The following is a 230686-nucleotide window of genomic DNA, read 5'->3' as shown; positions in this document are numbered from 1 at the left end:
GGTAAAAAAGAATATCAAACTCTTTTCGGTTCAACAATAATTCTTCTCCCTCAATAAAAGCAATTCTGTTTTCTATATCTATTTTTAGATTCTCAATTTCTATAAAAGTATCACCTTGTAAATTTCTTCTTCTAAAAATAGCTTTGATCCTTGCATTCAATTCGGCCATATGAAAAGGTTTGGGCAGATAGTCGTCGGCACCTAAGTGAAGCCCTTCCAATTTATCATCCAAAGAGTTTTTAGCAGAAACAATAATTACTCCATCTGAAATCCCTCTCTTTTTAAGCTCTTTTAAAATTTCCAATCCGCTTTTACCGGGAAGTGAGATATCCAATAAAATGCAGTCATAATCATAAACACCAATTTTTAAAAAAGCCGAATCATAATCGGTGGCAGTTTCTATTAGATAATCTTCTTTTTCTAAAGTTTGCTTCATATTTTGAAGCATTTCTTCTTCATCTTCTATAATTAAAACTTTCATGGAAATTTAATTTCAGGCAAAGATACTTTCAAAACTGGAAAGAAATGGGAAAAGTAAACCGATAAATCATTCCCAATTTATTTCAGATTTGTGTTTTTCTTTTGAACCGAATTAAAAAATAAAATACTATGAAAATTTTAAAAAGCTTAGTCGTTTTACTATTTATTGGGTTTACTGTGAATGCTCAAGACATGGCTTCTTCTGAAGTACCAACTGCTATTCAATCTCAATTTAAAAAAGCGTATAAAAACGCTACAGATATTGAATGGGAAAAAAAATTGGATAATTATCAAGTAGAATTTGAGATTGACCGAATGGATTATGAAGTTTGGTACGCAGCTAATGGAAAGCAGGTAAAACTAGAAAAAGAAATTAAGCCCAATGAATTGCCTACCGCTATAAAAAGTGCAATTAAAAATAGGTATAGCGATTACAGTATTGATGATTGTGAACTTCGTGAAGAAAAAGGAAAAACTACTTATTTAGTAGAATTAGAAAAATGGAACGATGAAATTGATGTCGTCTATGATGCTAAAGGAAAACTAATAAAAGAAACAAAGTAACGCACGAAGAAAGATAGAAAAGACCTCACCGGTAAGTCAAGACCGGAGAGGTTTTTTTATGATATTAGTTTACCTTATCTGGCCAATGATTGGGAAGTTCACCACTAAACCCCATTTGTGGTAAACTGTCTATGGTTTTTATTTCTTCTGCTGAAAGCTGAAAATCAAAAACATTAAAGTTATCTTCAATACGTTCGGGTGTTGAAGATTTAGGGATAACCACAACTTCGTGTTCTAAAATCCAACGTAAACAAATTTGCGCTACAGATTTTTGGTGTTTTTTAGCAATAGCTTTGATTTCATCATTCTCAAAAACTTTCCCTCTAGCTAACGGAGACCAAGCTTCTACTAAAATATCGTGTTCTTTACAATAGTTAGTTACCTCTGGTTGCCAATAGCCCGGATGAAATTCAATTTGATTAATAACGGGTTTGATTTTAGCGGTTTTTAATAAAGGTTCTAAATGTTCCGGCCAAAAATTACTGACACCAATATTCTTGATTTTTCCTTCTTTTACGAGTTCTTCCATGGCTTGCCAAGTTTCATTATTGGTTTTTTCCCAATCATCATAGTTTTTGGCATTTGCCGGCCAATGGATCAAGTATAAATCGATATAATCAAGATCAAGTTTTTTAAGTGAAGTTTCAAAAGCCTTTTTTGTATTTTCATAACCCAAGTTTTCTCGCCACAATTTAGTGGTAACCATAATTTCTTCACGTGGTACATTACTTTCTTTAATTCCTTTTCCTACGGCTTCTTCATTTTTATATTTGGCAGCAGTATCAATTAATCGATAGCCTGTTTTTAATGCTTTTTTTACAGCTTCAATGCCTTCTTTTTCTTCCGCTTGATAAGTGCCAAAACCAATGCTTGGAATTTTATTTCGGTTGTTAAGGTGGTAATATTTCATAGTAAAATTTATTTTAGTTGAAATTAGTAAGAAAATTTATGATGAAGTTGAAATTCATTCAGACTTAATAAATAATTAAGACTTGAAATCAATAACACTTTCCTTATTTTGCAACTATGAAATTTATAAGAAAATACTGGAGCAATATCTTGATAGTTTTAGTGATTATCTTGCTTACCATTCCGCAGACTAGAAAAGAAATTCAGGTTTTTGTAAACCAACTTCTGGCTTCTACACCAGCAGAAGTAGCTACCAAAAATCAAAAACAGTTAGAAAATTATTATTGGAAGTTAGAAGATCCTTATGGTCGTTGGAAAAATCTGGAAGAATCAAAAAACAAAGTGGTTTTTATAAATTATTGGGCTACTTGGTGTCCGCCCTGTATTGCAGAAATGCCCGATTTAGAAGAACTTTATCAAGCTTATAAAACACAAGTAGATTTTTATTTTGTGACCAATGATGATCCTGAAAAAGTAAGCATTTTTATGAAAAAGCATGAATATACTTTCCCGATATATTTTTCGACAAGTAAAACACCGGATGTTTTATCTTCTAATGCTTTGCCAACTACTTATGTGATTTCTAAAAATGGAAAGATTGTGTTTGACAAAACCGGAACGGCCAACTGGACCAGTGACCGATTTACTACGGTTTTAGATAAATTGATTGCTGAATAACTATAAAGTTTTGAAAAAAGCTTTTACAAAAGCAGAAGAAAATAAACTGCCCATGATTTTTAAATCTTGCTGAAAGTTGGTTTCTTCATCTAAATATTGAAATACTTCTTGAATAGAATTTTTCTGGTAGAAATTTTCAAAAATCCATTCGCCTTTATCATTTTCCTGTTCCAAGACTTTTAAAAATACTTTATCGTAATACTGAAATTTAGGATTTAATAAGCCTTGATATGGAAGCTTATTTTGTTTGAGGTTCTCTATTAGTTTTTCAATTTTCTTCTCGGTATGTTTAAATGAATAACCCGTAGAAGCTTTTACCCAGCCTCCCGCAGTTCCTATTTTGGTGATTCGCTGGCTATGGAAATTCTGAAAAGGAAAATTGGTCATTGGAATGATTCCCATTTCCGTTTCTGTAATTTGATAATTTTTTAACTGAAGGTATTTTTCAATATACTTTTTTAGTTGTTCATCATATACTTTTCCATCGGTAGTAAAAGGCGTAAAAAAAGTATATTCTACAAAAGCTTTGGTTGCTGAAATAGGTAAAATATAGGTGAAACTGGTAGCGTTTTTCCACTTGAGGCGATAATCCATCATCGTGAATTTTTCATCATCAAAAATAGGATGCTCCGTTTCAATCATCCAGCCTTTAAAATGTTGATAGATGTGGATGTATTTTTCTCTTTCACTAAAATACTCTTTCGGGATTCGACTATCAAAAACATAAGAAGTTTGATAAGTTTGGGTTGAAGTAATTACGCTAACAGAATTTTCTTTTTCTTCAGTTTCAATAACTTCTTCGTGAATAAATTCAATTGCAGAATTTTTCAATTCAGCTAAAACAAACTCATAAAAATCAATTGACCTCACCATTTTGTATTGGTAGGGGGCTAATTGAAATTCAATATATTTTGATGAAGTGATTACTGCACCGGCCGACCAAGATTTATGAATGATTGGTTTCCAATTCCCTTCTCCTTGTTCCCAAAAGCACCAGGTTTTATCGTTTTCAGTTTTTGTGGATTTATCGAGAAGTGCAATTTTTTTATGCTGAAAATATTCATCTTTGGAAAATGCCAAGGCTAATTGGAGTCCAGCTAAACCACTTCCTATAATAATATAATCGTACGTTTTATTCATAGCTTGGTAAAGCTAAACAAACTCCTTTTATTTTAAAATTGTAATTAGCGTAAAAGTCAAAATATAAGCAAAAATAGGGGCTATTGCCCACACTGAGAAAAATTGCTTTACAGTTTTATTTTTAAATGTATGCTTAAATCCATTTTTGCTAATACTTAAAGCGATAAATGCTGCTCCATTTAACTGAACTAATGAAGTGGGAATTCCTTTTGCTACAGAAGCAAATAATAATAAACTTGATACGATTAAGGCAATTACAGTTGCGTAAAATGGAGATACTTTTACAATTTGTTTCCCTGTTTTTTTTGTCACTTTATGTCCAAACAACGAGCTGCCAATAGCAAAGCAAGGGGCGACAATTAAAACAGATAAAATTATAATTGGTAGAAAATTTTTAATGGCCTCTTGTCCTATTTCATTAGCTGTTAAAGAAGCGATAGGGGCAGCAGCATTAGCAACGTTATTTGCACCTATAGAAAATGCTACGTAAAGTGATGATAAAATTAAAACAGCCTTTAAACCTTTATGTTTATTTAAATCTGAAAATTTATTTTTTAAAATTTTGGTTTTGATAAAGGGGAAAATCCATTTAGAAAGAATTAAAACGATAAAGAAAGAGATGATGGGTAAGATAATCCAAGTAGGAATAATGTCATAAAGTAATTTATTTAGGTTTAATCCATCTAAGGCTGTTGCCGCACCAGCTATTGAAAGCACAGTTGCCTGGCTTGTTGACTGTGGAACACCAATTAAGTTGGCGATGAGTAAGGATAACCCAATTGATAATAGAATTACAGATGTATTTAGTGGTGTGAAAAAGGAATGATCTAATAAACCTTTTCCCAAGGTTAAAGAAACTTCTTTCCCTGCAATTAATGCACCTGCGAGCACCATAATCCCGAAAAGCCCCGGAATTACAGTTCGTTTTATAACATTTGCTCCATAAGCAGCTGAAAAAGAAGGTGCGGTTCCACTACCACCCATATTGATAGCGAGAAACATAGCCAATAAAAACGGAATAGTTAAGATGTTGAACAGTCCTGACATGATTAGTTATTTTTTAGATTTATGATATGGTGAATAGTTAACCTTACAATTTGACGGTTGTAGTATTCTGTTCCTGACTTTCTTTGTTGAAACCAATTTAGATAGCCTAATTCAAAGCCTAGATTTTTAAAAGGTATATATTGAATACTTGTCCCGTATCTATTTTGATCAAATACGTTGTTGACGATATTTTTGCCAATGTTTATATGTATTTCTTCAAAAGCTTTTAATGTTAGATCTTTTGAAGGGAAATATCTTATTTCGAATTTATAACGCGTTCGGTTATTACCAAATTTAAAAGAGTGATTAGGTTGTTCAAAAAATCGAAATTCACTCCAATAGCGATGATGCAAAATTATTTTCTCAGATAGCTGCTGTTTATATGTTATTTCAAGTTGTGGACGTAACTCGGTTCGGTTGTTAAAATTTTTAATTTCTGGGTCGTGAGGTAGTGATTGTATAAAATAAGTAAAACCAACTCCTGTATTCCAGCCTTTACCAAGTTTTCTTTCTGCAAAAGTTCTTGATACAAATTGATGTTGGCGCCAAGGAAACCAATAGGTTCTTTCTTCTAACTCCTGCCTTATTTGGTAATTGTTGCTAATTTTTAGTTTTAAGCTATATCGGGTCCAGAGAAGGTGCTGTTTGGTAATTTTTTTTTGTGCAATTGCAGTCGTTGAAAAAACATAAATGAAAAAAATATTCGCGGCTATTAGTTTAAATTCTTTCATGAAATTTCTAAAATATTTGACGAAAATATTAAAACCTATTATTCCTACCAAATTAGTAGGGTATAAAAATAAAAAAATTATTTTTTAAGGATTTTCTCTCTTTCAATTATGTCTTCAAGGGTTGCAGCTTTCAATCGCTTTACGGTTTCATTACGTATTTCCATTGCTATTTGACGAATACCACAGGTTTCTTCATCAATACATTCTTCACAGCGTTCATAAAATCTATAAGTTACACAGGGGAGTAAGGCAATTGCACCATCAAATAATCGCAAGACTTGCGCCATATGAATTTCTTCTGTGGTTCCATTTAGAGAATAACCACCGTATTTTCCTTTTTTGCTATTGAGAATTCGAGCGTTTTTGAGTTCAGTAAGGATTGACTCTAGAAATTTGAGAGGAATATTTTGTTCTTCAGAAATTTTACTTACCGATATGGGTTGTTCGTGTTTGTTTTTTGCAATATAGACAAGCGCATTAATAGCATATTTAGTTTTTTTAGATAACACTATTTTCTTTTAATTTTTAAAGTTTAATCAACATCCAAAATGAATTGTAACGCTTACTTTTTGAAATATTTAAAAGGCACGATTAACATTCCGAAGTTTTCACCGTGGTCTTTTCCTAAATGTTTGTGGTGCATTTTATGCGCTCTTCGAATACCACGGGCATACCAGTTATTGGCATTTCTAAATAGTTTAAAACGTTGATGGATAAAAATATCGTGAACGGTAAAATAAGCCATTCCGTAAGCTAGGATTCCTAAACCAATAGGCAAGGTAAACCAAACATCTTCGTAACGCCAAAGTAAAAAACAACCAATACTTACCAAGGCATAAAACACAAAAAAGAGGTCGTTACGTTCCCACCAGCTACTGTGATCTTTGTGGTGGTGGTCTTTATGTAAAGACCATAAAAAACCGTGCATAATGTATTTATGGGTAAACCACGCCATAAATTCCATAAAAAAGAAGGTTCCTAAGAAAATAAGTATCCAATAAACGGTGTGCATAACTTAAGTTATAATTTAGGGTAATTTCGTTTTTGTACTCGAATACGTTCAACTTTTAACTTTGGTATTGAAATCGTGAACTTCAGCATTGTGATCACAAATGCTAAGAATATAATGGAAAATATAATCGTCATCATTTTTTATATTAAATTAAGTCTGTAAGAAACATAACATTTGGCTAAAAGTCCTGCTTTTTCATAATTGGGGACTCTTATGCGTTTTTTTCTGATTTCTAACGAAGGTACGGCTTTTAGTTTTGTCAACAATTTAAAAAAGTAAACATATGCAGTATAAACTCCTAATTTTGCTTCTACCGGAAGTTTAGCAATTCCACGTAAAGCTTTGGCGAAATCATCTTCAATCTCTTGAATGATTTTTTGTTTAGAAGCTTCATCCAATTGTTCTAAATTGGTATTGGGAAAATAACTTCGGCTTAAATCTTCATAGTCCGCTTTTAGGTCTCTTAGGAAATTAACTTTTTGAAAGGCCGAACCAAGCTTCATAGCGTCACTTTTCAATTCATCGTACTTTTCTTGATCTCCTTTCACAAAAACTTTTAAACACATTAACCCCACTACATCCGCACTTCCATAGATATAAGTTTCGTATTCCTCGGTGGTTAGGTAGGTGGATTTATGTAAGTCCATCCGCATACTTTTCATAAATGCCTCGTATAATTCGGCTGGAATGTTATAGGTATGAACGGTTTCTTGAAAAGCATTTAAAATGGGATTCAAGCTAATTTTATTTTCAATAGCTTTATACATTTCTATTTCAAAATCGTTAAAAAGCTTTTCTTTATCGTAATCGTGAAAAGTATCTACTATTTCATCCGCAAAACGGACAAAGCCATAAATATTGTAAATATCCTGCCTAATGGAGGGAGCCAATAATTTGGTCGCTACCGAAAACGAAGTACTGTACGAATTGGTAACGGTTTGGCTGCATTGCCTGGATACAGAATCAAAAATAGATTTCATGGTATTATTCATATTTTTTAATAAGGTCCGAAACTAATTTCCCTGAAATTAATGCAGGAGGAACGCCCGGTCCCGGTACGGTTAGCTGTCCTGTAAAATACAAGCCTTTTACTTTTTTGCTTTTTAATTTTGGTCTTAAAAAAGCGGTCTGTAAAAGCGTATTGGCTAAACCATAAGCATTCCCTTTATAAGAGTTATATTCTTTAATAAAATCGTTCACACAGAAGCTTTTTTTGAATATAATATTTTTTTTGATTTTTTGTTGCGTTATTTTTTCAAAACGAGTAATTATTTTTTCAAAATAACGTTCTCTTAACGCTTGTTCATCTTTTATTCCCGGTGCTAAGGGAATGAGAAATATACCTGCTTCTTTACCTTCTGGGGCAGAATTTTCATCTGTTTTTGAAGGGAAACTTGCATAGAAGAGGGGGTCTTCGGGCCATTCACTTACATCATAAATAGCGTGTGCATGTTTTTCAAAATCGACATCAAAAAACAAGGAGTGATGTTCAACATTTTTCAATTTCTTATCAAAACCTACATAAAAGAGTAGGGAAGAAGGTGCAAAAGTTTTCTTTTCCCAAAAGCTTTCAGAATATTGTCGATAAGGTTGATCTAATAAGGTTTCTGAATGGTGATAATCTGCACCACTTAACACAATATCGGCTTGGTGTTCGGTTCCATTGGCGATAATTCCGGTAGCAGTTTTGTTTTCAACCAAAATCTTTTCAACATTTTGATGGGTATTGAATTTTACTCCTAGTGATTCTGCTAAACGCTGAATTCCTAAAATTACTTGATACATACCGCCTTTGGGATGCCACGTACCTAAACCAAAATCGGCAAAGTTCATGAAATTATAAAATGCGGGCGTATCGCTGGGTTTGGCTCCTAAAAATAGCACTGGAAATTCAAGTACTTGAACCAATTTTTTATTCTTAAATTCTTTGCGTACTTCTCTAGCAATAGTACTGAAAAATTGTCCTAGTTTTTTTGCAGTTTCTAAAGTCACAAGTTCTAACGGAGATTCACCGGGACGATATACCAAATCTTTAATGGCAATATCATAATTATCTTTTGCTTGATCGATAAACTTTTTTAGCTTTTGTGAGCTACCGGGTTCAATGCGATCAAACTCAGTATAGATTTTTTCTAAGGTATCGCCAATGGTAATTTTATCTTCTTCGCCAAAGTACACTTGATAGGCTGGACTCAGTTTTAGAAGCTGGTAATAATCAGAAGGTTTTTTGCCAAAATCAGCAAAAAAGCGTTCAAAAACATCGGGCATCCAGTACCAAGTAGGGCCAATGTCGAAGGTAAAACCGTCTTTTTTATATTGTCTTGCCCTTCCGCCAATGGTGTCATTTTTTTCGAAAATTTCCACTTTATGGCCTTGTTGGGCCAGGTAACAAGATGATGCTATGGAAGAAAATCCTGAACCTATGATGATTATTTTTTTCATTTATAATTTTCTTACTAGTTCCTCTATAGAATCCATCACTTTGATTTTTTCTGAAGGTAATTTAACCGTAGAATTGCAGCGTTTGCCTAAAACCCATAATTCACAGTCTAATTTTTTGATGATTTGATGATGAAAATCTTCTAAGTACTTATCCGGATCTTGAGGCTGTATTGTAAAATAACTAATAAACCGAAGCTTATCGTACACTTTATCCAAAAACGTTAAATCTTCCATAGGTAAGCTTTGTCCCAGATAGATAGTTGGATAACCGTGTGATAAAATTTCATAGTTCGCATAGAGAATGGCTAAGTCGTGCATTTCATCTTCAGGTAAAAAAAGCACAAAATTTTTATCGGTTTTCGCTGGTTTTTCCTGTTGAAGTTTTTCTATGTTCAGCAAGAGTTTTTGTTTAATTAGATTAGAAATAAAATGTTCGTGTACTGGATGTATAGAATTGGTTTGCCATAACATCCCAATACTTTCTAATAAAGGAATAAATACTTGCTGAAAAATTTCCCGGAAGTTTTTTGTCTTTAATAAGCTATTGTAGGTTTTAAAGAATAAGTTTTGGTCAAAATTGTACATCGAAAGTTTAAAAGACTTAATAGCTCGGTCATTACTGTTGTTGGTTGAAGAAATATTCTTGACCAAGTTTGCAATTTCATCATCTTTTAATTTAGAAATACGGGAAATTTTATAACCATTTTCATTTAAGAAAGAAATATTCAATAATTTTTGTAAATCATCTAACCCGTAGGATCTAATGTTGGTTTCGGTGCGCTCTGGTGTTAAAACACTATAGCGTTTTTCCCACATTCTTAATGTATGAGCTTTAATGCCGCTAAGAACTTCAAGGTCTTTAATACTGAATTGTTTCTTAATGTAAGACATTGCGTTAGGTTATGGTTTCAAACCTACTACAAAGAATTTTATTTTGTTTAAAAATAAAGTTAAATAGTTAAACAAAATGATTTTTAGTTTTAGGGTAACCGAGTAAATTTACTGTAGTTGACTGTTTCATTTCAATTTTTTAGGTTTTAAATAGTAAAGAGGTATCTGAATTTAATTTAAGTAAAAAATACACTAATTTATTTAATTGGGTCTATTAGGTTGATTATTATGTGATTAAAATGATATGCGATAGTGTTTGGTATACTGTTTTTTTTGTAATTTAAGTAAAAATTAACCTTTTTATTAAACCAACCATTATTATGAAAAATTTTATCACATTTATTATGCTGATTTATTCAGTATCAATTTGGTCTCAAAAGTCAGCTCCTATAGCCGGAGATGCCGCAAAATTAATCGATCTTTTACATAAGGATTACCAAACAGTTAACCTGGAAACTTTTCAGGAAGATATCGCCAGGGACCGTAGCCAGGTGATTGCAATTTTTAAAACTTATTTAGGAGAGGATTTTGATACTGAAATTACATATGAATATAAGAAAGAAGGAAAGGATACAGAAAAAGGAAAGGATACAATGTTGAAACTTAATGATTTTCGACTAATCTATACTAAAAGTTTGGAAACCTATAATTTAAAAATAAAAAGAGATGATTTAAAAGAAACTGAAGTTAAAAATTTAAAAGAATTAAAAACTCAATTATCAACTGATAAAAATTATTATTATAAAGCACTATACGCAGGTGACAATAAAGTTTTCGATGAGATAAAAAAACACCTAAATAAAAATAAATTTTTAGATACGATTATAGATAAATTTAAAAAGAAGTATGAAACTTTAAATGATAATAAGTTCGATTCGTATGCTATTAATAATAATGCACAGTCCATTCAAAAAAGTTTGCCTTTTGCCGGTGGTGATATTCTGGTAGATGGGATTGACGGATTGAGCCGGTTCTTGGTAAAACGCATTAAAGAAGAGCTCACTTTAAATGCGATTCAAAACATACAGGAATTTCTAAAAAATAAAGAAGAACATCCAGAACTTTATGAGCTAGAGGTATTATTGCCTACCACCTTTGCCTACCTAGCCAACTTTGATGCCAATCAGCTTCTGCAATTCAGTGACGATTTAAAACAGTATATAGAGCAAGATCTAGCCAATTTGGTGCCCAATGCAGCCAATTTAAGATATACGCCAAGAATGAGCTTGTTGATTGCTAACAATCCAGAACTGGATTTTGCTTTTGAAGGATTGGAAATTTTAGATCAAGTCACTAAAATTAAAAGTCCCGTAGATTATTTTGAAATTGTTAGCAATAGTAGAAACTTAAACCGATGGAGAACAGAGACAGGAACTAAAAAGGATATCGCAGAAGGATTGCACCTGGCGAGTATGTTAGCTTATAGTTTAACCATCGTAGAAAATGGAGAAGTGAGGTTTGTTACTACCGATTTTATGGCGAATTATGGTAGCCAAAAAGATTTTTGTTACCTGTATTTTGGGTTTCTCTATCAACAAAATAAAAATTACTACCACATTAAAGATAAACAAGGTGCTAAGGATAATTTGCTAGCCACATTAGTATATGATGTTAAAAGAATCGATACCATCCATAACTTTTTAAATCATCAGGTTATTCCGGTGGTAAAACATGCCGAGCGTTTGCACGACCAGTTTTTAGAGATCAAAAAGAAAAACAAAAATGAAGAAAAATTAGCATACGCTGAGGTACATCAATTAATAGAAGATATAGTAGGCTTTGCTGAGGAAGTAAGTATTGCTGCAGATTGGATTTTAGAAGAAGCAGGTGCTGATACGCTTACCTCCCGAAATTTAGAACCTTATTTTAAAACCGCTTATCTGGCGAATGATATTAGTTTAGATTTATACGAAAAACGTTATACCAATGCGATTACGAAAACTTTAGAAGTTCCTTTAATGATGAGTGGTTCAAATAATTCAGAACTGGCTATATATTCAACCCGTCTTCAATCTATTTTAAAGGTTAATAATGATTTAATTTCTCTGACTAAAGTATTAAGCTTAAATAAAGTTATAAATGATAAAGAAAAAGAAGCTATCTGGAATGAAAATAAAAACCAGCTGGAAATACTTCATTTAAAATTTAAAACTAATGATGAATTAAATACAATTGCCACCAATCTTGATAATCTGATCAAAGGATTTAAAGATGGTAATTGGGATTGGAATTCTTATAACACTAATAGAAAAAATTTAATTGACGCTATTAGTGATGATAAAGGTAAATTGTTGAATTACTTTGGAATAGATAGCAAAGCTTTTAAAGAAAAATATCAAAAACTTAAATCATATAAAAGTTTAGATTCATTAACTAAAGTATATATTGATAATAAATTCGATGCTTATCAGGATGAATTATTTAATCAACTGGTGCTGGGAGAAGAACCTAAGATAGAAGCTGAAAGGGAACTTTGGGAGACATACAATGCCTTTTTACCCGGATTGTTAGAATCAGATAATGTCAAATCAAAACCACAGCTCGTTAAATTGATTCATTTTGTAAATGATGTGGCGGTAGCCGATGGCCCTGAAGCCTATGAAAAAGCAATTGAAGCTTTTGTTTTGCCGGTAGGAAGTTCTCGTTTAAAAGAAAACGTAAAAAGCTATTATTCAATAAATGCTTTCCCGGGGATTTTGGGAGGGAAAGAGATAAGTGATGATTTTGAAGATGCAGAATTTGTGGGATTTACAGCTCCCGTAGGTTTTTACATACAGCCTTGGGGTTCAGGCGAATTTTTGGGTTGCTTCAATACTTTCGGTATATACTTTCCTGTAATTGACATTGCAGCTCCAGTACGGTTTCGATTTGATGATTCTAATGCTACTGAAACCCTTTCTGATTTTGAGTTTAAAGATATATTTTCCCCTGGAGCTTATGTGGTGTTTGGGTTTAAGAATTCTCCATTTGCTTTTAACTTAGGTTTTCAATACGGACCCAAACTAAGGGATATCCCTACAGATGACAATTCATCTGATTTTACTTCTGTCGAATCTTATAGAGTTGGGGTAGGAATAACTATAGATATCCCGCTGGTGACGCTTTCTTCCAACTATAAAAATTAGAAGCTATGGTGCGCTATTTTTCGCTCTTATTCATCGTATGGAGTATAAATGTATCTGCCCAGGATCAGGATAGTATTGCTGTAAAGCAGAAGCAATCAGCTAAAAAATTCAAATTCCAAAAACAAAACTTGGATGCTTTTCAAGATCAAAAAGTCTTTGAGGAAGTAATTATCGAAGAACAAATTTTAAAGGAAGAGCAAGGCAATAAAGGACAATCTCAATTATTAGAAAGCAACCAAGATTTTTATATTCAAGAGATTGATAGTCAGACTCTGTATCAACAAAAGGCTAGTCCTAAAAGTGTAATTGAAGATTGGCGTGATAGAAAAGATTCAATTAGTAAAGATGGTAAAGAAAGGACACCTCGTCTTAAAGGACCTTCTGATTATGACAGTCGAATTGAGCTTATCCAATTTAGTCAGTCTACTCCTTGGCAAAATGATATCCTAACCATAAGCCAGTCCGTGGGGATGATTGTAGAAATTGAAAAATTAGACCAAATATCGAAAGATCTATATAAATTAAATATCTCTCAGAAATTAGGTGAGAAATTTAATCTCTGTGAGGGGATTGCTTTTTATAATCAACCCAGTGTAGGTGAAGGTACGGCGTTTATATTCGATAAAAAAAGTATGCTAACCGCGCTACACGTTTTTCAAAGACCATTAAAATACTACGCAGTGATTTTTGATTATAAGGTGATTTCTATGTATGGTGTAGTGGACTCATTTATAAGTAAAGATGATATTTACTATCCACAAGAAGTAACAAAAAAGAATGAAGAGATGGATGCTGTTGTATTTAGTGTAGATAGAAATTTTAATCGTCCCATATTGGAATGGGAAAAATCCACAGCTATTCATAAAGAGAAAAATGAAATATACAGTATTGGTTATCCTAATGGTTTACCTATTAAAGTAGCTTTAAATGCATCTATTACAGAAAATGAGAATTATTTTTATTACTACACTTCCTTAGATAGTTTTCAAGGAAATTCTGGTTCTCCGGTTTTTAATTTTTATACCAATAAAGTGATTGGTGTGTTAGTATCTGGAGAAATAGATTATAGATTTAATGGTAGTTGTTATGAAATACCTTCTTGTGCTTATCCTTACTGTAAAGGGGAAAAAGTAATGCGTATGGAAGAAATAGTAAGAAATTTCCAGTAAAGTAGCAAATTAGGTGCGAAATAATCATTAAAGAATAAATAGTGACTAATGATCACTAAAAGTGCCCAGGATGGGAGTCGAACCCATACGCCCTAATGGACACATGGCCCTCAACCATGCCTGTCTACCAATTCCAGCACCTGGGCTCAATAAAAAGGATATCTTATAAAATAAGAAGAAGTGATCTGGCTGGGGCTCGAACCCAGGACCCTCTCCTTAAAAGGGAGATGCTCTACCAACTGAGCTACCAGATCCATTATAAAAAAGAACTATGATTTTTTTTCTAAAACCATAAAAAATAAAGTGATCTGGCTGGGGCTCGAACCCAGGACCCTCTCCTTAAAAGGGAGATGCTCTACCAACTGAGCTACCAGATCTCTCCAACATTCGTTTTGCGAATGCGGGTGCAAATATAATGTGTTTTATCAATTTACCAAGGCTATTTTTAGATAAATTTGTAATTTCTTAAAAATTACTGATTTTTGAATAAAATTAAAGTTTATGAAAATAGTTCTGTGTGGTTATATGGGATGTGGCAAAAGTACTGTGGGTCAATTGTTATCGGAAAAATTAAATGTAGATTTTCTAGAAATTGATACAGAAATAGAGAAAAAAGAAAATTCTTCAATTACTGATATTTTTCAAGAAAATGGAGAAATTTATTTCAGAAAAATAGAAAATATAGTGTTAAATGAGGTTTTGAAAACTTCAAAAAATGAAGTAATTTCTCTGGGAGGAGGCACACCGTGTTATGCTAATAATTTACATTTATTAAAAAGTAATGAACATGTAAAGCTTTTCTATTTAAAAATGACCCCGCAAAACTTAACAGCGCGATTAATTAATGAAAAGCAAAAAAGACCTCTAATTAATCATCTTCAAACAGAAGAAAAGTTAGAAGAATATATACGAAAACACCTTTTTGAAAGACAGTTCTATTATTTACAAAGCGATTTTATGATAGATGCAAATGCCAAAAGCGTAGAAGAACTTACTGAAGAAATTATAAATTTACTCCAGTAATTCTGCTTTACTGTTTTTACCAAAGCTTACCTTGACTGTTTCGTTAAGGGAAGTAGATAAAGAAATACCTTTTACATCTGCTTTTACTGGGAATTTTTTATGACTCCTATCGACCAATACAGCGGTCTGGAATTTCTTTAAAGGAACTTCTAAAAAATGTTTTACTCCGTAAATAAGAGTAGAACCCGAGTTAAGTACATCATCTACCAAAATGATAGATTTATTTTTATAATCATCAGGAGTAAGAGAGGTATTGGCTCCCGCTAAAGGATTTTTTTTATCCAGTTTTACTTCGCATAATTCGATTTTTAAATCTGAAATATTCTGTAAAGCAGCGGCTAATTTTTCAGCTAAAACAAAACCATTTTTCGCTATGCCGGCAATAATTATTTCAGTTTCATTTACATTGCTTTCATAAACCTGATAAGCCATTCTTTTAATTTTGTGCTCAATCTGTTGATGATTGAGTATGAGCGTTTTTTTTGCAGTCATAGTTATATTTCTTCTTTATCTTTATGATCTATATCAAACCAATCGTCAATATCCCTTCTATCTTTTTTGGTAGGTCTTCCGGTTCCTTTTTTTCTATAATAATCTTTAGAATATTTAAGCAAATCTAATTTTTCAAGATTTTCCTTAGGGGTAATATCGGTTAAATAAATATTTACCAATTTAGCGCCAACCCTTGAAGGTGGAATATCTAACACTTCAATTTTATAATTAATTTGGTTTTTTCTTATTTCAATTTTATCTGTAGGGTAAACTTCCCGAGAAGGTTTTACCACATCTCCATTTACTTTTACATGACTTTTTTTACAAGCATTAGTAGCAATACTTCGGGTTTTAAAATATCGAACGCACCATAAATATTTATCTACACGCATAAAAGAGGATTTATTTCGTTATACAAAAATATAAGAAAATTGTATCTTGCGGGCTAAATTTAAAGCAATGATGAAATACTGTAAATTTTTTGGGGTCTTAATTATATTTTCTGCCTTTATCATAAGTTGTAATAGTGATGATGATACTTCCATTTCTTTAAGAGATGAAGAAGAAGTCTATATAGAAAATGCAGAAGATATAGAGGAATATCTTTCTACCCACTTTTTTGAACTTGTTCCTGCTTCGGGTGATAATCCCTTAACACAAGAGATCGTTATAGATACCATTGCGGGAGAAAATGCAGATAGAACTTCCATTATGGAGTCTGATGATTTGAAAATGAAGGAGGTTACACAAGGAGAAATAACTTATGAATTGTACTATATACAGGTTAGAAAAGGGGCGGAAGAAAGCTATCAACCCACCAAAGCAGACCGGGTAATTATAACCTATGCTGGAGAGAATTTTAATGGTAATGAGTTTGATGGGAGTAATTTGCCTGTTAGCTTTAATATATTAGGTAGTCAGGGACCTGGTTTAATATCTGGATTTTCAGAAGCATTGATAGAATTTAAAGGAGCTTCCGGTTTTGAGGAAAATGAGGATGGTTCTGTTAGTTATAATGATGATTTTGGCATGGGAGTGGTTTTTGTACCTGCGGGATTGGCTTATTTTAATGGTTATCCAAGTGAATATGAGCCAATTATGTTTAAGTTTAAAATGCTTGCGGCCATACAAATGGATCACGATGGAGATGGGATTCCTTCTTATATGGAAGATATTGATAATGATGGAATCTATTTTGAACAGGATGAGGATATCGATGGAGATGGAGTACCTAATTACTTAGATCCTGATGATGATGGTGATGGTGTATTAACGATAGATGAAATTGAGGTCAATGATGCCAATGGAGATGGAATAATTACAGAGGATGAAATTATTTTCACCGATACTAATAACGATGGGACGCCCGATTATTTAGATCCTGATATCGCAATTCAACAATAGAATACCCGAATATTAGAAAAACAAAAAGCCTGCTAAAATAAATAGCAGGCTTTTTGTTTTTTTTGAATGAAGTTAATTTATTCAAAGCTTTCGCCATGTTGTGAAAGATCTAAACCTTCCAGTTCTTTTTCTTCAATAACGCGGATAGGAGTAATCAAATCAGTGATTTTATAAAGTAATAAGCTACCAAAGAAGGTAAAAATACTCACTCCTACTAAAGCTGCCATATGATGTAAAAAAGTTGTTGTTTCCCCATATACCAATCCAACATCTTTAGCGAAAACAGCTGTTAAAATCATTCCAGAAACTCCACCAATTCCATGGCAAGGAAAAACATCTAAGGTGTCGTCTAAGCCAGATTTGTTTTTTACCTGTACAGCATACCAGCTGATTAAAGCCGAAATAAAACCTATAAAAATACTTTGCCCAATAGTCACAAACCCGGCAGCAGGAGTAATAGCAACCAAACCAACTACAGCTCCAATACAAGCTCCGGTAGCAGACATTTTCTTTTTGTTGAACATATCAAAGAAAATCCAAGCAATCATGGCTGCAGCAGAGGCAAAATTCGTGTTGGCAAATGCACTTACTGCATCAAGATTGGCTCCCAGTGCAGAACCGGCATTAAAACCAAACCACCCAAACCATAATAAAGCAGTACCTAAAATAATATAAGGAACTTGTGATGGATTATGTACATTTCTTTTTCTTTTACCTAAATAAACCGCACCGGCTAAAGCAGCAAATCCAGCCGACATATGTACTACAGTACCACCGGCAAAATCCAATACATCCCAATTTCTTAATAATCCGTCGGGATGCCATGTCATATGAGCTAGAGGGGTATAAATGAACAGTACAAAAATCACCATAAATAAGATATAGCTCCTAAACCTAACCCGTTCAGCAAAACTTCCTGTAATGAGTGCAGGGGTAATAATGGCAAACTTTAATTGAAATAAAGCAAATAACAAAAATGGTATTGTTTCAGAGAAATCTGGGTTGGGGGCAAGGGAAACTCCATTAAAATTAAAATAAGTCATTGGGTTACCAATAACTCCTCCAATACTTTCCCCGAAAGCTAAACTAAACCCCACTGTTACCCAAAGAATACTCACCACACCTAATGCCACAAAGCTTTGTAACATGGTAGAAATTATATTTTTTTTGTTGACCATTCCGCCGTAGAAAAAAGCCAAGCCGGGTGTCATTAAAAGTACCAAGGCAGCAGAAACCAACATCCAGGCCGTATCACCGGTGTCAATTTCAGTCGCACCTTCAGTAGAACCGGGTACGTTAAACATGTTAATAATCACTAAAATAGCAAGAACAATGAAGTAGATTTTTTTCTTCATGAATTAATTTTTTTAGGGTGTAATTTGTTAAAATGTTAAGAAAGCAATATAAGTATTAATTGTAAGTATTTGAAATTTAGTTGTTAACGTTTTGGGAGATTGAATGTTTTCGTAAAATATTTCGGTTTAAAAATGAAAAATATAATTTTTGAGTATTAAAAATATCAAATCTGTATCTGGTAACTTTAATAACCAGCTTCTTTTGAAAAATTAATGATAATAGTTTCTTCTAAAATCAGGAATTATTAACATTGCGGTTCAGAAAATAATAAAGTAAGTATTCCGTTTAAGAAATGTAAATAACTACTTTTGCCCCTATGCCCAAAAATTGGATTTACTTTTTTTTCATATTTGTCACCCCATCTATGTATGCTCAAATAGGGGGTAAAAGTACCTATCAGTTTTTAAATTTAGTAGCCAGTCCAAGGCAAGCAGCTTTAGGCGGAAAAAACATTACTATTTACGATTACGATCCTACTTCAGGAATTTACAATCCATCGACTATCAATTATCAAATGGATAATAATGTATCCTTGAATTATGTAAATTATCTAGGAGATGTAAATTATGGTACCGCTTCCTATGCTTATTTAATCGATAGGCATACACAGGTCGTTCATGCAGGAATAACTTATGTGAATTATGGAACCTTCGATGGGTATAATGAATTTGGAGAATCTACTGGAGATTTTAGTGGAGGGGAAGTAGCTTTGTCAGTAGGCTATGCTTATAATATTCCATGGACAGATTTTCATGTTGGGGCAAATGTGAAGTTAATTTCTTCTAAGTTAGAACAATATAATTCTTTAGGGGGCGCGATAGATTTGGGAATTACTTACTTATATGAAGATTGGGATTTAGTAATTGCTGGAGTAGTAAGAAATATTGGTACCCAGTTTACTCCATATAATGAAATCTACGAAAAACTACCTTTAGAAGTAAATTTGGGAATATCTCAATTAGCAGAAGGGGTACCCATCCGTTGGCATGTTACTTTTGAAAACCTTCAACAATGGAATTTGGCTTTTAGAAATACTGCTCGTGATGAAACCGATTTAGAAGGAAATGTAATTGCTGATGATCCCGGCTTTTTCAACAACCTATTGCGACATACTATTATAGGAGCAGAAATTTTTCCAGAAGGAGGTTTTAATTTAAGATTGGGGTATAGTTTTAGAAGGGGAGAAGAACTTAGGATTCTAGATCAACGCTCCTTTGCCGGAGTAAGTGGTGGGCTCTCCGTGAAATTTAATAAGTTAAGGTTAAGCTACACCTATGCACGCTATCATAGTGCTTCTAGTACTAGTTTTTTTGGATTGAATTTAGATCTTAATTAAAGCTAAAACCTATATTCAACTTGAACGCTATATTGTCGTTAAAACTTTCTAACTCATAACTTCCGTAACGATAAAATGCTCCCGCACCGAAAGTGATATATCCTAAATCAAGGTAATTGAACTTTAAAACCCTTGCTAATTCTAATCCACTTTCTAAATAAATATCTTCTTTAGTTTTAAAGTTATATAGCGTATACTTATCACTTAAACCTCCCCAGCCTGTGTTGTGATGTAAGATGATTTCAGGATTAAATTTTCCGGACTTAAAAAGTAAAGACCCAAAATTATGGCTTAAAAATACATCGATATAACGATCGCTTAAGAACTCGTAAGGTAACATGGTTTGAAAGGTGTTTTCAACGACTATCGGGAAATCATCGTCATAACTTCCTTCACCTGTAAATAATAGACTTCGAGGTATAACTTGATCAATATAACCTGCTTGAAGGCGATAAGTCGTTTTTCCGAAGTTTTTTAGAAAAACATTTTGCTCAATTCTCGCTTCAATTTTTTGGTAGTTAAAATCACCGCCAAGTACATCCTCAAAACCACGTGTATATTGCAATGTTAGAACAGGGAATTTAGTTCCTAAACTTATTTTTTGAAATGGTGTTTGCAACAAACGTTCGCCGTATGCGTAACGTAATTTTATCGAAGCGCTTGTATGATGAAATGGACTAGAACTATAGTCTGGAGAGTTAAAAGCGTAGTTGTTTAGCGGTGTAATTTTAGATTGATTCAATTGCACTTCCGTGAGTAGGTATTTAAAACTCCTAAAACCACCGGAGAAGCTATATTTTTGAATATGGTCTACTTTTTCGATCATAAAATCACGTAGCCCATTAAATATTTCTTCAGAAAGCGATAAACCATAACTACCAATTTCTTGAATATCGTCTTGATAAGCGGCTTTTATAAAAATGTCGTCATTTTTAGAAATCATGTATTTCGCACTAAAACCGTATTTCCATTTGTAATCCTTAAAACCATAACCAAAATAGCCGCCTAATTCTACATCTTTAATCAATTTTTCGTTGGTATAAAGTCCTAATCCTAAACGGTAGCCTTCGTGTTTATTATACCGAATAAGATGAGTGATATCGAGATCAAATTTTCCTACGGGTATTTTTCCTTGAGGAAGTTTATTTAGATAAGAAATTATTTTATCGACTTTAAATTCTTTTCCTAAACTATCGACTACACGATAAGTAATACTTTCTTTTTCGTTTAAAGGGATAACTCTATGGTTTTGCCAGTATAAACTATCTTTTTTGGGAGCTTCATCATCAATTTTTAAAACAGTTGCAGAAAAATCTTTATTACTTAAATTGGGCTGAAGGTTAACGTTACGAATGTAGCTTTTTCCTTCAGCAATTATAAGATCATTACTTCCGCCAACATCGGTAGAAAGTTTTAACGAGTAATTTAATTGTTCGGGAAACCAAACTTCTTCAGGTAAATATTGATATTGTTGCTGAATTTTTAAATCGATTTTCATTTCATCTGCTGGGCTAGCTATTACATTTTGTATTGCGTAATTCTTGGTGTTAATGTAGAGTAAACCTTTTAGGCCTTCAATGTTTTTACCTGCTTGAGGTTCAAAAGAAATAAGATGAATCGTGTCGTTATTTTGAACGAGTGTTTCTTTTAATTTGTAATCGTATTTATTTAATGCACCCTTACTAATCGGATTTAAAAAATGCATATCCAGCAATTCGATCACTTCATCATAAAAAGAAAAAGGCTGCATATTTGTGGCGATGGCCGTAAATATTGGGTTTTTAAAACCAGAAACTTTATTGGCAACAACAGTTTCATTGGTCAATCTGGGATATTTAAATTCTTTTTTAGTGATCGATTCCATCATCAAAATATGTCCGCCTTTAAAAACGGCATTAAAAGCAGAATCTATTTCTTTACCATCACTTTGTAAATCAAAAATTACCTTGTTGTAATAGTCGTGAGTAAATTCAGGTAAATTTTCAGGGTGGTTTTCCTCACGTTTAGCAATTACTTTCTTTATAATTGGGATAGCAGGGTTTCCTGTATTTAACAAGACTTCTTCTAATTTTTCTTCAGAAGGTTTTAAAGAAATGAATATGGAAGAATCGTTGCTTGTTACTTCAATAGTTTTAGTTTCAAAACCAATGTAACTTAATTGAAGTTGTGTAAATTCTTTATCTAAACTTAAAGAAAACTTCCCGTCAATATCACTAATCGTACCTTGTGTAGGATTGTTTTTTAGAATAATGTTTACAAAGGCAAGTGGTTCTTGCGTTTCTTGGTTGGTAATCATACCATAAATTTCTTTTTGAGCAAAAGAAGACAATGTTGTTAAGAACAGTAGGAGGAAGAGTAGTTTTTTCTGCATAAGAATAAGGAAAAGTTTAATGGAATAATTGGTTGGTTTTTTTATATTTTCGCAAGGCTAAGTTATCACTTGAATAACGTTTTTTGGTATAGGTTAGTGTGTTTGAAATTCGTTAAGCAAAAATTCAGCAAAAAAATAATATGAAAAAAATCATCATTGCCATCGACGGTTATTCTTCTACAGGAAAAAGTACAGTAGCCAAACAATTAGCAAGAGCACTTGGATATGTTTATGTAGATACCGGGGCTATGTATCGTGCTGTTACTTTATTTGCGATGCGAAATCAGTTTATTGGTGAAGATTTTTTCCAGAAAGAAAAATTGATCGAGAGTTTAGCTGATGTTCAGCTTAATTTTCATTTTAATGCCGAAAAAGGTTTTGCTGAAATGTACCTGAACGGTGAAAATGTAGAACAGGAAATTAGGACGATGGAGGTTTCTAATTTTGTAAGTCAAGTAGCTACCATACCTGAAGTAAGAAAAAAGCAAGTACAGCAACAACATGAATTAGGAAAAGAAAAAGGAATCGTTATGGATGGGCGAGACATAGGGACAGTGGTTTTCCCAAACGCCGAATTAAAATTATTTATGACCGCTTCTGCCCAAACCCGTGCGCAAAGAAGATTTGAAGAACTTCAGCAGAAGGGAGAGAACGTGACTTTTGATGAGGTGTTACAAAACGTAAAATCTAGGGATCAAATAGATACTTCCAGAAAAGATTCTCCATTAATCAAAGCTAAAGATGCGGTAGTAATTGATAATTCTGAAATGAGTTTGGATGAACAATTTGAAAAAATCCTTTCCCTAGCAAAAAACTCTATAGAAAAAGCTTAATATGGCCGAGAACAAACTCTCTGGTTCTCTGTTATATGTTATGGCGATTGGTGCCGGTTTAGTGGTTGCAAATAACTACTACAATCAGCCTTTGTTAAATTTAATGGCAAAAACTTTTCAAGTTTCAGAAGCCGAGGTGAGCAATATCCCCTTGTTTACTCAACTTGGGTATGCGTTTGGATTGTTGTTTATTATTCCGTTAGGGGATAAATTCAATAGGAAAAAATTAATTCTAATTGATTTTATAGCCATTATTGGTTCACTTTTGGTAGCTGCCATTTCTCCTTCTCTATTACTATTGACCATCGCTAGTTTTTGTATTGGTTTTTCTTCTGTAGTACCACAATTATTTGTGCCTATGGCTGCACAACTGGCCAATCCAAAAAATAAAGGCCGGGCGATAGGGATTGTTATGAGTGGTTTGTTGATAGGTATTTTAGGTAGTCGGTCGGTTAGCGGTTATGTAGGAGAATATTTAGGATGGCGAAATATGTATTTTATCGCTAGTGGAATAATGTTGGTTTATGCAATTGTGTTGGTCTTTCAATTACCTTCATTAAGTTCAGATTTTAAAGGAAGTTACAGTAAGTTAATGCAATCGTTGTGGACTTATTTTAAAAGCGAAAGTTCCGTTCGTTTAGCCGCTGTGCGTGGTGGTTTAGGATTTGCCGGTTTTAGTGCTTTCTGGACGACGCTTGTTTTTTTAATGGAAGATAACTTTAACTACGGAAGTGGCATTACCGGTCTGTTCGGTATTTTAGGTATTGCCGGAGCTTTAGCTGCTACTTGGGCAGGAAAGCTAAGCGATAAAATGAACAAAAATAGATTGATTACGATCGCTACCTTAGTAATGATTTTAGCTTGGGGTGTTTTTGAATTTTCAGGAGAGTCGATTGTAGGTTTAGTGATCGGCGTAGTTTTTATAGATATGGGATTGCAGTCGCTTCATATTACCAACCAGAATATTATTTTTTCTAAAAATCCTGAAGCTAGAAATAGAATCAATACCATTTATATGGTAGGTTATTTTATCGGTGGTGCTTTGGGGACCACTACCGGAGCTTATGCTTGGCAATGGTTTCAATGGGAAGGAGTGGCAAGCTTAGGTTTAATATACACGATTTTAATTCTTTTAGTGCATTTAATTTTTAAACAAAAAAACGGATAATCTCTAACTTTTTGATTTACTAAGAGTTACTTTTTAAATAATTACTTTTTAAAATTAAATTTTATCTACTTCTAATTGTTTGAATATCAAAAAATAAGTTGTATTTTTGCAGCCCTTTTCATGGCTTTATTGGAGAAGAGAAGGGAATATAAGAAAAATAATTTTTAATTCTTCTATGTTTTTGCCAGATAATTTTTCCAAAAAAATATAGAATACAAATATTTAAATCAGCACTATGGCTGAAGAAAACAAAGATTTAGAAGTAAAAGACGTAGCAGGAATGTCTACAGATTCTCAACCAGAGGCAGAGAATCAACAAGAAAATCCTGAGAAATTCCTTAAAGAATTCAACTGGCACAATTATGAAGAAGGGATTGACCCTATTGATGAGGATAAGCTAGAAGAATTCGAAAAATTAGTAGCAGAAAACTTCGTAGATACATTAGATGATGAAGTAGTAGAAGGTACTGTAATCAATATTACAGATCGCGATGCTATTATCGATATCAATGCAAAAAGTGAAGGAGTTATCTCGCTTAACGAATTTCGTTACAATCCAGATTTAAAAGAAGGTGACAAAGTAGAAGTACTTATTGATGTTCGTGAAGATGCAACAGGACAATTAGTTCTTTCTCACCGAAAAGCTCGTGTAATCAAAGCTTGGGATCGTGTGAACGCTGCCCATGATGAAGGTACTATCGTTAACGGTTACGTAAAATGTCGTACTAAAGGTGGTATGATTGTAGACGTATTTGGTATCGAAGCTTTCTTACCAGGTTCACAAATAGATGTGAAGCCAATTAGAGATTACGATGCTTACGTTGGTAAAACAATGGAATTTAAAGTGGTGAAAATTAACCACGAATTCAAGAACGTAGTAGTTTCTCACAAAGCACTTATCGAGGCAGATATCGAAGAGCAGAAGAAAGAAATTATCGGTCAATTAGAAAAAGGTCAAGTATTAGAAGGTACTGTAAAGAATATTACTTCTTACGGTGTGTTTGTTGATCTTGGTGGAGTTGACGGATTAGTTCACATTACAGATCTTTCTTGGTCAAGAATCAACCATCCAAATGAGATTGTTGAATTAGACCAGAAATTAAATGTAGTAATCTTAGACTTTGATGAAGCTAAAACAAGAATCCAATTAGGTCTTAAGCAATTAAGCAAGCATCCTTGGGAAGCTCTTGACAACGAATTAAAAGTTGGAGATAAAGTAAAAGGTAAAGTAGTTGTAATCGCAGATTACGGTGCATTTATCGAAGTTGCAGAAGGAGTAGAAGGGTTAATCCACGTTTCAGAAATGTCTTGGAGTACTCACTTACGTTCAGCTCAAGATTTCGTAAATGTTGGTGATGAAGTTGAAGCTCAAATCTTAACTTTAGATAGAGAAGAGCGCAAAATGTCACTTGGTATTAAGCAATTAACACCAGACCCTTGGACAGACATTACCTCTAAATACCCAGTTGGTTCTCGTCACACAGGAGTAGTAAGAAACTTTACTAACTTTGGTGTATTCGTAGAATTAGAAGAAGGTATCGATGGTTTAATTTATATCTCAGACCTTTCTTGGACTAAGAAAATTAAGCACCCATCAGAATTCTGTAACGTTGGAGATAAGTTAGACGTTGTAGTTCTTGAACTTGATGTTGAAGGACGTAAACTAAGCTTAGGTCACAAACAAACAGAAGAAAACCCTTGGGATAAGTACGAAAGCGAATTTGCAGTAGGTACAAAACATACCGCAACTATCGATGAAATGGTAGACAAAGGTGCAACCATCAAATTTAACGATGATATCACTGCATTTGTTCCAACTCGTCACTTAGAAAAAGAGGATGGTTCTAAACTAGGAAAAGGTGAAGAAGCAGAATTTATAATCATTGAGTTCAATAAAGAATTCAAAAGAGTAGTAGCTTCACATATGTCAATTCACAAAGAAGAAGAGGCAAAAATTGTTAAGCAAGCTGCCAAAAAAGCACAAGAAGATAACAAACCTACATTAGGTGATGCTAACGCAGATCTTCAAGCTTTAAAAGATAGAATGGAAGGAAAATAATTTCTGGAAAATCTATCCAATAAATCAAATCCCTTTCGGTTCACCGGAAGGGATTTTTTTATACTTCCATTGATCACACAGAGCTTATCGAAGTTTTTAATCTTAGTAATCAGCTTTCAACGATCTATTATTAACTATTAACTGATCAACTACTAATTACTGCCCACTGCCAATGGATCATTACCTACTGTTTACTAAAAAATAGTCTACTTTTTTCTATTCAAGTCGAGCTTTTTCACTACCATCCCTAACAGTATTAAATTTGATATTAATGAATTTTAAACTTTTAGAAGAATTATAAAAACTCATTGTTTTTTAAATCAATACTAAATAAAATATCCCACAAAATCAATAAGACCTTGTAGGATATTTATGTATTAGAATTTAACTCTTATAGAATTAAATTTGTTGACTCGAAGTGGTATAAGAAGTTTTTTCGGCTTCTGTTTCTGTAGAATTAGAACTGTTTCCTGGGCTTACCATTTCTTCTGATTCTTCCGGGAAATTTTGATTACTAAAAAACTGCGCTTGCATTTCTTGCATTCGTTTCATCATTTTTTGACTAATCTCATCAGGGTTCATGCTCATCATTGATTCCCCAAAAAAATCATCTCCAAAAGAACTTTCAAAACCAGAAATATTAAAACTATTCATATGCGATTGCATCATCTTTCGGGCATTTGCCATTAAGCTATCCATCTCTTGCGGATTCACTTCTCTACCATTTACAGATGACCAACTGTAAGAATAAGTAGAGTCTTTTCGAACTAAATTTCCGTGTTCATCAAATTCTTTATGAACTTCCCAATTTCCTTGAGGACTTTCACCTTTTATATCCTCATAATTCTTAGAAGTTTCGGCTTTTTCAGTTTGTGAAGAACAAGACCAGAAAAAGCCCAAACTCAATGTTATTAATGCTAACTTTTTCATGATATTTTATTTTTAAAAAATCATCTATCAAAAAAAATACCATTTTGTAAAGCTGTCAGTTTGTAGTATAAAAAAAGCCTCAGATTATTCTGAGGCTTTTACACAGTGTATTGCAATGCTTAGAATAATCCTACAGCATCTTTACTGTAAGAAATAAGCATGTTTTTAACCACACGGTAGTGATCTAATGCCATTTTATGGTTTTCACGACCAAAACCAGATTCTTTTACTCCACCAAATGGTGCGTGAGCAGGGTAGGTATGGTATTGGTTTACCCAAACTCTACCGGCTTGGATAGCTCTTGGTACTTGGTAAAGTTCGTGCGCATCTCTACTCCAAACTCCGGCTCCTAAACCGTAAGCAGTATCGTTAGCAAGTTCAATAGCTTCTTCCACGGTTTTAAAGGTGGTTAATGATACTACAGGACCAAAAATCTCTTCTTGGAAAACACGCATATCATTTTTACCTTTTAATACCGTTGGTTGAATGTAGTAACCGTCTTTAATTTCACCTTCATAGTTACCAGCTTCACCACCTGCAAGAACTTCAGCTCCTTCTTCACGACCAATTTTAATGTAGTTCATGATTTTTTCGAATTGAGCTTTAGAAACTTGAGAACCAATCATCGTTTCAGGATCTAACGGATGACCAGTTTTTACAGCGGCTAAACGCTCTTGCATTTTTTCGATAAACTTGTCTGCGATATCTTCTTGTACTAAAATTCTAGAAGGGGAAGTACAGATCTCACCTTGGTTTAAGGCAAACATTAATGCTCCTTCTATAGCTTTGTCGAAGAAGTTATCGTCTTGATCTGCTACAGAACTAAAGAATACGTTTGGAGATTTACCACCTAACTCTAAAGTTAGCGGAATAATGTTCTCTGCTGCATTGTGCATTACTTTACGACCGGTTTCTGTAGAACCTGTGAACGAAAGTTTGGCCACACGTTTAGAAGTTGCTAAAGCTTCACCAGCTTCTGCACCAAAACCGGTAACAATATTTAATACACCTTTTGGTAAAACGTCTTTAATTAACTCCATAAAACACATCACACTGGTAGGAGTTTGTTCAGCTGGTTTTACAACAGCTGTACAGCCTGCAGCTAATGCCGGAGCAACTTTCCAAGCCAACATTAATAATGGGAAGTTCCAAGGAATAATTTCTCCTACAACACCAACCGGCTCGTGAAGAGCAATGCTTACGGTGTCTTTATCATGTTCTGAGATAGTTCCCTCATCAGCGCGAATTACTCCGGCAAAATACCTGAAGTGATCAATACAGTAAGGTATATCTGCCGCTCTTGCTTCACGAATAGGTTTCCCGTTATCGATAGTTTCTAAAGTGGCTAGGTATTCGAAATTATCTTCCATCACCTGCGCAATTTTTAATAACATATTGCTACGCTCGGTTGCAGAAGTAGTACTCCAAGTTGGGAATGCAGCGTGAGCAGCATCTAACGCAAGGTTGACATCTTCTTCAGAAGATCTTGCCGCTTTGGTAAATATTTTTCCATCTACCGGAGAAACATTATCAAAATATTCTCCTTTAACCGGTGCTACAAATTCACCGTTTATAAAGTTGTCGTACTTTTCTTTAAAAGTAGGTTTTTGTACTTGAGACATAATTTTTCATTTTTAATTACATCTGCAAAACTAAAGGAGAACGACGCTTGGCTATTTATTAAAAGAAGTCAATTAGTTATGAATTTGGTTCAATATGGATATAATTGAACTATTTTAATTGCAAGAAAGCTCTTTTGGACTAATTCCGAACTTGTTCTTAAAGGCTGTACTAAAGTTAGATAAGTTATTGTAGCCAATTTCTAAATACACCTCTGAAGCTTTAACGTCACGTTGTTCCATTAAGATTTTAGCTTTTTCTAAGCGTTGATCTAACAACCATTTTCCTGGTGAAGCCTGAAACTCTTCCTTAAAATGCCTTTTAAAGGTTGAAAGGCTCATATTGCATAAAAAAGCAATTTCCTCTACTTTTAAATTAGAGTAAACATGACGTTCTACCACATCACGAAAAGTTGAGTTTTTTTCTTGAATTAAAGATTGAAGAAAAGAACTGAATTGATTGCCGTATTTACCTGAAAGATAAAGTAGGATTTCTTCAAACTTCACCTTAATTAAAGACTCATTTTGATGAAGCTGATTGTTACCAATTGCAGAAAGGGAATCGATAAAAGCTGAAATAAAATTGTCGTTTTCAATAATAAAAAATGGATTTTCTTGTGCTCTTTCTTTAGAAGAGATTGGATGTTTTTTCAGAAAATCTTTCAGGACTTTTTCAGAAAAAAAGAAAAGTTTACAGTAATAACTATTTTCAGTATCTAAAAGCTCTGTCCATAAACAGTTTCCTTTAGTAGTTAATATCGATTGGTTTTTGTCTACCCTTACCGAAGTTTCTGCAAAATGAACTTCCTTTTTTCCTATCTGCAAAAAGCTGAACATATGCATACGCAAGTTTACTTTACTTTTTACATTATCGGTAGTCATCCTAAAATCGTGAACTAAGATTTCTGGTGAATTCTCTATTTCCGGAATAAATATATCAGGAATATTATCTACGAGCATTTGTTCTATTCTGAAGGTTATTAACGATTAAGTTTAGGTTTATATCATTTAGGGGAATTATAGTTTGTATAAAAAAGCCTTTCGTTAAATAGAAAGGCTTATAAATTTTATAGATCTCCTGTAATTAAAGTGATCTTACTTTTTTTAGTTTGGCTTTCCAAGTTTCCAATTGTACTTTATGTCTTTCTATATTTTTAAGAACCTCTCTTACCATTGGATTGGTTTCATCTACATTAGAGAAAAATTGTAAATTATTTTCTAATTGATTTATTTCTGCCTTGGTATCTGATATTTTCTTACGTAAGAAATTTTCTTCTTTTTCAATTTTTCGATCATCATCAGCTTCATCTAGGGCCTGAACACGATTTTCGTATTTCATCATTTCAGCCTCTTTTCTACCAATATCTACTTGTTCAAAAAGTTTATCGAGTACTTTATTGAATTTTCCTTCAATATAGCGACGGTTGTAAGGTACGCGACCTACTTCTTTCCATTCTGAGATTTTAGCTTTGATAATTTTGATATCTTCTTTTGGATCTCCTGAAAGCTCTAAGTCTCTTACTGCATCTAAAAGTTCTTTCTTTTTATCAAAAGCTTCGTTTTCTTCTTTATTTTCTTCGTTTCTTACCGAATGCAATCTGTCAAAATAGTGATTACATGCAGCCTTAAAACGTTTCCAAATCTTATCGCTGTCTTTTCTGGGAACGTGACCAATTTTCTTCCATTCAGATTGAACTTTTTTCATTACCGGCGTTGTGATTTTAAAGTCCTCGTTGTCTTTATTAGCTTCGGCAATTTCAATTAATTCAAGCTTTTTCTGTAGATTATTATATTGCTCTTTTTTAAGGTTTTTGTAGAAGGCATTTTTCTTACGGTTAAAAGTTCTAACCGTTTGTTTGAAAGATTGCCAAGTTTCTTCATTTACATTTCTAGGTACTTTCCCTGCTTTAAAGAATTTTTCCCGTAATTCTTCAACAAGTTTAATGCGTTGTTGAGCTTGATTGTGAGAAGTAATTTCATCATCTGCAATTACTTTAATTTGCTCAATAATGTCTTTCTTGACTTCTAGGTTTTTTTCTTTTTCTTTATCCAGTTCTGCGAAGTGATCCTGACGATTTTCGTGAATTTTTTTAGTGGCATCGCTAAATTTTTCCCATATATCTTCACGGTATTCTTTAGCAACCGGGCCTACATCTTCTTTCCACATTTTATGGAGCATTTGTAACTCCCTAAACGCACGGTTAATGTCTTTTTCTTCTGCTAACTCTTCGGCACGGGCAATCATTTTTAATTTCTGTTCTAGGTTATGTTTAAAATCCATATCCCTAAACTCACGGTCTAAGTGTAAGAAATCGTAAAAATGTTCTACGTGGTGATGGTAAGTTCTCCAAATATCTTTATAGCTCTCGCGAGGAACCGGTCCTGCTTTTTTCCAACGCTCTTGAAGTTCTTTAAATTGATTGAAATTGGCGTTCATATCTGCGCCTGCACCAATCATACCTTTTAACTCTTCAATAATTGCTAAACGATCTTCTAAGTTTTTTTGAAGGTTTTTCTTTAGCTGTTGGTAATAATTGTTGCGTTTTTCTTTATAGTCGAAGTAAACTGAATTGAATTCTTTTTTAAGGGGAGTGGAGTAGTGGAAGTCTATAATATTACCGCCTTCTTCTAAAAACTCCTCTTTTTTCTGCTCCATTTCCTCTTCAAACTTCGCATCAAATTCAGTTTTTATTTCTTGAACGTGTTCACGTATGTGATGAACTTTTTCATCTTTGATAAGCTTGGAAAGTTCCTTCACCAACTCCTGCATGTTCATAGAATGATAGTCTTTCATTTCTATGCCGTGGCGCTCGTGAGAGTCTTCATCTTCGCTATCTTCAGCAATGGCATCGTCTAATTCATCTTGATGGGAAGAATCTTCGTCTTTATTTTCTTTTACTTCAGAATTTTCTTCAGCCTCCTCCTCTTCATCTATAGATCCTTCTGTATTAAGTTGCTCGTTATTATTATCAACGGGTTTCTTCTCAGATTCATCAATCATGGATTGTTCTGCTTCAGAATTAGGACTTTCTGTAGTTTCTTGATCTTCTTTATTCTCTGAAGGGATTGGGGCTTGATTTTGCTCTTCTTCCTGGTTTTGAGATTTTTCCTTTTCAGACATATCTTTCAATGTTAAGTTCGTCATTATTTAGTTTTGAAAGATAGTAACTCCTAGGCTACTCTGCAAAAAAAAGAAAAAAATCTTGTCATGAAGTAGAATGAAGGTTTAGGCCTCGTTCCAGATCTCCCACGCACGTTCTGCTTGAAATTCTAACATTTTCTGACCATTATAAAGCTTGCAGCCGCGTACTTTTCCGTTGGCTAAAAAGGTAGTTAAGGGTGGGTTGTAAACCAAATCATATAATAGATGGCGATGGTCTAAATGTTCGTAAGGGATGTTAGGTGCTTCATCTAAATTGGGATGAGTGCCCAACGGAGTACAATTGATAATTAAAAAATGCTTTTCTAATACTTCTTTAGTGACGCCTTCGTAAGGGAAATCGTTTTTAGTTGGGTTTCTAGAAACAAAATGGTATTCAATGCCCAATGATCGTAAAGCATGAGCTATTGCTTTTGAGGCGCCGCCTGTTCCTAAAATTAAAGCTTCTGTATGTTGTTTCTCTAACAGGGGAAACAAAGATTTCATAAAACCGAAACAATCGGTATTGTAGCCTACAAGTTTTTTATTTTTTATCTGAATGGTATTTACCGCACCAATTTTGGCCGCTTGTTCATCCAATTGATCTAAAAAAGGTAAAATAGCTTCTTTATAGGGAATGGTTACGCTTAATCCTTTTAAATTTTTTTCAAGAGCTATTATTTCACGAAAACCGGAGAGCGAGGGGAGGTCGAAATTTTGGTATGAAGCGTGAATCCCTTCTGCAGCAAACTTTTTTTCGAAGTAACTCTTAGAAAACGAATAAGAGATATTTTTTCCTACTAATCCGTATTTATCCATTGGTATTGGCGTTTTTATTTCCGTAGCGTTCTAAACCGAACACGATTAAGATTCCTAAAATTATGAAAAAAATGGCTATCCACGTGGAAGCATCGGTTAAATGAGGTAAATATCTATCGTAATTGTCCAAAATCAGATTTCCGTTAGCATCTTTAAGATATTCACCTGCTGAATTTACTTTAAAAATTTTTTCTTTCCAAGGCCAAACTACTCCTAGCGAACCGGTGATAAAACCAATAATAATGGCATAGGTTATGTTTTTATAATGCTTAAGTACAAAGCCTAAAATGTGAGATAAGGTTACCATGCCAACCACAGAACCCAAGGTGAACGAAGCTAAAACTTTTAATAGGCTCATTCTTTCTACATCATTGGTAAATGAAAAATCCCATCTCGCAATATCTGTTAAGGTATTAAAGAGCGCGTTTACAGAATCAACCAATAATAACACATAGTTTCCTATCAGAATTAAAATGAAAGAACCGGAAAGTCCCGGAAGGGTCATTCCAGATACACCTATAATCCCACATACAAATACAAACCAGAGGTTGTTGTTTTCGGTAGCAGGTTCCATTAAACTTATTCCGACACCTGCGATAATACCTAATGCGATGAACATTAAATTTTTGGCTGACTTGAGCCTGAAGTCTTTGGAAATGTAATAAATAGACCCTATAATCATTCCGAAGAAAGAAGCCCAAACATATAATTCAAAATGAACAATAAGAAAATCCAATATTTTAGAAATGCTAAAATAACTTATGACCATTCCCAAAATAAGCAGTCCTAAAAATTTTCCATTCACATAGTGGTAGAGACTTTTAAACCTGCCGTTGATGAGTAATAAAAAGGCTTTATAGTTTACTTTTTGAAGCGAATAAATAAATTCTTCGTAGAAGCCGGCAACAAAAGCTACGACTCCGCCTGAAACTCCGGGAACTTTATTGGCAGCTCCCATGGCGAGCCCTTTTAATACTAAAAATATTTTATCTTTAAACGTCCGGGTTTGCTGCATCTCCGTCTGGCTTCTGGTCTGCTAATTTTTCCAAGATAATAATTAAAAAGAATCCGGCAAGCATTAATAAAGTGGCAAAAAGTAAATTGGACTCTCCATCGTAATTCCATGGTAAAACAGATTTATCTTTTAATACGATTATTTTTTCTTCAATTTTTGTACTTTCCAACACTTCTTTCCAAGGCCAGATTTTATTTAAAGAACCGGTAATAAAACCTGTTAATATAGCTAAAGTTAAATTTCTATAGTGTTTAAATAACCATTTCAAAATTTTAGAAAAGGTAAGCAAACCAACTATAGCGCCTAAAGCAACCAAGGCAATTTTTTTAAAATCAAAATCGTGAACAGCTTGGGTAATATTTCGATATGCTCCTAGCAATACTAAGATGAAAGCTCCTGAAATTCCTGGTAATATCATAGCACAAACGGCTAAAGCTCCACAAAGTAAGAGGTATAAATTACTGTTAGATGATGCTGCCGGAGGAAGAGAAGTAAGGTAATAAGCTATTACTGCTCCCAAAATTGCAGCAATGATGGTTGGAATTTTCCATTTTTCAATTTGCTTGGCAACAAACCAAATACTGGCGATTACTAATCCAAAGAAAAAAGACCAAATAAGGATGGGATGTTCTTGCAATAGGTAATTGGCCAAACGCATAAAAGTAAATACGCTGAATAAAATCCCGACGATGAGGGCTACAATAAAATTACCGTTTAATTTTTCCCAGAAACTTTTAAAACCGTGTTTTTTCCAAGTGGAAAAAAGGGACAAATCTATATTTCCAATGGTGGTAATTAATTCTTCGTAAATCCCTGAAATAAAAGCGATGGTTCCACCAGAGACACCGGGAACGGTATCTGCAGCTCCCATAGCTACACCTTTTAAGGCGATGGTTAAATAGTCTTTAAAACTTCTTTGCATAATGTTTGTTAAAAAGACAAAAGTAGCAATTTATATATGATTTATAAGGACTTGAATAGTTTATTGGGAATACTTTTCGATAAGGTTTTGAACGCTATTTCTTCTGAAAATCATCGGGAAAAGTTCTTCTACAATAATTGAATATTCTACATCTATTTTTAAAGCCCTTCTTAAATGATAGTAGCCTTTTTCGCCTTCATTTAAACTAAAGTAAAGTCCAGCCACGCGGTATTCAATTTCTGCGGTGTCAGGATAAAACTCGATAGCTTGAAAAAGTACGTCGAGTGCAGTTTCGTATTCGCCTAGATTAATCAATAAATCACAACGGGTAATCCAGGTTTCTAGTTCGTAATTGCCTAATTCTAAGGTTTTACGATAACCTTTCTCTGCTTCTTCAACAAAATTTAATCGGTTATTGATCTTAGCGTAACGCTTCCAGTATAATACGTTTTCACTATCAATACTAATCGCTTTGTTGATGTAATATAAAGCGTTTTGGTAGTCTAGTTTTCTTAGGTGAAAATCGGTAATAGCAATCCAGGCTTTATCTAAAAGTGGATCTTCATCAACAGCTTTTTCATAAAAAGCTAACGCCTCTTTTTGCAGTTTAAGCTTTTCGTAGCATTTTCCAATTCTTAGGTAGGCATATGCCATGGGATCGTCTAACTCCAAGGTTACCATGTAATTTTCAATGGCTTCTTGATGTCTTTTTAGCTTCTCCAGCACTTTACCCTTCTCCATGTAGGCACCTACGAAATATTCATCTGAAATAATCGCAAAATCGAAAGCGGTTAAGGCTTTTTCGTAATCTTTTAAATTGAAATATTCTTTTCCTATTTGAAGCCAAGCCACCTCGCAATATGGATGTTTATTTAAAAACATATTGAGGTAATCAATAGCTTCTTGGTGTTGTTCTAAAAAATCGAAACAGTAAATAATATTGTAAAGTGCCGCAAAATCTTCTTCTTCCAATTCTAAGCACTTCATGAAGTTGTATTTTGCGTTGTCGTAATCTTCCATAAACATATATTCCATAGCAATCAAGGAATATATTTCAGCAGCATCAGGCGCAAAATCTAAGGCGGTTTCTAAAGTTTGAATGGCCATTTTGTGGTTATCGCGCTTAGAGAAAATATTGGCTTTTTGTATATAAACTTCTTCGTTAGATGGTTCTAAATCGTGTAAGCTGTTTAAAAGTGAGTCTGCCTCTGTAAGTTTATTTTCAAAAATTAAAATCTCCACTTTAAAAAGTTGAAGCACACTCGCATGCGGATGTTGTTCTAATCCTAGTTTTACAGCTTTTTTGGCTAAAGCAAACTTGCCACTTTCCAAGTAGTGAAAAATAATAGCTTCAAACTCATTGGAATCAAAGAACAAAACATCGTTCGTTTTGAGCATGGATTCGAATTTGGTAAGAGAGAAATTGTCGTCTTCGTTTTGACTTAGATGCATACACGAAATTTTACTTATTTCTACTGTATTAAAGTTACTATGTATAACGAATGTTTTGCTTGATTCGTACTTTTGTTGTTAACAAAGTAATTAACAGTTTGCTTTTTACTGAATCTCATTTAAAATGTCCAAGATGATGGAACAGCCTTTCTTTATTTCTGTTTCTGAAATAGTTAAAGGTGGGGTTATTCTTACGGCTCTTTTTTCAAATAATAGCCAAAAAAGAATCAGCTCTTTTTCTTTAGCTCTTAAAATTAATTCATTGGCTATTTTGTCGGAATAAAGTATAGGAGCTAACATTAATCCTTTTCCTCTAATTTCTTTGATTAGTGGATGTACTAAAAGCTTTCTGAATAATTTTTCTTTTTGAAGAGTTTCTTCTATTAACGTAGTAGAAGTAATTTCTTTTAAAGTAGCTAAGGAGGCTGCCGCAACCACCGGATTTCCGCCAAAGGTCGTGATGTGTCCCATTTTAGGATTATCGCTAAGTGAATCCATGAGTTTTGCGGAAGCTATAAATGCTCCGGCCGGCATACCGCCTGCCATTCCTTTACCAATCACTAAAATATCGGGAACTATTCCGTAGTGTTCATAGGCGAAAAGTTTTCCTGTGCGTCCAAATCCCGGTTGAATTTCATCTAAAATGAGCAAGGCACCTACTTCTTCACATTTCTGTTTTACTTTTTTTAGAAAATCATGTTGAGGTTGAATAAATCCTGCGCCTCCCTGTATGGTTTCTAAAATTACCGCTGCGGTTTGGGGTGTTATTTTTTCAATAGAAGTTTCTTGATTAAAATCTAAGAACGAAATTTCAGGTAATAAAGGTTCAAAAGGTTTTTTACGTTCTTCAAAATCCATCAAACTAAGAGAACCCATGGTATTGCCATGATAGGCGTTGTGCGCTGCAATTATTTCTTTTTTACCGGTATAGCGCCTAGCAAGCTTTAAAGCCCCTTCAATGGCTTCAGTTCCGCTGTTTACCAAATAAGTTTTAGCATTGGGAATGGTTATGTTTTCACTTAATAGCTTCGTGTATTCTACCGCCGGGCTTTGCGCATATTCACCATAAACCATCACGTGCAAGTAATTTTTGGTTTGCTTTTGAATTGCTTCAACCACTTTCGGATGGCAATGCCCCAAACTACATGCCGAAACTCCAGCTACAAAATCTAGGTGTGCCTTACCATCGGTGGTGTAAATATAGCTTCCTTTAGCTTTTTTTACTTCCAATCCTAAGGGGTGCGGTGTAGTTTGTGCTTGATATGTTAGAAAATCTTTATTCAATGTTAATGATCGGTTTTTATTTTTTTAAATGGTAACCGCTTTCTATTCTTATTTCTAGTTGGCGGAATGCTATCTTTTGTAATGGTATCGGTTTCCCGATGTTCTAAGATATCAGGTGTTAACCTTGAATTTTCATTAAGCAATTGCGGGTCTTCTTCTTTTCTTTCATCAAAGAAATTTTCGTCTTTAGGTAAAGGAATTCCTTTTATTTTGGGTAAATCGATGGGGCCATCCTCGGCAAATAAATCTTCTTTACGGGTTAGTTTTTCATCGCCACGCCAATTGAAGTTTTTTAACCTTCTTGCATTTTTAGGAAAATCACTTTCTTGATAAAGCGTACTTTCTACATCTGTATAATAGTAAATATCTGAAATCCCTTTTTCTTCAAATAAAATTTTGATGGAAGAAGAAATAGCCTTGTCAATCCCAATTAATGAACCGTCTTCATTTCTACTGTAGTAAATGGTTTCTGTGTTTTTAATGAAATTTGCTTCCTCGAGCTGGTTATCATCACTGAATAAGCCATACATTTCTTTTCCTTTCACCTGATTATAGCCTTCAATACTATCTTTCTGAATCATAAAAGCATTGTTGAATACTTTTAAAGAATCCATTTTTTCGGTGGTTGGGTCGTTAATTAAATGAATGCTATCACCTGTCATCTGACTATTTGCTGACCAAACTACAGGGTTGCCGATCATTTGCGTTAAACCTGTTTTTTCGTTAATATGAATCGAATCACATTTTCCACTCATATCACTTTTATACATTTTGGAATGATAAAATCCTCGGATAATCCTGTTTTCAGGTTTGCCGGTAATCATTAGGGTATCACTATGGATATGAATGGAGTCCTGTTCTTGCTTCATAGAAGCTAAGGCTCTTTTAGTGATAAAAAGCGAATCCCGGTCTCGAAAAACTTCGGCATAATGTCCCCGAATAACCGATTGGTTGGCGGTATCGGTAACTTTAATATTATTAGTGGCTGAAGCAAAACTCTCATTTCTATTGAAATAAATACTGTCGCCTTGCAATTTTCTGTTTTCGTAATAAACAGTTGAATTTTTTACAAAATAGCCCTTGTCATTTCGAGTGTCGTAATAGCCTCGTTCACAGTAGATTTTACTGGTTTCGCTAGTGATAGTAGAAGGTCCGTAGAGGTAGGCATTTCCGGTTTCTGAATAAAAATCCAATTGCTGGGAGTTAATAACGTAATCTGGATTAGTTACGACTACGTTTGTATTGAAGGAAAACTTTTCTTGCTCCATAAAATACCTTCCTACAACACTGGTAATGGTACTCGCGGTATCTTTAACTTTACCACCGCTTCTGTAAAATGATTCCTGTTTTATTCGGTTAAAAAATAGAGTGTCTGTAGTGAGGGTGTTACTTGGTGTGGTAAGGCGTACATCAGTACTGGCAAATGCGAATTTAGTCTGTCCATTATATTCAGCATAACTACTGGTCATATTTACGGTGTCGCCTTGTTTCATTCTTACATTTCCGTAGGCTTTAAAAAAGTCGTCTTTTTCGTAAAAAATGGCTTGGTCGCACCAAACTTCAATACCTTCGTGATTAAAATATACTTGATTATTGACTTTGCTTAATATAAATGCTCCAGGATATTTTTGTTCATCTTTATAGGAACGGTCACTGGTATAATCTATTTTTTTGGTTTGGGAAAAACCCAAGCCAACAAATAGCAAGCAACTAATTAAAAATGTGTACCGAATTATATTTTTCAAAAAGTTAAGTTTTATTCAAAAATAAAGAAATGTTTTTTCTGAAAGGCTTTTAATCAAAAAACGCTCCAAAAAAATTGAAGCGTAAAAAATGTTTTTTAATTTCAATTGAAGAAATTATCGCATAATAGTTTGCTTTCTATCTGGTCCTACTGAAACAATTTTAATAGGAACCTGCATTTCTTCTTCAATAAATGCGATATACTCTTTAAAAGCTTTAGGGAATTGAGCTTCTTCACTCATTTTGGTGAGGTCTTCTTTCCAGCCTTTTAATTCTTTGTAAATAGGAGTGAGGTTGTCTTCTTCTATGTTATAAGGTAAATGCGAAATTTCTTCTCCCTTATATTTATAACCTACACAAACTTTAAGCGTATCAAAACCACTTAAAACATCTCCTTTCATCATCATTAATTGGGTAACACCGTTTACTTGTACGGCATATTTTAAAGCTACCAAATCTAACCAACCACATCTTCTTGGTCTTCCGGTGGTAGCGCCAAATTCGTTCCCGATTTTTGCCATTCTTTTACCATCTTCATCAAATAATTCGGTAGGGAAAGGTCCGCTACCTACACGAGTGGTGTATGCTTTAAAAATTCCGAAAACCTCGCTAATTTGGTTAGGAGCAATTCCTAAACCGGTACAAGCACCGGCAGCAGTAGTATTACTTGAAGTAACAAAAGGATAAGTTCCAAAATCGATATCCAATAAAGAACCTTGAGCGCCTTCTGCTAAGATTGTTTTTTTATCGTTTTGGGCGCGGTGCAAATATTCTTCAGAATCAATAAAAGTAAGACTTTTTAGAACTTCAACAGCTTCAAAAAATTCTCTTTCCAATTCCTTTAGACTGTATTGAATATCTACGCCATAGTGAGAAATCATCGATTCGTGCTTGTTAGCCAAATTTCGATATTTCTCTTTCCAGTCATTCATTTCTAAATCGCCAATACGTAACCCATTACGGCCGGTTTTGTCCATATAAGTAGGACCTATACCTTTTAGGGTAGAACCTATTTTAGCTTTTCCTTTGGCTGTTTCTGAAGCCGCATCTAATAACCGATGCGTAGGCAGAATAATATGTGCTTTTCTGGAAATGAGTAGCTTAGATTTATAATCTAAATCAAACTTTTTAAGGTTATCTAATTCCTTTTTGAAGATGACCGGGTCTATCACGACACCGTTTCCTACAAGGTTAATCGCATCTTTATGAAAAATCCCTGAAGGAATAGTATGCAATACGTGTTTTATACCATCAAATTCTAAGGTGTGTCCTGCGTTTGGTCCTCCTTGAAAGCGAGCAATAATGTTATAGTTAGCGGTGAGTACGTCAACAATTTTACCTTTTCCTTCGTCTCCCCACTGTAGTCCTAATAGCAAATCTACTGCCATATAAATAATTTATTTGGATGATTTTTTGGTTCCGTAAAAGTATAATGAATGGTTGCTGATTTCGATATCAAAAACCTCTTCAATAGTTTGTTTGATTGATTGAATTCTGGGATCACAAAATTCGATTACTTCACCGGTATCGGTTAAAATAACGTGATCGTGTTGGCGGTCAAAATAAGATTTTTCGTACTGAGCTTGGTTCTTACCAAACTGATGTTTCCTCACCAAACCACATTCCAGTAAAAGTTCAATCGTATTATATAAAGTAGCACGACTTACGCGGTAGTTTTTGTTCTTCATTGTGATATAAAGCGACTCAATATCAAAATGTTCGTCACTATCATATATTTCCTGAAGAATAGCAAAACGCTCTGGTGTTTTACGGTGTTTTTTTTCCTCTAAAAACTTCGTAAATACGTTTTTAACTACGGCCTGGTCATTTTTTTGTTTTTCTGTTTCTTCCATAATTCTGCCTGCAAATTTAAACTTTATTCACGGGTAACCTTATCAATTCCGTTTATTTTTTTCAGTCTATCCATTAATTTTTTCAGAATGGATTTATTTTTAACCACTACTGTAATTTGACCTTTAAAAACGCTGTCGTGGCTTTCAAAAGAAATCTTCCGCATGTCTACATGAAGGTTGTTGGAGATTTCTTTAGTGATTTCACTTACCAATCCAAGGTTGTCTAAACCGTTAAGGTGGATCACCGCACTAAATTCTTGTTGTGAAGAATCTATCCATTTTGCCTGAATAATCCGGTAAGCGTAATTACTTTGAAGCTGAATGGCATTGGGGCAATCTTTTTTATGAACTTTCATCCCGTCGTTTACGGTGATAAAGCCGAAAACAGGGTCACCTGGAATGGGATTGCAACAATTGGCAAATTTGTATTCTAGTTTTTCTTCATCCTTACCAAAAACCAATTGGTCATAATTATGTGTAATCTCTTCCTTGTCAATATCCTGTGGGATACTTGGTTTTCTGATTTTATTTTTGAAGAATGAAACAAAAGCATTGCTTCTGGAAGCGGCAAAATCTTTTAATTTGATGTTGTCAATCGTACCTATACCTACTCTGTAAAATAAATCTAAACTTGTTTTGAGCTTGAAATATTTTACTAATTGAGCAATAGTTTTGTCGTTGAATTGTATTTTTTGCGCTTTTAACTTTCGGGTTAAAATGGCTTTACCTTCTTCGGCAATTTGCCTTTTTTCATCTTTTAGCGATGATTTAATTTTTGAACGAGCTCTTGCTGTATTTGCGTAATCTAGCCAGTTATTGGTAGGTTTCGTTTTCTCGGAAGTGATAATATCTACTTGATCGCCACTTTTTAGCTCGTGACTTAATGGAACCAGTTTTCCATTTACCCGGGCTCCTCTGGTTTTTAAACCGATTTCTGTATGAATACTGAAAGCAAAATCCAGTGGAGTGGCTCCTTTAGGTAGCGATTTTAAATCTCCTTTAGGCGTGAATACAAAAATTTCTTTGGCGTAGAGATTCAGTTTGAATTGTTCAACAAAATCTACGGCATTTACTTCGTTATTCTCTAAAGCTTCCTGTAATTTATTGAGCCACTGATCTAAATTTTGGTCTTCTTGCTCTCCTTCATTTTTATATTTATAGTGTGCAGCATAACCTTTTTCAGCAATTTCGTTCATTCGTTCACTTCTAATCTGGACCTCAACCCAACGTCCCTTAGGGCCCATCACCGTAATATGAAGCGCCTCGTAACCTGTAGATTTAGGTGAAGAAATCCAGTCACGTAATCGGGTTGGATTTGGGCGGAAGTGGTCGGTAACGATAGAATAAATTTTCCACGCTAAAAACTTCTCGTCTTCCGGTGAGCTTTTATAAATAATCCTGATGGCAAATTTGTCATACACTTCATCAAAAGTGATATTTTGCTTGAGGATTTTTTTACGAATAGAGAAAACCGATTTTGGTCTTCCTTTAATTTCGTAATCTAATTTTTCTTTGTCTAAAGAGTCAGAAATAATTTTAGTAAAATCTCGAATATAGATATCTTGATCTTCCTTACTCTCTTTCATTTTGGTTAAAATATCCTTGTACACTTCCGGTTCGGTATATTTTAAACTCAAATCTTCTAACTCGGTTTTAATATTGTAAAGACCGATTCTGTGTGCAAGTGGGGCATAGATATAAAGCGTTTCTGAAGCAATTTTTACTTGCTTATCGGCACGCATCGCGTCCATGGTTTGCATATTGTGAAGACGATCTGCAATTTTGATGATAATCACACGAACATCATCATTTAGCGTCAACAACATTTTACGGAAGTTCTCCGCTTGTAGCGAAACATCACGTTCAGGTTTTAAATGACTTATTTTCGTGAGCCCATCTACAATTCTCGCCACAGTTTCACCAAACATTTGTTCAATGTCGTTTAAGGTGTAATCGGTGTCTTCAACCACATCATGCAATAATGCAGCAGCAATAGAAGTAGCATCTAATCCAATTTCTGAAGCTACAATTTTTGCCACCGCAATGGGGTGAAAAATATATGCTTCCCCAGATTTTCTGCGTTGTTCTTTGTGCGCATCTACAGCGGTTTCAAAAGCTTGCCTGATAAGTGTTTTATCATCATCGGTTAAGCTGCGATAGCTTATGCGAAGCAATTCTTTGTATTGCTTGGCAATTCTTTTGTTTTCTTTTTCTATTTCTTCTTCCGTCAAAACCATACGACTAATATACTAAAGTATGCGATTATTTCAGCTTTAAATTCTGAATTCGTTGTAAAAGTGTTGGATGTGAATAATGAAAGAAAACATAGGTTGGGTGCGGTGTTAGATTGCTTAAACTATTGCTGGATAGTTTTTTAAGGCTGCTAATAAGTGGTGCACTTCCAAAAGTTTTCTTTGCGTAATCATCAGCTTGATATTCAAACTTTCTACTTAATAAATTCATCAATAATCCTGTTATTTCAGAAATAGGGGAATATAAAATTCCGAAAGCGATTAAACCTATATGAAAACTCGTTTCTTCAACCCCCAAAGCTTGAGAAAGTAACGGACTACTTACAAAAAGAGATAGTAACCAAAGCGTAAAACCGGTGGTGATAATTCCGGCAAAAAGATTATAAATAATATGTTTCTTCTTATAATGACCAACCTCATGAGCTAAAACCGCTACAATTTCATCTTCTTCTAAATCATTCACCAAAGTATCAAAAAGCGTGATTCTTTTTTCGCTTCCAAATCCTGAAAAATAGGCATTAGCTTTGGTACTTCGTTTAGAGCCATCGATAATAAAAATTTTATCTAGCGTGAAGCCTACAGTTTTGGCATACGTTTCAATTTTGGTACGCAGACTGCCTTCTTCCAAAGGGGTTTGCTTGTTAAAAAGGGGCACGATAAGTTTACTGTAAAACATATTCATTAGTACAGAAAAGATGGAGACCAATGCCCAAGCATAGATCCAGAAGTTTTTACCTGCAAATTCGTAGAACCAAATGATAAGGGATAAAATTCCACCACCAATAATAGCCATCATCAACCAACCTTTGATTTTATCTAAAAAGAAGGTTTTTTTTGTGGTTTTGTTGAAACCGAATTTTTCTTCAATCACAAAGGTGCTGTAATATGAAAATGGTGTTGTTAATATATCGCTACCAACCATAATTATTCCGAAGAAAATAAGGGCTATTAAAATTTCATTATCTGCAATTGATCGGGCTATTGCATCTACCCAAGCAAAACCATCTAAAAAGAGAAAGGCTAAAGTTAACACCAATGAAAAAGTAGAAGTAAGGATACCGAATTTATAGCGTGTTTTTTTATAAGCTTGAGAACGTTCGTATTCTTCATCTTTATATACATCTTGAAGCTCTGGAGGTAAATTGTCCTCAAAATGTTTGGCATTTAAAGCATCCAATACTTGGTCGAATATAAAATCGATTACTAAAATGGCAATAATGATATAAAAAACGGTTGTTGGAGTCATATTTTTAATAAGTGATTTTTTACTATATAGTTTTTTTATTTCTGTATGAGATGCTGAAGCAAGCTTTTCTGTCCGGCAGTTAGGTTCTGCATGACGAATCAAAAGATTTTTCTTGTTTTCAGAATCCTATTTCATTATTAAAAACCTCTTTGTCTTTTCGCTTCAAAAATGAGAATGCCTGCGGCTACCGAAACGTTCATCGAATCGATTTCACCTTGCATAGGAATGTGAATATTTTGGGTGGAGTTAACTCGCCATTCTTCGCTTAAACCATCGGCTTCCGTTCCTACTACAATCGCCGTGGCTTTTGTGAAATCTTGTTTGGTGTAGAGGTCAGATTCCTGTAAAATCGCTGAATAAATCGCAATCTCTTTTTCTTTTAAAAATTGAATAATTTCTGAAGTGCTTCCCGTAGCAATTTGGTTGGTAAACACGCAACCTACACTCGAACGAATAATATTGGGGTTGTATAAATCTGTTTTTGGGTTGGCAATAATCACAGTATCTACATTGGCAGCATCTGCTGTTCGTAAGATGGCTCCAATATTTCCTGGCTTTTCAGGAGCTTCGGCTACTAAAATTAAAGGGTTTTCGCTGTGAAATTGAATGTCTTCTAAGGCGTGTGTTTTGATTTTAGCAACAGCTAAAATACCTTCGGTACTACTTCGGTAGGCGATTTTTTGGTAAACTTCTTGCGTGATTTCTGTAAGTTGATCTTCTGAAAAAGTGAAATTTTTTAATTTATCTTCCGTAAAAACTTCTGGACAAATATGAACGGCTTCAAATTCGTAATTCGCTTTTTGGGCCAATTGAATTTCTCGAATTCCTTCGATGACAAAAAGTCCTTCTTTTCTTCGGTTTCGTGACTTTTCTTGAAGCTGAAGGATTTGTTTGACCGTTTTATTTTGAGTACTGCTAATTTGCTTTCGCATACATTTTTAATCTAGCGGGCAAAATAAGCAATTTTTAGGTAATCAAGGGAATTTAGAAAACGAGATAATAATTGATTATTCTTAATTTATAACAATTGATATTTTCGTTATTCCAGACCTGCCCGTTCGGCAGCCGGGAATGATCCTGAATTAACATTTCGACTCCGCTCAATGTGACAATTCAAGGTGGCGTTATCATTATGATTTATTATGGAAATTCAATAATTTTACAATTGATGTTCGCCTTCAAAATAATTTACCAACAAAGCCACCACATAGTTATAGCTTTTAATGCCTTGCGGTTGGTTGTTTGCTTTTAGGTAACCTCCGTAAAAGATTTTGAAAAAAGGTTCAAAAGGATTTTCATGCGCTTCCCAAAATTGCTGAACTTCCTGATAATTCTTTCGGATACCTAAATTTAGCATGGCTATAATATTTTCAGCTTCGCAGGGATCGGTTACATAAACTTCGCCTATACAATATTTAAGCGCAAAGGTATATCCGCCATATTTAAAATAAGGATTGGGGTGATTCATGGTCGTTAAGCACGCCATAAAATTAGCTTCGTTTTCTTTAGCGAAACCTATTTGATGTCCCATTTCGTGACTGGTAGTGCTTGGTAATTTAAATTTTGGAATTCGGTTATTAACTTGTGCTTCATTGGTAAGTGGATTCAAATAGCCGTTAAATCCCATATAGGTTAATGGAATACTGAATAATGAAGGTTTTACACTATTTCCTTGGTAACTTAATTCGGGATATTCACTTTCAATGTGATGATAGCCTTCAATCGCCATTTTTCTGATGGCTGAATTTTTAAAGGGAAAATCAACTTTCAACGTATCGTTTCCCACTAAATTTAACTGAAGTTCATTAGCTCTTTTTGCCAATTTTTTCGTGAACGCAACCAATTGTTCTTGCGAATATTTGTTATTGATTTCTAAGGATTGGTGGAGCGGAAGTCGGTAATAATTCATTCCCCAAAATGCATGAAAGCAAAAGTAAACAATAGAAAGTGTGGCTAGGCCTTCTAATATCCAATGTTTAGGTTTTTTGAATTTGGTTTTAATTCGTAAATAAATCCAACGGATTAAACCAATCACCAGAATACTATACAAGATATCCCCAAAAGAAAAAGGTAACCAGCCCAAAGCGTAGCGTTCAAATTTGGAGATGTATGGATAAATGCCATTGCTGTAATAAGTCTCAATAAACTGAGGAAAGCGAGCCGCAATAGAAACTAATGCAATTTGAAGCGGCAATAAAAGGGCAAGTATAAAATGACTGCGTTGTTTCACGAGCTAAAAATACAAACTAAAGCTTTTACTGCAAATTTTATAATTGCTTAGAGAAACAATACCTTTGTGAAAATTGAAAATTTTATGTTTAAAACGTCATGCTGAACTTGTTTCAGCATCTCATCATACATTTCAAAATTGATAGGAGACCCTGAATCAAGTTCAGGGTGACGATAACTTACTTTAATCATAATTTTTGTAAATATTATAAAAACAGAATATGAGTCAAGAAATAAGAAATTTAGAACCCAAAGCGGTTTGGAATAAATTTGCCGATTTAAATGCAGTACCACGCCCTTCTAAAAAAGAAGAAAAGGTCATTGCTTTTATGAAAGCTTTTGGAGAAAACTTAGGTTTGGAAACCATTGTTGATGAAGCAGGAAATGTGATTATAAAAAAACCGGCTACTGCTGGAATGGAAGATCGATCAAAGATTGTTTTGCAATCACATTTAGATATGGTTCATCAAAAAAATAATGATACCGATTTTGATTTTGCTACGCAAGGCATTGATATGTATGTTGATGGTGATTGGGTTCGCGCAAAAGGTACTACACTTGGTGCCGATAATGGTTTAGGCGCTGCAGCAGCAATGGCTATTTTAGAAAGTACCGATATGGAGCATCCTGCAATAGAAGCTTTATTTACTATTGATGAAGAAACCGGAATGACGGGAGCTAAGAATTTAGATAATTCAGTTTTAGAAGGAGAGATTTTACTGAATCTTGATACCGAAGAAGATGATGAAATTGGTATTGGTTGCGCCGGAGGGGTAGATATTACTGCTACCAAATCTTACGAAGAAGAGCAGGTGAGTGGTGAAGTTGAAGCAGTTCAAATTACGGTGAAAGGTTTAAATGGTGGGCATTCAGGAATGGATATTATTAAAGGTCTAGGGAATGCCAATAAACTGATGAACCGCATTCTTTATAATTGTTTTAGGGAAGCTGATAGTAGAATTGCTGAAGTAAATGGTGGTGGATTAAGAAATGCGATTCCACGTGAAAGTACAGCTAGTGTTGTAATTGGTAAAGAAAACAAGTCGGAATTTGAGAAAGCTTTTGAATTTATAAAAACTTCTATTGAAACTGAATTTAAATCTTTAGAAAAAAACTTAAGCATTACTAAAGAAGTAATATCAACTCCTGAAAAAGTAATGACCAAAGAAGCACAGGCTGAAGTATTGAAAGCACTGTATACTGCGCATAATGGAGTTTTTAGAATGAGTCCTGATATAGAAGATTTGGTAGAAACTTCTAATAACGTAGCTAAAGTAAGTATTGCCAACGGAAAAGCTGAGGTTTCTTGTTTAACAAGATCTTCCGTAGAATCTGGAAAATGGGATTTAGCCTATAGCTTGCGTGCTGGTTTTGAGTTGGCCGGTTTCGAAGTTGATTTTAGTGGAGATTACCCAGGTTGGGCTCCAAATCCGGATTCAGCTATTTTAAAAGTTTTAGATGAGTTATACCAAAAACAAACCGGAGAGAAAGCGAATATTGCCGCTTGCCACGCTGGATTGGAATGCGGAATTATAGGCAGCCATTATCCTAAAATGGATATGATTTCTTTTGGACCTACCATTCGTGGAGCACACTCTCCAGATGAGAGAGCTAGTATTTCTTCTACTCAAAAATTCTGGGCATTTTTAAAAGAAGTACTTCAGCATATACCAAAGAAATAAAAAAGGAAAATTTTTAAACAGCTTGATGAAAAAAACCTCCAAGAAAGTTAATTCTCTTGGAGGTTTTTATAGTTAGTGAAATAATCTCACGACTCAAATCTCATCACTCACGTCTACTCAACTATTCATCAAAGATATTCTCGTAAGAATTCCCTTCGGTTGCGAATTGTTTATCACCTTTTACGTAACGATAATGTTTGTCTAGTTTGGCAATTTCTTCAAAATCTTCTTTATCTAATTCGTAACCTACGCTTTGAAGGTTTTGTTCTATTCTTCCTTCATTAGTTGACTTAGGAATAACGGCAGTTCCGCGTAATTCTGCCCATTTAATTAAAATTTGTGCTGGACTTGCGTTATGTTTTTTAGCAATCTTTTGAATAACTTCATTTTCTAGCAAAACAGGTTCGTCATCAGCTTTCATTTCTTCCGTACGATCGCCGCTTCCTAAAGGAGAATATGCCGTAAGGTTTATTCCGTGTTCGCTGCAATATTCTAATAAATCATTTTGTTGTAAGTACGGATGTAATTCAACCTGATTCATTTCCGGCATTTCTGTAGTTTCTTTTCTAAGGTTTTCCAGTTTTGTTGAACTAAAATTAGAAACCCCTACGTGCTTCACCAAGCCTTGCTTTTTAGCTTCAAGCATCGCCTCCCAAGTTTCACTTAATGGAACTTCTTCTAGCGATAAAAATTCTTCATCTTTTTCTGGGAATTTTACATCAGGTCTAAATGCTACTGGCCAGTGCATTAAGTATAAATCTAGGTAATCTAACTGTAAATCTTTTAAGGTTTGTTTTAAAGCAGGAATTACGTCTTCTTTTTTATGAGCGTTATTCCAAAGTTTAGAAGTTACCCAAACTTCCTCACGTTTTACTTCTCCACTATCAAATACTTTTTTAAACGCATTACCTACTTCATTTTCATTTCCGTAAATAGCTGCACAATCTATATGTCTGTAACCGTTTTTTAAAGCATGTTCCACGGCGTTTTCTACCATTTTAGGTTTAGATTTCCAAGTTCCTAAACCAACAGCTGGCATTTGATCTCCGTTTTTAAATTTTAAAGTTCTCATAGTATTAGTTCTTTTTTTTGTTCAATATATAAGAAGAATGAGAGTTATAAAAGAATTGAACTTACTTTAGCAGAACTTTAATAAGTTAGCTTAACACAGCTCAATTTATTACTTTCTAGGATGAAATTTCTCTAACACTTCTTTAAGATGAGAACGGTCTAGGTGCATGTAAATTTCGGTGGTGATAATGCTTTCATGACCTAACATTTGCTGAATGCTTCGTAAATCGGCTCCGTTTTCCAATAAATGCGTCGCAAAAGAATGTCGAAAGGTATGCGGACTTATTTTCTTCTTAATTCCTGCTTTTACTGCGGTTTGTTTTACAATCGTGAAAATCATGGCTCGGGTAAGTTGTTTTCCTCGTCGATTTAAAAAAAGCGTATCTTCAAAACCTTTTTGAATAGGGATATGTACTCGAATTTTATTTTGGTAGAGATTGATGTATTTCATGGTTAATGGACTTATAGGAACCAAACGTTGCTTGTTACCTTTTCCTGAAACCCTGATAAAACCTTCTTCAAAATAAAGATCGGAAAGTTTTAAAGTAATTAATTCTGAAACCCGTAAACCACAACTGTACAAAGTTTCTAAAATACAGCGATTGCGCTCTCCTTGTGCATGACTTAAATCTATACTTTCTATGAGCTGATCTATTTCTTCTGTTGAAAGGGTGTCGGGTAATTTCCTGCCGATTTTTGGAGATTCAATAAGTTCTAGTGGATTGTCTTTACGCAGATCTTCAAAAACCAAATAATCGAAAAAACTTCTTAGTCCCGAAATTATTCTAGATTGTGATCGTTCGCTCATCGTTTTTGAAACCTGATAAATAAATTCCTGAATCTTTTCTTCGGAAATTTTTATAGGAGAAGCTTCGATTTTGTTTTCTTCAAGGTAACTGATGAGTTTAACAATATCGTACTGGTAATTTTCGATAGAATTGGCAGATAAGCCTCTCTCTATGCGAAGGTAATGTTGATAATCGGTAAGTGCCTGTTGCCATTTCACGCGTTAAAAATAAAGATTTCAAGCTTAATATTTAAGTATATTTTAGTTTTTGCTTGAGAATTTTTTGGGAAATGCTAGGCTACATTTGCGTCAAACAAAAAAACAAATATAGTGTTATGAAAAAAGTAATTTTAAGTTATTTATTAGGTTTATTTGCGATTATTGGCGCCAATGCTCAAGCAGATTCAGAATTAGTTCAAATTGGTGTAAAAGGTGGGGTGAATTTTGCTACTGTAACAGGTGATGGTTTTGAAAGCCCCGATTCCCGTACTAGTTTTAATGCTGGTTTTGTAGCAGAAATTCCTTTTAGTGAACGATTTTCAATTCAACCAGAGGTTTTATATTCTGGGCAAGGTTTTGATGTAAAACGATTTGATCAGGACAATTTTTTAGATAATGATGAGAATGTAGAATACCAGTTAGATTACATTCAAATTCCTATTTTGGCTAAAATTTATTTAGTGAAAGGTTTAAATGTTCAAGCAGGACCGCAAATTGGTTTTAAAATTAATGAAGAAATTGATTATCAACCTAACGATGATGCCGGAGATTTTGATCTTGATGAAACAGAAGATATCGATATTAGCTTAGCAGCCGGTGTTGAATATAAATTTGATGGTGGTTTCTTTATTCAGGGAAGATATAATTATGGATTTACTGAATTAATTAAAGATTATGATGTGCATAACTCTGTTTTCCAAGTAGGTGTAGGGTTTATGTTTTAATTAGAAAGAGAAGATAGTAACTGACCAAAAAAACAAGAAGCCGACTTATCTAAAGTCGGTTTTTTTATTTCATTAAATTAAGATTTATAGAAAGTGATTTTATTTTTGATCGCTATCGTTTATACTGGAAGTAGAATATTCAATTTCGCAAGCTTAACCCAAATAATGAATTGTTCTGATAAGAAAAATATTACTATAAATACCATTAATCCTATATAATATAATTATTTCACTTAGGTCATAATAATTATTGCTAAGCCCACCAAATATTAAGAATCAGGTAGGTATTTATAGGTAATATAAAAATACCTTTTATTGTTATTGTTTTATTGAATTAGTCATTTAAAATCTACAAAATAATATGGTAAGTGATTAAAGAAATATTGAATCTTGTTTTTTAATTAATTGATTTTAAGTTGATTAATAAATTAATTATGATTTTTTTATATTTTTTTTGCTTTATGTTTAACGGTTATTGGTAAAATGTATATATATTTGTTTTAAATCTTAAAATAATTAACATTATGAAAAAATTTTTACTAGTTGCAGCATTCGCTGTTTGTGGTATTTTTAGTGCAAATGCACAAGGGTTTAAAGTTGGTGCCAATGTTGGGTATCCTATTGGAGATGCAGGCGATGCATACTCATTACAAGTTGGGTTAGATGTAGCTTATACTTGGGAAGTAGGAGATGGTTTCCAAGTTGGTGCTACTACAGGATATTTAAGATATTTTGGAGAAGATATGGACGAAACTTTAAATGGAGTGACCATTGAAGTAGAAAGTGTAGATGCAGGTTTTATTCCAATTGCAGCTACAGCACAATACACCTTTGGTGAAATGTGGTTCTTAGGAGCTGATATTGGTTATGCTGTATATGTAGGAGAAGGTGATGGAAATGGAGGATTTTTATACCAACCTAAATTTGGATGGTCTAGTGAGTCAATAGATGTATATGCATTCTACAAAGGAATCAGTATTTCTGATGAAGAAACAACACAAAGTTTTGGTGATGTGGAAGTTACTACTTCAACTGGTGGAGGTACCGCTTCTTCAGTAGGTTTAGGTGTTGCTTTTAAGTTCTAATCACTTCTTAGAGATATAATTTTAAACGAGAACTTTGGTTCTCGTTTTTTTTATAAAAAAATGACGGTATAATATAAATAAAATTATATTTGCCAAAAATTTCTAAAACTAATTAAAAATGAAAAAATTATTATTTATTGCTTTAGTAGCAATTTGTGGGGCATTTACTGTAAATGCACAAACAGCAAAATTTGGTTTAAAAGCTGGGTATGTGAATATATCGGCCAAGGAAAAATATCAAGATGTTTCTGCTTCCATTTCAGAATCTGGTTTTTATTTGGGGGCTTTGGCTGATATTACTATGAGTGAAAGTTTTCATATTCAACCTGAGGTTAATTATGCTAATGCAGAAGAAACAAGTTTTCTTTATATCCCTGTGTTGGCTAAATATTATATTAGTGATTCAGGATTTCAAGTTATGGCTGGGCCACAAGCTAATATAGTTTTGGAAGAAGCGATGGAAGGAATTAACAATTTTGGATTGGATTTAACGTTTGGAGTTGCTTATGATATTGATGAACATTTTTTCGTTGAAGCTAGGTATAGCTTTGAACTTACTAATAGAATAAAGGATGGTGGAGAATATGATGTTTCTGGTAGATTCAATACTTTATTTGTAGGGATAGGTTATAAATTCTAGTTTTTTTGGAAAATAATATTCAAGCGGGAACTTCGGTTCTCGTTTTTTTTATAAAAAAATGACGGTATAATATAAATAAAATTATATTTGCCAAAAATTTCTAAAACTAATTAAAAAATGAAAAAATTATTATTTATTACTTTAGTAGCAGTTTGTGGTTCATTTACTGTAAATGCACAAACTGAAAAAGGAAATTGGATGTTTGGGGGAGCTTCAACATTTTCTTTTACTTCAAATAAACAAACACCCGAATATGATGGAGAAGAATCAGAATCTGATTATAAGATGACTACCTTATCTTTTGCTACAGATGCTAATTATTTTGTTATTGAAAATTTGGCTGTAGGTATGCAATTAGTTTATACGGGTACTAAAAATACACAAGATATTTTTGATGGTGAATTAGAAATTAAACAGAATAATTGGGGGATACTACCGCAAATTTCTTATTATTTTAAGAATGGCCAATTAGCACCGTTTATAGGGGCCAAAATAGGTTACTTTAGTAGAAAAACAGACTATATTTCAACATCGACAGATATTGATTATACCGAATCTAAATTTGGAGGTTTAGCCTATGGGGCTGAAGCTGGCTTAGCATATTTTATTAGTAAAAACGTATCAGTGGATTTTTTAGTAGACTATTTGCACACATCTCTAGTAAGTGATGAAGATGATAATTATAAAATAAAAAATAATACTATTGGGGCGGGGATTGGTTTTAATATTTATTTTTAAACTATATACCTATTTTATATAAAAAGCAAGGACAAAAGTTCTTGCTTTTTTTAAATACGTAGAGATTTAATTAATTCAAGACATTTAGATCAATTATAAAAATGAAAAAACTATTACTCCTTATTGTCTTATTTATAACAGCTACTCTACAAGCACAAGAAATTAGTTATGGTGTTAAAGCAGGATTAAATTTATCTTATCTAAGAATTAAAGATAATGTGTTAGTTGATTCTAAAATGAAGTCTGGTTTTCATATAGGAGGTGTTGGAGAAATGAAAGTATCAAAGCTTTTTGCTATTGAAACTCAGCTTTTGTATTCACAACAAAATTCAGTTTTAGAAATAAAATTATCTGCTTTTAGACAATCAGATAGTAGAGGTTCAGAACCAGTATTTGAAGAAGATTTAGAAATAGATTATCAACTCGGTTATTTAAATTTACCTATTCTAGCTAAAATTTATATTATAGATGGATTTAATGTTTTTTTAGGTCCGCAATTTTGCTTTTTAGTTTCCGATAAAGAAAATTATGATTTTAAAAATTTTGATTATGGTTTTATGGGCGGTTTAGGCTATCAGTTAAATAGTGGTTTATTTTTTAGTGCTAATTATTATTATGGCTCAAGTGATATAAGCAACCAAAAAATAGGTATTAAGCAAGAAGTAATTCAGATTTCCGTAGGTTACATGTTATAAATTTAATGAAAATGAGAAAAATTATTTTTTTATTATTAGTAGTATATGCTGGTACATTAAAAGGCCAAGAATTAAAATTCGGTGTAAAAGCCGGACTTAACTTATCAAGTTTGCGTTATGATCCAGAACCACCAATCAATTTTAAGTTGAAACCAGGATTTCATATAGGTGGAATTTTTCAATATAAGCTTAGTGAGAAATTTGCTTTAGAATCGCAGCTATTGTATTCTCAACAAGGAGTTAAAACCCAGTTAGAAAACGTTATGCTTTATGGTTCCAATCCAGGTGATCCATTTATTGGTCCTCCTAATGGCATAACTGTAGAAGCAACAACTATGCTCAACTATATTAATCTTCCTATTTTAGCAAAATACTATTTTAAGGAAGGTCTTTTTGTAAATTTAGGTCCGCAGTTAGGTTACTTAATTAATGCTAAAGCTGAAGAAAAAAATGTAAAGTTTGATATGAAAGAATATTATACGGATATTGATTTAGGTTTAAATGGCGGTTTAGGTTACGAATTTCCCAATGGAATAATAGTAAATGCCAATTATTATTTAGGACTGTATGATATTTATGATGTAAAATCCCCATTTATAGAGCAAGAAGTTAAGCAAAATGTAATTCAGTTTTCGGTGGGGTATTTATTTTAAACATATTTGCTAAGTTTGTAGTAACAAAGAGCAATAGCTATTTATATGAAAAATATTTTAATACTGGCCTTACTACTTTTTACAGCCCATGCTTCTTTCTCTCAAATAGAAACGGGGATTACTGGAGGTTACTTAAATGTAAAAGCCGAGGGAGCTGATGATGGGCAATCTGGTTTTTATGGTGGGTTTTATGCTGAATTTTCTTTGAGCAATTCTTTCAAGTTTCAACCAGAATTGCTGTATGGTAATGCTGGAGATGAAAGTTTATTGTATTTGCCCTTGATGTTAAAATATTATGTGGGTGGTTCAGATGTAAATATTCAGGTAGGACCACAAGCCACTTATATTTTCAATAGTTCCAATAACGATGATGTAGCATTTAAAGATCAATTGGGCTTAGATCTTGGTGTAGGGGTAGGCTATGATATTTTGCATAATATCTATGTAAGAGCTCGTTATGGTTTTAAAATAGCTCAGCAAAGCGAAACTTTTTCTTCCGCAGATTTTAATACCTTTATGGTTGGTCTTGCTATAGGTCTATAAATTATGAAAATACTTATTATAAATGGTCCAAATTTAAACTTATTAGGTTCTCGAGAGCCTGAAATTTATGGGGGCTCTACTTTTGAAGATTACTTTTCTTCCCTTCAGTTTAAATTTAGGGAGGTAGAATTATCGCATTTTCAATCTAACCATGAAGGCGAAATAATAGATCAACTTCATCAAGCACAAGATGATTTTGATGGAGTAATTTTAAATGCAGCTGCTTACACGCATACTTCCATAGCTATAGCAGATGCTGTAAAAGCCATTCAAATTCCAGTGGTGGAGGTACATATTTCCAATACTTCGGCAAGGGAAAAATTTAGGCATACCTCTTTTATAGCTCCCAATGCTAAAGGTGTTATCGCAGGATTCGGACTTAAAAGTTATGAACTTTCCGTGTTAAGTTTTATGGAGATTGATGAGTAAGAAACATAAAGCTTACTTGAATTGGAGTAGTGGGAAAGATGCAATGCTAGCTTTGCATCAACTTCAATCTTCGGCGGAATTATCAGTCGAAAAATTAGTGACTACGGTTAATACAGATTTTAACCGGGTTTCTATGCATGGTTTAGCTATTTCTCTATTAGAAAAACAAGCAGAACGTTTACAATTACCATTATATCAAATTCCATTAAGTGGAAATGTGTCGATGAAAGTTTATAATGAAACCATGCAAAAACACGTTTCTTACTTAAAAAAAGAAGGTTTTAGCCATTCAGTTTTTGGAGATATCTTCTTGGAAGATTTAAAAACTTATCGTGAAGAACAATTAAGTAAGGTTGAACTTCAAGCGATTTTTCCATTATGGAAAAAAGATTCTCGAAGCTTGGTAAAGGAATTTATTGATATGGGTTACAAAGCGGTTGTGGTTTGTACTAATGCTAATTATTTGGGTGAATCTTTTTGTGGAAGAATTATTGACCATCAATTTTTAGCAGATTTACCTTTAACAGTAGATCCGTGTGGCGAGAACGGAGAATTCCACAGCTTTGTTTTCGACGGACCTTTATTTACTTCTCCTATTGATTTTGAATTGGGTGACAAAGTACTACGGGATTATTCACCTTCTAATGAAGATGATTGCCATCAAGAACCTCTGTCTTGGGATCATCAATTTTGGTATGTCGAGTTATTAGGTTAACAATAGTTGGGAAATGTACCAAAAAATTAGTTTTTCTTTATTTCTTTTTAATTCTCTTTTAACGCTTGATTGGTTAGGTTTTTATTTCATTTGCTTAAAATAAAAACTATAATTATGAACAAGAAATTTTTTTTATTACCAATTTTATTTTTAGGACTCTTTCTAGGATCTTGTAGCGATGATGATGTAGAAGAAGTGGTAGATAGAATTCGGACAATAGATGATATTCCGGTTAGCGAAACAGCTAGTGTAGACTATTTACCTATAAATCTATTTGAAATTCCTATTGAAACTGATGTAAACTTGCGTCAAGCTCTTGAAGATGAAACAGGAACTGACGAAACAATTGATCAAGTTGAAGATATAGAATTAGATGATTTAGACATCACCTTAGTAAGTGCTGATGATCAGGAAAATTTTGATTTTGTAAATTCTGTAACTTTAGGGGTACGTACCGATGAGTTAACGTATAAGGAAATAGCACATTTAGATGAAGTACCTACTGGTCAAACAACGATAGAACTCTCTACAACAGATGAGTATTTAGACGATTATGCGAAATCAGAAAGTTTAAAGTTAGTTATTAAGTTTGAAAGTACTGAAGATGCTAATAATCTAGAAGTTCGTTTAGATATGGAATTTGATGCAAAAATAGATCCTTCATTGTAGGGAATACCAAGATTATATAGCTTATAAAAAAAGTCCCAGAATTAACTATGGGACTTTTTTTATGAATAAAATTTTTAAGTTCTAAATATGAATTACTTCATCATAAGCAGCAGCAGTAGCTTCCATTACGGCTTCACTCATTGTGGGGTGAGGGTGAACTGCTTTTAAGATTTCGTGACCAGTGGTTTCCAATTTTCTAGCAACCACAGCTTCAGCAATCATATCGGTTACACCGGCACCAATCATGTGGCAACCTAGCCATTCCCCGTATTTAGCATCATAAATTACTTTTACAAAGCCTTCTTTTTTACCGGCAGCACTTGCTTTACCAGAAGCAGAGAATGGAAATTTACCAATTTTAATATCGTAACCTTGTTCTTTGGCTTGTTTTTCAGTTAGACCAACACTGGCAATTTCAGGAGTTGCGTAAGTACATCCAGGAATGTTACCGTAGTCTAAAGCTTCTACTTTCATTCCTTTGATTTTTTCAACGCAAATAATGCCTTCTGCTGAAGCAACGTGAGCTAAAGCAGGACCGGCAACAACATCACCAATCGCATAAATACCAGGCACATTGGTTTGGTACCATTCATTTACGACAATTTTATCTTTATCGGTTTTGATGCCTAAATCTTCTAAACCGATTTTTTCAATATTTGTTTTAATTCCAACAGCTGAAAGTACTATATCTGCTTCTAAGGTTTCTTCTCCTTTTTTGGTTTTTACTTTTGCTTTCACGCCATCACCAGAAGTATCTACACTTTCTACAGAAGAATTGGTCATTACCTTAATTCCTGATTTTTTGAAAGACTTCTCAAATTGTTTAGAAACCTCTTCGTCTTCTAGCGGAACTAAATTTGGTAGAAATTCAACAATAGTAACTTCTGTACCCATGGTGTTATAAAAATGAGCAAATTCAACACCGATGGCTCCAGAACCAACCACAATCATTTTTTTAGGTTGTTTCTTTAAACTCATAGCCTCGCGGTAGCCAATTACTTTTTCACCATCTTGAGGTAAATTAGGTAATTCTCTAGATCTTGCTCCCGTTGCTACAACAATATGATCTGCTTGGTAATCTTTTGTATTACCATCTTTATCTTTTACTTCTATTTTTTTACCGGATTTTAATTTTCCAAAGCCATTAATAACATCAATTTTATTCTTTTTCATTAAAAATTGAACCCCTTTGCTCATTCCACCGGCTACATCACGACTTCTCTTTACTACAGCATCAAAATCTTTATCAACTTTTTCGGCTTTTAAACCATAATCTTCAGCATGGTTGAGGTAGTTAAAAACTTCAGCACTTTTTAAAAGTGCTTTCGTAGGGATACATCCCCAATTTAAACAAACTCCACCTAGGCTTTCTTTCTCTATTATAGCAGTTTTAAAACCTAATTGTGAAGCGCGGATGGCAGTTACATAACCTCCCGGGCCACTACCTAAAACAATAATATCGTATTTACTCATAGTTCTATTTTTTAAGCTGAAATGAATTGCGAATTTAAACAATAATACCCATAACTAAAAGTATAGACTTAGTTAAGTATTACTTTTAGTTATGGGTAAATAATAACAAAGTAGGGAGCTATGTTATTTCTTCATTTGTATTTCGTAACCTTGATTATTAACTTCATTTAGTAAACTTTGGTAAGTTTCTAAATTATTATTTGGATCGTTAGCAAAGGCCGACGGAACTACTACAATTCTAAAATATTGGTCTTTTGTAAGACTGTTGTATTCTTCGATAGAGAGTTCATTAAGATCAAAATTACTTTGAAGGAATATAAGCACGTCATTAAAAGTATGATCAAAATTATAAACAACCTGTCCCATACCATTAGGGTCATAATAAATAGTTTGAGGCATTAATTTCCAAATATTTATATCTCCATCAGGGTTTTCGATAAAATCTGTAGAATGGTAAACAAGAACAGCGTCATCTTCAAAAACCTCAATGCCATCATCTGCAAATACATATTGAAATTCTCCATTATTATCTAGGTTAACACCATTCAAATCAATGGTAGTCCCTAATAAAGTCATACCATCTTGTCCCGGAGGTCCTTGTGGGCCACGGTCTCCTTCACAACTATTTAAACCCATAATTACTACTAATGCTATTGCTAAAATTTTTATTTTGTTCATCATTTTCTATGTTATTGGTTAAACTCTATACTAGCTGAATTTACACAGTAACGCTGTCCGGTTTCAGTAGGGCCATCGTCAAAAACATGACCAATATGTCCACCACAATTACTACATAAAATTTCAGTTCTAATCATTCCGAAGGTGGTATCTTTTACGTATTCAATACTGCCTTCTACCGACTGGTCAAAACTAGGCCAACCGCAATTACTTTTAAATTTAGCTTCACTTTCAAAAAGTACGTTTCCACAAGCAGCACACTTGTATTTTCCGTCTTCAAAATGAAGATTATATTTCCCGGTATGTGGAGCTTCCGTCCCTTTTTTTCTTAAGATTTTATATTGTTCTTCAGAGAGTTGTTCTTTCCACTCTTGTTCAGACTTTTCTATTTTATATTTTTTCATTTCTAACTGTTTATTTTTCTGCAGGAATAAAATTCATGGCATCACCATTCATACAATACCTTTTTCCTGTGGTTTCTGGAGGTCCATCGTTAAAAACATGTCCTAAATGTCCACCGCACTTGGCACAAAGAACTTCATTTCTGCTATAGCCCAATTTATTATCTGTTGAATAAAAGACTCCACCCTCAATTGGTTGATCAAAACTAGGCCACCCCGTACCGCTATCAAACTTATGTTTAGTTTTAAAGAGCGGGTTTTTACAAGCAGCACAAACAAAAGTCCCTGCTTCTTTGACATTATTTAAATCACTTGAAAAAGGTTTCTCGGTTCCTGCTTGTCTTAAAATGTAATATTCTTCTGCTGAAAGTTCTTTTTTCCATTCGGCATCTGTTTTCTGAATTTCAAATTGTTCACTTTTAGGTTTTTTCTGTGCGTTTCCATTACAACTTACAAAAGCGAAACAGATAGCTATAAGAAAGTAAAAAGAGCTTTTCATATTTATTTTTTTTCTAAATCTACAAAGTTTGTGCCGTTTATTAAATCGGCAAATTGTTAAAGCGATGATAAACTTTATTTTTTAAGATTATCAATTTCGTAGTTTTAACTATTAAAAGTGATTAACCATGAAAATTAGAAATTATAGTATAGTATTAGCGATGTTATTCGTATTTGTATCTTGTAATCAAAATCCTTTTACCGGAAAAAATACTTTGGCCTTAGTGCCCAATTCACAAATCCTACCAATGGCATTTGAACAATACGACCAATTCTTAAAGGAACACCAAGTAGTAACAGGTACTCCTGATGCTAGAATGGTAAAAGAAGTGGGGCAAAAAATAGCTACGGCAGCTGAGCGTTATTTAAATGCAAATGGTTACCAAGGTTATTTAAAGGATTATAAGTGGGAATATAACTTAGTTAAGGATGATGCAGTAAATGCGTGGTGTATGCCCGGAGGTAAAATTGTTGTATATACTGGTTTAATGCCTATTGCGCAAGATGAAGCTGGATTAGCTGTGGTTATGGGACATGAGGTAGCTCATGCGCTGGCAAATCATGGGCAGCAAAGAATGAGTGCAGGACAATTACAACAAGTAGGAGCGGCTGTAGGAGCTGCAGCTATTAGTAATGAAAACCAACAACTATTTCAAACTGCTTATGGACTAGGGACACAAGTTGGGGTAATGCTTCCATTTAGTAGAAGTCACGAAACTGAAGCCGATAAAATAGGATTAACTTTAATGGCCATTGCGGGATACGATCCTGATGAAGCCGCTAAATTATGGAAAAGAATGAAGGCAAAAAGTGGAGGACAATCACAACCTGAATTTTTAAGTACTCACCCATCTAACGATACAAGAATTAATAATTTACAGCAATGGGCCGCGGGAGCAAAAGCAGAAGCAAGAAAGTTTGGAGTGACTAATTTTCAAAGTTAATCACAAAAAAAAGTCCATAAAAAAACCGGAATTAATTCCGGTTTTTTTATGGACTTTTTTTTCTATTTTTCTGTATGTTCAGGAAAAGTAGCTTCCACAATTCTTAAGGCTTCATCATAATGTGATTTTTTTGCCTGTAATTGAACTTGTCCTGGTAAACCTCCACCAAATCCTGCGCGTAAACCAGATTCAAAATTATTTTTAGAAATAGAGTCTATACCTGCTTTATGAAATAATTCTTGTAAATATTGTACATTGACTTCTGAGCCGGTATAAACATTTTGATAGGTTGAATTTTCTGTACTCATGACTTATAATTTTATCCTAAAAATACATCTTTCAATTTAAAAAGTTAATTCATTTATGCTGAAATTAACTAAAGTTCAATTTCCACTTGATTTGCAATTAAATCTTCAAATGTTTCCCGTTTTCTAATCAATTTAGCTTCTCCATTATGCCATAATACCTCAGCAGGTCTAAATCTTGAATTGTAGTTACTGGCCATCGAGAAACAATAAGCCCCAGCATTTTTAAAAGCTAAAATATCCCCTTCACTTATCTCTGCAATACGTTTGTTATTGGCAAAGGTATCGGTTTCACAAATGTAACCTACCACCGAATAGAAACGTTTGTGTTTAGTAGGGTGGCTAATATTTATAACTTCGTGTTTAGAACCGTAAAACATAGGTCTAATAAAGTGGTTAAATCCAGAATCAACTTGTGCAAAAACAGTAGAAGTCGTTTGTTTTACAGAATTCACTTTCACTAAAAAATACCCTGATTCACTCACTAAGAATTTTCCAGGTTCAAAAGAAAGGGTTAATTCTTTGCCGTATTTTTTGCAGAATTCATTAAAGCGTTTACTTAATTTTTTGCCAAATTCTTCAATATTCGTTTCAATATCGTTTTCATGGTAAGGAACTTTAAAACCACTACCAAAATCTATAAATTCTAGATTTTTAAAATTTTCGGCAGCTTCAAATAAAATTTCAGAAGCGTATAAGAAAACTTCTACATCTAGAATATCACTTCCGGTATGCATGTGAATACCGTTAATATTCATTCCTGTGTTTTCTACGATTCTTAATAAATGAGGCATTTGATGAATTGAAATACCAAATTTAGAATCAATATGACCTACGGAAATATTAGTGTTTCCACCCGCCATTACATGGGGGTTTATTCGGATACAAACCGGAACTTTAGGATGAATAGTTCCAAATTTTTCTAAAACAGAAAGGTTATCTATATTTATCTGTACTCCTAATTTTACGGCTTCTTCAATTTCTTGAATAGAAACCCCGTTGGGTGTGAAAATAATTTTTTCAGGAGCGATCCCCGTTCTTAATCCCAATTTCACTTCTTGAATAGAAACGGTGTCTAAACCACTCCCGCATTTAGTAAGTAATTTAAGAATGCTAATGTTTGAAAGCGCTTTTACCGCATAATTTATTTTGACCTTCTTTACCTGTTTAAAAGCATTGGTTAAGCGTTTATATTGAGCAACAATTTTTTCGCTATCATATACATAAACTGGACTACCAAAATCTTTTGAAATCTGTAAAAGGTCTTTGTTTTTCATTCGTAAATAGGATTAATCTATAGAATTTTAAAAATGCGAAAATACTCACTTTTTTAATTTTTTTGAGAGTTTTAAATTGATAAAGTCATTTATTTCAAAGCGAATAAAAAATTGGCAATCTATATTGTTCCTCTTTTTAATAACTATTTTATGTTAAGCGTTATAGTATTTACTGTTCCAAATGGCACTGTTAAAGTTTTTTCCTTTTTTAAAACCGTAGAAAATGGCCATTCCGCCAATCCATTTTACCATAAAAAAGGCTATCATGATAAACTCCGCGGTAGTTTGGTTTTTAGAAAAAAGATCATCAGGTAAAAGAGCAGTAATGCCAATACTTAAAGCTATAATTAAGAGGATTAAATTTTCTAAACTTTTAAATGGCCAAGCATATAATTTTCTTAGTGGATGCAGATCGTTTCCCCATTTATGGATGAGATAGTAATAATCGTTACCAATAGGAGCGAAGAGAAGTGGATCGTCTGCGTTTTCAAGTCGAAAGGATTTTGAGGGAGCAATAATTTTTAGTCCCGATAGGGTAATTTGATGCTTTTTTTGAAGTTGTTTTATTTGTTGAATTGCTTCATAAGGTAATTCTGCTTTAAAGTAATGAGAATTTAAAAAACGTAGCCGGTAAGTAATGCAAATATTTTTAATCTGCTCTATGTGATAAATTTTATCACTTTCTAATAATTCAAAATTAAAATCATTACTGATAGACTGCCCATCATTTTCTTCGATTTTTTTAAGAATTTCGTTTTCTTTTTTTTCATCCTGCTCTAGGATTTTCTTTACTTGATGGAGTAAACCTTCTTCTGTAATTTTTTTATTTCTAGCTTTAATTAGCTGTTTTTCTACATTAATTTTAGCCCAATTCATCTCATTCTTTTTCACTAAAATAAATAATAATTAAAAGCTAATTTGCTATGAATTAAAGTTTAACAAAAGTGTTAGTCAAATATATTTTAGAAAAAAATTAAGAATGTTTCATTAAAATTATTAAATTCGTTAAATTGATAACCCAAAACCCAATTATGAAAACATTAAACTACTTTTTTAAAATTAGCTTGATAGCGATATTATTTATTAGTTACTCTTCTCAAGCACAGTCGGATGCAAAATCATCTGTTTTTGAAGGAAATGATTTAGAAACATTTTCTAAAGCGATGAGTGTAAATACAGGTGATTTCTTTAATGGTGATAAATTGACTGTTTTCACACCTACGAATGCGGCTTTCGAAAATTTGAGTACTGAAAAGTATGTGGAAATGCCTTCAGATTCAAAATTAAGATCAACAGTTTATTATCATGTAGTACAAGGTAATTTGAAATCAAGTGACTTAAAAGCCTTGATAAAAGAAAAAGGAGGAAGAGCCATGTTAAAAACTCTAGAAGGAACAACATTAACTGTCTCTGAGAATTCAAATGGTGATATCTTTGTAGTAGATAATTTAGGAAGGGTAGCAAGCGTTTCTGAGCCAGACTTATCTCAAGGAAATGTTATTTATCATAAAATAGATAAAGTGCTATTACCCGCAAGAAACCGATAAAAAGAAAATTTTACTTTATATTAAAATATTGCCGGCGAAGAAATTTGTCGGCTTTTTTTATTCAATTTTTTTAGTTCTTATAAAACTATAAACCCCTTTTCCTTCGGCAATCAATTGATCTTCCCCTTCTATATAAGTTTTCATTCGGGTTACCATAATCCGTTTTCCGAGCCTCACTAATTCACCTTCTACAATAATGGTTTTACTTTTTGCAGCAGTAAGGTAATCTACGCGTAAATCAATAGTGGCCATTTTATCTTTGGTAGAACTACTATAGGTGCTACCTACAATTCCCCCAACTGAGTCCATCACCGTGGCAAGCATACCGCCGTGCCAGTAGTTGTTTCTAAAATCTCCTACTACTTCAGGCCTGTAGGGTACTTTTACTTTTACATAACCTTTTTGAAGTTCAATTATTTTTAGACCGAGAAATTTATGAACAGGGATAAGCTCTTCAGCAATTTTCTTTATAGCTTCTTTATTCATTTTAAGAAATTTAAATCTAAAGTTAGCGAGATTTATAAAATAAAAAAACCGAATACTATAAAGTATCCGGTTTTAAAAAAAAATATTAAATAAAACTATCGTAAACTAGCTCCTAATTGTTTTTCAAATTGTTGCTGAAGTTTACTCATTATTTTATCTACTTGTTTATCTGTTAAGGTTTTGTTTTCATCTAAAAAAGTAAAGCTCACTGCGTAACTTTTCTTTCCTTCTGGAAGGTTTTTTCCTTGATAAACATCAAATAATTCAACATCTTTTAAAACTTTTCTTTCTGCTTTTGTTGCAATATCATAAATATCACTAAAACTTACTTTTTCATCTAATAGCAAAGCAAAGTCTCTTCTTACTGAAGGATATTTAGGAATATCCCTGAATTCGGTTTTATGTTGTTGAACAAATTCAATAATCAAATCCCAGTTAAAATCGGCATAGATAACTTCTTGCTCAATATCAAATTTCTTTAAAATTGCTTTTTTAACCACTCCAAAATCTACGATTTTCTTTTTTCTGGTAGAAATGCTTAAACCTTCTGAAAATAAGTCACTAGTGGTAGGTGTATATTGAAGCTGATTTAAGCCTAACTTCTGTAAAACTGAAGAGACCGTACCCTTAGCAAAAAAGAAATCACTTTTCTTAGGAATAGAATTCCAACGTTCAGTATTTCTATTTCCACTGATGAGGAGGGATAAATGTTTTTGTTCTTCTCTTCCAGAAGGAAAATGATGATAGGTTTTCCCAAATTCAAAAAACTTGAGATTATTATTTTTTCTGTTAATGTTATAAGCTATAGCTTCTAAACCACTAAATAACAATGATTGGCGCATTACTGCTAAATCTTGACTTAGTGGGTTAAGCATTTGTACATTATGCGTTTCTTGCAATCCATCACTAAGTTCAATATAGTCTTTTGTAGTTAAAGAGTTGGCCATCGTTTCATAGAAACCTTGCCCTACTAATTGATCAGCAATGATATTCTGTAAACGGTAATCTTCGAATCTGCTTGAATTTGAAATGGAAGCATTTAACTTCTCATTGAATTCTATATTATTGTATCCATATACACGAAGAATTTCTTCAATTACATCTACTTCGCGTTGTACATCTACCCGATAAGCAGGAATAGTAAGTCCCATACCGCTTTCAGTTACATTATTTACTCGAATATCTAACGAAGCTAATATTGACTTGATTATTTCCGGTTGGATCTCTTGCCCAATTAGGCTATTAATTCTGTCGAAAGTTAAGAATACTTGAAAGTCTTCAATTTTCTTTGGATAAACATCATCAATGTCACTAGTGACAACTCCACCGGCTGTTTTTTGAATTAATAAAGCCGCTCTACGTAAAGCATATTTAGTGATGTTAGGGTCGATTCCTCTTTCAAACCTAAATGAGGCATCAGTATTTAAACCGTGGCGTTTTGCGGTTTTACGAACACTCACCGGATTAAAATAAGCACTTTCTAAAAATACGGTACTCGTTTTTTGGGTGACTCCGGAATGCAGTCCTCCGAAAACACCAGCGATGCAAAGTGGTTTTTCAGCATCACAAATCATTAAATCTTCTTCGTGAAGCTCTCGTTCAACTTCATCTAAGGTGGTGAATTTTGTCCCTTTAGGAAGTGTTTTCACCTTAATTTTATTATCGGTAATATAATCGGCATCAAAAGCATGTAAAGGTTGCCCTAGTTCATGTAACACATAATTGGTGACATCTACTACATTGTTTTTAGGCGTAATTCCAATTGCTTTTAATCTGTTTTGAAGCCAAGCCGGAGAAGCTGCTACTTTAACTCCAGAAATGGTCACGCCGCAATAGCGTGGTGCCAAATCATAATTTTCCACTTCGATAGCGATTCTTCTGCTTCTATTTTCAACGTGAAAATTACTTACCGATGGTGTATCTAAGGGAGTATTTATTTCCTGCTGAAGTAAACCTGCTTTTAAATCCCTTGCTACTCCATAATGACTCATTGCATCTGCCCGATTAGGGGTTAAGCCAATTTCGAAAACCTGATCAGATTCTACATCGAAAACTTCTTTAACTGGCGTTCCTGGCTTTAAATCTTCCGCCAGAACCATAATACCGTCATGACTTTTACCAAGACCTAATTCGTCTTCGGCGCAAATCATTCCGTTACTTACTTCACCACGAATCTTTCCTTTCTTAATCTTCCAAGGCTCTTGCTTATCATCATAAAGAGTAGTACCAACCGTCGCTACAGGGACTTTTTGTCCTGCAGCCACATTGGGAGCCCCGCAAACAATTTGTACAGGATTTCCATCGCCTATATCAACAGTAGTGATATTTAAACGATCTGCGTTAGGATGTTTATCACAGGTAAGCACGTGACCTACCACAATTCCTTCTAAACCACCTTTAACCGACTCAAAAGTGTCTATTCCCTCAACTTCTAAACCAAGATCTGTTAAAAGTTCTCCGGTTTTTTCTGCTTCCCAATCGGTTTTAATAAACTGCTTTAACCAGTTATAAGAAATCTTCATTAAAATTTATTTTTTCAATAGAAAAACAATGCGCTTTTTCTTTATAAAGCGGCAAAGATACTATTAATTTGGCAAAATCTAAGATTCTTAAAATAGTAACTTATAAAGATTTTATGTAAATTTCAGGTATACTAGAAGCCTATGAAAAAACATTTATTAATAATAAGTTGCTGTTTATTTCTATATAGTTGTGGGGATACTTCAAGGAATTTCGACTGGCTTGTTGGGGACTGGATAAGAACCAACGGAAAAGCCTCAGAGCAAACCTATGAGCAATGGCAAAAAATTTCAGCTGAAAAGTATGAAGGTTTAGGCTTTACTTTGGTTAAAAAAGATACCGTTTTTAAAGAAAACCTAAGCTTGCTTAAGGAAGAAGGAAAATGGAATTTAACCGTTAGAGGTGTTCACGACGATGTAGTTAAATTTTCCCTTAGCAATCAAACATCAAAAAGTTTTACTGTAGAAAACCTTTCCAATGAATTTCCGAAAGTTATTTCTTATGAATTAATAGATGAACAGCTAAAAGCGACTATTGCTGATGATGAAAATTCAATCGATTTTATTTTTGAGAAAGAATAAAAATTATAAAAACTGAATTATCTCAGACCAAATAAAAGTTGAAAAGAAACCTAGAATTATTCCAATACTTAGAATTAAATTCGCCAATTTCGGATTTAGTCCATATTGAGTAGCAATAATGGTAGGAGTAACCATAGGTGACATGGAAGCTTCAAAAACAGCTACTTTTCCCGTGAGTGAATTAATATTCAATAGATATAAAATGCTGAAAATTATTAGTGGGGCTAATACTAATTTATACATTAACGATAAACTCAAAAGTTTTACATCGCTTTTCCATTCTTTTAGCTGAAGTTGTAAACCTACCGAAAATAAAGCCATCGGAACTAACGTAACACTTAATGCTTCTAATAGGGAATCTAGTGGACTTAAGTCTAAAAACTGTGGAAGTACAAATGCCGCAATAAACGCTAGAAAAGGAGGGAAGCTAAATACTTTTTTTATCATAGCTAAAACATGAAATTTACCTTCTGTACTTGCTTTTACAGCTGTAATCACGCCTAAGGTGGAAACGATTAAAAAACAACTTTGGTCGCAGAGAATAGCTATCTCTAATCCATCTTTTCCATAATAAGCTTCGGTAAGTGGGAAACCTAAAAAGGAAGTGTTCCCAAAACCACTTAACAGAATCAGTACCGCTTTTGTTGCGGCATTAAGCTGAATGAAACGCGAAATGATTTCAACAAAAATAAAACTGAATCCAAAAACCACAAGTGGCATCACAAAGGGAATCACCAGCTCTGTATTCCATTCAATTTGTGGAATGTATTTTAAAGCGATTGCCGGTAAGGCAATATATATCACCCAGAAATTGACTGTTACATAGCTATTTTCTGGTAATCTTTTAAATTTTCGGGCAGCAACCCCAGCCAAAATGGCAAGGCCAATAAGTATAAAATTATTCATTAACTAATGTAATTCCAAAGCGTTTTATTTTTGGCAATTTGCTGATAAGTGTAGTTAACAACCCTATTTTCTTCCATTTGTAACTTCGGATCATTTTTTAGCAATTGCATGGCATAAAAACGTGCTGTTTTTAGAATATCATTATCTTTTACAATATCTGCGATTTTTAAATTGAGTACCCCACTTTGCTGTGTTCCCATGAGATCACCCGGTCCGCGGAGCTTTAAATCTACTTCTGCAATTTGAAAACCATCGTTGGTTTGCGTCATCGTTTCTAATCGGGTTTTACTGTCATTAGAAAGTTTGTGGCCAGTCATTAAAATACAAAAACTCTGCTCGGCACCACGACCTACACGTCCACGCAATTGGTGCAATTGCGAAAGTCCAAAACGTTCGGCACTTTCAATAATCATTACACTGGCGTTGGGCACGTTTACACCTACTTCAATTACGGTAGTAGCGACCATAATTTGTGTTTCGCCATTGGCAAACCGATTCATTTCGTAATCTTTATCAGCAGGTTTCATTTGACCGTGAACAATGGAAATTTGAAACTCAGGTTGTGGGAAATCCCTGGCAATACTTTCGTAACCATCCATCAAATCTTTATAATCCATTGTTTCCGATTCTTGAATTAATGGATAAACCACATAAACTTGCCTGCCTTTTTTTATTTCATCCCGAATAAAAGCGAATACTTTTAACCGGTTATTGTCATAGCGGTGTACTGTTTTAACCGGTTTTCTTCCCGGTGGAAGTTCATCAATAACAGAGATGTCTAAATCACCATATAAGCTCATCGCTAAAGTTCTGGGAATAGGCGTTGCCGTCATGACCAAAATATGTGGTGGGATAACATTTTTCTTCCACAATTTAGCACGTTGCGCAACCCCAAAACGATGTTGCTCATCAATAATAGCTAATCCTAAATTTTTAAACTGAACTTTATCTTCCAGCAAGGCGTGCGTCCCAATAAGAATATCCAGTTCGCCATTCTCCAAGCGTTCGTGAATAATTTTTCTTTCTGAAGTTTTACTGGACCCGGTAAGTAAGGCCAGTTGTAAGTCTGTTTTTTCACAGAGCTCACTAAGCCCATTGAAATGTTGTGTAGCTAAGATTTCTGTGGGAGCCATTAAACATGCTTGAAATTCGTTGTCTTTAGCTAATAAAGCTGTCATTAAAGCCACAATCGTTTTTCCTGATCCTACATCACCTTGTAATAAGCGGTTCATTTGAGCACCGGAACCCATATCGTTCCTAATCTCTTTGATAACCCTTTTTTGAGCATTGGTTAAATCGAACGGAAGATGGTTTTTGTAAAAATCGTTGAAATAAGTACCTACCTGATCAAAAACAAAACCTTTGATTTTTTGCTTCCGCAGCATATTTTTAATTAACAGTTGAAGCTGAATGTAAAACAGTTCTTCAAATTTTAATCGAAATTGAGCTTTTGCCAGTTTTTCAGTGGATTGTGGAAAGTGGATATTAAAAAGCGCTTCCGATTTAGAAATAAGCTTTAGTTCTTTCCGAAGGTAATCGGGTAAAGTTTCCAGAAAGCCTTTTTTGTTTTCCAAAAAAAGTTGCTGAATCATTTTGGTAACCAATCTATTGGTAATTCCACGTTTACTCAAAGTTTCTGTAGAACTATACATGGGTTGCATAGTCACACGCATTTGCTTTTCGTGTTCTTTTAGTAATTCCATTTCAGGGTGGGGCATGGAGAAAACGCCGTTGTACCAGTTTACTTTCCCAAAGATTACATAAGGTTCGTTAAGTTTTATACTTTCTTTAATCCATTTATGGCCACGAAACCAAACCAGTTCCATTTTACCGGTTTCATCTACAAAATCGGCCACCAAACGTTTGCCACGTTTTTGAGCAACCGTTTTTAGGTGAACAATTTTACCCACCACTTGAATTTCTGCCGAATTACGTTGTACTTCATTAATCTTATAATAATGGGTCTTATCAATATACCGATAAGGGAAAAAGTTGAGCAGATCTTGGTAAGTATGAATCCCCAATTCTTTCCGAAGTAAATCGGCACGATTAGGCCCAACGCCTTTTAAATAATCGATAGGAGTGTGCAATGGATTGGAATTCATAAAAACGAAGATAGTAAATATTGAAAATTACTCTATTTGTAGTTACTCTTTTTTCGTATTTTCGAAGTGATAATTAAAAGTACTTATGCAAAAAATACTTTGGCTGCTTCTTTTAGCAAGTCCATTTTTTATACAAGCCCAACAAACTGAAAAGTTAGATATTCAACGAATTTCTGGAATTGTTCATTTACTACCGGAAACGGAAAGCGTAAAAGGAAAGCTTCAAATAGAATTTAAAGTTTTACAAGCTACGGATACCATTTACTTAGATGCGGTAAAGATGAAGGTTGAATTATCTAAAAAATCGAAATTTAAACCTGAAGTTTTTTCTGCAGAAAATAAAATTTATTTTGTTGAAAATTTTAAAGCCGGTAAAACTTACCAGGTTGAATTTTCTTATGAAGCAAAACCTAAGCAGGCTTTATACTTTTTAGGTTGGGATAATGGTGGTAGCAACCAAATCTGGACGCAAGGGCAAGGTAAATATACTTCTCATTGGTTGCCGAGTTTAGACGATATGAATGATAAAATTGAGTTTGACCTTTCCTATCAAGTTCCACAAGAATATCAAGTAATTGCCAATGGAAAATTAATTGCTACTGAAAAAAAAGGAAAAGAAAAGCTTTGGGAGTTTAATATGAATCACCCGATGAGCAGTTACCTTGTGGCTGTGGCGGTAGGAATTTATGAGGCTGAAGACATTACTGCGGCAAGCGGAATTCCTATAAAACTTTACTACGAACCACAAGATGAAGATAAAGTAGAGTGGACGTATAAATATTCAAAAAAGATATTCGATTTCTTTGAGCAAGAAATCGGTGTTGCGTTCCCGTGGCAGAACTATAAACAAATTCCGGTGCGTGATTTTCTTTATGCCGGGATGGAAAATACCACGGCAACTATTTTTTCTGATATGTTTATGGTAGATAAAATCGGGTTTGTAGATAGGAATTACGTAAATGTAAATGCGCACGAATTGGCGCATCAATGGTTTGGTGATTTCGTGACCGAAAAATCAGGAACCCACCACTGGTTACAGGAAGGTTTTGCTACTTACTATGCATTGCTGGCAGAACGCGAAATTTTTGGAGAGGATTATTTTTATTTTAAACTCTATCAAAATGCTGAAAAGTTAAAAGAATTAAGCGATTCCGGAAAAGGGGAAGCTTTAAAAAATGCCAAAGCCAGTTCACTTACTTTTTATCAAAAAGGAGCTTGGGCATTACATGTGTTACATGAGAAAGTAGGCGACGAAGCTTTTAAAAAAGGAATAAAAGCTTATTTGAACAAATACGCTTATCAAAATGTAGAAACCGAAGATTTTATAACTGAAATGGAAAAAGCCAGCGGAATGGATCTTACCCAATTTCAAACCGATTGGCTGGAACAATCTGCTTTTAAAGCAAGTCAGGCATTAGAAAGTTTAAAGAAATCTACTTTTATCAATAACTATTTATCCTTAATTGCTTTACGAAGTATTCCTCTCAAAGATAAATATGAGCAATTGAATAAAGCTTTAGATTTTCCCGTAAACGAATATTTGGGACAGGAAGCGGTTGCCCAATTAGCAAAAGAAAACGTAGAAGAAGTACTTCAACTGTATAAAAAAGCTTTCGGCACAAATAATATTTTTGTCCGTCAAGCTATTTCAACTTATTTAAAAGAAATTCCGCAGCGCTTAAAAAAAGATTATGAAAGTTTGCTCAACGACCAGTCTTATTTAACCATCGAGCAGGCCCTGTTTAGTCTATGGCAAAATTTCCCCGAAAGTCAATCTAAATATTTAGAAGCCACCAAAAACTTAGAAGGTTTTAGTAATAAAAACATCAGGTTAATGTGGTTGACTTTAAGTTTGGTTACTCCTACATATCAACCCGAGAATAATAGCAAATTCTATCAAGAACTTTCTGGTTATACGAGTCCAAAATATGCTTATGAAATTCGACAAAATGCGTTTGGATATCTTTATCAAATAGAATCATTTACCGAGCAAAACTATTTAGATTTAATGCAAGGATCGGTGCATCCGGTTTGGCGTTTTAGAAATTTTTGTAGGGAATTATTAGCTGAGTTAGCTTCAAAACCACAACAACGGGCCATTTTGTACAGTATAAAAGATAAAGCTCCAGAAAAGCAACAAAAAGTGCTCAATAAAATTTTAGAAGAATGAAAGCATTGGTTATTTCAGGAGGAGGGAGTAAAGGGGCTTATGCCGGTGGTGTAGCTTCCCATTTGATGAAAGTTCAAAACCGAGATTACGATATTTTTGTAGGTGCTTCCACAGGAAGTTTACTGTTAACACATTTGGCGATTGGAGAAATAGATAAACTTCACCGAGTCTATACCAATGTGAACCAAAAAAGTATTTTCAGTTTAAATCCGTTTAAGATTAAAAAGAAAGACAATCGGGAATATGTAAGCATTAATTACTTAACTACCATTCTTCAGTTTATTAAGAAAAAACGGACTTTCGGTGAAAGTAAAAACCTCCGGAAATTAATTCAACAAAAAATTACCAAAGATGATTTTCTACGGGCCAAGAAAAGTGGAAAAGACATTGTAATTACCGTTTCTAACCTTACCAAAAATAATGTAGAATACAAGTCTATTAAAGAGTTTAGCTACGAAGAATTCTGCGATTGGATCTGGATTTCCTGCAATTATATTCCCTTCATGAGTTTGGTGAAAAAAGATGGCTATGAATATGCCGATGGCGGTTTTGGTAGTATGGTTCCCATTCGGGAAGCTATTCGTCGTGGAGCTACAGAAATAGATGCCATAATTCTGGAATCTGAAAATATGGAATACAATAAAGTGCTCGGTAAAAACCCATTCTCATTAATGATTAATCTTTTTGGTTTTGTATTGGATCAAGTAGAACGCAGCAATATTATTGAAGGAAAACTGGCTGCCACCAATAGAAATGTAGTTCTCAATTTATATTATACCCCTAGTAAACTCACTGAAAATTCTTTGATTTTCGATAAAAAACTTATGACAAGCTGGTGGGAGCAAGGCTTTAAATATGCTAACGATAAAGCTCTTAATTTAAAGGAAAATGAATTGAAAGATAGGTAGGGAGGGGTAGCATGACCACCCTGAACTAACCTGTACGTCCGGCAGACTGGGTTGATTGAGCGGTTCGTTTTACCTATTTTGATTGATGCTACTGGATGAGACTAGATGTCAAGCACTGGAATGACGAAAATTCAAATATTCACTAACTCCAATAGTATCTAAGAGTAATCTTTAAGTCAGAGGGGTTACCAAAGTTGGTGTACTTCATTTTTAAGAAAAGCCAATCCTGTTTCGCTAGGTGCTTTTTTATCGAGTAATTCCGTTAAAATTACTTCTCTCAATTTTTCTGGAGAATCTACCTTTTCGCTCATATTCGCTTGTCTAATCATCGAAATAGTAGCATTTTTGGTAGCTTTAATTGCATTCCAACATTTATTGCTTACATAAATTTGTTGAGCCAAGTTGTGTTCAAATTCCTGTTCGATATTTCTAATAAGTAAATTTTCGTAATCGTGTTTGCTATCGTTGTAAGGTTTCACCCGAATTAATAAACTGCCGGGATTAATTCGCTCTAAAAATAAAGTCATTCGTTCCATAGCCTGTAAGCGGTGCGGAATAGTGTTTTTAGAACTTTCTCTTTTCAGCTCAAAAATTCGACGTTTATTTTCATCGGTCAAGTAGCTGTTAAAATAATAAAACCCAATAAGGCCAATAACCACAGCCGGTAATAGGTTAAAGAAAACTTGTAAAAAATTGATATTCTCCATAATTAGTAGCGTACGTCTTCCTTTTCAAAAGAATCCTTAGATTCTTTATAATTATAATTTCCGCCAAGATACTCACATTTTTGCAAAGAAGAAACTCCTTCAAAAGGAACTTTTACTTTATGGTATTCAAAAGAATCTGCCAAAGACTTGGTGAAATCTTGATCGCTAAGGTTAAGTTCTATATCGTCCATAGTAAATTGGCAAGGATGCTCGTATCCTGACGCATGGGTAACTTCCAATAATTCTTTTCTAAAATTCTTAAAATAATAGTTAACGCGTTCTCCTTTATCTTTTACATTAATTCCGGCTTGTAACCATTTGCTTTGTGTAGCTACTCCTGTGGGGCAAGTGTTGGTATGGCAAGATTTAGCTTGAATACAACCTACGCTCAACATAGCTTCCCGCGCTACATTTATACAATCTACTCCCATGGCAAAAGCCATCGCAGCTTTGGAAGGGAAGCCAAGTTTACCACTTCCAATAAATACAATTTTCTCACTAAGGTCATTATGTTTAAAAATCTTGTAAATATTTCTGAAGGCAAACATCCATGGTAAGGAAACATGATCAGCAAAACTTGGCGGTGCAGCACCTGTTCCACCTTCACCACCATCAATGGTTATAAAATCGGGGCCTTTGTTTTGTTGCTTCATAAGTTGGGCAAAATTCTCCCAGTCTTTTAATTTTCCTACAGCAGCTTTAATTCCTACCGGTAAACCTGTTCGGTCAGCAATTTTTTCAATAAAATCTATCAGGCCTTGATTTCCATCAAAAGCAGTATGATAAGGTGGTGAGACCACGTCTTTGCCTACTTCAACTCTTCTTATTTCAGCAATTTCTTTAGTGATTTTAGAAGCTGGTAAAACACCACCTTTTCCGGGTTTTGCACCTTGGGAAAGTTTTATTTCAATAGCTCTAATGCACGGGTTTTCTTCTACTAATTGGGCTAAATTTTCCAACGAAAAATTTCCTTCATTATCGCGAACTCCAAAATAACCCGTACCTATTTGAAAAATAATATCTCCACCTTGCTTGTGGTATGGGGATAACCCGCCTTCTCCTGTGTTGTGATATGCATAGGCTTTTTTTACACCCAAGTTTAAGGATTGAATTGCACGGGCAGAAAGACTCCCAAAACTCATGGCTGAAACATTAATAACTGAAGCTGGCCTATATGGTTTTCTTCGCTTGTGATAGGCTCCGAAAATTTTTGCACAAGGAAGAAAGTATGGGTCTTCCGCATTTGGATGATTCTTGGGTAATTTAAAAGGAATCATCGCATTATGGATAAAAATATAATTGGTTTGGTAAATATCCTGATCGGTACCAAAACCTTCATAATTATTTTCATTTTTGGCAGAAGCATATACCCAACCCCGCTCAATTCGGTTAAAAGGAAGTTCTTCACGGTTGTTAGCAACAATATATTGCCGTAGTTCTGGACCAATGCTTTCTAACATATACCTAAAATTCCCTACCACGGGAAAATTATGTTTAATGGTGTGATGTTTATTGAAGAAAATATCTTTAATCGCAATAAGAATAATGACGATTAAAACCCATTGCCACCAAGAGACTGCTGACAAAAAACTAAGAAAGGCGTCCATAAAATTAAAAAATGAATTTTTACGATACTAAGTTATTCAATTTTATAGGGAGGGAATAAGAATTTAAGAACTTTTTGTTTATAATTAACCTTTGATTTGGACATCGGTTTTTATCTATTTTTGGTAAATTCACCCCCTAAAATTGTAGAGGATTTGGAAAATTATTTAGCTGAATTGAATGACGCCCAACGGGCCCCGGTTTTACAAAAAGACGGGCCTATGATTGTCATTGCTGGTGCGGGCTCCGGTAAAACTAGGGTACTTACTTATCGTATTGCTTACTTGATGAGTCAAGGGGTAGATCCGTTTAATATCTTATCGCTCACTTTTACCAACAAAGCGGCGAGAGAGATGAAACATCGTATCTCTAGTATTGTAGGAAGTAGTGAAGCTAAAAATTTATGGATGGGTACATTCCATTCCATTTTTGCTAAAATTTTAAGGATGGAAGCCAGTAAATTAGGATATCCTTCCAATTTTACCATTTACGATACGCAAGATTCACAAAGTGTTTTAAGGGCGATTATAAAAGAAATGGGGTTAGATAAAGATGTTTATAAATATAAGCAGGTCTATTCCCGAATATCTTCATTTAAAAACAGCTTGATTACTGTAAAAGCTTATTTTCAAGATGGGGAATTACAAGAGGCCGATGCTATGGCCAAACGACCTCGTTTAGGTGAAATTTATAAAGAATACGTTGACCGTTGTTTTAAAGCCGGAGCGATGGATTTTGATGATTTACTACTGAAAACCAATGAGCTTTTAAATCGTTTTCCAGATGTGCTGCAAAAATATCAAAACCGTTTTCGTTACATTTTGGTTGATGAGTACCAAGATACCAACCATTCGCAGTATTTAATTGTAAGGGCACTGAGTGATAAATTTCAAAATATATGTGTGGTGGGTGATGATGCGCAAAGTATTTATGCGTTTCGTGGAGCAAATATCAATAACATTCTCAACTTTCAACGGGATTATGAAGGGGTTGAAATGTACCGATTGGAGCAGAATTATCGTTCTACCAAAAATATTGTTGAAGCAGCGAATTCAATCATCGATAAAAATAAAACCAAATTGGAAAAGGTTGTTTGGACAGCCAATGATGACGGACCTAAAATTGTTGTCAACCGATTGATTAACGATGGGGAAGAGGGGAGATTTGTAGCGAGTTCTATTTTTGAAAATAAGATGGAACACCAACTAAAAAATGGTGATTTTGCTATTTTATATAGAACCAATGCGCAAAGTCGTGCGATGGAAGATGCTTTACGAAAAAAAGATATTCCATATCGAATTTATGGAGGACTTTCTTTCTATCAACGTAAGGAAATTAAAGATGTTTTGGCGTATTTACGTCTAATTGTTAACCCTAAAGATGAAGAAGCGCTCAAACGTGTTATTAACTTTCCGGCCCGTGGGATTGGATCAACAACGATGGATAAGCTTACTTTGGCTTCCAATCATTACAAACGTTCTATTTTTGAAGTAATTGAAAATATTGAAAGAATAGATTTAAAAATTAATAAAGGCACGCAGACCAAGCTGAAAAACTTTACCAATATGGTTAAAAGTTTTCAGATTATGGCCAGTAATGAAAATGCCTTTACTGTTGCAGAAACCGTTGCCAAAAAAACAGGCTTAGTACAAGAATTGAAGAAAGATGGAACGCCGGAAGGGGTTGCCCGTATTGAGAATGTAGAGGAATTGTTAAACGGTATTCAGGATTTTGTAGATGGACAAAAAGAATTGGCCGATGCTGATGGTTCGTTGGGAGAATTTTTAGAGGATGTCGCTTTAATGACCGATTTAGACCAAGAAACCCCAGATGAAGATCGGGTGGCTTTAATGACCATTCACTTAGCTAAAGGATTGGAATTCCCTTATGTTTATATTGTTGGTTTAGAAGAAGATTTGTTCCCTTCAGGAATGAGTATGAATACCCGTTCTGAATTAGAAGAAGAACGTAGATTATTTTATGTGGCTTTAACCCGAGCTGAAAAACAAGCTTATTTAACCTATGTACAGTCCCGTTTTCGTTGGGGAAAATTAATCGACGCAGAACCTAGTCGATTTATAGAAGAAATAGACGATCAGTATTTAGATTATATGATTCCGCAAGATGATTATAAATACAAACCTTTGGTAGATCGTGATATTTTTGGAGAAGTTGATAAAAGTAAATTACGACAAAACAAGCCTCAGCGTGGAACTCCGCCACCTGCTCATAAACCCACCGAAGAAGAATTACGGAAACTAAGAAGGTTGAGGCCTGCCGATGCTTCCACCCCTACAAAAGCCGATTTGCCAATTCAACTAGAGACTGGACAAATGGTAGAACATATGCGTTTTGGTAAGGGAAAAGTATTGAATATAGAAGGTGCCGGGCAGGATAAAAAAGCCGAAATTGATTTTGAAACCGGAGGGATGAAGAAATTACTGCTTCGTTTTGCGAAGCTGAAAATACTTTCTTAAGGCGTTAAAATACTGTTAGCGAGTTTCTTTAGAATTTACATTCAATTTATCTTTAGCTAAAAAAAGCGATGATAAAAGAAGGAAGCGAAGTGAAATGGAAATGGGGTAACGGAACTGCGACCGGTAAAGTAGAAAAAACTTATACCAAAGAAGTGACCAAAACCATTAATGGTAGTGAAATTACACGAAAAGGAGAAGAAGGTAATAAGGCTCTATTTATCAAACAAGATGATGGAAGTTCTGTCTTAAAATTAGAAGATGAGGTAGAGAAAAAATAAAGATTTTCGTTCTAAATAAATAGCTTTTATGTTAAAATAATTAAAAGCTATTTTTTTTAGCTCTTTATTTAAAATGAAAGTATTACTTTTAACCTTGTGAGTAAATATTTTATAAATGGGCACACTACTTTCAAATTTAACTTTAACCATTCCGGAGAATATTTATATTAAAGATCCGCAGTCTTCTAAATTGGGAAGAAGGATTTTAGAATATTCAATTCAAATCATTCGGAAAGAAGGTTTAGAGAAATTTACATTCAAGAAGTTAGCCGACGAGATTGGCTCTAACGAAAGCTCTGTTTATCGTTATTTTGAGAATAAGCATATGTTGATGCTTTACTTGAATTCTTGGTATTGGGCTTGGTTAGAATATAAGCTTGTTTTTAGAATTAATAATATAGAATGTAAAGAGAAAGTTCTAAAACGTGCGATAACAGCAATTACAGAAACTCCGCGAAAAGATGAAACCTTTGGTTTTATTAATGAGGAAGAATTACATCATATCATCGTTCAAGAATCGTCAAAAGCTTTTCATACTATTGATGTTGATGAAGAAAACAAAAACGGGTATTTTGTGATTTATCGAAGATTAGTAGAGCGTTTAAGCAAGATTATCTCTGCATACAATCCCAATTATTCTTATCCATTAACATTGGCAAATACAATTGTTCAAGGTTCTTTAAAACAGAATTTTTTACATCGTCATTTTAAACAACTATCAGATTTTAAAGAATCTGATGATGAACCTATCACCCAGTTTTTTCAGCATTTAACCTTTAAATCACTCAGTTAAACCTATATGAGTTCAAATAATAATATTTCTCCCTGGACCAAACTTTTTAATTTACTTAAATTAGAAAGAAGAGATATACTTCAAGTCTTGTATTACGCAGTTTTTGCAGGTATAATAAGCTTAACACTTCCGCTAGGTATTCAAGCGATTATAAATTTAATTCAAGGAGCACAAGTTTCTACTTCTTGGATTTTATTAACTGTTTTGGTGACCTTAGCTGTTGCTTTTTTTGGTGTTTTACAATTACTTCAATTAGATATAGTAGAAAATATTCAAGAAAAAATATTTGCGAGAGCTTCTTTCGAATTTATTTATAAGTTCCCTAAAATCAGGGTAAGTGAATTAGAAGGTAAGTATCCGCCAGAACTGTCTAATCGGTTTTTTGATGTAATAGCGCTTCAAAAAGGAATGGAAAAATTACTTCTAGATTTTCCCGCAGCAGTTATACAAATTGTATTTGGGTTAATTTTACTCTCTCTGTACCATCCGTTTTTTATAGGTTTAGGTATCGTATTGGTCATTTTACTATACATATTTTTCAAAATAAGTTTAGAAAAAGCAGTAGATACCAGTATTATGGAGTCAAAAGCAAAATACCAAACTGCTTTTTGGATCCAGCAGGTTGCTGCCAATTTTAAAACCTTTAAAAATACACCAAACGAATACGAACAAGAGCGCAATAACGAATACGTAGAAAAGTATCTAAAGTATCGTCAAAAGCACTTTAAAATCGTAAAAAATCAATTTAAGCAATTGGTAGCTTTTAAGGTGATACTTACTTTAGGTTTACTTCTAATAGGAGGTTTATTGGTGTTAAACCAGCAAATGAATATTGGTCAATTTGTCGCTTCAGAAATTATTATTGTACTTATTATTAATTCAATTGATAAAATTGGCTTCAGTTTAGAAACCATTTATGATGTAGTCACAGCTGTTGAAAAAATCGATGAAGTAAGTTCTAAGAAAATTGATCGTAAAGCTCCGGTAAATACAACAGATATTACAATTTTCCCTATAGAAACAGAAGATCTTGAAATTAATTATAAAAGCATTAATAACATAAGGGTTGAAAAAGGTGAACTTTTAAACATTGTAGGTGATCATTTGCAAATATATGATCTCTTTCATTTTTTAGGTGGAATGAAAAGAATTACCCACGGTAAAATTTACTTAGATCGTAAAGAAATTTCAAGTATCAACCTTGATGTTTACCGTAGCAAAATAGGTTTAGTATTAAACTCTAATTATTTGTTTGAAGGTAGCATTTGGCAAAATTTAACCCTTAACAGTCCTTCGATATCAGAAAAAGAAGTATATGATTTATTAGAAAATTTTGGAGTTTTAAATGAAATAAAACACCTGCCGGAAACGATTAATACCTATGTCTTTCCAGGTACTAAAATGCTAAGTCATGTATTAACACAGAAAATTTGTTTGATACGAGTACTATTAAAATCTCCTGAATTATTACTTATAGAAGAAGAGTTTATTTTCTCTGATGAAGATATTGAAGCCTTAATGAATTTTGCAAAGCGACACCATATGAGCGTGCTTTTAGCAAGTAAAGAGAAAATGAGCAGTAGGTTGAAGGATGTAAAATTAAACTAAAAAATTACAATGTTAAATTTATCAAATAGTGAAACCGACGGAAATGTAAACTTTTCGAAGTTTAAAGCTTATTCTTCTATTGTCAACAGAAGCATACATCGGTTATTATCCAGAATATTATTAGGAACTGCAATCTTTTTGTTTATTTTATTATTTTTTCCGTGGACGCAAACCATACAAAGCAAAGGTTATGTTACTACCTTAAAACCTGGACAACGGCCACAAACTCTTCAATCACCCATTCCCGGTAAAATTGAACAATGGTACGTGAAAGAAGGGGATTATGTAAAAAAAGGGGATACGATTTTAAGAATTTCTGAAGTAAAAGATCAATATTTTGATCCTATGTTGTTAGAAAGAACTGGCGATCAGATTAATTCAAAAGCCAACTCGGTCATAGCTTACGGGCAAAAGACTGAAGCTTTGAGAAACCAATTGACCTCGGCAAAAAAAGAACGAGTTTTAAAGTTAGAACAAACCCGAAATAAACTCAAGCAAGCAAAATTAAAAATTGTAAGTGACAGTATATCTCTCGAAGCAGAAGAGGTTAACCTTAGTATTGCTAAACGCCAATATAATCGTATTGAAGAATTGTATGAAGAAGGCTTAAAGTCGAGACTCGATTTTGAAACTAAACAATCTAAACTTCAGGAAACGCAAGCAAAAGTAATTGATTTAGAAAGTAAATTGCTTACCAGTAAAAATGAATTGCTCAATGCAAAAATGGAGATCAATCGTATTGAAGCTGAATATGCCAATAAAATCAGCAAAATAGAAAGTGATATTTCAACTACTATTTCTACGCGATTAGATACCGAAGTGCAAGTAAGCAAACTGGAGAACTCGTTAAGTAATTACTCTATACGTCGTGGTTTGTATTTTGTTCGAGCTCCGCTAGATGGTTACATTAATAAGGCAATAATTTCAGGTATTGGCGAAACCTTTAAAGAGGGAGAAAAACTTGTAAATATTATGCCGAAAAGCTATGAAATTGCAGTAGAAACCTATATAGATCCTATAGATTTACCATTAATTGGTATTGGTGATCATATTCGGGTACAGTTTGACGGTTGGCCGGCAATTGTTTTTAGCGGTTGGCCTAACGCTTCTTACGGTACCTATGGAGCGGAAGTGGTAGCTATTGAAAATTTTATTAGCGATAATGGTAAATATAGACTTTTATTAGCACCAGATCCCGATAGTGAACACCCGTGGCCCGATGCATTACGGGTGGGTTCAGGAGCTAGGACCTTAGCCTTACTGGAAGATGTACCCATTTGGTATGAAATCTGGCGTAAGCTAAATGGTTTCCCTCCTAATTATTACCCAAAAACGCAACAAAAAAATTCCGGCGAAAAAGCAAAATAATCATGAAAAAGTTAATTCATTTACTTTTATGGATCGCCTTGCCGGTTTTTAGCTTTGCACAAGAAGAACCGGTGATAGCAGAAGAAACCTTAATCCAAGAGGAAAATGTTTTTTCGTTGGAAGAATTTTTGGCGATGGTAAAGAAACACCATCCCGTGGTAGCGCAAGCTGAATTAAAACTTTCTGAAGCCGAAGCAAAACTATTAAAAGCCCGTGGAGCTTTTGACCCGAAGCTCGAAGGGGGAATGAAAGAGAAAAACTATAATGGAACCGAATATTATTCATTGTTTAAGGGGAGTTTTAAAATTCCTACTTGGTATGGAATCGATTTAAAAGCAGATTACGAACAAAACGACGGTTATTACCTAAATGGTCAAAACACCACTCCAGAAGATGGAATCTTTAGTGCTGGTATTAGCGTAAGCTTATTAAGAGGTTTACTCTACAATGAACGGATGAATGCGGTAAAACAGGCGAAAATACTTCAGAATAAAAATGAATTGGAACGTGATATTCTAGTAAATTCAATTCTTGCAGAGGCAACTAAAGCCTATACCGATTGGAAATTATATTACGATAATAAAGAAGTATATGAAGATTTTTTAGAAAATGCACAAATTAGGTTTGACGGTGTTTCTAGAACAAGTGAGTTAGGAGAAACCAGAGCCATCGATACGGTAGAGACTAAAATTTTCTTACGAAACAGAAAGTTAGATCTCGAACAAGCTAACTTAAAACTTCAGAAAGCGAAATTGAATTTATCCAATTATTTATGGGTTGATGAAGTACCCGTGGAATTGGAAGATCAATTAATACCGCAGATTTCAAAAGAAAGTATTTTGGAAAGTTTAGGTATTGAAAATTTTTTGGGAAATGCCGAAGACTTATCAAATCACCCGGAATTGCGTTCACTGGAATTCGATTTGCAATCTTATGATTTAGATATTAGACTTCGCAAAAACAACCTTTTGCCTACGGTTGATGTGGAATATAACTTCTTAACTGAACAGCTAGACGAACCAAGCTATTTAAACACTAGCGACTATAAAGCGGGGATAAAAGTAAAATTCCCTTTATTCCTTCGGAAAGAACGTGGAGATTTACGTTTGGCAAAAGTGAAACGGGAAAATACAGAGTATAAATTCGATCAGAAAGAATGGAATTTAAAGAATAAAATTCAAGCCACCGAAAGAGAGATTATCAGCTTGCAAGATCAGTTGGAAATTATAGCAAACATTGTGGAAGAGAGTCAAGTGATGGTCACTTCAGAAAAGCGATTGTTTGAGCTAGGGGAGAGTTCTATTTTTTTGATCAATTCTAGGGAAAATAAATTGATTGATTCTCAATTGAAGCAGAACAAAATTCAAAACGATTACTTTAAAGCAGCTACCACATTATTTGAAAACCTTAGGTTGAATTTATAAACAGAAGTATAACATAGCTTCGTTATTTTTTGTATTTTTTCATTTAAAAACTAATTGTCATGGCAGAACTCATTAAGATTTACGAAGAAAACCCTAACCCAAAAGAAATAGCAAAAGTTGTAGAAGTGCTTAAAAACGGTGGATTAGTAATTTACCCTACAGATACGGTGTATGGTTTAGGATGCGATATCACCAATAATGCAGCATTAGAAAAAATTGCAAAGATTAAAGGCGTGAAGTTAGATAAAGCTAATTTCTCGTTTATTTGTAAAGATTTAAGCAATCTATCAGAGTACGCAAAACAAATTGATAATAGCACCTTTAAAATTTTAAAGCGAAACTTGCCCGGTCCCTATACATTTATTCTTCCGGGAGGTAATAATTTACCTACAGTTTTTAAAAAGAAAAAAACCGTAGGAATTCGTGTTCCAGATAATGCCATTTGTCAAGCCATTGTCAGTAAGCTAGGAAACCCCATTGTTTCTACTTCCATTAAAGATGATGATGAGGTGATTGAATACACTACAGATCCTGAACTAATTGCTGAAAAATGGGACAAATTAGTCGATATTGTGGTAGATGGGGGGTATGGTGATAATGTTGCTTCTACCGTGATCGATCTTACCGAAGGCGAACCCGAAGTGATAAGAGAAGGAAAAGGAGATTTAGCTATATAAGCTAATCTCTTTTTTCTTGTTTTAAAATTTTAATGATTCGGTTGTAATAAATTTCAGATAAGTTCCACTCGTAACCATTAAAATTAGTCGTGTTGGTAAACTGTATAACTACCGCATCAAGATCTTTGTGGTATTCAGCAATAGTTTGATAACCGGGGATTAAACCCGTGTGATTATAGGTATAGAGGGAAGCATAAATTTTAGCTTCCCTTTCTTTAAATAAAGAACCGTCATTTAAAGCTCGTAAAAATATCCCAACATCTTCCGCTTTGGCAATCATAGATCCATAATCGGTGGTTTTTATGTCTTCTTCCACACCTACGTAATAACCACTCATCAAGCGATTCATGTCTATTTGCTGAAGAGAACCATAGGTATTCCTAAGCTGTAGCGGATTCAATATTTCTTCTTTAATGAATTGAAATTTAGAGTAGCCTACCGTTTTTTCAATCAGTTCATTGATCAATAAATAATTGGTGTTAGAGTATTCGTAATCTTCATCAGGTGGAAAATTGGCAGGTTGATCTAAAACAAGTTCAAGGATTTCTTGATTTGTTTCAGGAGGGTTGACCCAAAAATTAGGTACACTGGTGTAATTGGGAATTCCGCTGCGGTGCTGCACTAGCATTCTTAAAGTAATCTTATCAGAATTTTCAATTCGATGAGCTAATTCAGGAAAATAAGTAGCTAAGGTTTCATCTAAAGATAATTTGTTTTTGTTTACCAATTTGGTAATTGCAACAGCATCATATAACTTTCCTACACTTGCGATTTTAAATAAGGCATCGGGTTTGGCAGGAATTTTTTGTGCTCGGTTATGCCAGCCGGCAGCATAAAATCTAGAAGGTTGATTTGCTTGATTTACATAAACAATGATACCATCAAAATTTTGAGCTGTAGCTTCTTCAACTTGTTCCTGTACCGTATCTGGTAAAGGTTTTAGCCAAGCAAAAACCAATACCCAAGGCACAAAGAATAGAGAAATTACAGTCGAAACTAAGAGGGCGATTTGTAGTAATCGCTTAGATTTTTTTATTGCCATTTTTATAAAATATTCATTTTCAATATGCTGAAAAATTGTTATTCAGCTTGGCAAAATTAATCTAAAATGGCTTTATCGATAATTTTTTTGACTATATCGTCATTTTCTAGGGTTGAAATGTCACCTAAGTCGTCTGTTTTGTGAGCAGCAATTTTTCGTAAAATTCGACGCATAATCTTACCGCTTCTAGTTTTGGGCAGTTCTGGGACAAACTGAATTCTTTCTGGTTTAGCAATAGGTCCGATTACGTTAGCTACTTGTTTTTTAATTTCTTCTTTTAATTCTTCTGAAGCATCTTCCTCGTGGTATAAAATCACAAAGGCATACAGGGATTTTCCTTTTACTTCGTGTGGAAAACCTACAATAGCACTTTCTGCTACTTTTTCATGTTCGTTGATAGCGTTTTCAATAGGCGCGGTTCCTAGATTATGCCCAGAAACAATGATCACATCATCTACACGACCAGTAATTCTATAATTTCCTGAAGCATCCCGATAGGCAGCATCTCCGGTAAAATATTTACCTTTATAAGTAGAAAAGTAGGTGTTTTTATAACGTTCGTGATCACCCCAAACGGTTCGCGCAATAGCCGGCCAAGGTGCTTTTATGGTCAATATTCCTTCTGCTTTTTGGTTATTAAATTCAATTTCCTTTCCATCTTCATTCATCAATGCAGGCTGTACGCCTGGTAAGGGTAAGGTAGCAAAAGTAGGTCTGGTAGCGGTGATTCCGGCCAGCGGTGAAATCATAATCGATCCGGTTTCAGTTTGCCACCACGTATCGACAATGGGGCAATTTCCTTTTCCGATGTTGTCGTTAAACCAATGCCAAGCTTCTTCATTAATGGGTTCTCCCACTGATCCTAATACTTTTAAGGAACTTAAATCGTGCTTTTCTACGTGAGTAATGGATTGTTTTGCTAGTGCTCGAATGGCGGTTGGAGCGGTATAAAATTGGGTGATTTTATATTTCTCAATAATTTCCCAAAAGCGATTATAATCGGGATAGCTAGGAACCCCTTCAAACATTACAGTAGTCACTCCTGCAGCTAAAGGTCCGTAAACAATGTAAGAATGTCCGGTGATCCAACCTATATCGGCAGAACACCAATAAATATCATTTTTACTGGGCTGAAATACGTTTTGAAAGCTGAAAGCAGTGCCTATTAAATAACCACCGGTAGTGTGTACCATTCCTTTGGGTTTTCCAGTAGAGCCGGAAGTATATAAAATAAATAATGGATCCTCCGAATCCATTTCTTCAGCTTCATTTTGAGTAGGTACTTTTTGCAATTCATCAAACCAGAATTTATCGCGTCCCTCTTTCATGGGAGTTGGGTTGACGGTTCTTCGGTAAACAATTACGGTTTCAATAGAAGGAGTGTTTTTTAGAGCCTGATCACAAATTGCTTTTAGCTCGACAGATTTTCTTCCACGGTAATAATTGTTTGCGGTAATAAGTATTTTACATGTTGCATCGTTAATTCTGCTAGCAATTGCTTCGCTCGAAAAACCAGCAAACACAATAGAATGAATGGCACCAATTCTAGCACAGGCCAACATTGCAACAGTAAGTTCAGGAATCATAGGCATATAAATGCAAACCCGATCTCCTTTTTTTATTCCGTTATTTTTTAAAACATTGGCAAATTGACAAACTTTTAAATAGAGTTGTTTGTAAGTAATATGCCTTGACTCTTCATTTGGGTCGTTAGGTTCCCAGATGATTGCGTCTTTGTTGGGTTGCTTTTCTAGATGTCTGTCTAAACAGTTTTCGGTGATATTTAATTTTCCACCTTCAAACCATTTTACTTCCGGTTTTTTAAAATCCCAAGTTAAGGTTTTGTTCCATTTTGATTTCCAAATGAAATGATTAGCTACTTTATCCCAAAATTTTTCAGGGTTTTTTAAGCTTTCTTGGTAGGCTTTTTTATAATTGACGAAAGATTTTATTTGCAGGTTTTCATCAAAACTCATGAAGTTGGGTTTAAGCGTTTATTTTCTTTTCAATTTAAACAATTGACAAACGCTTAGCTGTTAAATAAATATGAAATTTGATGGAGTCTTATTATCGAATATAATTATATTTCGAAAATGAAAACAGTAACCATTAAAGCTTATTCACTATCTTTTCCCCAATCGATAATGTCTTGTTCAGTCCATAGCATAGGGAAGAATTTTCGTTGTTGAAATTTTGGGTGTAGGTATTTTTTCCATTGTGAACCACCGGTGGCGGCCTTGTTTTCCCCTTTTTTGTCTAAGTAATGTTGTGCGGTTTTTAAGTGAACTAAAGGCCACTCTACATTATAGTAATGATCGAAATCCCGCATAGCGTTTTTTAAATCTTCAGAGGGGTTTTTAAACGAAGCAAATTTATCTGCCAAGGTTTTTCCTTCTAGTTTTTTGGCTAATTGAATAAAACTTTCTAGGTACTTTTCTTCAAAATGCCGAAGGGTTAAGGTGCTTTTTCCTGTTTTACGGTTATAACCGGCATCACGCCAATAAATATTATCAAAATATTCTTCAATGGTAGGATTCTCACTTAAACGTGTTTTTCCATCTTCATTAATTAAATTAATTAAGGGTGTTGTGAAAATCTCGAGATACCTAAATTGGGCACTTTGGAAACCACTCGCAGGTGCTAAGGTAGACCTGAAAATGTTATACTCATCGTAATCCATTCCGAAGCGCATCACATCAAAAGAGGTCATGAGCATATTGGTATACCTTCGCAGTCGGTATACTTTGTCGATAATAATTTCTTCGGTAGGTAGGTTGTCTCCGGTAAGTTGTTTAAGCTCGTGAATCATCAGTTTTAAGACCAATTCGGTAATTTGATGATACATGATGAAAATTTCTTCATCCGGATAATCGGTTCTCGGTTTTTGTAAAGACAGCAACGAATCAACTTCAATATAATCCCAGTAATTTAGGGGTTTTGCTTGAAGAAGTCCTTTTAAATAGGTTTCGGGATTTTCGCCGAGCTTGTTGTATTTTTCTTCAAGTTTAGAAATTAATTCGTCCTTATTCATTTATAAATGTATTTGTAGCAAATTTAACAAAATAATAAAATGAACAAACAAAATGATTAGTAAAAGGATAATTTTAAAAATGTTTAAAACTTATGATATTTATTGTATTTTTAGTATTTAAGTTAAATTAATAGATATATTGTTGTTTATTGGCAGGGTTATTGATTTGTTTTTTAATGATTTTATAGTGTATGTTGTTAATATTAGCATGGAGGTTATAAATTGAAGAGTATTATTTTGGTACATTGAAAAAGTTGGCTATTTTTAGCAAATTTTTAAAGTATTATTAACGTTTAAATAAAAGTTTCACATGATTAAAGAAAAATTACTAGCTTCTTTATTATTTCTTTTATGCGGATTTTCAGTGTTCGCACAGCAAAAAACAATAACGGGAGTGGTTAGCGATGACCAAGGTATGCCTTTACCTTCTGCAAATGTCACCTTAAAAGATAATCCTCAACAAGGTACTTATACTAATTTTGATGGGGAGTTTACCATTGAAGCAAGTAGCGGAGATATTTTAGTGATTTCTGCTATAGGAATGGCTACAAAAGAAGTTCCGGTAGATGCTAAAAATGAATATCAAATATCTTTAAAGACAGATGTTTCAACATTAGATGAAGTGGTAATTACTGGTTTTGATAATGTAGAAAAACGTTTGTTTACAGGTGCTAACTCAACAATTGATGCTAAAACTTTAAAAGTTGATGGTGTCGTGGATGTTTCTAGAATGTTGGAGAATAAAGCTGCTGGTGTTAATGTTCAAAACGTAACTGGAACATTTGGAGCTGCTCCGAAAATCTCAATTAGAGGGGCGTCTTCAATTTTTGGAGATACAAAGCCTTTATTTGTAATTGATGGAGTAGTACAGGAAGATATAATTAATCTTGACTTTTCTCAATTAGCTTCTGGAGATGCTACTACATTGATAGGTTCTTCAATTGCTGGTTTAAATGCAAATGATATTAAGAATATTGAAATTTTAAAAGATGCATCAGCTACCGCTTTATACGGTGCTAGAGCATTAAATGGAGTGGTGGTTATTACTACTAAATCAGGTTTAAAAGAAACTCCAACTACTATTACCTATACTTTAGAGCAGACTGTTAGGGCTACCCCTACTTACTCGCAATATGATATACTTGATTCACAAGAAACAATGAGTATATTCAAAGAATTAGAGCAAAAAGGGTTTTTAACACAAGCTGGTGTAGTTCAATCTAGATCTGGAGGTGTTTATTACGGAATGTATAATAAGATTAATAATTTTATATCGAACGATTATAGATCTGCATACTCTGATAATGGTTTTGAAGTAACCAATAAACCAGAATATAGAAATAGATATTTACAGCAATATGAAATGGCTAATACTGATTGGTTTAATACTTTATTTGAACAATCTTTAACTCAAAACCATTCTTTAAGTTTTAGGGGAGGTGGTAAAAGCAATCAATACTATGCTTCTGTAAGTTTTTACAATGATCCAGGCCTTACAATTGCTGATGGAGTAACTAGGTTAACAACTAATTTTAAGAATACTTTTAATTTTTCTGATAGATTTAATTTAACCTTATCTTCTAAAGCTTCAAGAAGAACACAAGATGCGCCAGGTACATATGCGCAGTCTGATAATGTAGTTAGTGGTACGGTAAGTAGAGATTTTGATATTAACCCATTTAGTTATGCATTAAATACAAACAGAACCATACGACCATATGATAATAATGGTAATTTAGAATATGTTTGGGATAACTATTCTGACTTTAACATAATCAATGAATTAAGAAATAATTATATAGATCTTGAAGTTCTTGACTTTTTATTTCAAATAAATGCGGATTATGATATTACAGATAAAATTACTTATAATTTAACAGCATCAGGTCGATATGTTAAAAGTACTAATGAGCATAATGTTACAGAAGACGCAAATGCAGCTGAAGCTTATCGTTCTATGGGTACTACTATTATTCGAGATAATAACCCGTTTCTTTATGAAGATCCTGCAGATCCTACTGCTCAACCAAGATCAGTTTTGCCTTATGGAGGGATTTATATTAAGAGAGATAATACTTTAGAAAGCTATTATCTAAGAAATACTTTGAATTATAAAACAAAATTCAATGATATTCATGATTTAATTGTTTTTGTAGGACAAGATTTAAGGTATGTAGATAGAACTCAAACGTATTTTGAGGGATATGGAATACAATATAATCGTGGATATGTTCCAAATTTAGATCCAGACTTTTTTGATAAATATATCGGTGAAAGTGGTCAGTATTTTGGTAAAAATGTAGAGAGAGAGAGAACTGTAAGTTTCTTTGGTAAAGCAACATATGCTTACGATAATAGGTATGTTTTTGCGGCTACAGGGCGTTATGATGGGTCTAATAGACAAGGTAGATCTAATAGTTCAAGATGGTTACCTACTTGGTCTGTTTCCGGTAAATGGAACATTACTAATGAGGACTTTTTGGATGACTCATCAATTATTAGTAATTTACAACTTAGACCATCATATGGTTTGACAGCAACAGCAGGTCCTGCGACTAATTCTTTGGCGATATTTCAAAGTGATGTTATATTTAGAAAGTTAGTTTCTCAACGTGAAAATGTTTTGAATATTACTGATCTTCAGAATAATGACTTAACTTGGGAAAAACAATATGAAACAAATATTGGTTTAGATATTGGTTTGTTTAAAAACAGAGTTAATATAAGTACTGACGTTTATAGAAGAAAAGGTTTTGATTTGATAGATTATGTTACAACTTCTGGTATAGGTGGACAATATGTTAAAGCAATAAATAATGCTGATATGACAACAGAAGGTCTTGAGATATCTTTGAACACTACTAATATTCAAACTGATAATTTTAGTTGGAATACTACTGTGAATTTTTCTGTATTCGATCAAGAAATTACTAAACTTCAAGATAGACCAGATGTTTTGGATTTAGTTGATTTAACTGGTGGTAATGTAATTGGCTATCCTAGAAACTCTTTATTCTCTTTTGATTTTGAGGGGCTAAATAGTCAAGGTCTTCCAACATTTAATATTCCAGGTAATAATAAAATTACAGGTGCTAATTTTCAGGATAATGAGAATATTACAGATTATTTAATATATGAAGGTTCTGTAGAACCTAATCATTCTGCCGGATTATCTAATACTTTTAATTATAAAAATTGGAGTTTAAATTTCTTTATATCATCATCTTGGGGTAATAAAATTCGTTTAAAGCCTACTTATAGTAGTACTTATTCAGATTTAGATGTATTTACTAAGGATTATGCAAACCGTTGGTTATTGCCGGGCGACGAAAATAGTACCAATATTCCTGTAATAGCGGACAGACGTTTAGTTGAACAAAATCCGAACTTAAACAGAGCTTATAATGCATACAACTATTCTACGCAACGAGTTGCAGACGGAGGATTTGTTAGGATGAAAAATATTTCTCTATCATATAACTTCCCATCAGAATTGTTAGATAAATTAGGAGTAAATACATTTTCATTGAAGTTATTAACTACAAACCCATTTTTAATTTATTCTGATGATAAATTGAACGGTCAAGATCCAGAGTTTTTCCTTTCTGGAGGTGTAGCTTATCCTATTTTAAAACAATATACACTGAGCTTAAATTTAAGTATTTAAAAAAAATTGAAATAAAAATATGAAAAACATAAAATTAATTTTTCCATTAATTGGACTGATACTTCTGACATCTTGCGAAGATTATCTCTCAGAAACTCCAGATAATCGTACCGTAATTGATAGTGAAGAAAAAATAAAAGAACTATTAGTTGGGGCTTATCCTACTAACGCATACGCACCATTTTTAGAACCAATGACAGATAACTATGGTGATAAAGGAAATTTAGAGGAAACAACAGATGATTATTTAAAATCCTATTCTTGGGAACCGGTAATCAATGATCAACAGGATACTCCTATTGGTTTTTGGTCAGAGACTTATTCAGCGATTGCTCAAGCTAACCAAGCATTAGCATCTATATCTGAATTAGAAGGTGGAGAATCAGATTTAAGTGGTGAAAAAGGAGAGGGTTTATTAGCAAGAGCTTATGGTCATTTTATGCTTGCAAATATTTGGGGTGAACATTACGATCCTCAAACAGCAGCATCTAATTTAGCAATTCCATATGTTTTAGAACCAGAAACTGAAGCAATAAAGCAATATTCAAGAGCTACAGTAGAAGAAGTTTATAATTTGATTGAGAAGGATATAGAAGAAGGGTTACCTTTATTGGAAAATGATTATTCTCAACCAGACTATCATTTTACTCCGGCAGCAGGTTTTGCTTTTGCTTCCAGATTTTATTTGTATAAAGGAGACTGGGATAAAGTGATCGAATATTCTTCTGAAATTTTAAATAATGCTGATGAGAGAATAAGAGATTGGGAATACTATGTAGATAATTTACAAATTAGTCAAATAGGAGCTGAGGTTATGAGCCCAAGTGAGCCTTCAAATCTACTTATAGTTGTTCCTGTATCTAATATATATGAAGATTTTGCAATTAATAGATTTGGATTAACAGAAAATAAAAAAGAAGAATTATTTGATGCATCTAACCCCTATGGAAAAGACTGGGCGTATCAAGTAGTTTTCTTTTCTAATGGTGGTTTAACCAATACTATAAATAAATATGATTTTATTTTTGAATATACAGATATCACTGCGGGTATTGGTTATAGAAGAACTTCTGTAGCATTATTAACTCACGATGAAAGTTTGTTAGCAAGAGCAGAAGCATATGCTATGAAAAATGATTTTGCGGCTGCTGTTCAAGATATTAATGCGTTTTTGTCTAATAAAACAAGAAATTATAATCCTGTTACAGATCAATTAACTGAAGAGGATATTTTAAATGAATATCCAAATGCTGAAGAGTATAATCCTTATTACTCACTTACTGAAAATCAAGCATCTTTTGTTAAATTTATAGCAGAAATGAGAAGAAGAGAATTTTATATGGAAGGATTACGTTGGTTTGATATAAAACGTTTCCATATTCCAGTTACTCACGATTTTATAGATAAGCCAACTGATATTTTAACAGACAATGATAACAGAAGGCTGTTACAGATTCCGCCTAGTGCAGTATCGTTCGGATTACAACAAAACCCAAGATAAAATAAATTATTATGAAAATTAACATGTATAAAATATTATTACTGTTATCTATTACAGCTTTCATTAGCTGTAGTGAAGATGATGAAATAAATGATAAAAGTATTTTAGATACTGCAACTCCAGAATTATCTGAGTTAGATCAATGGATAAGACAGGAATATGTAAATCCTTATAACATAGAAGTTATATATGAGTGGAGCGAATATGAATTTTCTATTGAGCGATATTTATATCCTGCAACTAAAGAAAATGTTCAGCCTGCTTTAGAGGTGGTGAAACATATTTGGATAGATAGCTATACAGAAGTTGGAGGTGAAGATTTTGTAAAAAATATTGCACCAAGACAATTAGCTCTTTCTGGCGGGTTTAATACAAATCCAGAAGGTACTATAACCTTAGGTTTTGCAGAAGGTGGAAAAAAAATAGTGTTATTTAATGTTGATTTTATAGACTATAGTAGTAGAGAAAATATTCAAAGATTTTTAAATACTATTCAACATGAATATACACATATATTAAATCAAACAAAGCCTTTTAACGAACAAGCTTTTGGAGAAATAACACCTACCAGCTATAATCCTAACTGGTATGAAGAGACAGATTCAGCTGCTAATGAAGAGGGATTTGTAACTGCATACGCTAGTTCTTCAATAATAGAAGATTTTGCTGAAATGGTTGCCACTTTCTTAAAATATGATAATGATGGGTGGAATGATTTTATTGATAATATATCAAATCCACAAGCTAGACAAGATATTAGAGCTAAAGAATCTATGATGGCAGAATATTTTAATCAAGCATTTGGTATTGATGTTTATGAGCTACAAGCCATAGTTCAAGAACATACTGATGAAGTTATTTAATAATATTAAAAAAAGTACAATGAAATATATATATAAATATACTTTTATTCTCTTACCGTTAGTTTTTTTCCTTATATCCTGTGAGGACAATAATGATCCTGAAGATATTTTTGAAAAAGACTCAACAGAGAGATTAAATGAACAAGAAAAAGAACTGAGTGAGCTTTTACAATCTTCTGAATATGGATGGAAGATGACATATTTCACTGATGATCCTCGATATACCAATAATGATCAACAGTTGGGAGGATGGACTTTTATATTTGATTTTGTAGATAATTCACATGTAGTTATGGTGTCAGATTTTTCTAATCAGACATTAACGCCAAATGAAAGTGAATATAATATAAAATTAGGTTCTACCATAAAGTTATCATTTTCAACAAAAAATTATATTCATGATCTTTCCGATGCAAATAATGCTCCTTCTTCTTCTTTAACAGGTAAGGGATATAAAGGGGATTTTGAGTTCCTTTACTACGGTCAAGAAGGAGAAGATTTAATTTTTAGATCTAACAGATTTCAAATTGAAATTCGTTTTCAAAAAGCTACTGCGGAAGATTGGGAAAATATTTCAGAAAATATAGAAACAGAAGTTATATTACAATCATCAGGAGAATTGCAATTAGAAATTAGCAATAATGGAGAAATTAATGTTTATGATTTAGCATTTAGTCCTGCTACTAGATATGCAACAAATATAGACAGTACTGATTTATCTTTTGGTGTAGGTTACAAAGAAGAGAATTTAAAAGTTATAAAACCAATTCCTGTTGGTGATAAGTTAGTTACAGATTTAGTTTATGATTCAGAAAATAATTGGTTTATTTCTGAACTTGAAAACGGTGATTATGTAAAAATTATTTTAGGTGATCCTATACTTGTTAGTGATGTAGTAAATGATTACTATTTTGGCGCACTTGCTGCTTCTGGCCATCCAATAAATGAATCTTCAGATGCTTTTATTGATATATTTCTTGAAGCAAGAGAACTAGCTTCAGCTGAAACAGGTCTTGAATTATATGGTTTTTTCATTGTACCTGATTTTGGTTTCATACAATATATCTTTCTTGATGACGCCGGAAATGATACAAGACCAAATAGGTTGATTAGTAATTATAGTGTAGATGATTCTACCGGAACCTTAACTTTACAAGATGGTGGTTGGCAAAATGCTACAGGGGAATCTTTTGGTAATACGTTAGATGGATTCCATGATGTATTATTTAATAGTCAAGGTTTGAGAGTTGCTCCTACTGGAACATTTTATAATGGAGGTCCTGTATTTTATTTAATTAGTAATGAGGATTCTTCTATTAGTATAGGTACAAATGGTATTCTGTATTAATAATTTTATTATACTTTTTCATAAAAAGCTGCCATATTTTGGCAGCTTTTTTTATGTCTTTTATTTATACTTAAATCAAAACTCTTCATAACTTTTGTTGGAAGTTTTTTAAGAAACTTACTACTTTTACAATTCTTTAAATAGAAAATTATGGCAGAAGATAAAATAGAAAGAATAAAATGTTTAATTATTGGTTCTGGACCTGCAGGATATACAGCGGCGATTTATGCTTCTAGGGCAGATTTAAAACCGGTAATGTACACTGGGATGGAGCCTGGCGGGCAACTAACTACCACTACTGAAGTAGATAACTTTCCAGGTTATCCAGAAGGAATCGATGGACCTACAATGATGGTTCAACTTCAACAGCAAGCAGAACGTTTTGGTACCGATGTAAGAATAGGAATGGTTACTGAAGTTGACTTTGCAAAAGAAGTAGGCGGTATTCATAAAGCATGTATTGATAACTCGAAGTGGGTAGAAGCAGAAACCATAATTATTTCTACCGGTGCAACTGCTAAGTATTTGGGATTACCTAGTGAACAGCGTTTACGTGGAGGAGGGGTTTCAGCCTGTGCGGTTTGCGATGGTTTCTTTTATAAAGGTCAAGAAGTCGCCATTGTTGGTGGTGGAGACACTGCTGCAGAAGAAGCTACTTACTTAGCAAATATCTGTTCAAAAGTGACGATGTTGGTAAGAAAAGATGAAATGAGGGCGTCTAAAGCTATGCAACATCGTGTAACTAGTACTAAAAATATAGATTTACGCTATAATTCTGAAGTTGATGAAGTTTTAGGAGACCAAGTAGTAGAAGGACTTCGTATCGTGAATAATGAAACTGGAGAGAAAGAAGATATTAGTATTACTGGTCTTTTTATTGCCATCGGGCATAAACCAAATACAGATATTTTTAAAGGTCAGTTAGATATGCATGATGATGGTTATTTAATTACTAAAGGTAAATCTACCAAAACCAATATCCCCGGAGTTTTTGCAAGCGGAGATGTACAAGATAAAGAATACAGACAGGCAGTAACAGCAGCAGGAACCGGCTGTATGGCAGCCTTAGATGCAGAGCGTTACTTAGCTACTGTAGAAAGCGAAGAAGAAGTTTCTGCTTAAGGAATAAAATTTAAATTCAAAAAAAGTCACCAAATCTTGGTGGCTTTTTTATTCTAGAGCAGAAATCCTATAGAATTACTTGGCTGGTGAATTTTAAAATCTGAAAATGTATTATTGTGGGATGCTACGTATGCTTGCTTATGTAGAAATTCACCTATAGTTATAAAATTGAAATCTTTATGAAAAGAAAAAAGCATACTATTAAAAGTATAGCCAAAGAAATGGAAGTATCGATTGCTACTATTTCTTTTATACTGAATGGAAAAGGTAGAGAAAAAGGGATTTCAAAAAGAATGATAGATAAAGTAGAGGCCTATTGTAAAGAAATAGATTATAGACCTAATGCTTTAGCCAAAAGTTTGCGTACCGGGAAATCAATGATTTTGGTAGTTATTGTGGAGGATATTTATTCAAAATTAGCCAGGGTAATAGAAGAATTGGCCTATAAAAAAGGTTACCAAGTACTGTTTTGTAGCAATAATAATGACGATGTAAAATCAAAAAAGCTAATCAGCCTGTTTAGGGACAGAAAAGTAGATGGTTTTATTATAGCTCCTTCCCCTGGGATTAAAGACGAAATCGAAAAACTTCAAAAAGAGCAATTTCCCATTGTATTATTTGATCGTTATTTTTCTGATCTTTCCAACCATAAAGTAATTAGTGATAATTATCAAGCATCTACAAAAGTGATGAAGTGTTTAAAGCAAAATGCTTATCGCAATATTCTTCTTATAACTCCAGACTCTGAACAAACACAGATTTTAGCTAGGATAAATGCTTATAAAGATGCTGTGCGGGAATTTAATTTAGAAGAACATATTTTTTCTATTAATTTAATCGAAGAAGAAGTTGAGGCTCGAAGGAAAAATCTTAAAAAACGTTTATCTGAAGATAATTTTGACGCGATATTCTTTACTACTGGTTATTTAGGCCGGTTGGGTTTAGAAGTTATGAAAGATCAATTTCCTGCTTATCTTCATTCTAAAGGGATTTTTTCTTATGATGATGATATTTTATTTAAACTTTTTACACCTTCCATATCAGCAGTTGAGCAACCTATTCAAAAAATGGGTGAGGCACTTTTAGAAATTATTTTAGAAGAAATTGATGCTAAAAATCCTTTAGATAAAAAGGAGATTATTTTAGAATCTCAATTACATTTCAGAGAGTCTTCTCAAGAAAAGCTTAAGCTTCAATAAAATCTTTGTATTCTAAAAAGAAAGCTTCAAATTTCAGCATATTTTCATTGAAAAAACTAAAAATATCCGACCAAGTTTTTTTGTTATGAATGCTTACTTTTTCTTTGAACAAGAAAATATAGGCTATTATTTTACCAGATTCGGTTTCGTGATTGTAATCGAAAATTAAATCTCCGCTTATCTCTTCTTTCATTAAAAGCTTTAAACTTTCAAATTTTTCAAAATAATAAGGTTTTAAAATTTCATCATCGGTATCAATAGCAATTCCCAAACTTGCTTTTTTCGTATCAAAATGAAATTTTAAATTAATTTCCTTAATTTTTGTATGGTAGAGTATCCATTTTTTTGGACTTTGTTTACCAAACTCTGTCCAAAATTCTTGTCGTATTCTTTTTGATTCTTCTCTGCTAAACATTTATAGAAGGTATGCGGCGAAAACACCCAAAATAATTACTAATATTTTTGAAAAATTGAATTGATGATTTTTAGAAGATTCAAACAAAATAATGGTTGAAACATGTAAAAATATTCCAATAACGAGCGCAAAAATATACTTTTCTACAGAAGCTAGAACAGTAACATGTTGCTGTAAAAAACTGCCTAAGGGAGTCATGAATGCGAATAGCAATAAGAATAAACCAATTTTTACCTTACTTAATTTTGAAGTGAGTAAAAAAGAAGAAATAATAATGGCAATTGGTATTTTATGAATCACCACACCTATAAGCAAATGGTGGTTTTCTTCAATAGGATAACCTTCTAAAAGTGAGTGAATACATAAACTTATAAATAACGTAATCGGAAAATTTGATTGTTCTTTATTGTAGTGTAAATGTCCATGTTCTGCTCCTTTAGATAAAAATTCCAAGAATATTTGAAGTAATATTCCAGCCATAATCAACAAACCAATCCATCGATTGTAATGTTTATATACTTCCGGTAGAAATTCAAAAACGGTAATAGAGAGTAAAAAAGCCCCGCTAAACGATAGCAATAATTTAATAGCATTACTGCTTGCCTTTATAAAATAAGCAATGATAAAACCAACAATAACGGCAATGATAGGTAAAAGTAAACTCATTAATTACTGAAAAATTAAAATAAGCCTATCAGATTTTTCTTCATCAAACTCGTGAAGATGATAGTCTCCAAAAACACTTAAAAGTTGAATGCCTGCTTGGTCGAAATAATTCTGAAAATCTTTCAAGGTTAAAGCATTTACACGTTCGGTAAACGAATATTCTACGCTATGATCTTCAAAATCAATTTGTTTAAAGATAAAATTATTTTCTACCCAACGTTCCTGATGAAATTCAATTCCTTCAACGGTTTTAGCATCTCGGGAAACCAAATTGTTAATCACCTTCTTTGTATTCATAAAATCAATCACGCCAAAACCGTCAGATTTCAATTCAGCTTTAATTGCTTTTATGGTATTTAAATTGTTTTCTTCTTTTTCAAAATATCCAAAACTGGTAAACAAATTAAAAACAGCATCAAACTCAAGGCCTAAAGCTTTACTCATATCCTGAACTTTAAAGCTAAGTCCGGGTTGTTCGTGTTTTTTGGCTAAATCAATACTGTTTTTAGATAAATCTGTACCTATAACTTCAAACCCCATTTTATGTAAATAGATAGAGTGCCTTCCTCTTCCACAAGCTAAATCCAAGATTTTTGATTTGGGGGCTAATTGTAAATACTTTACGAGATTTTTCATGAAAAACTGTGCTTCTTTATAATCCCGATCTTTATATAAAATATGGTAATACTTGGTGTTGAACCATTCTGCATACCATTTTGTTTCCAGTTTTGTCATAGGCCGCAAAATTAATGTATTTTTGCGGGTAAGAGAACTTTGACTATGGGAAATAATTATTTGATGATCGCTAAAACCCTTTACGGATTAGAGTCTGTTTTGGCAAAAGAATTACGTGATCTTGGTGCAATAGATGTAAAAGAAGGTATTAGGAGCGTGAGCTTTTATGGTGATAAAGGGTTTATGTATAAATGTAATTTATGTTTGCGTACAGCCATTAAAATTTTAAAACCCATTAAGAGCTTTAAGGTTTTTTCTGAAGAAGATCTCTATAAGAAAATTTACTCGATGGACTGGAATGAATACCTAAGTCCAAAAGGTACGTTGGCTATCGATAGTACAGTACATTCTCAAAAGTTTACCCACAGTAAATTTATTGCTTTGAAAAGTAAAGATGCGATTGTGGATTATTTTAGGAATACCACGGGAAACCGACCTAATATAGATTTAAAGCATCCAGATTTACGCGTGAATATTCATATTGAACACGATAAATGTTCGGTGGCTTTAGATAGTTCTAATGTTGCTTTGTTTAAAAGAGGCTATAGGGTTGCTACCAATTTAGCACCGGTAAATGAAGTATTGGCGGCTGGAATGTTATTGTTATCGGGTTGGGATGGACGTTCGAACTTTCTGGATCCAATGTGTGGAAGCGGAACTATTTTAGCCGAAGCAGCCATGATAGCCTGTAATATTCCTCCTAACTTAAATATTCCTGAATTTGGTTTTGAAAAATGGAAAGATTGGGATGTAGATTTATTTGAAAAGATTGAAGCTTCTGCCTTGAATAAAATTCGAGGTTTTGAGTATAAAATCATGGGATCAGATGTTTCTCCCTCAGTTCTTAGAAAGGCAAAAGAGAATATTAGAAATGCTAATTTGGACGAATTTGTTTCTATTGAAGAGGAAGATTTTTTTGCTTCAGAGAAAACAACAGAGGGACATTTGCATATGTTGTTTAATCCGCCCTATGGTGAACGTTTAGAGTTGAAAAATCTAGAAGAATTCTATAGTAAAATAGGGGATACATTGAAACAAAATTATCCCGGTACGCAAGCTTGGTTTATTGTTTCTAATATGGAAGCGATTAAAAATGTAGGCTTAAAACCTTCTCGTAAAATTAAATTGTTTAATGGGAAGCTAGAATCTAGATTGGTGAAATATGAAATTTATGAAGGCACTAAAAAGCTTCATAAGTTAAAATAAGTATTAGCTTATTGGAACTGAAATTTAGCTTCCTAATTTACCTGAGCTGATTCATAACATATTTTACTTCATTTTCATCTGAACTTATCTTCTGGTAGGCTTACTTTATTCGGGGGCTAACAATCTATTTTTCTTATAATGGCTTTATGAGTTCGCATAAAGTCTGGAATGATGAAAATTTCTGTAATTGCTGCAATAATGGATGATCCAAATATTAATTGCTCACCTCTTGCTCTTTATCTTTTTTGAAGATAGGGATTAGGTAAGAAATAGAATATCCCCAACCAACACCAATACTGCTATCTTGGTAAGTTCTATGAAACCCTGGTACATAAAGCGTTTCAAAATCATTAAGAGATTTATCGCTTAGGTAAGATTTTAATTGTACGTGGGCACTTAAAAAAAGATTATTAAAAATTTCGGTTTTTATACCAAATTGAAGTTCAATCCAGCTTCCTGTTAGTCCATCATAATCCCGGTTTACTTCCCGAATATCAGGGGCAAAATAAGTATCGCTTGTATAAATTTTATATTTTTCTAAGGTATGGCTAAAACTTGCAAACCCATAACGTAAGCCTACAAATAATTCATTTTGCATTCCTGCCCAATTGCTGTAGGCATTGTAATTCCCTCCAATTTTGACATAGCTTCCTTTTGTGTTTATTAATAAATTGGGTTCATCGTAAGTGTAATCTTCGTTACCTATTTCTGCAGCTAGATAGTATTTTTTATAAATTCTAAAATCTCCTTGAACTTCAAGTCCTCTATAATCATCATCCGTAAATGATCTTACCAATTTCACTAAATCTATACCTACTCTTAAACCATATTTTTCTTTAAATGCAATAATGGTATCAATAGATTCTTCATCAGATTGTTCTTCTTGAGCAAAAGAAGTAAAACTTAAGAACAAAAAACTAATGGTAAATATATAAATGGGTAATTTGTTCATTTAAAATGTCGTTAGGTTGTTGTACTTCTATATTTTTAATCCAATTGCCATTATTTTCTTCGCTAACTAGATCTGCATCAAAATCTAAGAATTCTGCTTTGTAGCCACAAGCTCTACTTACGTATTCTTCATTTACCGCATAAGAAAATTGAATCTTATCTCCGTTTGTCGTGTACTCGTCTTCTTCCTCTTCAGATAAATCGTAATTTCTGTAAAAGGTATAATTTGTGAAGTCTTGATCAGTTCTTAACGGAATTGAAATTTTATTTTTATTTGAAGTGGTTTCATCAAAAAAAGCAATGGTATCACCTTCAGCAACTACATTTAGCCTCCGTACATCTTTAGGCTGATCTACATCTTCAAAATTAAAAAACTCAATGACCAATTTGGGAGTGGTTTGAGTAGTTTCTGGGCAAATATCGTCCCGTTGACAACTGCTAATGCAGAGCAAACAAACCAAAAAGCTTAGTGCAAAATATCTTTTCATTTTCTTAAATCTAATCGAACCACGTTCTCCACATGATGGGTTTGTGGAAACATATCTACCGGTTGTACCTTGCTTACTTGATAATATTCATCTAACAAAGCTAAGTCCCTTGCTTGCGTAGCTGAATTGCAACTTACATAAACTATTTTTTTAGGCAAGATGTTGATAATTTGTGCCACTACATCTTTATGCATTCCATCTCGTGGCGGATCGGTAATAATCACATCAGGTTGACCGTGGTTGTTTATAAAATCCTGGGTGAATACTTTTTTCATATCACCTACAAAGAATTCAACGTTATTAATGTGGTTTAATTGTGCATTCTTTTTGGCATCTTCAATTGCTTCAGGAACGGCTTCAACTCCAATAACTTTTTTAGCTTGTTTGGCTACAAATTGGGCAATGGTTCCAGTTCCTGTGTAAAGATCGTAAACCAAATCGTTTTGATCTAATTCAGCAAAATCGCGGGTGATTTTATATAGTTCATAAGCTTGGGCAGAATTGGTTTGGTAAAAAGACTTGGCATTAATCTTAAACTTTAAGCCTTCCATTTCTTCAAAAATATGATCTCTTCCTTTAAAACAAATTACTTCTTGATCGTAGATGGTATCATTTCCTTTTTCATTGACCACATATTGAAGTGAAGTAATCTCTGGGAAACGTTCAGCAATAAAATTCATTAATAATTCGCGTTGCTCTTTAGCTTCGTAAAAAAACTGAACCAATACCATAATTTCTCCGGTAGAAGAAGTCCTGATCATTAAAGTCCTTAATAAACCTTCTTGATTTCTGGCATTAAAAAAAGAAATATCATTTTTGGTGGCAAAATCCCGAACTTCATTTCTAATAGCATTACTGGGATCTTCTTGTAAGTGACATTTTTTAATATTCAGGATTTTGTCCCACATTCCGGGAATATGAAAACCTAGGGCATTTTTATCTTCAATATCCTCTCCGCTATTAATTTCATCTAAAGTTAACCATCGGCTATCACTAAAAGAAAATTCCATTTTATTTCGGTAGAAGTAAATGTTTTCACTTCCAGAAATAGGGGTAGTCTCCGGCAATTCAATTTTACCTAAGCGGCGAAGGTTATTTTCAACTTCTTGCTGCTTGTAAAAAAGTTGATATTTATAATCCATATTTTGCCATTTGCAACCTCCACAGGTTCCAAAATGTTGGCAAACGGGTTCTGTTCTTTTATCTGAATATGAAATATAGTTGGAGACCTTTCCGTAATAATACGATTTTCGCTTCTTATAAGTCTGAATATCTGCGATATCACCGGGTACTGCATTATCTATAAATACTACTTTGCCATCTGGAGCTTTAGCTATTGCTTTTCCTTTTGCTCCTGCATCGATCACTTCTAATTCGTGAAATACTTTCTTTTTATTTTTTCTTGCCATAGCTGCAAAAGTAACAAGATTTTATAAGTTGAAGAGTTTAGATTTCAACAAAGATTTCTTATTTTGCCAACAAGCGTAAATGGGATGATTTCTCTCCCTTAAGAAGGAATCATAAAAGTAAAATAGAAAAAGAAAAAATCAATGTCAGTTTTAGAAATTTCTTCTTCGGAAGAAGCCATTAAATTAGAAGATAAATACGGAGCCCATAACTATCATCCACTTCCTGCAGTATTAAACCGAGGAGAAGGTGTTTTTATGTGGGATGTAGAAGGTAAAAAATATTATGATTTTTTAGCTGCTTATTCTGCCGTAAACCAAGGACACTGTCATCCTAAGATTGTAGATGCTATGAAAAAGCAGGCAGAAACTTTGTCGCTAACCTCTAGAGCATTTCATAACGATATGTTGGGGAAATTCGAGAAGTTTGCTTGTGAATATTTTGGTTATGATAAATTGCTGCCTATGAATACGGGTGCAGAAGCGGTAGAAACTGCTATCAAAATCTGTAGAAAATGGGCTTACGAGAAAAAAGGAATAAAAGAAACGGAAGCAGAAATAGTAGTATGTGAAAATAATTTTCACGGAAGAACAACCACTATTATTTCATTTAGTAATGATGAAGATGCCCGTAAGAATTTTGGTCCATATACTCCCGGATTTATAAAAATACCTTACGATAATACCGAAGCTTTAGAAAAAGTTTTAGAAGAGAACAGTAATATTGCCGGATTTTTAGTAGAACCAATTCAAGGGGAAGCCGGAGTTTATGTCCCTTCTGAAGGATATCTGAAACGTGCTAAAGAACTTTGTAAAAAGCATAATGTGCTTTTTATTGCAGATGAAATACAGAGTGGTATTGCTAGAACCGGAAAACTTTTAGCGGTCGATCATGAAGGGGTTAAACCTGATATGATTACGTTAGGAAAAGCGATTTCCGGAGGTGTTTACCCAGTTTCTGCGGTATTAGCCAATGATGAAGTGATGGAGGTGATTAAACCTGGGCAGCACGGCTCTACGTTTGGAGGTAACCCTGTTGCAGCAGCAGTAGCCATAGCTTCTTTAGAAGTAGTGCGGGATGAAAAATTAGCCGAAAATTCTGAAAAGCTTGGGAATTTATTCCGCAGGGAATTGAATGGCTATATAAGGAGTTCTAAAGTAGTTAATCGTGTTAGAGGAAAAGGTTTAATGAATGCAATTATTATTAACGATACCGAAGATAGTTCTACTGCTTGGGATATTTGTGTGGCTTTAAAAGAAAACGGACTTTTAGCAAAACCTACCCATGGAAATATTATTAGATTCACACCACCTTTAGTAATTACAGAAGAGCAAATAATGGATTGTATTTCTATTATTACTAAAACTTTAGAAACATTTGAGGATAAATTCTAAGTTGAAGAATATTTAAACATAGAAGAATAAAAAATCCCGATGAAATTTTCATCGGGATTTTTTGTTTTATGACTGTGATTGAATTTCTAATTGTTTTTGGTATTCTTCCCAAAAAACATCAACAGCTTCTGGTCCTCCAAAAAATAAATATCTAACTAAACAATAGACAAAAAAGGCACTCGATAAGACTAAAGCAACTATGGCTATTGTTCTGGCTGTATTGGCTTGTTTGTAGTTACTGTAAAGTTCAGGATTTTCTTCGTATTTCTTTTTGTCTTTGTTTGCTAAAACTAGGGCTATGGCTGAGGGTATAATACCACCAATACCTAGACAGCAACATCCTAAAAATGCTACTATAGCTAAAATAAGCGAAATAGTAGTGTTGGGTAATTTTTGTTGTTCCATAAGTAATTAAATTAAGTTAGTTTGCCAAATATAATAAACTTATAGAATGAATTGTTTAAAAATATAACTGATTACTATAGTAGTTATGCTTATAACCGTTAATAATGAAACTGTTTTAGAATAAAACTTATAAGGGTAAACTAAATTAGCTAAGATACTTAAGCCTAAAATAAATAATGGATAAATAGCTGGATACATAAAAAAAGCTTCGGTAAACTCTCCTTTTAAGAGAAGTACCAAAGCTCTTTGACCTCCACATCCCGGACAATCAAAACCAAACAGTTTTTTATGTAAGCACGGGATCATGTATTCTTCCATAATTAGCCTCTGTTTAAAATGCTAATTTTTTTCGTGGTAACAATATTATCGTTAGTTACTATTCTAACCACATATACTGCTTCAGCTAAATTAGCTGTAGAGAAAGTATACTTATTATTAGCTCCTAAATTAAAATTGTTGATGACTTGTTTTCCTGACATGTCAAAAACACTTACATTTTTTAAATCAATTCCTTTAGGGTTCAAAATTTGTAATTGAGCTAATCTATTATCTTGAAAAACCGTAAAGCTTTCTGCGATTTCATCGGCCACTGCTAAATTTTCTTCACCATTTTGAAAAGTAATTTCAAATCTTTCAGAATAATTTCCTGCAGGAAGCGTAATGTAAAAATAATTATCTTTTATAGGGTGATATTCTCCAGTATCTTTATCATAGATGTAAACATTATCGGTATCGAAATTTTCAAAATTATTTACATTTATAGCAATATCTTTTTGTGAACTTAAATTTAAGTAAAGCGGTAATCTATCTTCAATATTAAAAGGACGAATATCAATAACGTAATCTTTTGCACCTATTAAAAATCCGGCATCTGAACTAATTTGATCAAAATTTGAAGCATCTCTCGCAGGATCTACTCCTGTAGTAGCTTCTTCATCAAAAGCTAGGGCAATTTGTCTTGTGTAATCGTCATTAAAAGCTATGTTAAACCTAATTTTAGGAATTGCATTTTCTTCTTGTGTAGTGGTATAATTAGATTGATTTACAAAATCAGCGTTTCTTCCAAACACAGATTCATTATCAACGCCTTCTTTTACATATTTACGATGAGTGTTTTTAAATTGGATGTTTTCAATTGTTCCTTCAGATGGAGCTTGTACAAAGAAACCTTGACCAATAGGTAAATATCTACGATGCTTTTTTTCGTCCTCTTCTTGTAGTATGCCAGAACCATCAATAGGTTCTCCATTCGAATTATAGTGATAAAATGTGGCTGGCGTATATACTCCGATAGATGAGCAATTTCCATTAGGAGAATAACTTGCATATCCTGCAGAATAATCTGCTAAATAATGAGAATTTATAGAATGGTCACTATCCCAAAAATAGGCAATACCTGTGGTAGCGTTTCTTCTTTCAACACTTTCAGAATTACAATCAATAGGATCATCTTCAGGATTACCTTCGGAATTTTCAAGTAAAAAATAATTTAAATCTAAAGCAGATGGATAAGGGTTCCCTATTAAGACTACATCATTCACACCTGCCACATTAACAGTGATTAAACCATCATTAGGTCTTCCTCTAAAATCATAACGTTGATTACTACCTGGATTGTTTTGAACACCATCAACAGTAGTGCTGTCTGTTCCATTTACACCTTTCATTGTAAAGCCTTCACCAGCATTAATAGTCTCGTTATCTCTTACTTGAGACCAATTGGCATAACTTCCATCAGCACTTGCATATTTATAAATCCAATATTTAGCAATATTTAATATCCCTCCGTCTTCACTTGAACCATTATATCCGTTAACCATATTAGCGCTTTTACTTAAAAGGGATGAGGTAGGAGCACCTAATAAAGCCACAGAAAATTGGCGATTGCCATCTGTAGTTCCGTCACCGGGATTACTTACTGGACTAGACCAATAATTGTATGCGTAGGCATTGGCAGTACCTTCTTGAAAGACTGAAATTTTACCGCTTCCCGTATTTAGAGAAGTATCAGTTCTACCTTGAAGCAATTGTCCTTCATTTCTTAAATAAATACTGGCAACATCTGGATCAGTATTTTCAGAAATGTTAATATCTTCACCTACATAAAGAACAGTACCCTTTACATACATATAATTATCTTTGTCTGTACTAGGTTTTACGGACAATTGAGCGAAACTTGCGGTCGCTACAAAAAATAATAAATAAGAGTATATCTTTTTCATCTGCATAAATTTTATACAAAAATAATACTTTTGTACTGAAAAACACAAAAAAACACTGATTATTAGTTTTTTATAACGCTTTAATTTTGTAATAAAATATATAATGAATACGAAAAAACAGCTTTTTTCTAGCTTATTTATCCTTTTAGGTGCTGTACTTTTAATCTATGGGATGATTGCAGAAAACACAAATGTATATATAAAAATTGTTGGTATAATTGTTTTAATGTTTGGACTTTACAGCTCTACAAGAGTCTGGGTGGAAGATAATAAACAAGATAACGAAAAGGATGATGAAATTTAAAAAAGGCGATAAAGTTGAAGTGCTCGATGATAGTATTCGAGGAGAAGTGTTAAAGGTTGAAAGTGATAAAATCATCATAAAAACAGAAGATGAGTTTGAAATGATTTTTAATGATGATGAGCTTGTCAAAGTTTCTGCTGAAAATGAAATTAAAGTAAAAGACGATGAACTTATGGAAGCACTTTTGGTAAAAACAGTTAAAAAGAGAGTGGTTCCACAAACGTCCAAAAAGCAAAAATCTATTCCACCCATGGAAGTAGATTTGCATATTCATCACTTAACAGATCGGGCTAAACAGATGTCTAATTTTGAAATGCTCAACCTTCAATTAGATACCGCTAGAAGTCAATTGGAATTTGCTATAAAAAAGAGAATTCAGAAAATTGTTTTTATCCACGGTGTAGGCGAAGGTGTTTTAAAAGCCGAACTAGAAACCCTTTTTAGCAGGTATGAAAATGTTAAGTTCTATGACGCTGATTTTCGGCAGTACGGAGTCGGTGCTACAGAAGTTTATGTTTTTCAGAATTATTAGTGACTTTATTCTAATACCACTATTAGAGTTTGATTTACAGTCACTTCAAACCTACCTAATTCCAAGGTTTCTAACGTAATCTGTTCGTCAGAATTGGTCTTGTTTAGGGTGATGTTTTTGGCAATGACAATGGTTCTAAATCGTCTTGAAATATTATTATCTCTTAATTCTTCTAATGGAGGATCGATAGATTCAGAAATGTTGGGATTTAAAAAATTGGGTAAATCATTTTCGTTCACATCGTCTTGAGGATTTAAAAAAGGTTCACCATCTTCATTTAATTCGTCTCTCGCATTTAAATCTTCGTTTCTGGTTAACGTCCCGTCTCCATCATCATCTTCATCTAAATAATTAGGAATTCCATCTTGATCGGTGTCTGCAAGTCCTGTGATGGGGTCTACTGGAGTTTGGAGATCTTCAGCGTTTAGTTCGTTTCTAGTTAAAACATTATCATTATCGTCATCAGTATCTAAAAAATTAGGAATCCCATCACCATCTGTGTCGTAATTTTCATCTAAAGGATCGGTTGTTTCATAAGGTCCGTTATAATTATCCTCTGCATTTGCTTCAGTGGGAACACCATCATTATCATCTTGTTCGATAATAGTTGTTATAAATTCTACATAACCTCCATCAGCACTAATGTATTCTTGGTTTACTTGTGGAGAACTGGGGGGGATGCTCTGGCAAAAATAATCGTTAGGGAGTTGATTGTTATAGGTTCTGTAAATAATACGATTGGTGGTAGATAAATTTATGGTTACCGTAGAATCTTGTACAATATTACTGTCTTCATCACTAATTCTTACAAAAGTTCCATCAAAGCCATTTCGTGTAAAAGCTAGGGCGATTGTTTCGTAAGTTTCATTGTTGATATTATAAATAATTGCAGTTTGATTATCAGAATTAGGATCTAAATCACCACTGCAAGTCCTTAAATCTGTTTCGTTATCATAATCAAAAGTAGTTACAATAATATCTCCATCATCACAAGCGGTTAATAGAAAGATTCCAATAAAAAGTATCGATAAATTTTTAATCATTGCTACAATTTTCAACAAAAATAATTGAATTACGTATTTATAACGCTTCATCCTTAAAATAATTTTAAAAGTTTTATTTTTGCAAGCATTTAACAGAAACAGTTTTTTATGAACAATATATATTTAGATAGCGCAGCAACCACTCAAATAAGACAAGAAGTTATTGATAGAATGGCTGAAGTAATGAGCGTTTATGGGAACCCTTCTTCTACACATACCTTTGGTAGGACAGCTAAATCTTTAATAGAGAATGCTCGTAAAACCGTTGCGAAATATCTAAATGTTGCCGCTAAAGAAATCATTTTTACTTCCGGCGGAACTGAAGCTGATAACCTTATCTTGAATAGTGCAGTTAGAGATTTAAAAGTAGAAAGGATTATTACTTCAAAAATTGAACACAAAGCCGTTCTGCAATGTGTCACTCAATTACAAGATTGTTTTGATGTTGAAATTGAATTCGTGAAATTAGATGAAAAAGGAAATATAGACCTTCTTCATTTAGAAGAACTATTGAAGGATTCCGATAAAAAGACTTTGGTGAGTTTGATGCATGTAAATAATGAAGTAGGGAATATGCTGGATATTGAAAAAACCGGAAATCTTTGTAAACAATATAATGCTTTATTTCATAGTGATACCGTTCAGTCCATTGGTCATTTTAATTTAGATTTAAATGAACTTCCTGTAGATTTTGCGGCCGTGAGTGCACATAAATTTCACGGACCTAAAGGCGTTGGTTTTGCTTATGTGAAAAGCAATAGCGGATTAAGGTCTTTGATTTTTGGTGGAGGTCAAGAACGCGGTGTTAGGGCAGGAACCGAGTCGGTACATAATATTGTAGGTTTAGAAGAAGCCATTAAGTTAACCTATGATAATTTAGAAGAAGAAAAACAACATACTTCTGCGTTAAAAAAACATTTTATAGAACAACTTCAAAGTGAATTGCCCGGTATTAAATTTAATGGTGAATGTGCCAATTTTGAGAAAAGTACGTACACCTTGGTAAATGTTTGTTTGCCAATTTCTGAAGAAGAAGCGACGATGCTTTTATTTCAATTAGATTTAAAAGGAATTGCTTGCTCCAAAGGAAGTGCATGCCAAAGCGGAAGTGATCAAGGTTCGCACGTATTAGCAGAGTTCCTTTCTGAAGAAGATCTTAAAAAACCATCCATTAGATTTTCTTTCTCTCGTTACAATACAAAAGAAGAGTTAGATTATGTGGTAGATGTTTTAAAAGAATTTATTCAAGTGAATGCTTAAAACCGCATTCCTAGCTTTACATTAAAAACCCTTGGCGATAAATAGTTAGGTACGGCGTATAAACTTTTAGTATAAACGTCCCGTACAAACGTATTGGTAATTGAGTTTTGGTTATCAAATAAGTTGAAAATTTCAAAACCAATACTCAATTCTTTAAAGCGATGAAGCCAATGTCCTTTAGGATGTTCTTTGTTTTTATCAACCAAGACATAAGAAAATCCGGCATCGGCACGGCGGTAATCCCTTAGTCTGGTTTGGTACTCGTACGGATCTGCATAACTAGGAGAACCTCCCGGTAAGCCCGTATTGTAAACCATATTCAAGTAAAACTTGATATCTGGTATGGCTGGAACATAATCTTGAAAAAGTACCGCAAACTTTAATCGTTGATCTGTTGGGCGCGAGATATAACCACGATCATTTATATTTTCTTCTGTTTTTAAATACCCAAAACTAACCCAACTTTCTGTTCCCGGTACAAACTCTCCATTCAAACGTAAATCCAATCCGTAAGCATAAGCAACCGCATTATTTCTGGCGCGGTATCTGATCCTTACATTTTCTAGGGTATACGGATTTACATTGGTGAGGTTTTTATAATATGCTTCAGAAACCAGTTTAAAAGGCCTGCCACCAAGTTTAAAACTGTAATCATTTCCTAAAACCACATGGATAGATTGTTGCGCTTCCACTTCTGGTCGAACTGTTCCTGTAGAATCCCGTAAAGCTCTATAAAAAGGAGGTTGATGATACCAACCGCCGGAAATTCTGAAAATCATATCGGTATCCCAATCGGGTTTAATCGCAAATTGCCCACGTGGACTCCAAACTTGATGCGTTTTACGTTCTATGTTTTCACCGCTAACTTCCCAAGCCTGGGTTCTAATTCCTGCATTTAGCCAAGCTTCAGCATCGCCAATTAAGGTTTTGTAGCTCCATTGTGCAAATGCCTGAAAACGGTTAACCTGAGTTTTATTAATTGCTCGGATGTTATTGAAAGGAGCAATAGGGGCGTCGTAAGCTTCATAAGGTTGATTATTCTGAAATCCATCTAATGGTGGGCGAATAGAGAAGCCTGCAGAATCTATAATTTCATATTCCCGAACCCGATCCCGAATATCTTCATGGGTATATTTTACTCCGTAATCTATTTGATGATCATCTTTTTTTAAAGTTCCTAGATGTTGAAGGTTAATGATTAAGGCATCTAAATCATTTCTGGCGTGAGTGAGTTGTGAACCAATTCCTTCACTAAATTCAACTTCCCCTAAATTCTCACCTCCAATATCAGTATTCACATCTCCTAAACGGTATTGGGCTAAAATATCAAAATGTTCTTGTTCTTGCGTGTTGTAGGTCGAAGCAATAAATTTTGCTGAATAGTTTTCAGAAACTTTATAAGTTGCTTTTAATGCGCCAAAATAAGTTTCATATTGATCTTTTTCTTGTCCTTCGTAATAAATTAAAAGCGCTTTAGGGTCAGTAATCGTTCCGAAGTTGGTTTGCCGGGTAATAGGTTCGTAATCATATTTGTTAATGGCTACATTTCCCAAAAAACTCAATTCAAATTTATTATTGAATTGATAGGTTAAATAGGTTTGCGCATCGGCAAATCGAGGCCTAAAGTTGGTTTCGGTTTCTTTTGCATTTACAAAAAGGGAATTATCGCGATAGCGAATTCCTAAAATTCCGGAGAGTTTACCGTTTTCAGACATGTCTTCAACAGAAACACTTCCGCCCAATAAACTTAAATTTAACGAAGCTCCAAAATCTACAGGACGGCGATAGGTGATATCTAATACAGAAGAAAGCTTGTCTCCGTACTTGGCTTGAAAACCTCCGGCAGAAAATTCAACATTTCTTACCATATCGGTATTTACAAAACTTAATCCTTCCTGTTGTCCGGAACGGATTAAAAAAGGCCGATATACTTGAATATCGTTTACATACACCAAGTTTTCATCATAGTTTCCGCCTCTAACTGCATATTGCGTACTTAATTCGTTATTAGAAGTAACTCCCGGTAGAGTTTTTAAAAGATTTTCTACACCGGCATTGGCTCCGGGAATTTTACGTACTGTTTCCGGGCTAATTGTGGTAACGCCTTCTACACGGGAATTTCGATTGCCTGTAATGACTACCGTTCCTATTTGCTCGACTCCGGTTTTTAAAACAAAGTTGAATTCTTTTTTTGTGCCTGCTTCTAATTCGGGAATACTTACTCGAATTCTTTTAAAGCCTACATAAGTGATTTCTAATTGAATCTCTTTATTTGCAGGGATTTGAATGGAATAATATCCGTTTTCATTAGTTTGTGTCCCTCCACCACGGTAACCCAAATTAGCACCGGGAACGGGAACATCGTATTCATCTAAAATTATTCCTTCTAAAGTAGCTTCTTGAGCAAAACCGGTTAAGGAAAAAAGCAAAAACAGTAGGGGTAAATATGAAAAATTTTTCAAGGGATATACTTTAATTTTTTCTGAAAAATGTGCCTTCAAATGTAGTACTATTTCCTACATTATCAACAACGATGAGCTTTAAATTATTTTCTGTGGCATCAGTAATTACATGATCATTAAAATCGTAAACCAAACTATTGGTTTTATAATCGTATTCCATTAAAATGAACTTACCGTTGATGGTTGCCCTGTAGCTACTAATTCCCGAGAGGTTATCACTAATTTTAAATTTTAGGTAACGGTAATTGCTCATCCATTTTCCTTCTCTAAAATTTACAGGTTTTACCAAAGGTGGTGTGTCATCTACAGCTAATTTATAAGTACCAAACGTTTTTGTTCTTGTCGTAAAGCGGTTTTGCTTTTTGTATGTAGTAGAGTAGTAGGGACGGCCCCAATCGCTCATTCTAGCAATATAAAGTTTCTCTTTGTCTTTATCACTATATCGGCTTACGTCAAAACCAATGGTAATGTTTTTGTGAAGAGCAGTTTCAGGGTGATGTACACTAATACTTTCCCCATTAGATTTAATATCTAAATATTCACTTTTATAGAGTGCATTCCTTGGGATATATATATCAAAGCCATCTTCATCAAAAGCGGTGGCTTCATTTGCATTTACGTAGTAATCAGTAACTTTTTCTTCTGGTTTTATAATTTCTTCGGAAGGAATTTCCTTAGGAATGATAGGAATTCGAATAGTGGCAGTATTCCCTTCATAATCCTGAATTTTTATTTTATAATCGTAATCTAAACTATCATTGGTGATGTTAATGTAGCCGTCATCTTCTTTCCATTTAAAAATACTTAACGGATTGTTATTCTCAATAAATAATTTTTGAAATCTGTCGTGGTTGGTTTCATAATAAGCATAATCAATAAAATCGTTGATGTAACGAGATTCGGCAAATGAAAATTTATTAAAATCAATAGCAAGGAGTTTTTTCCCATTCAAAAATGTTTCAATTAAATTCACTCCGTTTCTATTAGCGGCATAATCCAGTAAATCGACAGTGTTTACGCCAAAACCAATTTTCCCAAAAGCTTTGATGTCTTCTGTTTTGTATTCGTTATTTCCTAATGGAATTACTCGAAGTTTATCGCGCGAACCTTTGTTGTTAATATGTGCATTTTCTGACACTGGATAAGCGAAAATACCTTTTACCATCGGATAATGGGTGTCTTTAATAGCAATGCCAAATAGCATTGGGTTCATAGGACTGGCTTGACTATCCCTGATTTCAAAATGAAGATGAGGTCCGCCGCTACCACCGCTGTTTCCGCTATAAGCGATTACCTCACCTTGTTTAACAGGGAGTTCATCAGCCTCTGGGAAAACTTCGATTTCATAACTTTCTTTAGCGTATTGGCGTTCTTTTATGTATGCTTCAATTTCTGGGGCAAATTCTTTTAAATGAGCGTAAACAGAAGTGTATCCATTGGGATGTTGAACATATAACGCTTTTCCGTAGCCAAAATGAGAAACTTTTATTCTACTTACATATCCTGAAGCAGAAGCTAATACATTTAAACCGGTTTGCTGATGTGTTTTAATATCCATACCACTATGAAAGTGATTGGAGCGTAATTCACCGAAAGTCCCCGATAAAATTAAGGGGATTTCCAACGGACTTTCAAAGTAATCTTGTGGAATGTCCTCTTGGGAAAAACTTTTGAGAAATAAACATAAAAAAGATACAAACAAAAATGCGGTTCTCATAAACTGAATTGTAAAATTGTTAAGGGGCTGGGTTTAAATATAAAAACTTCTTTTTAATAACAAAAACTGGAAAAATAGCAAGTTTAGTATAAAAATTACAGAAAAAACTATTGGCATATTAATAAAGGCATGTTAACTTTGTGCGTAAGTATTACGTGAATGGTAGATGAGTAAATTGGTAGAAAAAGTTGATTCACTAGAACAAAAGATTAGTAAGTTACTATATAAATACAAGGCTTTAGAGCAGGAAAACCAACAGTTACAAGAAGAATTAAAAGCTGAAAAACAAAATAGTACACAACTCACTTCTAAAATAAGTTCTCTCGAGAATCAAACCCAAATGCTTAAAACTGCCAACGCAATGCTGGGCAGTAACGAATATAAAAGAGAAACGAAACTCAAAATAAACAGCTTAATAAGAGAGATAGATCAATGTATTGTTCAACTCTCTGAATAATCTTCTTTATGAAGAATGAAAAGTTGAAAATTAAAATATCTATTGCAGATCGGGTGTATCCGCTCACCGTTTTTCCTCATCAAGAAGAAGGATTGCGTAAAGCTGCAAAAGAGATAGAGAAGGTAATTAAGCAATTTGAGCAGAGTTATGCTGTTCGTGATAAGCAAGATGTATTGGCAATGTGTGCTTTGCAATTTGCAGCAAAAAGCGAACAAAAAACAATAGATAATAGTAACCAAGTCATGAAAGCAGAAGAAAAACTGGAAAGTTTAAATCAGCTTTTGCAAGAATACTTAGGTTAGCCATACGTTCATTAAAATAAATTAGGTTTACTGCCTGTATTAGTCATCACAATTTGATAAACTCAACATGTTATCATTAAAAAGGGTGAGTCATAGTTGTAAAAGCAAGCCGTCTTTGAACGGATCCTTGATCAGCTAGTTAGCCCTAAACCTGTTTAAACGGAGTTTAGACATAATTCTATGCTAATACAGGCTTTTTTTATATATATAAATTAAATTATGGAAATAGTAATAATAGGAGTCGTAGCGTTAATTGTTGGATTGGCAGTTGGCTTTTTTGTCTCAAAATCAGCTGACAAGAAAAGGGCCAATTCCATTATCAATGAAGCTGAAAAAGAAGCAAAATCGATAATTAAGGAAGCTACCGCAGACGGGGAAAGCAAGAAAAAAGATAAAATCCTTCAGGCAAAAGAAAAGTTCATAGAATTAAAATCTGAACATGAAAAGGTAATCCTTTCCCGTGATAAGAAAATTGCCGACGCAGAAAAACGTACCAAAGATAAAGAATCCCAAGTTTCTAGTGAACTTTCAAAAAACAAGAAACTCAATAAAGAACTGGAAGATAAGGTAAAAGATTACAATTATCGAAATGAATACCTGGAGAAAAAACAGGAAGAGATTGATAAAGTACATCAGCGTCAAGTACAACAATTAGAAGTGATTAGTGGTATTAGTGCTGAAGAAGCTAAAGATCAATTGGTAGAATCCTTAAAAGAATCTGCCAAAACAGAAGCCATGGCGCTTATTCAAGATACGATTGAGGAAGCTAAAATGACGGCGCAGCAAGAAGCCAAGAAAATAATCATCAATACTATACAACGTATAGGTACAGAAGAAGCGGTGGAAAATTGTGTCTCTGTATTTAACTTGGAAAGTGATGATGTAAAAGGTAGAATAATCGGGCGTGAAGGAAGAAATATTCGCGCTATTGAAGCCGCGACCGGTGTAGAAATTATTGTAGACGATACTCCAGAAGCGATTATACTATCTTGTTTCGATTCTGTAAGAAGGGAAATTGCAAGGTTGTCTTTGCATAAATTGGTTACCGATGGAAGGATTCACCCAGCGAGAATTGAAGAAGTCGTTAAAAAAACCCGTAAACAGATCGATGAAGAGATCATTGAAATTGGTAAACGTACCGTGATCGATTTAGGTATTCACGGGCTTCATCCTGAATTGATAAAAACCATTGGTAGAATGAAGTATCGTTCTTCCTATGGTCAAAACTTATTACAACACTCTAGGGAAGTAGCAAAACTTTGTGGAGTAATGGCAGCAGAACTTGGTTTAAATCCTAAATTGGCGAAACGTGCAGGATTATTGCACGATATTGGTAAAGTACCGGAAACAGAAACTGAAGTTCCTCACGCTATTTTAGGAATGCAATGGGCAGAAAAGTATGGGGAGAAACCAGATGTGTGTAATGCTATTGGAGCTCACCACGACGAGGTAGAAATGACTTCGTTGCTTTCACCTATCGTTCAGGTTTGTGATGCTATTAGTGGAGCGAGACCTGGCGCAAGACGTCAAGTCTTGGATTCATACATTCAACGTTTAAAAGACCTAGAAGAAATAGCTTTTGGTTTTGGTGGCGTTAAGAAAGCTTATGCCATTCAAGCTGGTAGGGAATTGCGTGTCATTGTAGAAAGCGAAAAAGTAAATGATGAAAAAGCAAGCAACTTGTCTTTCGAGATTTCTCAAAAAATACAAACAGATATGACTTATCCCGGTCAGGTAAAAGTTACTGTGATTAGAGAAACTAGAGCAGTAAATATAGCTAAATAATAATGTAGCAAATAAGAATAAAAAAGCGTCTGTTTTAAGCAGACGCTTTTTTGTTTTATATTCAAAAAAATAATTACAGAATAGAATTTTTTTTAGAAAGTCATCACGTATATCTTTGCAAAAAATTAATTTATGAAGCTCAATCTCAATAAGCCTATTTGTTTTTTTGATTTAGAAACTACCGGAACCAATATTGCGAAAGATAAAATTGTAGAAATAGCTATTTTAAAAGTTTTTCCCAACGGAAATAAAGAAAGTTACCGTTGGTTGGTAAACCCAGAAGTAGCCATTCCTGCTGAAACTACAAAAATTCATGGGATTTCAGATGAAGATGTGGCGAATGAGCCCACTTTCAAAGAGCTTTCAAAAAAAATATTCAGCATTATTAAAGGTTGCGATTTAGGAGGCTACAATAGCAATCGCTTTGATATACCTCTGTTGGCAGAAGAATTTTTACGGGCAGAAGTAGATTTTGATATTAAAAATGCTGTAGCTATTGATGTGCAGACTATTTTTCATAAAAAAGAAAAGCGAACTTTAGAAGCGGCCTATAAGTTTTACTGCGATAAAGATTTAACCGATGCCCATAGTGCCGAAGCAGATACCAATGCTACTTTTGAAGTGTTAGAATCACAATTGGATCATTACCCAGACTTAGAAAATGATACCAAGTGGTTAGCCGAATTTAGTGCACATAAAAAACATGCAGATTTTGCAGGTTTTATTTCATACAATAAAAAAGGAGAAGAAGTGTTTTCTTTTGGTAAAAACCGTGGTAAGTTGGTTGAACAAGTTTTAGAAGAAGAACCTGGCTATTATAATTGGATTCAAAATGCAGATTTTCCACTTTATACCAAAAAAGTATTAACGGCCATTAAATTAAGAAAGCTTACCGATAAACTTAATTAAAAATGAAGATAATTTGTATAGGTAGAAATTATACAGATCATATTGAGGAGCTTCAAAATGAAAAACCAAAAGACCCTGTAATTTTTTTAAAACCAGATACTTCTGTACTTTTAAAAAAACAACCGTTTTTTATACCAGAATTCTCAGAAGATTTACAATATGAAGTTGAAGTTTTGGTAAAGATTAATAAAGTTGGTAAATATATTCAGTCTAAATTTGCCAATAAGTATTATAATGAAATTGGCTTAGGTATAGATTTTACGGCAAGAGATGTGCAAAACCAATTAAAAGAAAAAGGATTGCCGTGGGAAAAAGCCAAAGCTTTTGATGGGTCGGCTGTTATTGGAGAAAAATGGATTTCTAAAGAAAAAATTTCTGACCTTCAAAATATGAATTTTTCTTTAGAAAAAAACGGAGCGATTGTTCAACAAGGAAATACATCACAAATGCTCTGGAAAATAGATGAAATTATTGCTTACGTTTCGCAATTTTTTACGTTAAAAATAGGTGATGTTATTTTTACAGGAACTCCAAAAGGTGTAGGCAAAGTTTATCCAGAAGATATATTGACCGGGAAAATAGAAGAAAAAGATATTTTTGAAATAAAAGTAAAATAATGAGTATTTATAATTTAGATAATTTAAAGGAGATGGCAGAAGGAGATGAAGTGTTTTTAAAAGAAATGCTTAAAACCTTTATAGAAGAATTGCCGGAAGATGTAGCTGCTATGAATGACGCTATCGATAACCATAATGCGGTACTTACATATCAAATAGCGCACAAAATGAAGCCTAATTTGAAAATATTTGGTCTTCATTTAGATGAAAATGTAAAAAGGTTGGAGCATTGGTCTAAAAGTGATCTAAAGAAAGATGATGTAATGAAAGATGCACGCGAGATAGAAAGTACTGTTTTAACGGTTTGTAACGAATTAAAGCGCGACTATAATCTGTAATGAAAGCAGAAATTATTACCATTGGCGATGAAATTCTAATCGGTCAAATAGTAGATAGCAATTCAGCTTTTATAGCCAAAGAACTCAATAAAATAGGAATTGATGTACAGCAAATTACTTCTGTACAAGATGAAGAAAACCATATTCTAACTACTCTAAAAGAAGCTTCACAAAGAGCTTCCATTGTAATTGTTACTGGAGGTTTAGGGCCTACTAAGGACGATATTACTAAAAAAACTTTCTGCAAATACTTTAACGATGAGTTAGTGAAAAATGAAGAAGTCCTTCAGAATGTAGAAGAACTTTTTAGGAAATATGTTAAAGACCCCATTTCAGATTTAAACAGAGGTCAAGCTTATATTCCATCAAAAGCGACCGCGTTATTTAATAGGCACGGTACTGCTCCGGGAATGTGGATAGAAGAAGGTGAAGTAGTTTATATATCACTTCCAGGTGTTCCTTTCGAAATGAAAGCACTCATGGAAAATGAAGTGATTTCTAAACTTCAAGAACGTTTTCTAAGACCTTATATAATTCATAAAACCGTACTCACCTATGGAATGGGCGAGAGTACTATTGCCCAAAAAATCGAAGACTGGGAAAGTAATTTGCCTCCATTTATTCGCTTGGCTTATTTACCAAGTTTAGGACGTGTAAGGTTAAGGTTATCCGCACGGGGGCAAGATGAAAAGGTTTTGTTACAGGAACTCGACCATCAATTAGAGCAACTTCATTTATTAATAGGCGATATCATAAAAGGTTATGAAGGAGAAGGAAGTTTAGAAGAGCAGATTGCCCAAAAGTTTATAGAAAAAGGCAAAACCATCACTACAGCAGAAAGTTGTACAGGCGGGAGAATAGCTTCTAGGTTAACTTCAGTTTCTGGAGCTTCCAAATTTTTTAGGGGAGGAATTATTACTTATGAAACTGCTACCAAAAATTATGTGTTAGGGATTTCAGAAGAAATTATCAATACCTATTCTGTAGTAAGTCCAGAAATCACCAAAGAAATGGCGATAAAAGCTAAAGCTTTATTTAGAACGGATTATGCAATTGCCACTACAGGAAATGCAGGTCCTGCCAAAGGAGATAGCGATGCCGAAATAGGAACAGTTTATATTGCTATTGCGAGCCCAAACGGAGTAGAAGTGATAGAAAACCATTTAGGGAAGCAGCGTGAAAAAGTAACCGAGAAAGCTGTTTACAAAGCTTTAGGGATGATTTTAGAAGAAATAGAAAAATAAAGTATTTTATATTTGTAAGTTGGGTAAAAAAATCGTTAATTTGCAGCCTGTTTTGAAATAACGAGAAAAGATTATAAAAATGTCAAGAGTTTGTGAACTTACGGGAAAAAAAGCGATGGTAGGAAACAATGTTTCTCACGCAATGAATAAAACCAAGCGTAAATTTAACGCTAACTTGGTAAAAAAGCGTTTCTACATCCCTGAAGAAGATAAATGGATTACGTTAAGAGTATCTACTTCTGCTTTAAAAAATATTAACAAAAGAGGAATCTCTGCTGTAATTAAAGAAGCAAGAGAAAAAGGATTCTTAAACAAGTAATCTCTTTTAACCCTTAATACAAAGAAAGATGGCAAAAAAAGGAAATAGAGTTCAAGTAATTTTAGAGTGTACAGAGCATAAAAACTCAGGGAAACCAGGTACATCTAGATATATTACCACTAAAAATAAAAAGAATACACCGGATAGAATAGAGTTAAAGAAATTTAACCCAATTCTTAATAAAATGACGGTTCATAAAGAAATAAAGTAATAAGTTATGGCAAAGAAATCGGTAGCATCGTTACAAACAGGATCTAAAAGACTTACAAAGGCGATCAAAATGAAAAAGTCTCCTAAATCTGGAGCTTATGTTTTTGAAGAGCAGATTATGGCGCCAGATCAAGTAAACGATTTTTTCAAAGAAAAATAATCGTAGTAAAAAAATATATAAGCCGCTTTGATAATTTTCAAGGCGGCTTTTTGTTTTTTGTATATTTGCATAAAATTAATGATTATGGCGTTCCCATGCCAAAGGCGTGGTCGGGCTGTCGGCAGTCGCTTTTCTCAATTCCTGCTCAATGCAGTAATTTCTAAAGAGCTTCAACAAATGCCTCCATCCCTAACGCAAACCAAAGTATACTTATGAGTTTTTTTAAAAAGATTTTTTCAAAAGAAAAAAAAGAAACGTTAGACAAAGGATTAGAAAAGTCTAAAGAAAATTTCTTTGGTAAGCTAAGTAAAGCAGTTGCCGGGAAGTCTAAAGTTGATGATGAAGTTTTAGACGATTTAGAAGAGGTTTTGGTAACCAGTGATGTTGGGGTAAAAACCACGATAAAGATTATAGATAGAATAGAAGAGCGTGTGGCTCGGGATAAATACTTAGGTACTTCAGAACTTGATAAAATACTTCGGGAAGAAATTGCCGGACTTTTAAGTGAGACCGGTTCTGGAGAGGCAACCGATTTTGTAGTTCCTTCTAAAAAGCCTTATGTAATTATGGTGGTTGGCGTAAATGGAGTAGGGAAAACTACTACCATTGGTAAGTTGGCCTATCAATTTAAAAAACAAGGTAAGAAAGTGGTGCTTGGTGCGGGCGATACTTTTAGGGCAGCAGCGATAGATCAGTTACAAATTTGGGCAGATCGTGTAGGTGTTCCCATCGTAAAGCAAAAAATGGGAAGTGATCCGGCCAGTGTAGCTTTTGATACTGTACAAAGTGCGATTAAACAAGATGCAGATGTAGTGATTATCGATACCGCAGGGAGGCTTCATAATAAAGTAAATTTGATGAATGAGCTTTCTAAAGTAAAACGAGTAATGCAGAAAGTGGTAGATAACGTTCCCGATGAAGTTTTATTGGTATTAGATGGTTCTACCGGGCAAAACGCTTTTGAGCAAGCTAAACAGTTTACAGCTGCTACAGAAGTTACTTCTTTAGCAGTAACCAAATTGGACGGTACGGCAAAAGGAGGTGTGGTAATTGGTATTAGCGATCAGTTTCAAATTCCCGTTAAATATATTGGAGTAGGAGAAGGCATTGAAGATTTACAGGTATTCAATAAAAATGAGTTTGTAGATTCTTTTTTTAAAAAGAGTATTTAAAGATATGCAAGAAAATAGGCCAAAACCCTTTTCTAAAGAGCGTACAAAAGCCACGATCTCTAAAATTGTTTTCTTTTATAGTGTCTTTTTTGTAGTGATGAAAATTATCGCGGTGTTTAATGGTTATCCTATAAAGGCTTCGTTAATATTGAGTATTCCTTTTTTACTCTTGGCACTTTGGGGACTTTTTCAGGTAAAAAAAAATACGTATAGTTGGTTTTATGTAGTTTTAGGAATACTTATAGTTTCGGCAATGCGATATTATGAAGTGATGATTTATGATTATTTAATGAGTTGATTACTTTTCCTTAGGGATGTAATACATTAATTTAGTTTCACCATCTACAAATTCTTTTATATTGTACTTTTCTTTCCTTCTTTGATAAATTTGTTCATAATCCCTTATAACCAAAGGGTCTGGAACTACATTGGTAGAAAATTTCACTTCATTGGTCAATGTATCTTTAATATTAGCAATAATTAAAATATAGTGCTCTACATAACCAATATTTTTAGAACTGTCGTATTCAAAATTTAAGTACGCCGATTTGTTGGGTTTAATGGGACGATTGTAATCATCTATAGTAATACAAGCACAGCCTGCTTGTACATCTCTTATAACTAAAGGGTAATTGCCGGTATTGGTAAACTTATAGCTTACCTTAAGGGTGTCTCCACGAACTACTGGATAATAGCGCCTCACGGGATCTTCAATACTCATTGAGGTAATGGGCATCGCTTTTTGAACTCTTTCAGAGAAATAATCACAACTCATTAAAGTGTATATCAAAAATAAAAATAATAGGTAGGGAAGTAGTTTCATTTTAATTAATTATAATTTCATCACAAGCGATTGCATTTTTACTTTTTTTATTTTTTGGCCGTATAAATGTTAGCGTGAAATCTCCATCAATTTTATTAAAATCTAAAGGGATTTCTATTGTTTTCTTTTCTTTTTTTAGAGAAGGCTTGATAGTAACTTTATTTTCCTGACCATTATTCTGGAGGATTATTTCTGTAGGAAAATAGATTTGATGTTTAGGGTCATTTAATAAACCCACTTTAATTTGGTTTGTTTTTTTATAAATTTCTTGATGAGGAACTTGAATTTTCAAATTCTCAACAGTACAGATTAGCCAATTGGTGTTGTAATCTAGAAACCCATAAGTTCCATTATTTAGTATTTTGATATTTGAATAGGCTTCATCTAATTGCGAAATGGATTTTAATTTTTGATGAATAAAATAATTGGTCTTATCATTTTCGATTATTTCTTTTTTCCACAGATGAATATAATCTGAAATTTTATCATTTGGTTCATCATAATAATCTATGCCAGTATTTTTAGCGAGTAGTGCCAAATTTTCAAGTAGTTTCTTAGTTTCAGGTAAAACTTGAATTTCAAAATCTTTAAAAATAGCGTAACCATTAGGTTGCATACCTAAATACCGCATTTGTTCCAACTTTAAAAAGGTAGCTGAAAGTAACAATGCTTGGAGATTGAAATTATTTTCTTCTAAGGAAGAAGCTTTTTCTAATTGCTTATAAAATTCATTAAACCTCTTAAAATCAATATATTTTTTTATGGCTTCTCCAATACCACTATAGATTCCCATCGGTTTTTTAGATTCAGCAAAATCATCTTGAATGGCTAAATAATAATTACAAATGAATTGATTAGTGTCGGAAGGAAATCTTTTTTCCACTTCATCAGAAATAATTTCATTTAAATCTGAATCTACTTTCATAAGAAGCCTGGCAATGCTGCCGGCTTTTACTCCTTGTAAAGCAGAATAGGTTTCGCTACCATTTATAAAAATTCCGGTAATACCGTTTTCTTTTAGAAATTTTAAATTCTCCTGAAGTACTTTTAGGTTAGGGTAAAAATCGAAGTAATCATCATAATTTAAGGCGTATTCCCAAGCGAAAATTTCATTTACCTTTTCTTTCCAATTTTTAAGCTGGTTCTTTAATTCATCAGCTTCTGGAAAATCTCGATAGGGTTTGCCTTTTTGATATTCAATGGTACTAAAAAAAACACCTACATTTTTGGGTTGTTGTTTCTTAGGTGGGGTTTTTACACTAATGTAAGCAGTGGTGAAAAATTCTTGATTAGGGAATTTTTCGGCCAATTCTCCCAATAAATTAAATAATGCCGGACTAGCATCGGTTTGGGTATTTCCCGCTGCTTTGCATTTATCACATTGACACACCAAACCATTATCATTAGGGTTAATCATATAATAATCATATGATTTTTTCCTGTCCTTGATATTTTTAATGATGATTTCTTTTAATTCTTCACTTGAAAAACAGAATTGCTCTTTATTTCTATCATTATCTATTAACGCATAAACAGGTGAATCTTGCGGAATATAAAATGGAATCCATTTGGGTAAGTTATGTCCCCAGAGTCCCCAAGTTTCATCTAAGGGCGTATTTTTATATTCAGCTTTAAATTCTTCAGTATTAGTAACCATTGGAAAATAGGTATCCCTATATTTAAAACTGAATTCTGTTTTATTTTGTGCTGAAGAATAATTCATAGTAAAACAACAAAAACAGCATACGAAAACAAGCTGACAGTATGTGAATTTTACTTGTTCCATATTAGAATTTAATTTCACATAGCATGGTAAGCTGATATTGATTTTGAAAATAATCTTCACTGATCTTATAATTGTACCAGTTACCGTAAAAACCAAAAGCAACATTTTTATTGACCGGCCATTGATAGCCTGCTCCTACCATTGTATGTACAAAATCGAAAAAGGTATCGTATTGAAAAGCTAATTTTTGATCGTAAGGTGCTGTACCTACAGAAGCTATAAGTTGAACAAACCGCCTATTCTCTATACTATATTTAGATCTTACCACCAAGTTGGTATAGTTATCGTCAAAGTCTGTTAGGTATTGGAATCTTGCATTTAACCAAAAATTATTTACTGTGGTAGATGCCCCCACTATACCGGTTACTAAGTTTCTGCTATCTTGTAAACGATCGTAACGAGCTCCTAATTCTACCTCCCAATTATTTTCTAGGTTCTTGAATATGGAAGCTTGTAAACGATGTTTAGGGAAGTATTTGGTTCCCAAAAAATAACTGGCCTTTCCATAAACGGTAGGACTAAAAGTATGTTGCCAATCAATAGTTAATTGAACACCGGCACCTCTATCTCTTGCTACATAATTGGCTCCAATCCCATAAGCGTTATTGGTGTAGAATTTGGTGTAATGTAAAGTAGCCATTCTGTTTACGAAAAGAGTGGAGTCTGAATCAAATCGCATGTAGCTTGCATCAATTTGATTATCGTAAGTTTTGTTGGTTAAATATTCTATATGCCTTTTCCATTCTTTTGCTTCTGCGGGATCGGGTTTGTAATATTTTTGGTAATAGAGGGCAGAATCAAATTCTTTAAGGTTCTCATAAACTTTTCCTTTGGCAACTTTTAGGTTATCTAACCAAGGATGTGATTTGATTTTTCCATTTAAGTAGGTTAAAGCTCTTAAGTTTTCTCCTGCTTTTTTATAAGCACTAACAAGTTCGGTAACGGCCGGATTATCTTTAGGCATATAATCTACAGATTTGGTAAAATCTGCATATGCTGCTGTATAAAGACTTACCCTTTTTTTATACATACCTCTTTTGTAGTAAGCAATAGCTATAGCTTTTTTTATGTCCATATCGTATGGATTCCTTTCGTAAAAAGGTTCCAACAATGCAATGGTCCAATCTGTTTTATAGTCTAATAAATAAGCATCTGCGAGTTTTAAAGCTATCTCTTTATCATTTGGATAAGCTTCTATGGCTTTTTCCCCTAAATCAATTGCTTTTTTCTTATGTTCCATAGCTAGCGCAGCATTCATGCTATAAAGGTATAGTGATTTACTGGGGTGTTGCTCTATTAATTCGTCTACTTTCTCTAAAGCTTGGGCGTATTCTTCATTCTTCATCAAATCATTTACGTACATAGATAATTGATAAAGGTGAATGTCTTCATATTTTTCAGAGTCAGGATAGTCTTTTGTGAGGTTTCTTGTGATTTCCAGTCCTTCGGGATAACGTTGGGTTTTAAAGTAAATATTACTTTTATTGAGTTGGTAATCGGAATTATCAGGGAAGCTTTCAATTAAAAAAATGGCATACTCCATAGCTTTGTCATACTTTTCTTGTTGCATGGCAATATTATAGAGTTGTTCGTTAGCCAAGATTTCCCATTCTGGTTCGGTTCTTAATAATAAAAATGCAGATTTGGCTTCATAAAGTTGACCTTGCTCTAAATAACTTTTAGCTTTTTCAAATTTATTTAATTGGTATAGGTACTGAAGTTCTTCATCTTCTGGGTAATAAGAATAAAGTTCCTCTAAGGTTTTATTGTATTTATTTTCATCTTCCAATTCTTTATACAATGCTAATTTTTTGCTGAGTAAATCTTTGGAGGTTGGTGTTCTTTTTAAACCTTTATTTATATAGTACTCAGCATCTGTATAATATCCTTTTGCTAAAGCTGTTTTTATGATGTAGTTTAGTGCTTCCCTATTAGCAGGGTTTTCTGCATATATTCTTTTGTAGATAAGGTAAGGATCGGTATTTTCATAATAATTGGCAGCCCGCGTTTGAAGGTACGTATTTAGCTCACTATACTCATTTAATTTTAAATGTTGCTTTTTATCATCAAGTAAGGTCATGGCATTATTATATTGACCTAATTCTTCCATGAGACCAATATTTTTCCTGATTATTTGAGGATCTTGAGGGAATTTTTTGAGCGCGATGGATGCATAATTTAAAGCTGCAGTTTTATCTCCTTTATTTTCTAGCTCATTTTTAATAAGCATTAAATAAGCTTCCTTATTATCGGGATCTTCTTCTAAAATAGATTCATAGATATTTTTAATTTTATCATAATCTTCAGAATTTTTTATATCCCTACCTTCCTCTTCAAGCATATAGATGTAATCTCTTTGTATGTCGTGGTCTTCCGGGAAAATTTGTTTTATTCTTTTTAGCTCTCGTAAGGCTTCTACCTCGTTGCCCATTTCCTTATAGAGGTTCATTTTTTTTATCCACAAGCCTTTTTCGTAGGGTGTTTGTTCAAGCATTTCGTTAACATAACAAATCGCTGAAGAATAACGTTTGGTTTGATGCTCAACATTTAACAAATAGAGTAGGGCGGTATAATTTTGCAAACGTGCGTCTGCTGCTTTACGTAGGATGTATCTGGCTTTATCGTATTGCTTAAGTTCTAAATAGCATTTACCTAAATATTCTTGAATATCAATATCTTTTGGGGCTTTTTTATGGGCAAGTTTTATCGCTTCTAAGGCTTTTACATAATTGCCTCGATTTTGTCCCCAATCTTTAGCTATATCGTATAGACTGTCTGATGAGGTTTTTATTTTTTGAGCATTTACTTCTAAAGTAGCCAATAAAATAAATACCGGTAGTATGAATTTAAGTATTTGAATTTTTTTTTTCATTTATAAAAGATATACTATACTTTAAAATAAAAGCTATTCTATGATTCAACTCCTTTTCTTGTCATGGTTCCCCAAGCTAATTCTCGAGACGATAGAAATTTAAAATAACCTGTTATCCCGAAAAAAGTAATCATTGGATGATACAAAAAAGGTTCCAAAAATGCTACGAGTATGAGTTTTAGTACTTCAGAAAAGTTTCTATAATATTTAAAAGTAATGTTGTCCCAAATGACTACTAAAATTGAAATCATGACTGCAAAACTATAGGAGTATAGAAAAACCAATCCTGCTAAATCCCAGTTTATTTTCCCGAAAAGGATTAAATAAATAATAGAAATAACACCACAAACTTCAATGATAGGAGCTAAAAATTCAAACACAAAAGCATAGGGGAAAACAATGAGTCCCATTCTTTTAAACTTTGGGTTGAATAATATTTTACGGTGAACTACAAATAATTGAATTAATCCGGCAGCCCATCTAGTGCGCTGTGTAGATAAAATTTTGGCATTGGGAGGGCCTTCTGTCCAACAACAAGATAAGGGAATATAACCTATCTTGTATTTTAATTTATTATTAATCATATAGCTGACCATTCGAGTAATAAGGTCCATATCTTCTGCGTGTGACCTTCCATCATAACCACCAGATCTAATTGCTACATCTTTATCAAACATTCCTAAACCTCCAGAAACATTGGGTACGCAGTTAACAAGTGACCATCCCATCTTACTTAATAAATAGGCGCGAATGTATTCAAGTTCTTGAAATCTTGGGATAAGATCTCTAGGAGGCCTAACCCTTGTTATTCTTCCTTTTTTTACTTCACAACTATTAACCATCCTTAAAGTAGCACCCACGGCAATTACTTTTTTCTTTTCAACAAGAACGGGTTTAATCATTTTTAATAGAGTATTCCTTGCAAGAATACAATCTACATCTGTACATAAAAAGTAAGGGAATACAGAAGCATTAATACCTGCATTGGAAGCATCTGCTTTGGTGCCACCATTTTCTTTATCTACAATGGTAAGTTTATCAAACTCTGGATTGGTAGATTTAAAAATACGTTTAAAAGGTTTTGTTTTAATTCTTTCTATGTAAGCATAAGGTACTTCTACCAATTCGAATTCTTCGATAAGCTTTTCTAAAGTTTTATCTTTACTCCCATCATTAACAATTACTACTTCAAACAAAGGATATTCTAAAGTAAGTAAAGAGTGAACGTTGGTAATAATTGTTTTTTCTTCATTGTAAGCTGGAGCGACTACCGATATTCCGGGAGCTATGTCAGAATTATATAAAGTCTCGTCGTCTAGATTAGAATTATAACTTTTGTATTTTATAATAGAAATAATAGAGAAAATCGCGAGCATTAAATAGCTGGCGATGAGAATAGTACTGTAAAAGAAAATAAAGTACTCAAAAAAATATTCTCCAGCCATAAAGGTATTTAGTTTATTTGAATTTAATTAATTGGGTTTCTATATGATTAAATATAGTCTTATCAAAACCGGTTTGTCCAGACTTTAAATCTTCAAAAAGATTGTATTTAGCTTTATAGTTATAGGTAACCAATGCAATTTCTTTTTTTAAATGAACACTTTTGGCATCTTCATAAGCTCTTCGTAAGAAATCAACAGCATTTCCTGTATTCATATCACCAATACTTTCTATAATTGCTAATTGGCATTCCTCATGTTCTGTAAAAAAATGATTCATTAAATACTCTTCGTATTCTATTGCTTTAATTTTCCCTAAACTCTTATAGCTTTCCTTCCTAACTTTATAGTTGGTATGTTTTAGTTTGTTGAATAATATTTCTTTGGTATCTTCTTGTTTGAAATTACCAGCTGCTTTAATTAAAAATATAATCAAAGAAATATTATCAGAATAATTAATCCATTTCCCCAAATTATTTAATTGATTCTTTTCTTTATGGATTTTTAGAAGCTTCATTAAGTTAATTTCATCCCAGTAACTTAAGTCACCTTTAATTTCATCTAAAAAACGGTAAGGATCGTTCGTGCTTAAATGAAGATGAGAAAATCTTGCTTCACGCCTTAGTTCTTTATTTTTACTGTAGGCCAAAGGAATAACTTTAGCATCCAGTTCCTTTAAGTCCAATAATTGTAATTTTTGTAATGTTTTTACTTTCGTACTGTTTTTAGAAAAATTCAATTTCTTTTCTAAATAATTATCAAACTCTAGGGCATCTACAATTTTCGAATACCTATCAGATTTTTTCTTAGACCTGAACTTTATTTCCAATAAAATATCTATGGCCAAGGTTATATTTTCACGGTTAAGTTTCTTTACTATTTTAACATAATCATTTTCAATCTCAGATTCTGTATAAATTCTATCACCAAAAAGTATTTCTTTAAATAGGTTTTTAATTTGTGGCTTTAGTTTTTCCTGATGCTTAGAGAATTTTTTATAATAGTACCTCATCATGCTGAGGTAAATAAACAATGTTATGATAAGACTCGAACTAAATAAAATTGAAATTACTACTATTTGGGTAATAGGAGCAAATGTCCTTATTTCATAGTATAGATTAACAAAAAAATCAAAAATTTCCATTTTAAAATATTAAATACATTTATAATAAAGTATTGGTTCTTAAGTAAATTGTGTGTTAATAAGATATAGGTGACATTTAAGTAATATTCATGTTAAATGACCAAGACAAATCTCTACAAAAATTAATTATATATCAAAAAATATCGATAAACAGGTGTTTAATATTGATTAAGTGTATTATTTTTTAGATATGGTAGAGTTAACTTACTTAAAATATGTCATTATATCTAAATTTAGAAGTTTATAGTCATTATTATAACTACTATGTGTAAGGTTTTGTTTTTTGTATCAAGTTTAAATCATGTTGCCTAATTCACGTTACTTTCTTTAATACTTTTTATCTTTGCCATCATTTTAAAAATTAATATGAGAACAAAGTCTTTAAAGAAGAATAAGATTAATGTAGTTACTTTAGGTTGTAGTAAGAATATTTACGATTCTGAAGTATTGATGGGACAGCTAAAAGCTAATAACAAAGAAGTTGTTCATGAGCAGGAGGGTAATGTAGTGGTGATTAATACCTGTGGCTTTATTGATAATGCGAAAGAACAGTCGGTAAATACCATTTTAGACTTTGTTCAGCAAAAAGAAGAAGGTTTGGTTGATAAGGTTTTTGTGACCGGTTGTTTATCTGAGCGTTATAAACCCGATTTACAAAACGAAATCCCTAATGTTGATCAGTATTTTGGAACTACTGAATTGCCTTCTTTACTAAAAGCACTGGGAGCTGATTATAAACATGAACTTATTGGGGAGCGCTTAACAACCACACCTAAAAATTATGCCTTTTTGAAAATTGCTGAAGGCTGTGATCGTCCATGTTCATTTTGTGCTATCCCATTAATGCGTGGTGGACACAAATCTACCCCTATTGAAAACTTGGTAAAGGAAGCTGAAAATTTAGCCAAGGAAGGCGTAAAGGAGTTAATCCTTATTGCTCAGGATTTAACCTATTACGGTTTAGACTTATACAAAAAACGTGCATTAGCCGATTTACTGAAAGAGTTAGTGAAAGTAGAAGGGATTGAATGGATAAGATTACATTACGCTTTTCCTACAGGTTTCCCTTTAGATGTATTAGAGGTTATTAATAATGAACCAAAAGTTTGTAACTATTTAGATATTCCACTTCAGCATATTTCAGACGATTTATTAAAATCAATGCGTCGCGGAACCACCCATAAAAAGACAACCGATCTTATTTATAAATTCAGAGAGATTGTTCCTCAAATGGCTATTAGAACTACGCTAATTGTAGGTTATCCCGGAGAAACCGAAGCTCATTTTCAAGAATTAAAAGAGTGGGTGAAAGAAATGCGTTTTGAGCGTTTAGGTTGTTTTACCTATTCTCATGAAGAGAATACGCATGCTTACAATTTAGAAGATGATGTTCCTGAAGAAGTAAAGCAAGAGCGAGCTAATGAAATTATGGAAATTCAATCACAAATTTCGTGGGAGCTTAATCAGCAGAAAATAGGGAAAACCTTTAAATGTGTGATCGACCGTAAAGAGGGAAATTATTTTATAGGAAGAACCGAATTTGATTCACCCGATGTAGATAACGAAGTATTGATTGATGCCGAAAAATTCTATCTGAAAACCGGAGAATTTGCCAATATTAAAATTAATGAAGCCGCAGATTTCGATTTGCATGGGGAACCAATAGTTGAATAATAAGCTTTTCATAATAATGAAAATAAAAATAGCCGGTTTAAACAAACCGGCTATTTTTATTTATATTATTAAATATGGTTAAAACTTATAGGTGAAATTTGCAGTTAAGTTTCTACCAATTTGAGGGTTTACCGTAGACCAACCGGTATAATACTCTTTATCTGCAAGGTTGTTTAATTTTAAAGTAATACCAAACTTGTCTGTTTTATAGAATAAAGATGCATCTAAGGTAGTATATGAATCAATGGTGAATGTTCCTGCTAGATTGCGATTGAAAATTAAGTTTTCTCCTACGTGATTTCCGCCAAAACCTAAACCAAACCCTTCTAAAGAACCTTGCATCACTTGATAAGTTGCCCAAATGTTAGCTAGGTTTTTTGGACCTGCGCTTTCTGGTCTTTTACCTTCAAAGTCTGCTGCACCTTTTTCTAGTTTACTATCATTATAGCTATAACCGGCATTAATATTTAACCCATCAACAGGATTGGCAGTTAAATAAGCTTCAAAACCTTTACTGTATTGCTCTCCTCCTTGATTATACACGCCAACACCAGTTTGTACAACTATATTTTTTACTTGAATATCATAGTAAGATAAAGTAGCTGATAGCTTACGATTTATAAGGTTTAATTTTGTTCCTACTTCAAGTTGCTCGGCGTGCTCAGGATCAAATTCTAATGTTCGGCTAATACCTTCGTTATCCATTCCTACTACCGGATCTACATTGGAGAAACCGTTCATGTAATTAGCAAAAAGGGAAACTTTATTTAAAATAGGTTGATAAACTAAACCAAATTTTGGTGAAAGTGCGGTTTGGCTATTCTCATCACTTTCAAATTGGTCTATTCGTAAACTCGCCATTACAGAAAGTTCTGGGAGAATATTTAAAACATCTGAAACATATGCACTATAAGTTTCTTGCTTTACTTTGGTAGGAGTCACCGGACTTGAAGAAAGCAAATCGTCTATACCATTCTCAGATAATATTCCGGTATCATAATTAGAGATGTAAGCGCTTTCATTAGAATTTCCATACACAGCATTATTAATATTGGCTTGGCTAGCATTACCAATATAGATGAGCCCATTAGAAACATAATCACTGCTACTATTTCTTACTTCGCGTTGTAAATAATCCAACCCTGCAACTACACGATTTCTCATATTACCGATTTTAAAGTCACCAATAAAATTTTGTTGAATATCTGTAGCTAAGGATGTAGAGTTTTGATGATTCATCAGTCGGCTAAAAACTACTCCTTCATCAAGCAAAACCCCATTTACAGGATATCCATTTTCTTCATCAGTAGTAGAGAAATTAGAGGTGGTTTCATATAAATATGAATATAATCCATTAGATTTACTTACACTTCTAGATATAGCAGTTTGTGAAGTCCATTCATTAGAGATTTTATAATTCATTTGTCCTTGTAAACTATAAGTCGGGTTTTCTATAGTAATGTCATCTGATGTGTAAGATTTTTTATTATCGTAAGCAAATTCATCCATGTTATGTACAGCTAATTCATGACCTCTGTCAAAAAATAACATGGTTGGATTGGTGCTTTCCCCATTATAAAATTCGGTATTTATCAAGAAAGAAAGTTTGTCGTTAACTTTATAGGATAAAGATGGAGCTATATAAAAAGACTTTCTAAATCCGGCATCCTGAAAACTATTCTGAGTGTGGTAAGCAGTATTTACTCTTAATGCGACTCCTTCTTTTAAAGGAGCGTTAATATCTGCGGTAATCCTATTTAATCCATAACTTCCGGTAGTATAAGAAACATTTCCTCCAAAAGAATTATAAGGCTGTTTAGTAACTATATTTATTAGACCTCCATAAGAAATAAGACTACTTCCATATAAGGTTCCGGAAGGGCCTTTCATAATTTCTATACGTTCTATATTGGCAGGATCAGGGCTGCCGTTAGTTAATGCAGGTAATCCATTGGTTAAACTGGGCTGAACCGCAAAACCACGAATCGAATAATAACCGGCTCCATCATTTCCACGTCCGGTAGATTCCCATAACTTATAAATACCTGGTGCATTTTTTAATGCATCATCAAAATTGGTGATTACTTGACTTTCCATTAATTCTGAAGTAATCGTATTGTAAACTTGAGGGTTCTCTATATCTTTTAAAGGAAGTTTAGAAACATAAAAACTTTTTTCGCGGGAAAACTTATTTACTTTGTTTCCTTCTATTAAAACGGTTTGCAGTGATTCTTCGTTGTGAGATAGTACTATATTTCCCAGTTCAAGCTCTTCATTATAATTAACACTAATTTCTTGGGTATAATTCTGAAATCCTACATAAGAAACTTTTAAACTGTAAGGCCCTGTGGGAACATTCAATAATTGAAAATCACCCTCTTCATTCGTTACATTTCCAAACTTCGTGTTTATTAAAGTAACATTGGCCCCTAGAACTGGGTTGTGATTAGCATCTATTACTTTTCCAGTAATTTTACTGTTTCCAGTTTGAGCATTTACAGAAAAAACACTAATACCAATAATTAGTAATGAGAACAAAAATCTATTCATTTTTCTTTTATTTAGATTGAATACAATTAAATTTTGAGCAAAAATAGTAGGCATGAATTTAATGGCAAAATTTATTTAGATTAATTATATATAAAATTTAAACGAAAGTTTGGTTATAAGTCTTTAACTAAAAATTAGCAGATAAAATAAGCACTTAACGTATCTTTGCCATTTTAAGAGAATTTAATTTATGGCCGACTGTATTTCTTACCGAAACACGAATTATTTTTCAGAATTACTATTAGATTACTTAGAAGAAAAAGAAAATCTTCGTGAATTTTACAGTCAGTTCCCGCTACTAGAAAATTTCAAAAAGCAAGTTGAAACCAAACAAAATTCTTTCACTTTAGAACATCGAAAAGTATTGGTTAAATCACTTCAATTGCAATATGAGAATGTTGAAGTCTCTGAAGCAACTCAAGAAAATATCCAATCTTTAACAGAAGAAAATACTTTTACCGTAACCACCGGACACCAATTAAACTTATTTACTGGACCTTTATATTTTCTCTATAAAATTATTTCAGCCATTAACTTAGCTAAAGAATTAAAGGAAACCTATCCTGAATACAATTTTGTGCCTATTTATTGGATGGCTTCCGAAGATCACGATTTTGAAGAAATTAATTACTTCAATTTTAAAAAAGAAAAAATAAAATGGGATAGTACGCAAACCGGAGCAGTAGGAGAGTTTTCTACTGAAGGTTTAGAAGAAGTCTTGACTCAATTTCGAGAACAATTAAGTAATTCTGATGCTGCCGAAGAGCTTATTCAGCTATTTCAAGAAGCTTATCTCACCCATCAAAATCTTACCGAAGCTACCAGATACATCGCCAATCAACTCTTTTTAGATGATGGATTGGTAATTGTAGATGGCAACGATGCTCAGTTAAAAACACTTTTTAAGCCATTTGTAAAAGAAGAATTACTCCAACAAACCTCTTCTGAAAAAGTAACTTCTTCTGCAGATAAATTAGCTGCTAAAGGCTATAAAGTTCAAGTAAACCCAAGGGAGATAAATCTTTTTTATTTAGCTGAAGGAATTCGCGAACGCATCATTAAGGAAGAAGAGGTGTATATCGTTCATGAAACCGATTTACGTTTTACTGAAGCTGAAATTTTAGAAGAATTAGAAAACCATCCCGAGCGTTTTTCACCCAATGTTATTATGCGACCGTTATATCAAGAAGCAATTCTTCCTAATTTATGTTATATCGGTGGCGGAGGAGAATTAGCCTATTGGTTTGAGTTGAAAGCTTATTTTGAAAGTCAGCAAATTCCGTTTCCTATTTTATTATTGCGTAATTCTGCCTTGTTGGTTTCAGAAAAACAAAAAAAGAAACTCGGCAACCTAGACGTTTTGATGGAGGATTTATTTTTAAAACAATCCGATTTAAGAACCAAAAGAACACAGGAAATATCGAATATAGAAATCGATTTTAGTCCGCAAAAAAAGCATTTAGAACAGCAGTTTAAAAATTTATATCAATTAGCAGAAAAAACCGATAAATCTTTTATCGGAGCAGTTGCAGCACAGGAACAAAAACAAATCAATGGACTTGACCATCTGGAAAAACGTTTGTTGAAAGCTCAAAAAAGAAAGTTGAAAGACGAATTAGAGCGATTAACCAATCTGCAAGATCAATTGTTTCCGAAGCAAAGTCTGCAAGAACGCAATAGAAATTTTAGTGAGTTTTATGAAGTTTATGGGAAAGGACTTATTCAGCAATTAAAACAAGAACTAAAACCCCTTCAACAAGAATTTTCTATCATCTATTTATAAAATTAATTGTCACCTCGAGCTTGTCAGCCAAAAGGAAAGGGGAGTCGAGAGGTCTCATTGTTAAACGAATAAAATGAAAAGCATGCACTCCATAGATATCGATACCGTTGAAATGACGCTAGATATCATGAAATACGCTATTAATAGAATTTCGAATACTTCACCAGAAATGGGTTCGCCCAAGCAAGAACAAGATTTGATGGATTTGGTGGGAGAAACTGTAACCAAAGAAGGGATAGGTGGGGAAAAAGCTTTCGAACTTTTTAAAGATGTTTTGGTAAAAGCAACCGTTCCCGTAGATCATCCGCGACATTTAGCGTTTGTTCCGGCCGCACCAACCAGAGCTGCCATTTTATTTGATTTGGTGACCTCGGCAGCGAGTATTCATGGAGCTTATTGGATGACCGGTGCTGGCGGAATTTTCTGTGAAAATCAAGCGATGAAATGGTTAGTGCAACTTACCGGATTGCCCGAAGGTGCTTTTGGTGTGTTTACCAGCGGCGGAACTTCAGCCAACCTTTCCGCAATGATTGCTGCACGGGAAGCTTGGCGTGATAAAAATGAAGAAAATAAAGCTTATAAGGCCTTGTTAATTACTTCTAATGGAGCACATTCTTCTGTAAAATCAATGGCAAAAGTAATTGATGCCGATATTATTTTGGTTGACGATGATGAGGAAGATAAATTAAACGGAAAATGGCTTCAGCAAAAAATAGACGGTTTGAGTGAAATTGACCGTAAGCGTTTATTTGCCGTTGTAGCCACCGGAGGAACTACCAATGCCGGAATTATCGACGATTTAGAAAGTGTAGCCGATGTTTGTGAGCAAGAAGACTTATGGTTTCACGTAGATGCAGCTTATGGCGGTGGTGCGTTAGCGGCTCCTTCTGTAAGGCATTTATTCAACGGAATAGAAAGAGCAGATAGCATCACTATCGACCCACATAAATGGATGTTTTCTCCTTACGATTGTGGAGCGGTGATTTATAAAAATATGGAATTGGCTAGAAATGCACATTCGCAAAAAGGAGCTTATCTCGATATTTTTAAAGATAAAGGTGCGCAAGGTTTTAATCCGGCCGATTATCAAATTCAATTGACGAGAAGATTAAGAGGTTTGCCGCTTTGGTTTTCATTGGCGATGCACGGAACAGAGAAATATACCCAAGCTATTGAACGTGGACTTTCTTTAGCACTTAATGCGGCAAAACAAATTGAAGCAGCTAAACATTTAGAATTAGTACGAGCACCAAGCCTGTCTTGTGTATTGTTTAAAAGGATTGGTTGGGATGCCGAAGATTATAGAGATTGGACGTATAAAAACCACCAATCAGGTTTTGCTTTGGTAACGCCTACCAAATGGACCAAACCTGCAAGCCAAACAGGAGGCAAGGAAAAAGTAGAAACCATTTCCCGTTTCTGTTTTATAAATCCAGATACAACTGAAGAAGATATCGCAGAGATTCTAGCTTCGATGGAATAAAAATCAAAACCCAATTAACTTTAATAAATTAATCTAAGATTCAATTTGAATTTTACCTCAAATTCTTACTTTTGCCTATGCAAAATAACGTACTTATATTAGATTTCGGTTCACAGTATACGCAGCTTATCGCGCGAAGAGTTAGGGAACTAAATATTTACTGTGAAATCCATCCGTTTAACAAACTACCGGAAAATTTAGAAGAGTTTAAAGCCGTGATACTATCGGGAAGTCCATTTTCTGTAAGAGCAGAAGATGCGCCACATCCAGATTTATCCAAAATCAGGGGCAAAGTTCCCATGTTGGCCGTTTGTTACGGTGCGCAATACTTGGCTCATTTTCATGGAGGAAAAGTAGAACCTTCTAAAACCCGAGAATATGGTAGGGCAAATCTTTCAGTAATAAAAGATAAAGAATTATTGTTTGATGAGATTACAGAAAATTCTCAAGTATGGATGTCTCATAGTGATACCATAAAAGAATTACCTGAAAATGGGGTTCGTTTAGCAAGTACACATGATGTTTTAAACGCCGCTTATCGAATTGATGGAGAAGAAACCTTTGCTATTCAATTTCATCCGGAAGTTTATCATTCTACAGATGGAAAGCAATTACTGGAGAATTTCTTAGTGAAAATTTCTGGTGTTGAACAAGAATGGACACCGGAAGCTTTTGTAGATATGACCGTAGAAGATCTTAAAAAGCAAATAGGTAACGATAAAGTGGTCTTAGGCTTAAGTGGTGGAGTAGATAGTACAGTTGCAGCCGTTTTGTTAAATAAAGCTATTGGCGATAATCTTTATTGTATATTCGTAAATAACGGGCTTTTACGCAAGAATGAGTTTGAAAGCGTATTGCACCAATATAAAGATATGGGCCTTAACGTGAAAGGAGTTGATTCTTCGGCACGTTTCTTGGATGCCCTTCAAGGTATTAGCGACCCGGAAGAAAAAAGAAAAACCATTGGTCGTGTGTTCATTGAAGTTTTTGATGATGAAGCTCATTTACTTACCGATGTAAAGTTTCTAGCACAAGGAACTATTTATCCTGATGTAATTGAATCAATTTCTGTAAACGGTCCTTCAGCAACCATTAAATCACATCATAATGTTGGAGGATTACCCGATTTTATGAAGCTGAAAGTGGTGGAGCCTTTACGCATGTTATTTAAAGATGAAGTACGTCGCGTAGGAGCCGAAATGGGAATTGATCCTGAATTATTAGGAAGACACCCTTTTCCCGGTCCTGGTTTGGCAATTAGAATTCTAGGTGATATTACTGCTGAAAAAGTAAGGATTTTACAAGAAGTAGATCACGTTTTTATTCAAGGTCTAAAAGACTGGAAACTTTACGATAAAGTTTGGCAAGCCGGAGCCATTTTACTTCCGGTAAGTTCTGTTGGGGTAATGGGAGATGAGCGAACTTATGAAAAAGTGGTAGCCCTTCGTGCCGTTGAATCGACCGACGGAATGACGGCAGACTGGGTAAACTTACCTTACGACTTTTTACAGAAAACTTCTAATACCATTATAAACCGAGTTAAAGGCGTTAATAGAGTAGTGTACGATATTAGCTCTAAACCACCCGCTACTATTGAGTGGGAATAATTTAAACTGAATGAAAAAGAATTGCTTATTTTTTTTACTGATAGGCCTGTTTACACTTCAATCTTTTGCACAAAAGTTTGAAACGCACAAAGTAAAACGAGGTGAGGATATAGCCTCAATTGCAAAAAAATATAAGGTTTCAGAAAGTAGTATTTTTAAATACAATCCAGATGCCCGTCGAGGAAATTTAACGGGAACGGTATTAGTGATTCCAGTTGGAAAGTCTGAAGATGGAAGAAACTTAGAAAAACCTTCAGTTTTAAATTTTAAAGAATACAGAGTAAAAAAGCGGGAAACGCTTTATAGCATTGCTAGAGAATACCATATTACGGTAGACGATTTAAAGCAATACAACCAGTATCTTTATCAAGAAGAATTAGGAAAAGGAGACTTAATTAGAATTCCTATTTTTACTAAAAAAGACACCATCAACATCAATAGTTCCGTTCAAAATTCAACGTTTGAGAATTTAAAACACATTGTGATGCCAAAAGAAGGAAAGTTTGGGATTGCAAAAAAATACGGAATGACCATTGAACAGTTGAATGCGTTGAACCCAGGTGTAGAAACTTTACAGCCTGGACAAGTTTTAAACGTAATTAATCCGCAAAATAGAGATACAAAAGCCAATCAAGAAAACGCTGATGATTTTATTTCTTATGAAGTAAAACCAAAGGAAAATTACTACCGGTTAACCAAGCGGTTTAATATTTCTAAAGATTCTTTAATCAAGTATAATCCAATGTTAGCAGGAGAAGGTTTGAAAGCAGGAATGACTTTGAAGATTCCAAAACCTTCAAGTATGGTGAATGATACCTTGGTAATGGGTTCTTCTAAAAGAATACAACTGGAAGAAATGATTACCAATCGCAGACAAAAGAAAATTGGTATTATGCTCCCATTTTCACTTCGGCAGTTTGAAAATGACAGTGTAGATAAAGAAGCTTTGTTAAAAGATGATCGTGTACTAAGAATTTCCTTAGACTTTTATAGCGGAGTAATCGCAGCTATAGATTCTGTAGAAAGATTAGGCATTCCTGTAAAAGCAAAGGTTTTTGATACCCAAAAAAGTGCTTCTGTCTTAGATGATATTTTAAGAAGTAATGATTTTGAAAACTACGATGCTATTATAGGTCCATTATTGACTAAGAATGTTGAAAGTGCCTCCAGATTTTTCAATAGAAATCAAATTCCGGTGCTTTCCCCATTAATTGATGCCGACCTAAAAGGTGACGATAATTTATTACAGACAAGACCATCTAATTTAATGATGGAAAAAACCCTGATCACTTATATTGATAGTTTAAAGCAAGGAAAAAACCTGTTGATTTTAGCTGATAAGAAACATAACTATCTAAAAAATAAGTTGTCTTATACCTTCCCTAATGCTCGTGTGGTAACGCAAGCTAAAGAAGAATATTTACAACCTTCAGATTTGATTTCCGTTTTATCCAAAGAACAGGAAAACTGGATTATTTTAGAATCTGATGATATGGAATTGATCAGTAATGCTATTTCTTATCTAAATGCTAAAGTTCCTGAATACAAAATAAGAATATTTACTTCTGATAAAAGTGAACCTTATGAAGATGAAATTCCTAATGAATATTTAAGTAATTTAAACTTTACGTACGCTTCGATTGCTAAAGAATGTGAAAACATCAAGGAAAATACATTCGTGAAAAATTACGAAGAAGATTACGGAATTATTCCTAATAAATATGCGGTTAGAGGATTTGATGTTACTTACGATTTGCTGTTAAGATTGGCGATGGCTGAAGATTTATACGAAGCCTTAGAGCTAAAAGGAAGTACTGAGTATGTGGAAAATAAGTTTGATTACCATAAAAAAATGATTGGCGGGTATTATAATGATGCCGTTTACATCATTCAATATGAAGAAGGGCTAAAACTTAAAGTAGTAAATTAATATGACTTCTAAAGTAACTTATAAGGGGAGTTTAAGAACAGAATGTGAACATCTTAAAAGTGGAAATACTTTTATTACCGATGCGCCAACCGATAATAATGGAAAAGGAGAAGCATTCTCCCCAACAGATACAGTTGCCACCGCTTTAGCTAGTTGTATGCTTACCGTAATAGGAATAAAAGCCAATCAATCTGGGTTTATGATTGATGGTGCTTATGCAGAAGTCATTAAGACGATGGCTTCCAATCCGCGTAGGATTTCTAAGCTAGAAGTCAATCTTACTTTTCCAAAATCATACGATGATAAGACGAAGAAAATCATCGAACATACCGCAGAAACCTGTCCGGTACATTATAGTTTACATCCTGATATAGAAAAAATAGTTAAGTTTTTTTATTTAGATGAATAAAATCCTACTACTTTCTTTTTTGTTTTTCAGTATGGTTTTCATCGGAAAAGCTCAGGAGAGGGTTGCATGGTCGTCAAACAAACTTACTTGGGAAGATTTTAAAGGAAAACCTTTAAGGTCTAGTCCGTTTAAAGCCAATGCAAATTCAGGCTTTTCTTACAAATGGTCGGTTAAAACGGTAAATGATCAACCTGAATTTGTTTATGAAGTGAAAAGTTACTTTTACCCTGAAGAATCTTGGGTGAAAGATAAAAAAGCTTCCCAGCAACTATTAGCACACGAGCAATTACATTTTGATATATCAGAACTATATGCTCGGAAAATGAGAAAAGCTTTAGCGGGTTTTCAAGTTTCAACTTCAATTACTCAAATCAAATCATCTTTAAATAAACTTCATCGTAGCATTGAACGGGAAAGGGTAAAAACTCAAGAACTTTACGATAAAGAAACCAACCACGGAATGATTCCTACAGCCCAAGAAAAATGGCAAAAATTTGTTGATACCGCATTAGAGAAACTCTCTGATTATAGATTTTAATTTAGTTAGATATAAGTTTTGTTAATTTTTTAACTAAAAATTCATTATATTTAAAATTAATTTCAACTAACTAATTAATTATGGAAAATCAAACAAGTTCAATTACGCCGGGAAAATGGGCTTTATACATTTTTGTATCAAGTTTGCCACTTATTGGCTTAATCATGCTTTTAGTATGGGGTTTTGGAAACGATGGAAATATCATTCGTAGAAACTGGGCAAAAGGAATGTTATTATTATACGTAATAGGAATAATCTTAAGTATCCTATTCTTCTCCTTATTTGGCCTAGCTGCATTCGGATTAGGATCGATGGAGTCTGGAGGTTATTAATACAGCAAAGCTTTTTTCTGAAAATTAACTTACTAAGTCAAGTCGAGCGGGATCGAAAACTATTCAATAGATTTTGATCCCGCTTAACCTGACAATTTGAGTTAGGTTATTAATCTTCATGAAATTACAATAGTAAAATCAGAGGTTTCAAAATTTCTAAAAAATAGGAAGCGCTTGTTGTGCTTCTTTAAACTCATCAATAATTTCTTCTACAATTTCTGCAGCGGGCTTTATTTCATTGATCAAGCCACTAATCTGACCTATTTCTAATTCACCTTCTTCTAAATCTCCTTCGAACATTCCTTTTTTAGCGCGAGCTCTTCCTAACAATTCTATCAGTTGTTCTTTACTTGGGTTTTTGGTGTAAAGTTCTGTAACATCATTAAAGAATTTATTTTTCAATAAACGAACAGGAGCTAGTTCTTTTAAAGTAAGTTGGGTGTTGCCTTCTTCAGCATCCACTATCATTTGCTTAAAGTTTTGATGTGAAGAAGCTTCATTACTAGCTACAAATCTACTTCCTATTTGCACTCCATCAGCACCTAAAATCATAGCAGCAAGCATTCCTCTTCCGGTAGCGATCCCACCGGCAGCAATTAACGGAATTTGCAGTTTTTGCTTCACCATAGGGATTAAAGTAAACGTAGTTGTTTCCTCTCGACCATTATGTCCGCCGGCTTCAAAACCTTCGGCAACAACGGCATCAACTCCAGCAGCTTCCGACTTTAAGGCAAATTTTACGCTGCTCACCACGTGAACTACTTTTATTCCTTTTTCTTTTAAAATAGGCGTCCATGTTTTTGGATTTCCTGCGGAGGTAAACACAATTTCAACTTCTTCCTCCATGATAATATCCATAATTTCTTCTATATTAGGATAAAGCATCGGCACGTTTACCGCAAAAGGTTTATCAGTCGCTTGTTTGCATTTTTTGATGTGTTCTTTTAATACCTCAGGATACATAGATCCTGCGCCAATAATTCCAAGTCCACCGGCATTGCTTACCGAACTGGCAAGTTTCCAACCGCTGGCCCAAATCATACCGGCTTGTATAAGTGGATATTCAATATTGAAAAGTGAAGTGATTCTATTTTTTGTCATTACTGTTTAATGATTTTTATCGTTTTTTCTTGTTGATTAGATTGAAGTTTCGTTATATAAATTCCGCTGGATAAATGGGATATATCAACTTCAGAAGAAATATTTTCTCGTTTAAAAATTAATTGTCCCAATAAATTATAAAGTTCTAGTTGAATTTTTTCAGTTCCCCGATTGGCAAAAAAGAATTTATTTTGAACAGGATTAGGGTAAATTTTTAGTTGCAGAAAATTATTCTCAGTTGAATCAAGACTATTAAAAGCTAACTGGAAATTAGGAATACCATAGCCCATTTCATTCGTGGGATTGTTATAAAGTGAAGCCGATTCCCTTACCAATTGCATAATTTCAAGATTGGTTTTGGAAGGATCAATTTGCCAAAAACTGGTTACTGCTCCAGCCATAATAGGAGAGGAGAAAGAAGTGCCGTTAGCAAAACTTACTTCATTTTCGGTATTGATTACTGTAGAGAAATAACCCATCGCCATTACGTCGGGTTTAATAGTTCCGTTGGCATTGGGGCCAATAGAACTAAAAGAAACATACTCTTCTTCTCCATTTACCGCTCCAACTGTAAAAGCGTCACCATCGGCAGGAGCTCCAATAATTGGAAAATTTTCATTATTACCTGAATTTCCCGCAGAAACAACTACTAAAATCCCTTTTTCTACCGCAATATTGGCTCCTCTAGTAATAAATGCAGTATTGCCATCCATATCAGCAGGAGTGTAACTGTAATTGGGATTATCGTAATCCTGATAACCTAATGAAGTATTAATAACATCAACGCCTAAACTGTCTGCTCTTTCAGCAGCTTCGACCCAGTAACTTTCTTCAACTGGCGTTTCGGAAGCAACATCTTCTGTTCTGAATAGATAATAATTAGCGTCAGGAGCAGTGCCTACTAATTCATTATCTACAAAACCGGCCATGGTAGAAAGTACTTTGGTGCCGTGATCGTTCCCTGTAAAAGCATCGTAATCTTCCGTTCTGTTTACAAAATCATAGCCTCCCAATAATCCATTGTTAGTTACCAATCGGTTAAATGCCCCTAAAGAGTTAACTTCTGGAAAACCAGAATCCATCACTGCGACGACCATTCCGTCACCGGTAAAATCATTTTCGTGTAGGTAGTCTACACGAATCATTTCTACTTGAATTCCACTAATTCCGTAGTTGAAATCTTCTAACATTTCAAGGCTTTCTTTTTCTTCGGAAATTTGATCAGCAGTTGCCGGTCTGGAATTTAAACTCTTGTCGGCAAAATCTATATGATCTACAAAATTTAGATTTTCCAAAGCGTTGATCGCTGAAATACTTCCTATGACGTGTACACAATTGAACCATTTCGATTTGGCCATCACGCTAATGCCTTGCTGATTTTTAATCGTCGCAATATAATTTTCATTTACCGGAACATCGCGGGCATCAATTGGTGTGTTGTGCAGATTTTTTCTATCGATGGCTTCTTGTGAAAGAATAGTGATAGGATTGGCAATAGCTGCCGCTACATTTTCTTTATCGGTAAAGTAAACCCAAGCTTGTTCTTGCGCTTGAATAACTTTACTGAAAACTAAAAGTAAGATAAATAAGTATAACTTTTTCATAGCTGAATTTTCAGCTACAAGTTACGAAATTACTCCCGATCCTAATAATTCTTCTTTGTGGTACCAAGCTACAAATTGCCCTTCGGTGATGGCAGTCTGTTCATTTTCAAAAATGATATATAAACCATTCTCAGTTTGATAAAGTTTGGCTTTCTCTAGAGGTTGTCTATACCTGATTCGGGCCATTACCTCCATTTCTTCGTCTTGTTGTAAGCTTAGATCTTCTCGAACCCAATGCACTTCATCTTGATTTACAAACAAACCTTTACGTAATAAACCAGGGTGGTTTTTTCCTTGTCCGGTATAAATGATGTTATCTTTTACATCGGTTTCAATGACAAAAAGAGGTTCTGGAGTTCCGCCAACAGCTAAACCTTTACGTTGCCCTTTGGTAAAATAATGAGCTCCATTATGTTTTCCTACTTCTTTGCCCAACTCTTTTTGGTAGGTATATTTTTTACTAAAGAAACTTAATTTTTCTTCTTTGTTATTGAAAGTAGGAGTTTCTGTTTGATAAATAGTTTCTCCTGCAGGAATTTCAACAATGACTCCATCTTTAGGCTGAAGTTTTTGTTGAAGAAAATCAGGCAAGCGAACTTTTCCGATAAAACAAAGTCCTTGGGAATCTTTTTTCTCGGCTGTTACTAAATTTTGTTCAGCTGCAATTTTTCTTACTTCACTTTTTTGTAGTTCCCCAATGGGGAAAAGGGTTTTAGAGAGTTGCTCCTGTGAAAGTTGGCATAAAAAATAGGACTGGTCTTTATTTTTGTCTTTTCCTGCTAGTAATTGGTAAACGGTTTTTCCGTTGATTTCGATTTCCCCTTTTCGGCAATAATGTCCTGTAGCTACGTAGTCTGCTCCCAATGAAAGAGCAATTTTCATAAACACATCAAATTTTATTTCACGGTTGCAAAGCACGTCAGGATTTGGGGTTCTTCCTCTTTCATATTCATTAAACATATAATCTACAATACGTTCTTTGTATTGTTCGCTTAAATCTATGGTTTGAAAAGGGATTCCAAGTTTGTCTGCCACTAGCATGGCGTCGTTGCTATCGTCCAGCCAAGGGCATTCATCACTAATAGTAACAGAATCATCGTGCCAGTTTTTCATAAAAAGACCAATTACTTCGTATCCCTGTTCTTTTAAAAGATAGGCTGTTACACTAGAATCTACACCTCCACTAAGGCCAACGACAACTTTTTTGTTTTTCACGACTACAGAAATTTTTTACAAAATTAGTGATTTTGTCGTTTTATTTTCCCTTGCTTACAGAAGGTTTTTCTTTAGGGAATTTTTCGGTTTCGGTTAGTTTTCCATTTTCATAGGTTTTCCAAATGCCATCCCGAAGTCCATTTTTGTAGTTTCCTTCTTTAATTAATTGACCTTCTGTGTTGTATATTTTAGAGAGTCCTTGAAGTTGTCCGTCTTTATAGGTATAATATTGAAGTAATTTCCCATTAGCGCCGTACACTAAATGTTCGCCTTGTTGAACTCCGTTGAGGTAATGTTGCTTTTCAGAAATTTTACCATTTTCGTAGAAGATAGATTTTTCGCCGTTTAGTTGTCCGTTTTGGTAATTTTCAATCATCATTACTACCTCTTTTTTTTTGTGATAGTAAGTCCATTTTCCCGTTCTTTTTCTATCTTTAAAATGCCCTTCCGTTAGTAGTTTTCCTTTTTTAGTGTAAAATTTTGCATCAACGATGTCACTATTGGAAGAATAGGTTTTGGTGGCATGGGGATGATCTTCATTTCCTTTTTCATAAAATTTAAACGTTCCTACTTCTTTTCCGTGATTAAATTCACCTTCGTAACGGATTTGATCGGTTCCTTCAAATTTTTTCATCCATTTTCCGTGTCGCTTGCCCTCTGCATCAAGTTGATTAAGGTTTTCCTGAGAAAAAAGCAATAAAGGATTTAAAATAAAAAGCACAAAAAAACCGTTGAAGATCTTAGCAGACATAAGCTGTTGTTTTTTGTATATTGGCACTTTGTTTAGAAATTTTAAAACGTAATGATGAATAAAATTATTTTAAAAGTAACAAAAATAGTTCCTTTATTTTTATTTCTCCTATTGATGGTAAGTTGTGTTGATGATGACGATAATGGGAATGTAATTGAGGGAAATAATTCTATCATTGAATATATAGCTAAGAACCCGGAGTATAGTTTGTTTCAACAATTAATTGAAAAAGCGAATTACGATGCTGCTTTAGATGGGAATTCAGGGAGTTTAACTATTCTTGCTCCTAATAATGAAGCCATGGAAACCTATTTTCAAGCGAATAATATTTCAGGAATCGAAGAAATTACAGAAGCCGAAGCTTTTAGTTTGGTAAGGTATCATTTATTGGAAACCATTACTTACGAAGAGAATTTTGTAACTGGATATCTAAAAACACTTTCTGCAGTTCCGCTTACTGATAGTACTGAAACTAATTTGAATTTATTGATAAACGCTCAAGAAGATAATGTTAGGTTTAATGGAAATGTAGAATTTACACAAACTGATATTGAAGTTGATAACGGATTATTCCACGAAATTAATGGTGTTTTAGGTTTGCCTACCTTGGAAACTTTTTTGGAAGCCGATATTAACTTAAGCCCATTTTATGAAGCTGCACTTCAAAATAATGCTGAAATTATAAACGAATTTACTTCCGAAGAAAATAAGACGCTTTTCATTCCTTCAGCTGATTTGTTCACGACTTATTGGGAGAATGCTAATTTGAGTTCTGATGAAATCAATCAGTTTTTTAGTTATCATGCGCTGGATGGTTTAATGATTACTTCCCGATTAAAAACAGGATATACCAATACGTTAGCCACACTAAACATTAATAACGAAGAGAAAGCTCTTAGTTTATATGTGAATAAAGAAGTAGGTTTATTGCTCAATGGAACTGCATCGATTACCGTGCAAGATATTGTGACTACTAATGGGGTGATTCATGCGTTGAGCGATGTATTGACACTACCAACATTAACCGATTTTATTAATGCCGATAATGATTTAAACACTTTAGTAGAAGCATTTAATAGGGAAGATATAGTGAGTGAAGATTATTTGGGAAGATTGGCAACTATGAATGATTCCCAAACGCCTTATACAGTTTTTGCTCCCATTAATGAAGCTTTTGAAGATGTATTAATAGAACTCTATCCTGAACAAAATGCGTCTTTAGAAGAACTTTCTGAAGCGAATTTAATTTCTATATTAAACTTACATATCGCTCCCAATCTGGATTTAGAATTGAACAATTATAATTCTTCTACTATAACTACATTAGGAGGAGATATTTCTATCGATACTGAATCACCAAGTTTAATGGATAGCAATCAACGTACTTCTAATATTTTAGATAAACGTGCACAAGCCATGAATGGTAGTTTGTTTAAAATAGATACCGTATTGTTGCCCTAATAAACTATTTAAATTCTTTAATTACAGGAAGCGCTTGGTTTTCAAAATCGAATAAAGCTTGGTTTTCCCAAGAAGATGCATCTTCTGCTTCTTCCCCTTTCCAAGCAATTAACTCTGCACCCCAATAACAGAACCCAATTCCGTTTGGAGTTTTAGCAACGATGTTTTTAAGGGTATTAATGAATTGTGCTTGTCCCTGTGGAGTTGCAGGATATTCCGGTAAAATAAGTTGGTCTTCTTGTCCTAGAATATTGTTGGTCCAATCGTTCCAATCTAAAGTAAAAGGATAAGCAGTTTCAGCAATGATTATTTTTTTGTTGTTGAAATTGTTACTTAAACTCTTCAAGGTTTCATCTAATTGAAGGAGTTCTTTTCCATGCCAAATAGGATAATACGATAAACCAATGATGTCGTAATCCAAGTTATTTAATTCACTGTAAAATTCATTTACTTGGTTTAATCCGGCGTAATGAATAATGATTTTAGAATTGGGTGAATTATCTCTTACTTCTGCAATTGCCAAGGTCATTAATTCTTTAAATTGAGTAGGATAATCGGTTAGATTTCCCTTGGGATGTAAAAAACCGGAGTTGATTTCATTTCCTATTTGAATGAAGTCAGGCTGTATTTCTTCAGCAATAGTTTTAGTATAAGTTGAAACTTTATTTTTCAATTGCTTATAGCTCAACTCTTGCCAGGCTAAAGGTGTTTCTTGTTGAGCAGGATCTGCCCAAGTGTCTGAATAGTGAAGCGTTAGCCATATTTTGAAACCTAAATGACGAAGCCTTTCTGTAAATGTTTTTACTTCTTGGTAGGTGGAATGTTGATGGACAGGATTTACCCATAATCTTAACCTGATGGTATTAACTCCATTTTTCTTAAGAATGCTTAAAAAATCTGTTTCTTCACCATTCCTATCATAAAATAGGGGGTGGGTGCTTTCTATTTCTGGAAAGCTGGAAATATCTACTGCCGAAATAAAATTATCTTCCTGTTGATCTATTTCTGTTGAAATGTCCTCTTCACTTTCGCAGGAGGTAAGTAGGCTTAATAAAATTAAAAAGCAAGTTGAAAATTTCATTTGAATTATTGTTTTTGCGGTGTTTCAAGTAACAAAAAAATCCCTGAAATATTTCTTTTCAGGGATTCTAAAATTAAAAATATAGGTTGAATTATTTTTTGTTCTTTTGTTGTTCGGCTTGTTCCATCATTTCTTGGAATTTACGTGCGAACTTCCCTTTTTTCTTAGGTTTTTTCTTATTCTCTTGAATCTTCGCGTGAATTTTATCTTCATCAATAATAAAATTCTTGATCACTAACATAATCCCAATAGTAATTAAGTTAGAAGTGAAGTAATACAGCGAAAGTCCACTAGCGTAGTTATTAAAGAATACCAACATAAATAATGGCGATAGGTACATAATAAATTTCATGTTCGGCATTCCCGGTTGTTGAGCTTGTTGCATGCTTTGCCCGGTAGTCATCGTCATATAAATAAAGATAGCTACTGAGGCCAAAATTGGGAATAAACTAATGTGGTCGCCGTAAAAAGGAATTTTAAAAGGTAATTCAGCAATTACATCGTAGCTCGATAAATCGTCTGCCCATAAAAATCCTTTTTGTCGAAGTTCAAAAACACTTGGGAAAAAGTTAAATAAAGCATAGAACACAGGAATCTGCATTAAGGCAGGTAAACAACCACTCATAGGACTGGCTCCAGCTTTGCTATACAGCTTCATCGTTTCTTGCTGCTTCTTCATCGCATTATCTTTGTACTTCTCGTTGATCTCGTTAATCTCAGGTCGTAATACTTTCATTTTAGCCTGAGAAACGTATTGCTTGTACTGTACGGGAGATAATAATAGTTTTACGGAAATCGTTAAAAAGATAATCGCAATTCCGGCAGGTAAAAAGCTGATTAGGAAATTAAAGAATGGGATAATCAATCCTTTATTGATCCATCCAAAGATTCCCCAACCTAAGGGAACAATTTCATCAAGATCACGATCGTAATCGTTTAATATTTTATAGTCGGTAGGACCGTAATACCAGTTTAAGTTTTCATTTAATTCGCCTCCTTTTAATTTTAAGGGAATATTGGCAGCAAAACTCTTTAGGTAAGTGGTGTCTACATCTTCATCTTTTACTAAGTTTTCAGAAGTGAATTTTGCTTTTTCAAAAGGAGCATCGGTTAATAAAATAGAGGTGAAGAAGTGTTGTCTAAAAGCTATCCAGTCAATATCTACATCTTCATCTTCTTCTAAGCTACCTTGTCCTGAAGAATCATCGTTGTCACCTTCGTACATCCATTGTAATTCAGTATATCTATTTTCGTAAGAAATACTTTTTGAATGACGGTAAGCTTTCAGTTGCCAATCTAAAAGTACATCTTGGCCACTATTAATTACATTGTTTAAACCTTGCGAACGGATCGCAAAATCCATCATATAATTGCCCGGTTTTAAGGTGTAAATGTATTCTAAATATTTATTGTCTGCAGCTTTTAACTTCATCGAAAGAACGGTATTCTCTCCACTTTCAGTTAATTTAGGCTCAAAAAATAAATTTTTGGTTTCTAAGACCCGGTTGTCTGAAGTGTTCAGTTGAAGGTTGAAAGAAGCATTTCCGTCTCTCACCAAATAAACATTTTCTCCAGTATAAGTAGTTTCGTTTTTTAGTTTTGCTTCAACAATCTGCCCACCTTTATTACTTACTTTTAATTCAAGAACATCGTTTTCTAGGGTAGTTGTGTTATTGGTTGCTGAAGGTAATCCCGCAGAATAAGCAAATGCTCCTAATTCACTTTTTGCTTGCGCTTGTGTTAGCGAATCGGTGGCGGGTTTGTTATTTTCAGTTGTAGTAATCGCAGCATTATCTTCGCTGTTGATGATCACTTCTTCTTGATTTTCCGGGGTTCCGGCTTCAGTTGTTTTTGTTTCTTGGTCTTGGTTAGTGTATAGCATCCAAATAAGGATGGCACCAATCAATAAAAATCCAATTATTGAATTTAGATCAAATTTTTTATTTTCCATAAATAGGGAACAAGGTAATTTTTATAATTTAAGGTTTGCAAAAGTCTTGATTTCAACTTAAAAAACCATATAAGATTTCAACTTTTTGTTAGTCAAAAAAGTAGCCATTATAGCATAAATGCCAAGATGACATTATTTTTTACGCTTTTTAGCGTATTCTTTGGCAGCTTTTACAAAACTTATAAATAAAGGATGCGGAGATTTCACCGTGCTTTTATATTCCGGATGGTATTGAACTCCTATAAACCAAGGGTGGTTAGGCAACTCAACTACTTCCACTAATCCTGTTTGCGGATTAATTCCAGAATTCACTAATCCGGCTTCTTCTAAACGCTCTTTAAACTTATTGTTGTATTCGTAACGGTGACGGTGTCTTTCACTAATTTTTGTTTTTCCGTAAACTTGATGGATTAAAGAACCCTCTACTAATTCACAATCCCAAGCTCCTAAACGCATCGTACCGCCCATTTGGGTAATGTTTTTCTGGCTTTCCATGATATCGATGACCGGATTTTTGGTCTGCTCGTCCATCTCGGTAGAATTGGCGTCTTCAATCTTCAAGATATTTCGCGCATATTCAATGACAGCCATTTGCATTCCTAGGCAAATCCCAAAGAAGGGTAATTTGTTTTCCCTGGCATATTTAACGGCTTCAATTTTTCCTTCAATCCCACGTTCTCCAAAACCGGGAGCCACAAGAATACCATCTAAATCTTCTACTTTTTTCTTGCTGTCGATGTCGATGAATTCAGAATGAATACTTTTAATATTCACCTTTACTTCATTTTCAGCTCCGGCATGAATAAATGATTCTAAAATTGACTTATAGGAATCCTGCAATTCTACATATTTCCCAATTAAACCAATGGTTACTTCAGATTTTGGATTTTTATGGCGGTTAACAAACTTATTCCAATTGGTAAGATTTGGAGTTGTATTGTTGGTTAAGGCTAATTTTTCTAGGGTAATGGTATCTAAACCTTCTTCCAACATTAAGTTAGGTACATCGTAAATGGTAGAAGCATCGATAGATTGAATCACGGCTTCTTTTTTCACATTACAGAATAATGCTAGTTTTTCACGAAGGTCATCGCCAATTTCGTGCTCGGTTCTACAAACCAAAATATCAGCGCTAATTCCGCTTTCCATTAAGGTTTTTACACTATGTTGGGTTGGTTTAGTTTTTAATTCTTTGGCAGCCGATAAATAAGGAATTAAGGTTAAGTGAATCACTAATGAATTGTGTTCTCCCAATTCCCATTTTAACTGTCTTACCGATTCGATATAAGGTAAAGACTCAATATCACCAACGGTTCCGCCAATTTCTGTAATCACGATGTCATAATCGCCATTTTTCCCTAGCAATTGAATTCTACGTTTAATTTCATTGGTGATATGCGGAACTACTTGAACGGTTTTTCCTAAAAATTCACCACGGCGCTCTTTTTCAATTACACTTTGGTAAATTCTACCTGTAGTGACATTATTGGCCTGTGAAGTATTCACATTCAAAAAACGCTCGTAATGACCTAAATCCAAATCGGTTTCTGCACCATCTTCGGTAACAAAGCACTCTCCGTGTTCATAAGGGTTTAACGTACCCGGATCTACATTAATGTAAGGGTCTAATTTTTGAATAGTGGTTTTATAACCACGTGCTTGAAGAAGTTTTGCTAATGAAGCTGCGATAATTCCTTTCCCGAGAGACGAAGAAACACCACCGGTAACAAAAATATACTTGGTATCGGCCATTTTGGGTTGTTTAATTGTTGTCTATACGGAGCGCAAAAGTACAAATAACAATTTATTTTATTACTATAAACCCGTTTTTTGTACGCTATTTTTTCTTGGGGTCAGGATACTTTCTCCTAATTTCTTTTAGCAAGTATTCTAATCCGTTAATTTTGAGTTCAAAAACAGCCCGCATTTGTTCACCGGTTTTCCCCGGAGGAAAGCCTTTTTTATTGAACCAAACAAAATAAGGTTCAGGAACATCAGATAAGTACCAATCTTTATACTTGCCAAAATACATTTTGGCGTAGGCGAGTTTTAATAATTCTTCAGGATTCAGCATAAAAACCAAACTTACTTCATATTCAATTTAAAACAAAGCTTTTTTTATTTGAATAAAGTGTTTTAAAACCTAAAAAATATTGCTACTAAATATTACATTTGTTACTTTTGTGAACCAAAATTAGAACTAGTAGAAAAACCTGATTATGAATTTACACGAATATCAAGGAAAAGAAATATTAAATAGCTTTGGAGTTAGAATTCAACGAGGTATTGTTGCCAATACTCCTGAAGCTGCAGTAGAAGCGGCTAAAAAACTAACCGAAGAAACCGGAACTGGATGGCACGTGATTAAAGCACAAGTACATGCAGGAGGTCGAGGAAAAGGTGGTGGAGTAAAGTTGGCTAAAAACTTACAAGAGGTAGAGAAAATTTCCGGTGAAATTATCGGGATGAATTTGGTGACGCCTCAAACTTCTGCTGAAGGTAAAAAAGTAAATCAGGTTTTAGTTGCTGAAGATGTTTATTATCCAGGAGATAATGAGCCGGAAGAATATTATATGTCTGTGTTATTAAACCGTGCGAACGGAAAAAACATGATTATGTATTCTACCGAAGGAGGAATGGATATTGAAACAGTTGCAGAAGAAACTCCACATTTAATCTTTACAGAAGAAATTGATCCTGCTACCGGAATTTTACCTTTCCAAGCAAGAAAAATAGCTTTTAACTTAGGATTGTCTGGAGCTGCTTTTAAAGAAATGACAAAATTTGTTACCGCACTTTATACTGCGTATGATAAGTCTGATTCTTCATTATTTGAAATTAACCCGGTGTTAAAAACAAGTGATGATAAAATTATGGCGGTAGACGCAAAGGTAACTTTAGATGATAATGCACTTTTCCGTCACAAAGATTACGCAGAAATGCGTGATGAGCGTGAAGAAAACCCAACTGAAGTTGAAGCTAAAAAAGCAGGTTTAAACTATGTAGATTTAGATGGAAATGTAGGTTGTATGGTAAATGGTGCTGGTCTTGCCATGGCTACAATGGATTTAATTAAGCAAGCAGGAGGTGAGCCGGCTAACTTCTTAGATGTTGGGGGTACCGCAGATGCTAAGCGTGTAGAAGAAGCTTTCCGTCTTATCTTAAAAGACGATAAAGTAGAAGCTATTTTGGTGAATATTTTTGGAGGTATTGTACGTTGTGATCGTGTGGCGCAGGGTATTGTAGATGCTTATAAAAATATGGGTGACGATATTAATGTACCAATTATTGTTCGTTTACAAGGAACAAATGCAGATAAAGCAAAAGAATTAATAGATAATAGTGGACTTAATGTAGAAAGTGCTGTGCAATTTAAAGAAGCAGCAGATAAAGTACACGAAGTATTGTCTTAGATAATAATTTTTCTAAATAAAAATCCTGTTCATTTTGGACAGGATTTTTTATTCCAATAGGTGAAATACCAAAATTACATTTAGTTATCATCCTTAACTGAACTGAAATCCTAATGGATGGTGTAGAAGTTAAAAATGAAGGAAAAAGGTCTCTTCCCTTTAAAGTTTTTAAGATGAAAAATAAAATAAACTTAGCTTGCATTATTGATGATGATCCCATTTTTATTTTCGGAACAAAGAAAATGCTAGAATATTCGGGGTATTGTGATACTTTTTTAATCTTTAAAAATGGTAAAGAAGCCTACGATCACTTAAGTGCAATTTTAAGGGAAAAAGAAACGTTGCCGGATGTGATCTTCTTGGATATCAATATGCCTATTATGAATGGATGGCAATTTCTTGAAAAGATCACTAAAATCGATATTCCTGCAAAATTGAAGATTTTTGTAGTTAGTTCTTCAGAAACTCCGGAAGATCGGGAGAAAGCCAAAGAGTTTTCGGCCATAAAAAACTATGTGGTCAAACCTATTAGTGTAAGTGGAATAAAAGATATTATTCGGCAAATAGAGTAACGTAAACTATAAAAATAGAATCCAGTTTTTTATAAATGCAGTCCACACTCAGTTTTTGGATTATTATTCCAACGTCCTGAGCGGTCTTCACCTGGAACCGTACAATGTGTACAACCAATAGAATTGTAGTCTTTTGCTACTAATGGATGAAAAGGTAATTGGTGTTCTTCTATAAACTTATCTCGCTCTTCTTTGGTGACATCTAATAATGGATAGAATTTTAAAATCTCCCCACGTTCTTCAAAAATATTTAAAGTAGAACGATGATCACTTTGCCATTCCATTAAACCGCTTACCCAAACCGAATAATTCTTTTTAATGGTTTCTAACGGTCTTACTTTATTAATAGAACAACAAAAATCAGGATTTTTTCGCCAAGTTTCATCTTTTGTGGTAAACTCGTGTTCTTCTTTAATGGCACTTATCGATTTTACGTTTAGCCCGTATTTCTTGGTCAGTTCCTTTTTGTAGTTAAGAGTTTCATCAAAATGGTAACCTGTATCAATAAAGAAAACTTTCTGTTTTTTGTTGACATCAGAAAAAAGCTTCAGTAAAAAAGCAGAAGTTGCTGCAAAGGAGCTGGTAAGCATCACTTCGGTAACATCAAAGTCTTTATAGAGTTCTTTTATTCGTTCTTCAATAGAAAGGGGTTTGTATTTTTTATTGAGGGCTTTTATCTCTTCTTCTGTAAAAACTCTTTTCTTAACAGTGATTTCGTTCATAAACCAAATTTGGGTTCTCTTAAATAAGACGTAAAAATGAAGTTAGATTTACAATATAAACAATATATGTAAAATTATTTTTTTTTCGGCGGCATCGGGCCTCTTAAATGAATGATGAGACCGTTTAAAAAATTCCTAAGAAATTGATCGCCGCATTCTTGATAATTGGGATGTCCCTCTTTTCTGAAAATAGCTCCCAGTTCACTTTTAGTGACTTTAAAATCTACCAAAGCGAAGATTTCTATAATATCGGTATCACGAAGTTTGTGAGCTACCCGTAATTTTTTAAAGATGTCGTTATTGTTTAATCCCATAAGTTTTTTAGAATTGACTGCAAATTTAAAAAATATAAGCACATTTAAGCAATTTGTCCATAGATTGCTTCCAATCTTTCTAAATCTCTTTCGTTTTTAAGTACATATTTTACATCATCATATAAATTCTTAGCTTCTTTCCGTATGGCTTTATAGTAATTGTCGTTAACCGTTTTTTGTTTTAGTAAAAATGAAAACATCAAGAATAATTTCTGAATACAACTAAAATCATTTTTACAGTAAGTGCGGTAGGGAAGAATTATTTGATAAAGCAATTCATCAAAGCAAGTGGTTGAAAGCCAGATACAAGCTTGTTTGTCTTCAAGGATAACAATTTCGTCTTCTTTTTTGAGCAATCGTAAAGCTAAAAGATTGGTAAGATAATCGATCGTATTGATGGTGGTGGAAGGATCGTTGATTGCAGGAGAAATTGCACGGATACCTATTTCTGTGATGTGTTTAAAACCTAAAACATAATTGTCTTTTACAAACTCACCTTCCGCGAAATTAAAATTGCTTAAGATTTTTAAAGCTAACTCGTCGTCAATCTCTTTGTTGGTTTTTATAATATCAGAATTTTCAGCAATAAAACTTCCTTTTATCGGTAAAATGGAAAGTTTTAATTCATTTTCTTTACAAAGCTCTTTTAAGTTATTAATAGAAACATTTTGAAAATACCCTGTTTTTTGACTTTTATAACTTTTCCAATTGTCGGTATTGGGGAAGGTGAGTTCGGGTTCTTCTTTTTGTATTTCAATAATGTGTTTTAGTCTCTTTCTTGCTTTTTTATATTCATTAGATAAAATATTATTTACCTGAATGGATTGGGAAATAGAATGAATAAAATAAATGAAAGCTCCTAAGCATAAGATGCTCAGTAAAACAGTTATAAAAATAGAAAAGCTGGGGATGCGTATGTTATTATTTTCCGGTGCTTTGATGGCTATGGTAATAAAAACATTGTAAATAATCGTCCCGAGATAGATCCCTAAAACGTATTGGTGGTTTTTGTTAGAAATAAGTCCTGGTAAAACCCTTGGGGAATAATTAGAGGAAGCTTGATTAAGCATAACCATCACCATGGAAAAACTGAAAACCATTAAGGAAATTAGTCCGCCGGTTAAATAGCTCAAGATCGTTCTTGCTGTGTCGCCACTCTCTATGATAAATCCGTCATAAATTGAAGCTAACCAATCTGAGATTCCCGTGTTTTCGAGTGATAATGAAATTAAAGAAAATATGAGTCCGAAAAAAGCGAAAAGAGTAGGGTAGAATGCAATCTTTCCTTCAATGGTATTGAAAAAACTGTAGAACTTATTAAATAAATATTTCATTTATGTGGAGTTAGCTAGGCTAAAATAGAACTCTTATTAAGTAAAACTGACTTTTTAACCATTCTTTAACCGTAAAAAGCGCCATTTTGTCATTAATTGATTGTGGTTATGTGTCAAAAAGTCATAAAAATAGTGTTGGTATTTAAATTGCTATTTACAGAATATAAAATTGATAATAATAACAAAAAATAAAAAGTTATGAGTTTAGTAAAAAGAACAGCAGCAGACAATTGGTTACCATCTATTTTTGATGATATGTTTAAAACAGATTGGTTAGGCGGAACTTCGAATGTAAATAATATTGGAGTGAGCATTCCGGCAGTAAATATTCAAGAAACTGAAGAGAACTTTTTAGTAGAAGTAGCTGCTCCGGGAAAAACTAAAGAAGATTTTAATATTGAGTTGGATAAGGATGTGTTAACCATTTCTTCTGAAACTAAAAAAGAAAATAAAGAAGAAGAAAAAGGAAAATTCACCAGAAGGGAATTTAGCTACAGTACTTTTAAAAGAGCATTTAGTCTACCGGAAACTGTAGATAGTACTAAAATAAATGCTTCCTACGAAAATGGAGTATTATTGATTAACCTTCCTAAAAAAGAAGAAGCAAAAGTGCAAGCTAAACGAATGATTGAGATTTCATAATGCGTAGTTTGATTTGATTAGTTAGTTGAAAGCGCCCGGATTATTCCGGGCGTTTTTTATGTATGAGTTTGGCTTAAATTGAAAGGTGCGTACTTGTTGGTTTGTATGAATAACAAACGTTTTATGGTATTTTTTCAATTTAACAACTCAACTTATACTTTCTTGTCTTTTAATTTTTCTTGAAGCATTTTTAGTTCGTCACGGTAACGCGCTGCCGACATAAAATCTAAATCTTTTGCGGCACCTTCCATTTTCTTCCGAATCATTCGCATTCGTTCTTCCAGTTGGTTTTCACTAAAATAAGTCACTTCCTCTTCCGCAGCTTTTAAGTTGGGAGCCGGTTCAAATTCATAAGGTTCGGCTTTTCTTCCTGCTAAAGTATTATCTAAGGATTTTTTAAGCGCTGTTGGTGTGATGTTGTGCTCTGTATTGTAAGCCATCTGTTTTTCACGACGGTATTCGGTTTCATCTATCGTTTTTTGCATACTGTCTGTAATCTTGTCAGCATACATAATTGCTTTTCCTTCTAAGTGACGGGCTGCCCGACCAATGGTTTGGGTAAGTGAACGCTGGCTGCGTAAAAATCCTTCTTTATCGGCATCTAAAATCGCTACGAGCGAAACTTCAGGTAAATCCAATCCTTCTCTTAAAAGGTTTACACCAACCAGTACATCAAAAAGACCTTTACGCAAATCTTGCATAATTTCAACTCTTTCTAAGGTATCGATATCACTATGAATATAGCGGCATCTAATATCTATTCGGGATAAGTATTTGGTCAATTCTTCCGCCATACGTTTGGTAAGCGTGGTAACTAAAGTCCGTTGGTCTTTATCTACCCGTTCTTGAATTTCTTCAATTAAGTCATCAATCTGATTTAAACTCGGGCGAACTTCAATAATCGGATCTAATAATCCTGTAGGGCGAATCACTTGTTCTACGTAAACACCGCCGGTTTTGTTCATCTCATAATCGGCAGGAGTCGCACTGACATAAACCACTTGATTTTGAAGCGTTTCAAATTCTTCAAACTTTAGTGGACGGTTATCCATCGCTGCAGGAAGTCTAAAGCCATATTCGACTAAATTTTCTTTTCTACTTCTGTCGCCACCATACATTGCCCCGACCTGAGGAATGGTAACGTGACTTTCGTCAACAAACATGAGAAAATCGTCTGGAAAATAATCTAACAAGCAGAAAGGTCGAGAACCAGGTTGCCTTCCATCTAAATAGCGTGAATAGTTCTCGATACCGGAACAATAGCCCAATTCTTTGATCATTTCTAAGTCAAAATTGGTGCGTTCTTCCAAACGTTTTGCTTCTAAAGGTTTTCCAATCTCTTGGAAATAGTTGACTTGCTTTCCTAAGTCTAAGGTGATCTGGTCAATGGCGTTATTTAAAATATCTGGTGAAGTCACGAACATATTCGCAGGATAAATATTCAAACGCTCATATTTTTCAATAACTTCATTTGTTTGCGGGTCGAAGGCTTCAATTTCTTCAATTTCATCTCCAAAAAAATGAATCCGAAAGGCATCATCAGCATACCCAGGATAGACATCGACAGTATCGCCTTTAATTCTGAAATTTCCATGATTAAATTCACTTTCGGTTCTCGAGTATAAACTTTGCACCAATCGGTGTAACAATTTGGTTCTGGAAATGGTCATATCCTGTTCAATGGAAATCACATTTTTTTGAAATTCAATTGGGTTACCAATACCGTACAAACAACTTACAGAGGCTACTACCAAAACATCCCGACGTCCCGAAAGTAGGGAAGACGTAGTGCTTAAGCGAAGTTTTTCAATCTCTTCATTAATCGATAAATCTTTTTCGATATAAGTTCCTGATGAAGGGATAAAAGCTTCAGGTTGGTAGTAATCGTAATAAGATACAAAATATTCTACTGCGTTATCGGGAAAAAAGCTTTTAAACTCATTATAAAGTTGGGCAGCCAAGGTTTTATTGTGAGCTAAGATCAATGTAGGACGTTCTACTTTTTCAATTACATTGGCCATTGTAAAGGTTTTCCCGGAACCAGTAACTCCAAGTAGGGTTTGGTAACGTTCTCCTTGGTCTATTCCTTGGCGGAGTTGTTTAATGGCTTTTGGTTGGTCGCCTGTAGGTTGGTATTCAGAATTTATTTTGAATTTCATTCAGTATAAAACTTTAGTTGAATTCTCTACATCAGTTAGTAGAAATCATGAGTGTTTCTGTCGGAATTGCTTCCGAAGGATTACAACTTCTAAAGTAGCAATTTGCTAGCGCTTTAATGTGAAATGTCCCTTAAAATTAGAGTCGTCTATAAAATTCACCAAAAACCAATAATCATTGGAAGGGAGGTTTTTTCCATTAAAACTTCCATCCCAGCGTTGTTCGGGTTTTAGGCCTGTGATTAATTTCCCGAAGCGATCAAAAATATAAACCGATTTAATTTTTGGGTTGAATTTTTCCACCCCGATTAATCGCCAATAATCATTAATCCCATCTTGGTTGGGAGTGAAAAACCTAGGATAGCCTAACACTTTAAATTCTTTTACGCTAATACCACAACCATTTTGGTCTTTTACGAAAATTTTATGGGATCCGGCACCAACAGGAAAAGTGTTAGTCGTTTGATATTCTCCAAACTGATCGTCCAAAGAATAAACATAATCCCCGGTTCCTGATGCAGTGATGATTGCTTGGTAATTGTCAAAATTCCCAACAATTTCATAATCAATTTGCGCTTTTTCAGAGCCTAAAACAGTAATTTGATTGGTGGAAGTACAGCTATAATCTTCTCCTGCGAAATTCAACGTTCTCGTAATGTTCACTTCGTAAGTTCCTATGCTATCTACTTGAATAGATGGAGATGTTTCCCCTGTATTCCACTGAAAAGTAAATGTGGAAGGATTTTCGGTGATTCCGGCTTCAATGGTAATTCCGTTTTCGTTTTCGGTACAAAGAAACGGAGCTTGGTAGTTAGAATTGATTTCGGGAGACTGAATACTTTCTAAGATAATTTCTATGATTCCTTGGCAACCGGAACTGGTTGAAATTTGGGCAAAGACCGAAGTTGGGAGGTTGGTTATTTGAACTTGAAAATTATTGCCCAAAACATTTGTTTCAGCTAGTGCTTCATTTTCAGTAGGATAATAAGTAGCACTAAAAGAACTGAGCCCTGTCTCGCTGGCGATAGCGCCTTGAGAATCATTTAATAGATATGAAATTGAATTGTCTTCAACCTGGAAACATTCTACCAAATAAACAGGATCATAACTTGCGAAAGAAGTACTTAAGGTTAAGCTTCTTACAGTAGTGCATCCGGAAGTGGATTGAATTCTAGCAAACACTTGTTGGTTGGCGGAGCTGTTAGAAAAACTTCCCGGATTGTTGATAGGATCGGTATTAGCTTCAGCTTCAGCTTCGGTAAGGAAGTAATTGGTTACCGTAAAGTTCTGATTGCTATTGGTTAAATTTTGATTGGCATTATTTAAATTGAAAATGCTTAAACCGTCATTGTCAGTATCACATTCAGTGAGTGTTTCATCGGTAAGTGTGGTGAAATCTACGTATTCAATTTCAATAGTATCATCTGCTGAACAATTGGGGCCATAGGTAACCACTACTTTATAAGTTCCCGGACTGTTTACTTCGTAAGTATTTTCTGAAGCTCCTGAAGCTAGTAAAGTTTCGCTTCCGTCGTTATTTACTAAAAACCATTCGTGATTAGTTGGGGTATTTCCGTTATTGTTCACATTTAATTGATAGGTTTCCCCTTCACATAAAGCTTGATTTCCAGTGAGATCTCCTCCTAGATTGGCCCCGATATTAAAACTATTTCCTTCTAGAAATACCGCAGAATCAAATTGATAATTGTAGTCATCTGCGATGACTAATTTAATATGATAGGTGGTGCCCGCATTCACATTGGTTTGAGCTATAAGAGGTCTTGTTTCTCCATTAAAATTAATAGGGTGATTGCTGCCGTTGAAAGAGCCGAAGTATTGTTCATTTTCCGCATTACAACCTCCGGGTATTGTAGGATGAACAGTAGTTACTTTCACTGGGGTATTGGTACCGGGAACTACAGCGATATTTTCATAGCTGCCTCCTAATGGCTTTATTAGAAAGCCAAACACGTCGGAAAATCTACAGGTAGTGATGTTACCTTCCCGGTATTCTTCTGAAGCAAAAATATAACGAAACTGAATCGAGTTCGCATTAGGAGTAAAATCAAATTCAATTACGGTTGCATTATGGGTATCATCGATTCCTAAGACTTGTTCTAAATCTTGGTCCGGGCCCCAACCGGAAGCATCATCACTACTTGTGAAATTATTTGGTCCAGGAACATTACTTAGTTTTCCGGTCGCCATTACTATACCGTTTTCAAAAGGGAAATTACTTCCATTTCTTTCAAAATAGCCGTAGCTCTTATCATTATTGAAGTTTCCGCCTATGACTCCGGTTACATTTATGTTATCAATACAGCCGCTATTAATAAGAATATTTTCTACGAGTTCTTGTGGGGAATAAGTGTTTGCGTCAACAGAAATATTTTGAGAATATGTTGAAAAACAAACTATTAGAAGAACAAATTGCAAAAGTCTTTTCAAAGCAAAATTTTTGGGGTTGCAAATTTACACAATCCTCAAAAAATATGCCTTTATTACCTTGAATATTATTGATTTCTTAACTTATCTGTTTAAATAGACCCAACCTCTGTAAAGATTGTAATTAGCATCGTTTAAATTTAGGATATAGAAATAAGTACCACTTGGGAGTTGACTTCCTACATTATTTATTCCTTCAGTACTAGTGCCATCCCATTCAGGAGTATTGTTATTTCCTTGGTAAATTAGAGTGCCGTAACGATTGAAAATCTTTAATTCAAAATTTTCAAAAATATCGTAGAGTCCTTTAATTTCAAAAGTATCATTCATACCGTCTCCATTAGGAGAATAGCCATCGGGAATAATGGGCGGGCAGTTTTCTACGGAAATTGAAAAACTTAAAATTTGATAACATTTTCCATCTTCCTCAATCCTCATATAAATTGTTTGTGGAGCTGCAGTATTCCGGTAATATTCCGGACTGTTGATTGGATTTTGCTGAAAGCTTGCGTCTTCTTCACTTAAATAATACCCCTCAATTGTTTGAGAACTTGTCAAATTAATTTGATTTTCAATTTCGGTAATATCAAAATAAGCTTGATTGAAACCTAGATCACAAAGAAGTAAACTTTCATTAGAATTTTGCGAAGTAACCGGTAATACGTTTAACTGAAAATTAGTGAGCGTATAGCATTCTTGATAGGAGCTATTGCTTAAACGTGCATAAATGGTTTGGGGGTTAGAAGTATTGGTGTAGTTGGTAATATTTATTATTTCATTTTCATTATTGAGAGCATCTTCTTCCGTTAAATAATAATTTAAAATGGTATTATTTTGGTTGGCAATAATAGTATTGTCGTTTTCTGTGAGATTGAAGGTCGCTATTTCATCATTGGTATAGTCATCACAACTAGTTAAATCATCGGGTTCCCCAGTTACAGGAATAGCATAAACCGAAAGCAAAAAAGAGTCTATTAAATAGCAGTCTTCATTTTCTGTAGAAGATATTCTTACAAAGACTTGTTGAGGGTTTGCTATGTTTTCATAATCTTCTGGATCATCAATCCAAGAGACATTGTTTTCAGCTTGTGTTTCTGTTTCAAAATAATGTATGCTTATATTTTCTTGTCCGTCGATGGCTAAGGAAGTATTTTGAGTTAGGTCAAAAAATGCTTTTTCTCCATCTGGGTCACATTCTTTAAATTCGGTGATGATTTCTCCCATCGAAATCGAAGTTACTTGCAATTGAAATGTAGAAATGCTATAACATTCAGGGTGGTCAGCATTGGATAGTTTTACATAAATGTTTTGCGGATTCTCTATATTTTGGTAATTGGTAGGGTTTTGTATTTCATCTTCATTGTTAATAGCATTTTCTTCACTGGAGTAAATGTTAAGTTCGGTATTGCTTTGTCCATCAACAATAAGATCATTGTTTTCGGTGAGATCAAAAAATGCGGTTCCGGTTTCTGCGTTGTATTCACAAGCGGTTAGGTTATCTCCTTGATTAGCTAAAGGAGTTTCGTTTACGATAAGCATAAAGGAATCTACCAAGTAACAGTCATCATCAAATTCTGAAGTTAGCCTAACAAAAATTTCTTGAGGATTTTCTGCATTTGGATAGTTAGATGGATCGTCAATAAATGACAAATTACTTTCTGCTAGAGTTTCATTTTCAAAATAGTTGACTTCTAAATTGGTTTGGTTGCCGGTAATAAGAGCTGAGTTTTGCGTAAGGTCAAAGAATGTAATATCATTATTATCAGTTTCATCACAGGCCTCCAGGTCGTTTGGTTCTATAGCAATTTCGAAAACAGGGAGAAAAAAAGTTGAAGAAGTCTCATTGTTATCTTCATTTATTTCAGGAACTACAATATCGCCATTTAGATCATTATTAACGATCATGGTAATTTCTGTTTCTGTGGAAGCATTAACAGGTAGATTGACAGTAAGGCTCCCACTTTCTGAGCCATCGATGGGGATTTCGTTTTGCGTCTGCGTTTGTCCTATTAATTCTCCTTCTACATAAAAAAGAATAGGAGTGTTGGGAGGGAGAACACCTGTACAATTAACATTATTTACTGTGTAATTAATCGTTACTTCTGATGAAAAGCAAGTAGTGTTGATGGTATTTATTTCTGGACTTGGATCTGGTAAAATACTGTTAAGTACAGTGATGACGTTATTAATTAAAATTAAGTCTCCAGAAAAGCCATTTCCGGTATGTAGCTGTATAGTTGCCTGCGTATCTCCTATATTAATGTTGTTTTCAATATTATAAAAATCGAGATCCATATTGTAGAGTTCACTACTATTTGTAAAGCTATTGGTTCCGTTAAATGCATTTCCTGCAGGATTTAATGGAGGGTTGCTTATTTCGTTACCATTTACAAATAAATTTTCTTCTATCCCAAGTGAAGAGTCTCCTTCCCAGGCTAAAAAACCTATTTTTGCATCATTATTGTCTATGACACTTAAATTGTTAAGTTGGATGGTTAAATTAGGTTGATCTACAGATACTCCTTGTAAACCATCAAAAATGCTTAATTGGTTAAGAGGTAAAGAGTTATCTTCATAAATAACTATAATGGCCCAGCCTCCAAAATTAGTAGCATTGTTACAGTAAGGAATAATAGCATTTTGTAAATCTATTTCGGAGACTGTATAATTTGCATTTCCTGTATTTTGAATTATGGTAGTAATATCAGCAAAAGCAGAAAAAAATTCAAATTCTCCGGAATTAAAACTTAAGAAACGAGAAAAGCTTCTTTCGGCAGAAATAGGTTGATTATTTAATTCTACTTCAAAATCACCACTGCCTGAACCTGCCCAGTATAAATAGGCAGCAACAACTGTTTGACTAGCCTGCATAGTTAAGTTGGCAGTAGCTGAATCTTCAATTTCACAAATACCACAGATGTTATTTTCGCATGAATTGAGCGTCGCACCTATCGCTGTATAATCATACTGACCATTAAATTGTTGGTAAAGCTCTATATCTTGGGAAATAACGATAGATGAAAAACATAAGAAAAATAACGTTAAGTAATTTTTTTTCATATTATAATCCTTAAAGGATTATAAATATAATTAAAAATTTAAGGATTATCTTTTTAAAGTAAAATTACCTTTATATGTTTTTCCGTTGTTTAATTTGAGTGAATACCAATAATCATTAGCAGGCATTTGTTTGCCGTTAAATGTTCCGTCCCAACCTTTTCCATTAGGTGAAAGAGAGGTGATTAATTTGCCAAACCGATTGAAAATGAATATTTCGGCATTTTTCATATTTTCATTATTTCTTCCCAACAGGTGCCAAGTGTCGTTTATTCCATCTTGATTAGGTGTAAAAAATTTCATGATTTCAAGTACATCAAATTCTTTAGAACTAATGCCGCACCCAAGAAGGTCTTTTACATAAATTATATGAGTGCCAGGTTTTAAATTCTGAAAAATGTTTTCTTCTTGATAAGTAGAAAATTGATTGTCTACAGAATAAACATAGTCTCCTAAACTTTCTTCTTTTAAATGAATTGTTACAGTGTTTGTATTGGAAATCCCATCGATATCTACATCAAATTTAGCTTTATTGGAAGCAATAATGTTTATGGTTTTGGTCTTACTACATCCTGAAATTTTATTGGTTACAGTAACTTTGTGAGTGACTATATCGTTGGTCTCGATACTTTCGCTGATTTCTTGAGAGGGTTCCCAATAGTAAGTGTAATTATTTTGTTGATTATTGGGAATTCCACTTTCAAGGGTAATGGGTTCAGGAAGATTTTCTAGACAGTAAATAACTTCTTCTTCGTTTTCGATAGGGATTGAATTTAGAACTAACAAGTTAATGGCAACAACTTCTTCACATAAATTATCATTGTCAACCCTAGCAAAAATAGTTTGTTGAAAAGCATTAGTATTTTGAAAAGAAGTTATATTATTAATTTCGTTATTTTCTAAAATTGCATCTTCTTCATTTTCATAAAAGCTGATCACAAAATTTGAATTGATGCTAAGTAGTTCATTTTTAACTTCGTTTAAGTTGAAGTTTTCAAATCCATTTTCATTAGTTGGACATTCAGTTAAATCGATAGCTGCAAGGTTACTGTTTTGAGAAACATTTAATTCTACCTGCGCATAAGAAAAGCAATATTCAGAATTAACTCTGGCAATGATCGTTTGAGGGTTTTCTGTATTTTGAAAATTTTCTTCATTTTCAATGGGGTCAATACTGTTTTCAGCTTCGCTTAATGTTTCATAAAATTCGATAGTACTATTGGTTGCTGAAGTTATTGCGGTTTTCGCTTCCTGTAAATTGAAGATAGAAGTATTATTGTCAAAGTAACTACACTGTGTTAAGGAAATATCTAAAGGTTGAGGTTTGGGATGAAAAGTTACATTGGCAATTCCTATTAAAGGACAAGATCCATCATTTAAATCGATGCTAAGTTTATAAGTATCGGAAAGGGGAAAGTTATTCGAAGGGTTTGTAGCTATTGTTAATTGCTCGGTATTTTCACCGTTTATAATATCACCATTTTTATACCAAGTATACGTGTTATTACTATTTAGGTTTTGAGTATAAGCTAGGGTGAAACTTTCATCTTCACATAAATCCAATTTCGTCATCATATTTTCTGCATTTTCATCAATAATGTTGATACGGGACGAGAAAATAGATTGTATAAAGGGTGGTAATCCAAAAATAGCCGTTCTTCCTTGTAAGTATATTCCTCCGTTAGATATACTTTCAGAATAATTTACTTGATCAGCATCTAATTCAGGATTGTTAATAACCCCTAATTTTGAAGTAGAAATTACTGATTTATAGATTTTACCATTTGGAGCCAATTGTAACGCAGTAGCTGTATTGTCACTCAATCCATTAATGCTAGAGATAGAAGCAGGAATATCTGTAGCCTCTAAATCCCATTGATAAAGGAATGAAGTGTCCCCTTGAGTTGCAGTTGCATAAGCTTTTTTTGTTTCTTCTGAAAACTCAACGCCATAGGGAGTAACATTTTCTACTAATGGCAAGTTATTAGATACTTGTCCTGTTGAATCATCAAAATCATATAAATAAACTCCTCCATCTTGAGGATCAAAACTTGATGCCGGATTATAGCTCTTACAATTATGAGCTATTATGAGTTTTTTACCATTTGGTGAAATTTTCATGTAGCCTATTGCTCCTCTTCTATAAGATGAAACTGGTATAATTGGACCCGTTTGAGAAATAACAGGAGCTAAGTTAACACCAGCATTATCTATTTGAAATGCATAAAATTTATCTATAAAATGTGTTAAAACCCAAATTGAATTGCAATCACTTCCTTTAACAGCAGTAATTTTTTCTGAACATTTGTATTTAATTTCTTCTGAATCTGAAGGGTCGTAGGTAATTAAATGAACATTTTTTTCAGAAGGAATTACATTTCCCAATCCATTATCCAATGTCATATCTACGACCGAATAATTCAATCCATTATTATAACCATCGTCGTCCTGAGGAACACCACTTCCCGGTAAATCTGAATACTGACCGTTGAATGTACCTGGTCCTTGATTGGGGTAACTCGATGCATTATCATGATGAGGTTCGTCTACCGTAAATACATAATAAATATTGGAATCTGTAGGGTGTGGAACAATTAAGCCACTTGACGTACTTGAAGGATCTCCTAAGAGTCCTGTGCCACCAAAATAATTGGCATTGCTCATGACTTGGTGATTTCTATTCCAAATGGTTCTCCCATCGGTATAGAACAAAAGGTTACCGTTTTCATCTGAGATTGAAGAGCAACCTTCATTAGTTTCGAGTTGCCCATTTGTAATAGCAGTTGGTGGGGAAGTATTAAAATTTACACCAGCATTTTCTCCAAAAAACCAATAATTAGCTTCCCCTTGACAAAATACTGAAAAGGGAAGCAAAAGGAGTATAAGTAAAATTATTTTCATTAATCACCGGTAATTATTCAAATTTACAGGTTTTTAATGGAAAAGAAATCTGGCAAAAGTTAAAACAGACTAACTTTTACAAATCCCTCTTTTTTAATAATTTTAAAGAGCCCCATACAAAAATAGCGGTCCAAGCTAATACGATTAAGATTTGATACCAATGTACCGCATAATCTGAAATAATATCGGTTTGTAATTGGTTGGCTGCAGATTGAACAACATTTAGTCTAGTAATGGGTTGCTTTACTAAATTGGCCATGGACTCTAATGGGAAAAACTGAGTAATAGCTGCAGTTTTTGCACTATCACCAATTATTTGAAAACGTAAGATCCCAATTACAATACTTTCAAAAATCCACCAGACGAAAAGAAATCCAAGAGCGAAAGCAGATCTTTTTACCAGAATCCCTAAAAACATACAAAAACTAAAAAAACCGATGAGCTTTACCAAGTAAGCTAACATAAACTCTAAGTCAGAAAAGATAATTGAAAATTCAGTATAATCAGAAAAAATGAGTCCGAGTACCAAGGAAACAATAAATATGAATAAGGTAGAAATCACAGAAAATACCAAAACGGTATAAAACTTAGAGAGAATAAACTCCTTTTTGCTCATTCCGTCAATTAGGTTTTGCTTTAGTGTTCTATTGCTATATTCATTAGACATCATGGAGACAATAACTATTGCTAAGAATATCTTTAAATAGGAAGCAAAATAAGTATTGAAATGCCAAATATAGGGGAAGTTGAAAATCCCTTGATCTGCCAACTGAAAATCTAATCCTAAGATGTTAAACCTGATGGAAGCAAAAAGAGCAATAAGTGTAAATAAACCAAAATAGATAATCGATAGTACTTTGGTAGAACGGCTATATTTTAATTTGTGAAATTCTATATTGAGTAGTCGTAACATGTTATGCGTTTTGTTTGGTTAGTTCTAAAAATTGCTGTTCTAAGCTTTCTTTACGTTTTACTAAGTGAGATAGGATAATGCCTTTTTCAAAAAGCATTTTGTTCAGGTTTTCAGCTTCAATAGGTTTAGTAAGAATAGCTTTTACTAAATTTGTTTCAGGATCTAACTTTATATTTTCAAACCAAGTATGATTTTCTAAGGCTGAAATAAGTGCGTCATTGTTTTCGGCTTTCAGTTCTACATAACCATGACTTGCGTTCATTTCATCTACACGACCTGAATAAAGTTTTACACCTTTACGTATAATAATTACGTGAGAACATACTTTTTCAACTTCATCTAATAAATGGGAAGCCAATAAGATGGTCGTTCCCATCGCAGCAATTTTTCTGATGATTTCCCTAATTTGATGAATCCCTTGTGGATCTAAACCATTGGTAGGTTCATCTAAAATTAAAATTTCAGGATCATTAAGAAGGGCAGAGGCAATGGCCAAACGCTGTTTCATCCCTAAAGAAAATGTTCTGAATTTACTGTTTTTTCTATCTAAAAGCCCTACCAATGCTAATTTTTCTTCAATCTTGGCATTTTTTACATTCTTAATTTTACAAACCAAATTTAGGTTTTGCTTGGCAGTCATGTAGGGATAGAAATTAGGTCGCTCTATAATTGCTCCTACTTTTTTTAAGGCGTTGTGCGTAGATTCATTTCCGTCGAACCAGAAAAAATCACCACTGGTTTTATTCACCACATTTAGCACCATTCCCAAGGTAGTCGATTTACCACTTCCGTTGGGGCCTAAAATTCCGTATACATTTCCTTTTTCAATCTTAAAAGAAAGGTTATCTACCGCGGTTAACGGCCCAAACCTTTTCGTAAGATTGTTAAGTGTCAAGATTGTTTTCATCTAATTTATTTTCTTTTATCGGTCAGCTATTATTTTGATTTTGAATAGTGCAATTATTCAAAAATTATTTAGTTGGTTAATTTATATGTGTGACGACTAAGTTATGGTTTTGTTACAAGAAAGCTATAGGCAGACTTTCTAAATTTTATTACCTTGTGGCTATGGAAGAAAAATTGCTGTCGAAAAAAAAACCTATTTTCCCCATCACGGAAAAACTGAGTAAGTACCTATCAAAATATAATAGATATACAAAAATACCGGTCTTTTACGATGATTTGTTAAGATTTTCGGGATCTATTGTAGTTTATAATAAACATGATGAAGATACACTTTGGGTGCGCTGTTATTATCCTGATCATGAGCGTACGGAAATTGATAATAGCTTAAAAAGGGTTTATACTATTTTGCATTCTGATGGGAGTGATGAGGCATTTAAGTTTTTAAATGTAGATGCAATTGACTATTGTACGTTTGGAAACTCCAAACCTTTCCGAATAAAAATACGGAACGTTCTCAACGATAACTTTACTTATTTTTATGTAAAAAAAGCAGATGCTTCCCGAATTTATGGTTTGGAGTTAGAGCATATTCTTTCTCCGCATCGTATTAATTTTCTGCTTTATAAAGATACTTTAATCGAAGCGCATATCGCAGGAATTCCCGGTGATGTTTTTATTGAAGAACAATTAGATACTTGTAGTGAATACACTAAAAATCTAATAGCAAAACAGTTTGTCAAATTCAATGAGCGTTGTACGATTAGATTGTTAGGAGATATGCGCTCGTATAATTATGTAATTATCCCCACTCACGATTTTGATCATGTAGATTATCAGATTAGGGCAATAGATTTTGACCAGCAATGTTATGAAGGGAATCTAAAAGTGTACCGCCCACAATTTTTTAAAGAAAACTTCCCCATGGTGAAATTGGTAACTACACATTTGCAAGAATCTTCAATTGAACAATACCGAAAGGAGGAACGTTCGCAAATGGCCAAGCGGCTAATTACCAGTCAAAAAAGGTTTAAGCACTTATTGACTTGTATGACCTCAGATCATATTTCAACCAAAGAAAATTTAAAACGTCTAAAAACAGATTTAGTCGCTTATTCTAAAGATGTAAAGTTTAAAAGGGCGAGAACAATGGGGGGAGTGCTAAAAACTGCTTTAGAATTTGTAAAACGGAATTACGTTGATACCAATACAAAAGAGATTATGGAGTTTTAGTTTTGAGTTTTTGGTTAATTAGCTGAAATTAAAACTGAAATCCATAACAATAAAATATACTTCTTGATTCTAGCCTCATTTCTGAAATATTACTTAGAGCTGAGTCCTAAAATATCAAATAAAAAAGGATTTAAAAGCCTTCACTTCTAAATCCTTTTTTTGATAATTTTATTGCTAAACCTAGTTTATTTTTTCTCTTCTTTGTTAAAATAAACCAAGTAGTAATACATCTGGCGTTCCTCATCCCAACCTTTTTCAATAAACTTCTCAGCACTTTCCGGATTAATAAAATCCATTTTTATTTGTACGTTGGTATCGAGGTTAATCACACTTTTTATCTTTTTTCGTGCAGCAGATACAGCGGTGTTGGAAACCGGAAATTCTGTTAAATCTTCAATTTTATATTTTGGAGCTTTTTCGGTTTTATAATTTTGAAATTCAGGTATCAATGCGGGATTTTCCATTACTTCATTCAAGAAGCTGCTTTCTTCAAAATTGTCATTCTTCGCAAAATGATTTACTGCACGGTTCATAAACATTACTTCTTGTTGTTTATCTTCTGCAGGTAAAACCACATCTTTTGCAAAATTCTGACAGAATTTTAAATAACTTTTAGTGTTGAAGTTCTCATCGGCAAACACATCTACCCCTAAAAACTGCTCTAGCCAATATTTGGTATCATAGCGGTTAGAATCTACTGAAAGTACTTTAAAACCTTCTTCTTTGTTTTTATTAAAAATTAAAGTGCCCTTGTCTAATTTATTTAGATTCACACCTTGTTGAAGAATAGCCTCTAAATTCTCCGATTTTTCTTGAAATTGAAGAAAATCGTGTTTCAATTCAGATTTAAAAATTCCCATTGCGTCCATTCGTTCATTATCCAACATGACGTTATCAAAATAGACTACATACAATTCACCACTTTTAATATGAGGATGTTTTCCTTCGTTAAAAAGCAATTGCGCAATTTTTTTAGACTGTTCGTGAACTGTTGATGGATCTTGAAAAACAGAAGAAACCGCATTGTAAAGATCGTGAAATTCTAAATCTGTATCATGTACAAATTGATAGTAATTCTCTTCTTTCTCGCGAAACGATTTTAAAAAGTATTCCTTTAAAAGCGCCTGCATCTCATCATTCAAGGCATAGGGCTCTTGTGATAAAAACATTCCTTCGTTACGGCTTTTATTGCCAACACGATGAATGGAAAGCGATTCAATTTGTGTGTTATATAAATTAATCATAGTTTACTATTGTTTGGTTATTTCCTCCATTAAGGTTTAATCGAATTATTGTTTATCCGACTGTTGGAAATATTGTTGTTTTTCACTCCGAGACTGAAGTCAAGAAGTTTTTTTAAGAAAAAATTAAAAATTAATTCCAGTTAGGATCAAAATCATAATCATCTAGATTTTCAAAATCTACATCATCTTCTCCATATTCATCTTCCAATTCGTCCTCTTCAGCTTCAAAATTTTTCTCTGGCGGGCTATCTGGTAATTGTCCGTGAGCAAACATTAAATTGGGGTAATCACGACCATCTTCAGCTTTAGTAACATCGGCTAGTTCCACATAAAAAGTCCACATACTAAAGAAGTCATATACATAGATAAGTTGCGTGTTATCTTTGTCTACTACAGTATCTAAAGTAGTTTCGTTCATCATTCTTACGGGATTCATCCCTTCGCTCATATCAAAAAGAACAATTTCTTCACCTTGGTTCCATTCTGCATCACTTAAGTAAAATGATGCCATTTCGGTGCCATCAAATCCAAAAGCTTGAGTGATAGAGTTGTGAAGGTCTTCTAAAGTGGAGTCATCTTCAATTTCAATATCTCTAAAAACGTCATCTAAAGTGTCTAAAACAATTCGAAACTTATAAATCATACTACAATCAAAATTAAGGAATGCAAAGATACATTTTCAAAACTGTAATAGGCAAATAGATTTTGATGTAACTAAAACTATTTTTTAACTATTTGCTAAATCTATGCAGTACAAAAGTCATCGTGGCTAATAAGAAAAATGCACCTACCTGATGTGTTACACCCAGCCAAACTGGGACTTGATAAATAAGTGTAAAAATGCCTAATAAAAATTGTACAAAAACAATAATTAATAAGGTATTAATACCATTTTGTTGAGCTTTGGTAAGTACTAACTTTTTAGCTTTAAACCAAATAATAAGTATAGCAGCGACTACAAAATAAGCAAGGTAGCGGTGTACAAACTGAACGCCACTTTTACCGGAAATAAAGTTTTTTAATAAGGGTTTTTGTTCGATATAAACCGTTTCATGAATTAATTTTCCTTCTGCCATAAAAGGCCAATAATTATGTATAAAACCAGCATCTAAACCTGCTACAAAAGCACCCCAAGTGATTTGGAGAATTAAAACAATCATTCCAATCCATATCCACTTTTTCATTTTAGGAACCGCTGGTTTAAGATTGTTCTTGTAAATAATATCGAGCGCTACCCAAAAAGAATAAGCGAAAGTTATAAACGCCGTCATAAGGTGAGCGGCCAATCGATAATGGCTAACTGAAGGCCGATCTACCAAGCCACTTTTTACCATGTACCAACCCATAAAACCTTGAAACCCTCCTAACAATAATAGAATAATAGCTTTCTTGATGGTAGATTTGGTAAGTTGTTTGGTAAACAAAAAATATAAAAAAGGAATAATAAAAACCACCCCTATAAGTCGGCCAATTACCCGATGAATCCATTCCCAAAAATAAATATCTTTAAAGTCCTCTAAATTAAAATGATAATGAAGTTTTTGATATTCCGGATATTGTTTATAAAGTTCAAAAGCTTCAACCCATTCCTGCTGATTCATAGGTGGGATTACCCCATGAATTAATTTGTAATTGGATATAGAGAGCCCTGAATTTGTTAGACGAGTGATACCGCCAACTATTACCATAATAAAAATAAGGGTACAACCTGTTAACAGCCAGTAAACTACTTTTTTGTTGTCTTTCATTTAGGTATAGTGTTAATTCTAACTTCTTGCTTTTTGGTATTATAAATTTTATGTACTCAACTGTTCTTGTGAGTTTGTAAGTTTAATTGCTTTCCTTTTTTTAGCATAAATTGATAAGCTGCTTCGTATTCATTTGGAATTTCACCTTCTAAAATTGCTTCTTTAATTGCATTTTTAATAATTCCGATTTCCCGAGAAGGTTTGATGTTGAAAGTTTCCATGATTTCTTCTCCGGAAACTGGCGGTTGAAAATTTCGAACATGATCCCGCTCTTCAACTTCTTTTATTTTTTGCCTAACAATCTTAAAGTTGTTATGGTATTTTTTATAGCGTTTTGGATTTTTAGTGGTAATGTCTGCTTCACAAAGCGTCATTAAATCTTCTATATAATCACCTGCATCAAATATTAACCTTCTTACCGCAGAATCGGTAACATATTCTTCGGCAATAACAATAGGGCGCGAGCTCATAAATACCATTTTTTGAACGAACTTCATTTTTTCATTCAATGGCATTTTTAAACGTTTAAAAAGTTTAAAAACCATTTTGGCTCCTACAAATTCGTGGTTGTGAAAAGTCCAGCCAATTTTTTTATGAAACTTTTTGGTGGGAGCTTTACCAATATCGTGCAATAAAGCTGCCCATCTAAGCCAAAGATTATCGGTGTTTTCTGAAATATTATCGACCACTTCCAAGGTGTGCCAAAAATTATCTTTGTGCCGCTGACCTTCTTTTTCATCAATACCTTGAAGAGCTGTCAGTTCCGGTAAAATTAAAGGTAAAAGTTTAGTTTTTCTAAGCAAAGCAAAACCAATAGAAGGCTTTTCTGAAAGTAAAATTTTATTTAGTTCTTCTACGATTCTCTCTTTAGAAATGATTTTTATTCGTTTATGGTTTTCGGTAATTGCGTCGAGTGAAGACTCTTCAATTTTAAAACCTAATTGAGTAGCAAATCTAATGGCACGCATCATTCGTAACGGATCGTCAGAATAGGTGATTCCTGGTTCTAACGGGGTTTTAATAAGCTGTTGCTTAAGGTGCTCCAGTCCATTAAAAGGGTCTAAAAGTTGACCAAAATTTTCTTTATTGAGCTGAAGTGCTAAGGCATTGATCGTAAAATCCCGTCGGTTTTGGTCGTCTTCCAATGTGCCTTGTTCAACTTCTGGGTTACGAGAGTTTTCGTTATAAGATTCCTTTCGAGCACCTACAAATTCAACTTCTACATCGAAGGCGCGCAGCATGGCGGTACCATAAGTTTTAAAAACCTGAACTTTGGGTTGATGAGGTAATAATTTAGAGACTTCTTTAGCAAGGCTAATTCCGTTTCCAACCGCTACAATATCTATATCTTTTGCGTCACCGCGTTCTAAAAAATAATCTCTTACAAAACCGCCAATAGCATAAGTTTCTAGTCCTAAACTATCTGCTGCTTTAGTGATATATTCAAAGATTGGATGTGTTAAAGCTTTTTGGTGCGTTTTTTCTTGGGGCATTTTTATTTTCTAATAACTTGCACTTTTCCATCCAAACTTAATTTAATAATGGTGGAAGGTTGCGCATTTTTTTTAGACGGTTGCAAATTTACAACATAGTCTACTCCTTTTAAAATTTCAGGACTTATTTGCTTAAAAGATTTTGGAGTGGGTTCTCCACTTATATTAGCTGAAGTGGAAACAATGGGTTTTCTAAATTTTCGGATGAGTTGATTGCAGAATTTATCTTTACATACTCGAATGGCGAGAGAGTTATCTTCTGCAATTAAATTTTCGGCAACTCGAATGGGGTCATCATAAACAATGGTTGTAGGTTTAGCAGCATATTTTAGGATATCGTAAGCCACTTCCGGAATTTCTTCAACATATTGATTGAGCATTTTAAAATCGGAGACCATACAAATCAACGATTTGCTTTCAGCTCTTTGTTTTAAAGCAAAAACTTTTTCTACGGCCTCTGCATTGGTGGCATCACAGCCAATTCCCCAAACTGTATCGGTTGGGTAGAGGATGAGTCCGCCTCGTTTTAAAGTTGCTATGGTGTTATTGATTTCTTCTTTCATTATTTATTTAATAATACATTATAAATTTTCAAGTAATTTTCGGCAGCATTTTTCCAATTAAAGTATTGTGCTCTGTCTTTTAGTTTTTTAAGGTAGAATTCTTTTTGGGTATTAAAAGTTTTTATTCCGTTTTCAAAAACCTCTTTCATACCTTCAGCCTGAAATTCATCCCAATAAAAAACTAAATCTTGACCAATTTCAGGGAGTGAAGTTTTGTTAGAAGAAAAGATAGGCTTTTGAAAAAACATGGCTTCAATAATAGGTAAACCAAAGCCTTCCCGCAAGGATGGGAAAACGAAAGCTTTGCAGTTTTTGTAATAATATTGCTTTTCGGTATCGCTTATTTTGCCAACTAAATGAATGCGGTTTTCTAGTTTTTTTTGCTGAATGAGTGTCTTTAATTCTTCTCCATACGATGTTGAATTTTTACCAGCTAAAACTAGATCGTGATGAGGTAATATTTCAATTAATTCAACTAAACATTTTAAGTTTTTTCTTGGAGCAAATTCACCTATAAAAAATAAATAAGGATTTTTAGGAATTACTTTAGGTTGAAATTTTTCGGGAAGGTTTATTTCTTGAATAGGATTACCGTTATAAACTACATATTCTGGAACATCAGGAATTTCGAAATACTCGTGTGTGGAGCTTTTCGCAAATTCAGAAATATAAGTAATGCCTTTGCTTTTAAGAAGTTTTTCCTGAAACCGAATATGATGAGGATGATTTTTTTGTTCAGCAAAAACAGTATTATGCACCGTTAGTAAATAAGGAATGTCGTGATAGGGTTCAACTTTAGTATTTTGATTGAGTGCGTGCCATAAATCATATTTTTTTCTAATCCTTAAATTCTCGTAACGTCGAAAAGAAAAGTATTTTTTGTATTTAAAAGAATTACCAAATTGCTTTCTGTCTTGTAATAAGTTTGGAGAATGTATAGTAAGTTGTACCTCTTTTGGTAATTCTTTAAAAGCTTTGAGTAACTGAATATTGAACTGACCAAAACCAAAAAACGGATTTTTGAGGTTGTGAGATTCTAAAAAGACTTTTTTCATAACTACAATTTTCAGTCGGAAGTTTATTTATTCTTCTTTTTTCGAAGCCTTATGGCACGTTTAATGTCTTTGTAAATGCATTTAAATTGCGTGTCAAAATAATTACCTATACTTTGTAAAACCCATTTGTGCTGAGCTTCAAGACTTTCTATTATAGCTTCTCTTTTTTCAGCATTCATCTTAAAATTTTGTAATTCAGCAGCAGTAACATTGCCGTAGCCAGTAAATTCATTGACTTTATTTTCTTGATGAATAATGGACATCCATAATCTTTTATTATTGATACGTTCTACTAACGGGTCAAGTTTCCAATCGGCATGACCTTTTTGCCAAACCGATTTCGGGTTTTCATTTTTTTCAATTAAACTAATAAAAGGGTTCCAAAGCTGTCTTTTTTTACCCAATCTAAATTTTGGGTGAATTTGAAGCGTAAATCCATCGGCATAATCAAAAGCCCAATGGTCTTTTTCTACAAAACGTTTTTGTACATCAGCTATGTAATTGTAAGCAATACAATCATCGTTATCAATTCTACTGGTAATGATATATGCAGCGTTAACTTTGTTTAATTCTTCTTGGATGGCGGGAACAAAAGCCTGCATATTTTCCACAAATTGAGGCTGAAAGTTGGAGTAGCCCAGGGATAAGCCTAAAATTCTATCTTTAAAAACTTTAGGGGTGTCAACATCAAAATACACAAACCACGTAAAATTTTGATTGCTTTGGTGTTTTACGGAAGGAAAACAAAAGGTTTCGAACAGTTTAAAACGTCTTTCCAGCCATTCTTCCGTTAGTACCGGAATGTTATTTTTAGAAGTATCCCAACCTTCTTTTTTTAAATTGAATCGTGTAATAAGGTAATGTTGGAACATAAAATTATTTTTTTTCAGCTAAAATTTCTTGGTAATAATCTAAAGTTTGTTGGGCCATTTTTTCTTTAGTAAATTTTTCTTGAATTTTTAATCTTGCATTATCGCCTATTGATTTACGTAAATCATCATTTTTAAATAATAATTTTATGTAATCCAAGTAATCTTCAATAGAATTTGCTAAAAAACCATTTTTCTTATGATCAATAATTTCTTCAGTAGCCTCTATATTAGATGCGATTAAAGGTATTTTCAATGCCATAGCTTCTTCTATTGCTAAGCTGAAATTTTCATTTTTTGTAGCAAAGATACATATCGTTGCCTGCGAAATTATTTTTGGTAAATGATTATTGTTTTTAGGGCCATAATATTTTGTAGATTTTAAAGCTTTTTTAGAGAGTAAATCCTGGCATTCGTTTTCCCAATAGCTGTTACCTCTCCCAATAATGTGTAAACTAGCTTTCGGGAATTCTTCAATAGTTTGATTGAAAACTTGGCATAACTTATCTACTCCTTTAGCATTGGATAGCGTACCGAAATAAAAAATTGATTGAGGGATTTTTTTGATGTTTTCTATAGGACTAAACAATTTATGGTCTATTCCATTATGAATAACTTTATCGACATTAATTGAGTAAATTTTTTTTACGGCATTTGCAGAGAAATTAGAAACAGCAACAGTATAGGGAGTAGCTTCTAATGCTTTCTGCTCCATTGAGATTTTAAGTTCATCTTTTTCTTGATTTAGATAGTAATGCCAAAATCCCCTAGAACCATGGAATCTCAACACAAGAGGAGTTGAATTATCCCAAAAAGCAGTATATCCATTAAAAACAAAAGATTCAATAATATCAATATTGTTTAATTCTGCATATTTTTTTAATTTATTAGCAAGGTATTTTCTTTCTTTTTTTAAGAAATATAATTCAGCAGATTTTATGTTCATTCTTGAAGTAATAGATCTTACTCCTTCTGAAATAGGGAAGCTTTTAGAATATTTTTTAAAAAAGTGGAATTGAATTTTACCTTCTTTAAATGATTTATTTTTTTTTGAAAATCCAAACACGTGAATAGTATGTCCGTTGTCTGTAAACTCCTTAGCTAAAGTTTTTAAGAAAGACCCAACCCCACCAGCAGCAGGTAAATCAGGATGAGCATATTCGTTAGTAAAAAATAGAATATTCATTATTGGTTGGATTTTACAACTTCGTTTAACTCAGTAAACATTTTTTTAGCAATAACTTCTTTGGTGAAGTTATCGAGTAAATACTGATAACCTTTTTCTTTAAACTTTTCTTGTAGTTCTGGGTTGTTAAGAAGTAGGATTACTTTTTCTGCAAAATCTTCTGGATTGCCCACTTCTGCTAAAAGCCCAGTTTGGTTATTTATGACCACTTCAGGTATGCCGCCGGCGTTGGCTGCGACGATAGGTACTTTACAAGCATAAGATTCTAATAATACACCACCTGTAGGTTCGTTATTAGAGGTGAACATAAATAAATCGAAATCAGGTAAAATCTCTGGGATATCTTTTCTAAAGCCTGCAAAAATAATATGATCTTCTAATTGAAGTTCTTTAACCAAAGCTCTAATTTCTTCTTCTAAAGCTCCTTTACCCACTAAAATAAATTTTGCTTTTAGTTGGTGCTTGTTTACCAAAACCGAAACTGTTTTTACCCAAGTTTTATGGTCTTTAAATCCGGTAAATTCAGCTATATTACCAATGATGGGAAGTGAAGGGTCAATGTTAAACTCTTTACGTAATTTACCCGTAGATTGTTGATGTGGAAATTTATTAATATCGGTAACACTACCTACTACGCACAATTTGCTATGATCTTTTACAGCATATTTAAGTACATCTACTACAGGATGTGAAACACAGATTATTTTTTTAATTCCGCTATAATTGTATTTCCATTTTCTTAGAAAGTTAGTGTCAACTCGCCTTATTAATGTACGGCAAAGTACAAGAGGAGTTTTCATTCGGTAAATAAAAGAGGACATTACAGCAAGCGTTTGCGCTTTACTGCTATGAAGAAAAACAACATCTGCATTTTTCTCTTGGGCGATTTTTTTAAACTCTTTAGCAAATTTAAAATCATATTCAGAATTAAAATCAAAACCGATGACCTGCATGTTTTTAGCAGTGGCTCTTTTGAAAACTTCAGAGTTGTTTGGGCAAACAATCCATTGATCTTTTACATAACCAAAGGCCTCAAAAGCTTCATATAGATAAATAATTTTCTGTTCGTGTCCCCGCCAACCATCGGCAGCCGTAAATTGTATTAACCTCATGAATTGCTAGAATTGGATGCAAAATAACCAAAATTCTATTAATACCTACCGAAGTTGAAATTTTATAAGTTTAAAAATATACTTTTGCAGTATGGTTGAAGTTTATAGTGAAAAATACAATTACCTAAGCACATTTGTTAGACAGAAAATTGAAAGTTTTCAAGAAGAAGGTGAAAAATTAGGTAATGGAGATAGAAATGAAATTAAACTCTTTAAGTGTGAAGATGGTCTTATACTAAACATTAAATCATTTAAAGTTCCAAACTTGATTAATCAAGTTGCTTATAAACACTTAAGAAAAAGTAAAGCGAGAAGATCTTTTGAATATGCTCAAAAACTTCAAGAATTGGGAATAGGTACACCAGATCCTATTGCTTATTTTGAATTTCCAACCGCAACCTTATTTAAAAAAAGCTTTTATGTAAGTGAGCATTTAAAAGCCGATTACACTTTTCGTGATTTAACCCATAATTTTGATCTTCCTAACCATGAAGAAATTTTAAGGGCATTTACAAGGTTTACATTTCAGCTTCACGAAAATCAAGTTTTATTTTTAGACCACTCGCCGGGGAATACACTTATTAAAATTAATAATGGGAATTATCAATTTTATTTGGTCGATTTAAACCGAATGGATTTTAAACCCCTATCTTTTGAAGAGCGTATTAAGAATTTCGCAAAATTGACCGATCAAAAATCAATTGTGGAAGTTATGAGTGATGAATATGCCCAATGTTTAGGGAAAGATTATCAAAAGGTTTTTAATTTGATGTGGAGTGAAACTGTAAAATTCCAAGAAAAATTCCACAAAAAGCGTCGCTTGAAGAAAAAAATAAAGTTCTGGAAAAAATAAGCTTATTTTCTATTCTTTCTAATTAACCAGACTTTTACAAACCGCATAAAAACCGTATAGCTTTGTATATAGCTTATGGTCAAGCCTACCACTCCGTCTCTAAAACCACCCTGAATAATGTAATGCTTAAAGAAGCTCCACATAGGTTTGATAACAAAATGATATGGAGTAAGTTTTCCGACCTTTTTATCGTAATCACTAGCTTGCCACCAGCCATAACGATTCATTTTTTCTATGTGCTTATCTATGGTTATGTACGTATTGTGATAAAATTTATGAGTAAGTTTTCCTATTTTACCGTTGGCTATAATTTCTGCATGCACTCTTTTATCTTCGTACTTACAGAAATCCCTTTTAAAAAGCCGTATAACCTTATCGTTTTTCCAACCACTATGTTTTACAGGTTTCCCCATAAAATGATTTTTTCTACCAATCCAGTAAGCAACTGTGTTATCTGTAGGAGGATTTTTAAGGATATTTAAAATCTCTTCTTTAAGCTCAGGAGTTACTCTTTCATCAGCATCGACTAAAAGTATCCATTGATATTTAGCTTGGGGGATTGCCCAATTTTTCTGAGAAGAAGAGTAGTTGTATTCTCTTCTAATCACTTTGTCGGCTAGATTTACAGCTTTCTCATAGGTTCCGTCAGAACTCAGACTATCTACCACCAGTATTTCATCAGCAAAATTAACCGAAGAAATTACCTCTTCAATGTTATGAATTTCGTTGCCCGCGGGTATTAAAGCTGTAAGTTTTTCCAAGAGTTTTTCTTTCTAATTGTTTAGTTAACTTAAAAAAAATTAAAAGTATATATTGCCTAGATGCTCGTTATCTTAAAAAGTTGCAGCTAAATTCTAAGTTTTTTTTCAATTCTGAAAAGGAAATTATTAAAAATAATTACTTTTGATTTTAAAAATTAATATTTTTCTAAATCTTTCAATGGACTCATCACCTAAAATAACCTTAATTATAGCTACTTACAACGCTGTAGACTGGTTGGAAAAAGTACTTTACGGCTATAGTGTGCAAAATTATAAAGATTTTGAAATTATTATAGCTGATGATGGCTCTACGGAGGAAACTAAAAAATTAATTGATAAATTTAAAGAAAACTATCCTGTAAATATTATTCATCTTTGGCATGAAGATGAAGGTTATCGTCGCCAAACCATATTAAATAAAGCTATTGTAGAAGCTAATCACGAATATATTGTTTTTACAGATGGTGATTGTATTCCTAAAAACGATTTTCTAGAGCGGCATGCGATGTACGCAGAAAAAGGAAAATTTTTATCTGGCGGTTATTGTAAGCTTGATATGCAGCTAAGCAACCTTATAAAAAAAGAAGATATTATCTCAGGAAATTGCTTTGATGTAGCGTGGCTTAAAAAGAATGGAGATTTAGGTTCTTCTCAACAACGAAAGTTGGCAAGCGGAGAGTTGATTTCTAAGTTATTAGATACATTTACCCCTTCAAATGCTTCTTTTAATAACTGTAATTCATCGGCTTGGAAAGAAGATTTAATAGCTATCAATGGCTATGATGAACGCATGCGTTATGGAGGTCCTGACCGAGAGCTAGGTGAACGTTTAGAAAATTATGGTGTCAATGGGAAGCAAATAAGACATCGTGCCTTGTGCCTACACCTAGATCATGCTAGAGGTTATAAAACAAAAGAATCGCTAGATGCTAATTTGGCTATTAGAAAAGAAACAAAAACCAAGAAAATTATAAAAACTCCTTTTGGGATCGAAAAATTATAAAACCTCTTTTAGATAATTGATTAGTTTTTCTTTAAAATATTCTGGCTTTAATGCTTTGTAATAAGTAGTGGCTTCTTTTCTAATTTCTTTTAAGCTGAGTTTCACGTAAGTTTCCGGCTCATAATCTTCCAGATGAACACTTACATTTTTATGATCTTCATAAAGCGCCCAGGCTGCTCGTTTTGTGAATGGAGCAAAAATTGAAAAAGTAGGAACTTCTAAAGCTTTAGCCATATTTACCGCACCGCCTTCGTTTCCAATAAAAGCTTTGCATAAAAAAGTTAATGCCATAAATTCCCGTAAGCTTTTTCCATAAATAGAAAGATGTATTCTTTGTTGTGTTTTTGGTTCACAAAGCTTTACTAATTTTTCTACTGTTTCCAATTGCTTTGGAATATAATTAACTAACAATTCAGCCTCGGTTGTTTCAACAATTGTGTCTAAAACTTTAGCTAAATAGAGGAGTGGATAACTTTTTTCTTCTGAGGAACCCAAAACTCCAAGCATCAAAAGGGATTTATTTACTAAATTTTCTTGCTGAAGTATTTTTTTTGCTGAAGAAATTTCTTCTTCGGTTAAATAAATCTTTGGTTTTAATTCTTTTGCATAAGAGGTGTCTAACGATTGTAAAAGATGCATTCGGTTTTCAATCGCAAGTCCTGCCTTGGTTTCAGGTTTAGGTTTATAGACGTAAAGCTCGTCATACGTCAATTGGCTATACCATTTTTTATAACCAATTTTTAGTGGGGCTTTAGAGAATTTTCCAATTAAGACACTGATGGGTTTAGAATAAACATCGATCACCACTTGGTAATCCTCTTTTTTAATTTGCTGAAGGAATTGAAAAAGTTTTACAGGCGATTTCTCTATCTCTTTGGTCATAACCACTACTTTATCGATAAATGGATTGTTTTCAATTACCGGAATCGTATGCTGATTCACTAAGAAATGAACTTTTGCCGAAGGATTTTTCTGCTTGATTGCTTCACATAAAATAGAAGAGGTAAGCACATCACCAATCATTTTTTGCTGAATAATTAAGTATTTAGCAGTATTTAAAGGAAGTTGAGGTTTATTCATGAGCAAAAATGATAAAAATAAAAAACCTTCTCATTTGCGAGAAGGTTTTTGGGGTAATATTATAAAGTTTATACCGCTACATTATATTCCCTGAGCGCATCATTTAGAGAAGTCTTTTTGTTGGTACTTTCTTTTCTTTTTCCAATAATTAAAGCACAAGGTACGTTAAATTCTCCTGCGGGGAATTTTTTGGTATAACTACCGGGAATTACCACAGAACGAGCAGGAACAATCCCTTTCATTTCAAGGGGTTCTTCACCGGTTACATCGATAATTTTGGTAGAAGCAGTCAATACAACATTAGCTCCTAAAACCGCTTCTTTTTCAACTCTTACACCTTCCACCACAATACTTCTAGAACCTAAAAAGGCATTATCTTCAATAATCACGGGTGCTGCTTGCAAAGGCTCTAAAACTCCGCCAATTCCAACACCACCAGAAAGGTGTACATTTTTGCCAATTTGCGCACAACTTCCTACGGTGGCCCAAGTATCGACCATTGTTCCTTCATCTACATAAGCGCCAATATTTACATAACTTGGCATCATAATCACACCACTGGAAATATAAGCTCCGTGTCTGGCCACAGCATTGGGTACCACGCGGATTCCCTTTTCTTTATAACCCGTTTTTAAAGGCATTTTATCATGGTATTCAAAAATACCAGCCTCTAAAGTTTCCATTTTTTGAATAGGGAAATACAAAACAACTCCCTTTTTTACCCATTCGTTTACTTGCCATCCTTCAGCAGTAGGTTCAGCACAACGTAACTCACCAGCGTCAATTAAGTTAATTACTTCACGAATAGCTTTTTGGGTTTTATCTTCTTTTAAAAGTTCTCGGTTATTCCAAGCTTCTAAAATTGTATTTTTTAAATCTGTCATTTAGTTAAATTTTGTTCAAATATAAGGCTTCTCATCAAATATTATAACAATAGGAATAGATGTGTTACCTTTGCAAAAAAATTGAATATGGCTAGAATTTTGGCCTTAGATTTTGGAACCAAGCGAACTGGCGTTGCCGTAACCGATGAGTTAAAAATGATAGCTTCCGGTTTAACTACGGTAGAGACCCCTAATTTGCTTTCCTTTTTAGAAGATTATTTTTCTAAAGAAAAAGTAGAATTAGTTTTAATGGGAGAACCAAAACAAAAGGATGGAGCTGCTTCCCAAAGTGAAGAATTCATCCAGGAGTTTTTAAAAAAGTTTGCTAAAAAGTTTCCGCAGATGAAAGTAGAACGAGTAGATGAACGATTTACTTCAAAAATGGCAGTACAAACCATGATTGATAGCGGACTCAAAAAAAAACAACGTCGCAATAAAGCTTTGGTAGACGAAATTAGTGCCACCATAATTTTACAGTCCTATTTGTATTGATGATAAAATTTTACGTATTATCACATTTTAAAATTAAAAATTAGCAGATTAACATGATATTACCAGTTGTCGCTTACGGAGATCCTGTTTTAAAGAAAAAAGCAAAAGACATATCTCAAGATTATCCAAAACTTAATGAGCTAGTCGAAAACATGTTTGAGACTATGTATAATGCTTCTGGCGTTGGTTTGGCAGCTCCTCAAATAGGGCTTCCTATACGCTTATTTGTCATTGATACAACTCCATTTTTAGACGATGAAGATCTTTCAGCAGAAGATGAAGAACAATTAAAAGACCTTAAAAAAGCTTTTATCAATGCAAAAATTCTAGAAGAAAAAGGGGACGAATGGGCATTTAACGAAGGCTGTTTAAGTATACCCGATGTTCGTGAAGATGTGTTTAGAAAACAAGAAATCACTATTGAATATTACGATCAAGATTTTAATAAACATACAGAGACCTATGATGGTTTAGCGGCAAGAGTCATTCAACACGAATACGATCATATTGAAGGAATTCTTTTTACCGATAAATTATCGGCACTAAAGAAGCGTCTCATTAAAAGTAAATTACAAAAAATAAGTAAAGGCGATATTCGAATAGATTACAGAATGCGCTTTCCTAATGCAAAAAAAGCACGCTAATCTTTTTGTTATTATAGCGAGAGATTAGATATTTGCGACCCTTAAAAAATTAAAACATGAATTTAGAGAAAGTATTAGCTATTTCAGGAAAACCGGGATTGTATGAATTAAAAGCCCAAACCCGTGGAGGTTTCGTGGCAGAATCGTTGGCAGATGGTAAAAAAATATCGGTAAATGTGCGTCACAATGTGAGCATGCTTAGTGAAATCGCAATGTATACTTATACAGAAGAAGTACCTTTACGAGAGGTTTTTCAGAAAATTGCAGAAAAGGAAGATGGTAAAGAAGCCATAAGCCACAAAGAATCTAAAGCAAAATTAGAAGGATATTTTAAAGAGATATTACCGGAATACGATGAAGATCGCGTATATGCTAGTGACATCAAAAAAGTATTCCAATGGTATAATATTTTGGTAAATGCTGGAGTTACAGATTTCTCTGAGCAGGAAGCAGAAGAAAAAGAAGAAACCGCTTCAGAAGAAGAATAAAAAGTTTTTTCATCAAAATTTAAAAGCCTTGTAGTGATGCTACAAGGCTTTTTTTATTGGTAAGCCCAGAAGTACTTGACTATTGGTTATACTTACTTGTAGAAAGAAAAGTCTTTCTTACTGGTCACCTTAAGGTGGATTGGAAGGGTTTTGGGCAAGTAAAAAACGATACTGATCCCTTTTGCAAAATCTCTACTTGATATAAATAACTCCATGTTAAACTCGTTTAACTCCGTTGAGTGTTCGAGTTCAGTATCTCATCCTTACTATTTGTACTTCAATATTGTATAAAATTTCGGGTTAAGCCTTTCTTGCCGATTGGAAGGGCAGGAATCACAGAAGAGATTTACTTTTAATTTAAAAAACTAAAATCTCACTATTCATCTCTCACATCTTCCTGAGAAATTGTATTTTTAAACTCCCAAAACGAGACCTATGAATTCTAGAAAAGACCAATTGCAAGCGTTTGATCGATTACTGACTATTATGGATGAACTTCGTGAAAAATGTCCGTGGGACCGTAAACAAACCATGGAAACATTAAGGCATTTAACTATCGAAGAAACTTACGAGTTGGGTGATGCTATTTTAGATAAGGATTTGGAGGAAGTTAAAAAAGAACTTGGTGATGTTTTATTGCATATTGTTTTCTATTCTAAAATAGGAAGTGAGAAAAAAAGCTTTGATATCGCCGATGTCGCCAATGGTATTTGCGAAAAACTTATTTCCCGTCATCCGCATATTTACGGAGATGTGGAGGTTGACAATGAAGAGGACGTCAAGAAAAACTGGGAAAATTTAAAACTTAAAGAAGGTAAAAAAAGTGTTTTGGAAGGCGTACCGCATTCCTTACCAGCTTTGGTGAAGGCAAGTAGAATTCAGGATAAAGTTGCAGGCGTAGGCTTTGATTGGGAAGAACCCCAACAGGTTTTTGAAAAAGTAAAAGAAGAACTCAACGAGCTTCAAGAAGAAGTAAATACCCAGAATCAAGACCTGATCGAAGCTGAATTTGGTGATGTACTGTTCTCGATGATTAATTACGCCAGATTTTTAAAGGTAAATCCTGAAAATGCATTGGAACGGACCAATAAAAAATTCATCAAGCGCTTTCAATATTTAGAAGAAAAAGCTAAAGAAAATAATAAATCACTTAAAGAAATGACGTTAGAAGAGATGGATGTTTTTTGGGAAGAAGCGAAGAAAATTTAAGCAGAAGTTGAAACTGAACTAGAAGTCGAAATTAAAAAAATAAATAGGTGATTGTTTTCGTTATTCCGGGTTTGATCAAGAATCAAATCACCGGCATACAAGTTGATAACTTTTCAAAATTTTATTTTTGAAAGCTTTGTATTCAATTCAAAAAATAAAGTTTTCCTAATTCCTAATTCCTAATTCCTAATTCCTAATTCCTAATTCCTAATTCCTAATTCCTAATTCCTAATTCCTAATTCCTAATTCCTAATTCCTAATTCCTAATTCCTAATTCCTAATTCCTAATTCATTAATTAAGTCTCGATTGACTACATGTTTTCCTTCAAATGGAATGATTTCTAAACGATCTCCAAACATTTCTTTGGCGCGTTTAGTTTCTTCTGCAATTCGTTTTTCGGTTAAATATTCATCTTGCGTACCGTACCATAATTCAACTTTTGTATGTTGTAGAAATTCAAAATCTTGAGGTTGAAGTTCTTTTGGGATTCCTCCAGAATGAATCACAAGGGTGTCACATGCTAATTTTCGGGAAGCCATCCAACGGGTCACTACTGAAACTCCTTGTGAATAGCCTAGTAAAATAAGACGTTTATCATTCGGGATTTCTTCCGTAGCGAGAACCGAATCTAAGTAATTCAATACATTTTCAGTTTCTTGTTGAGTTTCTTCACGCGTTAGCCAACTAGCACCCACATGCTTGAAATCTGATTTTTGGTAATATTTAGAAGGTGCTTGTGGGGCGATAATATAATTTTCTTCCGCATCCAATCCATTAAAATACTGAATGAAATACCGACTTAAAAAACCAAGTCCGTGACAACAGAACCAAACATTTTTGGTAGCTGAGGTCAATTTATTTTTAGTAGAGTAGGTGTTGGTTGTTTGGTAAGAAACCTTTTTTTCTTCGGTCGCCATGTAGTTGCTATTTTGTATTTTTACTCAATAATTGAGTTTGAGATATATTGTCTGATGCCCAAAGATAGTTAGAAATGAATAAAATTTTTCTTCCTACAAGCTTTCTAAAACCTTGTAGGTGTATAACAATTGCTGTTTGATTCCGCATCTCTTAACGATTTTGAAACCTAACAACTGTAATTTAAAAACATTTCGACTCCGCTCAATGTGACATTACAATAAGAATTAAATATTTAAATGAAATATTCCAAAGAAGAAATACTAGCCGGTTGTGCAAAAATGTGCAAAAATACCTTAATGGAAACCTTAGAAATTGAATTTATTGATGTAGGTAAAGATTTTCTAATCGCCAAAATGCCGGTGACTCCAAAAGTTCATCAGCCGGATGGCGTTTTACACGGTGGTGCTATGGTGGCTTTAGCAGAAAGTGTAGGGAGTGCTGCGAGTTTTATCTTTTTAGATGGAGAACATTTTTACATTCGGGGTATCGAAATTTCTGCTAATCATGTAAAAAGTATTGCTAGCGGAGAGGTTTTTGCTCGTGCCGAATTTATTCACAAAGGAAAAACGACACAGGTTTGGGATATTAAAATTAGAGATGTTGAAGAAAATTTAATTTCAGCAGTAAAATTGACCACCATTGCTTTGCCTAAGAAAAAATAAATTCTAAGTCATACTGAGTTTGTCAAAATGTAAATCAGGATCTAATTTATGTTAGTTAGAGCCGAGTCGAGAACTATGAAGATGATTAAAAAACTTTCGACTTTAGTTGATCTTGAGCGATAGACGAAAGGCTCAAGGTGACATTAGTAAAGAATAATTATTATAGCCAATGACCTTACCCGAATATTTTCAGCAATTAGAAAAACAACTCGAAGCACAATTGCCTTTCGTGGCCTATCGACATCCAAATTCCGATGAGTTTCAGTGTCAACTTCAGCAAAAAGCAACCTTGGAATATTTAGAAAATTTTCAGCAAGAAGGTTTTGTATTTGCCCCTTTTGATAACCAGAAGAGAACCATTTTTTTTAACCGAAAAGATGCTGTTTTTTCTAAACTGAAATGTACTGCGGAAGACTTAGTTATTGAAGAAGAGACCAATACTACAAAAGAATTTGAAAATAGCCTTCAGCAGAAAGCTTTTCACGAAAATATAGTAGCAAAAGGGATTGAAACGATAGAAAATTCAGCTTTAGAAAAAGTGGTTCTTTCCAGAAAGCAAGTCTTGGTTGTAAAAACAGCGCCTATTGAATATTTTAAACGATTGCTGAAAACTTATCCTGCGGCATTTGTGTATTGTTGGTACCATCCGCAAGTAGGTTTGTGGTTGGCAGCCACACCAGAAACTTTGGTGAAAACTCAAAACAACCGTTTTAAAACGATGGCTTTGGCAGGAACTCAGGTTTTTAAAGAAACTGCAGAAATTGCTTGGGGCGAAAAAGAAAAAGAAGAACAAGCCATTGTTACACGAACTATTGAAAATGCTTTAAAAAGTATTAAAGGGATCGAAAATTTACAAATTTCTGAAGTACAAACCCATCGAGCAGGAAATGTAGTTCACTTAAAAACAGACATAACCGGGGTTTTTCAGAAAGACAGCTTGGAAGAAATCGTAACCAATTTACATCCCACTCCGGCCGTTTGCGGTTTGCCAAAAGAGATGGCTAAAACATTTATTTTAAAAGAAGAACACTACGACCGTGCGTTTTATTCCGGGTATGTGGGAGAACTGAATATTCAGGTGGAGAAACCCAGAAATCCGAGAAAACGAAATGTGGAGAATTCAGCGTTTAATTTAATCGAGCGCCAATCTAATTTGTATGTGAATTTACGTTGCATGCAATTATTGGAAAATAAAGCCTTGCTTTACATAGGAGGTGGGATTACCAAAGATTCTAACCCGACAGCAGAGTGGGAAGAAACATTAAGAAAAGCGGAAACGATGCAAAATGTATTATGAATTAGAATTTAGGAGGTAGAGGTGAGAGGTCATGTAGTCTGAAAATAAAACTCAATTTTTTTTATTTAATAAAATAGAACATCAACTATTTTTTTAGAGGAAGTTATTTAGTTCTTTTATTAATCATTTTGTTAGGACTTTGTCTAACATCAAATACATCATTAATAAGAATTTTATTTTCTGAGATTCTATAAATGATTTTGTAATTATTAATCACTAAATATCGATGATTTAGTTGGAGTTCTTCTAAATAAAATTCAGGTGATCCAGATTCTGGAAATCTCTGGAGTTGTTTAGTCGCTTCAAGAATTTGTTTTCTTATGGCATGGGCAATTTTAAGGCTTACATTTGTTTTATAATAATTAAAAATTTCTTTTAAATTATTAATAGCAAAATCTGACCAAATTATTTGCATTCCTTAAATTCTTACCAGTTTTCTGACATTATTTCTAACTCAGTTTGGGTCTTAAATTTTTTGTTTTTAAAATCCTTTTCAGAGATTTCTATACGGTTTAATAATTCTTTTACACTTAAAGGCTTTACTTTAAATTCATTGTTTTCTAAAATATATTTTTCAATTTTATCTAAAATAGTTTCATCTTGAATATGAGCAAGATAAGATATCAGATTTAATTTTCGAGTTTTCATATCCATAGCAAACCTGTTTAAATCAAATATACGAAATTGCTTCAATCTTTTTAAATTTAATTGTTAATGAACACATTAGCATTGTAAAGCTAAATCAGGTATTAAGCTTTTAATAATTTCCTGTTGGATTAATTAATAAGCCTTATTTTTGCATTAGAAAATTCAACTGAAACAATGCAATACTCCAGCATACCGCTTGCACAATCTATCACGCTATTATGTCTTTCTAAAGGAATTAAAAATGTGGTTATTTCTCCGGGATCACGTAATGCACCTTTAACCATAAGTTTTTCCAATCACCCAGAAATTGAAGCATATAGTGTTGTCGATGAGCGTTCAGCGGCATTTTTTGCTTTAGGTTTAGCGCAACAATTACAAGAACCTGTTGCCTTATGTTGTTCTTCAGGGAGTGCGTTGTTGAATTATTATCCGGCTATTGCAGAAGCTTTTTATAGCGATGTGCCATTGGTGGTGATTTCTGCCGATAGACCTGTAGAACGCATCGATATTGGTGATGGACAAACCATTAGGCAGAAAAATGTATACCAAAACCATATTTTATATTCGGCTAATTTGTATTCAGAATTGGTGTTGGAAGAATCTGCAACCATAGATCCGAAGTTAAAACAAAAATTATTTGAAGCCCAAAAGCATAACGAACGGGAAATTAATTTAGCCTTGAATACGGCCATAGAACAAAACGGTCCGGTACACATCAATGCCCCGTTTTATGAACCTTTATACCAGTTAGTAGAAAAACCTACCGTACATCCGTTAACGATTGAACCGATTCGAGAGCCAAAAACCACTACAGAAAAAGCTCTAAAAGCTTATGCTGAAATCTGGAACCAAGCCAAACGAAAATTGGTATTGGTGGGCGTAAATAAACCGAATGCCATCGAGCAGAAATTTTTAGATGAATTGGCAGAAGACCCATCCGTTCTAGTCTTTACGGAAACCACTTCAAATTTACATCACGAAAAATTTATTACCAGAATCGATAAGTTAATTGCTCCCATCGAAGTTTCGGCAGCTAAAGAAGAGGAATTTCAACAGTTACAACCCGATATCTTATTGACGTTTGGTGGACTCATCATCTCCAAAAAGATAAAAGCTTTTTTAAGAACTTATCAGCCCAAGCATCATTGGCATGTGGATGCGAAGAAGGCTTTTGATACCTTTTTCTGTTTAAACAAGCATTTTGATGTAAATGCCAATGAATTTTTCAGCAAATTTATTCCGTTAACGCAAGGAGTAAAAAGTAATTATCGTGACCAATGGCTCCAAGTGAATGCGCAACGTGATATACACCACGATAGGTATATGGAAGAGATTCCATTTTGTGATTTAAAAGCTTTTCGCCAGATTTTACAGCAAATGCCCGAGCAACAAGTGATCCATCTTTCTAACAGTAGTGTGGTGCGTTATGCGCAGTTATTCAGGCTTTATCCGAGTTTGCAAGTGTATTGTAACCGAGGTACAAGCGGAATTGATGGCAGTTCTTCTACAGCGGTAGGTGCGGCTGTAAAAGCAAAGTTTCCCACTACATTAATTACGGGTGATGTTAGTTTTTTGTATGATAGTAATGCGTTGTGGAATAATTACATACCCAAAACCTTCAGAATTATCATCATCAACAATCAAGGAGGAGGGATTTTCCGGATTTTACCCGGAGCGAAAGAAGCCGAACATTTTTCAACTTTCTTTGAAACTACCCATAATTTGAGAGCTAATCATTTAGCTGAAATGTATGGTTTTTCTTACCAAGCGGCGACTGATGAAATGAGTTTGAAAAAAGAACTGATTCAATTTTATGCGGAAGGTGATCAACCTAAGATTTTAGAAATTTTTACGCCAAGGGAAGAGAATGATAAATACCTGAAAAATTATTTTAAAGTTTTACTTCCGAAGGATTAGACTCTTGATTTTACCCGAGCTGATAACTTTCTTATACTAAAATTTTTCAGAATATATATTTTACTTTCCTTAACAAGCTTCCTTAAAACATTGTTATTTAGCGTATTCATAACAGTCTTTAGGAGAGTGTTTGTGTATTTTGACATGAACTAAAAATCCAAAAAAATAGTTATGAGTAAATTAGATGAAAAAGTAGGACAGTATATTGAAGATGTAACTAAAATTGTGGATAAGCCTGATATAGATTTACTGCGGAAAATAGCAGAAAGTATGGGGCCTTCGATTTACAACAGTGATGCTAATACGGTTGCATCTTCTGATGAAGAAGAATTAAAACGAGTAAGGAAAAATTTTTTAGTAGGAAAATTAGGTATGGAAGATAGCGATAAATTAAACATAGCTATCAATGCCGTAATAGAAAAATACGGAAAATCAAACCGTAATAAGCACAGGGTTGTTGTTTATTATTTACTTACCAAATATTTTAATAAAGAACAGGTATTTAAATAGGCTAAAGCTTACAACTGCCACGCCCAAGAGGAAAAAGAAATGATTGCAGATGATGTAATGATCAAAATGTATTTCTTTTTCTTTTTGGGCGTTTTATGTCTTAAAGCACTTATCTTTGCCATCTAAATTAGAGTTATGCTTAGCATTGGTGAATATCATACCTTAACAATAGATCGAGACACGCCTCCGGGACTTTTTTTAAAAGATGATAGTGGGGAGAAAGAAAATGAAGTTTTATTGCCCAATAAATACAAACCGGAAAGTTTTGAGATTGGTGATGAACTAGAGGTTTTTGTGTATTTAGATCATGATGAGCGTCCGGTAGCAACTACTTTGCAGCCTTACGTTCAGTTAGATGAATTTGCTTTTTTAGAATGTGTAGATGTTACTAAAATGGGCGCTTTTTTAGATTGGGGATTGGAAAAACATTTGTTTGTTCCGTTTAAAGAACAAGCTTATCCCATGAAAAAAGGAGAGCATTATTTAATTTTCTGCTATTTAGATGAAGAAACTCAGCGTTTAGTAGCTTCAAGTAAAGTAAATCACTTTTTAGATAATAGTGATGTTACGGTTGAACCTTTTGAAAAAGTAGATGTAATCGTTACCAACAAAACCGACATTGGTTTTAATTTAATTGTTAATGAATTACACCAAGGTTTGGTGTATCACGATGATGTTTTTCAAGATTTAAAAACCGGTGACCAATTGGAAGGTTGGGTTAAAAAGATACGCAAGGACAATAAAATAGATGTTACATTACAACGTCCGGGTTACCGAAGTATAGAACCTAATGCAGATGCAATTTATAATGAATTGCAATTACAAGATGGCTTTTTACCATTAACCGATAAATCTACTCCGGAAGAAATCAAAAATTGGTTAGAAATGAGTAAAAAGAGTTTTAAAAGAGCAGTTGGGACATTGTACAAAAAACGTGTAATTTCTATAGAAGAAGACGGGATTAGGCTTATCTAGAAATATAAAAATTGAAATTACCTGAATTTCTGCGGGAATTTCTTCGGTAAGGATAATACGGGTTGTTTAAGTAATAAGGATTAATCGTAGGTTGTGTCATATCTTGATAAACCTCATTTCGTATTCCGCCGTCGGGAGTTCCCTGTCCGTAATAATCTAGGTTAAAATCAGTTCGGTATTTAAAATTAGCCTGAGTGTTATAAAAAACTTGAACCTGTCCGTTAATTTGCTGTAATTGCCGGGCGGGAAACTGCATATCTACAATTCCTCTTTTTCTTTGCCACTCTTTAGTTTGTGCCAAAGCCATCATATTGATTTCACGATCGTCATCTTCACCAAAAACATTTCCTTGCGGAATTGAAAATTGCTTTCGTTCCGGTTTCATATATCCATCAAATTGGGAAAGAGAAACCGCTTGGCCGCTATACAAATCAACTTTTATAATTTGATTATTGGTGACGAAAATATTCGGGTTTTCCCATTCTTGTGCATAGGAGAAGAAACCCAATAGAAAAATAAACACGAAAAACTTAAACTTCATAAAATTCAATTTCAGCATAAAGGTATCAAATATTATGCTAAAAAAATCTGAGATTATATCCCAATTGAAAAATTATCGATAACTTTTACTTCGAACAGCGGATAGGGTTGGCATTCCGTATCGTTAAGATAGATTCCGTGATTAGGATAATTACTATTGGGATCCATTCTTTGTTGAAGTTTTCGAAGCTTATAATCTCTTATAACAGAAAAATGATTGAATTGAGAAGTGGAGTTAATTTCTTTTCCGGTATATCCAAATTCTATATTACTTAAGCATTTGTTTCCCTTAGTTAAAATTGATAAATCCTTTTCAGGATATACGGGTCTTTCATTCAAATTGAATCGAGAGTAACTTTCCCAGCTAAAATATTTTATATTTTCAACTTCCTTAGAGATAGATGTATCCTCTTGAGCTATTAATGTATTTGAAAAGATAAATATAAATAGGGTAGATTTTAAAATTAATTTCATCTTGGTTGTATGTCTTCTGGAGAGGGAATACGATTATTTTCAAAATTTAAATTTCCACCTAAATAGTTATAATTGGGCTGGATACTTTTTAGTAAAGGACTTTCTTTAAAAATATAGTTAGCTCTTTCTGAACTCACGTAAGCTTTACTTCCCTTTTTGTATTTTTTTAATGGAGACGAATAATTTTTAGCCATAGCTACATCATCACCTACTAAATAAATATTCTCCAAATAAGTAGGGAGTTTTTCTTTTTGTTTTACTTCCGTAAAAACTTCTTCTTTGTTCTGTTTCTGTTGAGCTAAAACTGTTCCAGCACTAAAAATAAAACATAAGCATATAAAATAAATATTTCTCATTTTTAAGTATCAGGTATCTTATGTATAAATTTAATAAATTCTCAATAAAAACTGTAATTTTACAGAAAATAATACCAGAATTATGAGTGAAATAAAGTGGGAAACTGCTAAAGAATACGAAGATATTACTTATAAAAAATTTAACGGAGTTGCGAGAATAGCCTTCAACCGACCTAATGTTAGAAATGCTTTTAGGCCTAAAACCACAAGTGAATTATTAGATGCCTTTCACGATGCACATGAAGATACTGCTATTGGAGTGGTTTTGCTTTCGGCGGAAGGACCTTCGACCAAAGATGGAGTTTGGTCTTTTTGTAGTGGTGGCGACCAAAAAGCTAGAGGAAAAGAAGGTTATGTAGGGGAAGACGGTTATCACCGATTGAATATTTTAGAAGTCCAGCGTTTAATAAGGTTTATGCCAAAAGCCGTGATTTGTGTGGTCCCAGGTTGGGCTGTAGGTGGCGGACACAGTTTACATGTGGTTTGCGATATGACATTGGCGAGTAAAGAACATGCCATCTTTAAGCAAACTGATGCCGATGTGACCAGTTTTGATGGAGGTTATGGTTCGGCTTATTTAGCGAAAATGGTAGGGCAGAAAAAAGCACGTGAAATTTTCTTTTTAGGTAGAAATTATTCGGCACAAGAAGCTTTTGAAATGGGAATGGTAAATGCCGTAGTGCCGCATGATGAGTTAGAAGCAACAGCGTATGAATGGGCGCAAGAAGTATTGGCAAAATCGCCGATTTCTATTAAAATGTTGAAGTTTGCGATGAACCTTACCGATGATGGAATGGTTGGGCAACAAGTATTTGCAGGAGAAGCAACACGCTTAGCTTATATGACCGATGAAGCTAAAGAAGGAAGAAATGCGTTTCTGGAAAAACGTCAACCAAATTTCGAGAAAAAATGGATTCCTTAGAGAGCCAATTTTCAAACGAACAAATCAACATTAATCTGCTGCCCGATTATCAGGCAGTAGATTTTCAATCCATTTCTATAAAAAAACAAACCAAAAATTTCATTCAAATTTCTATTGGTTTGGTGTTCTGTTTAATAGGTTGGGGACTACTGTTTTATTTAGCTCCACCACATTGGGTACTTTATTTAGCATTAGGATTGGTCGTTGTGATTTTTGGATTGGCTTATTTAAATGCGTTTTTATTGCAAAGTAAATATGGCTATGTTATTCGGGATAAAGATTTAATTTATCGTCGTGGTTATTTGGTGACTAAAACTACGGTCATCCCATTCAATCGAATTCAGCATGTTTCTATTTCCCGTGGGGTCTTAGATAAAGCTTTGGGAATTTCTACCTTAAAAATATTTACTGCCGGCGGTCAGGGAAGCGATGTGAGTATCCCCGGTCTATTACCAGATTTAGCTGTGAAATTAAAAGAAGCAGTAGCCAAAAAACTAACGGTAGAAGAAAATGAATAAACCTTTTTCTATTCCTCAACGGCAATCTAAAGTAGGAATTCTTGTAATTTTCCTAGCTGCTTTTTTTAAGATTTTAAAGAGTTTATGGGTGTTAGGAGTTTATTTCCTACTAGGGAAGCACGAAGGAAACATTTTACTCTATATTTTACTTGGTCTTGGAGTTTTAGGAATAGTTGTTTTGTTTTTCAGTATTTTACATTATAAGAATTTTAAATTCCATATTGATTATAAGCAAAAGGAATTTGTACTTCAAAAAGGGGTTTTTTCTACGGAATTTATCAATATCCCGTTTGATAAAATTCAACAAGTATATTTTAAAAGGTCCATTGTTCAACGAATTATTGATGTGTATGAAGTAGCTATTGACACGGCAGGGAGTAGCGATAAAGAAGTTACCATAAAAGCACTTTCTAGGGAAAAAGCAGATTCACTTAGAAGAATTTTAATGGATTTGGCCGCAGAAGAAAGCACGAGTGAAAATGAAGTTGAAAATAGAATTGAAACTGAAAATGCAACTTCATCAACAACCTCTGTAAGAAATAGAGTAGTGTGGAAGCATCAATTAGAAGTTTTAGATTTATTAAAACTCGGTTTAACTTCTAACTACTTACGAGGAATTTGGTTGATTTTTCTTTTCTTCGGAACGATCATGAATGAGTTAAATCAACTTAAAATTGAAAACACTTATTTAGATAGAGGCGTTGAATATTTAGATCAAAATTATACATCGACTAGTGCAGTACTATTTGTATTGATAGTTGCTTTAATTTTTACTTTTTTAGTTGGGATTGTGATTTCTACTATTGAAATTTTTGTAAAATACTTTAATCTTAAACTAATACAAACCCCATCAAGCTTAGATTTAGAAATGGGATTAAAAACAAATACCCGAACTTCATTGAAACCTAGAAGGGTTCAATTATTAAGGTTGAGTACCAATCCTATTCAGAAAAAGCTAAACTTATATGAAGCAGAAGTTGCTTTGGCAAGTAGTTCAGATCAACTTCAAAATAAGAAAAGTAAAATTAAGATTCCGGGTCTAGCAAAAGAGAAACTTCAAAAGATAAAAGAATTTCTTTATAACCGTTCAGAAGAAAATTCAGTAAAGATTAAACCAAATCGAATTCTGTTAGTGAGAAGAATCTTCTGGAGTTTAATTCCGTTGGTATTAGCATTTATTCCTGTAGTAATTTTTTCTTGGTATGAGTGGCAAGTAATTTTACCTATCTCTTTAATTTATTTAGTCATTTCGGTATTCTTTAATAAGAAATATTACGAAAGTATTTCTGTAGAATTTACCGAGAATTTCATCATCAAAAAACACGGATTTTGGAATCAGGAGACAGAAATTTTAGAACTCTATAAATTACAATCCATTACTATAAATCAGCCCATTTGGTTTAGAAAACGTGGTTTGTATAATTTGGTATTTCATACTGCGGGAGGTGATTTGTCTTTTCCGTTAGTAAAAGAAGAAGTATTGAAAAACTTAAATTATAGTTTTTATAAAATAGAGACATCCCACAAAGCTTGGATGTGATATGTTTAAAAAAACAAACCCCTTGATTTTTAAAATCAAGGGGTTTGTTTTTTTAATGCATTAAACCTACACTTTTGAAAGGCAGACTTTTATGAGAGTCTCTTGATACGTAAACTGTCAACTATCAAAAAGCCCTATGAGATGCTGAAACAAGTTCAGCATGACGAAAATTTCTATCTCATTTTGGGGTATTTCTCAGGATTTACTTCGTGAAATACGCTGTAAACCTTTTCAAAAATATCTTCTGCTGAAGGTTTTGAGAAGTAATCTCCATCAGTTCCGTAAGCTGGTCTGTGTTCTTTAGCAGTTAAGGTTTCCGGTTTACTGTCTAAGTGTCGATAAGCGTTTTGTTTTTCTAGAATTTCCTGCATAATATAAGCAGAAGCTCCTCCAGGTATGTCTTCATCAATCACCATTAATCGATTGGTCTTTTCTACGCTTTTCACGATGTCATGATTAATATCAAAAGGAAGTAAAGATTGAACATCTATTACTTCAGCATCAATATCTACTTCTAATAATTCTTTAGCTACTTGCTCTACAATTCTTAAAGTCGAACCATAAGAAACTAAAGTAATATCGTTTCCTTCTTTTACAGTTTCCACAACTCCAATTGGTGTTTTAAATTCACCTAAATTGGTAGGAAGTTTTTCTTTTAATCGGTAACCGTTTAAACATTCTATAATTAAAGCCGGTTCATCACTCTCTAGAAGCGTATTGTAAAATCCAGCGGCTTTGGTCATGTTTCTTGGTACCAAAATATGGATACCTCTTAGTAAGTGTACGATTCCGCCCATTTGTGATCCACTATGCCAAATACCTTCTAATCGGTGACCACGGGTTCTCACAATTAGCGGTGCTTTTTGTTTTCCTTTTGTTCGGTAATGTACGGTGGCTAAATCATCGGCCATAATTTGAAGCGCATACATTAAATAATCGAGGTACTGGATTTCTGCAATTGGGCGTAAACCACGCATTGCCATTCCAATTCCCTGTCCTAAAATAGTGGCCTCACGAATCCCGGCATCAGCTACGCGAAATTCTCCATATTTTTCTTGTAAACCTTCTAATCCTTGATTAACATCTCCAATGTTTCCAGTGTCTTCTCCAAAAATTAAAGCTTCTGGATAGGTACTAAATATTTTATCGAAGTTATCCCGAAGAACGACTCTTCCATCTACTTGTTTTGCACTTTCATCGTAAGTCGGCAAAACTTCTTGAATGCTTAGCGCATTATTTTCTGATTCACTGTATAGATGGCTGCTATAGTCTGGTTGAACTTTATTTGTGAAATTATCAATCCAATTGATAAGTTGGGTTTTCGCTTCGAAATTATCTTTAATAATATACCGAAGTATTTTACGGGCTATAGTAAGAACTTCAAATTTTTGCGGTTCTTTTATTCCGTCTAATTCTTCTACTAAAGGTTGAATGAAATTTTTATTACTGCTATTTTCAGCTACTTCTTTTAAAATGGGAAGAACAGTTTTTTTAGCATTAATCGGTGCTTCTGTAAAATCTTTCCAAGCCGCTTTTTTACCGTCACGCACTTCTTTTTTAGCCTCTTTTTCCAGTTGCGTAAGTTCTTCATCGGTGGCGATATCATTTTCTATCATCCACTCACGCATTTTTAGGTTACAGTCATTTTCTTTTTCCCATTTTAAACGGTCTTCAGATTTGTAACGCTCATGAGAACCTGAAGTAGAATGTCCTTGTGGCTGGGTAAGTTCAATCACATGAATTAATACAGGAACGTGTTCTTCGCGGGAAATTCTTCCGGCTTTTTGGTAAGCATCCATTAATTCTGGATAGTTCCAACCATTCACAACGATAATTTCATAACCGTTGTTTTCTTCATCCCGTTGAAACCCTTTTAATATTTCAGAAATATTTTCTTTGGTGGTTTGGTATTTGGCAGGAACAGAAATTCCATATTCATCATCCCAAACGCTAATTACCATAGGAACTTGCATTACTCCAGCAGCATTAATGGTTTCCCAAAAAAGGCCTTCACTTGTACTTGCGTTACCAATGGTTCCCCAAGCCACTTCATTTCCTTTTACAGAAAATTTTTCAGCATCAATTCCTTCCACATTTCTATATATTTTAGAAGCTTGTGCTAAGCCCAATAATCGGGGCATTTGTCCTGCAGTAGGAGAGATGTCTGCACTGGAATTTGGTTGTTGTGTAAGGTTTTTCCAAGTACCATCTTCATTTAAACTATGTGTGCCAAAGTGACCACCCATCTGTCTACCACCGGCCATTGGTTCTTTTTCAATATCAGTATTGGCATAAAGTCCGGCAAAAAATTCTTGTACAGAAAGTAAGCCTAAAGCCATCATAAAAGTTTGGTCACGGTAATAACCAGAACGGAAATCACCATTTTTAAAGGCTTTGGCCATGGCAAGTTGAGGTACTTCTTTTCCATCACCAAAGATTCCGAACTTTGCCTTACCGGTTAATACTTCCCGGCGGCCAAGCAAACTACATTCTCTACTTACAACTGCAGTTTTGTAATCCTTAATGACTTGTTCTTTAAATTCTGAAAAAGAAATATCATTTTTTTCTAAGACCTTCTCTTGCATGTTTCAATTTTTGGATGGGTACGAAGGTAAGAAAAAATGAGCGTAAAATCAATTGAAATTTATAGAGGTGATTACGGAATTATCATTTTTTTGGGATTAAAATGAAAATAATATAATTTTAAGTTAAATAGATAATTTTAATTATTGAAATTTCAGTAATCCTTAAATAGTTATTAATCAAATTAATACCATCTTCGGGTGAAAAGCTTGATTAAAGTATTGATATCTAGGGAAACAATAAACCTGATTTTTTGATCATAATTATCTTCTGCCACTTCCCAACCTAATTTAGAATACACGGGGAAAAATAATTCAAAGTAATCTTGTACCAAATTCACACGAATTCCGGAGTCATAGAGAAAACTAGCACTTTCTCCTTCGTTTTTAAGCACCCCAATATCACCATACGCATGGATCCAATTCCAGATGGTGAAACTTCCGTTTAACGTTGTTATAAATTGATTGGCAAAAGCAGGTTGAAGTTTAGATTTAAATCCTCCTTCAGCCTGAATATATTGCTGGCTGAATAATCCTGAGGTTTCACTTCTTCCGTAGTAATTGTAATCAAAAAGATAATCGGTGGGGCGGTCTAGCGCAAAATCGAAGTAGTTAGATTTACTGTCGTTAAATAAAAAGAACCCGGCAAAACCACGAAGTTCAATTTGACGGTTATCTAAAAATAATTTTCGCCATTTGGCTGTAAAGGAAACTTTACTGAATTTTTTAGCGACTTGATAATCTACGGTACTTGTAAAATAATCTCTAAAGTTTCTGTTGTTGTAACTATAGTGAATATCTACCACACTATAATCAGGATCATCTACCGGATTGGTTATGGCTCGGTCGCGAAATACATTCACACTTCTAATACCAAGGGCTTGACGTTCGTTACTTCTTAAATAAGGATTTCTGAAAAATATATTGAAATAGGGGGTAAGCCGGTGATAATATAAGTTTTCTGCGTAAGAATATCGGTTGGCAGAAATACCATAAGAGACTTGATTAAGGTCTTGGTTTTGGTAGAAATGTGTATTGGAAAATGCCATGGAGCCAATTAAAGCTTTACTTCTTAAGCCAACTTTAGGGGCGATTTTAAAATTGAAATTTCTACGAAGAATTGTGCTGTTGTATAGCTTTGGACCAATAATAAAACCATCGTAAAGATTATAGTCAAACTCGGGAATTAAGAATAATTGATTATAAGTAGGGTCTTCAATATCTTCTAAAAGCCTAAACTGAATAGGCTTATTTAGTAAAGTGCTTACCCGTTTGTAATTATTCCGTTGATTGTGTTCAGGGATAACGCCTTCATAATTTAAAGCCAATCGTTTGATACTGTCTCTGGGGATGGTAATGGTTTGTGTAGAATCTACGTTTTCTACCCAGTATTTCGAAACAATTTTCTTCTTGTTTAAACCATACAATGCCACCGGCATATTATTGGGTTCTTTGTTCTTTATGGTGACCTTTAGTGAATCGTCAGATTTTTCAACTTTTTTGATCGTGAAATCAATTCGGGAATTGGTATTTATATAATCTTTAAAAAACCAATCGACATCTTTGGAAGAATTTGCTTTTAAAATTCTTTCAAAATCGGCAATATCAACATTTTCATCAAGTTTATACTGATTGTAAAATTCTTTTAAGCTTTTCTGCAAAGCTTCGCTATCTTCTAAAAAATCATTGATATAATTAAAACCCACTCCGGCTTTATAGGGATTGGCAATATTTTTATTGAATTTAATTAATGAATCCTGACTTGCACTTAGCGGCTGGTCTAGATTTAAGCGCGACATATTTAAAGCAAAATAGGGGTAGCGGTCATTAAATTCAAGATCGGCGGCGTGAAACCATCGTATCCCAATTACATTACTAAAATTACCTAACAATTTAATTTTTGGATAATAGGTATCTACATAATCCATCATTAAATAAATAAGGATAGCATCTTTTAGCCAAGCTTCTTTTCGGGGGTTTAAGAGTAAAGTATTATCGAGGTAAGTTTTGGTAATGGTTTTAAAGGATTTGATATCGTATTGAAAACCATCAGGGAATGGCCTAATAAAACTAGGAAGTTGGTTAAGTCCATAAACTGGATTGGCCAAGTAATCTTCCTCGGTCACCATCAAAGTTTTTAGCGGATAGGCACCTAATTTTTTATCTAAATACTGGATGATGCGATCAATATTCATCGCTTTAATTTTCGGGTCAATATCGTCGTCTTCAATATTGGTAATCACTTCAATACCGTTGGCTTCTACTTTAGAAAAGTTGTTATCTTTTACAAGGTAAAGCTTGAGGTCGCTTATATTTTCACCTAAAAGTTTTGCTTGTCTTGTAGAATCTTTCAATTGAATGCTCTCTAATTTTAAAGGGGAAACAACCGCCAAATCTTTAGGATATTCAATTTCTAAAGTTGTATTGATTAAGGGAAGAAACTCGTCGTTTAAATTTTTATGACTGTAATATTCCCACCCTTTTTTACCATAGACCGCAGGTAGAATAGCCCAATATCTTAATTTGAACTCATTTGAATTATAACCATAACGGGTGAATTTTTCATGTGGAATTTTAATCTGATATTTTAATTGTATTGGTAAACTTTCTCCCGGCAGTAAAGGAGCATTCAACTTCACTTGAATAATATCAGGATGTCCTTCTACACGTTCCCAAGCTAAACCTTTTCCATTTTTTAATTTTAATTGCTGAATAATGGTTCCGCCACGTTCATAATCTTTAGAAAAATGAAATTTTCTTACAAATTCTTCTGAAAAGCGAGTAGCTAAAGGAGAATTTTTATTACTGAAGCTATTGGCCCAATCGTTTAAATAAATACTAGTTAGCGTATCTGAACTTTCATTTTTGTAAACAAGTTCTTGTTGAATAGCTAATACCCTCTTTTTTGCAAGCAACTTTGCTTGAATATTTACCTGGCTTTGTGAAAGCGCAAGTACCGGGAGGAGGAGTATTAAATAAAATAATTTTCTAATCAATGCACCAATAGGATTTTACAAAATAGAAATGAGTATTATTATGATAACGTATTTAATTAAAACTATTATATAAAATTAGAAATTCGGACTTAAATTGTATTGGTTATAGAATTTATTGAGAATATCAATTACTTCATCTGCAGAATCAACTACCTGAACCAAATCTATATCGCCGGCACTAATATTTTTAAAGTTATCTAGCAAAGTGGTTTTTACCCACGCTAATAATCCGTCCCAAAATTCGTGCCCAACTAAAATAATAGGGAATTTATCTATTTTATGGGTTTGTATTAAAGTAATGGCTTCAAATAACTCGTCTAAAGTTCCAAAACCACCCGGCATTACTACAAAACCTTGGGAGTATTTTACAAACATCACTTTACGGACAAAGAAATAGTCAAAATCTAAACTCTTATCTTTATCGATATACGGATTATCGTGTTGCTCAAAAGGCAAATCAATGTTCAAACCTACCGAGGTACCTCCGGCCAAGTGCGCACCTTTGTTACCGGCTTCCATAATTCCTGGTCCACCGCCGGTAATTACTCCATAACCGTGTTCTACAATTTTTTCAGCAACTTCTGTGGCTAATTTGTAATATTTATGTTCGGGATTTGTTCTAGCTGAACCAAAGATAGAAACACAAGGGCCTATTTCACTCATTCGTTCATAACCATGAACAAATTCGCTCATGATTTTAAACAGTGCCCAACTATCGTTTATTTTTATTTCGTTCCAGCTTTTATGATTGGTATTTCTTAATGTACTCATTTTTCTTATTTTTTAGGGCGGCTAATTTAGTTCTTTTCTTAAGAATTTAGCCGTATAACTCTTTTTGTGTTTGGCAACTTCTTCCGGAGTGCCTTTGGTAATTACTTTTCCTCCGTTTTTTCCACCTTCGTAACCTATATCTATAATATGGTCGGCGAGTTTAATTACATCTAAATTATGTTCAATAATTAAAACGGTATTTCCTTTGTTGGTTAATTTATTCAACACCTCCATCAATACGCGAATATCTTCAAAATGAAGTCCGGTGGTAGGTTCATCTAAAATATAGAACGTATTTCCGGTATCGCGTTTAGAAAGTTCGGTTGCTAATTTAATTCGTTGTGCTTCCCCACCAGAAAGGGTTGTACTTTGTTGCCCTAAGGTAATATAGCCTAAACCAACATCTTGAATGGTTTTTAACTTACGATATATTTTAGGGATTGGTTCAAAAAAATCGGTTGCTTCATTAATGGTCATTTCCAACACATCACTAATCGATTTTCCTTTGTATCTAATTTCTAAGGTTTCGCGGTTAAAGCGTTTCCCTTGGCAGGTTTCACATTCTACATAAACATCTGGTAAGAAGTTCATTTCAATCACTCGGAGTCCACCGCCTTTACAAGTTTCACATCTTCCTCCTTTTACATTAAAACTGAACCTTCCCGGTTTATAGCCTCTTATGAGTGCTTCCGGCGTTTTTGCAAACAAGCTTCTTATTTCAGAAAAAACACCGGTATATGTTGCCGGGTTAGAACGCGGAGTCCTACCAATAGGTGATTGGTTGATGTCGATTACTTTATCGCAATTGTCTAAACCTTTGATGCTTTTATAAGGCATTGCCTCTTTGACCCCATTAAAATAATGAGCGTTCATAATCGGGTAGAGGGTCTCATTAATCAACGTAGATTTTCCACTTCCTGATACTCCGGTTACCAAAATCATTTTTCCCAATGGAAATTTAACTGAAACATTCTTCAGGTTATTTCCCGTAGCACCTTTTAGCTCTATAAATTTTCCATTGCCTTCACGTCTTTCTTCGGGAACTTTAATTTCTTTTTTCCCATTTAAGTAAGAAGCTGTTAGGGTATCGTGTTTTTTTATTTCTTCTGGTGTTCCTTGACTGATAATTTCACCTCCGTGTTTTCCGGCAAACGGACCGATATCGATCACATGGTCGGCACGCTCAATCATGTCTTTATCGTGTTCAACCACAATCACTGAATTCCCAACATCGCGTAAGGATTCTAAGGAATTAATCAGTTTTTCATTATCTCGCTGGTGCAAACCAATACTTGGTTCATCTAAAATATAAAGCACACCCACTAATTGAGAGCCAATTTGTGTAGCTAATCGAATACGTTGCGCTTCTCCACCTGAAAGTGATTTAGAACCACGATTAAGGGATAAGTAGGTTAACCCAACATCAACTAGAAATTGTAATCGCGTGGTGATTTCTTTGACGATTTCTTCGGCGATTTTCCATTGATTTTTGCTGAGTTTCTTCGGAAGGTTTTTAAACCAATCGGCAAGTTCCAGAATATCTTTTTCAGCTAATTCAGCAATATTTTGTTCGTTTACTTTAAAGTAAAGCGATTCTTTTTGCAATCGGGTACCGTTGCAAGTTGGGCATTCAACTTTATCCATATAGGCTTTTGCCCAACGTCTAAGGGAAGTAGAATCGTTATTCTCGTAAGTATTTTTAATAAAAGTGGCTACCCCTTCAAAATCTATTTTATAAGAACGGGTTACACCTAATTCTTTAGATTCCAGATTGAATTTTTCTTTTCCGCCGTGTAGGATCATTTCTAATCCTTCCTTCGGAATATCTTTTATAGGATCTGAAAGTTTAAAGTTGAAACGCTGCGCAATCAATTCCATTTGCTTGAAGGCCCAGTTTTTCTTTTGATTGCCATGAGGGTCTAATCCTCCGTTTTTTATGGATTTAGAATCGTCAGGAATTATTTTTTGAAGGTTTACTTCATATAAAGTTCCAATCCCATTACATTCAGGGCAAGCTCCTTTTGGCGAGTTGAAGGAAAAGTTATTGGGTTCAGGGTTAGGGTAAGAAATCCCGCTGGTGGGGCACATCAAGTTTCTACTGAAATATCTAATTTCATCTGAATCTTGATCGAGGATCATCAATACATTATCACCTTGATTCATGGCGGTATTGATGCTTTGTGAAAGTCGCTTGTCTATTTTTTCATCATCGCTCACTTTCATCCGATCGATTACAATTTCAATATCGTGGGTTTTGTAGCGATCGAGTTTCATTCCTTTTTCAATATCGCGCACTTCACCATCGGTTCTTACTTTTAAAAAACCCTGTTTGGCGATTTGTTCAAATAACTCACGGTAATGTCCTTTTCGAGACCGAATAACAGGAGAAAGAATATTGATGCGTTTGCCATTAAATTCCTTTTTAATAAGGTCTTTAATTTGCTCATCGCTATAACTTACCATTTTTTCGCCTGTCTTGTAACTAAAGGCATCGCTGGCACGTGCAAATAAAAGACGGAGAAAATCGTAAACTTCAGTAATAGTACCCACCGTACTTCGCGGACTTTTACTGGTGGTTTTTTGTTCAATGGCAATTACCGGTGATAGTCCATCAATTTTATCTACATCGGGACGCTCCAAGCCACCTAAGAATTGTCGGGCATAGGCAGAAAAAGTTTCGATATAACGGCGTTGTCCTTCTGCATAAATCGTATCAAATGCTAAAGAGGATTTCCCAGAACCCGAAAGTCCCGTAATCACTACTAATTTTTCTCTGGGGATGGTAACATCTATATCTTTTAGGTTGTGTACCCGTGCTCCCTGAACTTCTATGTTTTCGTCGAAATTTGCCATAATTTTTTGCAAGATTGCGAAGTTACTCAAAGTCTTGAAATTAAGAAAGCAGCCATCTTAAAGGTTTGGTAAAATTAACTATTCAGAAAAAGCTAGGTAAGAATGTTGATGAGGTTTGAGTTTTCTATTTTTTAATAAAAATATTAAAACCTTCTCCATAAAATCCCGATTCATTATTTCTTTCCAATAAGAATAAGTTAATCGTAAATCGATTGAATTTTAAAGTACGAAATCAATCGAGCGTGCTTAATAATGTTATTAAATCTGTATTTTTTGACACTTAAACTGAAAATTTAATAAAATATTAGGAGTTTATATGTTAAATATATACATTCGTAAATGTAATCGATTGCATAAATGAATATTGTATTTTAAAAAATTTATTCTCAATGAAAAAAATTTACTATTTAATTAATGTGTTTATGCTACTCAGCATTTCATTAATTAATGCACAAACAACAACTGTTTATAATTTTACTGATGGTGAGATTATAAGTAATGGGGGAAGTGATGATGGTTTACTCAATTTAACTGGAGACTATAATTATCATAGTGCTAATTATGGGCTCAACATGAAGGATGATTCCTCAATTACTATAATAGTAACAGGAAGTTCTACGGTAACATTTTTAGGTTCTCAATATTCTTCTTTAGATATGCATGCTTATACGTCAACTAATGAAGATTTAGGAACGCTTTCAACTACAGTCGAAAACGATTTAGTAGATACTTTTGAATTTTCATATACCGGTGGGCCAACGGTGCTTACGTTTGAATTAATAGAACCGGGTACAGATTTATATCTTCCCGAATTAACGGTAACTACTGAAGAAAGTTCATCGGGCGCTGATGATTTAATAGATGTGTGGGATTTTGGAGCACAACAATTAAGTAATATTGTATATGATAACCAGCTCACGGAAACTGTGGTAAATTCATGGTATGACGGCTCTATTACTCCGGGTAGCGACGGTAATACCTTACCTGATTTTACGGTTGGAGATCTTTCTTGGATAGGTGGCGGAAATGATAGGTTAAGAACAACCAATACCAACCTAACGCGATTTGATGGTAACGTAGGAAGTTCTGATTATCAAGGTAGATTATATGTAAATGCTTCAGGAGCTGTAGCTAGGTATATTTCTTTAGAACTTAACGATAACGATATTGTACAGTTAGTTGTGAATTCACAAAATGGAAACGGAACACTTCATTTTGAATATGCAGATGATCCTAGTGTTCAAACCAACACGGTAGCCACTACCAATGAGCCTGCTGAGTATCAATTTGTAGCGAATAGTGCGGGAACTTATCATATTTACGATAGTTCAGATAAACCAAGTTATTATAGAATTTATAGACAAACAGCACAATATGTAACGGTTTCAGGGACAGTAGATGTAACTTTAGCTCCTGCTATTCCTTCAGGGTATTCGGTAGTTTTTACGAATGACGGGGGAAATATGTTCACAGCAGAAGTTCAACCAGACAATACATACAGTATAGAGTTACCAATGAATAATTCGTATATGTTAAGTTTACAAGAGGCGGAAGAATTTATTATTACAGCTGGAGATGAACTAAGCGTAGGCACAGAAAACTTATCTCATGACATAAGCATAGAAGCACTTAATTTATTCGAAGTGAGTGGAAACATCACTGGTTTACCTTCTGAAATAACAAATTTGAATTTATATTTTGTTCCTAACGCGAATGAAGGTACAGGTTATCTTCCTACTATTGTTATAGATGAATCTAATGAATCTTATACTGCTAATTTAGAAGCCGGTGTAAGTTATACTGTTGTAGCGGAAGGAGTAAACGATTACCAAGTCTCCCCAATAGCAATTGGTCCGGCAAGTGCAGATATTACACAAGATTTGTCATTTGAACCAAAACCTGTTTATACCATTAATGTAACTACAGAAGGTTTATCTGCTTCCGAAGAAAGTGGTTTACAACTTACTTTTACCAATATTCATGAAGAAGGTTATGCATATACTTTTGGGATGGAGGAGACTATTGAAGTGAGAGATGGAACTTATTCTGTTTCCTATACAGGAATAGAGCAATACCCAGTGGAATTGGCGCCAACTGCTTATTTTATGGTCAACGGGGAAGGTTTAAATAGAATGTTATCTTTTGAGCCTGTTCATGTTTGGTCTTTTGACGATACTGAAATCACGAATGCTACGGAATATTACAAAGGACTTGTCTTACAGGGTTCTATTTATAATGATGTAAATAGTGGGCATTTATCCGTAGGTTCAGAGGCAAGTATACAAATTCCTGTACAGCCACAAGAGAAAGTGATACTTACCTATTACTATGCTGCAGATTTTACAGTAGAAGGCGGTGATTCTGTAATAAGTAATAGTGGAACCACAAGTATGTTAGAAACGTACACGTATATTTATGAGGGCACTTCTGAAGGTTACATTACTGTAAATGCTTCTGCAACTACTTATTTTACAGAGATTTTATCACAACCTTCTATTCCTTATGCTTCAGAGATTACAGTGGGAACAGATAAAGAATATCAAACCATCAATCAAGCTTTAGATGCGGTTGGGCAAATGATACGTCCTGAAAATGAGCGTGTCACCATTATCATAGATCCAGGGAATTATGAAGAAATGCTTACCATTAATGAGCCTAATGTAACTTTAAAGAATGCTTCTAACACTCCAGATACAGCTATACTGAATGAAGGTGTAGATATTAGTTCAAATGCAGTGAGAATAACTTCGTATTATGGTACGGGGTATAATTACTACAGTATGGGAAGCCATCAAAAATGGGATGCCCAAACACTTGATGTAAATATGGAAAATGGAGAATTATCAACAGAAAATACAGGATCAGGAACTACCAATGGATCTTATTGGAATGCGACAGTAGTAGTGTATGCAGAAGGTTTTGAAGCAGAACATATTGTTTTTGAAAATTCTTTCAATCAATATATTTCTCAAAAAGAAGCTAACGATATGGTTATTGGCTGGGATAACGGAAGCCCCGGTGAGCGACCCACAGATTATGGGAATACTAGTGTACAGGACAGAAGTTTAGTAGAGCGTGCTGCGGCAATAGCTTTGGCAGAAAGTGCAGATAAAGCGATATTGAACCAATGTAAAATTATTGGCCGTCAAGATGCTTTTTATGGAGGAAAAGGAAGCCGAGTTCTTATTTATAAAGGATCGGTTTGGGGAGCGGTAGATTATATTTTTGGAGGAATGACTGCGGTTTTCTATCAAACAGAATTAACGATGAATGTTAGTGACGTAAATGCTGACAAAGCTTATCTTACTGCTGCTCATGAAAATAATGGACGTGGAATGTTGATGTATGATTGTAAAATTAATTCGACCATTCCAGGAGTAGAAACAGCCTCAGCATATAGCGCAAAACCAGGTTATTTTGGTAGACCTTGGTATCCTAATACCAGTGAAGTGGTTTTTTATAATACCACGATAGAGACATCAGATTATCCCGGAAATGAAGGGGAATCCTTGATTGTAGCAGAAGGGTGGAATAACTCTCTTGGGGGTGAATCTAATTTGATGTATGAATATGGTACTAATGAACTATCCGGAGAAGATAATTCTAGTAACCGGGCAGTTTGGTCAACCTTATTGAACACTCCTTATGTAGATGAAGGAAATACAGAGATCACCACATTTAATTTTACAAAAGGAGATGATGATTGGGATCCGCTCTCAGAAATCATGCTTGATACGCCAACATTCCAAGAAACAACGATTGGAGTAGAAGTATTGGCTTTTAAAGATCAGATTTTAATTAGAAATGTTCAAGAAGAAACGAACATTAAAATTTATAATATGCGCGGAGCTTTAGTAAAGAACTTTAAAATTAACAGTGAAAAGCAACTCTCTTTTGCTACCGGGATGTGGATCATTACTGCAGAAAATAGCAAAGGTGCAAAAGTTGTAAAAGTATTGACTTATTAATTAACCAACCACTATACTTTCTTTTAAAAGTCCTCTTAAATTTTTAAGGGGGCTTTTTTTTAAGCTATGAAGCAGATTCTTTAAATCAGTTTTACAGGAAAAAAGCTTATTATTTTTATATAGAGTTTTTTATCTCTTCAATGCACTGAATTAAGTTAGGGTTTGAACTACCATAACTTACAATTTTAATATCTAAAGGGATATTTTTAAACTTTCTTATGGCTTTTTGTATAGCTTCTAAAATCCAATACTCTTCATTACCAAAAGCACCTCCACCTACTAAAGTTAGATATACTAAGTTAGAACCACTATTTTTCATATTTAATAATCCAGCATGCAGAGTAGATTCATAAGTAGCTTCTAGGATTAACCTTGCAAAATATTCCCAATAAATGGGCTCTACATGACTATAGGCAACAGGAAGAGCAGAGCAGTAAATTTGAGAAACTGTATGTTTTGTTTTTGATTTAGTTACTTCCGTATTCCATTGGATACCGGTTTTAAGTTTTGCTTTTAGATTTTCTCTTTCTATTTCAGTTAGTTGGGCAATTTTTCTATTGATAGCTAAAAGACCGTTTTGGTTAACTAAAGCATATCCATTTTGCATTTTCCAAAGATTCAAATTCTCATTATCGAACTCTTTTCCAATCAAGTCTAAACAGTCTATTTGATTGTTTTCTGTTTGTCCTATTTGATTATTTACTTCAACGAAATAATTTCGGTAAATAGTTCCTGCTCCACACGCAATTGCACAAACTGGTCCTTGCGTATAATCAAATTCATATTGATCTATTCCTTGTTCTGGAGTAATAGTTGGGTTAGTCATTTCAAGTAAATTGAATTGAGAAGCCACTTGAAATAGAGCATTTTTATTTTCAACTTGGCCATGTAACTTTTGCGCATCTGCTACAATTTCTTCTATTCGAATTTTTCCTATATAGTTTTCAATTGTTGAGCTCCTTTCTTTTAATTGACTCAAAGTGGGTATTTCTAGCTTGCCAAATACATATTTTTGGGAATTTACGAGGGAAAGAAGTTGATTGCCTTTAATCTCAATATTGCTTCTTACGTTTGCTGGTGACTTTTCTTGAAAGCCTGTTAATTCTTCAAACCACATTCATTTTTAGTGTTTTAGCCAATAGTTTAAATTAGTTATAAAATCTGAAAGCTTCTTTCAATTTGCTATCAGTTCATTATTCTTTAACTCTTTTGTAAAGTCGATCAGCTGTTGTTCAATTTCGCTGATGGAATTCAACTTTTTAATTCTAATTTTTTTTACAATTCGCCCGTTTTCAAAGAGAATATTTTTACTTTCTAGATGATCTAAAGACCTAATAATTGTACTATGATTATTTAAATGCATATCTATATTATGGGAAAACTCAATGAATTTTGAATTTTCTCTTTTAATATTAATTTCGATAATATAATTTTTAATGATTCCTTTTTTTATTTTTTCGGTAAAAAACCATTTATTTTTTTCATTTAGATATGAGTCGGTAAAACCAATCTTTTCAAGTTGGTTTAATGGTGTATTATTAAATTTTTTTCTCTTGAGTAGGTTTCTAGACTCCCAATCTAAATAAGCAACGACCAATCCAAAAATAGGAAATAGAATTCCGGCTGTAATATATATTTGGACAATAAGTATTTTATTGGGTAACTTATTGTTGAATAAGCTAATCAATAAGATGAGGGAAACGAAAACAAGTCCAGTAATAGATAAAAACTTAAAAGCTTTAGGGATTTTATTTTTATTTAATATATAAAATTCTTTCATTGAAGTAGTTTCAAAGTATTAATTTTACATGGTACGTTATTGGCAATAATAGTTTGCTTGCTTTATTTTTGATTGCGAGAGCTATTCTATACAAAATCTTACTACATTTTACTCTAATGGTTGCGCCCTTGAAGTTAATAAAGCAATTGTTATAGAGGTTTAATTTAATACTTAGGCACCTTATTAATTGCTTCTGTCCATGGGATATCTTTTCTATAGATTTTAAAGTATTTGTCGGCTTTTTACTTATTATCAGTTATTTGCAAAAAGTCCCTCTTGTTATTACTTTTTTCAAAGTATTTATAGTTTCCAACATAGGTGACAGAACCTTTTTCAATATCAAATTCAAGTGAAAATGGATTACTTTCCCGAATTAACCAACCTTGAGTAACTACTTCATTAAAAGCTGTTTGGTAAAATTCATATTTACCTGGGGGAACTTCTATAGCGAATAAATAAATATATTCATCTTCAGTTTCATAGTCTGCATCAAAAGTTACGCTTTTAAAAATCACAGAATTTTTTACAAAAATACTTTATTTATGTTTTTTCTTTGCTTGTGTACCTTTTAATCTATAAAATAAATTAAAAGAGCTCATATGTGTTTTTTGTTTTGGAAAAGATAGAATACCATAAAATATTCCATTATTACTATTTTTATCAAACTTTTCAGGAAGAGATTTAGTTGAAGTACAACTAAATATGAATAATGATAAGAAGATGAAAGTTATTTTTTTCATTTATGGAATTCAGGATTTTTTATTTTTTAATATGCAAATAAATACTAACATGCCTATTTTAAATTAATAACCGCTCCAAATATAAAAAATAATCCAATAATGTTTGTTTTTAAACTGTATGAAAAACAGGAAGCCTTCAGTTTTACTCGACAGCGATGTAAACCCAAGCTTGTTGTCCGGAAGAAAAAGTTTCTAAAATCCTTTTGTAATCACCGACTTCATATTTATCGGTTTCTTTGAGTTCTGATTCTGTGATTTCAAAAATAGTTCCTTCTATATAATCATTCTGATTATTAGTCTTAATCGCAATCGGGTGAAACTCTTTACCACTTTTAGCAATAACTTCTTTATCTGTGATTTTAAGTTTCTCTAATTTGTAACTTGATAAATGGTCTTTTTTTCCAGTTAATAGTCGTCCATAGTTGTTAACTTGAACCTGTTCTAATTGCAAAGTTCCATAAGAAAAGAGGAAGTGTTTATTTTTTTTCACTATTCTGTGCTGTCTTTTTATGCTTAAAATTTATCGATGTATTCTTCTTTTAATAAATATTAGATGGAGTAATCATTAAAATAGTCAGATACTGTTTTATCAATTTTTAAAAAAGCAGAATTATGAATTTTGTCGAACCACACCTAAGTTGTTGTAGGTGTTATGCTTTATGAACTATATTTCATTATTTATTTTTTGGTTTGGTCAATACCAGTATGGCAGAAACAATCAGTCCAACCCCAAATCCAGCAAAAACATATACATTTTCTTTGTCTAATAAATTATCTAGCATTACACCGATCATTAAAAATCCAATAATTAATAATCCACTACTTACCCATATTTTCTTCATAATAAATACTCATTTTATGTCACTACTCCAAATATAAAAAAATCTTTTCTAGTTTAGGCTATTTATAACGCAGAGTAGGGGAGTTACCTATACTAACTTAAAGCGGTTTATTTAAATCGAAATAGGGGATAAGTAGCGTGTGCAAGCTTTACCATGGTGATGTTTATTCATTTAAATTCAAAACGGTTCTTCTTTTTAATTTTCCCTTTAGCATTAATTCAATTTTTTGCATTACATCCTCAAGTTTAATTTCATTGCAAGTATCTTCCAATTGCTTGGGTTTCCATTCCTGAGCTAACTTATTCCACACTATTTTTCTGTATTCCATGGGGTAGTTTTGAGAATCTATTCCAATGAGTGTAACACCTCTCAAGATAAAAGGAAAAACGGTCAAGTCAATTTTTGGAGATGCAACGTTTCCACAACACGTCACAACACCTATTGAATTGGTAGACTTAATTATGTTTTCAAGGATTACACCTCCAACAGTATCAATAGCGCCTGCAAACAAAGGTTTTAGCAAGGGTTTTTTATTAAAATTTTCAATTTCGCTACGCAATAACACTTCCTCAGCTCCAAGACTAATTAAATAGTCTCGTTCTGTTTCTTTGCCGGTTATGGCAACTACTGAATATCCCAATTTGCTTAATATAGAAACACTCAATGCACCAACTCCACCGGTGGCACCCGAAACTGCTATTTTACCACGATTTGGCGCTATCAGTTCCGTAAGTCTTAAGACAGACATTCCGGCTGTTAATCCCGCAGTACCATAGATCATAGCTTCCTTCATCGTCATTTTTTTAGGCAATTTTACCGCCCATTCTGCTGGAACTTGAACATACTCTGCAAAGCCTCCATCTGTATTCATACCCAAATCGTAACTGGTTACAATTACTTTTTCTCCAATAGTAAATAAATCACTGTTTGATTTTTCTATTGTTCCAACGGCATCAATTCCTGGTGTGTGCGGATAATTTCTAGTTACTCCTTTATTTCCCGAAGCCGATAATGCATCTTTATAATTTAATGAGCTGTAGTGCACTTTTACTAAAACCTCGTTGTTGCTTAATGTACCTAATTCCATTTCTTTAATTGAGCCTTGAAAATGACCATCAATCTCTTCAATTCGAAATGCTTTAAATGTTGAACTATGTTGTACCATCTTTAGTCTTTTAAATTTGCTTATTTTTGTAAAGGTCAGCATAAATATTTGGTCTGCCTAGCGCTTACAAATGGTTGGGATACGAACATTTATTACTGATTTTAGTATTTTCAAGACTTTGAGAGAAGAAAAAAAATGAAAAAAAGTTATTGTCCAATAGATACATTTATAAATGTTGTTAAAGGAAAACGAAAGGGGACTATTATTTTACACCTTTTTCAGGGAGATAAAAGATATAGTGAGTTGGTTAGGCTTTTAACCGATATTAGTGAACGAATGCTGACTAAACAACTAAAGGAATTAGAAGCAGATGGAGTAGTGAACCGAAAGGTTTTTCCTGAAGTGCCTCCACGTGTGGAGTACAGCTTAACTGAGCTTGGTAAAGAAATTCACCCTGCCCTCAAAGGAATGTATAAAGGAGGAATCCTTTTTGAAAAGTCTATTGAGGAGTGACAAGCTTAATTTATTATTTGATAGTTAATTCAGTTTATCAATTCCTCCATTTTTTGGTCGGCAACGTTTAAGTCTATTTATTGTTAATTTCATTCCTTTAAAAAAACCTTTTTCTCGAAAAGCCCATTCTGAATATCGAGAACAACTTGGGTCGAAAACACATCTATTACCTAGTTTTTCAGAGATGTTATTTTGGTAAAACCTCAACATTTTTACAGTCAAATTCAGCCAAATTGGTTTTTGGGGAATAGGTAAATTTTGGATTTCTAAATCAAGCTTAGTGTGTTTTAAAAAATACCTTTGTATGATTATAGCGTCTTTTTCATTAGCACTAATCTCAAACGAGTTGCTCCCTATTTCTATTTTTTCTGTTTTGTTCAATTTTTGGTCAAATGTTGTGAAACGGTAACGTATAAAAATAGTAGCGGATTTTAAGCACCTACTTTTCCGTTGGTTACTGACGTTTGATTGATAAAATTCATTTTCGTTTTAGCGATTAAACCGCTATTATTTTTATACAACTTAAGTTTGATTCTCATTAAATTTAGATTATAAATCAGAAAGAACAAAGAGAGGATTAAGGTTATGTTATACGGTGAAGCTTGTGACTTCGTCAACATTGATAATCCCCTCTCTTTACTATCCCAAACACGGTCAGTTCCCTGCCCGTCCGGCAGGCGGGTGTGAGGTCAGACCTCGTTTTCAAGTTGTTGTGATCAAGGTAGTATGCTCTTTCATAAAATCAGTTCTTATGGATAAATATAAAGAAACTTTTGGAGTTGATATCAGCAAGGATGTCTTTGATGTTTATGGTAGTGAATGTGGTCATTCTCAATTCAAGAATGATGAGCAGGGATTTAAATTATTTGCCAAAACATTAGCTTCAGATTCTTTGGTAGTTATGGAAGCCACCGGCTATTACCACTATCGACTTGCACAGTTTCTTTACAAGAATGGTATTGCTGTCTCGGTAGTAAATCCCTTGTCAGTCAAGCGTTTTATTCAGATGAAATTATCAAAAGTAAAGACAGATAAGAGCGATGCTAAGGCTATTTGTAATTATGGGTTGTCCAACGAAGTGCCCCTGTACAATGCTCTTACTGATGTACAGGTAGAATGCCTTCAGCTTTTTCGACTTCTGGATAGTTACCTGAAGAAGCGCACGGCTACAAAGAACAAGCTCCATGGAGAAGAAGTTCTTGGCATTCCGTCCAAGTATGTTTATGGTTCTTTAAAGCGTGACCTTAAACATTTAAACAAAGAGGTGAAAGGTATTGAAGATCGTCTACTGGAACTTGTAAAACAAGATCAGCAACCGCAATTAACTTTATTAACCAGTATACCTGGCATAGGGATCAAGAAGGCCTCGTTTTTAGTGGTGATAACCGATGTGTTTTACTAAGTTTGAGAAAGCTTCCCAGTTGTGTAGTTACGTAGGGATTACCCCAACGATACGGGAATCAGGCAGTAGTATTAGGGGCAGAAGCAGGATCAGCAAAGTAGGTAACAAAAAGCTCTGTAACCTGTTGTTTTTATGTGCGTTCAATGCGTGTAAATACAACAAAGGCTGTAGAGAGATTTACCAGCGTATTGTAGCTAAGGGTAAGAGCAAAAAGCTGGCTTTGATCGCAGTAACCAATAAGCTGTTAAAGCAGGCCTTTGCTATAGCTAAATCAGGTTTACCCTACGATGAAAACTATGCGTCTGTTTTAGCAAAAGGATAGCTCAAGAAAAAGCAAAAAATGAAACAGTTAAGATCTGATGATCCAGGTTTTAGCATGGATCATTTATGTCTCAAATTTAATGTAGAAAAAAGTTGGTTTTTACCTCAGTTCTTTGTTGTACCCAGTACTTATTACTCTATTTAGCGAGATGAGTAATATCGTTTTTTTCAAGATATACCACATATCTTCCCGCAAGAATCAAAATTTCTTTTTCCCACGGATATATTTTGATTTTTGTTATTACTTGTGATGATAATTCGAAAATTTCGAAAATATCTTTAGTGGAAAACTCAGAAAATCTTTCCATTGGTAATTCTGATAAATTATGCTCATTATAGTCCCTAAATGAAGGACTGTTTGCTAAATCTCTATGTAAATCTTCCCAGTCCATCTCTCCATCAATAATATCATTTTTTAATTTATTCATCACTTTACGAGTACTTTCATCTATATTTTCCTCGAGATTTAAGTATTTCTCTTTTATCGTGCTAATTCCAATCCTCTTTACATTACTACGGTTTATATCATAATAGCTTGATAGTATTTCTATGTCGCTATTAGAATATAATAATTTAATATCTACCGAATACAAAAGTGTTTTAGTCAGTAATGCAGGAAGTTTTACCCTATCAGTATTTTGCTCTCTCATTTCAGTTCCCAATCCTCCGCAATCAACAATTAGCATACTTTTATTTTTACTTTCTAAATCATCGCTATCGAGCAATTCAAATAAAGTTGTAAATCCCAAATTGTCAACCGCACCGCCATCAATAATTCTCACTACTCTATCAGGTTTGTTTTTCAATCTCATTTTTAGCATTGGCAAAACCCCTGGAAAAGCTGCGCTCCCTGTAATTGCATAATTCAATGGCAAACCATACCCATTATCAATTTCAAAATCTTCAATTGGTAAAAGAGAACCTGATATTCCAATAGAGTCGATTATATGTGGCATAAATGGCAACCTTTCTCCGTTATTATAAATAGTACCGTTTGTTACAAACATTGGTAATTTCACGTTCTTATTTGAAGATTTTGGAATAAAAAAATGATGTAGAAACAATCGTTCAATTTTTTTACCATTATAAGTTTTCCCAAACTGCAATAATTCATAATCTATAAGGTCTGGATAAGGTGTTCTAATTCTATTTTTTTCATACTTTTTGAGTTTAAGAATAGATAAGGGTTTTGCATCTTTAAAAAGAAATTCTTGAAGAACTTTTTTTCTATCATTGGATTTCCAAAAATCGAAGAGTGAATTGTAATTATCTAAAACATTGTTGTGTAGAAGACTCATATAATAACCAGTTCCAAAACCACCTCCTGAAACTGTGGAAAAATAATCAACTTCATTTAGAAATGAATTTTCATTTACCTCTATATCATCTAATCCAATTAGTACTCCAAGCCCAAAATATTGAGCTCTCGAACCTCCGCCAGAAATAGCTAAACCAATAGCTTTTTCTTTATTTTGGTTCTGTCTTAGTTGCGGTGATTTATAATGATATGTTTCTACTTTAGGAATAGGTGTGTATCTGTTGTCAGAATAAATTATCCCTTTTTTAGATTTACAGGATGATATTAAAATAAATATGATTAAACCAAAATTTAGTAGATGCTTTCTTAATAGATTTTTCATAACGGTTAGTTTTAGCTGGGAAAATATTAATTCATAGCTCCTGTACAAATACCAATTAACAGGTATTTTTATTTAATGACTGATTTTTTTTAGTATTGGGTACAACATGCGAATAAACGCAATAGCGTTTATCTACAGTTTCATCATAAATAAAAGCAGTCAAATTTTAACTACACCTTAAAAATAAGTATTTATCATTACTATAAATAGCGTATAAACACCTGTTTTTTAATGGTTTATATGTGTTTTAGTTTATAATATGGTATTATTTATAAATTCTAAGTCTCTGAAAGATGCTTACGAAAGGAAGGAGAAGCGTAATAGCCGATGCCGACTATTTTATATACTGATGAAGAAGTAGCTTTACAAGGAAGCTTATTTTACAGTATATTTAATAAACATATTCGTTTTTAGTTCATATATCCATTAAAACCCTACTTAATAAACTCTCCGTTTATATTAAATTTTAATTATTCAAATCTACATTTAAGTTCTATTTCTGGTTCTATATAGTAGGTGAATATAATAGAACTATTTTGAAAAGGTTGTGCTAATAAAGATTCAAGGGGAATTGTTAAGGATGATTCATTTCTATCCAACCAAATATCACCGTGAATATGAACTTTAGTGTCCAACAAAAGTCGTTGGTAACTATTCATATCTAGCGATGTCAAATCAATTTTTTTATCGGGTAATTTGGACGGAATAAGGTCTGAAATGGAATAGTCAGCAAGGGCTTCACGTACATTTAAAATACTTCCAATTTCATATTCTTGATGAGCTGATTGCTTCTTAGCGTTTGGTAAAAAAGATAAATTGATTATAACATTTTCTGGTATCAATACGATGTCTTTGTTGAATTGTGGGAGCAAATTAAATAAAATAGGGACATAGCACTCTCTGTACAATAATGCATCTAGCGTTTCGCTAATAAGGATGTCGAATGAGTTAGAATTAGGAACTTTAAAGGTTACTGCATCGGCTGTATAGAAGTCTTGGATGTAGTTGGGTAATTTTAATGAATCAATTAGTTTTTTGGCAGAGGCTACGGAGTTTTTATTAATTTCCAGTAATGAAAACTGCACTTCATCTGGCTGAAATAATGGGGCTACTAAAGTTATAAATGGAGCGTAGGGACCACAACCAGCATAAAATATTTTAATCAATTTTCCAGGCTGCTTTTTTTGCTTTTCTAGGATGGCTGAAACAATTGCCTTTAAAAATTTAACCGTTCTTTTATAGTCCAATAAACATTGTGCCGCAAAGTTTAATCCTAATGCCTTTCCCTTGGCCGTAGAAATAGCAGCCATATGCTCAATTTGGAAGTCATAACCGGTAATTTGAGTAATTTGTTGGAAGTGAGCATGAATTTCATTTATACTTTTTTCAGCATCAACTTGACTAATTGAATCTTTTAATAGGGAAGAGGTTAACTTTCGAATATCATTTATTTTTTTTTCTTCAATCATTCTTTATAGGTAGATTTTATAGAGTACGAAGTGTTATTCATAAATTTTTAATACGAGTTTGTATAGCTTAAGTTAGCTTATCAAATTCAACTTTTTGAATCTTATTTTAGTGCATACGGTTAACTCATTTTTATTTAGAGCTATTTGAATGAACTATATTCAAGGTTCTTAACAGCCTTATTGATGATTTCGATGATTTTATCATTGGGTATAATATCTATGGTTAGATTGATGCGATCGGTGGTTCCTTTATTAACAACACGATGGGCATCGGTTAAACGCAAGTACCAGCATTCTCCAACTTTCATGGGAACTAAGCTATCATTCAGAAAAAATGCTACGTCATCATTATTGTCGATGGGAATGGTAAGTCGAATCATTGATTTTTCTTCTTCTAACCCTAACGTAGGATCCTTATGCTCCGCAACAACCGAATTTGGTGCTAAAAACAATAGCCGAACCAAATTAACCTTGGTGTATTCACTAAATTTATCGATGATGCTCTTTAAGTAATTAGATTTTTCCAGGGCGGGTGTGTTCATCCAATCGGTCCAAGAACCATCTGCATAATCACTTGCCGGTGGAGGGGAAGGCAATGAGGTGTCTACAGTGTGAGCTGGTGCACGTAATGGAATGACTTTATAATATTCGTAATGCTCTTGTTTTAAAGCGTGTGCTTCGACAAGCATTTTTTCTACATCGAACGTAAAGGGTAATTGAATTCTATCTTTATATTGTTTTTTTGTTTCCATATGCTAATTTCGTTCTATTAGTATAATCAGTAATAGGTATTTTGTAGATTTTGCACTTCGTACATTTTAACGAATGTTATTGATATTCATTTGTCATTAAATGGGATCAGCTTATTGCTAAGATATGAATAATATCAATTCCGTTTATTTCCATTAATCCAAAGTTAAATAATAAATAAAGGTTTTTAATGATCACGACTGGTTTTAAACAAGCGTATAAAAAGCAGTCAACTTTTAACTACGGTTTAAATATAAATACCTGTTAAAACTATAAATAGGGTATAAATACCTGTTTTTTTAGGATTATAGATTTGTGCAACGGTTACTGATGTTGTAAACTGTGCTTTATTCATTTATTGATTCCAATTTCAGAAAACTTATATCAGTCACTTCATTTTTATCTTCCGATAATTTTAGTGCAATTTCATAGTTTTCATTCTGTGGTGACTTCGTAAATACAATTGCATTAACTGGATGATGATAATATTGGAAATCAAAATCCGCATTTTTTTCAGTCAATCCAATTTTTATTTCCATTGCTTTTTCCCACTCCACAAAAGGATAAACAGTGGAAGATAGTGGACTTCTAGTAGGTGATTTATGCCATTCTTTATACTCAAATTTTGAATCCGAACTTTCGTTACAACTAATAGTCAGAAAACTAATTGTCAGTAAAAGTGCAATTATTCTATTCATTCGATATCACTTTAATCTTACAAGAGTGGTGTCCTGGCATTGTTTACAACGGTTTGACTATGAGCAGCCGAGCCGAAAGTTAGTTGATAGTTATATAGTGTCGTTTTTTACTGTCACCCCGCTTGCTTATAGTTTTTGTTGGCAACAGTTTTTTTAATTTTTATTTGTTATTTCGTTCGGGGCAAAACCGTACATAAATTTATTAAGTTGTCCATTTGAGCTTTCCAGTCCGACAATGTCCATTAATTCCTCAAAGTATGTGCAAACTCTTTCTCGGTCTTCGGTGTCCAATTCCATATAAACGTCCGCAAACCTTGAAAGTCCGACTTTAATTTTTTCTTGATATTTTTTGTCAGTCGGATTTTCAGATTCTGCTACAGTTTTAAAGTCAGATGCAGCTTTATTAATTTTCTCCGTAAAAATTGGTCGCATTTTTTCATCAGCGATTCCAGGATAATAATTTTCCTCAACGAACTTTTTCTTTGAAATAAATTCCTCAAATTTTTCATTCGCGTTTTCAGGCGTTTTCATTTCAGTTGCATTTTGCCCGCAAGCAGATAAGGTTAAAAACAGAAATAATATTTTAATTAACTTCATCATTTTTTATTACTTTTTTACAATACTCAAATGTTTTGATTACAGCATTTCCAATTTCTTTAAAATCAGTTGTATCATTAATATAAATTTCTGGTGCTCTTTCATAATTCCAATAAGGCGTTGAAACGTAAGTTTTATTTTCCATTTCAATTACCACAACAACATATTCCCAATCTTCTTCACGAACCTTTTTATAGTTATCAGAGTTTTTCCATTTTATTCCATCATATTCTTTGTTATAAAGTCCAGAATGAACAACTTTTCCAATTTCTAAAGAACTTGAAGATTTTAGAATTCCAGAATATTTTAAATCACTTCTTCTGAAAACATCAATTTGTTTAGTCGATTTAGAAACATAAATATCTGTAGCTTTTATCTCCAAGGTTGTTCTTTAAATTGCTTGTAACGGTCGTGGCTATGAGTAGTGCGGGCGCAAATGGGCGATGTCCATTCGGTTGGGCACAAAGCCAAAACCTTGTTTTCTGGTTTTTATCTTAATATTTCAAAAGCCAAAACAAAGTTTTGGCGGTCATTGCAAATTAGCAATTTCTTTTTGGTTAAGCACTTAATCCCGTATTACATATAGCCGTTGTTAGCAATAGTTATTTTTTCCGTTTCTTCTTTTCTTTCCGAGTTTTTTTAATTTCTTTCTTTAACTTTTTCAGAGATTTTTTGAGCTCTTCTAATTTGGGTTTTTCTTTTCTTTTTCGTCCCGCACTTTTGGATGCTTGCAACAGTAAATGGCTAAATTCTTTTTTTACGTCTAACGGTTTGTCTTCGTCTATATTAATTTGCTTAATAGTTTCATTGAATTCTCCTTTATGATTATCCAAAAGCGAATGTACAAGTTCTTCTTTTAAGATTGCGTTTAATGCTTTTTTGGGAATTTTAGCATTACCCTTGTAATATTGTCTAATGTAATTTGAAAACTTTATTAGCTCATCATTATCAGAAATTAAATCTAAAATGCTTTTATCACTTTCTGTAAGTACTGTGTTTTTTGCAGTAATCTGTTTATAAATTTGTTGAGCTACAAATTTTACTAAATCATAAGCAACTGTTCCTACCATTCCGCTTAATGCCGCCGCAGCTAACCATTCGTAATAGGTAGTCGGGTCAAGTAATGAATATTGCGTTCTTACTTCTCCAAATTCAGCGACTTGATTTTCATATTCAGTTCTGTACTTGTATCCATATTTACTTGCCCTACCTGCATAGGTCATCAATTCAGAATATGATTTGGTATCAATTTCTGTACTACAATTAGTGCAAATACAAGTTGAGTTGTCAATATTTATAAAGCCACAATTCGTGCATAAAAATCTATCCATTCAGTTTTTTTCAAATTATTGGCAACATGCGAATAAACGCATGGTGTTTATTTACTATGTATCGATGATCTAAATATAAGGATTTTTATTTTTTTAATTAATGGTTAGCTATATGGGTATAAATTTCGATGATTTAATGGGCTAAAAGCTATAGGATATCTTAAATCTACTCCATTTCACAAGAGATGTTTGGCGAAACGATGTCGAAACAAAAAGTATAGTAAGCGTTTATTATACGTATATTCAACAGCTGTCAAAAATAATAAAAACAAACTTTGCGATAGCAAAATCAGGATTGCCCTACGATGAAAATTATGTTTCTGTTTTAGCCAAAGGAAAGAGTAAAAAATTGGCCTTAATTGCCGTGTGTAATAAGTTATTAAAACAGGCTTTTGCTATAGCAAAATCTGGACTCTTTTATGATGATTCTTATAGAAGTACCTTAGTGAAAAATTAACCTAGATTTACTTTTTTTTACCACAGTACTTTGTTGTTTGGCGCTTTTTTACTTCTCTCTTAGTAATCTTTTAGTCCAATTTTTTTCCATTTTGTCTAATCTAGACCTCTTTAATCCTTTAAAGTTCCAAAATGACTTGTATTCAGCTCTCTTTAGAAACCGTGAAAGTTTCATTGCCAGAAAAAGCTTTTTAAGTCCATTCAATCTAATTGTTTCTCTAAAAATTCGCCTTCGATTTTGCTTTCCCGTCTTTTTCTTTGCATCTGCAGCACTTCTTATGTCGGAAGGTGGTAAATCTTCAAGTCTAACAGCTTCAGCCCAAAAAATATCGATAAGAATTAGGCATCTTCTCCTAAGTCCATCATGATAGATTAGCCAATTTTGCATTTCTTTATGAATCTGTCTGTGATTTTTGTCGGAATGACTAGAGAAGTATACAGAGTGATATTCAGAATCCAATAATTGTCTCAATGGGCGACTGTGCCTTAAAAATCCTGTTCCAACTATTGGGTATGTGTCAGAAACCTTTAAATGTCCTTGTAAAATTCGGGTTGTCAATTCATCTAAAACGTTGAACACGTTCTGAACACTTTCAAGAGCCCAAGTAGTTGGCATATCAAGTCTATGTTTAGAGACTAGTTCTTCCAACTCTTTTAGTTTTGTTTCATTGTGAATTTGGTAATACTCTCCTGTTTCTCTTCCTATAAATATCACGTTACCAAAATATTCTTTGCATCTAGTCCAAAGCTGTCGATATTGGGCTATTAAAGCAATTCTAGTCTGTCGTTTTTGAGAGTTCAGAATGAGAATTTGAGCAAAACCTACCAAAACAAGAAGGATTGTCGCAATTGCAGTTAAAGTGCCACTGTCCATATATGTTTCTATTTCTTTAATGCAAGTCATTATTTTTCAGCCATAAAACAAGCCAAAACTTTTGCATTTTGATTTTATCTTTACTTTTCAAAAGCCAAATCAAAAGATTTGGCGACTTACCAAATATACCAAAATTTCCAGTTTAGAAATAACCTAGTTATTTTTTATATACGTTTTTAGCTGTAGTTTTATTAGTCTCTACCTTTAAAATACGAATAACCGATTCCTATTGTGAGTACTATTAGTGGTACTAAGATTACAATTATTTCTAATGAACTAGTCCCAAACTGTCTCGAAATTCCTAAAATTTCTCTAAATCCAGCAATAGCTAATAAATATCCTGCTACCATTATAAGTTCTTCAACTGAATTTAACCTTTTTTTTCTTCTAATTAAACTATATGTAATTATAAAAGTCAATATTAGAAATATTGCAGAAGAAATATAAACTAGCATTTTTTCTGTGAGAGTTCTTGAAAGTTTTATCATTTTAGAATTACCATCAGTGAATTCTAAGATCCTTCCAGAAATTCTCTTTTGAATTTTAAACTTAAAATGACTTGAGTTTTCGTTTACTTCTAGAGTTATATTTGGGTAAATGATGATTTCGTCATTAGGAAATCCATACAAAGAAGTAGATGCTGGAATCAAAAAATTTTCTGATTCAAAACTCGAATAAAGATAACCTGAATTATACCTATTAATACTATCAATTGCAGTAAAATTTCTAATCATAGGATCATAATTGAACCTATCAGTCAAAGATGTTTTAAATTTCAATTTTTTCTTATTGTAATAGCTAAATGTATAAGATTGATAGTAATTTATAATTACGGATGATTCAATTGAATTTTTTTCTTCAATATATTCTTTTAAAACAATAGTTACTGTAGGTAAACTATCATTTTGTTCTTTATCATAATAATCTTTGGTTTCAATTAATCTTCCATATAAATCATCATTTATTATGTCTGGAATAATAAAAATTACTACTATAGCAACTAATACAATTCCAAAGAATTGAAAGAGTTTTTTAATTTTTTTCAAATTTATATGTTTAAAATTATAGCTAACGATCTAGTATATGAATAGTTGCGTATGTTGGTAAGAACTTTAGCAAGTACACGACAAGCTGAAAATTCCTGTGGAATTTTCAGGATAAGCTTATAATAGCAATTGTTTATAGCATCTATGTAAAAGCAGCAGATCCAGTATCTTTAAAGTTCACCAAAACAATAAGACCTGCCCGCTCGGCAGGCGGGTATAAAAACTGTACCCACTG

The 230686-nt window shown here is 33.6% G+C and carries 206 protein-coding genes, 3 tRNA genes, 1 other RNA gene and 2 pseudogenes (1 of these 212 cut by a window edge); 88 read left to right on the top strand and 124 right to left on the bottom strand.

Annotated elements, in window-relative coordinates; translation table 11 throughout:
• Window positions 1–481: the 5' portion of a response regulator transcription factor gene (locus tag FVB9532_RS06510; RefSeq protein ID WP_150544396.1), read on the bottom strand. It extends 197 nt beyond the left edge of the window; the window shows 481 of its 678 coding nt (coding positions 1–481); it begins with the start codon at window positions 479–481; its stop codon lies beyond the left edge, outside the window.
• 128 nt (window positions 482–609) lie between these two features.
• On the opposite strand from FVB9532_RS06510, the gene FVB9532_RS06505 reads away from it, so the two are divergent.
• Window positions 610–1044, top strand: coding sequence for a PepSY-like domain-containing protein (locus FVB9532_RS06505; RefSeq protein ID WP_150544395.1), 435 nt, complete (start codon window positions 610–612; stop codon window positions 1042–1044).
• A gap of 64 nt (window positions 1045–1108) precedes the next feature.
• Here the strand turns inward: FVB9532_RS06505 and FVB9532_RS06500 are convergent, their stop codons facing one another.
• Window positions 1109–1954 (bottom strand): aldo/keto reductase, encoded by an 846-nt coding sequence (locus FVB9532_RS06500; RefSeq protein ID WP_150544394.1) that lies wholly within the window; start codon window positions 1952–1954, stop codon window positions 1109–1111.
• A gap of 116 nt (window positions 1955–2070) precedes the next feature.
• Here FVB9532_RS06500 and FVB9532_RS06495 point away from each other — a divergent pair, with 116 nt between their 5' ends.
• Window positions 2071–2631, top strand: a complete 561-nt coding sequence (locus FVB9532_RS06495) for a TlpA family protein disulfide reductase (RefSeq protein WP_150544393.1) — start codon at window positions 2071–2073, stop codon at window positions 2629–2631.
• Here the strand turns inward: FVB9532_RS06495 and FVB9532_RS06490 are convergent, their stop codons facing one another.
• From FVB9532_RS06490 to FVB9532_RS06455, 8 genes are all read right to left on the bottom strand, one after another.
• Complete coding sequence (locus FVB9532_RS06490) at window positions 2632–3771, bottom strand: lycopene cyclase family protein (protein ID WP_150544392.1); 1140 nt, start codon at window positions 3769–3771, stop codon at window positions 2632–2634. It lies immediately after the preceding gene.
• A gap of 27 nt (window positions 3772–3798) precedes the next feature.
• A complete protein-coding gene (locus FVB9532_RS06485) occupies window positions 3799–4818 on the bottom strand; it encodes an inorganic phosphate transporter (RefSeq protein ID WP_150544391.1) in 1020 nt (339 codons plus the stop codon).
• A 2-nt stretch (window positions 4819–4820) separates the two neighbouring features.
• Entirely contained in the window at window positions 4821–5549 is a 729-nt protein-coding gene (locus tag FVB9532_RS06480) for a DUF2490 domain-containing protein (RefSeq protein ID WP_150544390.1), read from the bottom strand.
• A gap of 77 nt (window positions 5550–5626) precedes the next feature.
• Complete coding sequence (locus tag FVB9532_RS06475; protein WP_150544389.1) at window positions 5627–6058, bottom strand: RrF2 family transcriptional regulator; 432 nt, start codon at window positions 6056–6058, stop codon at window positions 5627–5629.
• 53 nt (window positions 6059–6111) lie between these two features.
• Window positions 6112–6561 carry a sterol desaturase family protein gene (locus FVB9532_RS06470; protein WP_150544388.1) on the bottom strand — a complete coding sequence of 150 codons (450 nt, stop codon included), beginning with the start codon at window positions 6559–6561 and terminating at the stop codon, window positions 6112–6114.
• Between the two features lie 140 nt (window positions 6562–6701).
• On the bottom strand, window positions 6702–7541 hold the full coding sequence (locus tag FVB9532_RS06465) for a phytoene/squalene synthase family protein (RefSeq protein ID WP_150544387.1): 840 nt from the start codon (window positions 7539–7541) through the stop codon (window positions 6702–6704).
• Window positions 7542–7545: 4 nt separating this feature from the next.
• Window positions 7546–9003: a bifunctional phytoene desaturase/3,4-desaturase gene (locus FVB9532_RS06460; protein WP_150544386.1), complete on the bottom strand. Its 1458-nt coding sequence runs from the start codon at window positions 9001–9003 to the stop codon at window positions 7546–7548.
• Window positions 9004–9894 (bottom strand): MerR family transcriptional regulator, encoded by an 891-nt coding sequence (locus FVB9532_RS06455; RefSeq protein WP_150544385.1) that lies wholly within the window; start codon window positions 9892–9894, stop codon window positions 9004–9006. It abuts the gene before it with no gap.
• Window positions 9895–10214: 320 nt separating this feature from the next.
• On the opposite strand from FVB9532_RS06455, the gene FVB9532_RS06450 reads away from it, so the two are divergent.
• Together FVB9532_RS06450 and FVB9532_RS06445 are read left to right on the top strand one after the other, a co-directional pair.
• Window positions 10215–13019, top strand: coding sequence for a hypothetical protein (locus FVB9532_RS06450; RefSeq protein ID WP_150544384.1), 2805 nt, complete (start codon window positions 10215–10217; stop codon window positions 13017–13019).
• A gap of 5 nt (window positions 13020–13024) precedes the next feature.
• The gene (locus FVB9532_RS06445) at window positions 13025–14188 is read left to right on the top strand and encodes a S1 family peptidase (RefSeq protein WP_150544383.1); all 1164 of its coding nucleotides are present in this window, start codon (window positions 13025–13027) and stop codon (window positions 14186–14188) included.
• A gap of 62 nt (window positions 14189–14250) precedes the next feature.
• On the opposite strand, the gene FVB9532_RS06440 is transcribed toward FVB9532_RS06445, so the two are convergent.
• The 3 genes from FVB9532_RS06440 to FVB9532_RS06430 all read right to left on the bottom strand — a co-directional run bounded on the left by FVB9532_RS06440 (window position 14251) and on the right by FVB9532_RS06430 (window position 14565).
• Window positions 14251–14334, bottom strand: a tRNA-Leu gene (locus FVB9532_RS06440).
• Window positions 14335–14369: 35 nt separating this feature from the next.
• Window positions 14370–14442 (bottom strand) — tRNA-Lys (locus tag FVB9532_RS06435).
• A gap of 50 nt (window positions 14443–14492) precedes the next feature.
• Window positions 14493–14565: transfer RNA gene (locus tag FVB9532_RS06430), tRNA-Lys, on the bottom strand.
• Window positions 14566–14689: 124 nt separating this feature from the next.
• Between FVB9532_RS06430 and FVB9532_RS06425 the strand changes: the two genes are divergently transcribed.
• Window positions 14690–15211, top strand: coding sequence for a shikimate kinase (locus FVB9532_RS06425; RefSeq protein ID WP_150544382.1), 522 nt, complete (start codon window positions 14690–14692; stop codon window positions 15209–15211).
• On the opposite strand, the gene FVB9532_RS06420 is transcribed toward FVB9532_RS06425, so the two are convergent.
• Window positions 15200–15703, bottom strand: a complete 504-nt coding sequence (locus FVB9532_RS06420) for a phosphoribosyltransferase family protein (RefSeq protein WP_150544381.1) — start codon at window positions 15701–15703, stop codon at window positions 15200–15202. The genes FVB9532_RS06425 and FVB9532_RS06420 overlap by 12 nt on opposite strands.
• A gap of 2 nt (window positions 15704–15705) precedes the next feature.
• Window positions 15706–16095, bottom strand: a complete 390-nt coding sequence (locus tag FVB9532_RS06415; RefSeq protein ID WP_150544380.1) for an Hsp15 family ribosome-associated heat shock protein — start codon at window positions 16093–16095, stop codon at window positions 15706–15708.
• Window positions 16096–16162: 67 nt separating this feature from the next.
• Between FVB9532_RS06415 and FVB9532_RS06410 the strand changes: the two genes are divergently transcribed.
• A complete protein-coding gene (locus tag FVB9532_RS06410; RefSeq protein WP_150544379.1) occupies window positions 16163–17107 on the top strand; it encodes a beta-barrel assembly machine lipoprotein BamM in 945 nt (314 codons plus the stop codon).
• A 77-nt stretch (window positions 17108–17184) separates the two neighbouring features.
• Here the strand turns inward: FVB9532_RS06410 and FVB9532_RS06405 are convergent, their stop codons facing one another.
• Window positions 17185–18462: an ammonium transporter gene (locus tag FVB9532_RS06405; RefSeq protein WP_150544378.1), complete on the bottom strand. Its 1278-nt coding sequence runs from the start codon at window positions 18460–18462 to the stop codon at window positions 17185–17187.
• A 317-nt stretch (window positions 18463–18779) separates the two neighbouring features.
• Here FVB9532_RS06405 and porQ point away from each other — a divergent pair, with 317 nt between their 5' ends.
• Entirely contained in the window at window positions 18780–19799 is a 1020-nt protein-coding gene (gene porQ, locus FVB9532_RS06400) for a type IX secretion system protein PorQ (RefSeq protein ID WP_150544377.1), read from the top strand.
• Here porQ and FVB9532_RS06395 read toward each other — a convergent pair.
• Window positions 19792–22170, bottom strand: coding sequence for a DUF5686 and carboxypeptidase-like regulatory domain-containing protein (locus tag FVB9532_RS06395; protein ID WP_150544376.1), 2379 nt, complete (start codon window positions 22168–22170; stop codon window positions 19792–19794). The two genes, porQ and FVB9532_RS06395, sit on opposite strands and share 8 nt — an antisense overlap.
• Before the next feature lie 140 nt (window positions 22171–22310).
• Between FVB9532_RS06395 and cmk the strand changes: the two genes are divergently transcribed.
• The 3 genes from cmk to rpsA all read left to right on the top strand — a co-directional run bounded on the left by cmk (window position 22311) and on the right by rpsA (window position 26230).
• Complete coding sequence (gene cmk, locus FVB9532_RS06390) at window positions 22311–23003, top strand: (d)CMP kinase (protein ID WP_150544375.1); 693 nt, start codon at window positions 22311–22313, stop codon at window positions 23001–23003.
• Window position 23004: 1 nt separating this feature from the next.
• Window positions 23005–24171, top strand: coding sequence for an MFS transporter (locus tag FVB9532_RS06385; RefSeq protein ID WP_150544374.1), 1167 nt, complete (start codon window positions 23005–23007; stop codon window positions 24169–24171).
• A gap of 235 nt (window positions 24172–24406) precedes the next feature.
• Complete coding sequence (gene rpsA, locus FVB9532_RS06380; RefSeq protein ID WP_150544373.1) at window positions 24407–26230, top strand: 30S ribosomal protein S1; 1824 nt, start codon at window positions 24407–24409, stop codon at window positions 26228–26230.
• Window positions 26231–26629: 399 nt separating this feature from the next.
• Here the strand turns inward: rpsA and FVB9532_RS06375 are convergent, their stop codons facing one another.
• The 16 genes from FVB9532_RS06375 to FVB9532_RS06300 all read right to left on the bottom strand — a co-directional run bounded on the left by FVB9532_RS06375 (window position 26630) and on the right by FVB9532_RS06300 (window position 46734).
• On the bottom strand, window positions 26630–27160 hold the full coding sequence (locus FVB9532_RS06375; protein ID WP_150544372.1) for a DUF4175 domain-containing protein: 531 nt from the start codon (window positions 27158–27160) through the stop codon (window positions 26630–26632).
• 119 nt (window positions 27161–27279) lie between these two features.
• A complete protein-coding gene (locus FVB9532_RS06370) occupies window positions 27280–28782 on the bottom strand; it encodes an aldehyde dehydrogenase family protein (RefSeq protein WP_150544371.1) in 1503 nt (500 codons plus the stop codon).
• Between the two features lie 114 nt (window positions 28783–28896).
• The gene (locus tag FVB9532_RS06365; protein WP_150544370.1) at window positions 28897–29739 is read right to left on the bottom strand and encodes a helix-turn-helix domain-containing protein; all 843 of its coding nucleotides are present in this window, start codon (window positions 29737–29739) and stop codon (window positions 28897–28899) included.
• Between the two features lie 124 nt (window positions 29740–29863).
• Window positions 29864–31924 carry a DUF349 domain-containing protein gene (locus tag FVB9532_RS06360; RefSeq protein ID WP_228482261.1) on the bottom strand — a complete coding sequence of 687 codons (2061 nt, stop codon included), beginning with the start codon at window positions 31922–31924 and terminating at the stop codon, window positions 29864–29866.
• An 81-nt stretch (window positions 31925–32005) separates the two neighbouring features.
• On the bottom strand, window positions 32006–32737 hold the full coding sequence (locus tag FVB9532_RS06355) for a shikimate dehydrogenase family protein (protein ID WP_150544369.1): 732 nt from the start codon (window positions 32735–32737) through the stop codon (window positions 32006–32008).
• A complete protein-coding gene (locus FVB9532_RS06350) occupies window positions 32730–33752 on the bottom strand; it encodes a DUF368 domain-containing protein (protein ID WP_150544368.1) in 1023 nt (340 codons plus the stop codon). The genes FVB9532_RS06355 and FVB9532_RS06350 overlap by 8 nt, the downstream gene beginning before the upstream one ends.
• A complete protein-coding gene (locus tag FVB9532_RS06345) occupies window positions 33730–34674 on the bottom strand; it encodes a DUF368 domain-containing protein (protein WP_150544367.1) in 945 nt (314 codons plus the stop codon). Before FVB9532_RS06345 ends, FVB9532_RS06350 begins: the two co-directional genes overlap by 23 nt.
• A gap of 60 nt (window positions 34675–34734) precedes the next feature.
• Window positions 34735–36126 (bottom strand): tetratricopeptide repeat protein, encoded by a 1392-nt coding sequence (locus tag FVB9532_RS06340; protein ID WP_150544366.1) that lies wholly within the window; start codon window positions 36124–36126, stop codon window positions 34735–34737.
• Window positions 36127–36231: 105 nt separating this feature from the next.
• A complete protein-coding gene (locus FVB9532_RS06335; protein WP_150544365.1) occupies window positions 36232–37410 on the bottom strand; it encodes an aspartate aminotransferase family protein in 1179 nt (392 codons plus the stop codon).
• Between the two features lie 2 nt (window positions 37411–37412).
• On the bottom strand, window positions 37413–39143 hold the full coding sequence (locus FVB9532_RS06330) for an OstA-like protein (RefSeq protein ID WP_150544496.1): 1731 nt from the start codon (window positions 39141–39143) through the stop codon (window positions 37413–37415).
• Window positions 39144–39269: 126 nt separating this feature from the next.
• The gene (locus FVB9532_RS06325; RefSeq protein ID WP_150544364.1) at window positions 39270–40541 is read right to left on the bottom strand and encodes an adenylosuccinate synthase; all 1272 of its coding nucleotides are present in this window, start codon (window positions 40539–40541) and stop codon (window positions 39270–39272) included.
• Between the two features lie 9 nt (window positions 40542–40550).
• Complete coding sequence (locus tag FVB9532_RS06320) at window positions 40551–41006, bottom strand: Fur family transcriptional regulator (protein ID WP_150313628.1); 456 nt, start codon at window positions 41004–41006, stop codon at window positions 40551–40553.
• A gap of 23 nt (window positions 41007–41029) precedes the next feature.
• A complete protein-coding gene (locus FVB9532_RS06315) occupies window positions 41030–43237 on the bottom strand; it encodes a RelA/SpoT family protein (RefSeq protein WP_150544363.1) in 2208 nt (735 codons plus the stop codon).
• A 31-nt stretch (window positions 43238–43268) separates the two neighbouring features.
• On the bottom strand, window positions 43269–44504 hold the full coding sequence (locus FVB9532_RS06310; protein WP_150544362.1) for a M48 family metallopeptidase: 1236 nt from the start codon (window positions 44502–44504) through the stop codon (window positions 43269–43271).
• A 137-nt stretch (window positions 44505–44641) separates the two neighbouring features.
• Window positions 44642–45436, bottom strand: a complete 795-nt coding sequence (locus FVB9532_RS06305; protein ID WP_150544361.1) for a TrmH family RNA methyltransferase — start codon at window positions 45434–45436, stop codon at window positions 44642–44644.
• Between the two features lie 227 nt (window positions 45437–45663).
• Entirely contained in the window at window positions 45664–46734 is a 1071-nt protein-coding gene (locus tag FVB9532_RS06300) for a DUF3810 domain-containing protein (RefSeq protein WP_150544360.1), read from the bottom strand.
• A 220-nt stretch (window positions 46735–46954) separates the two neighbouring features.
• Here FVB9532_RS06300 and FVB9532_RS06295 point away from each other — a divergent pair, with 220 nt between their 5' ends.
• The gene (locus FVB9532_RS06295) at window positions 46955–48415 is read left to right on the top strand and encodes an aminoacyl-histidine dipeptidase (RefSeq protein ID WP_150544359.1); all 1461 of its coding nucleotides are present in this window, start codon (window positions 46955–46957) and stop codon (window positions 48413–48415) included.
• Between the two features lie 121 nt (window positions 48416–48536).
• On the opposite strand, the gene FVB9532_RS06290 is transcribed toward FVB9532_RS06295, so the two are convergent.
• Together FVB9532_RS06290 and xerD are read right to left on the bottom strand one after the other, a co-directional pair.
• A complete protein-coding gene (locus FVB9532_RS06290) occupies window positions 48537–49487 on the bottom strand; it encodes an aldo/keto reductase (RefSeq protein WP_150544358.1) in 951 nt (316 codons plus the stop codon).
• 108 nt (window positions 49488–49595) lie between these two features.
• Window positions 49596–50492, bottom strand: a complete 897-nt coding sequence (gene xerD / locus FVB9532_RS06285; RefSeq protein ID WP_150544357.1) for a site-specific tyrosine recombinase XerD — start codon at window positions 50490–50492, stop codon at window positions 49596–49598.
• 116 nt (window positions 50493–50608) lie between these two features.
• Here xerD and FVB9532_RS06280 point away from each other — a divergent pair, with 116 nt between their 5' ends.
• The 10 genes from FVB9532_RS06280 to FVB9532_RS06235 all read left to right on the top strand — a co-directional run bounded on the left by FVB9532_RS06280 (window position 50609) and on the right by FVB9532_RS06235 (window position 57384).
• Entirely contained in the window at window positions 50609–51217 is a 609-nt protein-coding gene (locus FVB9532_RS06280) for a porin family protein (protein ID WP_150544356.1), read from the top strand.
• Between the two features lie 524 nt (window positions 51218–51741).
• A complete protein-coding gene (locus tag FVB9532_RS06275; protein ID WP_150544355.1) occupies window positions 51742–52302 on the top strand; it encodes a hypothetical protein in 561 nt (186 codons plus the stop codon).
• Between the two features lie 118 nt (window positions 52303–52420).
• Window positions 52421–52942: a porin family protein gene (locus tag FVB9532_RS06270; RefSeq protein ID WP_150544354.1), complete on the top strand. Its 522-nt coding sequence runs from the start codon at window positions 52421–52423 to the stop codon at window positions 52940–52942.
• A gap of 117 nt (window positions 52943–53059) precedes the next feature.
• The gene (locus FVB9532_RS06265; RefSeq protein ID WP_150544353.1) at window positions 53060–53680 is read left to right on the top strand and encodes an outer membrane beta-barrel protein; all 621 of its coding nucleotides are present in this window, start codon (window positions 53060–53062) and stop codon (window positions 53678–53680) included.
• Window positions 53681–53781: 101 nt separating this feature from the next.
• Complete coding sequence (locus FVB9532_RS06260) at window positions 53782–54375, top strand: porin family protein (RefSeq protein WP_150544352.1); 594 nt, start codon at window positions 53782–53784, stop codon at window positions 54373–54375.
• A gap of 11 nt (window positions 54376–54386) precedes the next feature.
• Window positions 54387–55028, top strand: a complete 642-nt coding sequence (locus FVB9532_RS06255; RefSeq protein WP_194716498.1) for a porin family protein — start codon at window positions 54387–54389, stop codon at window positions 55026–55028.
• Window positions 55029–55073: 45 nt separating this feature from the next.
• Entirely contained in the window at window positions 55074–55571 is a 498-nt protein-coding gene (locus tag FVB9532_RS06250; RefSeq protein ID WP_150544350.1) for an outer membrane beta-barrel protein, read from the top strand.
• 3 nt (window positions 55572–55574) lie between these two features.
• Window positions 55575–56000, top strand: coding sequence for a type II 3-dehydroquinate dehydratase (aroQ, locus tag FVB9532_RS06245; RefSeq protein WP_150544349.1), 426 nt, complete (start codon window positions 55575–55577; stop codon window positions 55998–56000).
• A complete protein-coding gene (locus FVB9532_RS06240) occupies window positions 55993–56715 on the top strand; it encodes a Dph6-related ATP pyrophosphatase (protein WP_150544348.1) in 723 nt (240 codons plus the stop codon). Before aroQ ends, FVB9532_RS06240 begins: the two co-directional genes overlap by 8 nt.
• A gap of 114 nt (window positions 56716–56829) precedes the next feature.
• Complete coding sequence (locus FVB9532_RS06235) at window positions 56830–57384, top strand: hypothetical protein (RefSeq protein WP_150544347.1); 555 nt, start codon at window positions 56830–56832, stop codon at window positions 57382–57384.
• An 81-nt stretch (window positions 57385–57465) separates the two neighbouring features.
• On the opposite strand, the gene lpdA is transcribed toward FVB9532_RS06235, so the two are convergent.
• From lpdA to msrB (FVB9532_RS06215), 4 genes are all read right to left on the bottom strand, one after another.
• On the bottom strand, window positions 57466–58857 hold the full coding sequence (gene lpdA / locus FVB9532_RS06230) for a dihydrolipoyl dehydrogenase (protein ID WP_150544346.1): 1392 nt from the start codon (window positions 58855–58857) through the stop codon (window positions 57466–57468).
• A 123-nt stretch (window positions 58858–58980) separates the two neighbouring features.
• Complete coding sequence (locus FVB9532_RS06225; protein ID WP_150544345.1) at window positions 58981–59538, bottom strand: collagen-like protein; 558 nt, start codon at window positions 59536–59538, stop codon at window positions 58981–58983.
• A gap of 8 nt (window positions 59539–59546) precedes the next feature.
• Window positions 59547–59939, bottom strand: coding sequence for a peptide-methionine (R)-S-oxide reductase MsrB (gene msrB, locus FVB9532_RS06220; RefSeq protein ID WP_150544344.1), 393 nt, complete (start codon window positions 59937–59939; stop codon window positions 59547–59549).
• A 10-nt stretch (window positions 59940–59949) separates the two neighbouring features.
• Window positions 59950–60435: a peptide-methionine (R)-S-oxide reductase MsrB gene (gene msrB / locus FVB9532_RS06215; RefSeq protein ID WP_150544343.1), complete on the bottom strand. Its 486-nt coding sequence runs from the start codon at window positions 60433–60435 to the stop codon at window positions 59950–59952.
• A gap of 127 nt (window positions 60436–60562) precedes the next feature.
• On the opposite strand from msrB (FVB9532_RS06215), the gene FVB9532_RS06210 reads away from it, so the two are divergent.
• A complete protein-coding gene (locus FVB9532_RS06210; protein ID WP_150544342.1) occupies window positions 60563–61378 on the top strand; it encodes a M48 family metallopeptidase in 816 nt (271 codons plus the stop codon).
• A gap of 62 nt (window positions 61379–61440) precedes the next feature.
• Here FVB9532_RS06210 and FVB9532_RS06205 read toward each other — a convergent pair whose 3' ends face one another.
• The 3 genes from FVB9532_RS06205 to FVB9532_RS06195 form a co-directional block, all read right to left on the bottom strand.
• Window positions 61441–61686 (bottom strand): putative signal transducing protein, encoded by a 246-nt coding sequence (locus tag FVB9532_RS06205; RefSeq protein ID WP_150544341.1) that lies wholly within the window; start codon window positions 61684–61686, stop codon window positions 61441–61443.
• A 68-nt stretch (window positions 61687–61754) separates the two neighbouring features.
• Window positions 61755–62960 carry a diaminopimelate decarboxylase gene (lysA, locus tag FVB9532_RS06200; RefSeq protein ID WP_150544340.1) on the bottom strand — a complete coding sequence of 402 codons (1206 nt, stop codon included), beginning with the start codon at window positions 62958–62960 and terminating at the stop codon, window positions 61755–61757.
• A 153-nt stretch (window positions 62961–63113) separates the two neighbouring features.
• Complete coding sequence (locus FVB9532_RS06195) at window positions 63114–63836, bottom strand: hypothetical protein (protein WP_150544339.1); 723 nt, start codon at window positions 63834–63836, stop codon at window positions 63114–63116.
• A gap of 155 nt (window positions 63837–63991) precedes the next feature.
• On the opposite strand from FVB9532_RS06195, the gene FVB9532_RS06190 reads away from it, so the two are divergent.
• Window positions 63992–64507 (top strand): fasciclin domain-containing protein, encoded by a 516-nt coding sequence (locus FVB9532_RS06190; protein WP_150544338.1) that lies wholly within the window; start codon window positions 63992–63994, stop codon window positions 64505–64507.
• 57 nt (window positions 64508–64564) lie between these two features.
• On the opposite strand, the gene FVB9532_RS06185 is transcribed toward FVB9532_RS06190, so the two are convergent.
• Both FVB9532_RS06185 and pheT read right to left on the bottom strand, forming a co-directional pair.
• A complete protein-coding gene (locus FVB9532_RS06185) occupies window positions 64565–64993 on the bottom strand; it encodes a hotdog fold thioesterase (protein ID WP_150544337.1) in 429 nt (142 codons plus the stop codon).
• A 95-nt stretch (window positions 64994–65088) separates the two neighbouring features.
• On the bottom strand, window positions 65089–67515 hold the full coding sequence (gene pheT, locus FVB9532_RS06180) for a phenylalanine--tRNA ligase subunit beta (protein WP_150544336.1): 2427 nt from the start codon (window positions 67513–67515) through the stop codon (window positions 65089–65091).
• 141 nt (window positions 67516–67656) lie between these two features.
• Between pheT and FVB9532_RS06175 the strand changes: the two genes are divergently transcribed.
• A complete protein-coding gene (locus FVB9532_RS06175; RefSeq protein ID WP_150544335.1) occupies window positions 67657–68094 on the top strand; it encodes a DUF6265 family protein in 438 nt (145 codons plus the stop codon).
• 3 nt (window positions 68095–68097) lie between these two features.
• Here the strand turns inward: FVB9532_RS06175 and FVB9532_RS06170 are convergent, their stop codons facing one another.
• Both FVB9532_RS06170 and recG read right to left on the bottom strand, forming a co-directional pair.
• A complete protein-coding gene (locus FVB9532_RS06170) occupies window positions 68098–69000 on the bottom strand; it encodes an AEC family transporter (RefSeq protein ID WP_150544334.1) in 903 nt (300 codons plus the stop codon).
• The gene (recG, locus tag FVB9532_RS06165; RefSeq protein WP_150544333.1) at window positions 69000–71105 is read right to left on the bottom strand and encodes an ATP-dependent DNA helicase RecG; all 2106 of its coding nucleotides are present in this window, start codon (window positions 71103–71105) and stop codon (window positions 69000–69002) included. Before recG ends, FVB9532_RS06170 begins: the two co-directional genes overlap by 1 nt.
• 85 nt (window positions 71106–71190) lie before the next feature.
• On the opposite strand from recG, the gene FVB9532_RS06160 reads away from it, so the two are divergent.
• Together FVB9532_RS06160 and FVB9532_RS06155 are read left to right on the top strand one after the other, a co-directional pair.
• On the top strand, window positions 71191–73275 hold the full coding sequence (locus FVB9532_RS06160; protein ID WP_150544332.1) for a M1 family metallopeptidase: 2085 nt from the start codon (window positions 71191–71193) through the stop codon (window positions 73273–73275).
• Window positions 73272–74183: a patatin-like phospholipase family protein gene (locus FVB9532_RS06155; RefSeq protein ID WP_150544331.1), complete on the top strand. Its 912-nt coding sequence runs from the start codon at window positions 73272–73274 to the stop codon at window positions 74181–74183. The genes FVB9532_RS06160 and FVB9532_RS06155 overlap by 4 nt, the downstream gene beginning before the upstream one ends.
• 185 nt (window positions 74184–74368) lie before the next feature.
• On the opposite strand, the gene FVB9532_RS06150 is transcribed toward FVB9532_RS06155, so the two are convergent.
• The gene (locus FVB9532_RS06150; protein ID WP_150544330.1) at window positions 74369–74890 is read right to left on the bottom strand and encodes a DUF7935 family protein; all 522 of its coding nucleotides are present in this window, start codon (window positions 74888–74890) and stop codon (window positions 74369–74371) included.
• Between the two features lie 2 nt (window positions 74891–74892).
• A complete protein-coding gene (locus tag FVB9532_RS06145; protein ID WP_150544329.1) occupies window positions 74893–76497 on the bottom strand; it encodes an FMN-binding glutamate synthase family protein in 1605 nt (534 codons plus the stop codon).
• A gap of 153 nt (window positions 76498–76650) precedes the next feature.
• Here FVB9532_RS06145 and FVB9532_RS06140 point away from each other — a divergent pair, with 153 nt between their 5' ends.
• From FVB9532_RS06140 to FVB9532_RS06110, 7 genes are all read left to right on the top strand, one after another.
• On the top strand, window positions 76651–78972 hold the full coding sequence (locus FVB9532_RS06140; protein ID WP_150544328.1) for an ATP-dependent helicase: 2322 nt from the start codon (window positions 76651–76653) through the stop codon (window positions 78970–78972).
• A gap of 68 nt (window positions 78973–79040) precedes the next feature.
• Window positions 79041–79250: a hypervirulence associated TUDOR domain-containing protein gene (locus FVB9532_RS06135; protein WP_150544327.1), complete on the top strand. Its 210-nt coding sequence runs from the start codon at window positions 79041–79043 to the stop codon at window positions 79248–79250.
• A 115-nt stretch (window positions 79251–79365) separates the two neighbouring features.
• On the top strand, window positions 79366–80043 hold the full coding sequence (locus FVB9532_RS06130) for a TetR/AcrR family transcriptional regulator (RefSeq protein ID WP_150544326.1): 678 nt from the start codon (window positions 79366–79368) through the stop codon (window positions 80041–80043).
• A gap of 6 nt (window positions 80044–80049) precedes the next feature.
• A complete protein-coding gene (locus FVB9532_RS06125) occupies window positions 80050–81651 on the top strand; it encodes an ABC transporter transmembrane domain-containing protein (RefSeq protein ID WP_150544325.1) in 1602 nt (533 codons plus the stop codon).
• Between the two features lie 9 nt (window positions 81652–81660).
• A complete protein-coding gene (locus FVB9532_RS06120; RefSeq protein ID WP_150544324.1) occupies window positions 81661–83019 on the top strand; it encodes an HlyD family secretion protein in 1359 nt (452 codons plus the stop codon).
• Window positions 83020–83021: 2 nt separating this feature from the next.
• Window positions 83022–84443 carry a TolC family protein gene (locus FVB9532_RS06115; protein ID WP_150544323.1) on the top strand — a complete coding sequence of 474 codons (1422 nt, stop codon included), beginning with the start codon at window positions 83022–83024 and terminating at the stop codon, window positions 84441–84443.
• A gap of 59 nt (window positions 84444–84502) precedes the next feature.
• Window positions 84503–85120: an L-threonylcarbamoyladenylate synthase gene (locus FVB9532_RS06110; protein WP_150544322.1), complete on the top strand. Its 618-nt coding sequence runs from the start codon at window positions 84503–84505 to the stop codon at window positions 85118–85120.
• A 1-nt stretch (window position 85121) separates the two neighbouring features.
• Here FVB9532_RS06110 and FVB9532_RS06105 read toward each other — a convergent pair whose 3' ends face one another.
• The 3 genes from FVB9532_RS06105 to FVB9532_RS06095 form a co-directional block, all read right to left on the bottom strand.
• Window positions 85122–86162 (bottom strand): serine hydrolase domain-containing protein, encoded by a 1041-nt coding sequence (locus tag FVB9532_RS06105; protein ID WP_150544321.1) that lies wholly within the window; start codon window positions 86160–86162, stop codon window positions 85122–85124.
• A 56-nt stretch (window positions 86163–86218) separates the two neighbouring features.
• Window positions 86219–88138: an acetate--CoA ligase gene (gene acs / locus FVB9532_RS06100; RefSeq protein WP_150544320.1), complete on the bottom strand. Its 1920-nt coding sequence runs from the start codon at window positions 88136–88138 to the stop codon at window positions 86219–86221.
• Between the two features lie 140 nt (window positions 88139–88278).
• On the bottom strand, window positions 88279–89193 hold the full coding sequence (locus FVB9532_RS06095) for a tryptophan 2,3-dioxygenase family protein (protein ID WP_150544319.1): 915 nt from the start codon (window positions 89191–89193) through the stop codon (window positions 88279–88281).
• Between the two features lie 310 nt (window positions 89194–89503).
• Here FVB9532_RS06095 and FVB9532_RS06090 point away from each other — a divergent pair, with 310 nt between their 5' ends.
• From FVB9532_RS06090 to FVB9532_RS06065, 6 genes are all read left to right on the top strand, one after another.
• Window positions 89504–92860 carry a SusC/RagA family TonB-linked outer membrane protein gene (locus FVB9532_RS06090; RefSeq protein ID WP_228482260.1) on the top strand — a complete coding sequence of 1119 codons (3357 nt, stop codon included), beginning with the start codon at window positions 89504–89506 and terminating at the stop codon, window positions 92858–92860.
• A gap of 19 nt (window positions 92861–92879) precedes the next feature.
• Window positions 92880–94361: a RagB/SusD family nutrient uptake outer membrane protein gene (locus tag FVB9532_RS06085; protein WP_150544318.1), complete on the top strand. Its 1482-nt coding sequence runs from the start codon at window positions 92880–92882 to the stop codon at window positions 94359–94361.
• An 11-nt stretch (window positions 94362–94372) separates the two neighbouring features.
• Entirely contained in the window at window positions 94373–95224 is an 852-nt protein-coding gene (locus tag FVB9532_RS06080) for a substrate import-associated zinc metallohydrolase lipoprotein (protein ID WP_150544317.1), read from the top strand.
• 19 nt (window positions 95225–95243) lie between these two features.
• Window positions 95244–96572 carry a DUF4302 domain-containing protein gene (locus FVB9532_RS06075; RefSeq protein ID WP_194716497.1) on the top strand — a complete coding sequence of 443 codons (1329 nt, stop codon included), beginning with the start codon at window positions 95244–95246 and terminating at the stop codon, window positions 96570–96572.
• A gap of 150 nt (window positions 96573–96722) precedes the next feature.
• The gene (gene trxB / locus FVB9532_RS06070) at window positions 96723–97694 is read left to right on the top strand and encodes a thioredoxin-disulfide reductase (protein ID WP_150544315.1); all 972 of its coding nucleotides are present in this window, start codon (window positions 96723–96725) and stop codon (window positions 97692–97694) included.
• 179 nt (window positions 97695–97873) lie between these two features.
• Window positions 97874–98893 carry a LacI family DNA-binding transcriptional regulator gene (locus tag FVB9532_RS06065; RefSeq protein ID WP_150544314.1) on the top strand — a complete coding sequence of 340 codons (1020 nt, stop codon included), beginning with the start codon at window positions 97874–97876 and terminating at the stop codon, window positions 98891–98893.
• Here FVB9532_RS06065 and FVB9532_RS06060 read toward each other — a convergent pair.
• The 3 genes from FVB9532_RS06060 to FVB9532_RS06050 are packed head-to-tail and all read right to left on the bottom strand — an operon-like array spanning window position 98880 to window position 100709.
• The gene (locus FVB9532_RS06060) at window positions 98880–99308 is read right to left on the bottom strand and encodes a DUF4268 domain-containing protein (RefSeq protein ID WP_150544313.1); all 429 of its coding nucleotides are present in this window, start codon (window positions 99306–99308) and stop codon (window positions 98880–98882) included. The genes FVB9532_RS06065 and FVB9532_RS06060 overlap by 14 nt on opposite strands.
• Window positions 99309–99974: a ZIP family metal transporter gene (locus tag FVB9532_RS06055; protein WP_150544312.1), complete on the bottom strand. Its 666-nt coding sequence runs from the start codon at window positions 99972–99974 to the stop codon at window positions 99309–99311.
• A 3-nt stretch (window positions 99975–99977) separates the two neighbouring features.
• A complete protein-coding gene (locus FVB9532_RS06050) occupies window positions 99978–100709 on the bottom strand; it encodes a class I SAM-dependent methyltransferase (RefSeq protein WP_150544311.1) in 732 nt (243 codons plus the stop codon).
• 45 nt (window positions 100710–100754) lie between these two features.
• On the opposite strand from FVB9532_RS06050, the gene FVB9532_RS06045 reads away from it, so the two are divergent.
• On the top strand, window positions 100755–101915 hold the full coding sequence (locus tag FVB9532_RS06045; protein WP_150544310.1) for a THUMP domain-containing class I SAM-dependent RNA methyltransferase: 1161 nt from the start codon (window positions 100755–100757) through the stop codon (window positions 101913–101915).
• A gap of 214 nt (window positions 101916–102129) precedes the next feature.
• Here the strand turns inward: FVB9532_RS06045 and FVB9532_RS06040 are convergent, their stop codons facing one another.
• Genes FVB9532_RS06040 through rlmD form a run of 3 tightly spaced genes read right to left on the bottom strand, consistent with a single transcriptional unit; the run spans window position 102130 to window position 104763 of the window.
• Window positions 102130–102867, bottom strand: coding sequence for a DUF6048 family protein (locus FVB9532_RS06040; protein WP_150544309.1), 738 nt, complete (start codon window positions 102865–102867; stop codon window positions 102130–102132).
• Complete coding sequence (locus FVB9532_RS06035) at window positions 102833–103354, bottom strand: DUF6452 family protein (RefSeq protein ID WP_150544308.1); 522 nt, start codon at window positions 103352–103354, stop codon at window positions 102833–102835. The genes FVB9532_RS06040 and FVB9532_RS06035 overlap by 35 nt, the downstream gene beginning before the upstream one ends.
• Window positions 103351–104763, bottom strand: coding sequence for a 23S rRNA (uracil(1939)-C(5))-methyltransferase RlmD (gene rlmD / locus FVB9532_RS06030; protein WP_150544307.1), 1413 nt, complete (start codon window positions 104761–104763; stop codon window positions 103351–103353). The genes FVB9532_RS06035 and rlmD overlap by 4 nt, the downstream gene beginning before the upstream one ends.
• 141 nt (window positions 104764–104904) lie before the next feature.
• On the opposite strand from rlmD, the gene rocD reads away from it, so the two are divergent.
• Entirely contained in the window at window positions 104905–106155 is a 1251-nt protein-coding gene (gene rocD, locus FVB9532_RS06025; RefSeq protein WP_150544306.1) for an ornithine--oxo-acid transaminase, read from the top strand.
• Window positions 106156–106221: 66 nt separating this feature from the next.
• Here the strand turns inward: rocD and FVB9532_RS06020 are convergent, their stop codons facing one another.
• The 3 genes from FVB9532_RS06020 to FVB9532_RS06010 are packed head-to-tail and all read right to left on the bottom strand — an operon-like array spanning window position 106222 to window position 108782.
• Window positions 106222–106560 (bottom strand): CCC motif membrane protein, encoded by a 339-nt coding sequence (locus FVB9532_RS06020; RefSeq protein WP_150544305.1) that lies wholly within the window; start codon window positions 106558–106560, stop codon window positions 106222–106224.
• Window positions 106561–106599: 39 nt separating this feature from the next.
• Window positions 106600–106878 (bottom strand): DUF2752 domain-containing protein, encoded by a 279-nt coding sequence (locus FVB9532_RS06015; RefSeq protein ID WP_150544304.1) that lies wholly within the window; start codon window positions 106876–106878, stop codon window positions 106600–106602.
• 2 nt (window positions 106879–106880) lie between these two features.
• A complete protein-coding gene (locus FVB9532_RS06010; RefSeq protein ID WP_194716496.1) occupies window positions 106881–108782 on the bottom strand; it encodes a DUF8693 domain-containing protein in 1902 nt (633 codons plus the stop codon).
• 103 nt (window positions 108783–108885) lie between these two features.
• Here FVB9532_RS06010 and FVB9532_RS06005 point away from each other — a divergent pair, with 103 nt between their 5' ends.
• Together FVB9532_RS06005 and FVB9532_RS06000 are read left to right on the top strand one after the other, a co-directional pair.
• The gene (locus FVB9532_RS06005; protein ID WP_228482259.1) at window positions 108886–109086 is read left to right on the top strand and encodes a hypothetical protein; all 201 of its coding nucleotides are present in this window, start codon (window positions 108886–108888) and stop codon (window positions 109084–109086) included.
• Complete coding sequence (locus FVB9532_RS06000; RefSeq protein ID WP_317132288.1) at window positions 109073–109618, top strand: DUF8465 domain-containing protein; 546 nt, start codon at window positions 109073–109075, stop codon at window positions 109616–109618. The genes FVB9532_RS06005 and FVB9532_RS06000 overlap by 14 nt, the downstream gene beginning before the upstream one ends.
• A 5-nt stretch (window positions 109619–109623) precedes the next feature.
• Here the strand turns inward: FVB9532_RS06000 and FVB9532_RS05995 are convergent, their stop codons facing one another.
• Window positions 109624–110712, bottom strand: coding sequence for a hypothetical protein (locus FVB9532_RS05995; RefSeq protein ID WP_150544301.1), 1089 nt, complete (start codon window positions 110710–110712; stop codon window positions 109624–109626).
• 57 nt (window positions 110713–110769) lie between these two features.
• Here FVB9532_RS05995 and FVB9532_RS05990 point away from each other — a divergent pair, with 57 nt between their 5' ends.
• On the top strand, window positions 110770–111921 hold the full coding sequence (locus tag FVB9532_RS05990; protein ID WP_150544300.1) for a cysteine desulfurase family protein: 1152 nt from the start codon (window positions 110770–110772) through the stop codon (window positions 111919–111921).
• On the opposite strand, the gene FVB9532_RS05985 is transcribed toward FVB9532_RS05990, so the two are convergent.
• Both FVB9532_RS05985 and FVB9532_RS05980 read right to left on the bottom strand, forming a co-directional pair.
• Window positions 111918–114383 carry a TonB-dependent receptor gene (locus FVB9532_RS05985; protein WP_194716495.1) on the bottom strand — a complete coding sequence of 822 codons (2466 nt, stop codon included), beginning with the start codon at window positions 114381–114383 and terminating at the stop codon, window positions 111918–111920. The genes FVB9532_RS05990 and FVB9532_RS05985 overlap by 4 nt on opposite strands.
• Window positions 114384–114393: 10 nt before the next feature.
• Window positions 114394–116100 (bottom strand): M23 family metallopeptidase, encoded by a 1707-nt coding sequence (locus FVB9532_RS05980; RefSeq protein ID WP_150544299.1) that lies wholly within the window; start codon window positions 116098–116100, stop codon window positions 114394–114396.
• A 166-nt stretch (window positions 116101–116266) separates the two neighbouring features.
• Here FVB9532_RS05980 and FVB9532_RS05975 point away from each other — a divergent pair, with 166 nt between their 5' ends.
• From FVB9532_RS05975 to FVB9532_RS05915, 13 genes are all read left to right on the top strand, one after another.
• Window positions 116267–116557, top strand: coding sequence for a coiled-coil domain-containing protein (locus FVB9532_RS05975; protein ID WP_150544298.1), 291 nt, complete (start codon window positions 116267–116269; stop codon window positions 116555–116557).
• 8 nt (window positions 116558–116565) lie between these two features.
• Window positions 116566–116859 (top strand): cell division protein ZapA, encoded by a 294-nt coding sequence (locus FVB9532_RS05970; protein ID WP_150544297.1) that lies wholly within the window; start codon window positions 116566–116568, stop codon window positions 116857–116859.
• Window positions 116860–116919: 60 nt separating this feature from the next.
• Window positions 116920–117027: non-coding RNA, 6S RNA (ssrS, locus tag FVB9532_RS05965), on the top strand.
• A gap of 51 nt (window positions 117028–117078) precedes the next feature.
• Window positions 117079–118644 carry a ribonuclease Y gene (rny, locus tag FVB9532_RS05960; protein WP_150544296.1) on the top strand — a complete coding sequence of 522 codons (1566 nt, stop codon included), beginning with the start codon at window positions 117079–117081 and terminating at the stop codon, window positions 118642–118644.
• A 132-nt stretch (window positions 118645–118776) separates the two neighbouring features.
• Entirely contained in the window at window positions 118777–119553 is a 777-nt protein-coding gene (locus FVB9532_RS05955) for a 3'-5' exonuclease (RefSeq protein ID WP_150544295.1), read from the top strand.
• A 2-nt stretch (window positions 119554–119555) separates the two neighbouring features.
• Complete coding sequence (locus tag FVB9532_RS05950; RefSeq protein WP_150544294.1) at window positions 119556–120170, top strand: fumarylacetoacetate hydrolase family protein; 615 nt, start codon at window positions 119556–119558, stop codon at window positions 120168–120170.
• On the top strand, window positions 120170–120508 hold the full coding sequence (locus tag FVB9532_RS05945) for an Hpt domain-containing protein (protein WP_150544293.1): 339 nt from the start codon (window positions 120170–120172) through the stop codon (window positions 120506–120508). Before FVB9532_RS05950 ends, FVB9532_RS05945 begins: the two co-directional genes overlap by 1 nt.
• Window positions 120508–121752, top strand: a complete 1245-nt coding sequence (locus tag FVB9532_RS05940; protein WP_150544292.1) for a competence/damage-inducible protein A — start codon at window positions 120508–120510, stop codon at window positions 121750–121752. Before FVB9532_RS05945 ends, FVB9532_RS05940 begins: the two co-directional genes overlap by 1 nt.
• Window positions 121753–121831: 79 nt before the next feature.
• A complete protein-coding gene (gene rpmB / locus FVB9532_RS05935) occupies window positions 121832–122071 on the top strand; it encodes a 50S ribosomal protein L28 (protein ID WP_150544291.1) in 240 nt (79 codons plus the stop codon).
• Between the two features lie 28 nt (window positions 122072–122099).
• A complete protein-coding gene (gene rpmG, locus FVB9532_RS05930; protein ID WP_150544290.1) occupies window positions 122100–122282 on the top strand; it encodes a 50S ribosomal protein L33 in 183 nt (60 codons plus the stop codon).
• A gap of 6 nt (window positions 122283–122288) precedes the next feature.
• Entirely contained in the window at window positions 122289–122441 is a 153-nt protein-coding gene (locus tag FVB9532_RS05925; protein ID WP_150544289.1) for a DUF4295 domain-containing protein, read from the top strand.
• A 212-nt stretch (window positions 122442–122653) separates the two neighbouring features.
• On the top strand, window positions 122654–123613 hold the full coding sequence (gene ftsY, locus FVB9532_RS05920) for a signal recognition particle-docking protein FtsY (RefSeq protein WP_150544288.1): 960 nt from the start codon (window positions 122654–122656) through the stop codon (window positions 123611–123613).
• 4 nt (window positions 123614–123617) lie between these two features.
• On the top strand, window positions 123618–123911 hold the full coding sequence (locus tag FVB9532_RS05915) for a hypothetical protein (protein WP_150544287.1): 294 nt from the start codon (window positions 123618–123620) through the stop codon (window positions 123909–123911).
• Here the strand turns inward: FVB9532_RS05915 and FVB9532_RS05910 are convergent, their stop codons facing one another.
• From FVB9532_RS05910 to FVB9532_RS05890, 5 genes are all read right to left on the bottom strand, one after another.
• On the bottom strand, window positions 123912–124436 hold the full coding sequence (locus tag FVB9532_RS05910) for a DUF1573 domain-containing protein (RefSeq protein ID WP_150544286.1): 525 nt from the start codon (window positions 124434–124436) through the stop codon (window positions 123912–123914).
• A 1-nt stretch (window position 124437) separates the two neighbouring features.
• The gene (locus tag FVB9532_RS05905; protein ID WP_194716494.1) at window positions 124438–126159 is read right to left on the bottom strand and encodes a DUF4838 domain-containing protein; all 1722 of its coding nucleotides are present in this window, start codon (window positions 126157–126159) and stop codon (window positions 124438–124440) included.
• A 64-nt stretch (window positions 126160–126223) separates the two neighbouring features.
• Entirely contained in the window at window positions 126224–129094 is a 2871-nt protein-coding gene (locus FVB9532_RS05900) for a tetratricopeptide repeat protein (RefSeq protein ID WP_150544284.1), read from the bottom strand.
• A gap of 38 nt (window positions 129095–129132) precedes the next feature.
• Entirely contained in the window at window positions 129133–130539 is a 1407-nt protein-coding gene (locus FVB9532_RS05895; RefSeq protein WP_150544283.1) for a glycosyltransferase family 2 protein, read from the bottom strand.
• Between the two features lie 13 nt (window positions 130540–130552).
• Window positions 130553–131548, bottom strand: coding sequence for a HEAT repeat domain-containing protein (locus FVB9532_RS05890; protein ID WP_150544282.1), 996 nt, complete (start codon window positions 131546–131548; stop codon window positions 130553–130555).
• A 498-nt stretch (window positions 131549–132046) separates the two neighbouring features.
• Here FVB9532_RS05890 and rimO point away from each other — a divergent pair, with 498 nt between their 5' ends.
• Window positions 132047–133354 (top strand): 30S ribosomal protein S12 methylthiotransferase RimO, encoded by a 1308-nt coding sequence (rimO, locus tag FVB9532_RS05885; protein WP_150544281.1) that lies wholly within the window; start codon window positions 132047–132049, stop codon window positions 133352–133354.
• Between the two features lie 78 nt (window positions 133355–133432).
• Here rimO and FVB9532_RS05880 read toward each other — a convergent pair whose 3' ends face one another.
• A complete protein-coding gene (locus FVB9532_RS05880; protein ID WP_150544280.1) occupies window positions 133433–135904 on the bottom strand; it encodes a TonB-dependent receptor in 2472 nt (823 codons plus the stop codon).
• 190 nt (window positions 135905–136094) lie between these two features.
• On the opposite strand from FVB9532_RS05880, the gene bshC reads away from it, so the two are divergent.
• The 7 genes from bshC to FVB9532_RS05845 all read left to right on the top strand — a co-directional run bounded on the left by bshC (window position 136095) and on the right by FVB9532_RS05845 (window position 143986).
• Window positions 136095–137687: a bacillithiol biosynthesis cysteine-adding enzyme BshC gene (gene bshC / locus FVB9532_RS05875; protein ID WP_150544279.1), complete on the top strand. Its 1593-nt coding sequence runs from the start codon at window positions 136095–136097 to the stop codon at window positions 137685–137687.
• Window positions 137688–137760: 73 nt separating this feature from the next.
• Window positions 137761–139170 carry a pyridoxal phosphate-dependent decarboxylase family protein gene (locus tag FVB9532_RS05870; protein ID WP_150544278.1) on the top strand — a complete coding sequence of 470 codons (1410 nt, stop codon included), beginning with the start codon at window positions 137761–137763 and terminating at the stop codon, window positions 139168–139170.
• A 77-nt stretch (window positions 139171–139247) separates the two neighbouring features.
• Window positions 139248–140777 (top strand): glutamine-hydrolyzing GMP synthase, encoded by a 1530-nt coding sequence (gene guaA, locus FVB9532_RS05865; protein WP_150544277.1) that lies wholly within the window; start codon window positions 139248–139250, stop codon window positions 140775–140777.
• 10 nt (window positions 140778–140787) lie between these two features.
• Complete coding sequence (locus FVB9532_RS05860) at window positions 140788–142707, top strand: LysM peptidoglycan-binding domain-containing protein (protein WP_150544276.1); 1920 nt, start codon at window positions 140788–140790, stop codon at window positions 142705–142707.
• Between the two features lies 1 nt (window position 142708).
• Window positions 142709–143116 carry an OsmC family protein gene (locus FVB9532_RS05855; RefSeq protein ID WP_150544275.1) on the top strand — a complete coding sequence of 136 codons (408 nt, stop codon included), beginning with the start codon at window positions 142709–142711 and terminating at the stop codon, window positions 143114–143116.
• Window positions 143109–143654 (top strand): DUF922 domain-containing protein, encoded by a 546-nt coding sequence (locus FVB9532_RS05850; RefSeq protein ID WP_150544274.1) that lies wholly within the window; start codon window positions 143109–143111, stop codon window positions 143652–143654. Before FVB9532_RS05855 ends, FVB9532_RS05850 begins: the two co-directional genes overlap by 8 nt.
• An 80-nt stretch (window positions 143655–143734) precedes the next feature.
• Window positions 143735–143986, top strand: coding sequence for a hypothetical protein (locus FVB9532_RS05845; RefSeq protein ID WP_150544273.1), 252 nt, complete (start codon window positions 143735–143737; stop codon window positions 143984–143986).
• 156 nt (window positions 143987–144142) lie between these two features.
• On the opposite strand, the gene FVB9532_RS05840 is transcribed toward FVB9532_RS05845, so the two are convergent.
• From FVB9532_RS05840 to FVB9532_RS05825, 4 genes are read right to left on the bottom strand one after another with little or no spacing between them, the layout of a single operon-like run.
• Complete coding sequence (locus FVB9532_RS05840) at window positions 144143–145087, bottom strand: NAD(P)H-dependent flavin oxidoreductase (RefSeq protein ID WP_150544272.1); 945 nt, start codon at window positions 145085–145087, stop codon at window positions 144143–144145.
• Entirely contained in the window at window positions 145087–146691 is a 1605-nt protein-coding gene (locus FVB9532_RS05835) for a S8 family serine peptidase (protein ID WP_150544271.1), read from the bottom strand. Before FVB9532_RS05835 ends, FVB9532_RS05840 begins: the two co-directional genes overlap by 1 nt.
• A 21-nt stretch (window positions 146692–146712) precedes the next feature.
• On the bottom strand, window positions 146713–147906 hold the full coding sequence (mnmA, locus tag FVB9532_RS05830) for a tRNA 2-thiouridine(34) synthase MnmA (protein ID WP_150544270.1): 1194 nt from the start codon (window positions 147904–147906) through the stop codon (window positions 146713–146715).
• A 40-nt stretch (window positions 147907–147946) separates the two neighbouring features.
• Entirely contained in the window at window positions 147947–148657 is a 711-nt protein-coding gene (locus FVB9532_RS05825; protein WP_150544269.1) for a toxin-antitoxin system YwqK family antitoxin, read from the bottom strand.
• Window positions 148658–148711: 54 nt separating this feature from the next.
• Here FVB9532_RS05825 and FVB9532_RS05820 point away from each other — a divergent pair, with 54 nt between their 5' ends.
• Entirely contained in the window at window positions 148712–150118 is a 1407-nt protein-coding gene (locus tag FVB9532_RS05820; RefSeq protein WP_194716493.1) for a fasciclin domain-containing protein, read from the top strand.
• Between the two features lie 4 nt (window positions 150119–150122).
• Here the strand turns inward: FVB9532_RS05820 and FVB9532_RS05815 are convergent, their stop codons facing one another.
• The 4 genes from FVB9532_RS05815 to FVB9532_RS05800 all read right to left on the bottom strand — a co-directional run bounded on the left by FVB9532_RS05815 (window position 150123) and on the right by FVB9532_RS05800 (window position 155224).
• Complete coding sequence (locus FVB9532_RS05815) at window positions 150123–151199, bottom strand: glycoside hydrolase family 53 protein (protein ID WP_150544267.1); 1077 nt, start codon at window positions 151197–151199, stop codon at window positions 150123–150125.
• Between the two features lie 91 nt (window positions 151200–151290).
• Window positions 151291–153150 carry a membrane protein insertase YidC gene (gene yidC / locus FVB9532_RS05810; RefSeq protein WP_150544266.1) on the bottom strand — a complete coding sequence of 620 codons (1860 nt, stop codon included), beginning with the start codon at window positions 153148–153150 and terminating at the stop codon, window positions 151291–151293.
• Between the two features lie 132 nt (window positions 153151–153282).
• A complete protein-coding gene (locus FVB9532_RS05805) occupies window positions 153283–154902 on the bottom strand; it encodes a CTP synthase (protein WP_150544265.1) in 1620 nt (539 codons plus the stop codon).
• Between the two features lie 85 nt (window positions 154903–154987).
• A complete protein-coding gene (locus FVB9532_RS05800) occupies window positions 154988–155224 on the bottom strand; it encodes a DUF3820 family protein (protein WP_150544264.1) in 237 nt (78 codons plus the stop codon).
• A 145-nt stretch (window positions 155225–155369) separates the two neighbouring features.
• On the opposite strand from FVB9532_RS05800, the gene sucC reads away from it, so the two are divergent.
• Together sucC and FVB9532_RS05790 are read left to right on the top strand one after the other, a co-directional pair.
• Window positions 155370–156563: an ADP-forming succinate--CoA ligase subunit beta gene (gene sucC, locus FVB9532_RS05795; protein ID WP_150544263.1), complete on the top strand. Its 1194-nt coding sequence runs from the start codon at window positions 155370–155372 to the stop codon at window positions 156561–156563.
• A gap of 173 nt (window positions 156564–156736) precedes the next feature.
• On the top strand, window positions 156737–157135 hold the full coding sequence (locus FVB9532_RS05790) for a response regulator (RefSeq protein WP_150544262.1): 399 nt from the start codon (window positions 156737–156739) through the stop codon (window positions 157133–157135).
• A 29-nt stretch (window positions 157136–157164) separates the two neighbouring features.
• Here FVB9532_RS05790 and FVB9532_RS05785 read toward each other — a convergent pair whose 3' ends face one another.
• The 3 genes from FVB9532_RS05785 to FVB9532_RS05775 form a co-directional block, all read right to left on the bottom strand.
• Window positions 157165–157857 carry a phosphoadenylyl-sulfate reductase gene (locus tag FVB9532_RS05785; RefSeq protein ID WP_150544261.1) on the bottom strand — a complete coding sequence of 231 codons (693 nt, stop codon included), beginning with the start codon at window positions 157855–157857 and terminating at the stop codon, window positions 157165–157167.
• A gap of 74 nt (window positions 157858–157931) precedes the next feature.
• On the bottom strand, window positions 157932–158171 hold the full coding sequence (locus FVB9532_RS05780) for a DUF1456 family protein (protein WP_150544260.1): 240 nt from the start codon (window positions 158169–158171) through the stop codon (window positions 157932–157934).
• Between the two features lie 44 nt (window positions 158172–158215).
• Window positions 158216–159505, bottom strand: coding sequence for a DUF2254 domain-containing protein (locus FVB9532_RS05775; protein ID WP_150544259.1), 1290 nt, complete (start codon window positions 159503–159505; stop codon window positions 158216–158218).
• 198 nt (window positions 159506–159703) lie between these two features.
• Between FVB9532_RS05775 and FVB9532_RS05770 the strand changes: the two genes are divergently transcribed.
• Window positions 159704–160147: an Hsp20/alpha crystallin family protein gene (locus tag FVB9532_RS05770; protein ID WP_150544258.1), complete on the top strand. Its 444-nt coding sequence runs from the start codon at window positions 159704–159706 to the stop codon at window positions 160145–160147.
• Window positions 160148–160299: 152 nt separating this feature from the next.
• On the opposite strand, the gene uvrB is transcribed toward FVB9532_RS05770, so the two are convergent.
• From uvrB to FVB9532_RS05740, 6 genes are all read right to left on the bottom strand, one after another.
• A complete protein-coding gene (gene uvrB / locus FVB9532_RS05765) occupies window positions 160300–162306 on the bottom strand; it encodes an excinuclease ABC subunit UvrB (RefSeq protein WP_150544257.1) in 2007 nt (668 codons plus the stop codon).
• A gap of 105 nt (window positions 162307–162411) precedes the next feature.
• Window positions 162412–164751, bottom strand: coding sequence for a T9SS type B sorting domain-containing protein (locus FVB9532_RS05760; RefSeq protein ID WP_150544256.1), 2340 nt, complete (start codon window positions 164749–164751; stop codon window positions 162412–162414).
• 81 nt (window positions 164752–164832) lie between these two features.
• The gene (locus FVB9532_RS05755; RefSeq protein WP_150544255.1) at window positions 164833–167808 is read right to left on the bottom strand and encodes a T9SS type B sorting domain-containing protein; all 2976 of its coding nucleotides are present in this window, start codon (window positions 167806–167808) and stop codon (window positions 164833–164835) included.
• Between the two features lie 45 nt (window positions 167809–167853).
• Window positions 167854–170706 carry a T9SS type B sorting domain-containing protein gene (locus FVB9532_RS05750; protein ID WP_150544254.1) on the bottom strand — a complete coding sequence of 951 codons (2853 nt, stop codon included), beginning with the start codon at window positions 170704–170706 and terminating at the stop codon, window positions 167854–167856.
• 76 nt (window positions 170707–170782) lie between these two features.
• Window positions 170783–171619, bottom strand: a complete 837-nt coding sequence (locus FVB9532_RS05745; protein ID WP_150544253.1) for an ABC transporter permease — start codon at window positions 171617–171619, stop codon at window positions 170783–170785.
• Window position 171620: 1 nt separating this feature from the next.
• Window positions 171621–172526, bottom strand: a complete 906-nt coding sequence (locus FVB9532_RS05740) for an ABC transporter ATP-binding protein (RefSeq protein WP_150544252.1) — start codon at window positions 172524–172526, stop codon at window positions 171621–171623.
• Between the two features lie 161 nt (window positions 172527–172687).
• Between FVB9532_RS05740 and FVB9532_RS05735 the strand changes: the two genes are divergently transcribed.
• The gene (locus FVB9532_RS05735; RefSeq protein ID WP_150544492.1) at window positions 172688–173755 is read left to right on the top strand and encodes a hypothetical protein; all 1068 of its coding nucleotides are present in this window, start codon (window positions 172688–172690) and stop codon (window positions 173753–173755) included.
• Between the two features lie 185 nt (window positions 173756–173940).
• Here FVB9532_RS05735 and FVB9532_RS05730 read toward each other — a convergent pair whose 3' ends face one another.
• From FVB9532_RS05730 to FVB9532_RS05690, 9 genes are all read right to left on the bottom strand, one after another.
• Window positions 173941–174999 (bottom strand): nucleoid-associated protein, encoded by a 1059-nt coding sequence (locus FVB9532_RS05730; protein WP_150544251.1) that lies wholly within the window; start codon window positions 174997–174999, stop codon window positions 173941–173943.
• Window positions 175000–175129: 130 nt separating this feature from the next.
• Complete coding sequence (locus tag FVB9532_RS05725; RefSeq protein WP_150544250.1) at window positions 175130–175642, bottom strand: IS1096 element passenger TnpR family protein; 513 nt, start codon at window positions 175640–175642, stop codon at window positions 175130–175132.
• An 88-nt stretch (window positions 175643–175730) separates the two neighbouring features.
• Window positions 175731–176747, bottom strand: a complete 1017-nt coding sequence (locus FVB9532_RS05720; RefSeq protein ID WP_150544249.1) for a COX15/CtaA family protein — start codon at window positions 176745–176747, stop codon at window positions 175731–175733.
• 56 nt (window positions 176748–176803) lie between these two features.
• A complete protein-coding gene (locus FVB9532_RS05715) occupies window positions 176804–178240 on the bottom strand; it encodes a CCA tRNA nucleotidyltransferase (RefSeq protein WP_150544248.1) in 1437 nt (478 codons plus the stop codon).
• A gap of 2 nt (window positions 178241–178242) precedes the next feature.
• Window positions 178243–178803 (bottom strand): L-threonylcarbamoyladenylate synthase, encoded by a 561-nt coding sequence (locus FVB9532_RS05710; RefSeq protein ID WP_150544247.1) that lies wholly within the window; start codon window positions 178801–178803, stop codon window positions 178243–178245.
• Complete coding sequence (locus tag FVB9532_RS05705) at window positions 178803–179858, bottom strand: glycosyltransferase family 4 protein (protein WP_150544246.1); 1056 nt, start codon at window positions 179856–179858, stop codon at window positions 178803–178805. The genes FVB9532_RS05710 and FVB9532_RS05705 overlap by 1 nt, the downstream gene beginning before the upstream one ends.
• Before the next feature lie 23 nt (window positions 179859–179881).
• Window positions 179882–180730 (bottom strand): glycosyltransferase, encoded by an 849-nt coding sequence (locus tag FVB9532_RS05700; protein ID WP_150544245.1) that lies wholly within the window; start codon window positions 180728–180730, stop codon window positions 179882–179884.
• Between the two features lie 4 nt (window positions 180731–180734).
• Entirely contained in the window at window positions 180735–181913 is a 1179-nt protein-coding gene (locus FVB9532_RS05695; protein ID WP_150544244.1) for a glycosyltransferase family 4 protein, read from the bottom strand.
• Window positions 181913–183025: a glycosyltransferase family 4 protein gene (locus FVB9532_RS05690; RefSeq protein WP_150544243.1), complete on the bottom strand. Its 1113-nt coding sequence runs from the start codon at window positions 183023–183025 to the stop codon at window positions 181913–181915. The genes FVB9532_RS05695 and FVB9532_RS05690 overlap by 1 nt, the downstream gene beginning before the upstream one ends.
• 91 nt (window positions 183026–183116) lie before the next feature.
• On the opposite strand from FVB9532_RS05690, the gene FVB9532_RS05685 reads away from it, so the two are divergent.
• Window positions 183117–183878 carry a lipopolysaccharide kinase InaA family protein gene (locus FVB9532_RS05685; RefSeq protein WP_150544242.1) on the top strand — a complete coding sequence of 254 codons (762 nt, stop codon included), beginning with the start codon at window positions 183117–183119 and terminating at the stop codon, window positions 183876–183878.
• A 2-nt stretch (window positions 183879–183880) separates the two neighbouring features.
• On the opposite strand, the gene FVB9532_RS05680 is transcribed toward FVB9532_RS05685, so the two are convergent.
• Complete coding sequence (locus FVB9532_RS05680) at window positions 183881–184639, bottom strand: glycosyltransferase family 2 protein (RefSeq protein WP_150544241.1); 759 nt, start codon at window positions 184637–184639, stop codon at window positions 183881–183883.
• A gap of 178 nt (window positions 184640–184817) precedes the next feature.
• On the opposite strand from FVB9532_RS05680, the gene FVB9532_RS05675 reads away from it, so the two are divergent.
• Window positions 184818–185642 carry a glycosyltransferase family 2 protein gene (locus FVB9532_RS05675; RefSeq protein WP_150544240.1) on the top strand — a complete coding sequence of 275 codons (825 nt, stop codon included), beginning with the start codon at window positions 184818–184820 and terminating at the stop codon, window positions 185640–185642.
• Here FVB9532_RS05675 and FVB9532_RS05670 read toward each other — a convergent pair.
• Together FVB9532_RS05670 and FVB9532_RS05665 are read right to left on the bottom strand one after the other, a co-directional pair.
• Window positions 185637–186722, bottom strand: a complete 1086-nt coding sequence (locus tag FVB9532_RS05670; protein WP_150544239.1) for a glycosyltransferase family 9 protein — start codon at window positions 186720–186722, stop codon at window positions 185637–185639. The two genes, FVB9532_RS05675 and FVB9532_RS05670, sit on opposite strands and share 6 nt — an antisense overlap.
• Before the next feature lie 68 nt (window positions 186723–186790).
• A complete protein-coding gene (locus FVB9532_RS05665) occupies window positions 186791–187606 on the bottom strand; it encodes a 2,3,4,5-tetrahydropyridine-2,6-dicarboxylate N-succinyltransferase (protein WP_150544238.1) in 816 nt (271 codons plus the stop codon).
• A gap of 87 nt (window positions 187607–187693) precedes the next feature.
• Here FVB9532_RS05665 and ruvX point away from each other — a divergent pair, with 87 nt between their 5' ends.
• From ruvX to mazG, 4 genes are all read left to right on the top strand, one after another.
• Window positions 187694–188098: a Holliday junction resolvase RuvX gene (gene ruvX, locus FVB9532_RS05660; protein WP_150544237.1), complete on the top strand. Its 405-nt coding sequence runs from the start codon at window positions 187694–187696 to the stop codon at window positions 188096–188098.
• 53 nt (window positions 188099–188151) lie between these two features.
• Window positions 188152–188742 carry a peptide deformylase gene (gene def / locus FVB9532_RS05655; protein WP_150544236.1) on the top strand — a complete coding sequence of 197 codons (591 nt, stop codon included), beginning with the start codon at window positions 188152–188154 and terminating at the stop codon, window positions 188740–188742.
• A gap of 56 nt (window positions 188743–188798) precedes the next feature.
• A complete protein-coding gene (locus FVB9532_RS05650; RefSeq protein WP_150544235.1) occupies window positions 188799–189230 on the top strand; it encodes a DUF5606 family protein in 432 nt (143 codons plus the stop codon).
• 435 nt (window positions 189231–189665) lie between these two features.
• Window positions 189666–190439, top strand: coding sequence for a nucleoside triphosphate pyrophosphohydrolase (mazG, locus tag FVB9532_RS05645; protein ID WP_150544234.1), 774 nt, complete (start codon window positions 189666–189668; stop codon window positions 190437–190439).
• 270 nt (window positions 190440–190709) lie between these two features.
• On the opposite strand, the gene FVB9532_RS05640 is transcribed toward mazG, so the two are convergent.
• Window positions 190710–191357, bottom strand: a complete 648-nt coding sequence (locus FVB9532_RS05640) for an alpha/beta hydrolase (RefSeq protein ID WP_150544233.1) — start codon at window positions 191355–191357, stop codon at window positions 190710–190712.
• Between the two features lie 237 nt (window positions 191358–191594).
• Between FVB9532_RS05640 and FVB9532_RS05635 the strand changes: the two genes are divergently transcribed.
• Both FVB9532_RS05635 and FVB9532_RS05630 read left to right on the top strand, forming a co-directional pair.
• A complete protein-coding gene (locus tag FVB9532_RS05635; RefSeq protein ID WP_150544232.1) occupies window positions 191595–192020 on the top strand; it encodes a PaaI family thioesterase in 426 nt (141 codons plus the stop codon).
• 169 nt (window positions 192021–192189) lie between these two features.
• Window positions 192190–193317 carry a chorismate-binding protein gene (locus FVB9532_RS05630; RefSeq protein WP_150544231.1) on the top strand — a complete coding sequence of 376 codons (1128 nt, stop codon included), beginning with the start codon at window positions 192190–192192 and terminating at the stop codon, window positions 193315–193317.
• Between the two features lie 103 nt (window positions 193318–193420).
• Here the strand turns inward: FVB9532_RS05630 and FVB9532_RS05625 are convergent, their stop codons facing one another.
• Window positions 193421–193732 carry a type II toxin-antitoxin system RelE/ParE family toxin gene (locus tag FVB9532_RS05625; RefSeq protein WP_150544230.1) on the bottom strand — a complete coding sequence of 104 codons (312 nt, stop codon included), beginning with the start codon at window positions 193730–193732 and terminating at the stop codon, window positions 193421–193423.
• A gap of 11 nt (window positions 193733–193743) precedes the next feature.
• Window positions 193744–193971 (bottom strand): hypothetical protein, encoded by a 228-nt coding sequence (locus FVB9532_RS05620; protein WP_150544229.1) that lies wholly within the window; start codon window positions 193969–193971, stop codon window positions 193744–193746.
• 168 nt (window positions 193972–194139) lie between these two features.
• Between FVB9532_RS05620 and menD the strand changes: the two genes are divergently transcribed.
• The 3 genes from menD to FVB9532_RS05605 all read left to right on the top strand — a co-directional run bounded on the left by menD (window position 194140) and on the right by FVB9532_RS05605 (window position 197367).
• Window positions 194140–195882 (top strand): 2-succinyl-5-enolpyruvyl-6-hydroxy-3-cyclohexene-1-carboxylic-acid synthase, encoded by a 1743-nt coding sequence (gene menD / locus FVB9532_RS05615; RefSeq protein WP_150544228.1) that lies wholly within the window; start codon window positions 194140–194142, stop codon window positions 195880–195882.
• 171 nt (window positions 195883–196053) lie between these two features.
• Window positions 196054–196392: a DUF2853 family protein gene (locus FVB9532_RS05610; RefSeq protein WP_150544227.1), complete on the top strand. Its 339-nt coding sequence runs from the start codon at window positions 196054–196056 to the stop codon at window positions 196390–196392.
• Between the two features lie 135 nt (window positions 196393–196527).
• The gene (locus FVB9532_RS05605) at window positions 196528–197367 is read left to right on the top strand and encodes a CvfB family protein (RefSeq protein ID WP_150544226.1); all 840 of its coding nucleotides are present in this window, start codon (window positions 196528–196530) and stop codon (window positions 197365–197367) included.
• Here the strand turns inward: FVB9532_RS05605 and FVB9532_RS05600 are convergent.
• The 3 genes from FVB9532_RS05600 to FVB9532_RS05590 are packed head-to-tail and all read right to left on the bottom strand — an operon-like array spanning window position 197360 to window position 198737.
• Window positions 197360–197908 carry a hypothetical protein gene (locus FVB9532_RS05600; protein WP_150544225.1) on the bottom strand — a complete coding sequence of 183 codons (549 nt, stop codon included), beginning with the start codon at window positions 197906–197908 and terminating at the stop codon, window positions 197360–197362. The two genes, FVB9532_RS05605 and FVB9532_RS05600, sit on opposite strands and share 8 nt — an antisense overlap.
• Window positions 197909–197961: 53 nt before the next feature.
• Window positions 197962–198381, bottom strand: a complete 420-nt coding sequence (locus FVB9532_RS05595; protein ID WP_150544224.1) for a hypothetical protein — start codon at window positions 198379–198381, stop codon at window positions 197962–197964.
• Window positions 198378–198737, bottom strand: coding sequence for a hypothetical protein (locus FVB9532_RS05590; protein ID WP_150544223.1), 360 nt, complete (start codon window positions 198735–198737; stop codon window positions 198378–198380). Before FVB9532_RS05590 ends, FVB9532_RS05595 begins: the two co-directional genes overlap by 4 nt.
• Window positions 198738–198819: 82 nt before the next feature.
• On the opposite strand from FVB9532_RS05590, the gene FVB9532_RS05585 reads away from it, so the two are divergent.
• From FVB9532_RS05585 to FVB9532_RS05575, 3 genes are read left to right on the top strand one after another with little or no spacing between them, the layout of a single operon-like run.
• Window positions 198820–199659: a 1,4-dihydroxy-2-naphthoyl-CoA synthase gene (locus tag FVB9532_RS05585; protein ID WP_150544222.1), complete on the top strand. Its 840-nt coding sequence runs from the start codon at window positions 198820–198822 to the stop codon at window positions 199657–199659.
• Complete coding sequence (locus tag FVB9532_RS05580) at window positions 199647–200177, top strand: PH domain-containing protein (RefSeq protein WP_150544221.1); 531 nt, start codon at window positions 199647–199649, stop codon at window positions 200175–200177. The genes FVB9532_RS05585 and FVB9532_RS05580 overlap by 13 nt, the downstream gene beginning before the upstream one ends.
• Complete coding sequence (locus tag FVB9532_RS05575) at window positions 200170–201717, top strand: PH domain-containing protein (RefSeq protein ID WP_150544220.1); 1548 nt, start codon at window positions 200170–200172, stop codon at window positions 201715–201717. The genes FVB9532_RS05580 and FVB9532_RS05575 overlap by 8 nt, the downstream gene beginning before the upstream one ends.
• 173 nt (window positions 201718–201890) lie before the next feature.
• Here FVB9532_RS05575 and FVB9532_RS05570 read toward each other — a convergent pair whose 3' ends face one another.
• The 4 genes from FVB9532_RS05570 to uvrA all read right to left on the bottom strand — a co-directional run bounded on the left by FVB9532_RS05570 (window position 201891) and on the right by uvrA (window position 210919).
• Window positions 201891–204302 (bottom strand): alpha-ketoacid dehydrogenase subunit alpha/beta, encoded by a 2412-nt coding sequence (locus FVB9532_RS05570; RefSeq protein WP_150544219.1) that lies wholly within the window; start codon window positions 204300–204302, stop codon window positions 201891–201893.
• A 182-nt stretch (window positions 204303–204484) separates the two neighbouring features.
• Window positions 204485–207214: a gluzincin family metallopeptidase gene (locus FVB9532_RS05565; RefSeq protein ID WP_228482258.1), complete on the bottom strand. Its 2730-nt coding sequence runs from the start codon at window positions 207212–207214 to the stop codon at window positions 204485–204487.
• 156 nt (window positions 207215–207370) lie between these two features.
• Window positions 207371–208066: an LOG family protein gene (locus FVB9532_RS05560; RefSeq protein ID WP_150544218.1), complete on the bottom strand. Its 696-nt coding sequence runs from the start codon at window positions 208064–208066 to the stop codon at window positions 207371–207373.
• Window positions 208067–208087: 21 nt separating this feature from the next.
• The gene (gene uvrA / locus FVB9532_RS05555) at window positions 208088–210919 is read right to left on the bottom strand and encodes an excinuclease ABC subunit UvrA (protein ID WP_150544217.1); all 2832 of its coding nucleotides are present in this window, start codon (window positions 210917–210919) and stop codon (window positions 208088–208090) included.
• A gap of 389 nt (window positions 210920–211308) precedes the next feature.
• Between uvrA and FVB9532_RS05550 the strand changes: the two genes are divergently transcribed.
• On the top strand, window positions 211309–214887 hold the full coding sequence (locus FVB9532_RS05550; protein ID WP_150544216.1) for a pectinesterase family protein: 3579 nt from the start codon (window positions 211309–211311) through the stop codon (window positions 214885–214887).
• A 115-nt stretch (window positions 214888–215002) separates the two neighbouring features.
• On the opposite strand, the gene FVB9532_RS05545 is transcribed toward FVB9532_RS05550, so the two are convergent.
• The 6 genes from FVB9532_RS05545 to FVB9532_RS05525 form a co-directional block, all read right to left on the bottom strand.
• Window positions 215003–216004, bottom strand: a complete 1002-nt coding sequence (locus FVB9532_RS05545) for a hypothetical protein (protein WP_150544215.1) — start codon at window positions 216002–216004, stop codon at window positions 215003–215005.
• Window positions 216005–216061: 57 nt separating this feature from the next.
• A complete protein-coding gene (locus FVB9532_RS05540; RefSeq protein ID WP_150544214.1) occupies window positions 216062–216667 on the bottom strand; it encodes a hypothetical protein in 606 nt (201 codons plus the stop codon).
• A gap of 242 nt (window positions 216668–216909) precedes the next feature.
• Window positions 216910–217182 (bottom strand): hypothetical protein, encoded by a 273-nt coding sequence (locus FVB9532_RS05535; protein WP_150544213.1) that lies wholly within the window; start codon window positions 217180–217182, stop codon window positions 216910–216912.
• A gap of 367 nt (window positions 217183–217549) precedes the next feature.
• Window positions 217550–217897: a gamma-glutamylcyclotransferase family protein gene (locus FVB9532_RS05530; RefSeq protein WP_150544212.1), complete on the bottom strand. Its 348-nt coding sequence runs from the start codon at window positions 217895–217897 to the stop codon at window positions 217550–217552.
• Between the two features lie 184 nt (window positions 217898–218081).
• Entirely contained in the window at window positions 218082–218249 is a 168-nt protein-coding gene (locus tag FVB9532_RS19430) for a hypothetical protein (protein WP_194716491.1), read from the bottom strand.
• 163 nt (window positions 218250–218412) lie between these two features.
• Window positions 218413–219414, bottom strand: coding sequence for a YhdH/YhfP family quinone oxidoreductase (locus tag FVB9532_RS05525; RefSeq protein WP_150544211.1), 1002 nt, complete (start codon window positions 219412–219414; stop codon window positions 218413–218415).
• A 135-nt stretch (window positions 219415–219549) separates the two neighbouring features.
• Between FVB9532_RS05525 and FVB9532_RS05520 the strand changes: the two genes are divergently transcribed.
• Window positions 219550–219867, top strand: coding sequence for a winged helix-turn-helix transcriptional regulator (locus FVB9532_RS05520; RefSeq protein ID WP_150544210.1), 318 nt, complete (start codon window positions 219550–219552; stop codon window positions 219865–219867).
• Window positions 219868–219891: 24 nt separating this feature from the next.
• Here the strand turns inward: FVB9532_RS05520 and yidD are convergent, their stop codons facing one another.
• Window positions 219892–220077, bottom strand: coding sequence for a membrane protein insertion efficiency factor YidD (yidD, locus tag FVB9532_RS20035; RefSeq protein WP_150544490.1), 186 nt, complete (start codon window positions 220075–220077; stop codon window positions 219892–219894).
• Window positions 220078–220618: 541 nt separating this feature from the next.
• Between yidD and FVB9532_RS05510 the strand changes: the two are divergent.
• Window positions 220619–221591 (top strand): annotated as a pseudogene (locus tag FVB9532_RS05510) (IS110 family transposase).
• Between the two features lie 136 nt (window positions 221592–221727).
• On the opposite strand, the gene FVB9532_RS05505 reads toward FVB9532_RS05510, so the two are convergent.
• From FVB9532_RS05505 to FVB9532_RS05475, 7 genes are all read right to left on the bottom strand, one after another.
• Window positions 221728–223230 (bottom strand): patatin-like phospholipase family protein, encoded by a 1503-nt coding sequence (locus tag FVB9532_RS05505; protein WP_150544209.1) that lies wholly within the window; start codon window positions 223228–223230, stop codon window positions 221728–221730.
• A gap of 470 nt (window positions 223231–223700) precedes the next feature.
• The gene (locus tag FVB9532_RS05500) at window positions 223701–224699 is read right to left on the bottom strand and encodes an SAM-dependent methyltransferase (protein ID WP_150544208.1); all 999 of its coding nucleotides are present in this window, start codon (window positions 224697–224699) and stop codon (window positions 223701–223703) included.
• A gap of 140 nt (window positions 224700–224839) precedes the next feature.
• Window positions 224840–225451: an aspartyl/asparaginyl beta-hydroxylase domain-containing protein gene (locus tag FVB9532_RS05495; RefSeq protein ID WP_150544207.1), complete on the bottom strand. Its 612-nt coding sequence runs from the start codon at window positions 225449–225451 to the stop codon at window positions 224840–224842.
• A 345-nt stretch (window positions 225452–225796) separates the two neighbouring features.
• Window positions 225797–226147 carry a hypothetical protein gene (locus FVB9532_RS05490; RefSeq protein ID WP_150544206.1) on the bottom strand — a complete coding sequence of 117 codons (351 nt, stop codon included), beginning with the start codon at window positions 226145–226147 and terminating at the stop codon, window positions 225797–225799.
• Between the two features lie 153 nt (window positions 226148–226300).
• Window positions 226301–226747: a DUF4844 domain-containing protein gene (locus FVB9532_RS05485; protein WP_150544205.1), complete on the bottom strand. Its 447-nt coding sequence runs from the start codon at window positions 226745–226747 to the stop codon at window positions 226301–226303.
• Window positions 226731–227126 carry a hypothetical protein gene (locus FVB9532_RS05480; protein ID WP_150544204.1) on the bottom strand — a complete coding sequence of 132 codons (396 nt, stop codon included), beginning with the start codon at window positions 227124–227126 and terminating at the stop codon, window positions 226731–226733. The genes FVB9532_RS05485 and FVB9532_RS05480 overlap by 17 nt, the downstream gene beginning before the upstream one ends.
• Window positions 227127–227346: 220 nt before the next feature.
• On the bottom strand, window positions 227347–228075 hold the full coding sequence (locus tag FVB9532_RS05475) for a hypothetical protein (protein WP_150544203.1): 729 nt from the start codon (window positions 228073–228075) through the stop codon (window positions 227347–227349).
• A 313-nt stretch (window positions 228076–228388) separates the two neighbouring features.
• Here FVB9532_RS05475 and FVB9532_RS19685 point away from each other — a divergent pair.
• Window positions 228389–228532: pseudogene (locus tag FVB9532_RS19685) on the top strand (IS110 family transposase); the annotation flags it as partial.
• A gap of 48 nt (window positions 228533–228580) precedes the next feature.
• Here FVB9532_RS19685 and FVB9532_RS05465 read toward each other — a convergent pair.
• Both FVB9532_RS05465 and FVB9532_RS05460 read right to left on the bottom strand, forming a co-directional pair.
• Entirely contained in the window at window positions 228581–229435 is an 855-nt protein-coding gene (locus FVB9532_RS05465; protein ID WP_228482257.1) for a hypothetical protein, read from the bottom strand.
• Between the two features lie 161 nt (window positions 229436–229596).
• Complete coding sequence (locus tag FVB9532_RS05460; RefSeq protein ID WP_150544202.1) at window positions 229597–230451, bottom strand: hypothetical protein; 855 nt, start codon at window positions 230449–230451, stop codon at window positions 229597–229599.
• Window positions 230452–230686 lie beyond the last annotated feature (235 nt).

Origin of the sequence: Mesonia oceanica, assembly GCF_902499555.1 — a bacterium.
Taxonomy (GTDB): domain Bacteria; phylum Bacteroidota; class Bacteroidia; order Flavobacteriales; family Flavobacteriaceae; genus Mesonia; species Mesonia oceanica.
Note: the sequence above shows the minus strand (reverse complement) of the source record. Positions and strands in the feature narration are given on the sequence as shown.

Bases quoted from the DNA above. Each gene is read 5' to 3' on its own strand.
- FVB9532_RS06505 (WP_150544395.1), top strand. From the start codon at position 610: ATGAAAATTTTAAAAAGCTTAGTCGTTTTACTATTTATTGGGTTTACT.
- FVB9532_RS06500 (WP_150544394.1), bottom strand. From the start codon at position 1,954: ATGAAATATTACCACCTTAACAACCGAAATAAAATTCCAAGCATTGGT.
- FVB9532_RS06495 (WP_150544393.1), top strand. From the start codon at position 2,071: ATGAAATTTATAAGAAAATACTGGAGCAATATCTTGATAGTTTTAGTG.
- FVB9532_RS06490 (WP_150544392.1), bottom strand. From the start codon at position 3,771: ATGAATAAAACGTACGATTATATTATTATAGGAAGTGGTTTAGCTGGA.
- FVB9532_RS06485 (WP_150544391.1), bottom strand. From the start codon at position 4,818: ATGTCAGGACTGTTCAACATCTTAACTATTCCGTTTTTATTGGCTATG.
- FVB9532_RS06480 (WP_150544390.1), bottom strand. From the start codon at position 5,549: ATGAAAGAATTTAAACTAATAGCCGCGAATATTTTTTTCATTTATGTT.
- FVB9532_RS06470 (WP_150544388.1), bottom strand. From the start codon at position 6,561: ATGCACACCGTTTATTGGATACTTATTTTCTTAGGAACCTTCTTTTTT.
- FVB9532_RS06465 (WP_150544387.1), bottom strand. From the start codon at position 7,541: ATGAAATCTATTTTTGATTCTGTATCCAGGCAATGCAGCCAAACCGTT.
- FVB9532_RS06460 (WP_150544386.1), bottom strand. From the start codon at position 9,003: ATGAAAAAAATAATCATCATAGGTTCAGGATTTTCTTCCATAGCATCA.
- FVB9532_RS06455 (WP_150544385.1), bottom strand. From the start codon at position 9,894: ATGTCTTACATTAAGAAACAATTCAGTATTAAAGACCTTGAAGTTCTT.
- FVB9532_RS06450 (WP_150544384.1), top strand. From the start codon at position 10,215: ATGAAAAATTTTATCACATTTATTATGCTGATTTATTCAGTATCAATT.
- FVB9532_RS06445 (WP_150544383.1), top strand. From the start codon at position 13,025: ATGGTGCGCTATTTTTCGCTCTTATTCATCGTATGGAGTATAAATGTA.
- FVB9532_RS06425 (WP_150544382.1), top strand. From the start codon at position 14,690: ATGAAAATAGTTCTGTGTGGTTATATGGGATGTGGCAAAAGTACTGTG.
- FVB9532_RS06420 (WP_150544381.1), bottom strand. From the start codon at position 15,703: ATGACTGCAAAAAAAACGCTCATACTCAATCATCAACAGATTGAGCAC.
- FVB9532_RS06415 (WP_150544380.1), bottom strand. From the start codon at position 16,095: ATGCGTGTAGATAAATATTTATGGTGCGTTCGATATTTTAAAACCCGA.
- FVB9532_RS06410 (WP_150544379.1), top strand. From the start codon at position 16,163: ATGATGAAATACTGTAAATTTTTTGGGGTCTTAATTATATTTTCTGCC.
- FVB9532_RS06405 (WP_150544378.1), bottom strand. From the start codon at position 18,462: ATGAAGAAAAAAATCTACTTCATTGTTCTTGCTATTTTAGTGATTATT.
- porQ (WP_150544377.1), top strand. From the start codon at position 18,780: ATGCCCAAAAATTGGATTTACTTTTTTTTCATATTTGTCACCCCATCT.
- FVB9532_RS06395 (WP_150544376.1), bottom strand. From the start codon at position 22,170: ATGCAGAAAAAACTACTCTTCCTCCTACTGTTCTTAACAACATTGTCT.
- cmk (WP_150544375.1), top strand. From the start codon at position 22,311: ATGAAAAAAATCATCATTGCCATCGACGGTTATTCTTCTACAGGAAAA.
- FVB9532_RS06385 (WP_150544374.1), top strand. From the start codon at position 23,005: ATGGCCGAGAACAAACTCTCTGGTTCTCTGTTATATGTTATGGCGATT.
- rpsA (WP_150544373.1), top strand. From the start codon at position 24,407: ATGGCTGAAGAAAACAAAGATTTAGAAGTAAAAGACGTAGCAGGAATG.
- FVB9532_RS06375 (WP_150544372.1), bottom strand. From the start codon at position 27,160: ATGAAAAAGTTAGCATTAATAACATTGAGTTTGGGCTTTTTCTGGTCT.
- FVB9532_RS06370 (WP_150544371.1), bottom strand. From the start codon at position 28,782: ATGTCTCAAGTACAAAAACCTACTTTTAAAGAAAAGTACGACAACTTT.
- FVB9532_RS06365 (WP_150544370.1), bottom strand. From the start codon at position 29,739: ATGCTCGTAGATAATATTCCTGATATATTTATTCCGGAAATAGAGAAT.
- FVB9532_RS06360 (WP_228482261.1), bottom strand. From the start codon at position 31,924: ATGACGAACTTAACATTGAAAGATATGTCTGAAAAGGAAAAATCTCAA.
- FVB9532_RS06355 (WP_150544369.1), bottom strand. From the start codon at position 32,737: ATGGATAAATACGGATTAGTAGGAAAAAATATCTCTTATTCGTTTTCT.
- FVB9532_RS06350 (WP_150544368.1), bottom strand. From the start codon at position 33,752: ATGCAGCAAACCCGGACGTTTAAAGATAAAATATTTTTAGTATTAAAA.
- FVB9532_RS06345 (WP_150544367.1), bottom strand. From the start codon at position 34,674: ATGCAAAGAAGTTTTAAAGACTATTTAACCATCGCCTTAAAAGGTGTA.
- FVB9532_RS06340 (WP_150544366.1), bottom strand. From the start codon at position 36,126: ATGCATCTAAGTCAAAACGAAGACGACAATTTCTCTCTTACCAAATTC.
- FVB9532_RS06325 (WP_150544364.1), bottom strand. From the start codon at position 40,541: ATGGCAGTAGATTTGCTATTAGGACTACAGTGGGGAGACGAAGGAAAA.
- FVB9532_RS06320 (WP_150313628.1), bottom strand. From the start codon at position 41,006: ATGGAAGAAACAGAAAAACAAAAAAATGACCAGGCCGTAGTTAAAAAC.
- FVB9532_RS06310 (WP_150544362.1), bottom strand. From the start codon at position 44,504: ATGACTCCAACAACCGTTTTTTATATCATTATTGCCATTTTAGTAATC.
- FVB9532_RS06305 (WP_150544361.1), bottom strand. From the start codon at position 45,436: ATGCGAAAGCAAATTAGCAGTACTCAAAATAAAACGGTCAAACAAATC.
- FVB9532_RS06295 (WP_150544359.1), top strand. From the start codon at position 46,955: ATGAGTCAAGAAATAAGAAATTTAGAACCCAAAGCGGTTTGGAATAAA.
- FVB9532_RS06290 (WP_150544358.1), bottom strand. From the start codon at position 49,487: ATGAGAACTTTAAAATTTAAAAACGGAGATCAAATGCCAGCTGTTGGT.
- FVB9532_RS06280 (WP_150544356.1), top strand. From the start codon at position 50,609: ATGAAAAAAGTAATTTTAAGTTATTTATTAGGTTTATTTGCGATTATT.
- FVB9532_RS06275 (WP_150544355.1), top strand. From the start codon at position 51,742: ATGAAAAAATTTTTACTAGTTGCAGCATTCGCTGTTTGTGGTATTTTT.
- FVB9532_RS06270 (WP_150544354.1), top strand. From the start codon at position 52,421: ATGAAAAAATTATTATTTATTGCTTTAGTAGCAATTTGTGGGGCATTT.
- FVB9532_RS06265 (WP_150544353.1), top strand. From the start codon at position 53,060: ATGAAAAAATTATTATTTATTACTTTAGTAGCAGTTTGTGGTTCATTT.
- FVB9532_RS06260 (WP_150544352.1), top strand. From the start codon at position 53,782: ATGAAAAAACTATTACTCCTTATTGTCTTATTTATAACAGCTACTCTA.
- FVB9532_RS06255 (WP_194716498.1), top strand. From the start codon at position 54,387: ATGAGAAAAATTATTTTTTTATTATTAGTAGTATATGCTGGTACATTA.
- FVB9532_RS06250 (WP_150544350.1), top strand. From the start codon at position 55,074: ATGAAAAATATTTTAATACTGGCCTTACTACTTTTTACAGCCCATGCT.
- aroQ (WP_150544349.1), top strand. From the start codon at position 55,575: ATGAAAATACTTATTATAAATGGTCCAAATTTAAACTTATTAGGTTCT.
- FVB9532_RS06240 (WP_150544348.1), top strand. From the start codon at position 55,993: ATGAGTAAGAAACATAAAGCTTACTTGAATTGGAGTAGTGGGAAAGAT.
- FVB9532_RS06235 (WP_150544347.1), top strand. From the start codon at position 56,830: ATGAACAAGAAATTTTTTTTATTACCAATTTTATTTTTAGGACTCTTT.
- lpdA (WP_150544346.1), bottom strand. From the start codon at position 58,857: ATGAGTAAATACGATATTATTGTTTTAGGTAGTGGCCCGGGAGGTTAT.
- FVB9532_RS06225 (WP_150544345.1), bottom strand. From the start codon at position 59,538: ATGATGAACAAAATAAAAATTTTAGCAATAGCATTAGTAGTAATTATG.
- msrB (WP_150544344.1), bottom strand. From the start codon at position 59,939: ATGAAAAAATATAAAATAGAAAAGTCTGAACAAGAGTGGAAAGAACAA.
- msrB (WP_150544343.1), bottom strand. From the start codon at position 60,435: ATGAAAAGCTCTTTTTACTTTCTTATAGCTATCTGTTTCGCTTTTGTA.
- FVB9532_RS06210 (WP_150544342.1), top strand. From the start codon at position 60,563: ATGAAAATTAGAAATTATAGTATAGTATTAGCGATGTTATTCGTATTT.
- FVB9532_RS06205 (WP_150544341.1), bottom strand. From the start codon at position 61,686: ATGAGTACAGAAAATTCAACCTATCAAAATGTTTATACCGGCTCAGAA.
- lysA (WP_150544340.1), bottom strand. From the start codon at position 62,960: ATGAAAAACAAAGACCTTTTACAGATTTCAAAAGATTTTGGTAGTCCA.
- FVB9532_RS06195 (WP_150544339.1), bottom strand. From the start codon at position 63,836: ATGAATTGGGCTAAAATTAATGTAGAAAAACAGCTAATTAAAGCTAGA.
- FVB9532_RS06190 (WP_150544338.1), top strand. From the start codon at position 63,992: ATGAAAACATTAAACTACTTTTTTAAAATTAGCTTGATAGCGATATTA.
- FVB9532_RS06185 (WP_150544337.1), bottom strand. From the start codon at position 64,993: ATGAATAAAGAAGCTATAAAGAAAATTGCTGAAGAGCTTATCCCTGTT.
- pheT (WP_150544336.1), bottom strand. From the start codon at position 67,515: ATGAAGATTTCTTATAACTGGTTAAAGCAGTTTATTAAAACCGATTGG.
- FVB9532_RS06175 (WP_150544335.1), top strand. From the start codon at position 67,657: ATGAAAAAACATTTATTAATAATAAGTTGCTGTTTATTTCTATATAGT.
- FVB9532_RS06170 (WP_150544334.1), bottom strand. From the start codon at position 69,000: ATGAATAATTTTATACTTATTGGCCTTGCCATTTTGGCTGGGGTTGCT.
- recG (WP_150544333.1), bottom strand. From the start codon at position 71,105: ATGAATTCCAATCCATTGCACACTCCTATCGATTATTTAAAAGGCGTT.
- FVB9532_RS06160 (WP_150544332.1), top strand. From the start codon at position 71,191: ATGCAAAAAATACTTTGGCTGCTTCTTTTAGCAAGTCCATTTTTTATA.
- FVB9532_RS06155 (WP_150544331.1), top strand. From the start codon at position 73,272: ATGAAAGCATTGGTTATTTCAGGAGGAGGGAGTAAAGGGGCTTATGCC.
- FVB9532_RS06150 (WP_150544330.1), bottom strand. From the start codon at position 74,890: ATGGAGAATATCAATTTTTTACAAGTTTTCTTTAACCTATTACCGGCT.
- FVB9532_RS06145 (WP_150544329.1), bottom strand. From the start codon at position 76,497: ATGGACGCCTTTCTTAGTTTTTTGTCAGCAGTCTCTTGGTGGCAATGG.
- FVB9532_RS06135 (WP_150544327.1), top strand. From the start codon at position 79,041: ATGATAAAAGAAGGAAGCGAAGTGAAATGGAAATGGGGTAACGGAACT.
- FVB9532_RS06130 (WP_150544326.1), top strand. From the start codon at position 79,366: ATGGGCACACTACTTTCAAATTTAACTTTAACCATTCCGGAGAATATT.
- FVB9532_RS06125 (WP_150544325.1), top strand. From the start codon at position 80,050: ATGAGTTCAAATAATAATATTTCTCCCTGGACCAAACTTTTTAATTTA.
- FVB9532_RS06120 (WP_150544324.1), top strand. From the start codon at position 81,661: ATGTTAAATTTATCAAATAGTGAAACCGACGGAAATGTAAACTTTTCG.
- FVB9532_RS06115 (WP_150544323.1), top strand. From the start codon at position 83,022: ATGAAAAAGTTAATTCATTTACTTTTATGGATCGCCTTGCCGGTTTTT.
- FVB9532_RS06110 (WP_150544322.1), top strand. From the start codon at position 84,503: ATGGCAGAACTCATTAAGATTTACGAAGAAAACCCTAACCCAAAAGAA.
- FVB9532_RS06105 (WP_150544321.1), bottom strand. From the start codon at position 86,162: ATGGCAATAAAAAAATCTAAGCGATTACTACAAATCGCCCTCTTAGTT.
- acs (WP_150544320.1), bottom strand. From the start codon at position 88,138: ATGAGTTTTGATGAAAACCTGCAAATAAAATCTTTCGTCAATTATAAA.
- FVB9532_RS06095 (WP_150544319.1), bottom strand. From the start codon at position 89,193: ATGAATAAGGACGAATTAATTTCTAAACTTGAAGAAAAATACAACAAG.
- FVB9532_RS06090 (WP_228482260.1), top strand. From the start codon at position 89,504: ATGATTAAAGAAAAATTACTAGCTTCTTTATTATTTCTTTTATGCGGA.
- FVB9532_RS06085 (WP_150544318.1), top strand. From the start codon at position 92,880: ATGAAAAACATAAAATTAATTTTTCCATTAATTGGACTGATACTTCTG.
- FVB9532_RS06080 (WP_150544317.1), top strand. From the start codon at position 94,373: ATGAAAATTAACATGTATAAAATATTATTACTGTTATCTATTACAGCT.
- FVB9532_RS06075 (WP_194716497.1), top strand. From the start codon at position 95,244: ATGAAATATATATATAAATATACTTTTATTCTCTTACCGTTAGTTTTT.
- trxB (WP_150544315.1), top strand. From the start codon at position 96,723: ATGGCAGAAGATAAAATAGAAAGAATAAAATGTTTAATTATTGGTTCT.
- FVB9532_RS06065 (WP_150544314.1), top strand. From the start codon at position 97,874: ATGAAAAGAAAAAAGCATACTATTAAAAGTATAGCCAAAGAAATGGAA.
- FVB9532_RS06060 (WP_150544313.1), bottom strand. From the start codon at position 99,308: ATGTTTAGCAGAGAAGAATCAAAAAGAATACGACAAGAATTTTGGACA.
- FVB9532_RS06055 (WP_150544312.1), bottom strand. From the start codon at position 99,974: ATGAGTTTACTTTTACCTATCATTGCCGTTATTGTTGGTTTTATCATT.
- FVB9532_RS06050 (WP_150544311.1), bottom strand. From the start codon at position 100,709: ATGACAAAACTGGAAACAAAATGGTATGCAGAATGGTTCAACACCAAG.
- FVB9532_RS06045 (WP_150544310.1), top strand. From the start codon at position 100,755: ATGGGAAATAATTATTTGATGATCGCTAAAACCCTTTACGGATTAGAG.
- FVB9532_RS06040 (WP_150544309.1), bottom strand. From the start codon at position 102,867: ATGAACAAATTACCCATTTATATATTTACCATTAGTTTTTTGTTCTTA.
- FVB9532_RS06035 (WP_150544308.1), bottom strand. From the start codon at position 103,354: ATGAAAAGATATTTTGCACTAAGCTTTTTGGTTTGTTTGCTCTGCATT.
- rlmD (WP_150544307.1), bottom strand. From the start codon at position 104,763: ATGGCAAGAAAAAATAAAAAGAAAGTATTTCACGAATTAGAAGTGATC.
- rocD (WP_150544306.1), top strand. From the start codon at position 104,905: ATGTCAGTTTTAGAAATTTCTTCTTCGGAAGAAGCCATTAAATTAGAA.
- FVB9532_RS06020 (WP_150544305.1), bottom strand. From the start codon at position 106,560: ATGGAACAACAAAAATTACCCAACACTACTATTTCGCTTATTTTAGCT.
- FVB9532_RS06015 (WP_150544304.1), bottom strand. From the start codon at position 106,878: ATGGAAGAATACATGATCCCGTGCTTACATAAAAAACTGTTTGGTTTT.
- FVB9532_RS06010 (WP_194716496.1), bottom strand. From the start codon at position 108,782: ATGAAAAAGATATACTCTTATTTATTATTTTTTGTAGCGACCGCAAGT.
- FVB9532_RS06005 (WP_228482259.1), top strand. From the start codon at position 108,886: ATGAATACGAAAAAACAGCTTTTTTCTAGCTTATTTATCCTTTTAGGT.
- FVB9532_RS06000 (WP_317132288.1), top strand. From the start codon at position 109,073: ATGATGAAATTTAAAAAAGGCGATAAAGTTGAAGTGCTCGATGATAGT.
- FVB9532_RS05995 (WP_150544301.1), bottom strand. From the start codon at position 110,712: ATGAAGCGTTATAAATACGTAATTCAATTATTTTTGTTGAAAATTGTA.
- FVB9532_RS05990 (WP_150544300.1), top strand. From the start codon at position 110,770: ATGAACAATATATATTTAGATAGCGCAGCAACCACTCAAATAAGACAA.
- FVB9532_RS05980 (WP_150544299.1), bottom strand. From the start codon at position 116,100: ATGAGAACCGCATTTTTGTTTGTATCTTTTTTATGTTTATTTCTCAAA.
- FVB9532_RS05975 (WP_150544298.1), top strand. From the start codon at position 116,267: ATGAGTAAATTGGTAGAAAAAGTTGATTCACTAGAACAAAAGATTAGT.
- FVB9532_RS05970 (WP_150544297.1), top strand. From the start codon at position 116,566: ATGAAGAATGAAAAGTTGAAAATTAAAATATCTATTGCAGATCGGGTG.
- rny (WP_150544296.1), top strand. From the start codon at position 117,079: ATGGAAATAGTAATAATAGGAGTCGTAGCGTTAATTGTTGGATTGGCA.
- FVB9532_RS05955 (WP_150544295.1), top strand. From the start codon at position 118,777: ATGAAGCTCAATCTCAATAAGCCTATTTGTTTTTTTGATTTAGAAACT.
- FVB9532_RS05950 (WP_150544294.1), top strand. From the start codon at position 119,556: ATGAAGATAATTTGTATAGGTAGAAATTATACAGATCATATTGAGGAG.
- FVB9532_RS05945 (WP_150544293.1), top strand. From the start codon at position 120,170: ATGAGTATTTATAATTTAGATAATTTAAAGGAGATGGCAGAAGGAGAT.
- FVB9532_RS05940 (WP_150544292.1), top strand. From the start codon at position 120,508: ATGAAAGCAGAAATTATTACCATTGGCGATGAAATTCTAATCGGTCAA.
- rpmB (WP_150544291.1), top strand. From the start codon at position 121,832: ATGTCAAGAGTTTGTGAACTTACGGGAAAAAAAGCGATGGTAGGAAAC.
- rpmG (WP_150544290.1), top strand. From the start codon at position 122,100: ATGGCAAAAAAAGGAAATAGAGTTCAAGTAATTTTAGAGTGTACAGAG.
- FVB9532_RS05925 (WP_150544289.1), top strand. From the start codon at position 122,289: ATGGCAAAGAAATCGGTAGCATCGTTACAAACAGGATCTAAAAGACTT.
- ftsY (WP_150544288.1), top strand. From the start codon at position 122,654: ATGAGTTTTTTTAAAAAGATTTTTTCAAAAGAAAAAAAAGAAACGTTA.
- FVB9532_RS05915 (WP_150544287.1), top strand. From the start codon at position 123,618: ATGCAAGAAAATAGGCCAAAACCCTTTTCTAAAGAGCGTACAAAAGCC.
- FVB9532_RS05910 (WP_150544286.1), bottom strand. From the start codon at position 124,436: ATGAAACTACTTCCCTACCTATTATTTTTATTTTTGATATACACTTTA.
- FVB9532_RS05905 (WP_194716494.1), bottom strand. From the start codon at position 126,159: ATGAATTATTCTTCAGCACAAAATAAAACAGAATTCAGTTTTAAATAT.
- FVB9532_RS05900 (WP_150544284.1), bottom strand. From the start codon at position 129,094: ATGAAAAAAAAAATTCAAATACTTAAATTCATACTACCGGTATTTATT.
- FVB9532_RS05895 (WP_150544283.1), bottom strand. From the start codon at position 130,539: ATGGCTGGAGAATATTTTTTTGAGTACTTTATTTTCTTTTACAGTACT.
- FVB9532_RS05890 (WP_150544282.1), bottom strand. From the start codon at position 131,548: ATGAGGTACTATTATAAAAAATTCTCTAAGCATCAGGAAAAACTAAAG.
- rimO (WP_150544281.1), top strand. From the start codon at position 132,047: ATGAGAACAAAGTCTTTAAAGAAGAATAAGATTAATGTAGTTACTTTA.
- FVB9532_RS05880 (WP_150544280.1), bottom strand. From the start codon at position 135,904: ATGAATAGATTTTTGTTCTCATTACTAATTATTGGTATTAGTGTTTTT.
- bshC (WP_150544279.1), top strand. From the start codon at position 136,095: ATGGCCGACTGTATTTCTTACCGAAACACGAATTATTTTTCAGAATTA.
- FVB9532_RS05870 (WP_150544278.1), top strand. From the start codon at position 137,761: ATGAAAAGCATGCACTCCATAGATATCGATACCGTTGAAATGACGCTA.
- guaA (WP_150544277.1), top strand. From the start codon at position 139,248: ATGCAAAATAACGTACTTATATTAGATTTCGGTTCACAGTATACGCAG.
- FVB9532_RS05860 (WP_150544276.1), top strand. From the start codon at position 140,788: ATGAAAAAGAATTGCTTATTTTTTTTACTGATAGGCCTGTTTACACTT.
- FVB9532_RS05855 (WP_150544275.1), top strand. From the start codon at position 142,709: ATGACTTCTAAAGTAACTTATAAGGGGAGTTTAAGAACAGAATGTGAA.
- FVB9532_RS05850 (WP_150544274.1), top strand. From the start codon at position 143,109: ATGAATAAAATCCTACTACTTTCTTTTTTGTTTTTCAGTATGGTTTTC.
- FVB9532_RS05845 (WP_150544273.1), top strand. From the start codon at position 143,735: ATGGAAAATCAAACAAGTTCAATTACGCCGGGAAAATGGGCTTTATAC.
- FVB9532_RS05840 (WP_150544272.1), bottom strand. From the start codon at position 145,087: ATGACAAAAAATAGAATCACTTCACTTTTCAATATTGAATATCCACTT.
- FVB9532_RS05835 (WP_150544271.1), bottom strand. From the start codon at position 146,691: ATGAAAAAGTTATACTTATTTATCTTACTTTTAGTTTTCAGTAAAGTT.
- FVB9532_RS05825 (WP_150544269.1), bottom strand. From the start codon at position 148,657: ATGTCTGCTAAGATCTTCAACGGTTTTTTTGTGCTTTTTATTTTAAAT.
- FVB9532_RS05820 (WP_194716493.1), top strand. From the start codon at position 148,712: ATGAATAAAATTATTTTAAAAGTAACAAAAATAGTTCCTTTATTTTTA.
- FVB9532_RS05815 (WP_150544267.1), bottom strand. From the start codon at position 151,199: ATGAAATTTTCAACTTGCTTTTTAATTTTATTAAGCCTACTTACCTCC.
- yidC (WP_150544266.1), bottom strand. From the start codon at position 153,150: ATGGAAAATAAAAAATTTGATCTAAATTCAATAATTGGATTTTTATTG.
- FVB9532_RS05805 (WP_150544265.1), bottom strand. From the start codon at position 154,902: ATGGCCGATACCAAGTATATTTTTGTTACCGGTGGTGTTTCTTCGTCT.
- FVB9532_RS05800 (WP_150544264.1), bottom strand. From the start codon at position 155,224: ATGCTGAATCCTGAAGAATTATTAAAACTCGCCTACGCCAAAATGTAT.
- sucC (WP_150544263.1), top strand. From the start codon at position 155,370: ATGAATTTACACGAATATCAAGGAAAAGAAATATTAAATAGCTTTGGA.
- FVB9532_RS05790 (WP_150544262.1), top strand. From the start codon at position 156,737: ATGAAAAATAAAATAAACTTAGCTTGCATTATTGATGATGATCCCATT.
- FVB9532_RS05785 (WP_150544261.1), bottom strand. From the start codon at position 157,857: ATGAACGAAATCACTGTTAAGAAAAGAGTTTTTACAGAAGAAGAGATA.
- FVB9532_RS05780 (WP_150544260.1), bottom strand. From the start codon at position 158,171: ATGGGATTAAACAATAACGACATCTTTAAAAAATTACGGGTAGCTCAC.
- FVB9532_RS05775 (WP_150544259.1), bottom strand. From the start codon at position 159,505: ATGAAATATTTATTTAATAAGTTCTACAGTTTTTTCAATACCATTGAA.
- FVB9532_RS05770 (WP_150544258.1), top strand. From the start codon at position 159,704: ATGAGTTTAGTAAAAAGAACAGCAGCAGACAATTGGTTACCATCTATT.
- uvrB (WP_150544257.1), bottom strand. From the start codon at position 162,306: ATGAAATTCAAAATAAATTCTGAATACCAACCTACAGGCGACCAACCA.
- FVB9532_RS05755 (WP_150544255.1), bottom strand. From the start codon at position 167,808: ATGAAAAAAAATTACTTAACGTTATTTTTCTTATGTTTTTCATCTATC.
- FVB9532_RS05750 (WP_150544254.1), bottom strand. From the start codon at position 170,706: ATGAAAATAATTTTACTTATACTCCTTTTGCTTCCCTTTTCAGTATTT.
- FVB9532_RS05745 (WP_150544253.1), bottom strand. From the start codon at position 171,619: ATGTTACGACTACTCAATATAGAATTTCACAAATTAAAATATAGCCGT.
- FVB9532_RS05740 (WP_150544252.1), bottom strand. From the start codon at position 172,526: ATGAAAACAATCTTGACACTTAACAATCTTACGAAAAGGTTTGGGCCG.
- FVB9532_RS05735 (WP_150544492.1), top strand. From the start codon at position 172,688: ATGGAAGAAAAATTGCTGTCGAAAAAAAAACCTATTTTCCCCATCACG.
- FVB9532_RS05730 (WP_150544251.1), bottom strand. From the start codon at position 174,999: ATGATTAATTTATATAACACACAAATTGAATCGCTTTCCATTCATCGT.
- FVB9532_RS05725 (WP_150544250.1), bottom strand. From the start codon at position 175,642: ATGATTTATAAGTTTCGAATTGTTTTAGACACTTTAGATGACGTTTTT.
- FVB9532_RS05720 (WP_150544249.1), bottom strand. From the start codon at position 176,747: ATGAAAGACAACAAAAAAGTAGTTTACTGGCTGTTAACAGGTTGTACC.
- FVB9532_RS05715 (WP_150544248.1), bottom strand. From the start codon at position 178,240: ATGCCCCAAGAAAAAACGCACCAAAAAGCTTTAACACATCCAATCTTT.
- FVB9532_RS05710 (WP_150544247.1), bottom strand. From the start codon at position 178,803: ATGAAAGAAGAAATCAATAACACCATAGCAACTTTAAAACGAGGCGGA.
- FVB9532_RS05705 (WP_150544246.1), bottom strand. From the start codon at position 179,858: ATGAAAAAAGTCTTTTTAGAATCTCACAACCTCAAAAATCCGTTTTTT.
- FVB9532_RS05700 (WP_150544245.1), bottom strand. From the start codon at position 180,730: ATGTTCCAACATTACCTTATTACACGATTCAATTTAAAAAAAGAAGGT.
- FVB9532_RS05695 (WP_150544244.1), bottom strand. From the start codon at position 181,913: ATGAATATTCTATTTTTTACTAACGAATATGCTCATCCTGATTTACCT.
- FVB9532_RS05690 (WP_150544243.1), bottom strand. From the start codon at position 183,025: ATGAGGTTAATACAATTTACGGCTGCCGATGGTTGGCGGGGACACGAA.
- FVB9532_RS05685 (WP_150544242.1), top strand. From the start codon at position 183,117: ATGGTTGAAGTTTATAGTGAAAAATACAATTACCTAAGCACATTTGTT.
- FVB9532_RS05675 (WP_150544240.1), top strand. From the start codon at position 184,818: ATGGACTCATCACCTAAAATAACCTTAATTATAGCTACTTACAACGCT.
- FVB9532_RS05670 (WP_150544239.1), bottom strand. From the start codon at position 186,722: ATGAATAAACCTCAACTTCCTTTAAATACTGCTAAATACTTAATTATT.
- FVB9532_RS05665 (WP_150544238.1), bottom strand. From the start codon at position 187,606: ATGACAGATTTAAAAAATACAATTTTAGAAGCTTGGAATAACCGAGAA.
- ruvX (WP_150544237.1), top strand. From the start codon at position 187,694: ATGGCTAGAATTTTGGCCTTAGATTTTGGAACCAAGCGAACTGGCGTT.
- def (WP_150544236.1), top strand. From the start codon at position 188,152: ATGATATTACCAGTTGTCGCTTACGGAGATCCTGTTTTAAAGAAAAAA.
- FVB9532_RS05650 (WP_150544235.1), top strand. From the start codon at position 188,799: ATGAATTTAGAGAAAGTATTAGCTATTTCAGGAAAACCGGGATTGTAT.
- mazG (WP_150544234.1), top strand. From the start codon at position 189,666: ATGAATTCTAGAAAAGACCAATTGCAAGCGTTTGATCGATTACTGACT.
- FVB9532_RS05640 (WP_150544233.1), bottom strand. From the start codon at position 191,357: ATGGCGACCGAAGAAAAAAAGGTTTCTTACCAAACAACCAACACCTAC.
- FVB9532_RS05635 (WP_150544232.1), top strand. From the start codon at position 191,595: ATGAAATATTCCAAAGAAGAAATACTAGCCGGTTGTGCAAAAATGTGC.
- FVB9532_RS05630 (WP_150544231.1), top strand. From the start codon at position 192,190: ATGACCTTACCCGAATATTTTCAGCAATTAGAAAAACAACTCGAAGCA.
- FVB9532_RS05625 (WP_150544230.1), bottom strand. From the start codon at position 193,732: ATGCAAATAATTTGGTCAGATTTTGCTATTAATAATTTAAAAGAAATT.
- FVB9532_RS05620 (WP_150544229.1), bottom strand. From the start codon at position 193,971: ATGGATATGAAAACTCGAAAATTAAATCTGATATCTTATCTTGCTCAT.
- menD (WP_150544228.1), top strand. From the start codon at position 194,140: ATGCAATACTCCAGCATACCGCTTGCACAATCTATCACGCTATTATGT.
- FVB9532_RS05610 (WP_150544227.1), top strand. From the start codon at position 196,054: ATGAGTAAATTAGATGAAAAAGTAGGACAGTATATTGAAGATGTAACT.
- FVB9532_RS05605 (WP_150544226.1), top strand. From the start codon at position 196,528: ATGCTTAGCATTGGTGAATATCATACCTTAACAATAGATCGAGACACG.
- FVB9532_RS05600 (WP_150544225.1), bottom strand. From the start codon at position 197,908: ATGAAGTTTAAGTTTTTCGTGTTTATTTTTCTATTGGGTTTCTTCTCC.
- FVB9532_RS05595 (WP_150544224.1), bottom strand. From the start codon at position 198,381: ATGAAATTAATTTTAAAATCTACCCTATTTATATTTATCTTTTCAAAT.
- FVB9532_RS05590 (WP_150544223.1), bottom strand. From the start codon at position 198,737: ATGAGAAATATTTATTTTATATGCTTATGTTTTATTTTTAGTGCTGGA.
- FVB9532_RS05585 (WP_150544222.1), top strand. From the start codon at position 198,820: ATGAGTGAAATAAAGTGGGAAACTGCTAAAGAATACGAAGATATTACT.
- FVB9532_RS05580 (WP_150544221.1), top strand. From the start codon at position 199,647: ATGGATTCCTTAGAGAGCCAATTTTCAAACGAACAAATCAACATTAAT.
- FVB9532_RS05575 (WP_150544220.1), top strand. From the start codon at position 200,170: ATGAATAAACCTTTTTCTATTCCTCAACGGCAATCTAAAGTAGGAATT.
- FVB9532_RS05570 (WP_150544219.1), bottom strand. From the start codon at position 204,302: ATGCAAGAGAAGGTCTTAGAAAAAAATGATATTTCTTTTTCAGAATTT.
- FVB9532_RS05560 (WP_150544218.1), bottom strand. From the start codon at position 208,066: ATGAGTACATTAAGAAATACCAATCATAAAAGCTGGAACGAAATAAAA.
- uvrA (WP_150544217.1), bottom strand. From the start codon at position 210,919: ATGGCAAATTTCGACGAAAACATAGAAGTTCAGGGAGCACGGGTACAC.
- FVB9532_RS05550 (WP_150544216.1), top strand. From the start codon at position 211,309: ATGAAAAAAATTTACTATTTAATTAATGTGTTTATGCTACTCAGCATT.
- FVB9532_RS05545 (WP_150544215.1), bottom strand. From the start codon at position 216,004: ATGTGGTTTGAAGAATTAACAGGCTTTCAAGAAAAGTCACCAGCAAAC.
- FVB9532_RS05540 (WP_150544214.1), bottom strand. From the start codon at position 216,667: ATGAAAGAATTTTATATATTAAATAAAAATAAAATCCCTAAAGCTTTT.
- FVB9532_RS19430 (WP_194716491.1), bottom strand. From the start codon at position 218,249: ATGAAGAAAATATGGGTAAGTAGTGGATTATTAATTATTGGATTTTTA.
- FVB9532_RS05525 (WP_150544211.1), bottom strand. From the start codon at position 219,414: ATGGTACAACATAGTTCAACATTTAAAGCATTTCGAATTGAAGAGATT.
- FVB9532_RS05520 (WP_150544210.1), top strand. From the start codon at position 219,550: ATGAAAAAAAGTTATTGTCCAATAGATACATTTATAAATGTTGTTAAA.
- yidD (WP_150544490.1), bottom strand. From the start codon at position 220,077: ATGTTGAGGTTTTACCAAAATAACATCTCTGAAAAACTAGGTAATAGA.
- FVB9532_RS05505 (WP_150544209.1), bottom strand. From the start codon at position 223,230: ATGAAAAATCTATTAAGAAAGCATCTACTAAATTTTGGTTTAATCATA.
- FVB9532_RS05500 (WP_150544208.1), bottom strand. From the start codon at position 224,699: ATGATTGAAGAAAAAAAAATAAATGATATTCGAAAGTTAACCTCTTCC.
- FVB9532_RS05495 (WP_150544207.1), bottom strand. From the start codon at position 225,451: ATGGAAACAAAAAAACAATATAAAGATAGAATTCAATTACCCTTTACG.
- FVB9532_RS05490 (WP_150544206.1), bottom strand. From the start codon at position 226,147: ATGAATAGAATAATTGCACTTTTACTGACAATTAGTTTTCTGACTATT.
- FVB9532_RS05485 (WP_150544205.1), bottom strand. From the start codon at position 226,747: ATGATGAAGTTAATTAAAATATTATTTCTGTTTTTAACCTTATCTGCT.
- FVB9532_RS05475 (WP_150544203.1), bottom strand. From the start codon at position 228,075: ATGGATAGATTTTTATGCACGAATTGTGGCTTTATAAATATTGACAAC.
- FVB9532_RS05465 (WP_228482257.1), bottom strand. From the start codon at position 229,435: ATGACTTGCATTAAAGAAATAGAAACATATATGGACAGTGGCACTTTA.